General features: G+C 65.2%; 221 protein-coding genes, 2 tRNA genes and 2 other RNA genes (1 of these 225 cut by a window edge). 87 read left to right on the top strand and 138 right to left on the bottom strand.

What is annotated here, in order from left to right; genetic code table 11:
• Positions 1-77: the 3' end of a DUF6894 family protein gene (locus C4S73_RS08585; RefSeq protein ID WP_103872077.1), read on the top strand. It extends 181 nt beyond the left edge of the window; the window shows 77 of its 258 coding nt (coding positions 182-258); its start codon lies off the left edge, out of view; the stop codon is at positions 75-77.
• 7 nt (positions 78-84) lie between these two features.
• Here C4S73_RS08585 and C4S73_RS08580 read toward each other — a convergent pair whose 3' ends face one another.
• Positions 85-822 (bottom strand): Crp/Fnr family transcriptional regulator, encoded by a 738-nt coding sequence (locus C4S73_RS08580; protein ID WP_103872076.1) that lies wholly within the window; start codon positions 820-822, stop codon positions 85-87.
• Between the two features lie 835 nt (positions 823-1,657).
• On the opposite strand from C4S73_RS08580, the gene C4S73_RS08575 reads away from it, so the two are divergent.
• The 5 genes from C4S73_RS08575 (at position 1,658) to C4S73_RS08550 (ending at position 4,507) form a co-directional block, all read left to right on the top strand.
• On the top strand, positions 1,658-2,050 hold the full coding sequence (locus tag C4S73_RS08575) for a response regulator (RefSeq protein WP_160115698.1): 393 nt from the start codon (positions 1,658-1,660) through the stop codon (positions 2,048-2,050).
• A 345-nt stretch (positions 2,051-2,395) separates the two neighbouring features.
• Positions 2,396-2,656, top strand: coding sequence for a hypothetical protein (locus tag C4S73_RS08565; RefSeq protein WP_103872073.1), 261 nt, complete (start codon positions 2,396-2,398; stop codon positions 2,654-2,656).
• Positions 2,657-2,926: 270 nt separating this feature from the next.
• Positions 2,927-3,223, top strand: a complete 297-nt coding sequence (locus C4S73_RS08560) for a PepSY domain-containing protein (protein ID WP_103872072.1) — start codon at positions 2,927-2,929, stop codon at positions 3,221-3,223.
• A gap of 14 nt (positions 3,224-3,237) precedes the next feature.
• Complete coding sequence (locus C4S73_RS08555) at positions 3,238-3,774, top strand: general stress protein (protein ID WP_103872071.1); 537 nt, start codon at positions 3,238-3,240, stop codon at positions 3,772-3,774.
• 316 nt (positions 3,775-4,090) lie between these two features.
• On the top strand, positions 4,091-4,507 hold the full coding sequence (locus tag C4S73_RS08550) for a DUF6766 family protein (protein WP_103872070.1): 417 nt from the start codon (positions 4,091-4,093) through the stop codon (positions 4,505-4,507).
• Between the two features lie 68 nt (positions 4,508-4,575).
• Here the strand turns inward: C4S73_RS08550 and C4S73_RS08545 are convergent, their stop codons facing one another.
• From C4S73_RS08545 to C4S73_RS08530, 4 genes are all read right to left on the bottom strand, one after another.
• On the bottom strand, positions 4,576-4,845 hold the full coding sequence (locus tag C4S73_RS08545; protein WP_146071304.1) for a DUF7696 family protein: 270 nt from the start codon (positions 4,843-4,845) through the stop codon (positions 4,576-4,578).
• A gap of 114 nt (positions 4,846-4,959) precedes the next feature.
• Positions 4,960-5,220, bottom strand: coding sequence for a hypothetical protein (locus C4S73_RS08540; protein ID WP_103872068.1), 261 nt, complete (start codon positions 5,218-5,220; stop codon positions 4,960-4,962).
• Between the two features lie 168 nt (positions 5,221-5,388).
• Positions 5,389-5,574 (bottom strand): hypothetical protein, encoded by a 186-nt coding sequence (locus tag C4S73_RS08535; protein ID WP_103872067.1) that lies wholly within the window; start codon positions 5,572-5,574, stop codon positions 5,389-5,391.
• Positions 5,575-5,682: 108 nt separating this feature from the next.
• A complete protein-coding gene (locus C4S73_RS08530; RefSeq protein WP_146071303.1) occupies positions 5,683-6,060 on the bottom strand; it encodes a hypothetical protein in 378 nt (125 codons plus the stop codon).
• A 115-nt stretch (positions 6,061-6,175) separates the two neighbouring features.
• On the opposite strand from C4S73_RS08530, the gene C4S73_RS27885 reads away from it, so the two are divergent.
• Complete coding sequence (locus C4S73_RS27885; RefSeq protein ID WP_146071302.1) at positions 6,176-6,529, top strand: hypothetical protein; 354 nt, start codon at positions 6,176-6,178, stop codon at positions 6,527-6,529.
• 148 nt (positions 6,530-6,677) lie between these two features.
• Here C4S73_RS27885 and C4S73_RS08520 read toward each other — a convergent pair whose 3' ends face one another.
• The 5 genes from C4S73_RS08520 to C4S73_RS08500 all read right to left on the bottom strand — a co-directional run bounded on the left by C4S73_RS08520 (position 6,678) and on the right by C4S73_RS08500 (position 11,972).
• The gene (locus tag C4S73_RS08520; protein WP_244595510.1) at positions 6,678-7,715 is read right to left on the bottom strand and encodes a YihY/virulence factor BrkB family protein; all 1,038 of its coding nucleotides are present in this window, start codon (positions 7,713-7,715) and stop codon (positions 6,678-6,680) included.
• Between the two features lie 489 nt (positions 7,716-8,204).
• Complete coding sequence (locus C4S73_RS08515) at positions 8,205-9,341, bottom strand: MlaD family protein (protein WP_103872063.1); 1,137 nt, start codon at positions 9,339-9,341, stop codon at positions 8,205-8,207.
• Between the two features lie 218 nt (positions 9,342-9,559).
• The gene (locus C4S73_RS08510) at positions 9,560-10,099 is read right to left on the bottom strand and encodes a hypothetical protein (RefSeq protein ID WP_146071301.1); all 540 of its coding nucleotides are present in this window, start codon (positions 10,097-10,099) and stop codon (positions 9,560-9,562) included.
• Between the two features lie 48 nt (positions 10,100-10,147).
• A complete protein-coding gene (locus C4S73_RS08505; protein ID WP_103872061.1) occupies positions 10,148-10,705 on the bottom strand; it encodes a L,D-transpeptidase in 558 nt (185 codons plus the stop codon).
• Positions 10,706-10,814: 109 nt separating this feature from the next.
• Positions 10,815-11,972, bottom strand: coding sequence for an aminotransferase class IV (locus C4S73_RS08500; protein ID WP_244595509.1), 1,158 nt, complete (start codon positions 11,970-11,972; stop codon positions 10,815-10,817).
• 11 nt (positions 11,973-11,983) lie between these two features.
• On the opposite strand from C4S73_RS08500, the gene C4S73_RS27880 reads away from it, so the two are divergent.
• Entirely contained in the window at positions 11,984-12,265 is a 282-nt protein-coding gene (locus C4S73_RS27880; protein ID WP_146071300.1) for a hypothetical protein, read from the top strand.
• Positions 12,266-12,379: 114 nt separating this feature from the next.
• On the opposite strand, the gene C4S73_RS08495 is transcribed toward C4S73_RS27880, so the two are convergent.
• Entirely contained in the window at positions 12,380-12,640 is a 261-nt protein-coding gene (locus tag C4S73_RS08495; protein ID WP_103872059.1) for a hypothetical protein, read from the bottom strand.
• 415 nt (positions 12,641-13,055) lie between these two features.
• Between C4S73_RS08495 and C4S73_RS08490 the strand changes: the two genes are divergently transcribed.
• The 3 genes from C4S73_RS08490 to C4S73_RS27875 all read left to right on the top strand — a co-directional run bounded on the left by C4S73_RS08490 (position 13,056) and on the right by C4S73_RS27875 (position 14,501).
• On the top strand, positions 13,056-13,322 hold the full coding sequence (locus C4S73_RS08490; protein WP_103872058.1) for a hypothetical protein: 267 nt from the start codon (positions 13,056-13,058) through the stop codon (positions 13,320-13,322).
• Positions 13,323-13,535: 213 nt separating this feature from the next.
• The gene (locus C4S73_RS08485) at positions 13,536-13,970 is read left to right on the top strand and encodes a Ros/MucR family transcriptional regulator (protein WP_103872057.1); all 435 of its coding nucleotides are present in this window, start codon (positions 13,536-13,538) and stop codon (positions 13,968-13,970) included.
• 342 nt (positions 13,971-14,312) lie between these two features.
• Positions 14,313-14,501, top strand: coding sequence for a hypothetical protein (locus C4S73_RS27875; RefSeq protein ID WP_146071299.1), 189 nt, complete (start codon positions 14,313-14,315; stop codon positions 14,499-14,501).
• Between the two features lie 138 nt (positions 14,502-14,639).
• On the opposite strand, the gene C4S73_RS28980 is transcribed toward C4S73_RS27875, so the two are convergent.
• Positions 14,640-15,677: a cupin domain-containing protein gene (locus tag C4S73_RS28980; RefSeq protein WP_103872056.1), complete on the bottom strand. Its 1,038-nt coding sequence runs from the start codon at positions 15,675-15,677 to the stop codon at positions 14,640-14,642.
• 198 nt (positions 15,678-15,875) lie between these two features.
• Between C4S73_RS28980 and C4S73_RS08475 the strand changes: the two genes are divergently transcribed.
• Positions 15,876-18,254: a xanthine dehydrogenase family protein molybdopterin-binding subunit gene (locus tag C4S73_RS08475; RefSeq protein ID WP_103872055.1), complete on the top strand. Its 2,379-nt coding sequence runs from the start codon at positions 15,876-15,878 to the stop codon at positions 18,252-18,254.
• 247 nt (positions 18,255-18,501) lie between these two features.
• Here C4S73_RS08475 and C4S73_RS08470 read toward each other — a convergent pair.
• The 3 genes from C4S73_RS08470 to phhA all read right to left on the bottom strand — a co-directional run bounded on the left by C4S73_RS08470 (position 18,502) and on the right by phhA (position 21,000).
• Positions 18,502-18,577 (bottom strand) — tRNA-Lys (locus C4S73_RS08470).
• Between the two features lie 142 nt (positions 18,578-18,719).
• On the bottom strand, positions 18,720-20,015 hold the full coding sequence (locus tag C4S73_RS08465; protein ID WP_103872054.1) for a solute carrier family 23 protein: 1,296 nt from the start codon (positions 20,013-20,015) through the stop codon (positions 18,720-18,722).
• Between the two features lie 109 nt (positions 20,016-20,124).
• On the bottom strand, positions 20,125-21,000 hold the full coding sequence (gene phhA / locus C4S73_RS08460; RefSeq protein WP_103872053.1) for a phenylalanine 4-monooxygenase: 876 nt from the start codon (positions 20,998-21,000) through the stop codon (positions 20,125-20,127).
• A gap of 124 nt (positions 21,001-21,124) precedes the next feature.
• Here phhA and C4S73_RS08455 point away from each other — a divergent pair, with 124 nt between their 5' ends.
• A complete protein-coding gene (locus tag C4S73_RS08455) occupies positions 21,125-21,607 on the top strand; it encodes an Lrp/AsnC family transcriptional regulator (protein ID WP_103872052.1) in 483 nt (160 codons plus the stop codon).
• A 174-nt stretch (positions 21,608-21,781) separates the two neighbouring features.
• Here C4S73_RS08455 and C4S73_RS08450 read toward each other — a convergent pair whose 3' ends face one another.
• Together C4S73_RS08450 and C4S73_RS08445 are read right to left on the bottom strand one after the other, a co-directional pair.
• Complete coding sequence (locus tag C4S73_RS08450; RefSeq protein ID WP_103872051.1) at positions 21,782-23,341, bottom strand: 2-isopropylmalate synthase; 1,560 nt, start codon at positions 23,339-23,341, stop codon at positions 21,782-21,784.
• Between the two features lie 288 nt (positions 23,342-23,629).
• Positions 23,630-24,112 carry a type 2 periplasmic-binding domain-containing protein gene (locus C4S73_RS08445; protein ID WP_103872050.1) on the bottom strand — a complete coding sequence of 161 codons (483 nt, stop codon included), beginning with the start codon at positions 24,110-24,112 and terminating at the stop codon, positions 23,630-23,632.
• A gap of 158 nt (positions 24,113-24,270) precedes the next feature.
• Here C4S73_RS08445 and C4S73_RS08440 point away from each other — a divergent pair, with 158 nt between their 5' ends.
• Together C4S73_RS08440 and C4S73_RS08435 are read left to right on the top strand one after the other, a co-directional pair.
• A complete protein-coding gene (locus tag C4S73_RS08440) occupies positions 24,271-24,912 on the top strand; it encodes a YoaK family protein (protein ID WP_103872049.1) in 642 nt (213 codons plus the stop codon).
• A gap of 85 nt (positions 24,913-24,997) precedes the next feature.
• Positions 24,998-25,351, top strand: a complete 354-nt coding sequence (locus tag C4S73_RS08435; protein ID WP_103872048.1) for a hypothetical protein — start codon at positions 24,998-25,000, stop codon at positions 25,349-25,351.
• A gap of 169 nt (positions 25,352-25,520) precedes the next feature.
• Here the strand turns inward: C4S73_RS08435 and C4S73_RS08430 are convergent, their stop codons facing one another.
• From C4S73_RS08430 to C4S73_RS08395, 8 genes are all read right to left on the bottom strand, one after another.
• Positions 25,521-27,704, bottom strand: coding sequence for a M3 family metallopeptidase (locus C4S73_RS08430; protein WP_425290325.1), 2,184 nt, complete (start codon positions 27,702-27,704; stop codon positions 25,521-25,523).
• Between the two features lie 31 nt (positions 27,705-27,735).
• Positions 27,736-28,458 (bottom strand): hypothetical protein, encoded by a 723-nt coding sequence (locus C4S73_RS08425; protein WP_103872047.1) that lies wholly within the window; start codon positions 28,456-28,458, stop codon positions 27,736-27,738.
• Positions 28,455-29,345, bottom strand: a complete 891-nt coding sequence (locus C4S73_RS08420; RefSeq protein ID WP_103872046.1) for a PhzF family phenazine biosynthesis protein — start codon at positions 29,343-29,345, stop codon at positions 28,455-28,457. Before C4S73_RS08420 ends, C4S73_RS08425 begins: the two co-directional genes overlap by 4 nt.
• Positions 29,346-29,356: 11 nt before the next feature.
• On the bottom strand, positions 29,357-30,466 hold the full coding sequence (locus C4S73_RS08415; protein ID WP_103872045.1) for an endonuclease/exonuclease/phosphatase family protein: 1,110 nt from the start codon (positions 30,464-30,466) through the stop codon (positions 29,357-29,359).
• A 153-nt stretch (positions 30,467-30,619) separates the two neighbouring features.
• Positions 30,620-31,468, bottom strand: a complete 849-nt coding sequence (pdxY, locus tag C4S73_RS08410) for a pyridoxal kinase PdxY (protein ID WP_103872044.1) — start codon at positions 31,466-31,468, stop codon at positions 30,620-30,622.
• A 233-nt stretch (positions 31,469-31,701) separates the two neighbouring features.
• Entirely contained in the window at positions 31,702-32,733 is a 1,032-nt protein-coding gene (locus C4S73_RS08405) for an ABC transporter substrate-binding protein (RefSeq protein ID WP_103872043.1), read from the bottom strand.
• 213 nt (positions 32,734-32,946) lie between these two features.
• Positions 32,947-33,738, bottom strand: coding sequence for an ABC transporter permease (locus tag C4S73_RS08400; RefSeq protein WP_103872042.1), 792 nt, complete (start codon positions 33,736-33,738; stop codon positions 32,947-32,949).
• A gap of 217 nt (positions 33,739-33,955) precedes the next feature.
• A complete protein-coding gene (locus tag C4S73_RS08395; protein ID WP_103872041.1) occupies positions 33,956-34,867 on the bottom strand; it encodes an ABC transporter ATP-binding protein in 912 nt (303 codons plus the stop codon).
• Positions 34,868-35,080: 213 nt separating this feature from the next.
• Here C4S73_RS08395 and C4S73_RS08390 point away from each other — a divergent pair, with 213 nt between their 5' ends.
• Entirely contained in the window at positions 35,081-35,605 is a 525-nt protein-coding gene (locus tag C4S73_RS08390; protein ID WP_103872040.1) for a DedA family protein, read from the top strand.
• An 88-nt stretch (positions 35,606-35,693) separates the two neighbouring features.
• Here the strand turns inward: C4S73_RS08390 and C4S73_RS28165 are convergent, their stop codons facing one another.
• Complete coding sequence (locus tag C4S73_RS28165) at positions 35,694-35,831, bottom strand: hypothetical protein (RefSeq protein WP_160115696.1); 138 nt, start codon at positions 35,829-35,831, stop codon at positions 35,694-35,696.
• Between C4S73_RS28165 and C4S73_RS08385 the strand changes: the two genes are divergently transcribed.
• Positions 35,830-36,189: a ComEA family DNA-binding protein gene (locus C4S73_RS08385; protein ID WP_103872039.1), complete on the top strand. Its 360-nt coding sequence runs from the start codon at positions 35,830-35,832 to the stop codon at positions 36,187-36,189. The genes C4S73_RS28165 and C4S73_RS08385 overlap by 2 nt on opposite strands.
• Positions 36,190-36,416: 227 nt before the next feature.
• On the opposite strand, the gene C4S73_RS08380 is transcribed toward C4S73_RS08385, so the two are convergent.
• The 4 genes from C4S73_RS08380 to C4S73_RS08365 form a co-directional block, all read right to left on the bottom strand.
• On the bottom strand, positions 36,417-36,623 hold the full coding sequence (locus tag C4S73_RS08380) for a hypothetical protein (protein WP_103872038.1): 207 nt from the start codon (positions 36,621-36,623) through the stop codon (positions 36,417-36,419).
• A gap of 40 nt (positions 36,624-36,663) precedes the next feature.
• A complete protein-coding gene (locus C4S73_RS08375) occupies positions 36,664-36,885 on the bottom strand; it encodes a hypothetical protein (protein ID WP_103872037.1) in 222 nt (73 codons plus the stop codon).
• Between the two features lie 230 nt (positions 36,886-37,115).
• Entirely contained in the window at positions 37,116-38,135 is a 1,020-nt protein-coding gene (gene ilvC / locus C4S73_RS08370; RefSeq protein ID WP_103872036.1) for a ketol-acid reductoisomerase, read from the bottom strand.
• A 34-nt stretch (positions 38,136-38,169) separates the two neighbouring features.
• A complete protein-coding gene (locus C4S73_RS08365) occupies positions 38,170-38,826 on the bottom strand; it encodes a TetR/AcrR family transcriptional regulator (protein WP_103872035.1) in 657 nt (218 codons plus the stop codon).
• Between the two features lie 154 nt (positions 38,827-38,980).
• On the opposite strand from C4S73_RS08365, the gene C4S73_RS08360 reads away from it, so the two are divergent.
• Positions 38,981-39,529 (top strand): DUF924 family protein, encoded by a 549-nt coding sequence (locus C4S73_RS08360; protein WP_103872034.1) that lies wholly within the window; start codon positions 38,981-38,983, stop codon positions 39,527-39,529.
• Between the two features lie 13 nt (positions 39,530-39,542).
• On the opposite strand, the gene C4S73_RS08355 is transcribed toward C4S73_RS08360, so the two are convergent.
• The 5 genes from C4S73_RS08355 to C4S73_RS08340 all read right to left on the bottom strand — a co-directional run bounded on the left by C4S73_RS08355 (position 39,543) and on the right by C4S73_RS08340 (position 43,123).
• Positions 39,543-39,758: a hypothetical protein gene (locus C4S73_RS08355; protein WP_103872033.1), complete on the bottom strand. Its 216-nt coding sequence runs from the start codon at positions 39,756-39,758 to the stop codon at positions 39,543-39,545.
• Between the two features lie 22 nt (positions 39,759-39,780).
• On the bottom strand, positions 39,781-40,323 hold the full coding sequence (gene ilvN / locus C4S73_RS08350) for an acetolactate synthase small subunit (protein WP_103872032.1): 543 nt from the start codon (positions 40,321-40,323) through the stop codon (positions 39,781-39,783).
• A 31-nt stretch (positions 40,324-40,354) separates the two neighbouring features.
• Positions 40,355-41,044 carry a glutathione S-transferase family protein gene (locus C4S73_RS08345; protein ID WP_103872031.1) on the bottom strand — a complete coding sequence of 230 codons (690 nt, stop codon included), beginning with the start codon at positions 41,042-41,044 and terminating at the stop codon, positions 40,355-40,357.
• Positions 41,041-41,172, bottom strand: coding sequence for a hypothetical protein (locus C4S73_RS28895; protein ID WP_280177584.1), 132 nt, complete (start codon positions 41,170-41,172; stop codon positions 41,041-41,043). The genes C4S73_RS08345 and C4S73_RS28895 overlap by 4 nt, the downstream gene beginning before the upstream one ends.
• 187 nt (positions 41,173-41,359) lie before the next feature.
• Positions 41,360-43,123, bottom strand: coding sequence for an acetolactate synthase 3 large subunit (locus C4S73_RS08340; RefSeq protein WP_103872030.1), 1,764 nt, complete (start codon positions 43,121-43,123; stop codon positions 41,360-41,362).
• A 377-nt stretch (positions 43,124-43,500) separates the two neighbouring features.
• Here C4S73_RS08340 and C4S73_RS08335 point away from each other — a divergent pair, with 377 nt between their 5' ends.
• The gene (locus tag C4S73_RS08335; RefSeq protein ID WP_103872029.1) at positions 43,501-44,961 is read left to right on the top strand and encodes a GGDEF domain-containing protein; all 1,461 of its coding nucleotides are present in this window, start codon (positions 43,501-43,503) and stop codon (positions 44,959-44,961) included.
• Positions 44,962-44,967: 6 nt separating this feature from the next.
• Here the strand turns inward: C4S73_RS08335 and miaA are convergent, their stop codons facing one another.
• Positions 44,968-45,900, bottom strand: coding sequence for a tRNA (adenosine(37)-N6)-dimethylallyltransferase MiaA (gene miaA / locus C4S73_RS08330; protein WP_280177583.1), 933 nt, complete (start codon positions 45,898-45,900; stop codon positions 44,968-44,970).
• A 17-nt stretch (positions 45,901-45,917) separates the two neighbouring features.
• Between miaA and serB the strand changes: the two genes are divergently transcribed.
• Complete coding sequence (serB, locus tag C4S73_RS08325) at positions 45,918-46,805, top strand: phosphoserine phosphatase SerB (RefSeq protein ID WP_103872027.1); 888 nt, start codon at positions 45,918-45,920, stop codon at positions 46,803-46,805.
• Between the two features lie 161 nt (positions 46,806-46,966).
• Here serB and C4S73_RS08320 read toward each other — a convergent pair whose 3' ends face one another.
• The 8 genes from C4S73_RS08320 to C4S73_RS08280 form a co-directional block, all read right to left on the bottom strand.
• Positions 46,967-47,308, bottom strand: coding sequence for a DHCW motif cupin fold protein (locus C4S73_RS08320; RefSeq protein ID WP_103872026.1), 342 nt, complete (start codon positions 47,306-47,308; stop codon positions 46,967-46,969).
• A gap of 80 nt (positions 47,309-47,388) precedes the next feature.
• Positions 47,389-48,921, bottom strand: coding sequence for a Do family serine endopeptidase (locus C4S73_RS08315; RefSeq protein WP_103872025.1), 1,533 nt, complete (start codon positions 48,919-48,921; stop codon positions 47,389-47,391).
• Positions 48,922-49,060: 139 nt separating this feature from the next.
• Entirely contained in the window at positions 49,061-49,249 is a 189-nt protein-coding gene (locus C4S73_RS08310) for a DUF2065 domain-containing protein (RefSeq protein WP_103872024.1), read from the bottom strand.
• Positions 49,250-49,270: 21 nt separating this feature from the next.
• Complete coding sequence (gene hflC, locus C4S73_RS08305) at positions 49,271-50,236, bottom strand: protease modulator HflC (protein WP_103872023.1); 966 nt, start codon at positions 50,234-50,236, stop codon at positions 49,271-49,273.
• A complete protein-coding gene (gene hflK, locus C4S73_RS08300) occupies positions 50,233-51,387 on the bottom strand; it encodes an FtsH protease activity modulator HflK (RefSeq protein ID WP_103872022.1) in 1,155 nt (384 codons plus the stop codon). Before hflK ends, hflC begins: the two co-directional genes overlap by 4 nt.
• 500 nt (positions 51,388-51,887) lie before the next feature.
• Positions 51,888-52,430 (bottom strand): dihydrofolate reductase, encoded by a 543-nt coding sequence (locus tag C4S73_RS08290; protein WP_103872020.1) that lies wholly within the window; start codon positions 52,428-52,430, stop codon positions 51,888-51,890.
• Positions 52,431-52,435: 5 nt separating this feature from the next.
• Positions 52,436-52,918: a GNAT family N-acetyltransferase gene (locus tag C4S73_RS08285; RefSeq protein ID WP_103872019.1), complete on the bottom strand. Its 483-nt coding sequence runs from the start codon at positions 52,916-52,918 to the stop codon at positions 52,436-52,438.
• Entirely contained in the window at positions 52,915-53,709 is a 795-nt protein-coding gene (locus C4S73_RS08280) for a thymidylate synthase (RefSeq protein ID WP_103872018.1), read from the bottom strand. The genes C4S73_RS08285 and C4S73_RS08280 overlap by 4 nt, the downstream gene beginning before the upstream one ends.
• A 184-nt stretch (positions 53,710-53,893) precedes the next feature.
• On the opposite strand from C4S73_RS08280, the gene C4S73_RS08275 reads away from it, so the two are divergent.
• From C4S73_RS08275 to C4S73_RS08245, 7 genes are all read left to right on the top strand, one after another.
• The gene (locus C4S73_RS08275; RefSeq protein ID WP_160115695.1) at positions 53,894-54,232 is read left to right on the top strand and encodes a PepSY domain-containing protein; all 339 of its coding nucleotides are present in this window, start codon (positions 53,894-53,896) and stop codon (positions 54,230-54,232) included.
• Positions 54,233-54,411: 179 nt separating this feature from the next.
• Positions 54,412-54,633, top strand: coding sequence for a hypothetical protein (locus tag C4S73_RS08270; protein WP_160115694.1), 222 nt, complete (start codon positions 54,412-54,414; stop codon positions 54,631-54,633).
• A 40-nt stretch (positions 54,634-54,673) separates the two neighbouring features.
• Positions 54,674-55,086: a transfer-messenger RNA gene (ssrA, locus tag C4S73_RS08265) on the top strand.
• A gap of 57 nt (positions 55,087-55,143) precedes the next feature.
• Positions 55,144-55,782 carry an SspB family protein gene (locus tag C4S73_RS08260; protein WP_103872417.1) on the top strand — a complete coding sequence of 213 codons (639 nt, stop codon included), beginning with the start codon at positions 55,144-55,146 and terminating at the stop codon, positions 55,780-55,782.
• 11 nt (positions 55,783-55,793) lie between these two features.
• Positions 55,794-57,188 (top strand): class II fumarate hydratase, encoded by a 1,395-nt coding sequence (fumC, locus tag C4S73_RS08255; RefSeq protein WP_103872015.1) that lies wholly within the window; start codon positions 55,794-55,796, stop codon positions 57,186-57,188.
• Positions 57,189-57,202: 14 nt separating this feature from the next.
• Complete coding sequence (locus tag C4S73_RS08250) at positions 57,203-57,403, top strand: DUF4169 family protein (protein ID WP_103872014.1); 201 nt, start codon at positions 57,203-57,205, stop codon at positions 57,401-57,403.
• Between the two features lie 3 nt (positions 57,404-57,406).
• Positions 57,407-57,631, top strand: a complete 225-nt coding sequence (locus C4S73_RS08245) for a ribbon-helix-helix domain-containing protein (protein ID WP_103872013.1) — start codon at positions 57,407-57,409, stop codon at positions 57,629-57,631.
• Positions 57,632-57,926: 295 nt separating this feature from the next.
• Here C4S73_RS08245 and C4S73_RS08240 read toward each other — a convergent pair whose 3' ends face one another.
• On the bottom strand, positions 57,927-61,535 hold the full coding sequence (locus C4S73_RS08240) for an AsmA family protein (RefSeq protein ID WP_103872012.1): 3,609 nt from the start codon (positions 61,533-61,535) through the stop codon (positions 57,927-57,929).
• A gap of 222 nt (positions 61,536-61,757) precedes the next feature.
• The gene (locus C4S73_RS08235) at positions 61,758-63,197 is read right to left on the bottom strand and encodes an FAD-binding oxidoreductase (protein WP_103872011.1); all 1,440 of its coding nucleotides are present in this window, start codon (positions 63,195-63,197) and stop codon (positions 61,758-61,760) included.
• A gap of 307 nt (positions 63,198-63,504) precedes the next feature.
• Here C4S73_RS08235 and C4S73_RS08230 point away from each other — a divergent pair, with 307 nt between their 5' ends.
• Together C4S73_RS08230 and C4S73_RS08225 are read left to right on the top strand one after the other, a co-directional pair.
• On the top strand, positions 63,505-64,008 hold the full coding sequence (locus C4S73_RS08230; RefSeq protein WP_103872416.1) for a thioesterase family protein: 504 nt from the start codon (positions 63,505-63,507) through the stop codon (positions 64,006-64,008).
• Between the two features lie 90 nt (positions 64,009-64,098).
• Entirely contained in the window at positions 64,099-64,380 is a 282-nt protein-coding gene (locus tag C4S73_RS08225) for a DUF427 domain-containing protein (protein ID WP_103872010.1), read from the top strand.
• Here C4S73_RS08225 and C4S73_RS08220 read toward each other — a convergent pair whose 3' ends face one another.
• The 5 genes from C4S73_RS08220 to C4S73_RS08200 form a co-directional block, all read right to left on the bottom strand.
• The gene (locus tag C4S73_RS08220; RefSeq protein ID WP_103872009.1) at positions 64,381-65,181 is read right to left on the bottom strand and encodes a potassium channel family protein; all 801 of its coding nucleotides are present in this window, start codon (positions 65,179-65,181) and stop codon (positions 64,381-64,383) included. It abuts the gene before it with no gap.
• A 47-nt stretch (positions 65,182-65,228) separates the two neighbouring features.
• Complete coding sequence (locus C4S73_RS08215; RefSeq protein ID WP_244595508.1) at positions 65,229-65,903, bottom strand: class I SAM-dependent methyltransferase; 675 nt, start codon at positions 65,901-65,903, stop codon at positions 65,229-65,231.
• Positions 65,900-67,153 (bottom strand): BtaA family protein, encoded by a 1,254-nt coding sequence (locus tag C4S73_RS08210; protein ID WP_244595507.1) that lies wholly within the window; start codon positions 67,151-67,153, stop codon positions 65,900-65,902. The genes C4S73_RS08215 and C4S73_RS08210 overlap by 4 nt, the downstream gene beginning before the upstream one ends.
• 83 nt (positions 67,154-67,236) lie before the next feature.
• The gene (locus C4S73_RS08205) at positions 67,237-68,205 is read right to left on the bottom strand and encodes a tripartite tricarboxylate transporter substrate-binding protein (protein ID WP_103872008.1); all 969 of its coding nucleotides are present in this window, start codon (positions 68,203-68,205) and stop codon (positions 67,237-67,239) included.
• 89 nt (positions 68,206-68,294) lie between these two features.
• Positions 68,295-68,999, bottom strand: a complete 705-nt coding sequence (locus tag C4S73_RS08200) for a GntR family transcriptional regulator (protein WP_103872007.1) — start codon at positions 68,997-68,999, stop codon at positions 68,295-68,297.
• Positions 69,000-69,246: 247 nt separating this feature from the next.
• Here C4S73_RS08200 and C4S73_RS08195 point away from each other — a divergent pair, with 247 nt between their 5' ends.
• A complete protein-coding gene (locus C4S73_RS08195) occupies positions 69,247-70,323 on the top strand; it encodes a tartrate dehydrogenase (RefSeq protein WP_103872006.1) in 1,077 nt (358 codons plus the stop codon).
• A 107-nt stretch (positions 70,324-70,430) separates the two neighbouring features.
• Entirely contained in the window at positions 70,431-70,862 is a 432-nt protein-coding gene (gene msrB, locus C4S73_RS08190) for a peptide-methionine (R)-S-oxide reductase MsrB (protein WP_244595506.1), read from the top strand.
• Between the two features lie 190 nt (positions 70,863-71,052).
• Here the strand turns inward: msrB and C4S73_RS08185 are convergent, their stop codons facing one another.
• Positions 71,053-72,822 (bottom strand): acyl-CoA dehydrogenase family protein, encoded by a 1,770-nt coding sequence (locus C4S73_RS08185; protein WP_244595505.1) that lies wholly within the window; start codon positions 72,820-72,822, stop codon positions 71,053-71,055.
• 114 nt (positions 72,823-72,936) lie between these two features.
• Between C4S73_RS08185 and C4S73_RS08180 the strand changes: the two genes are divergently transcribed.
• The 4 genes from C4S73_RS08180 (at position 72,937) to C4S73_RS08165 (ending at position 76,222) form a co-directional block, all read left to right on the top strand.
• Positions 72,937-75,300, top strand: a complete 2,364-nt coding sequence (locus tag C4S73_RS08180) for an ATP-dependent helicase (RefSeq protein WP_244595504.1) — start codon at positions 72,937-72,939, stop codon at positions 75,298-75,300.
• A 120-nt stretch (positions 75,301-75,420) separates the two neighbouring features.
• Positions 75,421-75,615, top strand: a complete 195-nt coding sequence (locus C4S73_RS08175) for a type II toxin-antitoxin system HicA family toxin (RefSeq protein WP_103872004.1) — start codon at positions 75,421-75,423, stop codon at positions 75,613-75,615.
• A 12-nt stretch (positions 75,616-75,627) separates the two neighbouring features.
• Positions 75,628-75,924 (top strand): type II toxin-antitoxin system HicB family antitoxin, encoded by a 297-nt coding sequence (locus C4S73_RS08170; protein ID WP_103872003.1) that lies wholly within the window; start codon positions 75,628-75,630, stop codon positions 75,922-75,924.
• Position 75,925: 1 nt separating this feature from the next.
• Positions 75,926-76,222, top strand: a complete 297-nt coding sequence (locus tag C4S73_RS08165) for a type II toxin-antitoxin system HicB family antitoxin (RefSeq protein ID WP_103872002.1) — start codon at positions 75,926-75,928, stop codon at positions 76,220-76,222.
• Between the two features lie 152 nt (positions 76,223-76,374).
• Here the strand turns inward: C4S73_RS08165 and C4S73_RS08160 are convergent, their stop codons facing one another.
• Complete coding sequence (locus tag C4S73_RS08160) at positions 76,375-76,764, bottom strand: winged helix-turn-helix transcriptional regulator (protein WP_103872001.1); 390 nt, start codon at positions 76,762-76,764, stop codon at positions 76,375-76,377.
• 133 nt (positions 76,765-76,897) lie between these two features.
• On the opposite strand from C4S73_RS08160, the gene C4S73_RS08155 reads away from it, so the two are divergent.
• Both C4S73_RS08155 and C4S73_RS08150 read left to right on the top strand, forming a co-directional pair.
• Positions 76,898-77,656, top strand: coding sequence for an SDR family oxidoreductase (locus tag C4S73_RS08155; protein WP_103872000.1), 759 nt, complete (start codon positions 76,898-76,900; stop codon positions 77,654-77,656).
• A gap of 56 nt (positions 77,657-77,712) precedes the next feature.
• Positions 77,713-78,660 (top strand): 50S ribosomal protein L11 methyltransferase, encoded by a 948-nt coding sequence (locus C4S73_RS08150; RefSeq protein ID WP_103871999.1) that lies wholly within the window; start codon positions 77,713-77,715, stop codon positions 78,658-78,660.
• Positions 78,661-78,823: 163 nt separating this feature from the next.
• Here C4S73_RS08150 and C4S73_RS28890 read toward each other — a convergent pair whose 3' ends face one another.
• Both C4S73_RS28890 and C4S73_RS08145 read right to left on the bottom strand, forming a co-directional pair.
• Positions 78,824-78,952 carry a hypothetical protein gene (locus tag C4S73_RS28890; RefSeq protein WP_280177582.1) on the bottom strand — a complete coding sequence of 43 codons (129 nt, stop codon included), beginning with the start codon at positions 78,950-78,952 and terminating at the stop codon, positions 78,824-78,826.
• A gap of 64 nt (positions 78,953-79,016) precedes the next feature.
• The gene (locus C4S73_RS08145) at positions 79,017-79,262 is read right to left on the bottom strand and encodes a hypothetical protein (RefSeq protein ID WP_103871998.1); all 246 of its coding nucleotides are present in this window, start codon (positions 79,260-79,262) and stop codon (positions 79,017-79,019) included.
• 297 nt (positions 79,263-79,559) lie between these two features.
• Between C4S73_RS08145 and C4S73_RS08140 the strand changes: the two genes are divergently transcribed.
• Positions 79,560-81,395, top strand: coding sequence for an aminopeptidase P family protein (locus tag C4S73_RS08140; RefSeq protein ID WP_103872411.1), 1,836 nt, complete (start codon positions 79,560-79,562; stop codon positions 81,393-81,395).
• Here C4S73_RS08140 and C4S73_RS08135 read toward each other — a convergent pair.
• From C4S73_RS08135 to C4S73_RS08115, 5 genes are all read right to left on the bottom strand, one after another.
• Positions 81,311-81,778, bottom strand: coding sequence for a hypothetical protein (locus C4S73_RS08135; protein WP_103871997.1), 468 nt, complete (start codon positions 81,776-81,778; stop codon positions 81,311-81,313). The genes C4S73_RS08140 and C4S73_RS08135 overlap by 85 nt on opposite strands.
• A gap of 178 nt (positions 81,779-81,956) precedes the next feature.
• A complete protein-coding gene (locus C4S73_RS08130; RefSeq protein ID WP_103871996.1) occupies positions 81,957-82,256 on the bottom strand; it encodes an AzlD family protein in 300 nt (99 codons plus the stop codon).
• Positions 82,253-82,966, bottom strand: coding sequence for an AzlC family ABC transporter permease (locus C4S73_RS08125; protein ID WP_244595503.1), 714 nt, complete (start codon positions 82,964-82,966; stop codon positions 82,253-82,255). The genes C4S73_RS08130 and C4S73_RS08125 overlap by 4 nt, the downstream gene beginning before the upstream one ends.
• Before the next feature lie 11 nt (positions 82,967-82,977).
• Complete coding sequence (locus tag C4S73_RS08120) at positions 82,978-83,916, bottom strand: AraC family transcriptional regulator (protein ID WP_160115693.1); 939 nt, start codon at positions 83,914-83,916, stop codon at positions 82,978-82,980.
• A gap of 10 nt (positions 83,917-83,926) precedes the next feature.
• A complete protein-coding gene (locus C4S73_RS08115; RefSeq protein ID WP_103871994.1) occupies positions 83,927-85,177 on the bottom strand; it encodes an MFS transporter in 1,251 nt (416 codons plus the stop codon).
• 68 nt (positions 85,178-85,245) lie between these two features.
• Here C4S73_RS08115 and C4S73_RS08110 point away from each other — a divergent pair, with 68 nt between their 5' ends.
• On the top strand, positions 85,246-86,280 hold the full coding sequence (locus C4S73_RS08110) for an AraC family transcriptional regulator (RefSeq protein ID WP_103871993.1): 1,035 nt from the start codon (positions 85,246-85,248) through the stop codon (positions 86,278-86,280).
• A 297-nt stretch (positions 86,281-86,577) separates the two neighbouring features.
• Here C4S73_RS08110 and ligA read toward each other — a convergent pair whose 3' ends face one another.
• Positions 86,578-88,728: an NAD-dependent DNA ligase LigA gene (gene ligA, locus C4S73_RS08105; RefSeq protein WP_103871992.1), complete on the bottom strand. Its 2,151-nt coding sequence runs from the start codon at positions 88,726-88,728 to the stop codon at positions 86,578-86,580.
• 238 nt (positions 88,729-88,966) lie between these two features.
• Here ligA and C4S73_RS08100 point away from each other — a divergent pair, with 238 nt between their 5' ends.
• Together C4S73_RS08100 and C4S73_RS08095 are read left to right on the top strand one after the other, a co-directional pair.
• On the top strand, positions 88,967-89,773 hold the full coding sequence (locus C4S73_RS08100) for a DUF2189 domain-containing protein (protein WP_244595502.1): 807 nt from the start codon (positions 88,967-88,969) through the stop codon (positions 89,771-89,773).
• 300 nt (positions 89,774-90,073) lie between these two features.
• A complete protein-coding gene (locus tag C4S73_RS08095) occupies positions 90,074-90,382 on the top strand; it encodes a hypothetical protein (protein WP_200827965.1) in 309 nt (102 codons plus the stop codon).
• A 297-nt stretch (positions 90,383-90,679) separates the two neighbouring features.
• Here the strand turns inward: C4S73_RS08095 and C4S73_RS08090 are convergent, their stop codons facing one another.
• Positions 90,680-92,818: a DEAD/DEAH box helicase gene (locus C4S73_RS08090; RefSeq protein WP_103871991.1), complete on the bottom strand. Its 2,139-nt coding sequence runs from the start codon at positions 92,816-92,818 to the stop codon at positions 90,680-90,682.
• A gap of 337 nt (positions 92,819-93,155) precedes the next feature.
• Between C4S73_RS08090 and aidB the strand changes: the two genes are divergently transcribed.
• Positions 93,156-93,977 (top strand): AidB family quorum-quenching N-acyl homoserine lactonase, encoded by an 822-nt coding sequence (gene aidB / locus C4S73_RS08085; RefSeq protein WP_103871990.1) that lies wholly within the window; start codon positions 93,156-93,158, stop codon positions 93,975-93,977.
• A gap of 6 nt (positions 93,978-93,983) precedes the next feature.
• Here aidB and recN read toward each other — a convergent pair whose 3' ends face one another.
• The 12 genes from recN to C4S73_RS08025 all read right to left on the bottom strand — a co-directional run bounded on the left by recN (position 93,984) and on the right by C4S73_RS08025 (position 108,549).
• On the bottom strand, positions 93,984-95,669 hold the full coding sequence (gene recN / locus C4S73_RS08080) for a DNA repair protein RecN (RefSeq protein WP_103871989.1): 1,686 nt from the start codon (positions 95,667-95,669) through the stop codon (positions 93,984-93,986).
• 59 nt (positions 95,670-95,728) lie between these two features.
• Positions 95,729-96,604, bottom strand: coding sequence for an outer membrane protein assembly factor BamD (locus C4S73_RS08075; RefSeq protein ID WP_103872408.1), 876 nt, complete (start codon positions 96,602-96,604; stop codon positions 95,729-95,731).
• Between the two features lie 238 nt (positions 96,605-96,842).
• The gene (lpxC, locus tag C4S73_RS08070) at positions 96,843-97,790 is read right to left on the bottom strand and encodes a UDP-3-O-acyl-N-acetylglucosamine deacetylase (protein WP_103871988.1); all 948 of its coding nucleotides are present in this window, start codon (positions 97,788-97,790) and stop codon (positions 96,843-96,845) included.
• Between the two features lie 310 nt (positions 97,791-98,100).
• The gene (gene ftsZ, locus C4S73_RS08065; protein ID WP_103871987.1) at positions 98,101-99,780 is read right to left on the bottom strand and encodes a cell division protein FtsZ; all 1,680 of its coding nucleotides are present in this window, start codon (positions 99,778-99,780) and stop codon (positions 98,101-98,103) included.
• 104 nt (positions 99,781-99,884) lie between these two features.
• On the bottom strand, positions 99,885-101,210 hold the full coding sequence (ftsA, locus tag C4S73_RS08060; RefSeq protein WP_103871986.1) for a cell division protein FtsA: 1,326 nt from the start codon (positions 101,208-101,210) through the stop codon (positions 99,885-99,887).
• Positions 101,207-102,172, bottom strand: coding sequence for a cell division protein FtsQ/DivIB (locus C4S73_RS08055; RefSeq protein ID WP_103871985.1), 966 nt, complete (start codon positions 102,170-102,172; stop codon positions 101,207-101,209). Before C4S73_RS08055 ends, ftsA begins: the two co-directional genes overlap by 4 nt.
• A complete protein-coding gene (locus tag C4S73_RS08050; protein ID WP_103871984.1) occupies positions 102,139-103,053 on the bottom strand; it encodes a D-alanine--D-alanine ligase in 915 nt (304 codons plus the stop codon). The genes C4S73_RS08055 and C4S73_RS08050 overlap by 34 nt, the downstream gene beginning before the upstream one ends.
• Positions 103,054-103,212: 159 nt before the next feature.
• The gene (gene murB / locus C4S73_RS08045; RefSeq protein WP_103871983.1) at positions 103,213-104,139 is read right to left on the bottom strand and encodes a UDP-N-acetylmuramate dehydrogenase; all 927 of its coding nucleotides are present in this window, start codon (positions 104,137-104,139) and stop codon (positions 103,213-103,215) included.
• An 18-nt stretch (positions 104,140-104,157) separates the two neighbouring features.
• On the bottom strand, positions 104,158-104,580 hold the full coding sequence (locus C4S73_RS08040) for an endonuclease domain-containing protein (protein ID WP_244595500.1): 423 nt from the start codon (positions 104,578-104,580) through the stop codon (positions 104,158-104,160).
• Positions 104,581-104,714: 134 nt separating this feature from the next.
• The gene (gene murC / locus C4S73_RS08035) at positions 104,715-106,118 is read right to left on the bottom strand and encodes a UDP-N-acetylmuramate--L-alanine ligase (protein WP_103871982.1); all 1,404 of its coding nucleotides are present in this window, start codon (positions 106,116-106,118) and stop codon (positions 104,715-104,717) included.
• A 197-nt stretch (positions 106,119-106,315) separates the two neighbouring features.
• The gene (gene murG / locus C4S73_RS08030) at positions 106,316-107,410 is read right to left on the bottom strand and encodes an undecaprenyldiphospho-muramoylpentapeptide beta-N-acetylglucosaminyltransferase (RefSeq protein WP_103871981.1); all 1,095 of its coding nucleotides are present in this window, start codon (positions 107,408-107,410) and stop codon (positions 106,316-106,318) included.
• A 5-nt stretch (positions 107,411-107,415) separates the two neighbouring features.
• Complete coding sequence (locus C4S73_RS08025) at positions 107,416-108,549, bottom strand: FtsW/RodA/SpoVE family cell cycle protein (protein WP_103871980.1); 1,134 nt, start codon at positions 108,547-108,549, stop codon at positions 107,416-107,418.
• A 226-nt stretch (positions 108,550-108,775) separates the two neighbouring features.
• On the opposite strand from C4S73_RS08025, the gene C4S73_RS08020 reads away from it, so the two are divergent.
• Genes C4S73_RS08020 through arsH form a run of 4 tightly spaced genes read left to right on the top strand, consistent with a single transcriptional unit; the run spans position 108,776 to position 111,307 of the window.
• Positions 108,776-109,147, top strand: a complete 372-nt coding sequence (locus tag C4S73_RS08020; RefSeq protein WP_103871979.1) for an ArsR/SmtB family transcription factor — start codon at positions 108,776-108,778, stop codon at positions 109,145-109,147.
• Positions 109,125-109,550, top strand: coding sequence for an arsenate reductase (glutaredoxin) (arsC, locus tag C4S73_RS08015; protein WP_103871978.1), 426 nt, complete (start codon positions 109,125-109,127; stop codon positions 109,548-109,550). Before C4S73_RS08020 ends, arsC begins: the two co-directional genes overlap by 23 nt.
• A 9-nt stretch (positions 109,551-109,559) precedes the next feature.
• Complete coding sequence (gene arsB, locus C4S73_RS08010; protein ID WP_103871977.1) at positions 109,560-110,612, top strand: ACR3 family arsenite efflux transporter; 1,053 nt, start codon at positions 109,560-109,562, stop codon at positions 110,610-110,612.
• Positions 110,609-111,307, top strand: coding sequence for an arsenical resistance protein ArsH (gene arsH, locus C4S73_RS08005; protein WP_103871976.1), 699 nt, complete (start codon positions 110,609-110,611; stop codon positions 111,305-111,307). The genes arsB and arsH overlap by 4 nt, the downstream gene beginning before the upstream one ends.
• A 204-nt stretch (positions 111,308-111,511) precedes the next feature.
• Here arsH and murD read toward each other — a convergent pair whose 3' ends face one another.
• The 9 genes from murD to C4S73_RS07960 form a co-directional block, all read right to left on the bottom strand.
• Positions 111,512-112,942: a UDP-N-acetylmuramoyl-L-alanine--D-glutamate ligase gene (gene murD, locus C4S73_RS08000; RefSeq protein WP_103871975.1), complete on the bottom strand. Its 1,431-nt coding sequence runs from the start codon at positions 112,940-112,942 to the stop codon at positions 111,512-111,514.
• Between the two features lie 2 nt (positions 112,943-112,944).
• A complete protein-coding gene (gene mraY / locus C4S73_RS07995) occupies positions 112,945-114,027 on the bottom strand; it encodes a phospho-N-acetylmuramoyl-pentapeptide-transferase (RefSeq protein WP_103871974.1) in 1,083 nt (360 codons plus the stop codon).
• 18 nt (positions 114,028-114,045) lie between these two features.
• Positions 114,046-115,473: a UDP-N-acetylmuramoylalanyl-D-glutamyl-2,6-diaminopimelate--D-alanyl-D-alanine ligase gene (locus C4S73_RS07990; protein WP_103871973.1), complete on the bottom strand. Its 1,428-nt coding sequence runs from the start codon at positions 115,471-115,473 to the stop codon at positions 114,046-114,048.
• A complete protein-coding gene (locus C4S73_RS07985; RefSeq protein ID WP_103871972.1) occupies positions 115,470-116,927 on the bottom strand; it encodes a UDP-N-acetylmuramoyl-L-alanyl-D-glutamate--2,6-diaminopimelate ligase in 1,458 nt (485 codons plus the stop codon). The genes C4S73_RS07990 and C4S73_RS07985 overlap by 4 nt, the downstream gene beginning before the upstream one ends.
• 39 nt (positions 116,928-116,966) lie before the next feature.
• Positions 116,967-118,751 (bottom strand): peptidoglycan D,D-transpeptidase FtsI family protein, encoded by a 1,785-nt coding sequence (locus C4S73_RS07980; protein WP_103871971.1) that lies wholly within the window; start codon positions 118,749-118,751, stop codon positions 116,967-116,969.
• Positions 118,748-119,137 carry a cell division protein FtsL gene (gene ftsL / locus C4S73_RS07975; protein ID WP_103871970.1) on the bottom strand — a complete coding sequence of 130 codons (390 nt, stop codon included), beginning with the start codon at positions 119,135-119,137 and terminating at the stop codon, positions 118,748-118,750. The genes C4S73_RS07980 and ftsL overlap by 4 nt, the downstream gene beginning before the upstream one ends.
• A 2-nt stretch (positions 119,138-119,139) precedes the next feature.
• The gene (gene rsmH / locus C4S73_RS07970) at positions 119,140-120,243 is read right to left on the bottom strand and encodes a 16S rRNA (cytosine(1402)-N(4))-methyltransferase RsmH (RefSeq protein WP_103871969.1); all 1,104 of its coding nucleotides are present in this window, start codon (positions 120,241-120,243) and stop codon (positions 119,140-119,142) included.
• Positions 120,240-120,722 carry a division/cell wall cluster transcriptional repressor MraZ gene (locus tag C4S73_RS07965; protein ID WP_103871968.1) on the bottom strand — a complete coding sequence of 161 codons (483 nt, stop codon included), beginning with the start codon at positions 120,720-120,722 and terminating at the stop codon, positions 120,240-120,242. The genes rsmH and C4S73_RS07965 overlap by 4 nt, the downstream gene beginning before the upstream one ends.
• Before the next feature lie 355 nt (positions 120,723-121,077).
• On the bottom strand, positions 121,078-121,542 hold the full coding sequence (locus C4S73_RS07960; RefSeq protein ID WP_103871967.1) for a MarR family winged helix-turn-helix transcriptional regulator: 465 nt from the start codon (positions 121,540-121,542) through the stop codon (positions 121,078-121,080).
• A 361-nt stretch (positions 121,543-121,903) separates the two neighbouring features.
• On the opposite strand from C4S73_RS07960, the gene C4S73_RS07955 reads away from it, so the two are divergent.
• Positions 121,904-122,326: an organic hydroperoxide resistance protein gene (locus C4S73_RS07955; RefSeq protein WP_103871966.1), complete on the top strand. Its 423-nt coding sequence runs from the start codon at positions 121,904-121,906 to the stop codon at positions 122,324-122,326.
• A 156-nt stretch (positions 122,327-122,482) separates the two neighbouring features.
• Here the strand turns inward: C4S73_RS07955 and rnpB are convergent.
• Together rnpB and C4S73_RS07945 are read right to left on the bottom strand one after the other, a co-directional pair.
• An RNA gene (rnpB, locus tag C4S73_RS07950) (RNase P RNA component class A) lies at positions 122,483-122,905 on the bottom strand.
• A 65-nt stretch (positions 122,906-122,970) separates the two neighbouring features.
• Positions 122,971-123,603: a lytic transglycosylase domain-containing protein gene (locus C4S73_RS07945; protein ID WP_103871965.1), complete on the bottom strand. Its 633-nt coding sequence runs from the start codon at positions 123,601-123,603 to the stop codon at positions 122,971-122,973.
• Positions 123,604-124,075: 472 nt separating this feature from the next.
• Here C4S73_RS07945 and C4S73_RS07940 point away from each other — a divergent pair, with 472 nt between their 5' ends.
• From C4S73_RS07940 to C4S73_RS07915, 7 genes are all read left to right on the top strand, one after another.
• Positions 124,076-124,822 carry a J domain-containing protein gene (locus C4S73_RS07940; protein ID WP_103871964.1) on the top strand — a complete coding sequence of 249 codons (747 nt, stop codon included), beginning with the start codon at positions 124,076-124,078 and terminating at the stop codon, positions 124,820-124,822.
• 14 nt (positions 124,823-124,836) lie between these two features.
• Positions 124,837-125,628, top strand: a complete 792-nt coding sequence (locus C4S73_RS07935) for a peptidoglycan recognition protein family protein (RefSeq protein WP_425290332.1) — start codon at positions 124,837-124,839, stop codon at positions 125,626-125,628.
• 128 nt (positions 125,629-125,756) lie between these two features.
• A complete protein-coding gene (locus C4S73_RS07930) occupies positions 125,757-127,418 on the top strand; it encodes an efflux RND transporter periplasmic adaptor subunit (RefSeq protein ID WP_103871962.1) in 1,662 nt (553 codons plus the stop codon).
• Positions 127,419-127,628: 210 nt separating this feature from the next.
• Positions 127,629-128,378, top strand: a complete 750-nt coding sequence (locus C4S73_RS07925; protein WP_103871961.1) for an ABC transporter ATP-binding protein — start codon at positions 127,629-127,631, stop codon at positions 128,376-128,378.
• A complete protein-coding gene (locus C4S73_RS07920; protein WP_103871960.1) occupies positions 128,375-129,607 on the top strand; it encodes an ABC transporter permease in 1,233 nt (410 codons plus the stop codon). Before C4S73_RS07925 ends, C4S73_RS07920 begins: the two co-directional genes overlap by 4 nt.
• A gap of 585 nt (positions 129,608-130,192) precedes the next feature.
• Positions 130,193-130,441: a hypothetical protein gene (locus C4S73_RS28610; RefSeq protein ID WP_244595498.1), complete on the top strand. Its 249-nt coding sequence runs from the start codon at positions 130,193-130,195 to the stop codon at positions 130,439-130,441.
• Positions 130,426-131,715 carry a Na/Pi cotransporter family protein gene (locus C4S73_RS07915; RefSeq protein ID WP_244595497.1) on the top strand — a complete coding sequence of 430 codons (1,290 nt, stop codon included), beginning with the start codon at positions 130,426-130,428 and terminating at the stop codon, positions 131,713-131,715. The genes C4S73_RS28610 and C4S73_RS07915 overlap by 16 nt, the downstream gene beginning before the upstream one ends.
• Positions 131,716-131,867: 152 nt before the next feature.
• Here C4S73_RS07915 and C4S73_RS07910 read toward each other — a convergent pair whose 3' ends face one another.
• The 5 genes from C4S73_RS07910 to C4S73_RS07890 all read right to left on the bottom strand — a co-directional run bounded on the left by C4S73_RS07910 (position 131,868) and on the right by C4S73_RS07890 (position 139,956).
• Positions 131,868-132,311: a GNAT family N-acetyltransferase gene (locus C4S73_RS07910; RefSeq protein ID WP_103871959.1), complete on the bottom strand. Its 444-nt coding sequence runs from the start codon at positions 132,309-132,311 to the stop codon at positions 131,868-131,870.
• 97 nt (positions 132,312-132,408) lie between these two features.
• Positions 132,409-136,164 carry a methionine synthase gene (gene metH / locus C4S73_RS07905; protein ID WP_103871958.1) on the bottom strand — a complete coding sequence of 1,252 codons (3,756 nt, stop codon included), beginning with the start codon at positions 136,162-136,164 and terminating at the stop codon, positions 132,409-132,411.
• Positions 136,165-136,326: 162 nt separating this feature from the next.
• Positions 136,327-137,238: a methylenetetrahydrofolate reductase [NAD(P)H] gene (gene metF, locus C4S73_RS07900; protein ID WP_103871957.1), complete on the bottom strand. Its 912-nt coding sequence runs from the start codon at positions 137,236-137,238 to the stop codon at positions 136,327-136,329.
• Entirely contained in the window at positions 137,238-138,251 is a 1,014-nt protein-coding gene (locus C4S73_RS07895; protein ID WP_244595496.1) for an ArsR/SmtB family transcription factor, read from the bottom strand. The genes metF and C4S73_RS07895 overlap by 1 nt, the downstream gene beginning before the upstream one ends.
• Positions 138,252-138,528: 277 nt before the next feature.
• Positions 138,529-139,956, bottom strand: a complete 1,428-nt coding sequence (locus tag C4S73_RS07890; protein WP_200827964.1) for an aminotransferase-like domain-containing protein — start codon at positions 139,954-139,956, stop codon at positions 138,529-138,531.
• A gap of 102 nt (positions 139,957-140,058) precedes the next feature.
• On the opposite strand from C4S73_RS07890, the gene C4S73_RS07885 reads away from it, so the two are divergent.
• Positions 140,059-140,925: a DMT family transporter gene (locus tag C4S73_RS07885; RefSeq protein WP_103871955.1), complete on the top strand. Its 867-nt coding sequence runs from the start codon at positions 140,059-140,061 to the stop codon at positions 140,923-140,925.
• 140 nt (positions 140,926-141,065) lie between these two features.
• Here C4S73_RS07885 and C4S73_RS07880 read toward each other — a convergent pair whose 3' ends face one another.
• On the bottom strand, positions 141,066-141,269 hold the full coding sequence (locus C4S73_RS07880) for a cold-shock protein (RefSeq protein ID WP_103871954.1): 204 nt from the start codon (positions 141,267-141,269) through the stop codon (positions 141,066-141,068).
• A gap of 132 nt (positions 141,270-141,401) precedes the next feature.
• Positions 141,402-143,600 (bottom strand): glycoside hydrolase family 3 N-terminal domain-containing protein, encoded by a 2,199-nt coding sequence (locus C4S73_RS07875; protein WP_160115692.1) that lies wholly within the window; start codon positions 143,598-143,600, stop codon positions 141,402-141,404.
• Between the two features lie 124 nt (positions 143,601-143,724).
• Here C4S73_RS07875 and C4S73_RS07870 point away from each other — a divergent pair, with 124 nt between their 5' ends.
• The 3 genes from C4S73_RS07870 (at position 143,725) to C4S73_RS07860 (ending at position 147,975) form a co-directional block, all read left to right on the top strand.
• Positions 143,725-144,351, top strand: coding sequence for a DUF6198 family protein (locus C4S73_RS07870; RefSeq protein WP_200827963.1), 627 nt, complete (start codon positions 143,725-143,727; stop codon positions 144,349-144,351).
• Positions 144,352-144,596: 245 nt separating this feature from the next.
• Positions 144,597-145,754: an alpha-hydroxy acid oxidase gene (locus C4S73_RS07865; RefSeq protein WP_103871952.1), complete on the top strand. Its 1,158-nt coding sequence runs from the start codon at positions 144,597-144,599 to the stop codon at positions 145,752-145,754.
• Positions 145,755-146,283: 529 nt separating this feature from the next.
• Entirely contained in the window at positions 146,284-147,975 is a 1,692-nt protein-coding gene (locus tag C4S73_RS07860) for an arylsulfatase (protein WP_103871951.1), read from the top strand.
• 258 nt (positions 147,976-148,233) lie between these two features.
• Here the strand turns inward: C4S73_RS07860 and C4S73_RS07855 are convergent, their stop codons facing one another.
• Positions 148,234-150,021, bottom strand: coding sequence for a peptide ABC transporter substrate-binding protein (locus tag C4S73_RS07855; RefSeq protein WP_103871950.1), 1,788 nt, complete (start codon positions 150,019-150,021; stop codon positions 148,234-148,236).
• 274 nt (positions 150,022-150,295) lie between these two features.
• Entirely contained in the window at positions 150,296-151,948 is a 1,653-nt protein-coding gene (gene ettA / locus C4S73_RS07850) for an energy-dependent translational throttle protein EttA (protein ID WP_103871949.1), read from the bottom strand.
• Between the two features lie 161 nt (positions 151,949-152,109).
• Here ettA and C4S73_RS07845 point away from each other — a divergent pair, with 161 nt between their 5' ends.
• Positions 152,110-152,676, top strand: coding sequence for a hypothetical protein (locus C4S73_RS07845; protein ID WP_244595495.1), 567 nt, complete (start codon positions 152,110-152,112; stop codon positions 152,674-152,676).
• Between the two features lie 133 nt (positions 152,677-152,809).
• Positions 152,810-153,634 carry an MBL fold metallo-hydrolase gene (locus C4S73_RS07840; RefSeq protein WP_103871947.1) on the top strand — a complete coding sequence of 275 codons (825 nt, stop codon included), beginning with the start codon at positions 152,810-152,812 and terminating at the stop codon, positions 153,632-153,634.
• A gap of 76 nt (positions 153,635-153,710) precedes the next feature.
• Here the strand turns inward: C4S73_RS07840 and C4S73_RS07835 are convergent, their stop codons facing one another.
• On the bottom strand, positions 153,711-154,451 hold the full coding sequence (locus C4S73_RS07835) for an SDR family oxidoreductase (protein ID WP_103871946.1): 741 nt from the start codon (positions 154,449-154,451) through the stop codon (positions 153,711-153,713).
• 101 nt (positions 154,452-154,552) lie between these two features.
• On the opposite strand from C4S73_RS07835, the gene C4S73_RS07830 reads away from it, so the two are divergent.
• Together C4S73_RS07830 and C4S73_RS07825 are read left to right on the top strand one after the other, a co-directional pair.
• Complete coding sequence (locus C4S73_RS07830) at positions 154,553-155,200, top strand: TetR/AcrR family transcriptional regulator (protein WP_103872404.1); 648 nt, start codon at positions 154,553-154,555, stop codon at positions 155,198-155,200.
• 70 nt (positions 155,201-155,270) lie between these two features.
• A complete protein-coding gene (locus C4S73_RS07825) occupies positions 155,271-155,603 on the top strand; it encodes a hypothetical protein (protein ID WP_103871945.1) in 333 nt (110 codons plus the stop codon).
• A 22-nt stretch (positions 155,604-155,625) separates the two neighbouring features.
• Here the strand turns inward: C4S73_RS07825 and C4S73_RS07820 are convergent, their stop codons facing one another.
• Both C4S73_RS07820 and C4S73_RS07815 read right to left on the bottom strand, forming a co-directional pair.
• Complete coding sequence (locus C4S73_RS07820) at positions 155,626-157,455, bottom strand: monovalent cation:proton antiporter-2 (CPA2) family protein (protein WP_103871944.1); 1,830 nt, start codon at positions 157,453-157,455, stop codon at positions 155,626-155,628.
• A 113-nt stretch (positions 157,456-157,568) separates the two neighbouring features.
• The gene (locus tag C4S73_RS07815; protein ID WP_103871943.1) at positions 157,569-158,582 is read right to left on the bottom strand and encodes an aldo/keto reductase; all 1,014 of its coding nucleotides are present in this window, start codon (positions 158,580-158,582) and stop codon (positions 157,569-157,571) included.
• 179 nt (positions 158,583-158,761) lie between these two features.
• Between C4S73_RS07815 and fliK the strand changes: the two genes are divergently transcribed.
• From fliK to mog, 4 genes are all read left to right on the top strand, one after another.
• A complete protein-coding gene (fliK, locus tag C4S73_RS07810; RefSeq protein WP_160115691.1) occupies positions 158,762-160,375 on the top strand; it encodes a flagellar hook-length control protein FliK in 1,614 nt (537 codons plus the stop codon).
• Entirely contained in the window at positions 160,372-160,677 is a 306-nt protein-coding gene (locus C4S73_RS07805) for an EscU/YscU/HrcU family type III secretion system export apparatus switch protein (protein WP_103871941.1), read from the top strand. Before fliK ends, C4S73_RS07805 begins: the two co-directional genes overlap by 4 nt.
• Positions 160,674-161,804, top strand: a complete 1,131-nt coding sequence (locus C4S73_RS07800; protein WP_103871940.1) for a GNAT family N-acetyltransferase — start codon at positions 160,674-160,676, stop codon at positions 161,802-161,804. Before C4S73_RS07805 ends, C4S73_RS07800 begins: the two co-directional genes overlap by 4 nt.
• Positions 161,805-161,887: 83 nt before the next feature.
• Positions 161,888-162,433 carry a molybdopterin adenylyltransferase gene (gene mog, locus C4S73_RS07795; RefSeq protein ID WP_103872403.1) on the top strand — a complete coding sequence of 182 codons (546 nt, stop codon included), beginning with the start codon at positions 161,888-161,890 and terminating at the stop codon, positions 162,431-162,433.
• A gap of 382 nt (positions 162,434-162,815) precedes the next feature.
• Here mog and C4S73_RS07790 read toward each other — a convergent pair whose 3' ends face one another.
• The 13 genes from C4S73_RS07790 to C4S73_RS07730 form a co-directional block, all read right to left on the bottom strand.
• Positions 162,816-163,385 (bottom strand): glutathione peroxidase, encoded by a 570-nt coding sequence (locus tag C4S73_RS07790; RefSeq protein WP_103871939.1) that lies wholly within the window; start codon positions 163,383-163,385, stop codon positions 162,816-162,818.
• 302 nt (positions 163,386-163,687) lie between these two features.
• The gene (locus C4S73_RS07785) at positions 163,688-164,071 is read right to left on the bottom strand and encodes a response regulator (protein ID WP_103871938.1); all 384 of its coding nucleotides are present in this window, start codon (positions 164,069-164,071) and stop codon (positions 163,688-163,690) included.
• A gap of 10 nt (positions 164,072-164,081) precedes the next feature.
• Positions 164,082-165,164 (bottom strand): chemotaxis-specific protein-glutamate methyltransferase CheB, encoded by a 1,083-nt coding sequence (gene cheB / locus C4S73_RS07780; RefSeq protein WP_160115690.1) that lies wholly within the window; start codon positions 165,162-165,164, stop codon positions 164,082-164,084.
• A gap of 5 nt (positions 165,165-165,169) precedes the next feature.
• Complete coding sequence (locus tag C4S73_RS07775) at positions 165,170-165,763, bottom strand: chemoreceptor glutamine deamidase CheD (RefSeq protein WP_103871936.1); 594 nt, start codon at positions 165,761-165,763, stop codon at positions 165,170-165,172.
• Positions 165,760-166,608, bottom strand: coding sequence for a CheR family methyltransferase (locus tag C4S73_RS07770; protein ID WP_244595493.1), 849 nt, complete (start codon positions 166,606-166,608; stop codon positions 165,760-165,762). Before C4S73_RS07770 ends, C4S73_RS07775 begins: the two co-directional genes overlap by 4 nt.
• A gap of 21 nt (positions 166,609-166,629) precedes the next feature.
• Positions 166,630-168,612 carry a methyl-accepting chemotaxis protein gene (locus tag C4S73_RS07765; RefSeq protein WP_160115689.1) on the bottom strand — a complete coding sequence of 661 codons (1,983 nt, stop codon included), beginning with the start codon at positions 168,610-168,612 and terminating at the stop codon, positions 166,630-166,632.
• Positions 168,613-168,701: 89 nt separating this feature from the next.
• Positions 168,702-169,208, bottom strand: coding sequence for a chemotaxis protein CheW (locus C4S73_RS07760; protein ID WP_103871934.1), 507 nt, complete (start codon positions 169,206-169,208; stop codon positions 168,702-168,704).
• A 2-nt stretch (positions 169,209-169,210) separates the two neighbouring features.
• Positions 169,211-171,544 carry a chemotaxis protein CheA gene (locus C4S73_RS07755; protein WP_103871933.1) on the bottom strand — a complete coding sequence of 778 codons (2,334 nt, stop codon included), beginning with the start codon at positions 171,542-171,544 and terminating at the stop codon, positions 169,211-169,213.
• A 9-nt stretch (positions 171,545-171,553) separates the two neighbouring features.
• Positions 171,554-171,913 (bottom strand): response regulator, encoded by a 360-nt coding sequence (locus C4S73_RS07750; protein ID WP_103871932.1) that lies wholly within the window; start codon positions 171,911-171,913, stop codon positions 171,554-171,556.
• 5 nt (positions 171,914-171,918) lie between these two features.
• Positions 171,919-172,200 carry an STAS domain-containing protein gene (locus C4S73_RS07745; RefSeq protein ID WP_160115688.1) on the bottom strand — a complete coding sequence of 94 codons (282 nt, stop codon included), beginning with the start codon at positions 172,198-172,200 and terminating at the stop codon, positions 171,919-171,921.
• Between the two features lie 194 nt (positions 172,201-172,394).
• Positions 172,395-172,862 (bottom strand): response regulator, encoded by a 468-nt coding sequence (locus C4S73_RS07740; protein WP_103871930.1) that lies wholly within the window; start codon positions 172,860-172,862, stop codon positions 172,395-172,397.
• A 200-nt stretch (positions 172,863-173,062) separates the two neighbouring features.
• Complete coding sequence (locus tag C4S73_RS07735; protein WP_103871929.1) at positions 173,063-174,535, bottom strand: methyl-accepting chemotaxis protein; 1,473 nt, start codon at positions 174,533-174,535, stop codon at positions 173,063-173,065.
• Positions 174,536-174,628: 93 nt separating this feature from the next.
• Entirely contained in the window at positions 174,629-175,531 is a 903-nt protein-coding gene (locus tag C4S73_RS07730) for a DMT family transporter (RefSeq protein ID WP_103871928.1), read from the bottom strand.
• 223 nt (positions 175,532-175,754) lie between these two features.
• On the opposite strand from C4S73_RS07730, the gene C4S73_RS07725 reads away from it, so the two are divergent.
• Both C4S73_RS07725 and C4S73_RS07720 read left to right on the top strand, forming a co-directional pair.
• Entirely contained in the window at positions 175,755-176,501 is a 747-nt protein-coding gene (locus C4S73_RS07725; protein WP_103871927.1) for a superoxide dismutase, read from the top strand.
• 157 nt (positions 176,502-176,658) lie between these two features.
• Positions 176,659-177,330: a class I SAM-dependent methyltransferase gene (locus tag C4S73_RS07720; RefSeq protein WP_103871926.1), complete on the top strand. Its 672-nt coding sequence runs from the start codon at positions 176,659-176,661 to the stop codon at positions 177,328-177,330.
• A gap of 49 nt (positions 177,331-177,379) precedes the next feature.
• Here C4S73_RS07720 and C4S73_RS07715 read toward each other — a convergent pair whose 3' ends face one another.
• From C4S73_RS07715 to C4S73_RS07705, 3 genes are all read right to left on the bottom strand, one after another.
• Positions 177,380-177,763: a YciI family protein gene (locus C4S73_RS07715; RefSeq protein WP_103871925.1), complete on the bottom strand. Its 384-nt coding sequence runs from the start codon at positions 177,761-177,763 to the stop codon at positions 177,380-177,382.
• 241 nt (positions 177,764-178,004) lie between these two features.
• On the bottom strand, positions 178,005-179,018 hold the full coding sequence (locus tag C4S73_RS07710; protein WP_425290324.1) for a DUF1254 domain-containing protein: 1,014 nt from the start codon (positions 179,016-179,018) through the stop codon (positions 178,005-178,007).
• A 99-nt stretch (positions 179,019-179,117) separates the two neighbouring features.
• Positions 179,118-179,951: an acid phosphatase gene (locus tag C4S73_RS07705; RefSeq protein WP_244595492.1), complete on the bottom strand. Its 834-nt coding sequence runs from the start codon at positions 179,949-179,951 to the stop codon at positions 179,118-179,120.
• A gap of 149 nt (positions 179,952-180,100) precedes the next feature.
• On the opposite strand from C4S73_RS07705, the gene C4S73_RS07700 reads away from it, so the two are divergent.
• Positions 180,101-181,102, top strand: a complete 1,002-nt coding sequence (locus tag C4S73_RS07700) for a helix-turn-helix transcriptional regulator (RefSeq protein ID WP_103871924.1) — start codon at positions 180,101-180,103, stop codon at positions 181,100-181,102.
• A 38-nt stretch (positions 181,103-181,140) separates the two neighbouring features.
• On the opposite strand, the gene C4S73_RS07695 is transcribed toward C4S73_RS07700, so the two are convergent.
• Complete coding sequence (locus C4S73_RS07695; protein ID WP_244595491.1) at positions 181,141-181,470, bottom strand: DUF6719 family protein; 330 nt, start codon at positions 181,468-181,470, stop codon at positions 181,141-181,143.
• Between the two features lie 597 nt (positions 181,471-182,067).
• A complete protein-coding gene (locus C4S73_RS28160) occupies positions 182,068-182,208 on the bottom strand; it encodes a hypothetical protein (RefSeq protein ID WP_160115687.1) in 141 nt (46 codons plus the stop codon).
• Positions 182,209-182,405: 197 nt separating this feature from the next.
• On the opposite strand from C4S73_RS28160, the gene C4S73_RS28450 reads away from it, so the two are divergent.
• Positions 182,406-183,212 carry a TIR domain-containing protein gene (locus C4S73_RS28450; protein ID WP_200827962.1) on the top strand — a complete coding sequence of 269 codons (807 nt, stop codon included), beginning with the start codon at positions 182,406-182,408 and terminating at the stop codon, positions 183,210-183,212.
• A 167-nt stretch (positions 183,213-183,379) separates the two neighbouring features.
• Here C4S73_RS28450 and C4S73_RS07680 read toward each other — a convergent pair.
• From C4S73_RS07680 to C4S73_RS07655, 6 genes are all read right to left on the bottom strand, one after another.
• Positions 183,380-183,455, bottom strand: a tRNA-Ile gene (locus tag C4S73_RS07680).
• Positions 183,456-183,578: 123 nt separating this feature from the next.
• The gene (locus tag C4S73_RS07675; protein WP_103871921.1) at positions 183,579-184,217 is read right to left on the bottom strand and encodes a ferric reductase-like transmembrane domain-containing protein; all 639 of its coding nucleotides are present in this window, start codon (positions 184,215-184,217) and stop codon (positions 183,579-183,581) included.
• Positions 184,198-184,734, bottom strand: a complete 537-nt coding sequence (locus tag C4S73_RS07670) for a twin-arginine translocation pathway signal (protein WP_103871920.1) — start codon at positions 184,732-184,734, stop codon at positions 184,198-184,200. Before C4S73_RS07670 ends, C4S73_RS07675 begins: the two co-directional genes overlap by 20 nt.
• A 274-nt stretch (positions 184,735-185,008) precedes the next feature.
• Positions 185,009-187,420 carry a methyl-accepting chemotaxis protein gene (locus C4S73_RS07665; protein WP_103871919.1) on the bottom strand — a complete coding sequence of 804 codons (2,412 nt, stop codon included), beginning with the start codon at positions 187,418-187,420 and terminating at the stop codon, positions 185,009-185,011.
• A 509-nt stretch (positions 187,421-187,929) separates the two neighbouring features.
• On the bottom strand, positions 187,930-188,340 hold the full coding sequence (locus tag C4S73_RS07660; protein WP_103872398.1) for an acyl-CoA thioesterase: 411 nt from the start codon (positions 188,338-188,340) through the stop codon (positions 187,930-187,932).
• On the bottom strand, positions 188,333-188,698 hold the full coding sequence (locus C4S73_RS07655) for a hypothetical protein (protein ID WP_103871918.1): 366 nt from the start codon (positions 188,696-188,698) through the stop codon (positions 188,333-188,335). Before C4S73_RS07655 ends, C4S73_RS07660 begins: the two co-directional genes overlap by 8 nt.
• A 191-nt stretch (positions 188,699-188,889) precedes the next feature.
• Here C4S73_RS07655 and C4S73_RS07650 point away from each other — a divergent pair, with 191 nt between their 5' ends.
• On the top strand, positions 188,890-189,312 hold the full coding sequence (locus C4S73_RS07650) for a VOC family protein (protein WP_103871917.1): 423 nt from the start codon (positions 188,890-188,892) through the stop codon (positions 189,310-189,312).
• Positions 189,313-189,435: 123 nt separating this feature from the next.
• Here the strand turns inward: C4S73_RS07650 and C4S73_RS07645 are convergent, their stop codons facing one another.
• Positions 189,436-190,662 (bottom strand): MFS transporter, encoded by a 1,227-nt coding sequence (locus C4S73_RS07645; protein WP_103871916.1) that lies wholly within the window; start codon positions 190,660-190,662, stop codon positions 189,436-189,438.
• A gap of 890 nt (positions 190,663-191,552) precedes the next feature.
• Complete coding sequence (locus tag C4S73_RS07640; RefSeq protein ID WP_103871915.1) at positions 191,553-191,840, bottom strand: HlyU family transcriptional regulator; 288 nt, start codon at positions 191,838-191,840, stop codon at positions 191,553-191,555.
• Positions 191,841-192,048: 208 nt separating this feature from the next.
• On the opposite strand from C4S73_RS07640, the gene C4S73_RS07635 reads away from it, so the two are divergent.
• Positions 192,049-192,366 carry a hypothetical protein gene (locus C4S73_RS07635; protein WP_146071297.1) on the top strand — a complete coding sequence of 106 codons (318 nt, stop codon included), beginning with the start codon at positions 192,049-192,051 and terminating at the stop codon, positions 192,364-192,366.
• A gap of 4 nt (positions 192,367-192,370) precedes the next feature.
• Here the strand turns inward: C4S73_RS07635 and C4S73_RS07630 are convergent, their stop codons facing one another.
• The 6 genes from C4S73_RS07630 to dnaG form a co-directional block, all read right to left on the bottom strand.
• A complete protein-coding gene (locus C4S73_RS07630; RefSeq protein ID WP_425290323.1) occupies positions 192,371-192,796 on the bottom strand; it encodes a secondary thiamine-phosphate synthase enzyme YjbQ in 426 nt (141 codons plus the stop codon).
• Between the two features lie 12 nt (positions 192,797-192,808).
• Complete coding sequence (locus C4S73_RS07625) at positions 192,809-193,420, bottom strand: LysE family translocator (RefSeq protein ID WP_103871913.1); 612 nt, start codon at positions 193,418-193,420, stop codon at positions 192,809-192,811.
• A gap of 36 nt (positions 193,421-193,456) precedes the next feature.
• Positions 193,457-193,732, bottom strand: a complete 276-nt coding sequence (locus tag C4S73_RS07620) for a DUF2442 domain-containing protein (protein WP_103871912.1) — start codon at positions 193,730-193,732, stop codon at positions 193,457-193,459.
• Positions 193,729-193,995 (bottom strand): DUF4160 domain-containing protein, encoded by a 267-nt coding sequence (locus C4S73_RS07615; protein WP_103871911.1) that lies wholly within the window; start codon positions 193,993-193,995, stop codon positions 193,729-193,731. Before C4S73_RS07615 ends, C4S73_RS07620 begins: the two co-directional genes overlap by 4 nt.
• 49 nt (positions 193,996-194,044) lie before the next feature.
• Positions 194,045-196,078: an RNA polymerase sigma factor RpoD gene (rpoD, locus tag C4S73_RS07610; RefSeq protein WP_103871910.1), complete on the bottom strand. Its 2,034-nt coding sequence runs from the start codon at positions 196,076-196,078 to the stop codon at positions 194,045-194,047.
• Between the two features lie 201 nt (positions 196,079-196,279).
• A complete protein-coding gene (dnaG, locus tag C4S73_RS07605; protein ID WP_103871909.1) occupies positions 196,280-198,178 on the bottom strand; it encodes a DNA primase in 1,899 nt (632 codons plus the stop codon).
• A gap of 117 nt (positions 198,179-198,295) precedes the next feature.
• Here dnaG and C4S73_RS07600 point away from each other — a divergent pair, with 117 nt between their 5' ends.
• Both C4S73_RS07600 and C4S73_RS07595 read left to right on the top strand, forming a co-directional pair.
• Positions 198,296-198,571: a type II toxin-antitoxin system VapB family antitoxin gene (locus C4S73_RS07600; protein WP_103871908.1), complete on the top strand. Its 276-nt coding sequence runs from the start codon at positions 198,296-198,298 to the stop codon at positions 198,569-198,571.
• Positions 198,571-198,957 (top strand): type II toxin-antitoxin system VapC family toxin, encoded by a 387-nt coding sequence (locus C4S73_RS07595; RefSeq protein WP_244595490.1) that lies wholly within the window; start codon positions 198,571-198,573, stop codon positions 198,955-198,957. The genes C4S73_RS07600 and C4S73_RS07595 overlap by 1 nt, the downstream gene beginning before the upstream one ends.
• Positions 198,958-199,236: 279 nt before the next feature.
• Here the strand turns inward: C4S73_RS07595 and C4S73_RS07590 are convergent, their stop codons facing one another.
• Positions 199,237-199,698: a GatB/YqeY domain-containing protein gene (locus C4S73_RS07590; RefSeq protein ID WP_103872395.1), complete on the bottom strand. Its 462-nt coding sequence runs from the start codon at positions 199,696-199,698 to the stop codon at positions 199,237-199,239.
• 196 nt (positions 199,699-199,894) lie between these two features.
• Here C4S73_RS07590 and carA point away from each other — a divergent pair, with 196 nt between their 5' ends.
• The 5 genes from carA (at position 199,895) to C4S73_RS07565 (ending at position 203,915) form a co-directional block, all read left to right on the top strand.
• Positions 199,895-201,103 (top strand): glutamine-hydrolyzing carbamoyl-phosphate synthase small subunit, encoded by a 1,209-nt coding sequence (gene carA, locus C4S73_RS07585; RefSeq protein WP_103871907.1) that lies wholly within the window; start codon positions 199,895-199,897, stop codon positions 201,101-201,103.
• Positions 201,104-201,158: 55 nt separating this feature from the next.
• On the top strand, positions 201,159-201,497 hold the full coding sequence (locus C4S73_RS07580; protein WP_103871906.1) for an NIPSNAP family protein: 339 nt from the start codon (positions 201,159-201,161) through the stop codon (positions 201,495-201,497).
• Positions 201,498-201,571: 74 nt separating this feature from the next.
• Positions 201,572-201,997 (top strand): cupin domain-containing protein, encoded by a 426-nt coding sequence (locus C4S73_RS07575; RefSeq protein ID WP_103871905.1) that lies wholly within the window; start codon positions 201,572-201,574, stop codon positions 201,995-201,997.
• A gap of 188 nt (positions 201,998-202,185) precedes the next feature.
• Positions 202,186-202,986 (top strand): prephenate dehydrogenase/arogenate dehydrogenase family protein, encoded by an 801-nt coding sequence (locus C4S73_RS07570; protein ID WP_103871904.1) that lies wholly within the window; start codon positions 202,186-202,188, stop codon positions 202,984-202,986.
• Positions 202,987-203,165: 179 nt separating this feature from the next.
• Entirely contained in the window at positions 203,166-203,915 is a 750-nt protein-coding gene (locus tag C4S73_RS07565) for an LssY C-terminal domain-containing protein (protein ID WP_103871903.1), read from the top strand.
• Between the two features lie 430 nt (positions 203,916-204,345).
• Here C4S73_RS07565 and C4S73_RS07560 read toward each other — a convergent pair whose 3' ends face one another.
• Complete coding sequence (locus C4S73_RS07560) at positions 204,346-205,278, bottom strand: LysR substrate-binding domain-containing protein (RefSeq protein ID WP_103871902.1); 933 nt, start codon at positions 205,276-205,278, stop codon at positions 204,346-204,348.
• 90 nt (positions 205,279-205,368) lie between these two features.
• Between C4S73_RS07560 and C4S73_RS07555 the strand changes: the two genes are divergently transcribed.
• On the top strand, positions 205,369-206,280 hold the full coding sequence (locus C4S73_RS07555; RefSeq protein ID WP_425290322.1) for a DMT family transporter: 912 nt from the start codon (positions 205,369-205,371) through the stop codon (positions 206,278-206,280).
• A gap of 208 nt (positions 206,281-206,488) precedes the next feature.
• Positions 206,489-207,001: a GNAT family N-acetyltransferase gene (locus tag C4S73_RS07550; RefSeq protein ID WP_160115686.1), complete on the top strand. Its 513-nt coding sequence runs from the start codon at positions 206,489-206,491 to the stop codon at positions 206,999-207,001.
• 212 nt (positions 207,002-207,213) lie between these two features.
• Here the strand turns inward: C4S73_RS07550 and C4S73_RS07545 are convergent, their stop codons facing one another.
• Together C4S73_RS07545 and C4S73_RS07540 are read right to left on the bottom strand one after the other, a co-directional pair.
• Positions 207,214-207,468 carry a DUF2171 domain-containing protein gene (locus C4S73_RS07545; RefSeq protein ID WP_103871899.1) on the bottom strand — a complete coding sequence of 85 codons (255 nt, stop codon included), beginning with the start codon at positions 207,466-207,468 and terminating at the stop codon, positions 207,214-207,216.
• Between the two features lie 107 nt (positions 207,469-207,575).
• Positions 207,576-208,832: an SAM-dependent methyltransferase gene (locus tag C4S73_RS07540; protein WP_103871898.1), complete on the bottom strand. Its 1,257-nt coding sequence runs from the start codon at positions 208,830-208,832 to the stop codon at positions 207,576-207,578.
• 148 nt (positions 208,833-208,980) lie between these two features.
• On the opposite strand from C4S73_RS07540, the gene C4S73_RS28155 reads away from it, so the two are divergent.
• Genes C4S73_RS28155 through C4S73_RS07525 form a run of 3 tightly spaced genes read left to right on the top strand, consistent with a single transcriptional unit; the run spans position 208,981 to position 210,756 of the window.
• On the top strand, positions 208,981-209,280 hold the full coding sequence (locus C4S73_RS28155; protein WP_103871897.1) for a PilZ domain-containing protein: 300 nt from the start codon (positions 208,981-208,983) through the stop codon (positions 209,278-209,280).
• Between the two features lie 22 nt (positions 209,281-209,302).
• Positions 209,303-210,025 carry a class I SAM-dependent methyltransferase gene (locus C4S73_RS07530; protein ID WP_244595489.1) on the top strand — a complete coding sequence of 241 codons (723 nt, stop codon included), beginning with the start codon at positions 209,303-209,305 and terminating at the stop codon, positions 210,023-210,025.
• A 35-nt stretch (positions 210,026-210,060) separates the two neighbouring features.
• Positions 210,061-210,756, top strand: coding sequence for an aspartate/glutamate racemase family protein (locus C4S73_RS07525; protein ID WP_103871896.1), 696 nt, complete (start codon positions 210,061-210,063; stop codon positions 210,754-210,756).
• Positions 210,757-210,764: 8 nt separating this feature from the next.
• On the opposite strand, the gene C4S73_RS07520 is transcribed toward C4S73_RS07525, so the two are convergent.
• The 4 genes from C4S73_RS07520 to C4S73_RS07505 all read right to left on the bottom strand — a co-directional run bounded on the left by C4S73_RS07520 (position 210,765) and on the right by C4S73_RS07505 (position 214,976).
• Positions 210,765-211,169, bottom strand: coding sequence for a GtrA family protein (locus tag C4S73_RS07520; RefSeq protein WP_103871895.1), 405 nt, complete (start codon positions 211,167-211,169; stop codon positions 210,765-210,767).
• A gap of 420 nt (positions 211,170-211,589) precedes the next feature.
• Positions 211,590-212,912 carry a hypothetical protein gene (locus C4S73_RS07515; protein WP_200827961.1) on the bottom strand — a complete coding sequence of 441 codons (1,323 nt, stop codon included), beginning with the start codon at positions 212,910-212,912 and terminating at the stop codon, positions 211,590-211,592.
• A 378-nt stretch (positions 212,913-213,290) separates the two neighbouring features.
• Positions 213,291-214,352 carry a methyltransferase domain-containing protein gene (locus C4S73_RS07510; RefSeq protein WP_103872393.1) on the bottom strand — a complete coding sequence of 354 codons (1,062 nt, stop codon included), beginning with the start codon at positions 214,350-214,352 and terminating at the stop codon, positions 213,291-213,293.
• 297 nt (positions 214,353-214,649) lie between these two features.
• On the bottom strand, positions 214,650-214,976 hold the full coding sequence (locus C4S73_RS07505) for an ArsR/SmtB family transcription factor (RefSeq protein ID WP_244595488.1): 327 nt from the start codon (positions 214,974-214,976) through the stop codon (positions 214,650-214,652).
• 169 nt (positions 214,977-215,145) lie between these two features.
• Between C4S73_RS07505 and C4S73_RS07500 the strand changes: the two genes are divergently transcribed.
• The 3 genes from C4S73_RS07500 (at position 215,146) to greA (ending at position 220,452) form a co-directional block, all read left to right on the top strand.
• A complete protein-coding gene (locus C4S73_RS07500) occupies positions 215,146-216,360 on the top strand; it encodes an MFS transporter (RefSeq protein ID WP_103871894.1) in 1,215 nt (404 codons plus the stop codon).
• A gap of 154 nt (positions 216,361-216,514) precedes the next feature.
• Positions 216,515-219,877: a carbamoyl-phosphate synthase large subunit gene (gene carB, locus C4S73_RS07495; RefSeq protein ID WP_103871893.1), complete on the top strand. Its 3,363-nt coding sequence runs from the start codon at positions 216,515-216,517 to the stop codon at positions 219,875-219,877.
• A 101-nt stretch (positions 219,878-219,978) separates the two neighbouring features.
• On the top strand, positions 219,979-220,452 hold the full coding sequence (gene greA, locus C4S73_RS07490; RefSeq protein WP_103871892.1) for a transcription elongation factor GreA: 474 nt from the start codon (positions 219,979-219,981) through the stop codon (positions 220,450-220,452).
• Between the two features lie 157 nt (positions 220,453-220,609).
• Here the strand turns inward: greA and C4S73_RS07485 are convergent.
• Positions 220,610-220,927, bottom strand: a 318-nt coding sequence (locus C4S73_RS07485; RefSeq protein WP_146071295.1) for a transposase, incomplete at its 5' end; no start/stop codon positions are given.

The following is a 220,927-nucleotide window of genomic DNA, read 5'->3' as shown; positions in this document are numbered from 1 at the left end:
CGCGGACTTTGCTCTATTCGGCGACGCTGATCTTCGAAGGCCACTGGGAGAAAGGCTTGCCCGGCGCCGGCAACTGAAATGACGTCAGCCTTCGGGCGCCAGATGCAGGTAGTCCGGATCAAAGTCCCCGGCGCGCTTCAATTCTGCCCATTGCAACACCGTAAGCTTTCGCCCGGAGACGGAAATCAGTCGGTCTCGCTTCAAATCTCGAAACACCCGGTTCACGTGAACGACAGAGAGTCCCAGCGAGTCACCGATATTGATCTGGGTCAGACCGAATGGGATCGTCATCTCGGCAGCCAGTCCGGCATTTCGATAGCGCACGACAAGTTCGCACAGCAAGTGAGCGACACGGGTCGGGGCAGATCGCCGCCCCATGCTGCACATCCACTCCCGGAAAATCGAGCCGTCGATCAGCGTGTCGCGCCAGAGAAGGCCGCCCAGTCGCGGATGGGTTTCGATTAAATGGTGCAACGACCTATGTGGGATAAAGGCCACCCTGCTCGACATCAACGTCGAAAGCGTGTGATCCGTGCTGACGAGATACAGGCTCTGCAGATCGGGAATATCGCCCGAAATATGATACGAGAGGATCTGCCGGGCTCCATCGCCGACAATTTTGAAGCGGTAGCTCATTCCGTCGAGCATCAGGCAGGCCTGCGACGGGCGGTCGCCCTGACGCACGAGATCCTGTCCCGCCTTCATGTCCCGGATCGTGATGGGAAGAGCTTTTACGGCGTCGATTTCAGGTTGAGAAAGCCTACCCAGGCTTGCGAGCTTGCGCACGAGGGGCGCAAGCCTCTCGGAGGAAACATCATTCATGAGGCCGCTCCCTTGCGGGAGAGGGCCAGCCCCCGCAGTCGTAGACGGCTGATTTTATCGTCAAATCACAGGCGAGGTCGCCAAGATAGGTTGCTTATTGAAAGCAACATATGATCTGTTTCTAACAGCACCTGAGATAACAATGCGCTCTCCACCGCGGTAAGTCATCTGAATTCGGCGCTGCATCGTTCGAGCCGATTTCTTTTCTATTTCTTTGCGAAATGCAGGATTTCATGGAACTTCCTGCCTCCTGATCACGCGTCATTCTGCCGAGGATTATGAAGAGGCCGCGGGAGAACTGGGAGATTAGGGCGACTGTCCGAGGTCAATGATGCGATCCGTCTCGGCCTGCGTCGGGCCATGGCGACATGGGAGAGCCTTCAACGGCGCGCCATCGCATAGGACGGAAGCCTCGACGCCGGGACAAGGCGTTGCACTTCCGCTTCGGATGGAACCGGAACCCCAGCCTGGGTTTTTCGGTCGCGCTGCAAGACGCCACGCTGCCCGCAGGCTTCCCCCCTTTTTGGCCGGCGGGCGTCTACCGCCGGCAGGACGCTCGTTCTTGGTCTACAAGGCAGCGACCGGCCGAGCGGCAGAGGAAACCCGGTCAATTGACCAAACTTAACTTGTGATAATGTCGCCGCCAAAAGCGCGGTCCAGACTGATTTGGCGGACGCATTTGTGAAGGCCAAGCCTGGATAAACTGGACGCTTGCGTTCATTAGCTGGCTTACCCCTGCGAATTGCTCGTCTGCGGGCGCATCAGGGGTTTGAAAACTCTGATGACCGACGTGACACTGACTGCGTTCCTTCCCCCGGGGCGAGGAGACTTGCTCATGCGTTCCCCAAAACATCAGTCCATCCTCATTCTCGAAGCGCAACCAATCGTCGCGATTGATCTTGAAGCCACCTTGTCGGATGCAGGTTTCAATGTCGCTCATGTCGCAACGACCTGTCGTGACGCGATGACCTGGTTAGCTGAGAACGCCCCCGATCTTGTCGTGTTGGATATCCAGTTGGCCGACGGCGATTGCACGGAGGTGGCCCTTGCCCTCGTCGAGCGGCACATACCATTTGTCGTTTTTACCGGCTCCAATCCGAACGACCGACAATGCAGTCCGGTATTTTCGATGGGGCACTGGGTTGAAAAACCAAGTCCAACGGAAGCTGTTGCGGAAGCTTTCTGGGCTCTCAGTTCGGCGGACAATCTCTACCGGCAGCGCGCCTGACTGGATTTCCGCGCCTGACTGGATTTCGATGAATCGCGCCGGTTCGGCAGCGTTCCAAGGCTCCGGCAGATCTTTTCAAGGCGCCGCTGCCTGATATCATGAGGCATGCCGAATCTGCCGCCTGAAGCCCCTATTATACGTCTCGCTAATGCCGATGAGTTTGAGGCTGCCGTGAAGCGGATTGCCGAGCTCGGAGAGCCCAGTCCGGACACCGCAGAGTGGCTGGAGTTGTTGGCCACGCAGGAAGCCGTCCGTGTTTATTGTGAGGTCCGAGGTTTATTGTAGGTCCAACGCGGAACCGTTCTTAGCTAAAATCGTTTCGCCGCTATGAAACCACCACCTCCATTGATCGTCATCGCCGATGACAGAGAGCTGGCGCTCGCGGAGTTCCGGGTAACGGAGCTGCGGGATGCAAAGAGAGGCTCCACAGCCGACGCTGAAAGATTGGGTTGGATCGCTGCGATCGATGCGTATGAGAACCGTGGAGCCGACGTTTCCCGCGAACGCGCAAGCACGGAGGGCAAGCCGCTTCGCGCGATATGGAGCGCGTTGGCAGCAGCCTCGATTGTCGCAATAGCCATCGGACTTCTGCTCTATCTCAGTTAGGCGCTTTTGGCGGTTGCCGGACTACCGCGACACCCCCGCCGAACCGTTCAACCCCTTTTGCAATCAGATCGGTGCGGCGGCGGCAGTCAAAGCCGGCGATGCTCCCGCAATTGGCCGCTCTCCTCCTGGGGCATTTCCCGCCTGCCCTCCGGCCCCGGATGACGGCACTTTTTGCTCCGAGACGTCTCTTCAACCTGAAACGGAACCAAACCGCGCCGGGCGCCGTTTTCTTGGGCACAGCGGCATCGCCGTCAGCTTGGGAGCACCACAATGAAAAAACTGATCATCATGTCCTTGATCGCCACCGCAGCCTCCTTCGGCGCCATGGCTCAAACGTCGACGACGTCGCCCGCGCCGTCACCTGCGCCGGCCGACGCAAATGCTCCGTTGCCGGGAGCCAATAGCTTCACGGAAGGCCAGGCGAAGAGCCGCCTCGAAGCCAACGGCTACACCGCCGTCACCGATCTGAAGAAGGACGAGAATGGCGTCTGGAAAGGCAAGGCCACTCACGGCGGTCAGTCGGTCGGCGTGTCCGTCGACTATCGCGGCAACATCGTTCGTAACTGAAGGGAGCAAATGCCATGAACCGGACCATTACGCGTTCCTACGACACCTATGAAGACGCCGCGGGCGTCGTCTCTCGCCTGAAGGATGCCGGCGTCGCCGACGAGGACATGAGCGTCGTTGGCCGGCGGGACGAAGCGGACGACAGCAATGCTGGCGAGGGCGCTAGTATCGGCGCTGGCATTGGTGGGGCTGCGGGTCTGCTGGCAGGCCTTGGAATGATTGCCATTCCAGGGATCGGACCGGTCGTGGCCGCCGGTTGGCTGGCCGCGACAGCAGCCGGAGCGGCAGCGGGCGCCGCGGCAGGCGGATTAGTCGGCGCGATGACGTCATCTGGCATGAGTGAAGACGACGCCCACTACTATGCCGAAACGGTGCGCAGGGGTGCCACAGTGGTTTCCGTGCAAGCCAGCGACGACCAGGTCCCAACTGTCGAAAGCATCATGGACGGCGCAACGCCGATCGATCCGGTCGCGCGCCGCGAGGAGTACAGGCGAGAGGGCTGGACGCGCTTCGACGAAAGCGCAGATCCTTACAAGTACCCTGGCGTCTGAGCCCAGCGACTAGAAATATTCCGCAGCGATCCCGCCGGCCCCGGCCGGCGGGATTTTCTGTAGTCGCCGAAACCTGACAGGCTTCATCAGCGTTTATTGGGTGTCGCCGAGTCTTCAGCCCGCTTGGCGATCACCTTCGGGTGGTGTTCGTTCCCGTGTCGTCGGCCGTCGTCCCCAGGGGCGGCGGCCTCCTTTTGCTCTGCGGAAACCCAGACGACATCGTCGCCAACCGGCGCCGGAGCGCCAGAGAGCCTCGATCGAGGCAATGCAGGAACTGAGCGCCCTCCGATCGGTTAGAAGTGCGGAGGATGACGCCATGAACCGATCGATTTTCACACGCTACGGATTTGCCTGGGTGACGGGCGGTTTTTTCTTGGTCAGCTTGGTCGGACACTGGGTTTTTGGCTGGTTCGCTTATGTCCAGCAACAGGCCGAGCATGCGCAGGCAGCCAACGTCAACGGCTACCTCATCGAAATGATGCGCGATACGTTGGAGAACTGGCAGTCCGAATTCCTCCAACTGCTCTGGCAGGTCGCGGGTCTGGCCCTGCTGCTTCATGTCGGTTCTCCTCAGTCAAAGGAGGGCGATGACCGCATGGAAGCAAAACTCGATGCCATCCTGCGCAGTGTAGATCCGAAGGAAGCTGATCGCCTCATTGACGAGATCGACCGCGACTATGCCGGACGTCATACGGACCATCGCTACATCCAGCAGATTCAGAAGCGCGCATAGGAGGCGGGGTTTGCTGTCGTCCAGACCCGAAGTGCTCTGATCGCAGAAGGCGTCGACGAGCCGTTCGATTATCCGCGCTGCCGGATCTCACTGAGCCGCTGGATCTCCGAGCGCAGGACCGCCACGGCGGCTTCGCCGCGTACGCCCTTGATGCCGCGCTCATCGCGATCGGTTGAGCCCGAGACGCCATCCAGGAAGAGGTTGCGCTTCGGCAGCGGCATCGCGAGCAGATAGGCGACTTCGCACTCGTGCCTCCACTCTTCGGAATGGGTCGAAATCATCTGCCCGGTGAATTCGGACCGGACGAGAGGGTGATTTGCGTAGTCGCGGGCAGGCACAGGGAATCTCCTTGCCGCCTGTCTAGGCCGTCAGCGCCAACACAGTCACGATCATGGTGACGGATGCAGCGACGCATGCGGTCCATATCCACCAGAATATCTTCATGGCGGTACCTACGTTTCAGCGTCGGGGTCTTCGCAGCGGGTGATGAACTTGCCCGTGGCCACGATCTGGAAATCGCAGCCGTCCTCATAGGTCACTGGCGAACCGTCTTCGAGGGTGTAGGTCGTTATGCCCAACCCCGGGCGCTCCTGCCAGACGATCACGACATAGGGATTGCCCTCTTCGTCCTGGCAATGCTCCCGGTAAAGCTCTCTGGGCCAGCTATTTTGAAGGTCTGAGAGGGGGCTGGCTTCGCTAAGGCTGCTTGTCATGGCGACACCTACACAACGAACAACTCTGTCATCTCAACCGTCTTCCGCCTCGACAGTTCCTAACCGTTGGAACGAATCTCAAGCATCGTCGTCTGAGCCGCAACTGGCGGGCCTGGCCACCAGCGCTCCCGACCGCAAAGTCGCTTGCTGGCGATCGGCCAGATCGAACTAACCCAGAGCCTGGCGCTTCTGCAGGAGTTCGTCGAGCCGAGCCTGTTGCTCGCTTAGCCTGGTGGCCAGGCTTTCTTCGATACCAGCCCCCGACGCCGCCGCTGCCTGCTCGGTCAGATTGGCGATATTGTTGCGAGCGATGGCGATACGATTGTCCAGGTCTTCCCGATCATTCTCAGGCATCTGATTTTACGTCCTTCTAGCCGCGAGTACGCATCGTTTGTGAACTGATGGCTGAGGCTGGGCGCGCGTCTTCTTGCCGCCGGCCAGCGGGGCTCGCCTGACCATCGATCAGACCTTGGGGGGCAGGCCACCCCTGTCAAACACGGGAATCGCTTCAGTCGGGCCGCGCCGCGATTGTCCGGTCGGGATGTCTTCAGCGGCTTGCCGAACGGCGTCTTCGGACTCCGTCAAGCCGTCAATCGTGTCGTTCGCGTCGCTGCCGGCATCGTGCACATTCGTTCTGTCGCCAACGCGCCTACTGCTATCGGGCGGCTGGGTCACGATACCCTCGGCGGCCGGATCGGTCGTGATGCGTTCATCCAGCAAAGCGGGGTTCTCTCGTTGCTTGGTCATGTCGACATCCTCCTGCTGGATTGAAAAGCCTTCAGCGGGACCATTGTTCCCCATGACAGCAGCCTTGCGACCCTTGGTTCGGGTCAGGCTCAATCCGCCGCTGCTATGGCCGGGCGGGCCGCGGCGCGCGGCTTAACGAAGCCGCGTCGGACAATGCCCGCGGCCACAAGGCCGTAGGCTATCAGCTTCTGCTTCAGATTCGCGATCAGTGGATCAAGCTGACGGTGAACCGGCCCACATTCTATCTCGCTGCCCAGAAGCCGAGAACGATGCCTGCGGCGGCGGCCCAGCCAAGCGCCCGGAGTGGCCGGGCGCGAACCTCGTTCATCAGCAATTCTTGCAGCTTGCTCACTCGCTCGCTGGCCTGCTCCGCAATCTCGATAAAAGGTTGGCTTTCCGTACGGCCCGCCGTCACTGGAGCCTGCGCAGAAACAGGATCGCTCGCCGGAAACGTGGCTTCGAGCGCATCCTGGAGTTCTGCGTCCGAGCCTTGATGGCGGGCAGCCTTGCGCTGGGCTCGCTGTTCGATCTTCAGGCTTGCGACGGCGGGATTCCGAGGTGACATGAGCGGTCTTTCTCTGAGCGTCTTACCGATAACCTCGACGCCTGCGAGTGGTTCCGCTGATGGGCCCAACTATCGATTGACGTTAGCCAAGAGCCCTCGTTAGCCAAGAGCCCTCGTGAGCCCAGAGCCCCTCCCCTCGGCTCTGTCATCCCTTGCGGTCGGCGGCATCTGCCCCCCGCACGCCGATCGGCATCGGCGCGCCTTTCGTCGTATCGCGATACGTCTGGCGCTCTGCCTCTGAATTCAATTCCGCGCCAACCAGGACAATCGTCGCGGACAACCACATCCAGGTCAGAAGGCCGATGACGGCGCCGACTGTCCCATAGGTCTTGTTGTAATCCTCGAAATTGGCGACGTACCAAGAGAAGAGGATCGAAGCGATCAGCCAGCCTGCGGCGGCAAACAGTGCACCAGGGCTGACCCAAGCCCATTGCGCCTCGTCACGGCTCGGTCCGTATCGGTACAACACGGCCAAGCCCAGCAGCAGAACGCCAACCAGCACGGGCCAGCGGCCAGCAGCGATCAGCCATTCCGCGGCGCTGCCCAGATAGAGGTAGTCCAATACGATCGGGACAACAGCGATAGCCCCGATGGCACCGAGCAAAAACAGCAATATGCCGACAGTGAATGCGAGAGATACAAGGTTCAACTTGAAGAAGCCGCGCTTTTCATCTTCGCCATAAGCCACGTTAAGCGCATCGAAAATGGCTTTCACACCAGCATTGGCACTCCAGATCGCCAGCGCCAGACTGATGAGCAGGGCAAAGCTCAGCTTCGTATCGCCACCACCAGCGATCCGGCCAATCTGTTCGCGTAGAAAATCGGTCGCACCTGCCGGCAGGAATCCGTCGAGTAAAGCAAGCTGATCCGCGATGGTCGCAGGATCGGCAAGGAGCCCGTACAAGGAAACGAATGCCGTCAGTGCTGGGAAGAGGGCCAGCAGGCCATAGAAGGTTACGCCCGCTGCAACGGCGCGGACCCGGTCTCGATCAACTTCATGATAGGTGCGCCGGGCAATCTCCCACCAGCCTTTGGCAGGAATTTCGGAGGGTGCGTCAGCGTCAGCGCCTTTCTGGGTGCGATGCGCCGTCTTGGCCGCATATTTGTCGTCCCGCGAACTTCGACCCGATCGCTCCAGACGCGAAAGCACGTAAGCTGAGGCCACGCCTAGTAAGGCGGCCACGCCTAGATCCCTGATAAGCCGATGATTGAGCACCGCTAGCCCTCCGCGTTCTGGCTAACGCCGGAGGCAAGAGATTGGTTGCGTGGTCTGGCGATCGCAGGAGAAATTGGCAGCCTCGGCACGAGCCCCCAAGGGCGCTAATAAAATAGCCCGAGAATTGGTGGAAGCGAGGACAGGTAAATGAACAGGCGGTCGTTCCTATCGGTACTATTGTGCGGGTTTTCCTCCGCGACCCCGGGGATGGTCGCGTCATCCCAGGCCGCCTCCCCCGAAATCGCGCAGGCCGTGTCGAAAGAGACCGCAAAGGGGCTGGATGCGGCTGACGTCGAATTCAGCCAACGGCCGCAACTCCACTACAACAGGCAGCCGCAACACCGTCGTCCAACTCGCCGCCGGCGGCGTCTTCCCCGTCGCTGATCGGGGAGAGCGCCCGACAATGGGCCCGACAACGCCGATGGCCGGAGCCGCGCGGTGGCCGGGATATCTGGACTAGCGGGGTCCATTGTATTGAGGGAGCTTGGGCCGACTTCCAAAGATCAAGCCCTGCGGGTCCCGCTCGACGTCCCGTAAGGTCCGGCTAAACCCGGTAAGCCAGCGTCTGCCGTCGGTCGCCAAGGGTTCGATGGTGCGCAGACCCGCACGGGTGAAGCGACTGATTTCAGCGGTAATCTCAGCCGTGCGCCTGTCGAGGTTGTCGGCGAGCACGCGGAGGGACTTCGCGACATCGCTGACATCGGAGAAGGCATTGTGGCCATTCTGGCCGGCGGCGGAGTCCAGGAAAGCCTGCGCGCCCTTCAGCACGCCCTCCACCTGAGCGGCCGCCCTGTTGAGCTTTTCCGTAATTGAGGCGACGTCCTTCACCGTCTTGCTGACATCGCCACTGGCGCCTCCCAGCGTCACCGTGAGCTTCTCGACGTTGTCGACGGTTGAAGTGATATACTGTGGCTCGACCGAGCGGATGGCGTCGGTTACGTCCTGGCTGAACCCGCCCAGCTTCTCCGCAAGAGGGGCGATGAACTCGGCGACGGCGCCAGTGCTCTTCATCAGCTTGTCGACGCCATCCGAATTATCGGCGAGTGCAGCCGAGAATTGTTCCGCGTTCCTGACTTTGTCGCGGATCGCTCCCGAATTTTCCTTGATCAGGACCTCGACGCCGCCAATGATATCGTCGGCGCGCCTGGCGATGGTGCGCACTGTCTCGAAGATGTCTTCGGAGTGTTCGGCCGTGATCGTGGGAAGGGACTGACCCGCCTGTGGGGCGAGGACAGGGGAGCGGGGGTCGCCGCCGAGAAGCTGCACGGAGACGACACCGGCAAGTCCCTGCCCTTCAATGCGAGCCCGGGTATCGACGCGCAACGGTGTCCAGTCGTCGACCCTTATCACAGCCGAGATTTGGCGCGCATTGTCAGGCTGGAGGCCGATTTGCGTCACCTCGCCGACGCGCAGGCCGTTGAAAAGCACGCTGGAGCCGCGCCCAAGGCCCGAGACCTTGTCATTGAAGATGATCCGGACGTCCACCTTGCGAGCGCCGCTGCCGCTGCTGAACCAGTAAGCAAACCCGAATAGCGCAGCCAGCACCGCGAGGGTGAAAAGTCCAACCAGCGCGTGACCAGCTCGCGATTCCATTGCCTGTGCGGCTTCCCGTTACTCAAGTGGCAGGACTGAAGCCCGTCCGCTGCCGAAATAGGTGTATTGCGGCATCAACGGCGCATCATCGCATGCCTATGACGGGACGCGAAGTTAACGCACGAGCCCGCCGATAAGGCGGGCTCGTTTTTGCCATTCAAATTCCTGGCATTCAAATTCCCGGCATTCAAACCGGCCGGACGCCGGATAACGTCGATCTACTGCTTGAAGCCGATCACCACGCCATCAGCCCCAAGCGAAAGCTGGAGACCCTGCCGGCGCGCAGCCAGCCGCAAAGTGACGCCCTTGTCATTGCGCAACCAGATATTTCCTCCGCCCTGACCGCCGACCGCCCAGCCTTCCTTCAGCTGCACATAGGCCCCAGCGAAATCGGACCTGTTCTTGAGCCCGTACACGGACCCGGAGGCGACCGTGCGGGAAGCGCCGATCGAGCCAATGCCAAGACCGCCAACGGTGATCGGATACGACTTGCCACGGAAACGAAGGGTCCCGCCCCCAACCTCGCCGGATGCGATGAAGCCCGCCTGCACCTGCTCGATCCGAACGGTCCCCGTGGACGGACCGAGCGAACGGGACTGCGCCGCGGCGGGTGCCGCGAGCATCAGAACGGCTGCAACGGAAACGACTGTCTGCCTAAAAAACATGGTGTTGTACTCCTGGCGCTCGACCAGCGGCGCGAGGGAGCAACGCGCGAAAGCACAATTCGATCCGAATATTCGTTCTTCGGCGTCGTGCACTGCCTCGCAGGTTCTGCCCAAGGGCCTCGGTTTGGTTCTCACCGAGGCTCATCGAAGCACGACGACCTTGGTTCCAGTGCGGACGCGGTCGTAAAGGTCGGTAACGTCGCGATTGGTCATCCGTATGCAGCCCGACGAAACCGCAGCCCCGATCGTCTCCGGCTCGTTGGATCCATGGATGCGGTACAGGCTGGACCCGAGATAGATCGCCCGCGCCCCGAGAGGATTGTCCATCCCGCCGGACATGTAGCGCGGCAAGTCGGGGCGCCGCTTGAGCATCTGCGAGGGAGGGCGCCAATCCGGCCATTCGCGCTTCATCGTGACGGTCTTGGTCCCCGCCCAGCTGAAGCCGTGCCGTCCGACGCCAACGCCATAGCGAAGTGCCTGATGGTTGCCGAGAATGTAGTAGAGCCGCCGCTGGCTTGTCGAAATCACGACGGTGCCGGGGGCCTGCTTGCCATTCCACGGTACGACCTGACGCGGGATCGGCTGTTCGCTGAAGATGTTGAGGAAATCCGCAAGCCCCCGGCTGAGCGGATTGTCGTAAGCAAACGCGGGTGCCGAGAGACCGAGAACCGCGACGATAAGAACAATGGCGCGCAGCATGATTACCCCTGCGAAGCCCCCGCCCAAATTTAAGGGGGAAACGGAAAATGAGGTCAAGGCAGGATCTGCCCTTTTGATCGACAGAGCCGTTCCCTTGGCGGCCTGGCCGTTATTCGGCCGCCTCAGCCTCCAGCGGCCGCACGGGGGTACGATGGCCGCTCTCTTCGTGCTTGCTCCAGTAAGCCTGCTTGAGCCTGAGCGAAATCGGTCCCGGCCGGTCGTTTCCAAGGATGCGATGTCCGATCCGCGCTCCCGGAATCACGCCGCCGGCGGTCGATGTGAGAAAGACTTCGTCGGCCTCGTCGAGCATCGAGCGATGGATCGGCGCAACAAGCGCCTCGATCCCCAATTCCGCGCATAGGTCGAGCACGGTTTGCCGGGTTATCCCATGCAGGCTGCCGCGATCCGGTGTGACGACGCGGCCATCCTTGACGACGAAGACGTTGAAACCGGGCCCCTCGGTCAGGAACCCTTCCGCATCGCAGAGCACGGTCGTGTCGAAGCCGGCATCGTGCGCCTCAAGCAGGCCGGAGGTCAGATCGTTCCACTGATAGTTCTTTACCGTGGGATCGACGGAGGCGTCGGGGACGCGTGGATTCGATGCGATCCAGATATGAGCGCCGCGCTCCTGCACGTCCTTCGGCACGACGTCGACCCACGGAACGGCATAGGCAATGAGATGATTTTCGCAGTCTACAGGCCGTCGTGATCCGGTGACCTTTGGCTTTCCGCGCGAAGCGACCATTGCGACATAGGAATCGGACAGGCCGCTCAACGCGACACATCTGTGCAGGATCGCTTCAATCGTCGTCCGGTCCTCGGGCGGCCTGAGCCGGCGCTTCGCCATCGCGAGTTCGAATCGATCCAAATGGTCCTGAAGCCGAAAAAAGCAGCCGTCGAAGACATGGACGACGTCGTAGACGACATCCGAGCGCGTAAAGCCCCAATCCGTCACCGGCAGAGTAGCCTCCGCGATCGGAACGAATTGGCCTCGAACATAAGCCGCGCCGTCTGAGTACACTGAACTGCTCATGTGTGATCTCCAGAATCCAGTCCTGAGCCATTGCGGCATACTGGCCAATGAAGACGAGGATAGCGAGAGAGGAACCTTGCCAACGAAGTGATGTCCCCATCGCCGCTCACCGGGGCTTTCTGAAGATAGCAAGACATCCGCTTTGCGATCCCTCTTGGGCGCAGCAATTGCGCTCGTCGAAAAAGAGTATCCCGCCTCGTTCGAAAGCGAGGCGATCCCGCTTCGAGATGACACAGAGAGCCGACATGACGCTTCGTCACATGTCCCGCCGGATGTCCCAGATTCTTGAACGCCTCAACGAACGCAAGCGCCGGGCGAAAAAGGCGGCGGCACGCGAGGCAGCCAGCCTGGAGCATCGGCCCGAAAAGTGGAATGCGGTTTTCGGTAAAAACCGATGCAAAAACAAAGAGATAGGCCATTTGGACGGATACGATATCCGATCCGATGGTCTAGCGCGATCAGGCAGTGGACCGATACCTGCCGGCAATGACAACGTTCGATCGGGAGAGCCGCGCAAGGACTCTTGATCTGCAAGGGGGCCATGGCCGTGCTACGCTGCGTCAACCCGCTCGCAAATCAGCCCCCCAAGCCCGTGAGCGGGCCAGGTCCGGCGCGATGCCCGCGAGTATTGCGCCGGGCCGCTATGGTTCTTCGCTGGCCGGGGCGATTGCCCCGGAAACCATTCGGCATCGTCCGCGGGTGTGCCGCTCAACCTCCGCCAAAGCTGCATCGAGACTGCTGAAGCTGGATAGCTTGAGGCCAGAGGTTGTGCCGATGGCGCTGCCGCACGGCGCGATCGTGAATTCGCCCTTGGGCTGCTCGACCACTTCGCCCATCGGACGTCCGAGCAGATCGATCATGACCCAGGTCGTCGAGTTCGACTGCTTGACGATAATATCCATGGTTGCTCCGCCGCTTCCCCACATTGTGCGCTCGCTTGTCATGAAAGGCGACAGGCATCTCCGGACGAAGCCGGCATGAAAAATACAGCGGTAGGAAGAAATATGTTCGAGATATAAAGTTATTACACTCGCAATCACCGAGCATCGGCATGTTTTAACTCAGACAACTAAATAGAAATAATTTTCATGACCATATTTTATCTGTCCGTTACGTCATAATTTTTTATTATTACGTTGTCGATGCATTCAGCCATAGGATCGACCGAGAACAGCGGCAAGATATCGGAAATGATGCAGCCGGCGTCATGCATGCGGAGTCGGCGTGTCGATCGCAGGCACATGCTGGCATAACGTGGCATCCCGCCCCATCTACTGCCAAAGGGCGCGATCGGGCGCCGCCACCCGAGTTGGTGTCATGTGTGAACGCGAACTGGCCGACCCTGAACTGCTTAGGATGGCCCATGTCATTTACGTCGAGATGTCCAGGCAGTTGGGCGGTGAAGCGCGTGCCATGATCGACGCCGACCACAACCTGCGAGAGGTCGTCTTCGAGGGCTCAATCGATCTGTTGAAGGTGGCGGCAGCGCTGTCGAAGCGGTGCTGTGTCCACCCTTCCGATGTCGAGACGATTGCGGAGGTGGCGACAGCGGACATGCCTATACCTCGCATGACCCCGGCGTAGGAGCACATGAAGGAGCTCGCCGTAGCGGGTTTCAAGTGGCCTGAACGTTAGGAATTGATTAATTCGATAAATGTAAGTGTTGGAGTATATTTTGATGCCGCCGCATGGCGGTCTCCTATATTTTTCTGGTTAAAAATTGATTTGGCAACTGGTTTTGCCCCTGACGATCTTGCAAAGCGTCCGCAATGCGCGGATTCCATTTAGGGGAACCCAATGTCAGACAATAATATCGACGTTGTCGGCCTATCGGCCGACATCGTTGCGGCATATGTTACGAACAACTCCGTTCCCGTGTCAGATCTTCCGAGCCTTATTGCAGCCATTCACGCCGCTCTGCTCGGGCTTGGGATGGAAACGACGGCACCTCCTCTAGAAAAGCAGGTCCCAGCCGTTCCGATCCGTAAATCCATCACCCCCAATCTACTGATCTGCCTGGAAGACGGTCTCGCGTTCAAAACACTGAAGCGTCATCTGCGGAACAGGTACGGCATGACGCCGGAAGAGTACCGCATGAAGTGGGGCTTGCCGCCGGACTATCCCATGGTCGCGCCGAACTATGCCGAACAGCGCTCGCAAATGGCGAAGGCCATCGGCTTCGGACGCAAGACGGTGAAGCCAAAGAACAAGGCTCGCTCCAGGGCAGCCTGATCGCCAAGGGCGGCTTATCGCATAGCGCCTCGCTCAGTCTTGACATGAGCGCGGCCTATCCGCCGGCGGGCGGGTCAAGCGCTCGCCGGTTGGTGCGAGCGAGCCGATGGCCGTCCAGGCATCGGCTCCGCTCATTCGTGCCAAGGCAGCTCGGGTGCCTGCTCAATCTGTACGAGTAGGATTGCGACGCTGGCGAGCCACGCGATTGCGACTTGGATCAGCATTAGAATGCTCCCGGGCGATAAACGCCGAGACAGGCACTTTGTTTCAATGAGCTGTGCTGCGCCGGGAACCGCCGACTTAGCCGGCCGTTGATCGCTAGGAAACACGGAGGAGGCCACCATGCGTGACGGTTCTGGAAACAAAATGAGCCCGGAAGAGCAGCAGAAAGTGAAATCGGTACAGGGCGCGCCGGATAAGGAATCCTTGAACAAAGTCTCGATCAATCCCGGCGCCGACCGAGACACGGGGTCCGCCGACAAACCGAATCCGAAGCCTACCGACACGCCGGCGTCCGGCGTCGGCGAGTAAATCAGTGCAAGGCGATTAAGCGACTGGGCTGCAAGCCTCAGCAGCCAGACAAAGGGCAAGGGGCTGGCACAAGAGACTGGCACTAGGCCGGGGCCATTTTTCAATCGAAAGCGGACAACCCATTCCCGCACGGAGCCTTCAAAGTCCTTTTCCATTTTCGGGCCGAAGGTCGTGGCTCGTCGTCCCGATCTCAAGCATGACGACCTCGCAGATTTTTTCCAGCGCGGTTGGACAACGTTCGACGCCGTGCGGCACGACGATGAATTCGCCTTCCTCGATCACCTCATCCCGGTCGCGGAACTTCATCAGCAGCCGGCCCTTGTGAACGAAGAAGACCTCGTCCTCGTGGCTGTTGAAATGCCAGCCGGTCTCGCCCTCGAACTTCGCGAGCTTGATCTGCAGGTTGTTGACTCCTGCTGCGACCTGCGGCGGCCAGGTGTCGGAAAATCGTCCGAAAGCGCTTGTCAGATTTTCCTTGTGAAATGGCGAGATGTGCCGGTTGAGCATCGCGACATCGCGAATGATCGTCGACAGCTGGCTCGGGACATCCGTGCCCTCGGCCGGATATTTTCCGTCGAGAGCCGCCGTGCCGATCGTAAAACCAGCCGCCCCCGCTTCCTTCAAAGCTGCGATGCGGCCCGGCGTATCGATCGACCCGGCCACATAGACGGGCTTCGACACCGCGGAACAGACCGCTTCGATCAGTGCCGGTACGTTCTCATGCGAGCGATAAGCCAGAAGATCCAGACCGTGCACGCCGTCGCGAGCGGCCAACGCCTCTGCGCTGGCGACGATGTCGTCGATGCTACCCTCGAGAACGCTTGGATGTCCGGAGATCGTGCCCGGGAATGGGCAGTATTGGATCGTGGTGCCAGAAATGATCGGCAGCACGTCGTCGACCCTCGTCCCACCGAGCAGAATGTCGATGCCGATCTCGACGGCAGCTTTTGCCGAGGCGACCTCGCTGTCGCGATCGAGTGAAACCACCTCAAGATACGAGGTCGCACCGCCAGCCTTGATAGCTGTGTTGAGGGCTTTCAGCTTGTCGAGTGGCAGGCCGATATCCTTGAAACCAATATGCCGGACGCCAAGCGCCAGGGCGGTCTGAAGCTGCTCCATCGCATCGCTGACCGTCCGGTCGTTGCGTGTGAGCATGAAAATGAAGCGAAGGCCCATCAGGACACCTGTTCCGTTCCGTTCATCCGGCTGCGGGACAATGAACCGCCATGCCATTGCGAGTATGCTGGCTCAGTCTGTGAGTTTCGCAACCGCTGGGCGCTTGGCGGAACTGCATTTGGCGCTCGTTGAGCCGATCCGACACCCGCCCTATCAAGGGATCCGATCCCTCTTTCGTTCGCCAACGGCAGGTCCTCGATGAATTCTCGCGTTTCCCCTGGCAGCGATCCCGTGGCGTCGGTCGAGATAGGTCAGCCTGTGCCGCGCAAAGAGGACGCGATCCTCGTGCAAGGGCACGGAGGCTACACCGACGATCTGAGCGTCGAGCGACAGCTCTTCGCGGCTTTCGTCCGCAGCCCTCATGCGCATGGCACTCTACGGGCCATAGATGCAGCGGAGGCGCGGTCGATGAAGGGCGTCGTCGCGATCTACACTGCGGCGGACCTGAACGGCCACGGCTACAACGCCATCCTGACGCCGATCGATGTGCCAGGCCGCAATGGCGCGTCGATGAGAAAGCCCCGGCGGGCGGCGCTGGCGGCCGACAAGGTCCGCTTCGTTGGCGACCCCGTCGCGGTGGTCGTCGCCCGCACTGCCGATCAGGCCCGGAATGCCGCGGAGGCGGTCAGGCTCGACATCGGTGTCTTGCCCGCTGTCACGGATGCCGAGGCGGCTCTAAGCGCCGGTGCTCCGCAACTCTATGACGATGTCGCCGGCAATCTGATTGTCGATTTCCAGTTCGGGGATAACAAGAAGGTCGCCGCCGCCTTTGCGCAAGCCGCGCACACCGCACGATTGCGCATCGTCAACAACCGTGTCGTCGTTAACCCGATCGAGCCGCGTGCGGCCATTGCGAGCTTCGACGGCAAGTCGAAGCGGTACACGCTGCACGCCCCGAGCCAGGGCGCCTTCGGCATGCGAAACAACCTGGCCGCAGCCATGGGCGTGAAGCCTACCCATATGCGCTTGGTCACCGGCCATGTCGGCGGCTCGTTCGGCATGAAGGCCGCCGTGTTTCCCGAATACGTCGTCCTCCTCCATGCGGCCCGCATGTTGAAGCGGCCGGTCAAATGGACCGATCAACGGTCGGAGAGCTTCGTCTCGGATCACCATGGCCGTGACATGGTCTTCGACGCCGAATTGGCCTTGGACGCTCGCGGTCGCTTCCTCGCCACGCGCTTCACCGGCGTGGCGAATATGGGTGCTTACCTCACCCCCGTCGGGGCGATGATGCCGACGATGAATGTCGGGAAAAACTCCGTCGGCATGTACCGGACGCCGCTTGTCGAGATCCAGACGCGCTGCGCGGTGACGAATACGCCGCCGATCGGCGCCTATCGCGGCGCGGGTCGCCCGGAAGGCAACTACTTCATGGAACGGCTGATCGATACCGCAGCCCGCGACATGGGGATCGACAAGGCGAGTCTGAGGCGGCGCAATCTGATCCCGCCCGCGAAGCTGCCTTGGGCGACGCCGATGGGAACGGTCTATGACAGCGGTGATTTCCCAGCGCTTTTCGAGCGGGCGCTCGAGACGTCGGATTGGAAGGGATATGCCGGGCGACTGCGGAAGAGCCGGAAGGCGGGGTTGCTTCGTGGGCGCGGTATCGGCTGCTATCTCGAGGTCACGGCGCCACCGAGCAATGAAATGGGTGGAATCCATTTTGAGCCGGACGGGAGCGTGAGCATCGTCACCGGCACGCTGGATTACGGCCAGGGACATTGGACGCCTTTCGCCCAGCTCCTGACCAGCCAGCTCGGCGTGCCCTTCGAGCGGATCAAGCTCATGCAGGGCGACAGTGATCGACTGATTGCGGGCGGAGGTACCGGCGGCTCGAAATCGCTCATGGCGAGCGGCTCGGCGATTATCGAGGCGAGCGAGTTGGTCATAGAAAAGGGGAAGCTGCTCGCCGGCCATTTCCTGGAGGCCAATGTCGCCGATATCGCGTTCGCTGCCGGTCAGTTCACCGTGTTCGGCACCGACCGTTCGATCGGCATCATGGACATAGCGGCAAGGCTGCACGCCGGGGCCGCGGTCGCTTTGGGCCTACCGCAGTCGCTCGACGTGGATCATGTCCTCAAATCTGCGCCTTCGGCCTATCCCAATGGCTGTCATGTCGCCGAGGTCGAGATCGACCCGGAGACCGGACATGTCGAGGTCGCGCGCTATGTCATGGTCAACGACTTCGGAACAGTCGTGAACCCGATGATTGTCGAGGGGCAACTCCATGGCGGCGTCGTTCAGGGCATAGGCCAGGCCCTGTTCGAGCGGACCGTCTATGACGACAGCGGCCAGCTGATCACAGGCTCTTACATGGACTATGCATTGCCCCGGGCGGCGGATGTGCCCTTCTTCTCATTCGTGAGCCAGGGCGTGCCGACGCTGAATAATCGGGTGGGCGCCAAAGGTTGCGGCGAAGCGGGCTGCGCCGGCTCCCTGCCCTCGGTGATGAACGCGGTCGTCGACGCCCTCACGCCCTATGGCATCACGCATCTCGACATGCCCGCTACTCCTCTGGCGGTCTGGCGAGCCATTCAGTCGGGACAGATCGGATCCGACCGAAACGGCCCCTCCTGACACCGCTTGCGAAAAGCCCGCCGCTCCTGTCGCGGTCGCTTCTGGCCTGCAACGCCTTTGCCAGGGGTGATCGACGGAGAGCGGGAGCTCGTAGCGCCAAGCTATTGCCACGTCTGCGCCGCTCTCCACTTCCGTCACGGTCCCCGAGCTCCCGGGCGGCCCCGAACCGTGGACAGCATGCGGATAGTAAAAACGCAAAGAGCGCCCCAAAGGACGCTCTCGAAACTTTCAAAACTATTGAAATCCGTGGTGGGTGATGTAGGGCTCGAACCTACGACCCGCTGATTAAGAGTCAGCTGCTCTACCAACTGAGCTAATCACCCATACGCCACGAAGCGTCGCCGGTCAGCGGCCGAGGCCGCGTCAGGCAGGTCGGCGATGTAGCAAAGCCCCCCGCCCCTGTCCACCCATATGCGACAGAAATATGCATGCTCGCCGAAATGAATTCGGCGAGCTGCGTAAAACTCAGGCCGGCTTGCGATTCAGCAGGTGATAAAGCGCAATCGCCCCGAAGGTCGCAGTGCCGATTCCACCCAGCTCGAAGCCGAAGACCGGCAGTTTGAGATCGCCAGCTCCGAGAATCAAGGCCGTCGCCACGGTCAGAAGATTCTTCGGCTCCGAGAAGTCGACCTTGTTCTCCACCCAGATGCGGCCGGCAGTCGCAGCGATGAGGCCGAAGACGACGACCGCAAGCCCGCCGAGTACCGCCACGGGGATCGTGCCGATCACCGCTCCGAATTTCGGCGAGAACCCCAGGGCCAGCGCGATGATGCCGGCAGCGACGAAGACCAGCGTCGAATAGACCCGCGTCACCGCCATCACGCCCATATTCTCGGCGTAGGTGGTGACGCCGGTGCCGCCGCCGGAGCCCGCGATCATGGTGGCGACGCCATCGGCGATGAAGCCGCGACCGATCAGAGGATCGAAATTGCGCCCGGTCATCACCGCGATGCCCTTGATGTGCCCGAGATTCTCCGCGACCAGAATGATCGCCACAGGCGCGATGAGCGCCATCGCCTTGAAGTCGAAGACCGGCGCGACGAAATTGGGCAGGCCAAACCAGGCCGCAGCAGCGACGCGCGTGAAATCGACCGGAGGCGCCCCGAAGGTCGGCGCCGTCGCGGCATAGAGCAGATAGGTCGCAAGCCCGCCGATCAGCACCGGCAGTCGCTGGGCCAGCCCGCGGCCATAGACGGCGACGACCGCGACCGCGACCACGGTGAACAGGGCAATCCATTTGGTGTAGGGGCTGGCCGAGATCATGTTCATCGCGACCGAGGTGAGGTTGAGCCCGATCGCGGCGACGACCGCACCGGTCACCACCGGCGGTAGCAGTTTCTCGATCCAGGCCGTGCCGATCGCCTGCACGAGAACGCCGATCGCGGCATAGAGCGCGCCGCAGGCGATGATGCCGCCGAGCGCCACGGCAATGTTGAGGTTGGGGCCCGTGCCGCTATAGCCGCTGGCGGCGATCACCACACCGATGAAGGCGAAGGACGAACCGAGATAACTCGGCAGCTGTCCGCGCGTGATGACGAAGAAGAGCAGTGTCGCGACGCCGGAGAAGAAGATCGAGACATTGGGGTCGAACCCCATGATGATCGGCGCCAGCGCGGTCGAGCCGAACATCGCCACGACATGCTGCAGGCCGGCAATGAAGGTCTGCGCCGCCGGCAGCCGCTCGTCCGGCATCACCACGCCCGAGGTCTTCAAGGTCCAGTTCGGGAAATACCCCATCGCAGCGCTCTCCAGCTGGCGCATTCCCCCTCGGCCCGCGCCCCGCGCGAGTACAGGCAAAGATCGCGCCCGCGCCAAGCCGCGCACGGCCTGCGACGTGCGATTTCAGGGGAAAACCGGGCCTTCTGCGTCCTCAGGAGGCGATTTGAGTGGAGTCGTGATGGCTGCCGTCGCCGCGCTGGAAAAGCCGGTCGCACGGTAGCACCACGGAGGGATCGATATCGGCCCGAGGCCTGGCCTGCGCCATCGCCGAATGCAGCGTGGTTTCGTCGAGCGACGGCATCGCCTCGAAGCCGGGCAGCACGAAATAGCTCTGCTGGTAGTCGTCGATGCGGTAGCGCGTCCGCATCACGCGAATCGTGTCGAAGCCGATGCGGTGAGGCGAGGCGCTTTCCAGCGCAAAACGGGTCTCGCCGGGCGAAGAGGCGATCCCGGCACCGAAAATCCGCAAGCCCGCATCGGTTTCGACCAGCCCGAACTCGACGCTGTACCAATAGAGCCGCGCCAGCCTGGCCAGATCCTCGGGCTCGCTCAGCCGAAGCCCGGCCTCACCATAGGCCGCGACGAAATCTGCATAGGCCGGGTTCATCAGCAGGGGCACATGGCCGAAGACATCGTGGAAGACGTCCGGCTCCTCGATATAATCGAACTCGTCTGGCCGCCTGATCCAGAACCCCGCCGGAAACCGCCGCCCGGCCAGATGCGTGAAGAAGACGCGGTCCGGCACCAGACCGGGCACGGCTACGACCTCCCAGCCTGTCGCCGGCTTCAGCACGCGATTGATCGCGCGGAAGTCCGGGATGCCGTCCGGCGTGATGCCGAGCGCCTCCAGCCCCGTGAAGAACTCGTCGCAGACACGGCCCCGCAGCAATTCTGCCTGGCGTCGGTGCAGCCGGGACCATGTTTCGTGATCATCAGGTGAATAGACCGAAAGCTTCTGGTCGACGACGAAGTCCACCGGAATCTCATGCGGCTTCAGGCCGGAGCGGATGAAAGGATCGGACGTCATGGCGCGCCTCCCGCTATCTCACGGGAATGATCCATCGAAGGCGCGGTCATGTCCTGCCCATCTCTTGCCGTGAGGCTCGACAATCGGCAGGGTATGACCTGATTACGTGTCAAAGGGTCAGATCATGCCCCACCCTAACCTCTCACCCTCGCGATTGGACGATACGGATCGCCGCATCCTGCGCGCCATCCAGCGCGATGGACGCATCACCAACGCGGCGCTGGCCGATGAGATCGGCATGGCCGCCTCGCCCTGCCTGCGCCGGCTCAAGGCGCTGGAGCAGGACGGCGTCGTCGCCGGCTATCGGGCGCGGATCGATCGCCGCGCGCTCGGCCATGGCGTCGAGGCCTATGCCTTCGTCAAGCTGTCGCAATCGGACCCCGACTGGCGCACCCGGCTGCTCGACAAGCTCAAATCCTTCGACGAGGTGGTGTCCTGCCAGGCGATGACCGGCGAGTGCGACCTGTTGCTGCACATCGTCGCAAAGGACATCGAGGCTTACGGCGAGTTCGCGATGCAGCGCCTGCTCACCCTGCCCGGTGTCGCGGACATGCGCTCCTCCTTCGTGCTGGCGACGATCAAGGAAGACAAGGGCTGGCCGGTTTGAGGGCCCACTCGATTTCGGCGCCAACTGGAAGGAATGCACCGTCATTCCGGACAAGCGGCGAAGCCGCGTCGATCCGGAATCCATCGTAAGGCGATACGCTCTACGATGGATTCCGGGTCTCCGCTTCGCTGCGCCCGGAATGACGGCGCCTTGTTTGCGAAGGGGCTGTAGCTTTTACTCGGCCGCAGCCTGCGCATGCAGGCGCACGCCCTTGGCGACGAGCTTGTTCAGCGCCACCAGATAGGCCTTGGCGGAGGAGACCAGCGTATCGGGGTCCGCCCCGCGCCCCGTCACCGACGAGCCCTCATGCGAAAGCCGCACCGTCACCTCGGCCTGCGCATCCGTGCCCTCGGTCACGGCATGAACGTCGTAGAGTTCCAGCACCGCCTCATGCGGAACGATCGCCTTGATCGCATTGAACACGGCATCGATCGGCCCGTTGCCCTCGGCCTCCTCGGTGACGAAGCGGCCATCGACATCGAGCTTCATCGTAGCCCGCTGCGGCCCGCGCGTGCCGGCGATCACCGTCAGCGAAACCAGCCTGACGCGGTCATGGGCCGAGGCGATGTTCTCGTCGACCAGCGCCTCGATATCCTCGTCATAGACATGCTTCTTGCGGTCGGCGAGCGCCTTGAACCGGGTAAAGGCGTCTTCCAACTGGTTGTCGCCCAAATCGTAGCCCATCTCCTTCAGCTTCGAGCGGAAGGCGGCGCGGCCCGAATGCTTGCCCATCACCAGCGAGGTCTTGGAGACGCCCACTGATTCCGGCGTCATGATCTCGTAGGTCGACTGGTTCTTCAGCATGCCGTCCTGGTGGATGCCGCTCTCGTGCGCGAAGGCGTTCCGGCCGACGATCGCCTTGTTGTACTGCACCGGGAAGGAGCAGGCGGTCGAGACGGCCTTCGAGGCGCGCATCAGCAGCGTCGAGTCGATGCCGGTATCATAGGGGAAGAAGTCGCCGCGCACGCGCAGCGCCATCACCACCTCTTCCAGGGCCGCATTGCCGGCGCGCTCGCCGATGCCGTTGATGGTGCACTCGACCTGCCGCGCACCGCCCTCGATGCCGGCCAGCGAATTGGCCACGGCCAGACCGAGATCGTTGTGGCAATGCACGGAGAAGATCGCCTTGTCGGCATTGGCCACACGCTCCCGCACGGCGCGGAACATGGCGCGGTACTCCTCGGGCGTCGCGTAACCCACCGTATCCGGCAGGTTGATCGTGGTCGCGCCGGCCTTGATCGCGGCGTCGACGGTGCGGCAGAGATAGTCGATCGGCGTGCGCGTGGCGTCCATCGCCGACCATTCGACGTCCTCGACCAGATTGCGGGCCTGCGCCACCGTGCGGGTGATGATCTCGAGCACCTCATCCTCGGTCTTGCGCATCTGGTGCTCCAGATGGATCGGCGAGGTCGAGACGAAGGTGTGGATGCGCGGCTTGGCGGCGTGGCGCACGGCTTCACCGGCACGCGCGATATCGGCGCTGATCGCGCGGGCCAGGCCCGCGACCGTCGCGCGCTTGATGCGCTTGGCGATGGCCGACACGGCCTCGAAATCGCCATCCGACGCGATCGGGAAACCGGCCTCGATGATATCGACGCCCATCGCGTCCAGTACATCGGCGACTTCGAGCTTCTCCTCGAAGGTCATGGTGGCGCCGGGGCATTGCTCGCCATCGCGCAGGGTGGTGTCGAAAATCAGTACGCGGTCTTTTGCGGAAGTGGTCGTGCTGCTCATGGTCGTGATCCCGGATAGGTCGCGCGGCTATCTGTGAAGCTCAGGCGCTCGATTGTCTGAAGGCGTTTCTCGTCACTCCCCTGAGCGCCCAGGCATGCATGCCCGGCCGGCCCTCAGGGGCGGCTAAGGAGAAGAAGCAGACCAAGGCCGAGGGGAGCGCGCATGCCTGCAGCCCGCGCAGCGGCGCGGTTCTGGCTCAGGGCATGGGTGGCGAATGCGGCCACGAAGCGGTTCCTCGTTCGATTGAACGATATGTAGCTGACTGCACCGCGAAGATGCAAGCCATGATCAGCGCGACAGCGCCTCCCGCGCTTTCACCACGCTGAGAGTTCCCGGAGCCTGCGGCCAGAGCTGCACACGGTAGAAGTCGTCGCCCTCGATCCCGTCGGCGCCGACATGGTCGAGGCCGGAATAGGACACCCGCACACGATAGGATCCGGGCGCAACCGCGATGCGCCGTGCATCGGGCAGGTAATCGGTGCAGCCCGACACGGCGATGCGACCCGAGCGGATCGAGATCGAACACTCGTTGACCATGTCCCATTCGTCGAAATCCGCAGCCGGCGCCTGCGCGTGAACGGAAATCACGACGGGCACGCTGACATTGCGCATCGTGCCGATGCCGACACTGTGGCTGGCGACGGCCAGCAGGCGCTCGACCGCCTCATCGCTCCAGAGCGCGCCGAAATCCTCGTTCTCGACCTCGTCATGCAGGTAGAACTGGAAGTAATCGGCAAAGACGGCGAGTTCGATCTGGGTCTGCTCGGGCATGCCATGTCCATGTCGACAGAGGATGGGAATGGTCTCGTCACCGCGAACACTCCCCCCGGAAAATGTCGCATGCATGGCAGCCAGCCGTAGCAGTTGCAGGGGCCGGCAGAATCGGCCCAAGCCGTGAAGCGCCTTGGGAGCCCCGGAGCCCTGCAGCCATGACCGAATATCAGCGCCGCGTCGTCGCCCTGGCGATCTGCCTGTCCTGCCTGGCCGGCTATGTCGACGCCATCGGCTTCATCACGCTGGGCGGCTTCTTCGTCTCCTTCATGACCGGCAACTCGACAAGGCTCGGCATCGAGCTCGCGACCGGCCATGCCGAGGGCATAGCGACGGCCGCCGGCGTCATCCTGCTCTTCGTCATCGGCGTCGTGCTGGGCGCCCTGGTCGGCCATTTGGCCCCGGCATCGTCGCGTGCGGCGGTGCTGGCCTGGGTCACGCTCTGCCTCGCGGCGGCGGCTCTTGCCTACACCATGGGTTCTCCCAATCTGGCCATCGCCGGCCTCGTATTGGCGATGGGCGCGGAGAACGCCATCTTCCAGCGCAATGGCGAGACGACGATCGGCCTGACCTACATGACCGGAACCCTGGTCAAGGTCGGCCAGCGCATCGCGGGCTCGCTGGTCGGCGCCAAGACCGGCCCGTGGAACCGGCATCTGACTTTGTGGCTGGGCCTTGTTCTGGGCGCCGTCGCCGGCGCGCTTGCCCATCAGGCAGTCGGCCTGCACGCGATCTGGGGCGCGGCGCTGCTGGCGGCACTGCTGACCATCGTCACCGTATTCCTGCCCGTGGCCGAATAGAAAATGGCGACCCCACCGCCCGCATTGGAACCGCCCGCGGAATCAGCCATGGTGGCGCCATTGCCACCTGCCGGAGCCTGCCGCGATGCGCGCCAGCACGACCCTCGCTTTGACCTTCGCCGCATTTGCCCTGGCCGCCTGCCAGACGGCCGGCTCCGGTTCCGCCCCCGCTCCGGCCCCCGCGCCGCAGGATTATACCGTCCCCGGCGTCACGCCGAGCACCTTCCACCTGCCCACGGGCACAGGCTGCTCCGGCGAAGTCGAGCGCTTCCAGGCGGTCATGGACAATGATCTCGCGAGCGGACACACCACCAAGGGCGTGCATGGTCGCGTCAGCGCCGAGATCGCCAATGCCCGCAGGACCTGCGCCGCCGGCAACGAAAGCGGCGCGATCGGCCAGATCCGCTCGACGAAGTCGAAATTCGGCTATCCCGCCTGAGAAGGCGCCTGTCCTTCTCCCCTCGCGGGAGAAGGTGGCAGCGCGAAGCGCTGACGGATGAGGGGGCGCCGTGAGCGTTCCGTTTCGGTCAGTCCACGCCAGAACCGGATAGCGCACGGCGCCCCCTCATCCGGCGCTTCGCGCCACCTTCTCCCGCGAGGGGAGAAGGCTAAACCACAGCCAGCCCACGCTTCTCCAGCAGGGCGTCCGGCGTCGGCAGCCGGCCGCGGAACAGCGTATAGGCTTCCGCCGCATCGCGCGTATCGCCGGCCGAATAGATGAAGCGCTTCAGCTTCGCGGCGATCTCGGGCGCGAATACGTCGCCGGCCTCGAGGAAGGCGTTGAAGGCGTCGGCATCCATCACCTCGGACCAGAGATAGCTGTAATAGCCGGCCGAATAGCCATCGCCTGAGAAGACATGGGTGAAATGCGGCGTGCGGTGGCGCATCGTGATCTCCGCCGGCATGCCCAACCGCGCCAGTTCGGCCGCCTCGAAAGCCAGCGGATCGATCTCGCCTGGATTTTCAAGGGAATGGAAGGCGAGATCGACCAGCGCCGAGGAGGTGTACTCCACCGTCGCGAAGCCCTGATTGAATGTCTGCGCCCGCTTGATCTTGTCGATCAGCGCCTCCGGGATGGCTTCACCGGTCTCGGCATGCAGGCAGTATTCCTGCATCACCTCGCGCGTCAGGAACCAGTGCTCGTAGAGCTGCGAGGGCAGTTCGACGAAATCGCGTGACACGGAGGTGCCGGCCAGCGAGCCGTAGCGCACATCCGAGAGCAGGCCGTGCAGCGCATGGCCGAATTCATGGAACAGCGTGCGCGCGTCGTCGATCGAGAGCAGCGCCGGCTTGCCTTCGGCGGGTTTGGCGAAGTTGCAGACATTGACGATGATCGGCCTGACCTCGCCCTCGAAATTGCGCTGGCTGCGATAGGCGCTCATCCAGGCGCCGGAGCGCTTCGAGGCGCGGGCGAAATAATCGCCGAGGAACAGGCCGATATGCCGGCCGCCCTTCTCCTTGACCTCCCATATCCGCACATCCGGATGGTAGCCTTCGAGCTCGGGCTTCGCCTCGAAGGTGAGCCCGAACAGCTTTCCGGCGACATCGAAAGCCGCCTGGATGATCCGGTCGAGCTGCAGATAGGGCTTCAGCACGGCCTCATCGAGCGCAAAGGTCTGCTGGCGCACCTTCTCGGCATAATGGCGCCAGTCCCATGGCCGGATCGCGCTGTTTTCGCCCTCGGCCTGCGCCAGAGCCGCGAGATTGGCGGCTTCCTGCGCAGCGCGCGCCTTGGCCGGCTTCCAGACCAGTTCGAGGAGGTCGCGAACATTTTCCGGCGTCTTCGCCATGGAATCGTCGAGCTTGAAATGCGCGAAGGTCGCGAAGCCCAAAAGCCGCGCCTTCTCCGCGCGCAGCTTCACCATTTCCGCGACGATGGCGCGGTTGTCGGTCTCGCCGCCATTCTCGCCGCGCTTGCTCCAGGCGATGAAGGCTTCCTCACGCAGGTCACGCCGAGTCGAGAAGGTCAGGAACGGCTCGATGATCGAGCGCGACAGCGTCACCGCATGCTTGCCGGGATGGCCGCGATCGGTGGCGGCGCGCGCCATCGCCGCGATCAGGAAAGCCGGCAGACCTGCAAGCCCTGCGTCGCCTGCAAGCCCTACGTCGCCTGCAAGCCCTGCATCGCCCGCAAGCCCTGCGTCGCCTTCCGCCTTGTCCTCGACGATCAGCGCATAGCTCGATTCGTCCTTGAGCACGTTCTGGCCAAACTGGATGCCGAGTCCCGACAGGCGCTCGTTGATCGCGGCGAGCCGCTTCTTCTCTTCGGGGCCAAGCTTCGCGCCCGAGCGGATGAAGCCGCGATAGGTGCGCTCCAGCAGGCGCATCTGCTCGGCATCGAGGCCAAGCGCGTCGCGCTGGGCATGGACGGCATCGACCCGGGCGAACAGGTCCGGATCCATCATGATCGCCGACCAGTGCCGCGAGGTCAGCGGCGAGAGATCGCGGTCGATCGCTTGCAGGGCATCGTTCGTATCGGCCCCGCTGAGATTGTAGAACACGCCGCCGACGCGGCTGAGGGCCTTGCCGGCCCGCTCCAGCGCCTCGATCGTGTTCGCGAAGCTCGGCGCAGCCGGATCGGCCACGATCGCGGCGATCTCGCTCCTGTTCTTGCCGAGCGCCGCCTCGAAGGCCGGGAAGATATGGTCCGGCCTGATCGCCGCGAAAGGCGGCAGTCCAAACGGCGTTTTCCAGATGACGGCGAAGGGGTTGTCGGCAAGAAGGGCCAGAGTTTCGGGCGACGGGGCTTCGGGAGACAAGGCTTCAGCAGGCATGGCTTCGGACGCGGTCATCATGTCGTTTCCGGATGGCGGGGAGGCAGGATCAGCCCTGCCCATAGATATGGGTGAGGTAGCTCAGCATGAAAGGCGGCATGTCGAGGCGCTCGGCCTCGGCCAGGCTGCGGACGATCACGATATCCGCAAGTTCGGGCTCGGCCTGCTCCGCCATCCGCGAAAGCATCAATTCGCGCGCCTCGGTTGCCGGCAGGGGCATGATGACTGGCCGCATGAAGGCGATGCGGCCGGGCGCGATCACCGCATCCCACCCCTCGCCGACGGTAATCTCGTGCGGTTCCAGCCCGGTCTCCTCGACCAGCTCGCGGATGACGCTACCGGCAAGGTCGAGCGAGCCGTCGTCGCGGACATCGCTGCGGTCGGGCGTGCCGGCGGCGAAATAGACCTTGCCGGGATTGGCGGTATGCTCACCCATCTGCCCGCACAGAAAGGCGCCGTCGGCCGCACGCAACGCCCCCATCGCAAAGCCGTTGCGCACGACAGGTCCCGGCAGCCCGAAATCCCGCCAGCTGATGAAAGCCGCATAATCCGTCTCGAAATACCCGCCCTGGAACACGCCGTCGGCGATGGCCGAATGGTGCTGCAGCATGACGCGGCCATTGAACATGGCGGGCTTTCCCGCGCTGATCCTTGCCCAATGCGAAGCGATTTCGGCCTCGCTCTCGCGGGCAAAGACCCAGTCATACGGCTCGACACGCGCATCGACCCGGTGCAGCGGCACGATGCTGCCATCGACCACACCAGTCGTCACAGCAGCACGCCTTCGCTGACCGTCACGGCCGAGCCGCCGATGCGCGCCGAGACCAGCGCCCCCTCCTTGACCGTGAGTTCGAGTGTGATCTGCGAGGGACGGCCCATCTCATAGCCCTGCTCGACCACGAGCCGATGCTCGCCATCGCCGGGCCGCTCGAAGCGCATGATCGCACCGGCGAAGGCCGCGACCGCCCCGCCCGTGGCCGGGTCTTCCACGATCCCCATGGAAGGCGCGAACATGCGGGCCCGGAAATCATGGCCGCTCTCCGGCTCCTGCCGGCAATAGGCGAAGACGCTCGGATTTCCCGCCGCCTTCATCTGCGCGGTATCGATCGAAATCCGCCCCATCGTCTCCAGGCCCGACACCGGCAGGAAGGTGAAGCCGACGCCGGCGGAGAACACGCTGGGCACATGTTGGTCGAAGCCGATGTCACGCTTGTCGAGACCGAGCGCGCCGGCAAGCAAGGCGATGTCACCGGTCGGCAGGATCTCCTCGGGCAGGCGCGGCAGGGTGAAGACCGCCCGCCCTGCCCCTGTGCCGGTAACGGAGACCGCGCAGGGCACGAGCCCGACCTTCTCCTCGAGTACGAGGATATCGCCTGCCTTCCCCGCCGCCGCATCGCGCAACGCCAGCAGCACCGCCGTCCCCACGGTCGGGTGGCCGGCGAAAGGCAACTCGCGGCCAGGCGTAAAAATCCGGATCGCGGCCCGATGTCCCGCTTGCGCCGGTGGTGCGACGAACACCGTCTCCGACAGGTTGAACTCCTGCGCGATCACCTGCATGGCCTGCGAATCGAGCCCCTCGCTGTCGAGCACGACCGCGAGGGGATTGCCGGCGTGCTTTAGCGTGGTGAAAACGTCGAGCGTGACAAAGCGGCGCGTCATGGGTGTCGTCCTCAGGGAATATCGAGATCGATGGTCAGCGGGCAATGGTCGGAGGCCTTCGGCCTGTCCCAGCCGACGCGTGGATAACGGTCCGCGCAGGTCGCCAGCCGCGCCATGGAACGGTCGGCGGCGCGCGGATCGAGCGGCACGCGATATGGCAGCCCCCGGCGGATCATCTGCATGGCCGGCCGCGGATTGGCAGCCGCCAGTGCCGGCGACAGCAGGATATGGTCGAGCGGCATATGGGTCTCGACCAGCCGCTGCTCGCTATCGGACCAGAAGCGCCGGAAATGGGTCCAGCGCTCATGGGCATGCAGCCCCTCCATCGGGTCAACCGCGAAATCCTCCAGCAGCGGTTCGATGCCGCTATCGCCCTCGTCGATCGGCTCCGCCAGCGGCCCCAGCCCCACGCGATAGGCGTTGAGATCGCCGAGCACGATCCAGTTCGCCTCGCGCCAGCACTCCCCGAAGCGCTCCTTCACCAATCGCTTCACCGCAATCGCCTCGGCCCGCCTGATCGGCAGCGTGACCTGCCGCCCGTCCTCTCGGCCATTGTTCATCGACTTGAGATGGCACCCGAACAGCGAGAGCGAGCGATCCCCGAAATTCAGCTCGACCTCCAGGCAATCGCGGGCAAAGACCCGGTCGCTGCCCTTGATGCCGAAGACCGCGAGTGCCGCATCGTATGAGCCCGTCTCGTCGAAGGTCCGCTCCTTGTGCGAGCGGACACGTACTGCCTGCGGCAGCACCAGATCGCGCCTCGCCGCGAAGCCGATATCGATGTCGCGGCGGTCATTGCCGTCGATCAGCGTGAAATGGCCGTAGCGATAATCCGCGATGCGATGGACGTAATTGGCGAAGAAGGCCTGCAGGCTGGCGAGCGAATCGACCTCCTGCAGCATCCAGAGATCGGCCTGCGCCTCGGCGATGGCGAGCGCCGTCATCTGGCGCTTGTCGTCCTCCAGTGCCACGGCCAGCGAGCGCTCCACCGCATCGCGATGGTCGGCGCGCGGGAAGTTGAACAGCGACATCGCGGCTGACGTATCGGTGCGCCCGCCGGGTTCGAAGCGGTGGCGCGTCAGCAGGTTCTCGACGTTGAAAGTGCCGACGCGCAGCTTCATCCCGCTCGCGTCCCCTCTGGCGAGCCCTCATCCTGAGGAGCAGCCGCAGGCTGCGTCTCGAAGGATGTTCCAGAGCCCTCTGAACCATCCTTCGAGACGGCCGGCAACGCGGCCTCCTCAGGATGAGGGCTGAAGGGAACCTGCTCGGCCAACTCAGATCGCTTCCGGCGTGAAGTCTTCCGACGGGGTTACGAACTCATCCTGCGCCGAGACGGTGAGGATTTCACGCGCGCCGGCCTCTTTCGTCCGCTTCAGCAGGCCGTAGACCGAGGAGGAGGCCCGGCCGAGCGCGACCGCCGCCGATTGCTCGCGCAGATAATGCACGAAGAACAGCGCCGCGATGGCGTCGCCTGCCCCGTTGACGCTGACGTCGAGCTTCGGGGTCCGGACGCGCCAGGCGCCCTTGGCGTCGACAGCCATCATGTCGATGGAATCGTCGGGCGTCTCCTCGGTGACGAGCGAGGTCACCATCACGACCTTGGGGCCGGTATCGCGCAGCGCCTCGACCGCGCGATGCGCGTCGGCCAGGGTCCGGATCTCGATATCGGTCAGCAATTCCAGCTCGAACTGGTTGGGCGTCACGATGTCGGCGGCCGGCACGGCCTGCTCGCGCATGAATTCAGGGATACCGGGACGCACGAATACGCCGCGCCCGACATCCCCGATCACCGGATCGCAGCAATAGATCGCCCTGGGATTGGCGGCGCGCACGCGCTCGACCGCCGAGAGGATCGCATGGCCGATATCGGCCGAGCCCATATAGCCCGACAGCACGCCGTCGCAGGCGGAGAGCACGCCGCGTTCGGCAATGCCATCCATCACCTCGTCGATCATGCCGCCGTCGAAGACGCGGCCCTTCCAGCTGCCATAGCCGGTGTGGTTCGAGAACTGCACCGTGTGAATCGGCCAGACATCGACGCCAAGGCGCTGCATCGGGAAGACGGCGGACGCATTGCCCACATGGCCGAAGGCGACGTGGGACTGGATCGAGAGGATATTCATAGGTGGTGGTAACGCCCCTGACAAAACAACGCGGCGAACCTAACGGTTGCCGCGCTGCACGCCAATCAAAAGCGTTCGCTTCCTTCTCCCCTCGGGGGAGAAGGTGGCACGGCACAGCCGTGACGGATGAGGGCAGGCCCTCGCCCAAACAAGAAAGGGCCGCTGACGCGACCCTTCCCTCATCCGTCTGCTGCGCAGACACCTTCTCCCCCGAGGGGAGAAGGGAACGGCCTTTAAGACCCCGCAGCCGCCTTCTTCGCGAAGCTGTCGATGAAGGTCTTGGTCAGGTCGACATTCGAGGTCGCCAGCTCAGGATCGAGAAGCTTGAGCGAGTCGTACATGCTCTTCATCGCGTCGGGCGTGGAGATGCCGGTGCGCGAATAGCTTTCCTGCGAGTTCTTGACGGCACGGAGGTAGAGCGGCCGGTCGCCGAGCAGGAATTCCTCGGGAACGAGATTGGCGACATCCTCCGGCTTGGCCGTCTCCAGCCATTTCAGCGACTTCATGAACGCATTGACCAGTTTCTGCGTCGTCACCGGGTTCTTCTCGGCGAAGTCATTCTTGAGATAGAGCACGGCAGCCGGGTTCGAGCCGCCGAACAGCGCCTTGGTGCCGGCCTCTGTGCGCGTGTCGATCAGCGCGACGATGTCGCCATCGGCCTCGAGCTTAGAGGTCACGGGGTCGAGATGGGAGATGATGTCGACCTGCTTCTGCTTGATCGCGGCGACAGCGCTCGCACCGGCCCCGACGCCGATGATCGGCGCATCCGTCGCCTTCAGGCCGGCCTTGACCATGGCATACTGCGCGGTGAGCGAGGTCGAGGAGCCCGGCGCGGTCACGCCGATCTTCAGGCCCTTGAAATCGGCTGCCGACTTGACCTTGTCGGCCAGGTCCTTGCGCACCGCGATGGTGATGGCCGGGAAGCGCCCGAGCTCGATCACGGCGCGGATGTCCTGCCCCTTGGCCTGCATCCGGATGGTGTGCTCATAGGCGCCCGTGACGACGTCGACCGAACCACCGACCAGCGCCTGAAGCGACTTCGCGCCGCCGCCGAAATCATTGATCTCGACGTCGAGTCCCTCCTCCTTGAAGAAACCCTTCTTCTCCGCGACCGTCAGCGGGAGGTAATAGAGAAGCTGCTTGCCGCCGACGCCAAGCGTCAGCTTCGGCTTCTCGGCGGTCTGCGCGAGCGCGCCAAAGGGCGTGAATCCCAGCGAGGTCGAAAGCGCGAGCGCGGCCAGCGCCGCGCGACGGGTGAAGATCATCGGGTATTCCTCCGGTTGAATGGGATTTGCGTTTCTGGGAACGCATTCGGCGGGCAAGATAGGCGAGATCGAGGTGGGCGGGCAAGAACCGCGTCATTCTCGCAAGAACCGCGTCATTCTCGGGCGCAGCGCAGCGCAGACCCGAGAATCTCCTGCGAGAGGAGAATCTCCTGCGAGAGATGGTCGGCTCAAGGCCGACCATGACGCCATCCCTCACACAGTCGTGGTCGAACTCTGGCCCGGGCGCCAGACCAGCAGCCGCTTCTCGACCATCGTCACCAGCGCATCGATCGCGATCACGAAGATCGCCAGGATCAGCATGCCCGAGAACACGCCGGTGACGTCGAAGACGCTCTCGGCCTCGTGGATCTTGTAGCCGAGCCCCGCCGACGAGCCGAGATATTCGCCGACCACGGCACCGACCAGCGCAAAGCCCACCGAGGTGTGCAGCGAGGAGAACATCCAGGTCAGGGCCGAGGGCCAGTAGACATGCCGGAAGAGCTGCCGCTCGTTCATTCCGAGCATGCGGGCATTGGCGAGCACCGTCGGCGAGACCTCGCGCACGCCCTGATAGACGTTGAAGAACACGATGAAGAACACCAGCGTGAAGCCGAGCGCCACCTTCGACCAGATGCCCAGTCCGAACCAGAGCGCGAAGATCGGCGCCAGCACGACGCGCGGCAGCGCGTTCGAGGCCTTGATATAGGGGTCGAACACCGCCGCCAGCAGTTCATGCCGGGCGAAGGTGAAGCCGAACAGGATGCCGGCCGCCGAGCCGATCGCGAAGGCCAGCACCGTCTCGGTCAGCGTGATCCCGAGATGCCAGTAGATCTCGGTGCCGGTGAGCTGGTTGAACGTCCGTCCGAGTACCGCGACAGGGGTGGAGAAGAAGAACTGGATCGTCTTGACGTCGCCAAACAGCGGATAGACCGTGATGACGTGCCAGATCGCCAGGAAGACGACCATCACCAGCACCTGCAGGGCGAAGAGCTTGACGCGGTTCATGGGGTTGCTCCCTGCCCGCGACAGATGCGGCCGGGCAAAACGCTACTCCCTCCCCCCGCTTGCGGTGGGGAGGGTTGGGGTGGGGGGCAGTGCCGCTCGGCGCGACGATGAAGGACGGAGTTCTGGCTTTGCCGCCCCCCATCCCTAACCCTTCCCCACCGCGAGCGGGGGGAAGGGGACGGCTGGCGTCGCGCCTGGATCCGAGCAACAGCGACGATCATGGCGTGGCTCCCCCGACCAGTTCGCGCCCGTCGCCCATCGCATAGGCCTTCTGCACCTCGACCCTGAGCGAAGCCCAGATGTCCCGGTGGATCTCATGGAAGGCTTTTTCAAGCCTGATCTCGGCGATATCGCGCGGACGCGGCAGGGGCACGCGGTAGTCGGCGACGATGCCCGCGGCGGGCCCGGCCGACATCACCACGACCCGGTCGGACAGCGCGATCGCCTCCTCCAGATCATGCGTCACGAAGATCAGCGCCTTGCGGTCCTTCGACCAGAGATCGAGTAGCAGATTGCCCATGATCTGGCGGGTCTGCGCGTCCAGCGGCCCGAAGGGCTCGTCCATCAGCAGGATTTCCGGGTTGCGGATCAGCATCTGCGCCAGGCTGACGCGCTTGCGCTGGCCGCCCGACAGCATATGCGGATAGCGATCGACGAACGCCCGCAAGCCCACGCGGCCGAGCCATTCGCGCGCTTTGGCATCGGCCTCGGCATCGGGCACGCCCATCGGCTCCAGCGCGACCTTGACGTTGTCGAGCGCCGTTTTCCAGGGCATCAGCGCATCGGCCTGGAAGAGATAGCCGGCGCGGCGGTTCAGACCCGAAAGCGGTTTGCCGAAGATCGAGACCGAACCGGCCGAGGGCACCAGAAGCCCGGCCGCCGCGTTCAGCAGGGTCGACTTGCCGCAGCCCGTCGGCCCCACCACCGAGACGAACTCGCCGGCCGCAACCGACAGGTCGATCCCTGTGACGGCCTTGTAGCGCTTGCCGCCATCGATGTGGAAGGTGATGTCGACCCCGGAAAGGGCGACAGCGGCAACCTGCTCGGAGGCAACCTGCTGTGGCGAACGCGTCTGCGAGGACGAAATAGCCCCTCCCGCTTCGTGCTGCGGGTGACTTTGCAACTCCATGAAACCGTTTCCCCGTCGGCACGAGGGCGCTCTTGATGGCGCCGGCCGACCCTATGTTTGCGACTTTGCGCGGAACATTATGCAATAGCCCGGCGAAGGCAATGCCATCCTTTGGCGCAGCCGGCCCTGACGCACCGATAGCTCGGGTTGCATCGGCGCAGTGCTGCGGCGATAAGCCGGGGCCGATCCCGCCCCGGAACCCGACCAGTCGCCATGCTCCAACTCGAACAACAGATGCAGGCGCTCGTCGAGTTCATGCGGGCCAATCAGGAATGGGCGATCCCGATCGTCTTCCTGGTGGCCTTCGCCGAGTGCGTCGCGCTGCTGTCCTGGCTCGTGCCCGCGACGGTGTTCTTCACGGCCTTCGGCGCGGTCGCGGGGGCATCGGGCCTCAATCTGATCCCGCTCGCGCTCGCTGCCTCGCTCGGGGCCGGCAGCGGCTTCTGGGCGTCCTATTGGGTCGGTCTGGTGCTGGGGCCCCGCGTCGGCGACCACTGGCCGCTGAACAAGAACCCGCAATTGCTGGACCGAGGGCACGCCTTCTTCGAAAAATGGGGAGTGCTGAGCATTGTGATCGGCCATTTCTTCGGGCCGCTGCGCGCAGTGATCGCGATCGTCGCCGGCATCGTGCAGATGCCGTTCCTGCAGTTCCAGCTCGGCAACTGGATCGCCTCCTTCGCCTGGGGTTTTGGCCTTCTCTACGGCGCCGGCCGCCTCGCGGAATTCATGGCTCGCTGAGCCAAAACTCACCTCCACAAACTTGCCTCCAATTCGCTGAATGCCGCATTCACCACCGGTTCAGGCCCAAAAGCGTGAATTGGCGTGGTCACACCGGGCCGCACTCAAGCGACATCAGGCCCGTCGCGACACGCTGAACCGGCGCTGAGCCGGCAGCGTCGCCTGGCGGGCGACCCGGCACCCGCCAGACGCATTGCTCCGGGCAGACCTTTGGGGTCCACGCCATGACAAAGTCCCGTTTCCTGATTGGTCTCGCCGCGCTCGCCATCAGCGCAGGTTCGGCTTTCGCACAAACCGCCACGCAGCCGGTAACGCCGGCCAAGCCGACCGCCCCCGTCGCGGCCCCCGCAGCACCGGCCAAGCCCGTTGTTCCCGCAGCGACGCAGGCGCAGGCAAAGAAGATCAACATCAACACGGCAACCGCCGCGGAACTCGACTCGCTGAAGGGGATCGGCGAGGCGCGCTCGAAGAAGATCATCGAAGAGCGCGCGAAGGCGAAGTTCAAGAATTTCGACGATCTGGTGAAGCGCAGCGTCCTTCCCTCGAATGTCGAGGCCGACATCAAGGACAAGATCACGTTCTGATCGTCAGCCGCGGAGCGCAAAAGTTTTCCGCAGCTGAAACGAAAAAGCCCGGCGGGTCATCCCGCCGGGCATCCTATGGATTAGATCGACACCAGCCCGGCCACGATCGCAGCCATGAGCGCGAAGGACAGGGTCAGCACGATACGTGCGACAATCTGCGAGTCGAACAGCCTGATAACCGTCATCTCACCCTCCTTGCAGATCTGAGTCGTCTTAGGCGCCGTGCGTCAGAGCGGGATCACACCCACCAGAATCCCCGCGAGAACCGCGAGGGTAAGACTGACGCCGAGTACCAGCAGGACCGGCCACCCCAGCAAGCCGCCGCGTGCCTCGACAGGTGTCTCCACCTTGGTCGGCTGGTCATCGACCTGATTGACCTGGCTCGGCGCCTCCCCGCGCGGAGCCTCCGCTGTACGTTGCTGCTCGTCGATCATGTTCCGAACTCCTGAGAATGCGGTCCGCTCACTGCGAGCGTCAGAACAGGCTGACGAACGTGTTCATCAGCAGGGCGGCGGCGAGTCCGCCAAAAAGGCAGCTCAGGACGGGCCAATCTTCGCCATCCTCCTGTTCCGCCACAGCAACCGCGCCAGCCCGGCTTTCCGCCTCGTGTGCCAGCCTGCGAAGAAGCGCTTCACGCTCGGTGCGGTCACTCGGGAATTGCTCGCCTGTCATTGCCTGCTCCAGCGTGTTCACCATAACTGAACGCGCCCTGAGCCATCCGGTTCCGGAATTTGACCTGCCAGCCCCACGCGGCAACGGAAAAGGGCGGGCGCCCTGCAGCGCCCGCCCTCCCCATCATCGGAAATTCGTTAACCTTGTCAGGCACCTGCACTGCGAAGCGGAATCAAACCCGCAAGGGCTTGAATCAGCTTCGCAGCAACGCCGTAACGGCCCGGCATAAGCCGGGTCGTTACGGAACATGCTGATCAGTTCTTGGTCTTGTCGACGAGGGCCTTGGCCTTGATCCAGGGCATCATGTCGCGCAGCTTCGCGCCGACTTCCTCGATCGGGTGAGCAGCCATGCGGGCGCGGGTCGCCTTGAACGAGGTCTGGTTGACCTTGTTCTCGAGCATCCAGTCACGCGTGAACTTGCCCGACTGAATGTCGGTCAGCACGCGCTTCATCTCGGCCTTCGTCTCGGCGGTGATGATGCGCGGACCCGTCACGTACTCGCCGAATTCGGCGGTGTTCGAGATCGAGTAGTTCATGTTCGCGATGCCGCCCTCATAGATCAGGTCGACGATCAGCTTCACTTCGTGCAGGCACTCGAAATAGGCCATCTCGGGGGCGTAGCCGGCCTCGGTCAGCGTCTCGTAGCCGGCCTTGATCAGCTCGACCAGACCGCCGCAGAGCACGACCTGCTCGCCGAAGAGATCGGTCTCGCACTCTTCCTTGAAGGACGTCTCGATGATGCCGGCGCGGCCACCACCATTGGCTGACGCATAGGACAGGCCGAGGTCATGGGCGTTGCCGGTCGCGTCCTGGTGGATCGCGATCAGGGTCGGCACGCCGCCGCCGCGCTGATACTCGGACCGCACGGTGTGGCCGGGGCCCTTGGGGGCGACCATCAGCACGTCGAGGTCCTTGCGCGGCTCGATCAGGTTGAAATGCACGTTGAGGCCGTGCGCGAACAGAAGGGCAGCGCCCTCCTTCATGTTGCCGTGCAGTTCGTCGCGATAGATGTCGCCCTGCAGCTCGTCGGGAGTGAGCATCATCATGACGTCGGACACCTTGGCGGCCTCGGTCGGGGTCATCACCTTGAAGCCGGCCTCTTCGGCCTTCTTGCGAGTGGCGGAGCCGGCCTTGAGCGCGATGATGACGTCCTTGACGCCGGAATCGCGCAGGTTGAGCGCATGGGCGTGGCCCTGGGAGCCGTAGCCGACGATGCAGACCTTCTTGCCCTTGATCAGGTTGATGTCGGCATCACGATCGTAATAGACGCGCATTGTGAGGTGTCCTTCCTTGGGGTTGGTGGTCTTTTCAAGCTTTCGGTGCGGATGGCTTCCGCCCGTGAAGTGCGAGGAACTGGTCGGTCGCCCGGACGGCGTCGCGCTCGATCTCGGCGGCGCTCATGTCGAGCGTGTCGCCAAGCAGAAGCCGGATCTGCACATCGCGCCCGACGAGCCCGAAAAAGGTGCGGAATGCCGTCTCGGGATCGTCGAAATCCAGCAGTCCCGCTTCGCGTCCGGCTTCGAGCACGGGCCGCAGCCGCTCGCCGATCGCAAAGCGCCCATTCGCCAGGACGATGGGTCCGAGATTGCTCTTGTGGGATGCCGCATGGCCGATCGCGAGGCGATTGAGCGCGATCGATGTCGGGCTCGATATCACCGTCAGCCAGTTCGCGGCGAAATCCTTGAGGCTGTCGCGCAAGGCCGCGACATCGAGATTCTGGCCGTCATAGCGCCCTGCCCGCACCCGCGCCGCCTGCCAGCGCACGGTCGCGGTCAGCAGGCCGTCACGATCTCCGAACCATTTGTAGAGCGTTTCCTTGGAGCAGCTGGCGCGGCGGGCCACGGCATTCATGGTGAGCTGGTCGCCCTCCTCCACCATCAACGACAACACGGCGTCGAGCACGGCCTCTTGACGGGCCGTCGGCTCCTCAGCTTCGTTGTCCAGCGCTTTGCGCGTTGCCGACATGGTCACTTCAAACCGCAGCCACAAACCGTACCGTACGTTACGGTTCGGGGATTTAGCCGAGAATTTCAGGCCTCGCAAGTGGGATTTCAGGATCGGTGCAGCCGTTCCGCGATCCTGCTCACAGCGCTGCGCCAAAGCTACAAATGGAGACAAGATGCAACCCATCGCTACCATCGAAACGGTCATCGCCTTCTGGAAAGCGGCGGGCGATCAGCTCTGGTTCGGCAAGGACGAACTCTTCGACGCACGCTGCCGCGAGGGCTTCCTGACAACCCATGAAGCGGCTGCGCGTGGCGATCTTGCCGGCTGGGCGGGCTCGGCGGATGGCGCGCTGGCGCTGGTACTCCTGCTCGACCAGTTCCCGCGAAACATGTTCCGTGGCACGCCGCGCGCCTTCGCTACAGACGCCGCAGCGTTGAAGCTCGCGGACCGGGCGATCGAACGCGGATACGATGCCAGGGTCGATCCCGAGTTGCGCCCGTTCTTCTACCTGCCCTTCATGCATGCCGAGGATATCGGCGCGCAGGAGCGGGGCGTCGCGCTTTATGCCGATGCAGGGCTCGACGACAATCTGGGCTTTGCCATCGAGCATCGCGACATCATCGCGCGCTTTGGCCGCTTCCCCCATCGCAATGCCATTCTGGGTCGCGACACCACTGAAGCCGAGGGCAAATTCCTCGACGAAGGCGGCTTCGCCGGCTGACCTTGCCTGATGCTCAGCCCGCTCCCCGCTGGCTGATGCGCAGCAGGAAGATCGCGCCGATCGTCAGCACGAAGCCCGCCCACCACAGCGGCGAGCGCAGGCTCCTGCCGCTGCCCGGCGCCTCGGCCGGGGCCTTGCCGGACATGCGCTGGTAGATCGGCCAGGCAAAGCAGGCGAAGCCGACGGCGCCGAGCGCCAGGGCGATGTGGTAAAGGTCGAGCGAGCTCATCGCGCCTTGCGCCAATATGCGGTCACATCGCGTCCGGGCCACGGCTCATCGCCGCGATGCCGGTGCGCGAAACCTCGGTCAGACCGACCACGGTCATCAGCTTGATGAAGCGCTCGATCTCCTCGGTCGAGCCGGTCAGCTCGAAGACGAAGGAGGTCAGCGAGGCATCGAGCGTGCGCGCGCCGAAGGCCGAGGCCAGCCGCATCGCCTCGACGCGGTGGTCGCCCTTGCCGACGACCTTGACCAGAGCAAGCTCCCGCTCCAGCGCCTCGCCCTGCAAGGTCAGGTCGACGACGCGGTGCACCGGCACCAGCCGGTCGAGATGCGCCTTGATCTGGTCGATGACATGGGCCGTGCCCGAGGTCACCACGGTGATCCGCGAGATATGCTTCTCGTGCTCGGTTTCCGAGACCGTCAGGCTTTCGATGTTGTAGCCGCGACCGGAGAACAGGCCGGCGATGCGGGCGAGAACGCCAGGCTCGTTATCGACGATCACCGCAAGCGTATGGCGGGCGGCAGGCTGGGACTTGGGCGCATTGGGGTAGTGAGTTGCAGATTGCGGCATGATGAACCTGTGGGCAGGGCTGAATGTCGGATCAGGAGTGGCGGAGATTGGCGATGGCGGGCTCGGCGACCTCGTCATGGTCGACGATCCAGGGCTCTACAAGCGCTGCAGCGAGCCAGTCGCGATAGGCCGGCAGATCGAGCACGGCGCGAATATACGCGCTCGATACCGGATCGACGGCGATCGCATAAGTATCGAGCCGCGTGGCGACCGGCGCAAACATCGCATCGGCAGCCGAGAACGCGCCATAGAGGAAAGAGCCACCGGCCTTGGTCCCGAAGCGCTCGCGCGCCTCGCGCCATATCGCGCAGATGCGGGCAACGTCCCTGGCCACCCCTTCGCCTCGATCACGGGTGGCATAGCGCTTGCCCAGATTCATCGGGCAGTCATTGCGCAGAGCGCCGAAACCGCCATGCATCTCGCTGGCGACCGCACGTGCATGAGCGCGGGCAGCGGCGTCGCGCGGCCAGATGCCGTGATGCGGGTGCTTTTCATGCAGATACTCGGCGATGGCCAGGGTCTCCCAGACAGCGACGCTACCATCGACCAGCGTCGGGACGGTGCCGCCACTGCCCGGTGCATGCCGGAAAACGCCGTCCTTGAAGCCCGGCTGATCGAGCAGAACCATGATCTCCTCGAAAGGCAGCCCCTTGGCGCGCATCAGCAGCCAGGCCCGCAACGACCAGGACGAATAACATTTGTTGCCGATGAGAAGCTTCATGCCGCGACGCTCTGAGACTCAGTGAGAATATCCAGCGCCGCATCGACATGCAGCGCGGTGGTGTAGAAATCGGCCAATGATGAATGTGCTTTCAACAGCTTCGCCATCATTGAATAAAACGCCGTCATCCCGGGCGCAGCGCAGCGGAGACCCGGGATCCATTCCGGAGCGCCGTACTGGAAGGTTCAGGCATGGATCCCGGGTCTCCCTTCGGTCGCCCGGGATGACGGCGCTGTGTTCGACGATGGCCAAGCCTTTCTTTCAAAGCATGCCTTTACGGCCAGACTCTCAGGATGAGGTGAGAGAGTGTGGTCCCTAGACCAATTGCTTGCCCTTGGCGTCGATGATGTCGCCGGTATTGCCCTCGAAATCGTTGAGGATCATCTCGTTATGCGCCTTGCCTGACGGGATCATCGGGAAGCAGTTCTCCTCCTTCGCGACGAGACAGTCGAAAATCACGGGCTTGGGACTGTCGATCATTTCCATGATCGCATCGTCGAGCTTGGCCGGGTCCGAGCAGCGGATGCCATGGCCGCCATAGGCCTCGGCCAGCTTCACGAAATCGGGCAGCGACTGCGAGTAGCTTTCCGAATAGCGGCCGCCATGCAGCAGTTCCTGCCACTGGCGCACCATGCCCATATACTCGTTGTTCAGGATGAAGATCTTGACCGGCAGCCGGTACTGCACGGCCGTGGACATCTCCTGCATGTTCATCAGGATCGAGGCTTCGCCGGCGATGTCGATGACAAGCGCCTTGGGATGCTTCATCTGCACGCCGATAGCGGCCGGCAGGCCGTAGCCCATCGTGCCCAGCCCGCCCGAGGTCATCCAGCGGTTCGGCTCCTGGAAGTGGAAATACTGCGCCGCCCACATCTGATGCTGGCCGACTTCGGTCGTGACATAGGTGTCGCGGCCCTTGGTCAGCTCATAGAGCCGCTGGATCGCGTATTGCGGCTTGATGATCTCCGACGAGTTCTTGTAGCCGAGGCTGTTTCGGCCGCGCCAACCCTCGATCTGCGTCCACCAGGCGGCGAGCGCGGTCTTGTCGATCTGCGGTGAGGTCTCGCGCCAGATCCGGACCATATCCTCCAGCACATGGGCGCAGTCGCCGACGATGCCGATATCGATCTTGACCGTCTTGTTGATCGAGGACGGGTCGATATCGACATGGATCTTCTTCGAGCGCGGCGAGAAGCCGTCGATCCGCCCGGTGATGCGGTCGTCGAAGCGCGCGCCGATATTGATCATGACGTCGCAGTCATGCATCGCGAGATTGGCCTCGTAGGTGCCGTGCATGCCGAGCATGCCCAGCCACTGCCGGTCGGCCGCCGGAAAGGCGCCAAGCCCCATCAGCGTCGAGGTCACCGGGTAACCGGTCAGCCGGACCAGCTCGCGCAGCAGCGCCGAGGCATGCGGCCCCGAATTGATGACGCCGCCGCCCGTGTAGAACACCGGCTTCCTGGCATTCGCGATCAGTTCGACTGCGGCCTTGATCTTGTTCAGATCGCCCTTGACCGTGGGACGATAGGTCTTGTGCTGGTTGTCGCGCGGGCGGCTGTAGGAGCCGGTCGCGAACTGGATGTCCTTGGGGATGTCGACGACAACCGGGCCGGGCCGGCCATTGGCCGCGACGTAGAAGGCCTCGTGCAGGATGCGCGGCAGGTCCGCGATGCTCTTCACCAGGTAGTTATGCTTGGTGCAGGAGCGCGTGATGCCGACCGTATCGCATTCCTGGAACGCGTCGGAGCCGATCAGATGGGTCGGGACCTGACCGGTGATGACGACGAGCGGGATCGAGTCGAGCAGCGCGTCGGTCAGGCCGGTGACCGCGTTGGTCGCGCCGGGACCGGAGGTGACGAGAACACAGCCGACCTTGCCGGAAGACGAGCGGGCATAGCCCTCCGCGGCATGGACCGCGCCCTGCTCATGGCGGACGAGCACATGCTTGACCTTGTCCTGCTGGAACAGCGCATCATAGATCGGCAGCACTGCGCCGCCGGGATAGCCGAACAGATGTTCGACGCCCTGATCCTGAAGCGCACGGACGACCATCTCGGCGCCGGTCATCATCTCGCTCATAACGGTCTCCTGCGGATTGTCTGCTGTTTTCGGTCGGTGGAAAGCGGGCAATAAAAAAGGCCCTCGGAGGGGCCTGAACGTGCGCTGGCGTCGGGGATGACGCGGTTCTGTGTCAGAACCGGCCCCTACCAGCGCACCCGTACGATAATAAGCTTGCGCATAACGCCTTCGACCCTTCGCGGTTATTGCGGAAGGCTAGCCGACACTCCGGGCGCGGTCAAGCGGCAACGCGGCATGGATCGTCAGTGGGGCAACCGGCCTTTCGGCTTCGCCTTGCCAGCTTCCTGAAAATCCCAGCTTCCTGAAAATCCAGCGACCAAAGGGAACACTTTCTCAAGGCCAAGCCGCTACTGTCCGCCATTCGAAACGGGACGGCTATGTACCAGGAAGTCCATACCGAGAACATCACGGCGCGGGCCCATGCGCCGGAGGTGGCGGAGCTGCTGCGCCGCTTTGCCGTTCATGCGCGTGCCGAAGGCGGCGCGCCCTATGAGGCTTTCGCCGCAGAGCTCATGCCGATATTCGGCTACGATCTGATGGTGCTCGCCCCGACCAGCGATGGCGACTACCTCTACACGCATTATGGCCGCGAGATCATTCGCTATGTCGGCGGCAACCGCCTCGGCGAACGGGTCTCGGGAATGACGCCGCAGGTCGCCCGCTTCACCATTGCCTGCTGCGATCAGGCGCTCGCCGACGGCAAGCCTGCCTATACCGTGCATCGCTCGCTCAAGACGGTGAGGGTCTGCCTCTGGGAGAGGCTGGTCATGCCGACCACGGCGGAAAACGGCGACCGTTTCCTGATCATTTTCAGCCGTCCCCTCCAGTTCCGCGAGGAACTCCTGACGACCGTGCTCGACACCTCGCCATCCGGCATCGTTGCACTGCGTGCCATTCGCGACGACGACGGCAACATCGAACGCACGCTGATCATCACCGCCAACCGCCGCGCGGCCCTCATTGCCGGCCATGGCGACGCGCCCCTGCTCGACACCGATGCGCGCGAAAGCCTGCCGTTTCTCGCCGATATCCTGATCTGGCGTCGCTGCCTCTACGCGATCGAACTCCGGCGTGGCGATCTGATCGAAACCTCCTTCACCCGCGACGGCAAGGTGACATGGCTGCAGATCGCTATCGCCCCGCTAGGCGATGGCCTCGTCCTGACCCTGACCGACGTGTCCGATCTGACGGTCGCCAACCAGACGCTGCAATCGCGCGCCGCGACGCTGGCGCTCGAGATCGGCCGCGAGCGCGCCACCCGCCGCGCTTTGTCGGAGGAAATCGGCCATCGCGAGGAGCGCGAGCAGGAACTGCGCCGCCTCGCCGAGACGGACCCGCTCACCGCCCTGCTCAACCGCCGCTCCTTCACCGAGAAGGCCAATGCTGCGATCGCCGCCTGCGATCTGTCCGATGGGGACACCTCGCTCGTCATGGTCGATCTCGATCATTTCAAGAGCGTCAACGACAGCCACGGCCATGGCGCCGGCGACGCCGTCATCCGTGCCTTTGCCGATCTACTGCTCGGCAGCGTCCGGGCGGATCATGATCTCGTCGGCCGTTTCGGCGGCGAGGAGTTCGCCATCTTCCTGCCCTGCGCCGATCTCGCCACCGCATCGAAAAAGGCGCAGCGCATTCAGGACGCGCTGGCCACGAGATCCCTGCCCGTCTCGGAAACCCTGGCGCTGACCGTCTCGGCCAGTTTCGGCATCGCGACGCGCCGGCCGGGCGAAACCCTCACCCATTTCATCGAACGCGCCGACCGCGCCCTCTATCGCGCCAAGAATGACGGGCGAAACTGCATCCGCATCGCAGAAGCCGAGATCGCAGTGGCCGCCTGAGGTTCATCACCCGAAGTCGAGCGCCCGCAGCGCGACATCGAGCGCCGCTTCGGGAGCCACCGCCTGCCAGCCCGCCATCTGGTGGCGAAACCAGGTGACCTGACGCTTGGCATAGGCCCGCGTATCCGTCTGGCCGCGCGCAATCGCCTCATCGAGCGTCATCATGCCGTCGAGATGCGCGATCAGGCCGGGCACGCCATGGGCGCGCATGATCGGCAATAGCGGATCGAGCCGGCGCGCACGCAGTCTGTCGACCTCATCGAGCGCGCCGTTTGCGATCATCGTCTCGAATCGCCGGTCGATGCGCTCCCGCACCTCCTCGCGCTGCGGGCTGACGAACAGGCGCAATAACGGCAGTCCGTCGAGCGGGCCGGGTTCGCGGTCGCCCTGGAAGCTCGCCAGAGACCGGCCGGTTGCGAGGAAGACCTCGAGCGCGCGCATGATCCGCATCCGGTCGGTCGGCCTGAGCCGCTCCGCCATCAGCGGGTCGAGGCCCGCGAGTTCGGCATGCAGCGCGTCCGTATCCTTGCCCTCGACGCGGGCGCGAAAGGCCAGGCGGATGGCCTCGGGAACCGCCGGCATCGCCGAAAAGCCCTCGGTCAACGCCTTGAAATAGAGCCCGGTCCCGCCGACCAGCACGGGCAACGAGCCGCTGCGCCCAAGCTCCGCCAGCACGTCCACGACATCGGCCGCGTAGCGCATCGCCGAATAATTCACCGCGCCGTCGACATGGCCGTAGAGCCGGTGCGGCACGGAGCGCTCCTCCGCCTCCGTCGGGCGCGCGGTGATCGTGCGCAGATCGGCATAGACCTGCATGGAATCGGCGTTGACCACGGTCCCGCCGTAGCGGCGCGCAATCTCCATCGCCAGCGCGGACTTGCCGCTCGCGGTCGGACCTGCGATGAGCACCGCCTTGATCGTCACCGACCCTATCGTCACCTGTCCCGGTCCCTCATATGCTCGTCGCGACACTCGTTTCCGCTCATGGTCAGGCGCTGGTCGATGAGCCCCTGCTCGCGCGTCTCGCGGGCAGCCTGCCCGGTGTGACCGCCACGGCTCGCCTCGACGGCGAGATCGCCGCCGACCTCTTCGCGGAAGGCGCCGACGCGCGCAAGCTCGAAACCGAAATCCGCGTCGCGCTCGCCGGTGCCGCCATCGACATCATCGTCCAGCCCGCCGCGACACGGCGCAAGGCGCTGTTCCTCGCCGATATGGATTCGACGATGATCGGCCAGGAATGCATCGATGAACTCGCCGCCTATGTCGGGCTGAAGGAAAAGGTCTCGGGCATCACCGAACGCGCCATGCGCGGCGAGATCGAGTTCGAGCCGGCCTTGCGCGAACGCGTTGCCCTGCTGAAGGGCGTGCCGCTCGCCGTGGTCGACGAGATCATCGCCCAGCGGATCACGCTGACACCCGGCGGCCGGGAGCTCGTCCGCACCATGCGCGCCAATGGCGGCTATTCCGCGCTGGTCTCGGGCGGCTTCACCGTATTCTCAGGCCCGATCAGCGCCACAATCGGCTTCGACGAGCACCGCTCGAACCTGCTGCTCGCCGAGAACGGCGTCCTGACCGGCGAAGTCGCCGATCCGATCCTCGGCAAGCAGGCCAAGCTCGATTCCCTGATCGAGTTGCGCGCGCGCTTCAGCCTCGCGCCGGAGCTGACACTGGCCGTGGGCGATGGCGCCAACGACCTCGCCATGCTCGGCGAAGCCGGCCTCGGCGTCGCCTTCCGTGCCAAGCCGGCCGTCGCCGCGGCAGCCGATGCGAGGCTCGACCATGCCGACCTTAGCGCGCTGCTCTATGCGCAGGGCTACACCGGCGCCGAGATCGTGCGCGGCTGAATGTTTGACGATTTTGCGTGAAAACACGCCGTCATCCTGGGCGACCGAAGGTCGGCCCGGGATCCATCGTGGGACGCTGCGCCCTCCGATGGATCCCGGAGCTGCGCGGCTTCGCCGCTTGTCCAGGATGACGGTTCGGGCCCGAATGCAGGCGACGATACCTAATCGACGATGAACAGCTTCGCGCCCTTGGGGGCGCTGGAGCGGTGCGCCTCCGCCTGATCGGCGACCTGATAGCTCATGCCCGGCCGCAGCGGAAAGACGCGACCGTCCTCCAGCGTCGTTTCCATCTCGCCGTCCAGGCACAGGATGATGTGTCCCTTCGAGCACCAGTGATCGGCGATATAGCCCGGGGAATACTCGACCATCCGAACCCGGATGCGGTTGTCGGCAGGCCCGAAATACTGCGTGCGCCAGATCGCCTCGCCCTCCTCGCCGGCATGGCGCTCGGGCGCAACGCTCGCCCAATCGGTGGTGACGAACGCAATATCGCTAATCTTCATCTCGGCATTCCCATCGGCAGATCGAACGAAAAAGGGCGGCCCGGATGGGCCGCCCCAAAGAGCATCGAACGCGATAAATCTCAGTTCATGGACACAGCGACGAAGCGGACTTCGCCCTGGGCATTCGAGATCAGGAGCAGGGCCGACTTCTTGCCCTCCTTCTTCAACGCATCGAGGCGCTTGGTCACGTCCTCAGGCGAATTGACCGCCTCCTGGCCGATTTCGACGACCAGCTCTCCGACCATGATGCGCTTGTCGGCGGCGTTGGAGTTGGGATCGACCTTGGTGATCACGACGCCCTTGGTGCCATCCTTGATTGAATAGCGCTTCCGCAGGTCGTCGGTCTGGGGCGAGAATTCGAGACCCAGCGCCGTGGTTACCGCGGGCTTGGCCGGCTCGGCCGGTTGCTTCGCGGAGGCCGGCTGCACCTTCTCGCCATCCTCCAGGCGACCGAGCTTGACGGTCTTCACCAGCTCCTTGCCCTTGCGAATGACGGTGATCGGCACATCCTTGCCGACCGGCGTCGCGGCGACGATGCGGGGCAGGTCGCGCGAATCCTTGACCTCCTTGCCGTCGAACTTGGTCACGACGTCGCCGATTTCGAGGCCTGACGGCTTGGCCGGCCCCTTCTCGTCGATGCCGGCGACGAGCGCGCCGCGCGCCGTGCCAAGGCCGAGCGCCTCGGCAGTGGCGTCGTCGACGCTCTGGATGCGCACGCCGAGCCAGCCGCGACGGGTCTCGCCGAACTCACGCAGCTGCTCGACCACATTGGCGGCAAGCGCGGACGGAACGGCAAAACCGATGCCGACCGAACCGCCCGTCGGCGACAGGATCGCCGTGTTGATGCCGATGACTTCACCGGCCATGTTGAACAGCGGCCCGCCCGAATTGCCCTTGTTGATGGCAGCATCGGTCTGGATATAGGTGTCGTAGGGGCCCTGCTGGATGTCGCGGTTGCGTGCCGAGACGATGCCCGAGGAGACCGAGCCGCCCAGGCCGAACGGGTTGCCGATCGCCATCACGGGGTCACCGATGCGCATGGCGTCGGAATCGCCGAACTTCACGGCCGGCAGCGGCTTGTCATGCTTCACGCGGAGCACGGCCAGATCGACCTTGGTGTCCTTGCCGATCACCTCGGCCTTGAGCCTGAGCCCGCTGTTAAAGATCACGGTGATCTCGTTGGCATCGCCGATGACGTGGTTGTTGGTCACCACGATGCCCGAGGCGTCGATCACGAAGCCCGAACCGGCGGATTGCGAGCGGCGCTGCTGCGGCGGCTGGTTCTGGCCCTGCTGGCCCTGCCCCTGCTGGCCCTGGCCGCGACGGTTGAAGAATTCCTCGAAGAGATCACCGAACGGCGTATCGGGGCCGAGCTGCGGCAGCTGCGGCAGGGTGCGGCTGCGGGTATCGCTGGTGGTCACGGCCGAGATGTTGACCACGGCCGGCATCACGCGCTCGGCCAGATCGGCAAGCGAAACCTGGCCTTGCAGCACGGGCGAGGAGGCAGTCTGCGCGGGCACGAGAATGGGCGACGCCACCAGTGCCAGGCAGGCGACACCGGCCAGCAGCGCAATGCGCATCGGCCGGGCAGCGGGAATGGATTTCAATGCCATCTGTGTCCTCGTAACAGAAAATTCAGGCCGATCTGAGCGGCGCAAAACACCCGACAGATTGAACTCCAAATTGCGGCGGAAGGGCGACGCACGATCATGTCATCAAACACGATCATGTGCACGTTCAAGTCACATTCCGTCACATTCCGCGCGCGACCCAGACCAGAACGACCCCCAGCACGGCGGAGCCGAGCCCGATCAGGCGCATCCGGTCGGCGGGTGTTTCCGCCGCGCTGCGCAACGCATCCTTGGCGAGGTTCGGCACCGCCGCGAACAGGATTCCCTCGATCGCGAAAACGAGGCCGAGCGCCGCGATGAAATCAAACATGCGCGACGCTCGTCTTCAAGATCAGGGCCGTGCCGGTGCGGCGGGAGCCGCCGGCGCCGGAGGTGCTGCCGGCGCGGGAACGGTGCCGGGAGCATTCGCCGGTCCTGCCACTCGCGGGGCGTTGGGCCCGTTGAAGAAGCGGAAGAACGGCGAATCCGGCGACAGAACCATGCGTGTATCGCCCGGCTTGATGGAAGCCTCATAGGCCTGCATCGAGCGGTAGAACACGAAGAACTCCGGATCCTTGCCGAAGGCTTCGGCGAAGACGCGGTTGCGCTCGCCTTCACCCTCGCCTCGGATCTCGTCGGCGCGGCGCTGGGCCTCGGCGACGATGATGGTGGAGTCCCTGTCGGCCCGTGCCCGGATTTCCTGGGCCTGCTGGCCACCGAGCGCGCGGGCTTCGGCCGCCTCGCGCTGACGCTCGGTCTGCATGCGCTGGAACACCGCAGCCGAGTTGGCTGCAGGCAGATCCACGCGACGCAGGCGAACATCGACGACCGTCATGCCGAAGCGGGCGGCCTCGCGGTTCACATCGTCACGGATGCGGTTCATCAGCCGCGCGCGATCGTTGCGGACCATCGAGGTGAAGCTGGCTTCCGCGAGCACGCTGCGGACATTGCCGTTCACGATCGAGGCCAGCTGCGAGTTGGCGCGCGGGATGTTGTTCACGGCCTGGTAGAACCGCAGCGGATCGGAGATGCGGTAGCGCGTGAACGCATCGACAACGAGACGCTTCTGGTCCGAGGCAATGATTTCCTGCGCCGGCAGGTCGAGATCGAGGATGCGGTTGTCGAGCAGGGTGACCTGTTCGAACGGCGCCGGCAGCTTGAAGTAGAGGCCGGGCTCGGTGACGACGCTGCGGACCGCGCCGAAGCGCAGGACGAGCGCGGACTGCGTCTGCTGGACCACGAAGGTCGCGGCATAGAAAACGATCGCGGCGATGGCGACGACGACCAGTGCGCCGATGCGGAGAATGGAGCTGTTCATCGCACGGCTCCCGTCTGCGGCGCGCCTGGCGCCGGGCGCCGTTGCTGGAGTTCGCTCAGCGGCAGATAGGGCACGACGCCCTGTCCGCCGGTGCCGTCGAGGATGATCTTGTCCGTGCCGCCCATGACGCGCTCCATCGTCTCGAGGAAGAGACGATCGCGGGTCACGCCCGGCGCGTTCTTGTACTGCTCATAGACCGCGTTGAAGCGGCTGGCCTGACCGATCGCTTCCGCAACCGTCTGGTCCTTGAAGGCTTCGGCACCCTGGACGAGCTGCGACGCCCGGCCACGAGCCTCGGGAACGACGCGGTTGGCATAAGTCTGCGCTTCGTTGCGCAGGCGCTCCTGGTCGGCTCGCGCCGCCTGGACGTCGCGGAAGGCGTCGATGACCTGCTGTGGCGGGTCGACCTTCTGCAGCTGGACGAGGTTGATCTGCACGCCGGCCTTGTAGGAGTTCAGCGTCTCCTGCATCAACTGGCGAACCTCGGTCTCGATCACGCCACGATCCGTCGTCAGAACGGGCTGGATGTTGCGGCGGCCGATGATCTCGCGCATCGCGCTCTCGGCGACAGCCTTCACGGTGCCCGGAGGATCCTGGATATTGAAGACGTAATCCTCAGGCGCAGCGGCATCGATCTTCCACTGCACGATCACGTCGATATCGACGATATTCTCGTCACCGGTCAGCATCAGGCTTTCCTCGATCACATCGGTCTGGCGCGATGCGCGCACGGACTCGACGGTACGGAAGCCGACTTCGGTGGTGATGACATTGGTGACCTGGGGCTTGATCACGCCACCGATCGGATAGGGCCAGTTGTAGTTCAGGCCTTCGCCGGTCTTGCCGATGAACTTGCCGAAACGCAGGTTGAGGCCGACCTCGTTGGGCCGCACGATGTACCAGCCGGTCATGAGCCAGAACACGATCAGCAGCAGGACACCGAGGATGATGCCTCGGCCGCCGATATTGCCGCCGGGAACGAGATTCTTCAGCCGGTCTTGGCTACGACGCAGGATTTCTTCCAGATCGGGCGGAGAACCACCGCCTCCGCTGTTCGGACCGCCGCCCCAAGGGCCGCCGCCGCCGCTTCCTCCGCGCTGGCCCCAGGGTCCTCCCCCACCGCCACCGCCGCTCTGGTTGCTCCAAGGCATACTAACGCCGTTCCCTTCCGCTCTCATCCGGCCGTGCATTAAGCAAAAGGCGGCCGTTTGTCAGCGCCCCCCAAGTGAGGCCTGTGGCGCTGACTTGGTCATGGGCCATGGATTCGTCAACGGCGCAAGCCATTCATCGTCAATGGAAAGCCGCTTTCAGGAGCGGCTGCCGCGCCCCGAACCTGAGCGGCGACCTCGCTTGCTCCCGGAGCCAACACCTGTATTCGCTTCCGATGACGGCGAAGCATCATCATCCGTTACATTGCCTTCGCCAATGCCACACGAGCGTTTTGACGCGCTGATCGAGCCATTATTGCAGACAAACTTGCTACCGCTACAATGCGACACGCCGCCCTTTTTGCCGGAGCAAGGCCGATTTCCTCGCGCTTCAGCGGCCGAGACGAACAAAACAGGCAAAGCAGCCGCCAAGCCAGCAAGAAAAGACCGTCGCAGCATCGCTCGCCCCAGTTGTCATCGTCACCGTACAACCTATGCGACAATCAGCCTCCGGGTCGAGGACGATCGCGTGTTTCCTTTCGGCGATAGGTCGCGAAGGTGAAGGGGTGCTCGTCATCGCTGCCGCCGGGGTGGCTTTCGCGCGCACCGGCGACGAAGAGCGACCGGTCCCACTCGGGAAAAAGCGCATCGCCCGGCGGCGTCGCATGCACCAGCGTCAGCTCCAGACGATCGGCCAAGGGCAGCACCTGACGGTAAAGCTCGGCGCCCCCCGCCACGGTGACTGAATCTGCGCTCATCGCGGCGCCGAGGCTCTGCCCCTGCGCCAGGGCATCGTCGAGCGAATGCGCGAGATGGACACCATCGGGCCGGAACTCTGGATCGCGCGTCAGCACGATGGTCTCGCGCCCCGGCAAGGGCTTCCCGATCGAAAGGAAGGTCTTGCGGCCCATCAGCACCGGCCGGCCGACCGTCAGATTACGAAAATGCCTGAGATCGGTCTTCAACCGCCAGATCAGCCGGTTATCGTCGCCGATGACGCCATTATCGGCGATCGCCGCGATCAGGACGACGGGGAGCGCGGCCATGGCGGTCAACTCCCCTGCCCCAGCCGCGCCAGCGCTTCGCCATCGAGCCGCTTCACCGTCCACTCATCCATCGCGGCAGCCCCGATCGAGCGATAGAAGGCGCGCGAGGGCTCGTTCCAGTTCAACACCCACCAGGCGAGGCGGGCCAGCCCCTCCGCCACGCAGCGCTTCGCCAGCCCCGCGATCAGGGCCTTGCCGATCCCGCGACCGCGCTGCTCGGGCCGCACGAACAGGTCTTCCAGCCAGATGCCGTGCCGGCCGCTGAAGGTCGAATAGGTGTAGAACCACACGGCGAACCCGACCGGCTCGCCGTCCCATTCCGCAATGTCGCAGGAGACGCGCGGATTGGGTCCAAACAGCGAAGCGGCGAGTTCGGCCTCGGTCGCCTTAACCTCATGGCTGAGTTTTTCGTACTCGGCGAGTTCCCGGATGAAGCCGAGCACAAGGCCGGCCTCGTCAGGCCGGGCGGGACGGATATGAAGTGTCATATTGCGATGGGAGCCTTGATCGCCGGATGCGGGTCATAGCCTTCGATCACGACATCCTCGAAGACGAAATCCTCCAGCCGCGTCACTGCCGGGTTCAGAGTGAGCCGCGGCAGCGGCCGGAACTCGCGGGAGAGCTGCAAGCGCGCCTGGTCGAGATGGTTCACATAAAGATGCGTGTCGCCGAACGAGTGGATGAACTCGCCGACACCCAGCCCGGTCACCTGCGCCACCATATGCGTCAGCAGCGCATAACTCGCGACATTGAAGGGCACGCCGAGAAACACATCCGCCGAGCGCTGGTAGAGCTGGCAGGACAGCTTGCCATCGGCAACGAAGAACTGGAACAGGCAGTGGCACGGCGCCAGCGCCATCTTGGGAATGTCGGCCGGGTTCCAGGCCGAGACGATCAGCCGGCGCGAATCCGGATTGCGCCTGATCTCGTTCACCAGCCAGGCGATCTGGTCGATCGTGGTGCCGTCCGGCGCCGGCCATGAGCGCCATTGCCGGCCATAGACCGGGCCGAGATCGCCATTGGCATCGGCCCATTCGTCCCAGATCGTGACGCCGTTTTCCTGCAGATAGCGCACATTGGTGTCGCCGCGCAGGAACCAGATCAGCTCATGGATGATCGATTTCAGGTGCAGCTTCTTGGTCGTGACGAGCGGGAACCCCTCGGCCAGATCGAAGCGCATCTGGTGGCCGAAGACGGCAATGGTTCCAGTGCCGGTGCGGTCGTCCTTGCGGACACCCTCGGTCAGGACACGCTGGAGGAGATCATGATATTGGCGCATGGAGTACCTTCTAGCTGGATTCGTCGGCCGGCCCAAAGACGCCGTGAAGACGATTCGCGGCTCAATTCACCGAATTCAGGCAGTCGAAATTCTGCACGCAAAAACCTGCACGCGCGGCGGCGCGCCGGAACCATGTCCTCCGCCCATCGTTGCCTAGAGATCGGCCATGACGAAGGAGACAGCCATGACCTCTCGCAAAACCGCGTCAGCATTGGCGCTCGCTGCCTTGCTGGCACTGCCCGCAACCATTGCGGCAGCCCAGACGTCCGTGCCGCCGCCTGCGCAGTCGCCTGCTCCGGCCCAGCCCGGCGCACCCGCAATCTCCATGGAGCATGCCCGCCGCATCGCCAGCGAGAACGGCGTCGTGCGGATCGAGGAGATTAAGCTCGATGACGGCAAATGGGAGATCGAAGGTCGCGACAGCGCCGGCGCGCAGATCGAGATCAACCTGCGGGCCAGCGACGGCGTGATCATCAAGATCGAGCGCGACCGGCCGGTCTCCGCGGGGGTTGCGCGCCCTTGATCGAATCACCGCGCTCACGAGATCGCGAAACGATGTGAATTCCGGCCCCTGCGCCGGCTACGAGACCCGCCACAATCATGGCGTCTTTAATCCCCTCGCGACGATGTGTTTGCGGGGGATTCGATATGCAAATTCACGGGCTTTTCGCGGGGCTGGCTTTCGCCGCCTCTACGGTGACGATGACCGGGCCGGACCTGCTCGCGGCCTCCGGCAAACCTCGGGGGCAGAGCGCCCCGGTCATCTCCGAACGTCTGGCGCGCAGCATCGCCTGGAGTTCCGGCGTCCTGCATATCGAGGAGATCGCCCTCTACGGCGAGCGCTGGGAGATCGCCGGCCGCGATCGCGAGGGCAATGAAAAAGCCGTCGATATCAGCGCCGACGACGGCCGCATTCTGAATTGATGCCGCACTCCCCGGAAATAAGCCGGCGATGTCTCCTTCCTCTCTTTCCCTGCCGCTTCGCAGCCCCTATATTCGCTTTGCCGTTCGCAAGATCGGCTATGGCGATAAACGAGCGTCGGAATAAGCTTTTCGGACCCGGGGGCGGTACCCGGCGCCTCCACCACAGCCCTGCAGCGCAAGCTTTGGGGCGGCCTGCGGGATCTTGGACCGCGGGCTGGCCAGGCCAGTCAAATGGCAGGGTTGCGGCGGGGGCGAAATAGGATCGACGAGAGTGTAAAGGCCGTTCTTTTGCCCGGTATGGTTCCGCCGTTATAGGGCTAACGCATAGTTGCCAACGACAACAATGCTCGGGTTGCTGTCGCCGCGTAAGCGGTGCTGGTTCCCAAACCTAAGTCCTTGCGTTTAGCGGCGTAAGGCGGGGCTCGGAGGCGCCTGGCAACAGAAGCCTCCACTTTTTTTGGGCCTGCCGGCTTTTCCCGCCGGATGCTGGAAGCGGAAACTGTAGTCGCGATGTCAAAGGATGTTCTTCGTTACGACCTCATGGTGCAGGAGGCACTGAAGGGAGTCGTGCGCAAGATTCTGACGGAGGCCGGTCGAGACGGCCTGCCCGGTGAGCATCATTTCTACGTCACCTTCCGCAGCACCGCTCCAGGCGTACGCCTGTCGCAGCGCCTTCGCGAAAAACATCCCGAAGAGATGACGATCGTGCTCCAGCATCAGTTCTGGGACCTGAGCGTCGGCGAGCATTCCTTCGAGGTCGGCCTCTCCTTTTCCGGTGTGCCCGAGCGGCTGCTCGTGCCCTTCGACGCGATCACCACCTTCTTCGATCCGTCCGTGCAGTTCGGCCTGAAATTCGAGACACAGGACGCGCCGGACGCGGCCTCGGCCAACGATCAGGCCACCAGCTCCGCCAAGACGCCACGCGCTGTGGGCTCGGAATCCGATACCGATTCGTCTGCCCCGATCGCGCTTCCCGTCAAGGTGACACCGCCCGGCGTTCCCGCGCTCAAGGGCAAGGCGTCGGACCGCGACGCCGAACCTGCAGCCAAATCCTCGGCCAAGGGCGCCAAGGCGACCGAGCCGACTGAGGGTGACGACAGCGGTACCGCTCAGGTCGTGAGCCTCGATTCCTTCCGCAAGAAGACCTGACGGCGCCCCCCATGTCCGAGATCCGCACCGAAACCGATTCCTTCGGCCCTATCGCGGTGCCGGCCGATCGTTATTGGGGGGCTCAGACGCAGCGCTCCCTCGAGAACTTCCGCATCGGCGGCGAGCGGGAACGCATGCCATTGCCGCTCATCCACGCGCTCGTCCTCGTCAAGAAGGCCGCCGCGCATGTGAATGCACGGCTCGGCCTCATCGACCAGCGCGTCGCCGGCGCGATCGGCCAGGCGGCAGATGAGGCCTTGTCGGGCAAGTTCGACACGCATTTCCCGCTGGTCATCTGGCAGACGGGCTCCGGCACGCAGACCAACATGAACGTCAACGAGGTCCTGGCGAACCGCGGCAACGAGCTTCTCGGCGCCGGCCTTGGCGCAAAAAGCCCGGTTCATCCCAACGACCACGTCAACCGCGGCCAGTCCTCCAACGACTGCTTCCCGACCGCGATGCATATCGCCGCAGCGCTCGAAATCTCGCGCCTGCTGCTCCCGGCGCTGCGCCAGCTCGAGAAGGCGCTGGATGCAAAGGCCGCGGCCTTCAAGAATCTGATCAAGATCGGCCGCACGCATCTCCAGGATGCGACGCCGGTCACCCTCGGCCAGGAATTCTCCGGCTACGCCATGCAGGTCCATCTCGGCATCGGCCGCATCGAGGCCTCGCTGGGCGGGCTCCATGCGCTGGCGCAGGGCGGAACGGCCGTCGGCACCGGCCTGAACACCCATCCCGACTTCGCTGTGCTCTTCGCCAGGGAGGTCGCCTCCCTGACCGGCCTGCCCTTCCGCAGCGCCGAGAACAAGTTCGAGGCGCTGGCAAGCCATGGCGCGCTCGCCGCGGCCCATGGCGCCCTCGCCGCGCTCTCCTCCGACCTGTTCAAGATCGCCAACGACGTCCGCCTGATGGGATCGGGCCCTCGCTCGGGCCTCGGTGAAATCAGCCTGCCCGAGAACGAGCCGGGATCCTCGATCATGCCCGGCAAGGTCAACCCGACCCAGGCCGAAGCGCTGACCATGGTCGCGACCCAGGTGCACGGCAATCAGGCGACGATCGGCTTCGCGGCGAGCCAGGGCCATTTCGAGCTCAACGTGTTCAAGCCCGTGATCGCTGCGGCCTTCCTGCAATCGGTCCGGCTGCTGGCGGATGCCGCCGAGAGCTTCCGCGTCAATTGCGTCGAGGGCATCGAAGCCAATGAGGACCGGCTGGATGAGCTGCTTTCGCGCTCGCTGATGCTCGTCACGGCGCTTGCTCCCGCGATCGGTTACGACATGGCAGCCGGCATCGCGAAGGCGGCCCACCACAACGGCTCGACCCTGCGCGACGAGGCCTTGCGCGCCGGCGTGGCAGCCGATCTCTTCGACAAGACGGTCAAGCCCGAGCTGATGCTCGGCCCGGCCTGAGCGGATTTCGCGGCATGGCCGAGATCGTCAACCTGCGTCGCGCCCGCAAGCAGCGCGCCCGGCAGGATGCCGAGAAACAGGCCGAGCAGAACCGCCTCACCTTCGGCCGCAGCAAGGCCGAGCGCCTCGTCACCCAGGCCGAGCGCGACAAGGCCGCCAGGATCCTCGATGGTCATCGCCTGCCCGGCGACGACGGCGATCCGAAAGAAACCTGAGCGATGAAGCCGGAGCGCAAGCGCTCGCTCTCCATTGCCGGGCACCGCACCAGCGTATCCCTCGAAGACCCGTTCTGGGATGCGTTGAAGCAGATCGCCGCCACCGAGGAACGCACCATCGCGGCGCTGATCGCGGAGGTCGATTCGAAGCGTGATGCGACGAACCTCTCCTCGGCGCTGCGCCTGCATGTGCTCGCTCATTACAAGCGGCTGGCCGGAGACGCGTGAACGCTTCGGCCGCTTCGCATCAATTGCCGATCGCGCTGCTTATCCTCGGGCACACGCCGTCATCCTGGACGAAGCGAAGCGGAGCTCCGGGATCCATCGAAGGGCCAAGTCCTTGCAAGAATTGGCGCTCTCCGATGGATCCCGGAGCTGCGCGGCTTCGCCGCTTGTCCAGGATGACGTGGCGGCTTCGCACCATGACACATCATAACAAAATAAATCTTACGATTTCAATATCTTACACAGACAGCTTGAATCAAGCAGACAAGCCCTTGAATCGATCTGCGAAGGCGTTGAATCAGTTTGGCGGCACGCTGCGCGATAGCGGCCTCGGCACGGATTCGATCTGCAGCGGGGGCGCCAGCGGCGGAACGGCTGCGCCGGGCGTCACCGGCTGCAACCCGGAATCGGGAAAGCTCGAACGGGGTGCGCCCGGCAGGATCAACGGTCCCGGCTGCGGCTGCTGAGCGGCGGCTCTCTCGGCTGCGGCGCGGGCGCGCGCGGCGCGGTCTTCGGCCTCGATGCGGCGCCGCATCTCTTGCTCCAACCGCGCCTGCTCCGCCCGCTTGGCATCCTCGGCACGCTTCTCCTCAGCCAGGCGGCGGAGCTCCTCGGCTCGGCTTGCCTCTTCCGCACGCTTCTCCTCGGCGATCCGGCGGTCCTCCTCGGCCTTGAGGAATTCGGCGAGCTTGCGCTCGTTCTCACGCATCTCGCGCTCGGCCCTGAGGCGGCGTGAATGCATCGCCCGTTCGCGCGCATCGGCCTCGAACGCCTCGACGCGCTCGATCTCACGCGCCAGCGCGCGTGCCGCGACGGTATTCGAGAGCGCGCTGACATCGGTCTCGCGTCGCGGCGCCGAGAGCGGCCCGCGCCAAGCCACGCCGATCTGCGGCGCGTCTCCCGGCCAGCCCTTGGGCAGCGGTCCGAGCGGCTTCAGGCCCAGCCTGATGTCAGCCGTCAACGCCCGCAGGTCGACGACGCCACTCGCCTCCGCGCGCAGGCCACTGCGCTCGAAGCTGAAGGGCTGCAAACGCGCCAGACCGGCCGCCAGCGTAAAGGGCAAGGTCACGTCGCCAAGCGCCCAGGCATCGCGATCGAGCGCCTCGCCGAGCCGGCCTTGCAGCCGCGAGGTATCGCTTTCCGAAGCGTCCTCGCCGGTGGCCGCAATGACGCGCGAATAGGCCGCCGGGTCGAAGCGGCTGAGACGCGCACCCGTCAATGTCACGCTGCCCGCGCCGCCGAGCCCGGCGATCAGCCGCGCCGGGCTCTCGCCGGAGCCGCCGGCTTCCAGTTGGCCGGAGAGCTTGCCGCTGAGGGCGCCATTGGTCAGCCCGGCAAGATCGACCTGCGTCAGGTTCACGCGCCCCGAGAGCTGCGCTAGACCACCCTCGCGCCGGATCCCGAGTCGTCCCCTGACCTGCCCGCCGCCATAGGCCGCCGTCAGATTCTCAAAACGCAGCCCGTCCTGATCGGCCTGCAGCGTGAGCCGGGCGTCGCGCATCACGACGCTATCCGCCGCCGTCAGCGTGCCGGCTTCGATAGCGAGCGCCAGATCGGGCAATCCTGCCGTTCGCCCGAAGCGCGCGGTCGACCATGTCGCGCCCGGCCCTGCCGGCGTCCCGCCAAGCGACGCGGCGAGCAAAGCCCGCAGATCGACGGCCGGCAGAACGAGCTTGCCGGAATAGGCGCCCTCGCGCGGCAGGACGAGCGAACCCCGCACTGTGGCGCCATCCAGATTGACGACGAGATTGTCGAGCGTCACCGCCTCGGCCGCAAAACCCACCTTGGCATGCGCATCGAGGATTCCGTCGGGAAGAAGCCGGGCCGGTCCTTCCGGCAAAACCTGGCTCGGCCCATCCGCCTGGACCGTAAGCCGCGACCCGCCGCTCGCTTCATCCTCCAGCACGACCGAAAGCCCGGCTCCCGCGAGCGAGCCGAGCAAGCGCCCCGCGGCCCGTTCCAGCACGAGCTTCCCGGCGCCGCCCTGCATCGGCGCGGGCAGGCCGAGCGCCGCGAAGGCCTGCCGCCGATCGGCGAGATCGAAACGCAGGCTGGCGTTGTTCCAGGTTCCGGCCGGGTCGAGCCTGCCATCGAAGCTAAGGCGCCCGGCCTGCGCGCCACCCTCGACGGACACGCCCGTATCACCCGTCGACGAACGCGTCAGCCGGAAGCCCGCATCCAGCCGCGAGAGCCCGTCGCCAGCACGCGCCAGCGCCTGACGGGCAAGATCGGGCAGCAATGGCCCCGCCAGCGCAGCCAGCGTCTCGAAACGCGGCGCGCGGATGCGCCCGGAAATCTCGCCGCCTTCCGCCAGAAGCGCGCCCGCGCCGGTGACGGCCACGCCACCGAAGCCGTCGATGGCAAGGCGGCTCAACCGCCACGTCGTGCCCTCCCGGCGCAAATCGAGATTGGCCGAACCGGGCGGCGCATTGCGGAAGCGGGCATTGGTCAAGGCGATGTCGAGCGCCAGATCGCGCTGGCCGACCAGCCCGGCGAAGCTCGTTGCCGGCGGCAAGGTGTTCAGGTCGAGCCCGTGCAGCGTCGCCTTGGCCACGAGCCAGTCGGACATGATGTCGCCCGAGCCCTCCAGCCGGATACCGGACGAGCCCGTGACCAGCAGGCGCTGGACACCGACCCGGCCGCCATCCCATGCGGCGACCGCCTCGGCATCGATCCGGCCAAGCCCGGCGATGAGATCGGCGAGCGCCGGGTCGAGCCCGGCACGGGCCAGCACCAGCCCGACACGGCGCGAATCCTCCGCCTTGATATTGATCTGACCGGCGATGCCATTGCTATCCGCGCCACCGCTGGCGCCGATCAGCGCGCCCGCGACGCGAACCGAGGCCGAGGCGTCGCTGAGGCCATTGCCGTGAAGCCGGCCGCGCAGCGCCAGGGCCGAGAAATCCTCGCCGCGCCAGATCAGCTGGTCGAGATCGAGGCCGATATCGAAGGTGCCCGGCAGAGCCTGCAACGCCCGCTCAAAGCCGGCGCGCTCGCCCAGCGCCGCAATAAGCCCATCCGCATCGAGCCGCCGCGCCCGAAGCGCGAGCGAACCGCTGCCCGATGCCGGCAGGAATTGCCCCTCGCCTTCGAGCCGGGCGGCACCGCCGGCAATGTCGAGGACGAGCCCGGAGAGATCGAGCTGGCGGCTGCCTCCCCTGACCATTCCGGTGAGCCCGAGTGCGCCGCCCGGCGCTAGGGTGAACGAGCCTTCGACACCAATGCCGACGGTTGTTTGCGAGGCCGGCAGCAGGAATGCGCCGTCGAAGGCGATCTGCGCATCCTCGCCGGTGACGAAGGCCTTGGCACGCAAGCGGCCTCCCTCCTCCAGTTCACCGGTCGTGATGCGCAGGGACGAACCCGCCACTTCGCCCTCGATGCGCCAGGGCCCCGCGAGGCTGATGGCCGAAACCTCAGCCGCGATCGGCGAAAGCATGACGGGCTCTTTGTCGCGGTCACGCCAGATCAGGGCCGAGCGGCGAATGGTGAGGCGGTCGAGGCTGGTTTGTGCCGGCAGGCCGGAGCCCGTGCGGGTGGGCAGACGGATCGCGCCGGCGTCGTCGAGCACAACGGAGACCGTCGCGCCTTCCGCCTGCGCATCGGCAAAGCGGAACTCGCCCCGCGCCAGAGCCGACAATGCAAGCTCCACCGTCAGCTGCTCGACAGCGACCGTGCTGGCCTCGGTCGACATACCGCCGACACGGACGTCGTTCAGCGTCAGTCGCGGCGACGGCAGCAGGCGCAAGCCGATGCCCCCCGCGACGCTGGTTTCGACGCCGAGCGCCGCACTCAGGCGCGTTTCGATCTGGGGCCGATAGTCGCGCCAGTCGACGAAGCCCGGACCGATCAGGGCCGCAAGCAGCGCCAGCACCAGCAGGCCGGCCAGAACTGTCAGACTCTCACGCAACGTCCGGTTCTATCCTCGTCGTTTCGGGTCGCGGTCGTGATGCTGCAAGGTCGAAGCTGCAAGATCAAAGCCGGATGTCTTGCAACGCCATCCTGCAGCGTCACCTTGCAGCCAGGGATCAAGCCGGCAAGTCGACCATGACGGAAAGTCGATCATGACGGAAAGTCGCGGCAAGATCACGACATGCCCATCAAGGCTACGCAGGCACAAGCCACAGGGATGTCACAGGACGATGATTTTCCCCGGATTCAGGATGTTCTGCGGGTCCAGCGCGCGCTTGAGCTGACGCATCACGGCCAGCGCCGGCGCGCCATGCTCGGCTTCGAGATACTTGATCTTCTTCTGGCCGACGCCATGCTCGCCCGTGCAGGTGCCGCCCATGGCGAGCGCCCGCTTCACCAGCCGCTCGATGAAGGCCTCGGCGCGCGCAACCTCGTCGGCATCGTTCAGGTCAACAAGCGGCTGCGTGTGGAAATTGCCGTCGCCGACATGTCCTGCGATCGGCGCGATCAAGCCGCTCGCCTCGATGTCGCGCTTGGTCTCCTCGACGCAATCCGCAAGCTGCGAGATCGGCACGCAGACATCGGTAGCCACCGATTCCACGCCCGGCCGCAGCGCGCGCGCTGCCCAATAGGCGTCATGCCGCGCCTGCCAGAGCTTGCTGCGGTCCTCGGCCTTGGTCGCCCAGTCGAACGGGCCGCCACCGAACTCGGCCGCGATCTCGCCGAAGCGCTCGGACTGCTCGTGGACGCCGGCTTCCGAGCCATGGAACTCGACGAAGAGCATGGTGGTCTCGGGCAGGCCGAGCTTGGAATGCAGGTTGACGCCGCGGATCATGACATCGTCGAGCAGTTCGATCCGCGCCACCGGGAGACCGGATTGGATCGTGATGATCGTCGCGTCGCAAGCCGCCTTGACCGAGGGAAACGGGCAGACGCCGGCCGAAATCGCCTCGGGAATGCCGTGCAGCTTCAGCGTGATCTCGGTGATGATGCCGAGCGTCCCTTCCGAGCCGACGAGCAGGCGCGTCAGATCATAGCCGGCCGACGTCTTGCGCGCCCGGGTCGAGGTCTTGACAATCGAGCCGTCGGCCATCACCGCCGTCAGCGCCAGCACATTGTCCTTCATCGTGCCGTAGCGCACCGCATTGGTGCCCGAGGCCCGCGTCGCGGCCATGCCGCCGATCGAGGCATCGGCGCCGGGATCGATCGGGAACATCAGCCCCTGGTCGCGCAGATGCTCGTTCAGCTCCTTGCGGGTCACGCCGGCCTCGACGACGCAATCCAGGTCCTCGGCATGAACCGCGATGACGCGCTTCATCTGGCTCATATCGACGCAGACGCCGCCGAAGGGCGCGTTCACATGGCCCTCCAGCGAGGTCCCCGTACCGAAGGCGATCACCGGCACGCCATGTGCGCCGCAGAGCTTCACCACCTCGGCCACTTCCGCCGTGTTTTGGGGGAATACCACCGCATCGGGCGGCTGATTGGCGATCCAGGTCAGGGTATGGCCGTGCTGCTGGCGCACCGCTAGGCTGGTCACCAGCCGGTTGCCGAAGGACCCCGCCAGCGCCCGCGTCACGGCGGCGATGGCATCGGGCGACGGCGGCAGCTTTGCGGCAGATGCGGGGGCGTCATGAGGGGCGACGGCAAGCAAACTCATTGTCAACATCCGGTTCTAGCGCTTAGACTTGGAATTATTCGGTTTCGCAGACTGTTACGATCTCGATGCCAGTTTGGCGAAGCGGGCTCTTTTGCCCGTAAGCCGGGCTGACGGCAAACGGGATCGGTGCATACTAGACCATGCCGACAAGGAATTGGCAGCGACAATGATGCGGTTGCGTAGTGATCATCATGTCCGTGTCGCAGGCGGGCCGCGCCCGTCATTGTGGCGTTGAGTAAGGAGGGCGGCCGTGAAAGACGATATCCGCGCCCCGGCGCTCTTCTTCGCGCCTTTCGTGTCGTCGGCCATGCGGGTCGAGCCGCAATGGATCGACTATAACGGCCATCTCAACATGGCTTACTATCATGTCCTGTTCGACCGCGCGGTCGACGAGGTGTTCTCACTGGTGGGCCTGAACCAGGATTACGTCGATACCCGCCACGCCTCTTTCTTCGCGGCCGAATGCCACATCCTCTACAAGCGCGAGCTGACCGAGGGCGATCATGTGCGCGTCACGGCGCAACTCATCGCCTTCGACGACAAGCGCCTGCACTACTATCTTGAAATGCGTCACGCCAATGAGGGCTGGCTCGCCGCGACCAGCGAGAACCTCTCGCTCCATGTCGACACGACCAGCCGCAAGGTCACGCCTTTCCCGGCCGACATCCTGGCCAATCTCGCCTTGATGAAGGCGGCCCACACCATGATGCCGCTGCCCGCCACGATCGGCCGCATGATCGGCATGCCCAGGAAAACGGCGATCACGGTCGAGGGCATGACCGGTGAGCGCGAGGCCGAAACTCGGCACTGACGGCCCGTATGGCGGCAAGCCGCTGCCTGTCGTCCTCTCGTCGCGCCCCTTATTTGGCGCCGAGCGCATCGCAAGACAGGAGCTTTCGCCATGGTCAAGGCTATCTGGAACGGCGCGGTCGTCGCCGAATCCGATGATACCGTTATCGTCGAGGGCAACCATTACTTCCCCGCCGACGCGATCCGGCCCGAGCTGTTCAGGCCCAGCGCCGCGACCTCGATCTGCCCCTGGAAGGGTACCGCGAACTACCACTCGCTCATCGTGGACGGCAAGGAAAACGCCGACTCGGCCTGGTACTATGCCGATCCCAAGCAGGCAGCGGCCAACATCAAGGGCCGGATTGCCTTCTGGAAAGGCGTCACGATCTCCTGATCAGTCGTCGTGATCGGGTATCTTGAGCTTGTGGCCGCAGGCCTTGCAGTGCACCGCATCGGGTTCGTGCCGCTGGAGAGCGCATTCCGGGCAGGGAAACGTGACCTTGTTTGGCCGGAACACCGCTTGCGCCAGCCGCACGAACAGCGAGATGCCGACGATCATCACGCAGATCGAGGTCAGCTTGCCGGCGACGCCCGGCAGGGTGATGTCACCGAAGCCCGTCGTCGTGACGGTCGCGACCGTGAAATACAGCGCGTCGACATAGCCCTCGATACCGGACGTCGTCCTGAAGAAGGAGGTGTAGACGAAACCGGTGACGACGAAGAGGAACGTCACCAGATTGATCAGCGCCCGCGCCACATCCTCCCACTCGCGGTAACGCGTCTGGCGCAGCTGCGCCCAGAGCAGTCCCCGCTGCGACAATGACCACAGCCGTAATATCCGCAGGAAACCGAAATTCTCGAGCCATTGCGGCGCCAGCAATGTCGCGAGAATGAACAGGTCGAGCACCATGCTCGGCTGCCGCAACAGGCGCGGCACATTGGACGAGCCCAGCATGCGCGCGACGATCTCGACGGCAACGATGGCCGCGATCGAATAGTCGACCCAGAGGAAGGCAGGCCGATCGCGGATCAGCGGCGTCGCGATGAAAAAGGCGATGATCAGCAGGTCGACGATGATCGTCGCGAGCTGGAAGCGCACCGCTGCCGGCGAACGCCCGTGATAGAGCTGGCGCAGCCGGTCGCAGAGGCGACCAAACTCGCCCTCATCACGCAGCTCTTCGGGCTTTTCGCTCATTGCCGGGCGCTACCATGCCGGCAGGCAACGCGTCCAGCAAGCGGCGTTCATGCAGATGGTCGCTCGACCACCGCCTGCACCGCATAACCGCGAAAAAGCGGGACGCTTGTGCTGCGACAACCACCGCCCTCGGCCCTGGCGATGTCCTCAAGAACGACCGCGAGGCCGGTACGCGGCGTGACGTGGAAAAGCTTGAGCCATCGCATCAGCACCGCCTTGAACGGGGCCGGCAACCCAGCCTGATCGCCGAAATCGACGATATGCAGCGAGCCCCCGGGCGCCAGCTGCCGCAGCGCCTGCGCCGCCACCGCCTGCCAGGGCGGAATCATCGACAGCGCGTAGGAAATCACGATCCGGTCGAATCCCGCTTTGCCGAACAGAGCCCGTGGATCGAACGAGGTCGCATCGGCCTGGCGCAGATCGATACGGTCGGACAGGCCGGCCCGCGCCACCGACTGCCGCGCCGTCACCAGCATTTCCATGGAAACGTCGAGACCATGGCAGGCGCGGCCGGGATAGGCCTGCGCGATCTTGATCAGGTTGCGGCCGGTGCCGCAGCCGATCTCAAGGATGCTGCCGCCTTCGGGGGGCGCAAGCCCGGCGATCAGCTCATCGCGCCCAAGCAAATAGAATTTGCGGCTGGCATCGTAGATATGCCGCTGATGGCGATACATCGCGTCCATCAGCCCCGCGGCCTCGTTGCGGGCGCCGGCTGCGCTCATGCGCTCGCTCCCGGCAGGACATAGAGGTGAAACCCGCCATAGATTGAGGAGCGGTCGCGGGTGCAGAGCTCGCGGCTCAGCGCCTCGTCATAGCGCCACTGATCGAGGATCGCGGCCGGCACGCGCCCCGGCAGCAACCGCTCGTCGGCGGCGGTGCGGAAGATCACGCGCGCGCCCGGCCGCGCCGTGCGGGTGATCTGCGTCCACAGCGCCGTGAGATCGGCATCGTTCATCCAGTCCTGCGCGTCGAGCAGCACATAGGCGTCGCAGCTCTTGGCCGGTTGCCGCTCCAGAAATGCGGTGATCGCGCTCTGGTGATAGCCGACACGCCCTGCCCGCGCCTTCACGGCCGCGAAATTCGCGCGCTGGAGATAGGGCGGCAGAGCTGCGTCGGCGCCTGGCTCATAGCCGCGCCCGAAGGCCTGGCGGGCAAAATAGTTGGTCTTGAGGTCGAAGCCGCAGGCGAGCCGTTCCAGCCGGTGCCGCAACACGCCGCGAATGCCCTCGTCGCCATCGGCAGCCAGCGCCTTGTATTGCGCCGGCGGAATTCCGAGCCCGTAGAGCGAGGCCGGCTGCCGCACCAGCCAGCGCACCAGCGGCTTGTCGAAGACCGGTGCGAGATGCCGCTCGAACAAAACGCGCTGCTCGGCCATGTCGCGCGCCTTCAGCATCGCGCGCGGATCGCAGCCAAGCATGCGCCCGAGCAGATGGCCCGTGCCGATGAAGCGGCCGAGCAGGCCGTAGCGGTAGAAATTGCGGGCGAAGAGGCTGATCCGCCGGCGCCCGTTCAGGCCACGCCCTTCCCAGTAGCTGCGCGACACCGGGTCGAGATGCGCAGCGATCTCGCGGTCGTAGAGCTCGACATTGGCGCGAGACTGCGCCTCACCGAAGAAGCGCAGGAAATCCTCATGGCGGGACATGCGGGCAAGAGCCGCGAGCTTCAGCCGGCCCAGCGCGATATGAGCGCCGTTGAGGTCGATCGCGCTGATCTTGGCGGGATCGCCCGTCAGATAGGACAGTACATTGCAGGAGCCCGAAGCGATCGCCACGACATGATCGTCGGGGCGAAGCTCCAGCGCGTCCATGTCGACGACCGGGTCTTCCCAGATCTGCGGATAGACCAGCCCCGAAAAGGCCAGGGTGAACATCCGCTCCAGCAGGCCCGCCCGCGAGAGCGGCTTGCTGCGGTGAACTGCCGAGGTCAAACCCAGCGTGGTCGTGCGCCGAACCGTGCGTGCCGTCTGCGTCACTCAGCCCTCGAGCGGCTCGTTGCGATGGCGAGCCGACTAGAGGAGTCGCGTGACGGTTAGGTGACGCGATCGGCCTATCCGCGCTACTGCGCGGTGACGCCGGCCGCCTTGATCACCGGCGTCCATTTGTCGACCTCGGCGCGGACATGCTGACCGAGCGCGGCCGATGACTGGCCGGCCGAATCGGGAATCTCGCAGCCGAGATCGAGCAGGCGCTTGCGCACCGACGCATCGGCTAGCGCGGCGCGGCCGGCGGCATTGAGCTTTTCGACGATCTCCGCCGGCGTGTCCTTCGGCGCGAAGATCGCGTTCCAGCCCACCGCCTGGAATTCCGGCAGGCCGGCTTCCGCGCTCGTCAGCACATCCTTGGCAACGTCGAGACGCTTGGGCGTTGCCACCACATAGGTCTTGAGATTGGTCAGCTGCGGCACGATCCCGACCGTCTGGTCGCAGACATAGTCGAGCTGCTTGGCCAGCAGCGCGTTCATAGCCGGGCCGGAGCCACGGAACGGCACATGCTGCACCGGCGCCTTGATGAGATGATGGAAGTAGACGCATGTCAGATGCGAGGTCGAGCCGACGCCGCCATGCCCGTAATTATACTTGCCCGGATTGGCCTTCAGCAGCGCGACGAACTCCTGCAGCGTGTTGGCCGGGAAATCCTGATGCGCCGAGATCAGCATCGGCGTCCCCGCCGTATTGATCACCGGCGCGAAATCGGTGCGCGGATCATAGGCGAGGTTCGGATACAGGCCGACCGACGCCGAATGCGTGCCGAGATTGCCCATCATGACGAGGTAACCGTCAGGCGTCGCCTTGGCGACGCGCAGCGAGCCGGTCGTGCCGCCGGCTCCGGCGACATTCTCGACCACGATCGACTGCCCGAGCGTGCGCGACATGTGCTCGGAGACGATGCGCGCGATGATGTCGGTCGGTCCGCCGGCCGCGAAGGGCACGATCATCGTGATCGAGCGCGAGGGATAGGTCTGTGCCGTGGCCGGAGCCGCCGCGATGGCAAGGGCGGCCCCAAGGGCCAGGATGAAACGACGCATGGATTTCCTCCGAGTTGGGTTCGTCGCGTTGGTCGCGATCTTCAGGCGATTGAAAGCGAGTTGGTTGAACTGGCTTGAGGGAATTCGGGTTAGAGATGTCGCAAGCCGACGCTCTCGATCAGCGGCAGCAATTCGTCGCGCGCCCGGACCCGGTGATGCCGTGCCGCCTCCCGGGCCGCCTCGGGCATGCCATTGCGGATCGCGTCGATCGTGGCGCGATGCTCAGCTCCCGAAATCGGCAGGCGCGGACGCAGGCGCAGGGTCAGCATCCGGGCGCGATGAGACTGATCGTTGACGGTCTGGATGATCCGCATGAAGCGGCGGTTGCCGCAGCGCTCGACCAGTATGCGGTGGAAGGCCTCGTCGGCCCGCCCCCAGCCGGTGAGATCGCCGGCCGCCAGCGCCTGTTCCATGCGATCGGTCTCAAGCTGGAGATCGTCCGCCAACGCGAACCGCTCGACCTCGGGCAGATTCGCGGCCAGTTCGGCGGCGCCGGCCTCGATGGCGATCAGCACCTCATAGATTTCGCGGATGTCGTCGGGCGCGAGCGCGCAGATCACGATGCCACGCTTGGGCAGAATGCGGACGAGCCCTTCTTCCTGCAGCCTGAGCGCCGCCTCATGCACGGGCGTGCGGCTGACGCCGAGGCGCAGCGCCAGCTCTCCGGCCGAGGCCTGATAGCCCGGCGCAAAGACGCTCTCGCGAATGGCCTGTTTCAGGGCCGCATAGGCGCTGTCGACGAGGCTCAAAGCCCTGTCGCCCGCCTGTTCGATCGCCTTCAGACCACCCGGCATCTGTCCTCCTGTTCATCTAAGCTACCATCTTCCATGGAAGCTGCAATGCAATGTTGACTCGTAGACCGATCGCTCGCACAGATCGACGCAATCGCAAGTCGTCCCGGGCGACCTAAAAGAGACCCGGTATCCATTCCGGAACCTCTCCAAGCAGCGCTCCGGAATGGATCCCGGATCTTCGCTGCGCTGCGTCCGGGATGACTTGGTGGTGAACCAAGGATCGCCAGGCTCCAGGAAGGGACGCACCATGAAAACCTACAAGATCGCGGCGATCCCCGGGGATGGCATCGGCGTCGAGGTCATTGCGGCCGGCGTCGAGGTGCTTGAGGCGCTGGCGAAGCGCGACAGCTCGTTCGGTTTCGCCTTCGACCATTTCGACTGGGGCTCGGGCTACTACAAGCGCACCGGCCTGATGATGCCGGAGGATGGCCGCGAGCAGATCAAGAACCATGATGCGATCTTCTTCGGCGCCGTCGGCGCGCCCGATGTGCCCGATCATGTCACGCTCTGGGGCCTGAGGCTGGCGATCTGCCAGCCCTTCGATCAATACGCCAATGTCCGCCCCACCCGCGTGCTGCCCGGCATCACCTCGCCGTTGCGCTCGGTGTCGGGACCGGAGCTCGACTGGGTGATCGTGCGCGAGAACTCGGAGGGCGAATATGCCGGCGTCGGTGGCCGGGTTCACAAGGGCTTCCCCGAGGAGGTCGCGACCGACGTCTCGATGATGACGCGCTCTGGCGTCGCCCGCATCATCCGCTACGCCTTCCGCCTCGCGCAGGCGCGGCCGCGCAAGCTGCTGACCGTCGTCACCAAATCGAACGCCCAGCGCCACGCCATGGTGATGTGGGACGAGATCGCCGCCGAGGTCGCGACGGAATTCCCGGATGTCACCTGGGACAAGATGCTGGTCGACGCCATGACCATGCGCATGGTGATCAAGCCGCAGAGCATCGACACCATCGTCGCCACCAACCTGCATGCCGACATCCTGTCGGACCTTGCCGCCGCGCTTGCCGGTTCGCTCGGCATCGCTCCGACCGCCAATCTCAACCCCGAGCGCGCCTTTCCCTCGATGTTCGAGCCGATCCATGGCTCGGCCTTCGACATTGCCGGCAAGGGCATCGCCAATCCGATCGGCACCTTCTGGACCGCGACGATGATGCTCGACCATCTCGGCGAGCCCAACGCCTCGGCCCGGCTGATGCGCGCGATCGAGCGCGTCACTGCCGATGCGAGCTTCCACACGCCCGATCTCGGCGGCAAGGCGACGACCCGTCAGGTCACCGATGCGGTGATCGCCGCCATCGCGGGCGACAACGCCTGAGCGCGATCGTGAAGGGGCCGGGATCGCGTGGGGGCTGAAAATCGCCGCGACAATCGCCATATTGGTCTGCGAACGCGAACTCACAAAGGGAGACGGATATGGGCCTGATGAGCATGTTCGGCAGCGAGCGGAAGCAGGACGAGGTCTTCGAGGTCCAGCTCACGGACGCGGAATGGCGCGCGAAACTCACGCCGGAGCAGTATCATGTCCTGCGCGAGCACGGCACCGAACGCGCCGGCTCATGCGCGCTGAACTATGAGAAGCGCGCCGGCAATTTTTCCTGCGTTGGCTGCGGCAATCCCCTGTTCAAATCGGGCAAGAAGTTCGAGAGCGGCACCGGCTGGCCGAGCTTCGACCAGCCGCTCGAGGGCGCCGTTGGCGTCACCGAAGATCGCAAGTTCGGCATGGTCCGCACCGAGGTGCATTGCGCCCGCTGCGGCGGCCATCTCGGCCACGTCTTCCCGGACGGCCCGCCCCCGACCGGCCTGCGCTACTGCATGAACGGCGTCGCGATGGATTTCGAGCCCGCGGACGGCTGAGACGCCAACCAGAAGGGCGCGGGGAACCCCTCTCCTGCAAGGAGAGGGGCAGGGGTGAGGTGTCGGCCCCCGGACCAGTTTCGTCCCCACCTCACAGCGAGGCGGCGGTCAGGGCACGGTAAAACGTCGAACGGCCGCCCCCCACCCTGGCCTCTCCCTCCGGGACAGGGTTCCCCGCGCTATCCTCGCATCAAGCAACCGCTGGCACCGCCCTCCGCGCCAGCGCCGCCGCGTCCAGCCCCACCGGCAAATCCCCGAAATGCCCGGCCCAACCGCCATCCAGCCGCGACGCGATGAAGGCATCGGCAACCTCGCCGGACGAATAGCGCAGCAGCAGCGAGGCTTGCAGCATCAGCGCCAGCCGCTCGACCAGCCGGCGCGCTTGTCCCTCCTGGCGGATCAATTCGGGCAGATCGCCCTCGAGCGCCGCGAGATGCGCATCAAAACGCCTGTCCACCCCCTTGGCCTCGCCGAGCTCGTCGAGCACAGCCACGAGGGAGCCCGGCTCGCGCTCCAGCGAGCGCAGCACGTCGAGGCAGATTACATTGCCCGAACCTTCCCAGATCGAGTTCAACGGCGCCTCGCGATAGAGCCGCGCCATCGGGTTCTCCTCGATGAAACCGTTGCCGCCATGGCATTCCAGCGCCTCGACCACGACGGCCGGCGCCCGCTTCGCCAGCCAGTATTTCGCGATCGGCGCACCGATCCGCGCCAGCAGGCGCTCGCTCTCCGAAGCCTCCTGCCGGTCGACGGCGGCAAACAGCCTGAAGGCCAGCCAGGCGGCAGCCTCCGCCTCGACAGCAAGATCGGCCAGCACGTTCTGCATGATCGGCTGGTCGATCAGCGCCCGCTGGAAGGCGCGCCGATGCGTGGCGTGATGCGCGGCCAACGACACCGCCTGCCGCATCAGTCCGGCTGCGGACGCAGCGATATCGAGCCTGCTGTTGTGGTTCATCGAAAGCCCGGTGCGCAGCCCCCGGCCGGGCTCGCCGATCATGTGCCCGATCGCACCGCGAAACTCGACCTCCGACGAGGCATTCGAGCGGTTGCCGCATTTCTCCTTGAGGCGTTGAATCGCGATGCCGTTGCGCGTGCCATCGGTTAGCCAGCCCGGCACGACGAAGCAGGAAATCCCGTCTCCCGTTCGCCCGAGCGTCAGGAACAGATCGGAATGCGGCACCGAGAAGAACCATTTCTGCCCGGTCAGCGAGAAGGTGCCGTCGCGATTGTCCTGGGCGACCGTCTGCGTCTGGCGCAGATCCGAGCCGCCCTGGGTCTCCGTCATCGCTGTGCCCACAGTCGCGCCGGTCTTGGCATGCGCCGGGCCTTGCCGTGGATCGTAGCGATTGGAGCTGACCAGCTTACCCCATTGCTGCCAAAGCACAGGGTCCTGCCTGAGCAGCGGGATCGCCGAATAGGTCATACTGATCGGACAGCAGATGCCGCTCTCGCCCTGCGTCCACAAATAGGTCAGCGCCGCCCGCGCCACCTGCGCGCCCGGCTGCGGCCGGTTCCAGCACAGCGCATGCGCCTCCTGTCCGATCGCGAGACCCATCAGCTCATGCCAGGCCGGATGAAACGCGATCTGGTCGATGCGGTTGCCGAAGCGGTCATGCGTGCGCAATTCCGGAGGGTAGCGGTTCGCCAGCCGCGCTAGTTCCTGCACATGCGCTGAGCCGACGCTGCGCCCGGCCTCATGCAGGCGCTCGCTGGCCCAGTCCGCATCGAAGGCCGCGATCGCGCTCTGCAATACGGGATCGGCCGCGAAGGCGTCGTAATCCGCCAGCGGCGGCACCTGATTGGTGACCTGCCAGGTCGATACCGTCTCTGTGCCGTGAGCCATGACGATCCTCCTGGGCTTCTTGGCCATTTCGTCATGGTCGGGCTTGTCCCGACCATCCACATATTCCCATTCGAGGATAGTGTTCAGGACGTGGGTGCTCGGGACAAGCCCGAGCATGACGACCAGCCTTATCAACCGCTGTGCTCAAATTGCTCGCTGGCAAAGGGCGCAATCCCGCCGCCAAACCCCTATATTGACGCCGGAACGAATCACGATCGAACGGCGCAATCCTTGTCCGACCACAACACGACCCCTGCCCCCCTGCCCCGTCCCGGCGGCCTCGCCGCGCGTGCAGCCGCGCAGCCGACGGCGGGCTATCTCGCAGGTCTCAACCCGGAGCAGCGTCTGGCCGTCGAGGCAACGGATGGCCCCGTTCTGGTGCTCGCCGGCGCCGGCACCGGCAAAACCCGCGTGCTGACCACCCGCATCGCCCATCTGATCGCGACCAACCGCGCCTACCCCTCGCAGATTCTCTCCGTCACCTTCACCAACAAGGCGGCGCGCGAGATGAAGGAGCGCATCGCCCATCTCGCCGGGCCGGTGGCCGAGGGCATGCCCTGGCTGGGCACCTTCCACTCGACCTCGGCCAAGATCCTGCGCCGCCATGCCGAGCTGCTCGATCTGCGCTCCGACTTCACCATTCTCGATACTGACGACCAGATCCGCCTGATGAAGCAGGTGATCCAGGCCGCCGAGATCGACGAGAAGCGCTGGCCCGGCCGCATGCTGGCGGGCTTCATCGACAGCTGGAAGAATCGCGGCCTTGCTCCCAAGGATGTGCCGCCGGGCGAGGCGTCCGTCTTCGCCAATGGCAGGGGCGGCGCGCTCTATCACGCCTATCAGGAGCGGCTGAAGACGCTGAACGCCGTCGATTTCGGCGATCTGCTGCTGCATTGCCTGACGCTGTTTCGCGAGCATGCCGACGTGCTCAGCACCTATCACGACCGCTTCCGCTACATCCTTGTCGACGAGTATCAGGACACCAACACGGCGCAGTATCTCTGGCTCAGGCTGCTCGCCCAGGGCCGGCGCAATATCGCCTGCGTCGGCGATGATGACCAGTCGATCTATGGCTGGCGCGGCGCCGAGGTCGACAACATCCTGCGCTTCGAGCACGACTTCCCCGGCGCGGTCGTGGTCCGGCTGGAGCGCAACTACCGCTCGACCGGCCATATCCTCGCCACCGCCTCGAAGCTGATCGCGCGCAATGAGGGCCGGCTCGGCAAGACCCTGCGCACCGAGGACGTCGCCGGCGAGAAGGTCACCATCACCGGCGCCTGGGACAGCCAGGAGGAAGCCCGGCTGATCGGCGACGAGATCGAGAGCCTGCAGCGCGACGGCCACAACCTCTCCGAGATCGCGATTCTCGTCCGCATCTCCGCGCAGATGCGCGAGATCGAGGATCGTTTCGTCCATCTCGGCCTGCCCTACCGTGTCATCGGCGGCCCCCGCTTCTATGAACGCGCGGAAATCCGCGATGCCATGGCCTATCTGCGTTGCGTCGTCAGCCAGAGCGACGATCTCGCCTTCGAGCGCATCGTCAACGTGCCCAAGCGCGGCCTCGGCGACGCCACCATTCAGATCCTGCACAACCATGCCCGCGCCACGAGCGTCTCGCTGCTGCAATCGGCCCGCGCCATCGTCGAGAGCGACGAGCTGAAGCCCAAGGCCCGCACTGCGCTGCGCGAACTGGTCGAGGCTTTCGCCCGCTGGAGCGCCCGCGCCGAGCACATGCCGCAGGGCGAACTCGCCGAGCTGGTGCTGGAGGAGAGCGGCTATACCGAGATGTGGCAGAAGGACCGCTCGGCCGATGCCGCCGGCCGGCTGGAAAACCTCAAGGAACTCGTGCGCTCGCTCGACGAATTCCCCGACCTGCCCTCCTTCCTCGAACATGTCTCGCTGGTGATGGACGCCGATTCCGGCGAAACCGCCGAACGCGTCTCGATCATGACCCTGCACGGCGCCAAGGGGCTGGAATTCGACACGGTCTTCCTGCCCGGCTGGGAGGAAGGACTCTTCCCCAACCAGCGTGCGCTCGACGAGAGCGGCCGCGCCGGGCTGGAGGAAGAACGTCGCCTCGCCCATGTCGGCCTGACCCGCGCCCGCAAGCGGCTGAAGCTCTATTTCGCCTCGAACCGCCGCATCCACGGCCTCTGGCAGTCGAGCCTGCCGAGCCGCTTCATCGACGAATTGCCCGAGGAGCATGTCGAAGTCGTGCAGGCCGCATCGAACTACAGCCAGGGCGGCTACGGCGCCTCGCGCTTCGACCGCATGGAGAGCTTCGGCTCCAGCTACAACACGCCGGGCTGGCAGCGCGCGCAGGAGAACAAGGCCAAGGCGAACGCAGGCGGCGGTTCCGGCTTTTCCGAGAGCGGCGGCTTCGGCGGCAATCGCCAGCGCGGCCCCATGCTGATCGAGGGCGAGCTCACCGCCAAATCATCAGCCTCATCGGCCTATAACACCGGCGCCCGCGTCTTCCACGTCAAGTTCGGTCCGGGCTCGGTCGCCAGCGTCGACGGCAACAAGCTGACGGTCGATTTCGACAAGGCCGGGCGCAAGATGGTGCTGGACAGCTTTGTGCAGAGGGGTGGCTAGTCACTTGATCCTTTCGGTAGCTGCGGGAAATCGCGCGGTTGCCGTCCAACGCGAGGCAGCAGCGAACGACAACCATTGAGCGATATAGGTATCGGACCAAACGCGAATCAGTAGGTTCCGATGCTCACCAATAGCCGCGATATCATTCGCCGCCTTGAACGCGAGGGCTTCACGCTCAAGAGCGTGCGCGGTTCGCACCACAAGTTTGTGCATGAGGCGACTAAACGCATGGCGATCGTCGTCCACCCAAAGCGAGACATTCCCATCGGGACCGTCCATGGGATATACAGGGATGCGGGTTGGGATCGGGATTGAGCGAAGGTCGCCATGCGACATTACATTGCAATCGTCCATAAGGACGAGACATCCTGCTACGGTATTCAGTTCCCGGACGTGAAGGGCGTCTTCACCGGTGGAGACACGCTCGAAGAAGCCTTCGAACAAGCTCGCGAGGTGTTGGAGTTCGCAGCTGAAAGTTGGCTCGAAGATACTGCCTCAGATTTTCCCGAACCGCGAAGCATCGACGAATTGCGGCGCGACCCCGATTTTCTGGAAGCTTCGCAGGATGCAATCTTGATGGCGGTCCCTTTCGATCCCTCACCCGCGCGCCTCGCCGCCGAGTGAAGTGACCCATTACGTCGCCATCATCGAGGATGCAGGTCCCGATTTCGCCGTCGGCATCTGGTTTCCGGATTTGCCGGGTTGCTTTTCGGCCGGTGACACGCTCGACGAGGCGCTGGCGAATGCGCCCGAGGCCGTCTCGCTCTGGTTGGAGGACATCGCGGCAGAGGGCAGAGCAGCTCCCCGCGCCCGCACCCCGAGCAAGCTCAAGGCGGTGCCGGAGATCGCCGCCGATATGGGCAGGTATGCGATTGCGCTGATCCCAGCCCCGGACGTTGCGCTCCAACCCGCAGCCGAATAGCCCGCACGCACCTGGCGTCATCCCGGACAAGCCGCGATAGCGGCGCAGATTCGGGATCCATCGGAGGGCTCCGGAACTCTACGATGGATCCCGGGTCTGCGCTTCGCTTGCCCGAGATGACGGTGCGTTTTCCGAACTGGACAGAAACTGCCTCACCGCCCCTCCCGCGCCCTGAACGCCGCCCGCGCCGCCTCCACCTGCGCATAGTAGGTTTCGGCCCAGACCCAGACGCCGCAGAAGGCCGCCGTCAATTCGCGGCCGAGTTCGGTCTGCGTGTAGTCGACATGCGGCGGGATCACCGGATGCACCTTGCGCGTGATCAGCCCGTCGCACTCCATCTGGCGCACCGTCTTGGTCAGCATCTTCTGGCTGATGCCCCCGACGATGCGGCCGATCTGAGTGAAGCGTAGCGTCCCATGCTCCTCCAGCGCCTCCAGGATCAGCATCGTCCATTTGTCGGCGACCTGCGCGATGACATCGCGCACCAGCGCATCGACCTCCGGGCTCACCTGCGGATGTTCGAGACGCCCCTGCTCCTGCATGGCCGCAACCGCGTCACGTATCGCTCCCACCGAACACTCTCCTTTTGGTGCCTATAGAACTTTCAGGTGCCTTCTTTCGTTTGGAGAGCATCGGTCCTAACTGGGTTCTGCGCAACCACGAAAGGGCATTGCGATGAACATCACGGGCAATACCATCCTCATCACCGGCGGCGGCTCCGGCATCGGCCGCGCGCTGGCCGAGGCGCTCCACGCCAGGGGCAATCAGGTCATCATTTCCGGTCGTCGCGAAACGGTTCTCGACGCGGTCACCGAAGCCAATCCCGGCATGGCGTCGCTGCTGGTCGACATGCAGGACAAGGCCGACATCGAAGGCTTCGCTCGCGACGCGCTGGCGCGCTTTCCTGCGCTCAACGTCGTCATCAACAATGCCGGCATCATGAAGGACGAGGACGTCACCGCGACGGACGCTCATCTTGCAGTGGCCGAGGAGACCGTCGTCACCAACCTGCTGGGGCCGATCAGGCTGACGGCCACCCTGCTGCCGCATCTGCTGAAGCAGCCGCGCGCGACGGTCATGACGGTATCCTCGGGGCTGGCCTTCGTACCGCTGGCGGTGACGCCGACCTACAGCGCGACCAAGGCGGCAATCCATTCCTATTCGATGTCGCTGCGCCAGCAGCTCAAGGATACCTCGACCCAGGTCATCGAGATCGCCCCACCTTACGTGCAGACGGAGCTGCGCGGCCCCGAACAGGCCGTCGACCCGCTCGCCATGCCGCTGGCCGATTTCATCGCGGAGGTCATGACGATCCTGGAGACGCAAGCCGACGTGGCGGAAGTCATTGTCGAGCGCTGCAAGCCACTGCGCTTTGCTGCCGAGAACGGCAATCTCGGCGCGGTCTTCGGAATGGTGAATTCGCAGCACGCCTGAGGCTTGTCAGCCCGCCGGCGCATGACAAGTGCCCGGCGGGCTGCTAATCCCCCCGCATGCGCGAAGGTCTCCTCCCCTCCACGGTCACGACCGTGCTCGAATTGTCCACCAGCGGCGACAAGGCGCGCGCGCTGACCGAGCTTTTGGGTGAGGTCTTCGACCCCACGGAAACCGCGATCTCGTCCTTCGAGATCGAGGATGGCGTCACCACGCTCTCGCTGAACGCGCCCTGGAAGGTCGAGGTCTACTTTGCCGCCCATCCCGACGAGGATGCGGTGCGCGACATGCTCAGGCCCATCGTCGGCGATGTCATCGATACCACGCCCTTCACCACGGTGAGCCAGCAGGACTGGGTCTCGGCCAGTCTCGACGGCCTCAAGCCGGTGCGGGCCGGCCGCGTGCTGGTCCATGGCGCCCATGATCGCCAGGCGGTGCGGATCAACGATGTCGCGATCGAGATCGAGGCGGCGCTCGCCTTCGGAACCGGGCATCACGGCACAACCGCCGGCTGCCTGCTGGCGCTCGACGCCGAACTGAAGCAGCGCCGCCCGCGCCACGCCATCGATGTCGGAACCGGCACGGGCATCCTCGCTCTGGCGCTGGCCAAGCAGATCAAGCGCAAGGTCGTCGCAGGCGATATCGACTGGGTCGCGGTCGAGGTCGCCGCTAAGAATGCCCGCCTGAACCATGCCCCCAATGCGCTCGACCTCTATGTCGGGCCGGGCCTGCGCCACCTGAAGGCAGACCGGCCGAGGCATTTCGACCTCGTCTTCGCCAATATCCTCGCCGGCCCGCTGCGGCGCCTCGCCCCCTCGATCGCACGCGTGCTCACGCGCGACGGCGTGGTCATCCTCTCAGGGCTGCTGGCGATGGATGTCGCCGGCATCGTCTCGACCTACCGGCATCAGGGACTTTACCTCGCGCGCCAGTCGCTGCGCGAGGGATGGGCCACCCTGGTCATGAAAAAAGGCGGCGCAGCCCCAAGACCACGCCGCCCTCGATAATTGGAAACCGACAGCCGCCGGGAAGGAGCGCTCCTTCGCTAGGCCGAGGCGGCTGGCGTGGCGCGCGAGAACCGGAGCGGAGCGGACATCAGTCCGTGAGCACCGGAAGCGCAGCCCGCCGCGTCAGGCGCCCCGGCATAGTAGAAGGAGCGCGTCGTCCCGCTCAGTAGCCGCTGTGGCCGTATTTGGCCTCGGCGTCGGCCTGCATGGCGCGGGCATCGTGCCAGACGGCGGCAGCGAACTTGGCTGCGTCGGCAACTGAATTGTAAGCGTGCTTGATGATGGCGATCATGATGATTGTCCGGTGTTGGGCCGCGCGGCAAAGGCCGGGCGCGGCGAGGATTCAGTGCGAGAACTCAACGGCTAAACGGCAGGGCGACGTCGTTCGAGATGGTCGCGGTCGGGAAGCCGCCGAGCACGATCTCCGCCTCATTGATGAGATAGTAGCGTGCGCGCAGCTCGCGGGCCGCGGAACGGCGCCGGCTTTCGACCATGGCGGCAAAGAGCCGCTGCCGGAACGTCGGGGCGCTCGATACCGGAGCGACGGTCTTTGTAATGCCCGCCACTGGCAGGACATCGGCGTTATTCAGCACATAGGTCATAGGATCTCTCCTTAAAAACGAAGGACAGTCCCGGTCGCTTCCTCGTTCTCTTATGCAACCAAAGTGGTACTTCTTCGCATCTGCGAGAAGATGGTTTCGCATCTGCGAGATATGCATGCAACGCATGCCATCCGCCGTAATCCATTAACGATTGCGCCATTCGCATAGCAAAGAGGCAGCCTGACGCATTTCGCGGCGATCGCGGCCCAAGCGGGAAGCAGGCCGGGATTTCGCTTTTTGCGCTGGCTTTCGTCGAGACGGGACGCAACGATGCGCAAAACCGCCATCGGACCCGCCATGACAGAATCGCCCGCCTCATCCTGCCGTTTCCAGTCCTTCTCCGAGCCGAGCGATCCATCGCAGGTTGCAGGCCGCGTCGCCGCCTTGCGTCGGGCGCTTGCAGCGCAGGGGCTCGACGGCTTCATCGTGCCGCGCGCCGACGAGCATCAGGGCGAATACGTTCCCGCCCATATGGCGCGGCTTGCCTGGCTGACGGGGTTCACCGGCTCGGCCGGCAACGCGATCGTTCTGGCAGACAAGGCCGCCCTGATCGTCGATGGCCGCTACACCATCCAGTCGGCGGCGCAGACCGACAAGAACGTGGTCACGCCGACCAAGATGGAAGAGACGCCGCTGGAACGCTGGATCGAGACCAATCTGCCCGCGGGCGGCAAGCTCGGTTACGACCCCTGGCTGCACACCGTCGACGGTGTCGCCAAGCTGGAGAAAGCGGTTTCGGCCGCGGGCGGCGAACTCGTCGCCGTCGCCAAGAATCCGATCGACGCGCTCTGGAGTGACCGCCCCGCCCCTCCTGCCGCGCCGGTCAAGGCGCATCGCGCCGATTTCGCGGGAGAGGACACCGCCCACAAGCTTGCGCGCATCCAGGAGGCGCTGACCAAGGCCAAGGTCGATGCGCTCGTCGTCTCCGACCCACATGCGCTAGCCTGGACCTTCAACATCCGTGGCGGCGATGTCGAGCACACGCCATTGCCGCTGGGCTACGCGATCGTGCCGCGCGAAGGCCGCCCGACCGTGTTCCTCGCGCCCGAGAAGGTGACGAACGAAGCAGGAGACGCCATCGGCGCCGTCGGCGAGATCGCGCCGCCGGCCGCGCTGGAGCAGCAGTTGCGGGCGCTGGGCGCGGCCAAGGCCAAGGTCCGGCTCGATTCGACCACTGCAGCTGCCGCGCTGGCGACCCTGATCCGCGATGCCGGTGGAACCCCCGACGCCGGCACGGACCCGATCGCGCTGATGAAGGCGCGCAAGAACGAGGCGGAGCTGAAAGGCGCGCGCGACGCTCATCAGCGCGATGGCGCGGCGATCGTGAACTTCCTGTCCTGGCTCGCACGCGAAGCGCCCAAGGGCGGGCTTACCGAGATCGACGCCGTCGCAGCGCTCGAAGCCGAGAGGCTGAAGACCGGGCTGCTGAAGGATGTCTCCTTCACCACCATCGCAGGCGCAGGCCCCAACGCCGCCCTCCCGCACTACCGCGTCACCGATTCCAGCAACCGCAGGATCGAGCCCGGCATCTTCCTGGTCGATTCAGGCGGGCAATATGAGGACGGCACCACCGACATCACCCGCACCATGGCCATCGGCGAGCCCAGCGACGAAATGCGCGATCGCTACACCCGCGTGCTCAAGGGACACCTCGCGATCTCGCGCGTCGTCTTCGTCAAGGGCACATCGGGCGCACAACTCGATGCGCTGGCGCGTCTGCCGCTCTGGCAGGCCGGGCTGGATTTCGACCATGGCACGGGCCACGGCGTCGGCAGCTTCCTCTCCGTGCATGAAGGGCCGCAGCGCCTCTCCAAGCTCGGCACCACGCCGCTGGAGCCGGGCATGATCCTCTCCAACGAGCCCGGTTACTACAAGCAGGGCGAATACGGCATCCGCATCGAGAACCTGATCGTGGTCGAGGAGCGCATCATCCCCGGCGGTGATCGCACCATCTATGGCTTCGAGACCATCACCTGGGCGCCCTATGAACGCGCTTTGATCGATCTCAAGCTGCTGGACGAAGGCGAGATCGCCTGGATCAACGCCTATCACGCGCAGGTCTGGAGCAACCTCGCCCCACTGGTCGAGGGCGAGGCGAAGTCCTGGCTGGAAGCGGCCTGCCTGCCGTTGTGAACAGACGCCGCCTGAGCCTCAATCTCGAAAGCAGCCAGCCTTTGAGCAGCGGACTGCATCGCTCGAATCTGACAGTTGAAAATCGCCAGCATCGCCACCAGCCCCAATAGGCTGGTCATGAGCGACAACCAAGCAAGCTTTGCCTTTGTCGCCGACAGCAGCCTGCGATCGATTTCCGTATTTCCTGTGGAGCGAAGCTTGAGCCCCCCAAGCGTGGGAAGGCCCACGCCTACCAAGAGCACGGACGCCTCATAAGGCGTCGGGTCGACCGCTTTCCCTTTGGCACTTTTCAGAATACGCGCAACAAGACTGAAATAAATCAACGCCACCGCCGCAGTAAAAATATAGAACGCGAATCCCTCATATTCCGCCGAAACACACATCCGATCGATTCCAGTCAGAATTCTAGAGTCACCCTACGTAATCTCCTTCATTTTCTGAGATTATGCAACAGACCTTGGTCCAGATGCATACTGAGCGGCTGGAAACGGCCTGCCTGCCGTTGTGAGAAACGGGCGGACCTCTTCGCTTCTCCCGCGAGGGGAGAAGGGAAATTCCGCTCTACATCACCGCCCGCAACGCCACGACGGCCACGACCCCGACAGCCACGACCGCCAGCAGGGGAAGACGCGTCGCAGCCAGCGCCGCGATCGCCGCCGCCCCGGTCTCCGGCCAGCCCGTCGCCAGAGCGCTCGGCGCGATGACCGCGATCAGCACGGCCGGAGGGATCGCGTCGAAGGCAGCCTGGGCACGCGGCGAGAGATCGAGCCGGCCCGCCAGCGCGAGCCCGGCGATGCGCGTTGCATAGGTCGCGATCGCCATGCCGAGGATCGCGAGCAGGTTGATCGGGTCGAGCGTCATGGCGTCGCCTCCTCCGCAACCGCGGCCGGCTCCGTTCCCGCCGCGATCCAGGCTGCAAGCAGGCCGCAGGCCGCGCCTGCCAGCACATGCCAGGGCGGGCCGGCGAGCCTGTAGGTCAGCGCCGAGGCGATACCCGCCGCAGCCACCGTCCAGAATGTCACCCGCCCCTTCCAAAAGGCGGCGACGAGCGCGATGAACAGCGCCGTGAAGGCGAAATCGGCCCCGAGGCGGCGCGGATCGCCCATGGCGGCGCCGATCGTGGCGCCAAGCGTCGAGGTCATCAGCCAGCACAGCATGAAGGGCACGGTCAGGCCGAACCAGTAGGCCGGCGTCAGCCGGTGCGTGCGCGCCCGCTTCTCCGCCAGGGCCCAGTTCTCATCGGCCATGTAGTACAGGCCCGCCAGCTTCTGCCCGAGGCTGAAGCCACCGAGCTTGGGCGCCAGCGATGCGCTCATCAGCACATGCCGGGCATTGATGAGCAGCGTCGAGAAGACCAGCGCGAAAATCGGCGCAGGCGTCGTCCAGAGCTCTACGGCCGCGAATTGCGCGCCGCCGGCAAAGACGAGCGCGCTCATCACCAGCACCTCGAGCGGTGAAAGCCCCTTGGCGGCGGCGAGCGCACCGAAGAGAAAGCCGATCGGCACCGCAGCCAGCATAGCCGGCCAGATATCGCCCAGGCCCATGCGTAGATCGTGGCGCATCGTCGACATGCTCGGGGCTTTCAGGAGAGGTGGGCGCCGCGAAACGCACCGGGCGTCACGCCATAGCGCGCCTTGAACGCTCGCGTCAGATGCGCCTGATCGCAGAAGCCGGTCGCGGCCGCCACAGCGCCGGGCTTGTCGCCGCGGCGCAGCTGCTCGCGCGCCCGGCGCACCCTGACATCGACGAGATAGGCGTGGGGCGTCATGCCCGTCTCGGCCCGGAAGGCGCGGATCAAGCGGTGCCGCGCCAGCCCGGTCAATTCGGCGACATCGGCCAGGGACAGGTCTTCCTCATAGCGCTGCTCCAGCAGATCCCGCGCCCTGGCGATCGGGCCGGTCTCCCGGCCGATCTCGCCGACGGGCAGCCGGGCATGCCGCGCCAGGCAGTGAGCATAGGCTCGCAGCAGCAATTCCTCGCCGCCGAACCCGTCGCCACCATCCTGCATCGTGCGATGGGCCAGCGAGAACAGCGCGGCGCCCTCGGGATCATGCACCGCAGGCTCGGCGAAGAATGGCGTTCCGACCGCCTCTCGTCCGACCAGCGCCGCAGCGATCTCCCGCAGCAGCCCCACCGTCGGATAGGTCATGCGATAGCTGTAGCCGCCATCCGCCGCCTCGCCGTCATGGACATCCAGCGGATTGATGAAACAGAGATCGCCAGGGCGGCCATAATGGCGCCGCCCTCGCGCCCGCCAGGTCTCGCAACCGCTTTCGATGGTTCCGACGACGAAGGTGTCGTGCGCATGTGGCGCATAGGCGTGCTTGGAGAAGGTCGCGCTCAGGCATTCCAGCTTGTCGAAGGGCCGCGCCAGAAAGATGTCGGCCCGCTCGCCCATCGTCAGCGGCAGGATTCCAAGGGCTTCGGTCTGGCGGGTCGGCTCCATCGACTGAGGATAAAGCGAAAGCGCGCAGCTGTGTCTTGAAGAAAAGTGATCGAGCGCATTCACGCGCCCGATCACTTTCATTCCGTCAGTGAATTGCGGGACGCCCCGCGCCGCCGGCCTCGATCTGCTCGGGGCTTTTCGCGCCGAAGACGAGAACGCCAAGCGCGGCGAGCAGGGTCGCGACAGCAGCATAGCCGATCGCACCAAGCGGCCCGGAGCCATCGACCAGGAGCCCGCCGAAGATCGCGCCGCTCGCAATCGCGACCTGGAAGGCCGCAACGAGAAGGCCGCCGGCGGATTCCGCTTCATCGGGTGAGATCCGCACCATCCAGGTCTGGAAACCGACAGGCAGCGCCCCGAAGGCGAAGCCCCAGAGCCCGACCGCGACCGCTGCGACCGCAATCGAACTCCCGAACAGGAACAGGATCACAGCCATCACCGCAATCGTGGCCGAGCCGGCAATGACCGCTGCCTTGGCGCTGCGCGCGACGATCGCGCCGCCGACGAAATTGCCGAAGAACCCGCCGACGCCATAGGCCAGCAGCACCAGCGAGATAGCCTCGACCGAGAGCACGGGAACCTGTTCGAGGAACGGCCTGATATAGGTAAATCCGGCAAAATGACCGGAAATGCTGACGACGATCGCGAGCAGCACCAGCCTGATGCTGGGCCGGCGCAGCAAGTCGAACAGGGTCCGCACGTCCGGCGAGCCGAGCGCCGGCAGACGCGGCATCGTCAGCAGCTGGGCGCCCAGCGCGACCACGCCAAGGACAGCCGACAGCACGAACACGATGCGCCAGCCCCAGAGATCGCCGAGATAGGCGCCGATCGGGGCAGCGCTGACAGTCGCGACGGAAACGCCGGTGAAGATCAGCGACATGGCGCGCGGCAGCGCGCTCATCGGCACGAGGCGCATGGCAGTCGCCGCCACCATCGACCAGAAGCCGCCAAGGCCGATGCCGAGCAGGACGCGCGCCAGCAGCAGCGTCGTCAGACTGGTGGCGGCTGCAGCAAGAAGGCTCGACAGGATCAGCGACCCCGTCAACGCCCAGACGACGATGCGGCGGTCGATACCGCGCGTCACGATCGCCGTTGCAAGGCCGGCGATGGCGCCGACGACCGCGGTCGCGGTCACCGCCTGCCCGGCCGCACCGACGGACACGCCGACATCAGCGGCCATCGGTGTCAAAAGGCTGGCGGGCAGGAACTCGGCCGTGACCAGGCCGAAGACGCCAAGGGTCAGCGCGAAGACAGCAGGCCAGGCCGGGCTCTGTTCATCGGCATCATCAGGGGAATCGAGCGGCAGTGTCGCGACGGCGGAAGCGGAATCAGACATGGGGATCTCCAACGTGTCGCGGCAAGATGGGTATGGCCCTTTGGAGCTTCCATGCTATATTCGCCATAATGCATGATCATTCGTCCAAACCCGCTGCGACGCCAGCGAGCGATCATCTGACCGACATGCTGCGGGGTCTGCGGCTGGACGGCGTCGAATATGGCCGCTGCGAAATGACGGCGCCCTGGGCCATCGCGGTTCCCCAGCAGAAGGCGGCCCGCTTCTACTTCATCGCGAAGCGTGGCTGCTGGCTGCTGACACCGTCGAAGGAATGGCTCGAACTGCGCGATGGCGATGCGGTGCTGCTTCCGCGCGGCGCCGAACATGTGCTCGCCAGCGCGCCTGATGTCGAGGCCTTTCCGCTGGCGAACTGCCAGATCCGCAAGGTTTGCGGCAACATCTTCGACGTCAAGGGCGGCGGAGACGGCCAGGGCGCAGGCGAGAGCGAACCCACGCTGATCTTCAGCGGCAGCATGACCTTCAATGTCGACGCCGCCCATCCCCTGCTGCGGATGATGCCGGATCTGATGCAGATGTTCGAGCTGGCCAAGAGCGAGCCGGGCATTCCCCATCTGCTGGAAGCGATGGCGCGCGAGGTGGCCATGGATCGTGTCGGCGCAGGCGGCATCCTGGCGCGGCTCGCCGACGTGCTGGCTGCCAGCATCATCAGGTCATGGGTCGAAAGCGGCTGCGGCGATGCCACCGGCTGGATCGCAGCGGCGCGATGCCCCGAGATCGGCCGGGTTCTGGCGGCGATCCATGTGACGCCCGAGCGGGACTGGACGGTCGCAACCCTCGCCAGGATGATGGGCGCATCGCGCTCCGGCTTCGCCGAACGCTTCGCGACCATCGTCGGCGAGACGCCGGCGCGCTATGTGGCGCAGGTCCGGATGCAGCAGGCGCGCCAGTGGCTCGTCGGCGACAAGCTCAAGATCGCGGTCGTGGCGCGGCGTCTGGGCTATGAATCGGAAGCCTCCTTCAGCCGCGCCTTCAAGCGCATCACCGGCAAGGCGCCGAGTCATTTTCGGGCAACGGCACCTGACGGCTTCGAAGGCGAAACACGGCTGGCCGCGGTGCCGCCGCAGCAATTGCCGGGAACGTAACGCCGCTGCTGGCGGCGGACGATGCCGCGCTATATCGCGCCGAACTGGGCGGGCCTGAAATCCTCCCGCCGCAAGCCGGCGACCCTGATCGAGAAAGAAGACGGATAGGCCCGAGCTTTCCGTATTGTCTTGGAACCACGCCGTCATTCCGGACAAGCGGCGAAGCCGCGCCGATCCGGAATCCATTCCGGAACGCAAACCTGAAAGGCTCAGGAATGGATCCCGGGTCTCCGCTGCGCTGCGCCCGGGACGACGGGGCGTTTTTATCGTCTTGCATGCGGGCGGGAAACCTCCGGCCTACCGCCCCACCAGCGTGAACCAGCCGGCCTCGTCGATGACCTGAACGCCATGTTTAGTGGCGTCCTTGAGTTTTGAGCCGGCACCCGGCCCCGCCACCAGCAGGTCCGTCTTCGACGACACCGAGCCCGCGACCTTCGCACCCAGCCGCTCGGCCATGGCCTTGGCCTCGTCGCGCGTCATCTGTTCCAGCGCGCCGGTGAAGACGACGATCTTGCCGGCGACCGGGCTGACGGAGGCGACCGCCTCGAGCGGCTGTGGCGAAACCTGCGCCAGCAGGCGCTCCAGCAACTCCTGATTATGCGCCTCCGCAAAAAACTCCATCAGCGCCTCGACGACAGTGGGGCCGATGCCGTCGATGGCGTCGAGTTCCTGCCGCTCGTGTGACGAGACATCGGCGGCTGCAATCCCGGCGCTGCGCAACGCATCGAACGACCCGTAATGCCGCGCCAGCAGACGCGCCGTGGTCTCGCCGATATGGCGGATGCCGAGCCCGAAGATGAAGCGGTTGAGCGGCGGCGACCGCCGCTCGTCGATCGCGGCGAACAGCTTGGCGACGCTTTGCGCACCAAAGCCTTCCTTGTCCTTGAGCTTCTTGAAATTCGCGGCATCGCGCTGCGCCAGCGTGAAGATGTCGGCCGGCTCCTTCACCGGCAGATCGGGATCGGCGTGGAAGAACTCGATCTGCTTGTCGCCGAGCCCGTCGATATCGAGCGCATCGCGCGAGACGAAGTGCTTGAGGCGCTCGACGGCCTGGGCCGGGCAGATCAGGCCGCCGGTGCAGCGACGTACTGCATCCTCCTTGCCGGTGCGGGGATTGATCTCGCGCGTCGCATGGCTGCCGCAGGCTGGGCAGAGCGTCGGAAAGGCATAGGCTTGCGAATCCGCCGGCCGCTTCGTCAGATCGACAGACTGGACGCGCGGAATGACATCGCCCGCCCGCTTCACCGTCACCGTATCGCCAATGCGGATGTCGGAGCCATCGCGGATCGGCAGGCCCTTGGAATCGAAGCCGCGGATGTAATCCTCATTGTGCAGCGTCGCATTGGAGACCACGACGCCGCCCACCGTCACCGGCCTGAGCTTGGCGACGGGGCTGAGCGCGCCGGTGCGCCCGACCTGGATCTCGATTGCCTCCAGCACGGTCGTCGCCAGCTCGGCCGGGAATTTATGCGCGATTGCCCAGCGCGGCGCCCGCGCGACGAAGCCGAGCCGGGTCTGCAGCGCGAGGTCGTCGACCTTGTAGACGACGCCGTCGATATCGTAGCCGAGCGTGGCGCGCTGCGCCTCGATCAGCCGATAGCGCTCCAGCAGCTCCTCGACGCTCTCGCAACGCTTCATCAGCGCATTCGTGCGGAAACCCCAGTGCTTGAAGGCCTCGACGACACCGAACTGCGTATCGGCCGGCAACACCGGCATCTCGCCCCAGGCATAGGCGAAGAAGCGCAGCGGTCGCGCCGCCGTGATCGAGACGTCGAGCTGGCGCAGCGAACCGGCCGCCGCATTGCGCGGGTTGGCGAATTCCGGCAGCCCCTTCTCGCGCTGGCGCTCGTTGATCCCCGCGAAATCGGCATGGCCGAGATAGACCTCGCCACGTATCTCGGCGACCTCCGGGACATCGTCGCCCGACAGGACATGTGGGATTTCTGAGATCGTCCGGGCATTCAGCGTGACGTCCTCGCCCTCCTCGCCGTCGCCGCGCGTCGCGGCATGGACGAGCGCGCCCTTTTCATAGCGCAGCGAAAGCGACAGCCCGTCGATCTTGGGCTCGGCCGTGAAGGCGATCCCGCCCACCTCCTTGCGGCCGAGGAAACTGTGCACGCGACCGACGAATTCGGCGACATCCTCGTCCGAGAAGGCATTGGCGAGCGACAGCATCGGCACGCGATGCCGGATCTTGGCGAATTTCGAGGACGGCTTGGCGCCGACCTTGTCGCTCAGCGCCTCCGCGCCCTTCAGCTCGGGAAACGCCTCCTCCAGCGCCACCAGCCGCCGCCGCCTGGCGTCATAGCTGGCATCGTCCAGGATTGGCTGGTCATCCTGGAAATAGGCGCGGTCGGCCGCCGCGATCTCGGCTGCGAGCGCCTTGTGCTCGAGCTTCGCCTTGCGCGGCGTCAGGGATTCGACCGGGATGGATTCGGGCTCGCTCATGCGGATTTATTAAGCGAGATGGCGGTGTCGAGAAAGGGCAGGACCATCAAGGACGCAACATCGAGCACCGGCTCCCATTCTCGTGTTTGGAACTGGTGACGACAAAACGCGCCTTCGCGCGTATGATGGCCGAGCAGGGAATTGGAAGCTCGACGCCGCAGGCGCCTTGACCCGAAGAAACGAGATTGAGCTTCGCGTCGACCGCTGGGCGAACCGGGCCGGAACCGGGAGATACGCCATGGCCAACCTTGACGGCATGCTCAACGACACTGGGCTGCGCAGCAACGCGCCCGCCCAGCCCACGATACGAACGATCACGACGATGGATCTCCGCGATGCGCTCTGGCGCGGCTGGGAGGATTTCAAGGCGCAACCGAGCCACCTCGCCTTCATCGCCTTGATCTATCCGGTCGCGGGCGTGCTGATCGCCCAGCTCACCGTCACCTTCAACATCTTCCCGCTGCTGTTCCCCCTGCTCGGCGGCTTTGCGCTGCTCGGCCCCTTCGCCGCGATCGGCCTCTACGAAATCAGCCGCAGACGCGAGCGCGGTATCGATTCATCCTGGGGACACGCCTTCGCCGTGCTCAAATCCCGGTCGATTGGTCAGATCTGCCTGCTCGGCGCCATGCTGACAGGGCTGTTCATCGGCTGGCTGTTCGCGGCATGGTTCATCTATCGCGGCCTGCTCGGGCTTGATCCCGACGTATCGACGCAGGACTTCCTGCGCGCCGTGTTCACGACCTTCGACGGCTGGGTGATGATAGTCGTCGGCAATTCGCTCGGCCTGCTCTTCGCCATCCTCGCCTTCTCGATCTCGGTGGTGTCGTTCCCCTACATCATCGACAAGCATGTCGATGCGGCGACCGCGATCCGCACCTCTGTCGCAGCGGTGGAAGCCAATCCGCGCGTCATGATGATCTGGGGCCTGATGGTGACCGGGCTGCTCGTGCTCGGCTGCCTCCCGGTTCTCGTCGGGCTCGTGGTGGTCATGCCGGTGCTGGGCCACGCCACCTGGCATCTCTACCGCAAGGTCGTGCAGAGCTGAGTGCTCCTGCCGAATATTCCGACCAGGCTCTGAACCGCACCGTCATCCCGGACAAGCGGCGAAGCCGCGCAGCTCCGGGATCCATCGTAGGGCAATGTCCGGCCCTATGGTGGGTCCCGGGTCGCCGCTTCGCGGCGCCCAGGATGACGATGAGGTTCCGAGCATAAAGAACATCCTCGGGCGCTTTCCTGCGCGAGCCAAAATATTCTCGCCTGCTTTGAACCTTCCCCGTCGCTCCCGCGACCAATGGGTATGGAGCTGCATGGTGCAGCCCCTCAGACAGCCCAGGGGAGTTCGATCATGTCCATCCGCAGCACATTCGCCGGCATCGCCACGGCCTTCGTCCTCGGCGCCGGTGCCCTCATCGGCGGCTCGCTCGCCACCACGACCGCAGCACAGGCCGCTCCTGGCTGGCATGGCGGCCACGGCCATCACGGCCATTACGGTCACGGCTTCCGTCATCCGGGTCGTCACTGGGGCGGACATCGGGGCTGGGGCTATCGCCCGGCCTATGCCGGCTACTATGGCGGCGGCTGCTACAGGGTGATGCGGCGCGCCTTCGTGCCCGGCCTCGGCCCGGTCGTTCGCCCGGTCACGATCTGCCGCTGAAACGAAATGCCTGACGGGGAGCCCACGCCGGCTCCCCGAAAGGCCTCCCACGAAGGCTCCCGCCCGCAAAAAGGGAACTTTTGCGGCCAAGCGCGGTTCCCATCACGTCAGGCGGGCCATTGCGGCCCGCTCAACGCAGGGGGCTCTTCATGAACAACATCATTTACATCGTCGGGCTGATCGTCGTCGTTCTCGCCATCCTCTCCTTCCTCGGCCTGCGCTGAGCGAGCCGGGAAGGACGGATGTCCGAGTGATCACGTCGCGGCCTGAAAGCCGTCGGCGTGACAGGCGCGCGCCTCAGCCGCGATCGTCGCGGCCGGGCTTCTTGCCCTTGAACGGCTTGCCGGCGGGGCGCCCCCCGCCCGGAGCATCCCCACGCGGCGCATAGGGCTTGCCAGCAAAGGGCTTCTTGCCACCCTCGAACGGCTTCCCGCCACCCGGCTTGCCCGCATAAGGCTTAGGACCGGAGCGGAACGAGACGTTCGGGTCGGAGACGGCATCGCGATCACTGCGCACAGGATCGTAGGGCTTGGCGGCGCCAAACGGCTTGCTCTTGCCCTCATAGGCCTTCTTCTTGCTGTCGTAAGCCTTGGGGCCGTCGAAGCTCTTGCCCTCATAGGGCTTCTTCTCGAACGGCTTCTTCTCGTAGGGCTTCTTTTCATAGGCCCTGGCCGGTGCGCGGTCAGTGTCGCGCTCTGGCTTGGAATATGCCGACGGAGCGTGGCTGGCCTTCTCCGCGAAGGGCTTGGCCGGGCGGCGCTCATCCTCGCCGGTCACAGGCTCGATCACGATCTTGTCGCGATCGACGGCCTTGGCGAGCTCATAGAAGCGCTCGGCGACATCGGCATCGATCTCGACCTTGGTCTCCTTGTCGAAGATGCGGATCGCGCCGACCTCGTCGCGCGTGATCTTGCCGCGACGGCACAGCATCGGCAGCAGCTGGCGCGGATCGGCGCCATCCTTGCGGCCGATATTGAGGCGGAACCAGACCGTGTTGCCGCGCGGGCCGGCCTTGCGCGGCCCCTCGGAACGCGGGCTGTCCTCGCGGCCTTCGCCGAAGCGGCCACCTTCGCGCGGTGCGTAATCTTCGCGAGCCCGAACGGGGCGACGCTCGTCACGGCCGAAATTCGGATCGCCGACCTCTTCGGCAGATGGCAGGCGCGAGCGATAGACGCGCACCAGAGCGGCCGCGATCTCCTGCACGGTGCGCCCGGCCAGCAATGCCTCGACCATTGCGGCGTCTTCCTCGCCCGGCTCGCCGGTGAGGATCGGGTCGTTCAGCAGCCGTTCCTTGTCCAGCGCGCGGATCTCGTCCTGCGTCGGCGGCCCGGCCCAGACGGCCTCGACCTTGGCCTCGGCAATCAGCATCTCGGCCTTGCGGCGGCGCGAGACCGGCACCAGCAGGACACTGGTGCCCTTCTTGCCGGCGCGCCCGGTGCGGCCTGAGCGATGCTGCATCACCTCGGGATCATTGGGCAATTCGGCATGGATGACGAGCGTCAGGCCCGGTAGGTCGATGCCGCGCGCGGCGACGTCGGTCGCGACGCAGACCCGTGCCCGGCCGTCACGCAGCGCCTGCAGCGCCGAATTGCGCTCGCTCTGGCTGAGTTCGCCCGACAGCGCCACGGCCGAGAAGCCGCGCTCCAGGAGGATGGCTTCGAGATGGCGCACCGAATTGCGGGTGTTGCAGAACACCAGCGAGCACGGCGAATCGTGGAAGCGCAAAAGGTTGACGACGGCGAGCTCGGCTTCCTTCGGATAGACCCGGATGGCGCGATAATCGATATCGGCGTGACCGCCGGGCGTGCCGGCGACCTCGATGCGCAGCGCATCGTTCTGGTAGCTCTTGGCGAGCTGGATGATCGCCTTCGGCAGCGTCGCCGAGAACAGCAGGCTCTGCCGCTCGGGCGGCGTCGTCTTCAGGATGAATTCCAGATCGTCGCGGAAGCCGAGATCGAGCATCTCGTCGGCCTCGTCGAGCACGACGGCCTTGAGCGCGGACACGTCGAGGCGGTGGCGTTCGATATGGTCGCGCAGGCGGCCGGGCGTGCCGACGACGATATGGGCGCCCTCATCCAGCAGCGCGGCTTCCCGGCGCGGGTCCATGCCGCCGACGCAGGCGATGACGCGGGCGTTGGCGTGCTTGTAGAGCCAGGCCAGTTCGCGCTGGACCTGCAAGGCGAGTTCGCGCGTCGGGGCGATGATCAGCGCCAGCGGCTTGCCGGCCCGGCCGAAGGCTTCGGCCTCGCCGAGCAGCGTCGTGGCGATGGCAAGCCCATAGGCGACGGTCTTGCCTGAGCCGGTCTGCGAGGAGACGAGCAGATCGCGTCCCGCAGCCGAGTCTTCGAGAACCGCGTTCTGGACCGGGGTCGGATCGGAATAGTTGCGCTCGGCGAGCGCACGCGCGAGCGGCGCACTCGTGGGAAGAAAGGACATGGGGTGTCGAAGCCTAAGGGTTACGGCGCGTGGGGCAGGAAACGGCGCATGAATTCGGGCGATGGGCGGCACGGCGCGAAAGCGCGGCCAGGACGCAAGCCATCGATTGAATAGGGCTCATAGAGCAGATTGAAGCAAAAGGGAATGGATGTTGCACCGCAGCAATGCAGGGCACGACATGCGTCGCAAGCGCCCTGCCCGCAGATGCACGGCCGGCGAGCGCGTTTCGCGCCTGCCGGCAGGGCCAGGAGACGCAAGGCGCCTTGCCGGGCAGCCAGGGGCCTACCAGCCCTTCGCTCCTGCCGGTACAACATCCCGCCTGAACGGAGCGCGGCCCATGAACCAGCAGTCACATCGTATCGGCGACTATGAGATCTCGATCCTGCACGATGGCATCTTCGAGGCGCCACTCGATGTGCTGATCCACGCTGCAGGCGCATCTGCTCGCGATGACATCGTCGCGCGCTCGGGCCGGCCCAGGATCAGTATCGTCGTCAATTGCTTCGCCTTGAAAGACGCTCGCGGGATCACGCTCGTCGACGCCGGCACCGGCCCCTCCTGGGGGCCAGCCATGGGTCATGCGCCCGACGCCATGGCGGCCGCGGGCATCGCGCCCGAACAGGTCGAGCGGGTGCTGATCACTCATCTGCACGGCGACCACGCGCTCGGGCTGATCGATGGCGACCGCGCTCGCTTTCCCAAGGCCGAAATCCTTGTCCCCGAGGCCGATTTTGGCTTCTTCGGCAACGAGGCCAACCGCGCGCTGACGCCCCCGAAAAAACAGGGCGGGTTTGCCATCGCCGCAGCCCTGAAAGCCCATTACCCCGACCGCCTCCGAGCCGTGCCTGCTGGTCCCGTGCGGCCGGGCATCGAACTCATTCCGCTCCCCGGTCATACCTTCGGCCATAGCGGCTATCTGATCAAAGGCGGGGAGCACGGCTTGCTGCTTTGGGGTGATGCGCTGCATCTCTCCGACCTGCAGGCCGCAGATCCTGATATCGGCCTGGTCTATGATTTCGACGCGGCGACCGCGACGGCCACCCGTCGGAGCATCTTGGAGCGCGCCGACCGCGAGAACTGGCTTGTCTCGGGCGGCCATATCGAAGGCTTCCGGCATGTCGTCGCCAAAGGCGCCGGCTTCGAGCTGATATCAGCCTGACCGCCTTTAACCCCGAAGGCCCGCAGCCTCCAGCAGGCGCCCGGCCGCCGCGCGCGCCTCTTCGGTAATCGAGGCGCCAGCCAGCATGCGGGCGATCTCCTCGCGTCGCGTCTGATCGACGAGCGCGGTGACGCGGGTCACTGTGCGCGAGGTCTCATGGCCATCGAGCGCCGATTTGGCGATCAGGAAATGCTGCGCGGCCTTGGCCGCGACCTGCGGCGCATGCGTCACCGAAATCACCTGAACCTTGAGCGCCAGCCGTGCCAGCCGCTCGCCGATGGCGTCGGCGACCGCGCCGCCCACCCCGGTGTCGATCTCGTCGAAAACCAGCGTCGGCGCCGAACCGCGCTCGGCCAACACGACCTTCAGCGCCAGCATGAAGCGCGAGAGCTCACCGCCGGACGCAACCTTCATCATCGGGCCCGGCCGCGTTCCGGGATTGGTCTCGACCCAGAACTCCACCCGGTCGAAGCCTTCCGGCCCGCGCGCGGTCTCGTCGCTCTCGACCTTCGTGATGAAGCGCGCCCGCTCCAGTTTCAGCGGCGGCAATTCCAGCTTGACGGCGCCGTCGAGCCGCGTCGCCGCCTGCTTGCGGGCAGCGGACAAGGCGGTCGCCTGTTTGACGAAGGCGGCCTCGGCCTCCTTCAGCTCGGCTTCGAGACGGCCAAGCGAGGTCTCGCTCTCGTCGAGGGCTGCGAGATCGGCGGCCATGCTCTCGGCGAGCACGACCAGGCCGTCGACGGGCACGTCATATTTCCTTGCGGCCGCGCGCAGGGCAAACAGCCGCTCTTCGCACCGCTCCAACTCGCGCGGGTCATATTCGGCGGCGCGCATCGCCGCCTCCATGGTTTCGCCCGCCTCCTCCAGCGCAACGATCGCCGTGTTGAGCGCTGCCAGCGACGGATCGATCAGGGCCGGCGCCTGGCCGGCGCGGCGCTCCAAGCGGCGCAGCACGGCAGACAGAGCGGGCACGGGCGATGCCTGCCCGCCGACCGCCTCATAGCCGTCGATCAGGTCCCGCGCGACCTTCTCGGCCTGCATCATGCCTTGCCGCGTCGAGGCCAGGGCCTCCTCTTCGCCGGGCTGCGGCGCGAGCTTGCCGAGTTCGGCAACTGCATGGGTGAGGAAATCGGCCTCCTTGCGCGCGGCCTCGACGCGGATACGCTGCGCCTGCAAAGCCTGCCGCGCACGCTTCAGCGTCTCGCTTGCGCCCGCCACGGCTTCCGCCAGCGCCTCGGAGCCGCCGAAACCGTCGAGAATCATGCGGTGCTGGGCCGGGTCGGTCAGCGCCCGGTCATCATGCTGGCCATGGATCTCGACGATCGCAGCCCCGATCATGCGCAGGATCTGCACGCTGACAGGCTGGTCGTTGACGAAGGCCCGGGTGCGCCCGTCGGCATATTGCACCCGGCGCAGAATCAGATCGCCATCGGTGTCGAGTTCCTGCGCCTGCGCCAGCCGGCGCGCGGCATGGTCGAGCGGCAGATCGAAGACGGCGCTGACCTGGCCTTGCGCCTCGCCATGGCGCACGAGGCCGCCATCGCCGCGCCCGCCGAGCGCCAGCGCGAAACCGTCGAGCAGGATGGATTTGCCGGCGCCGGTTTCACCGGTCAGCACGCTCAGCCCGTCGCGAAAGCTCAGGTCGAGCCGGTCGATCAGGACGATGTCACGTATCGACAGATGCGCCAGCATGGCGCTCAGCGCAGGCTCAAGGACAGGGGCATGCGCAGTCGAACCTCATGCGGTTTCGTCTAGAGGCTGCCGAATCCGACGATGCCGGTCACGGCGCGCGAGAACCCGTTGAAAGCGCGGCTGATATAGGAGCCACGATCCTCGCGCGGCTGCAATCCGCCGCTCTCGAGCAGGACATAGGCATCCTTGTACCACGGGCTGTCGGGGAAGTTGTGCCCGAGCACGGCGGCTGCCGTCTGCGCCTCGTTGGTGATGCCCAGCGCCATATAGGCCTCGGTCAGGCGCATCAGCGCCTCCTCGACATGGCGCGTGGTCTGGTACTTGGTGATGACGTCACGGAAGCGGTTCACGGCGCCGGTATAGTTACGCTTCTCGAGATAGAAGCGCCCGACATTCATCTCCTTGCCGGCGAGCTGGTCGCGGGCGACGATGATCTTTTCCTTGGCATCAAGGACGTATTCGGACTTCGGATAGCGCGCGACCAGCTCCTCGAAAGCGGCGATGGCGCGCTCGGTGCGCTCCTGGTCGCGGGTCGCATCCGGGATCTGGTTATAATAGGACATCGCCATCAGATACTGCGCATAGGCCGCATCCGGGCTCGCCGGATTCTGGGCGATGAAGCGCTTGGAAGCGGTGATCGTCTCTTCCCATTTCGCGGCCTGGTAGTTGGTGTAGGCGGCGAGGATGAGGCCCTTCTTGGCGTAGGGCGAGAACGGCGCCTGCTTGTCGATGGTGTCGAACTTCTTGGCGGCGCCTTCGCTGTCGCCATTCTGCAGACGCGCCAGGCCCTCATTGTAGAGCTTGTCGGCCGGGACCACCTCGGTGACCTCGGGCTTGTAGACCTCGGGCTTGTCGAAGGGGTTGAGCGACGAGATCGTGTCGCAGCCGCCGAGCAGCAAGGCGACGCCGAGCACGAGGGCCACGCCCTTGCGCATCGATTCGCCGCTATGGAGTGTCGGAATGGTCTGCTTGATGACGCTCACGCTCGGTCCTCTTTCGATCGTCCCCCGCTTTTGGGGAAGCATGCCTTACCTCAGACGCCAGCCACGCGCCACTGCCGAAAGCAGAAACGGCGCAATCCGCGCTCGACGCCGCATGTCCGACAGAAAACGGGCGAATGAAAGGCCGCAGGCCGCGAGCGTGTCGGTGCAAGCTGGCTCAGTGCAAACTGAATCAGTGAACGTCGGGCGCGAAGGCGGCCGGCGCGGACGCCGCCATCTGCACGGCGCGCGGCGCGGCATAGACCGGCTCGGCCTCGACGATCGCATAATTGGCGCGGTCGGCGAAAAGCGCTTCCAGAATGCGGACATTCATCCGGTGGCCGCCGCAATAGGAGCGGAACTCACCGATGATCGGATAGCCGGCCAGCGCGAGATCGCCGACGGCGTCGAGGATCTTGTGGCGCACGAACTCGTCGCCATAGCGCAGACCCTCGGGGTTGATGACCTTGTCCTCGCCGATCGCGACGGTGTTGTCGAGCGAGGCGCCGAGCGCGAAGCCGGCCTTCCAGAGCTGCTCGACATCGCGCATGAAACCGAACGTGCGGGCGCGGGAAATTTCTTTCGCATAGGCGACCGGCTCAAGATCGAAGATCTTGCGTTGGCGGCCGATCACGGTGGTGTCGAAATCGATCTCGACATCGAGGCGGAAGCCCTGCTCGGCCGGAGACAGCTCGGCGAAAGCGCGTCCGTTCTCGATACGCACCGGCTGCAGAATCTTGAGATAGCGCCGCGAGGCGCCGAGCGCGACGAGGCCGGTTGCTTCGATCGCAGCCACGAATTCCGAGGCGCTGCCGTCCATGATCGGCATTTCCGGCCCGTCGATCTCGACCAGAACATTGTCCAGGCCCAATCCGGAGCAGGCCGACATCAGATGCTCGATGGTCGACACCGAGGCCGCGCCGCGATCGCCGATCACGGTGCACAGCTCGGTGGCGCTGACCTTGGTATGCTTGGCGTGGATGAGCTGGGAGGGAGCGCCATCGCTCCCCTTGCGCAGGAACACGACGCCGGAATTGGCGCTGGACGGCTTCAGGCAGATGCCCGCAGGAGTTCCGGAGTGGACACCGATACCGCTCAGCATCACGGGAGCGCGCAAGGTCGTCTGCCGATCGTAGCTCATTCCGGTATCCAATCCTGATCGCTGACGTCGCGCTCTCATGTGCCTAGACACCGAAACGGCCAAACGCTGGCGATACCTCTGAAGCGGTACGCCGGATTTCCCCGGCGCCCATATCCTTTTGATGCGGCTGCAACATAAGCTCTCGGAGCAGGCTCACAAAATCACGCTTTCTTTCGCTGTGTAACAACGGATAGGCCGCGCAGACACCTTTGTAACACGCTGAACAATAACGATTTTTTAACGCGCAAAAGCCCCGGCGCGGAGTGGCGCGCCGGGGCTTTGTTGCAGTGCCGTTAGAACCTGTGTCGTTTCAGTTCGACTGCCGGCGCAGGAAGGCGGGGATTTCGAGGTGATCTTCCTCGCTGCTGCGATTCGGTGCCGAGCGCCCCATCTGGTCGAGCTGACCCTGCGCCGGACGTGCGACAGGCTGTGCCGGGCGGCGCATATATTCGGCATGCGCAGCGCTGGGAGCCTGCGGGATCGCCGGCGCCTGCGGAGCCTGCCGGACCGGAAGCTGCGGCTCGTGCATCTCCTCTTCCTTGCGGCCAAAACCGACGGAGGCGAGGCGCTGCATCAGCGACATGCGCTTCTGGTCGGCGGAGACCGGCGGCTGCGGCGCGGGCTGCGCGCCACGGCTGGCGTTGATCTGATTCTGCGCGGGAACCGGCAGATCCTCGATTCGCGGCATGCGGGTCGGGCGCACCACGGCGCGTTCCGGCATCGGAGCGATGAAGCTCTCTTCCGAATGCATGGGCGCTTCCATCATCATGGGCTCGGGCGCCGGGGCGGCAGCCATCACCGGGCGCGGCTGGGCCGGCTCGATGCGGACGCCTTCGGACATCGAAGCCGGGCGCTGCGTGTCGATGGTCAGCGGCAGACGCATCTCCTCGCGCTCGATCGGAGCCGCCGGCGGCGCCTGACGGGCGGGAGAAGCCGTGCTGCGCAGGCGCGCTTCGGCCTTCAGCCGCTCGGCGACCTGGGCGATGCGAGCTTCGGTCTCGTCCATCTCGGCCTGGGTGGTGACGGGCTTGTCGATGCCGGTCGCCACGACAGAGACGCGCACGACGCCTTCGAGCGATTCGTCGAAGGTGGCGCCGACGATGATGTTGGCCTCGGAATCGACCTCCTCGCGGATGCGGGTGGCGGCCTCGTCGACCTCATAGAGCTTCATGTCGCGTCCGCCGGTGATCGAGATCAGCAGGCCGCGCGCGCCCTTCATCGAGACGTCGTCGAGCAGCGGGTTGTTGATCGCGGCCTGGGCTGCGGTGATCGCGCGCTTCTCGCCCTGCGCCTCGCCGGTGCCCATCATCGCCTTGCCCATGCCGCGCATCACGGCGCGCACGTCGGCGAAGTCGAGGTTGATCAGGCCGGGGCGAACCATCAGGTCGGTGATGCAGGCGACGCCGGAATAGAGCACCTGGTCGGCCATGCCGAAGGCATCGGCAAAGCCGGTGGTCTCGTTGGCGACGCGGAACAGGTTCTGGTTCGGGATCACGATCAGCGTGTCGACCGCCTCGTTCAGCTCGCCGATGCCGGCTTCCGCCATGCGCATGCGGCGGTGGCCTTCGAACTGGAACGGCTTGGTGACGACGCCGACGGTTAGGATGCCCATGTCGCGGGCGACGCGGGCGATGGCCGGGGCTGCGCCGGTGCCGGTGCCGCCGCCCATGCCGGCAGTGATGAAGACCATGTGCGCGCCAGCGAGGTGATCGCGAATCTCGTCGATCACTTCCTCGGCCGCCGCGCGCCCCACTTCAGGCTGCGAGCCGGCGCCGAGACCCTCGGTGACCTGCAGGCCCATCTGGATGATGCGCGAGGCACGGCTGAGCGCCAGCGCCTGGGCGTCCGTGTTGGCGACGACGAAATCGACGCCATCGAGACCGGCCTCGATCATGTTGTTGACGGCGTTGCCGCCGGCTCCGCCGACGCCGAACACCGTGATCCTGGGCTTCAGTTCCCGGATGTCCGGGGCTTGCAGATTCATCGCCATGGTTGCCTCTTTTGATCCTTTGTCCGGCGCCTGGCGGGAGCCGTCCCGATTGCTACATTTGACGCTCTGGTTCGCCTTACCCGACGGCCGCGAACCGGTACTCACTAGAAACTTTCCTTCAGCCACCGCCCGACGCGCGAGAAGTAGCCATCCGTTCCGGTCGCGAAATAGGTCGCGCCGGCACGCGGTTCGAAATGTTCGACATGGGCCACCTGCGGGTAGACCAGCAGCCCGACGGAGGCCGCGAAAGCCGGTCCCTTCCCGGCTTCCGGCAGGCCCCGAATGCCGAGCGGCCGTCCGGTGCGGACCTGGCCGCCGAGAATACGGCGCGCCACTTCCGGCAGGCCGGTGAGCTGGCAGGCCCCGCCGGTCAGCACGACCCGGCGACCGGCCTGGGCCGAGAAGCCAGCCGCATTCAGCCTGTCGCGCACCAGTTCGAGGATTTCCTCGACGCGCGGCTTGATGATTCGCACGAGGTGCGACTTGGCGAGATGGTTGGGCATGTCGCGCTCGTCGTCATCGACCTGCGGTACCGAAATCATGTCGCGCTCGTCGGACGCGCTGGAGATGCAGGAGCCGTGCAGCGTCTTGAGGCGCTCGGCGGCGGAGACGCGGGTCGAGAGCCCGCGCGCCACGTCCATGGTGATGTGATTGCCGCCGACCGCGATCGCGTCGGCATGCATCAGATGCCCACCCGAGAACACGCCGAGGCTGGTGGTGCCGCCGCCCATGTCGACGACGACGACGCCCATTTCGGCCTCGTCATCGACCAGCACGGAAAGGCCGGACGCATAGGGCGTGGCAACGACGGCCTCGACCTCGAGATGGCAACGCTCGACCGCCAGCATGACATTGCGCGCCGCCGAAGCCTCGCTGGCCACGACATGCATGTCGACCGAAAGCTTGCCGCCGATGAGGCCGCGCGGATCGAGCACGCCGGGCACGCCGTCCAGCGCATAGCCTGTCGGCAAAGCGTGGAGCACGGCCTTGCCGGGGCGGATGGCATGGGTCGCGGCCGCCGCCAGCACGCGCTTGACGTCGCTGTCGCCGACAGAGCCGGAGCGCAGGTCGACACCCGCCTGATAATGCTGCGAGGTCAGGCGGCCGCCGGTCAGATTGACGATGACCGACTGCACCTCGACCTTGGCCATGCGCTCGGCCGCGTCGACCGCGGCGCGGATGGCGCGCTCGGCGCTTTCTAGATCGATGATCGCGCCGCCCTTGAGACCGAGCGAACGCTGATGGCCGATGCCGATGATACGCGCGACATGGGTGCGGCCGCGCAGGCGCTCATTGGCTTCGGCCGGGTTCAGTTCGGCGATCAGGCAGACGACCTTGCTGGTGCCGATGTCCAGAATCGACAAGGTCGCGCTCTTGCGCGACGACAGCGGCCGCATCCGCGGCGTCAGGCCCTGAGAGGTGAGGTTCATGCCTCGCCTCCCTTCTTCTTGGTTTTGCTCTTGAGCTGGTCGGCGCGCGCGCTGGCGGCCTCCTCGGTCAATCGCATGACCACCCGGTCGGGCTGGCGCAGATCGATCGCGAGCAGGTCCTTGTCGAGCAGGCGGTAGTCCTTTTCGAGCGAGACGAGGCGCTTCATGGCGGCACCGGCCTGCGTCTCGGGCAGGCGGACATCCATGCCGTTGTCGAGCTTCAGCGTCCAGCGGCGGCCGGAGACGAGGGTCGCGGCGCGGATATGCGGCGCCATCTCGCCAGCCTCGGCGCGCAGCGCGAGATATTCGCGGGCCCGGTTGTTGGCATCCGCTCCGACGACGAGCGGCAGATGGGCAAAGCGTCCGTCATCCATCTTGTCGATCACAGTCCCATCCGCGGCGATAACGAAGAGCTCGCCCTTGACCTGCCAGAGAGCGAAGGGCTCGCGCTCGCTGAGCGTGATCGAGACCTCGCCCGGGTAAAGCTTGCGTACGGTGGCCTCGCGGATCAGCGGCGTGGCCTCCAGACGCTTGCGCGCCTCGTCGGCGTCGAAGAAGACCAGCGAGGTCTTCGGATCGATGCCGGCGGCGACGAGCACCTCGATTTCAGAGAGTTCCGCGATGCCCGAAATGGTCACGCGGTCGATTCCGAAACCAAACAGGCGGGCCAGCATGTGCCGCGGCTCGCCGTAATTCTCCTGCAGCGTCTCGAGATGCCCACCCATCACGGTGCCGCAACCGAGGCTCAGGCCGAGGAAGCCGATCGCCAGCCAGGTGCCGAGGCTGCGCGGCAGGCGCTGCGAGAGCGGCGCCGAAACTGCGCTGCGGCGCGACCTGCGCAGCCACCGGCCCGACCGCTCGCCTATGAGCAGCTGCGGCCCGGGAGCCGGAATCGGTAAACGCGAAGCAGACATGGCTTTCACCGCTTTCACCGATCGAGGGAGGCGTCCTCCACCATCCATTTGACGAGCTCACCGAAGTTCAGGCCCGCGTGGGCAGCCAATTCGGGCACCAAACTGGTCTCGGTCATGCCGGGCTGCGTGTTGACCTCCAGCCAGACGAGAGTGTCGGTCTCGTCGTCGTATCGGAAGTCTGACCTGCTGACGCCCCGGCACCCGATTGCTTGATGCGCCGTTAACGCACACTCTTCGATCTGCTGGTAAATTTTTGGTAAAATTTGAGCCGGGCAGATGTGGATCGAACCACCTTTCGCGTATTTCGCGTCGTAGTCGTAGAACTCGCCGGTCGCGGCCCGGATCTCGGTCACGCCCAATGACTTGCCGCCCATCACGGCGCAGGTCAGTTCGCGTCCCGCGACGAAGCTTTCCGCCAGCAGCATGTCGCCGCAAGGCCAGTCCTCGCGGGCGATTTCCTGCGGCGGGTGCTCGCGCCCCTTCTTGACGATGACGACGCCGACTGAGGAGCCCTCATCGACGGGCTTGAGCACGTAAGGCGTTGGCAGCGGATGCGATTTCGCCGCCTCGAAGCGGGAGATCGTGACGCCGCGCGCGACGGGAACGCCTGCGGCGGCGACGATGATCTTCGCGCGGTCCTTGCGCATGGCGAGCGCCGAGGCCAGGAGGCCGGAATGGGTGTAGGGGATGCGCAGGATCTCGAGCACTCCCTGGATCGTGCCGTCCTCGCCAAATCGCCCGTGCAGCGCGTTGAAGGCGACATCGGGTTTCAATTGATCGAGCACATGGCCGACATCGCGCTGGACATCGACGCGCGTGACCTGGAAGCCGACGCTCTCGAGCGCGCTGGCGCAGGCTGCGCCGGAATTCAGGCTCACCTCGCGCTCGACGGACCATCCGCCCATCAGCACTGCGACATGTCTGGTCATCGAGATCGTTGCTCCGCGTTGCGGCGACCCTCGACCAGTCATGGTTAACGGGGCGTTAACCCCGCCGGCCCGAAGCCCCCCAAACGGGCAAACCGCCTGCGGTCCGTTAACGCAGAATCAGTCCGTTACCCGCCGGACACAGCCGGCCAGGTCTCCGCCTCAGGCCGCAACCCCAAGCCGCTTGATCTCCCACTGCAGCTCGAAGCCCGAGCTCTCCTTCACGCGCCGGCGAACCTCCTCGCCGAGCCCTTCGACATCGGCGGCTGTCGCGCCGCCAGTGTTGATCAGGAAGTTGCAGTGCATCTCGGAGACCTGCGCGCTGCCGACGCGAAGACCCCTGCAGCCGGCCGCGTCGATCAGCTGCCAGGCCTTGCCGCCCTGCGGATTCTTGAAGGTCGAGCCACCCGTGCGCTCCTTGATCGGCTGGGCCGCTTCGCGCGCCGCCGTGACACGGTCCATCTCGGCCTGGATGACGGCCTGCTCGCCCGGCCGCCCCTGGAACAGCGCCGAGGTGAAAACGATATCGGCGGTCGAGGCCGCGCTGTGGCGGTAGCTGAAGCCCATATCGGCATGGGTCAGCGTCACGATCTCGCCCGAGCGGGTGACACCGCGCGCCTCGAGGAGCACATCGGTCGTCTCGCCGCCATGCGCACCGGCATTCATCCGCAGCGCTCCGCCGATGCAGCCGGGAATGCCACGATAGAAGGCGAGCCCATCGATCGAGGCATCGACAGCAGCCCGCGCCACCTTGACGTCGGGCACCGAGGTGCCCGAGCGCAGCCGGTGGCCGTCCTCGATCGCGATCTCGCCAAAGGCCTTGCCGCCCAGCCTGATCACGACGCCGGGAATGCCGCCGTCGCGCACGATCAGGTTCGAGCCGAGCCCGACCACCGTCACCGGAATATCGGCCGGCAGGCTCGACAGCAGGCAGGCGAGGTCGGCCTCGTCGGCCGGCGTGAACAGAACCTGCGCCGGGCCGCCGACACGAAACCAGGTCAACCCGGCCATGTCGTGATTGGCGAGAAGCCTGCCGCGAAGCTCTGGCGCGGCGGCACGGATATCGGAAGTGATGTCGGGGAATTGCATGACGTGAAAGGCCGCGCGCTAACCCTTCTCCCCTCGGGGGAGAAGGTGGCCCGGCGAAGCCGGGTCGGATGAGGGAAGTCCGGCGAGACTGATCCTGTCGGCAATCTCGCGCAGAACGTATTCGAGGTTTCCTAGCACGCGTTCATTGGGAAAGCGCAAGACCTTGTAACCTTCGCGCTTCAGGAAGGCATCGCGAGACGCATCCCTGGCACGAGCCTCCTCGGTGTGATGAGGCTCGCCATCCAGCTCGACGATCAGCCTATGCTCGAAGCAGCAGAAATCGGCGATAAAAGGGCCGATTGCCATCTGGCGTTTGAATTTGAGATCATTGAAGCGACGATTTCGGACGGCCTGCCAAAAAGCAGCCTCGGCGCGTGTCGGCTGACTGCGCTGGTCACGGGCAAAGTCCAGCGTCTCCGGCGAGTTCTTTCGCTCCAGCAAGTCCTTCCCTCATCCGTCAGCGCTTCGCGCTGCCACCTTTTCCCACAGAAGTCGGGTGTTCCCGACTTCTGCCTCCAAAGTGCTGATCTCGGGCAAGCCCGAGATCAGTGGGGAGAAGGGTCCGAGCGTCGCGGTCAATTTAGTGCTTGCAGCTCTCCCGGCAGCGCATAGGCCCATTGCGTGATGTTGCCGGCGCCGAGGAACACGACATAGTCGCCCGGCCCCGCCAGCTCCGCCACCATGCCGGCCAACTGGTCGGAGCTGTCTAGCGGCAGCGCATGCCTGTGACCGCGCGCCTTGATGCCCGAGACCAGCGAATCACGGTCGGCGCCCGCGATCGGCGCTTCGCCGGCCGCATAGGTGTCGGCGACGATCACCGTGTCGGCATCGTTGAAACAGGCGGCGAAATCATCGAACAGGCTCGCCAGCCGCGTATAGCGATGCGGCTGCACGATCGCGATCACCTTGCCCTTGGTCGAGGCGCGCGCCGCCTTGAGCACTGCCGCGATCTCGACCGGGTGGTGGCCGTAATCGTCGAAGATCAGCGCGCCGTTCCACTCGCCGGTCTTGGTGAAGCGGCGCTTGACGCCGCCGAACCCGGCCAGCGCCGCGCGGATGCTCTCGACCGGGATACCCAGATCATAGGCGACAGCGATCGCAGCCGTGGCGTTCAGCGCATTGTGATGGCCCGGCATCGGCATGATCAGATCGCGGACCACCTCGTCGCGCCCGCGCTTGCGGTCGCGGATCAGCAGCGTGAACTTGGCCTGTCCGCCGGAGAGGTCGATGTCGATCAGGCGGAAATCGGCCTGCGGATTCTCGCCATAGGTGACGACGCGGCGATCCTCGATCTGCCCGACCAAACCCTGCACGGTGGGATGATCGATGCACATCACGGCGAAGCCGTAAAAGGGCAGGTTCTCGACGAAAGTCCGGAACGCCGCCTTGATCGCATCGAACGTGCCGAAATGGTCGAGATGCTCGGGGTCGATATTGGTGACGACGGCGACGTCCGCCGGCAGCTTCAGGAAGGTGCCGTCGGACTCGTCGGCCTCGACCACCATCCAGTCGCTCTCGCCCATGCGGGCATTGGTGCCATAGGCGTTGATGATGCCGCCATTGATCACGGTCGGGTCGAGCCCGCCCTTTTCCAGCAGCGTCGCGACGAGCGAGGTCGTGGTCGTCTTGCCATGCGTGCCGGCGATGGCGACGCAGGACTTGAGCCGCATCAACTCGGCCAGCATCTCGGCGCGGCGCACCACCGGCAGGCGCCGCTCGCGTGCCGCGATGAGTTCCGGGTTGTCGCGCTTGATCGCAGTCGAGACGACGACGACCTCGGCCTCGCCGATATTCTCCGCCTTGTGGCCGACGAAGGTCTTGATGCCCTTGTCGGCCAGACGCTTGACGTTGGCGCCGTCGGCGGCGTCAGAGCCCTGCACCTTGTAGCCGAGATTGTGCAGCACCTCGGCGATGCCGGACATGCCGATGCCGCCGATTCCGACGAAATGGATGGAGCCGAGTTCGACCGGCAGCTTCATGATTCGGATGTCCTTGATCTCGTGTCTAAATCTGACGATTCTCGCTTGAACCGCTCGGTCGTCCCGGACAAGCGGCAAAGCCGCGCCGATCCGGGACCCATTCCCGAAGCTTGCAGGGATGGGTTCCGGAATGGATCCCGGGTCTCCGCTGCGCTGCGCCCAGGATGACGGCAGGTTGTTACAAGAACCATGACCCTTTAGAGGCCGGCCGTTTCGATGACGAGCCGTGCAAGTCGATCGGCCGCGTCGGGAATGCCGGCGCTCTTGGCGTGCGCGGCCATGCCAGTCAAGCGCGAGGGCTCGGCAAGCAGCGCGGACAGCTCGCTCGCCAGTCGGCGCGGCGTGAACTCCGGCTGCAGGATGCGGATGGTTCCGCCGGCCTGTTCGAGCACGCCGGCATTGGCCGCCTGGTCCTGGTCCAGCGAGCCCGGCAAGGGCACGAGGATGGAGGGCCGCCCGATTACCGTAAGCTCCGCCACGGTCGAGGCGCCCGAACGACCCACGACCAGATGCGCCCTGGCCATCCGGGCCGGCAGGTCCTTGAAGAACGGCGCGATCTCGGCCTTGACGCCGGCCTGAGCGAAGATGCCGCGCACGCGCTCCTCATCCTCCAGACGCGCCTGCTGCACGACCGACAGCCGTGCCCGCTCCTCGGGCGTCAGCAGCTGAAGCGCTGGCGGCACGATGTCGGCCATGATCCGCGCGCCCTGGCTGCCGCCGAAGACGAGCAGGTTGAGCACGCCGGCGCCGGGGTCGGCATAAAGCGATGCGGCCTCGATCACCGCCGGCCGCACCGGGTTGCCGACCTGCCGGCATTTGGCCCGCGCGGCGTCGGACAATCCGCCGACCTCGGCGAAGCCCGTGGCGATGGTATGGACCCGCCCCGCAAGAAAGCGGTTGGCCCGGCCGATCACCGCATTCTGCTCGTGGATCAGGGTCCGTACCCCGCAGAGCGAGGCCCCGAGAACCGGCGGCACGGTCGGGTAGCCGCCGAAGCCGACGACGATCGCCGGTTTCAGCTCCTTGACGATGCGCCGCGCCGTAAGGACGCCCTTGCCGAGTTGGACCAGCGCACCGGCCATCTTCAATGGCGAACGGCCCGACGGCGTCGCGGCCGGCACGGCATGCACGGCTTCGGCGGGGAAGCTGCCGGCGAACTCGGCTGCACGCGTATCGGTCATCAGCACGACGCGCACGCCCTGCTTGTGCAGGGCGTGGCTCAGGGCTTCCGCCGGAAACAGATGGCCGCCGGTGCCTCCGGCGGCCAGCACGACAAGGGGCGCTTTTGCCATAGCCGTCAGCGCCTGTACTCGCCGAAGCCCTCGGCGCGCGGTCGCTTGCGGGTCAGCGCCAGCAGGAAGCCGGTGCCGATCGCCAGCGAGATCAGCGACGAGCCGCCATAGGAGATGAAGGGCAGCGTCATGCCCTTGGCCGGCATCATGTGCAGATTGACCATCATGTTGATCGCAGCCTGGATGCCGAAGAGCAGCGCCAGCCCCGTCACGGCAAGGCGGATGAACGGATCCTCGGCCTTCTGCGCGTTCAGCAGCGCGCGCAGCACGATCACGGCAAACAACGCCACGAGCAGAATGCAGACCACGATGCCGAACTCTTCGGCGGTGACGGCGAAGATGAAGTCGGTATGCGCGTCGGGCAGGATGCGCTTGACCGTGCCCTCGCCCGGCCCCTTGCCCAGCCAGCCGCCCTGCGCGAAGCTTTCCAGCGCGGTGTCGATCTGAAAGGTATCACCGGACCCCTTGTCCATGAAGCGCTCGATGCGGGCGCGGACGTGGGGGACGAGCTGGTAGGCGATCAGGATGCCGAAGGCCCCTGCCCCGCCCAGGCCCAGCACCCAGAACCAATGCAGGCCGGCGACGAAGAACAAGCCGCACCAGACCAGCGTCACCAGCATCGTCTGCCCGAAATCGGGCTGCAGGACGAGCGGCACGATCGTCAGCGGCAATAGCAGGAAGGCCATGATCGTGCCCGGCAGATCGGGCCGGCGCGTCCCTTCGGCGAAGGCCCAGGCGGCGAGCACGACGAAGGCGGGCTTGATGAACTCCGAGGGCTGCACCGAGCCCAGCGGCCCCAGGGTCAGCCAGCGGCGCGCGCCCTTGACCTCGACGCCGAGATAAAGCGTCGCCACCACCATCGCGAGCGACACCGTGAAGATCAGCAGCGCCGCGCGGCGCACCTGGCGCGGCGTCATGAAGGAGACGCCGATGAAGATCGTCATCGCCAGCAGCAGATACACCGCCTGCCGGTTGACGAAATGGAAGGTCGACAAGCCCAGCCGCTCGGCGACCGGCGGCCCGCCCGCCATCAGCAGCACGACGCCCGACACCATCAGCGCCACGAGCGTACCGAGGATGACGCGGTCGATCGACCACCACCAGCGACCACTGAGACTGGGTTCGGCGCGCGAGACCATGCGTGAGGCTCCAACATCGGCAATGGCGCAGGAGATGCGCCTCGTATCCGAATCACTCTGTCAATGAATGGTTAACCGATTGATTCCGAGCGACGACCGACAGGCGCGGTATCCACAACGCAGACCTTCCCGTCGCAGCTGTCCGGAACCTCCCGGCAATGTCCGTCCGGAATTCGAGGTCACAAAGTGGCTTGCCTCGTCACAACACATCCATTAACCTGGATATATGGATAATTCACAAGCCATCCTGGCCATGGCCGCGCTCGCACAGCCCACCCGGCTCGACACCTTCAGGCTGTTGGTGAAGCGCGAACCCGAAGGCATTCCCGCCGGCGAGCTCGCTCGCCTGCTGGACATTCCGCAGAACACGATGTCGGCGCATCTGGCGATCCTGTCACGCGCCGGCCTGATCGTTGGCGAGCGGCACAGCCGCTCGATCATCTACCGCGCAGATCTCGACGGCTTCCGCGCGGTGATCGCCTTCCTGCTGAAGGATTGCTGCGGTGGCCGCGCCGATCTCTGCGAGCCCCTGATCAACGAGCTCATTCCCTGCTGCCCACCGAAGGCCAATGCCGATGGACGTCATCATCTACCATAATCCTGCCTGTGGGACCTCGCGCAACACGCTTGCGCTGATCCGGAACGCCGGGGTTGAGCCTCACATCGTCGAGTATCTGAAGACGCCGCCGTCGCGGGCGATGATCGCAGGCCTCGTCGCGCGGATGGGCATAACGCTTCGGGAGGTCATCCGGGAAAAGGGGACACCGTTTGCAGATCTCGGACTCGGAGATCTGTCCGTGACTGACGAAGCCCTGCTCGACGCGATCGAGAAACATCCTGTCCTGCTCAACCGCCCGATCGTGGTTGCGCCGAACGGCGTGAGGCTGTGCCGTCCTTCGGAGGAGGTCATCGACCTGCTTCCCCCGCAGCGAGGGCCGTTCGTCAAGGAAGACGGCGAGCGCATCGTCGACAAAGCCGGCCGCCGCATCGCGAGCGCCTAAGGAAAGTCCATGTCCGCCTTCGAACGCTACCTCACGCTTTGGGTGGCGCTGTGCATTGTTGCCGGCGTCGCACTTGGCCACCTGTTCCCGACCGCCTTCCAAATCATCGGCAGCGCCGAGATCGCCAAGGTTAATCTGCCGATGGCTGGCCTGATCTGGCTGATGGTCATCCCGATGCTGCTGAAGATCGACTTCGCCGCATTGCGCGAGGTCGGCCAGCATTGGCGCGGCATCGGCGTCACCCTCTTCGTAAACTGGGCGGTGAAGCCGTTCTCCATGGCCCTCCTAGGCTGGCTCTTCATTGGCTGGCTGTTTCGTCCCAACCTGCCCGCGGACCAGATCGACTCCTATATCGCCGGCCTGATCATCCTGGCCGCGGCGCCTTGCACCGCTATGGTCTTCGTCTGGTCCAACCTGATCAAGGGCGAGCCGCATTTCACGCTGAGCCAGGTTGCGTTGAACGACGCGATCATGGTCGTCGCCTTCGCCCCGATCGTCGGGCTGCTGCTGGGCCTTTCGGCCATCACCGTTCCCTGGGGCACGCTGACGCTGTCCGTGGCGCTCTACATCCTGGTCCCCGTGATCGTCGCGCAGGTCATCCGCAAGAGCGTGCTCGCCTCGGGCGGCGATGCGGCCCTGCAGCGATTGCTCGCCTTCCTGTCGCCTGTGTCGCTGGTCGCCCTCCTCGCTACGCTGGTGATGCTGTTCGGTTTCCAGGGCGAGCAGATCCTGGCGCAGCCGTCGGTCATTGCCATCCTGGCCATCCCGATCCTGATCCAGGTCTATTTCAACGCTGGGCTCGCCTACCTGCTCAACCGGGCAGCCGGGGAGCAGCATTGCGTCGCCGGTCCCTCCGCGCTGATCGGGGCGTCCAACTTCTTCGAACTCGCCGTCGCCGCCGCCATCAGCCTGTTCGGGTTCAATTCCGGTGCTGCATTGGCCACCGTGGTCGGTGTGTTGATCGAGGTCCCGGTCATGCTGTCCGTCGTCTGGATCGTGAACCGGTCCAGGGGCTGGTACGAGCGCGGAAGCCCGCGCAGCGCGGCAAAGGTGATCTCATGACCGATCTTCCGAATGTCGACCTCGGCCGTCTGATCGCGCCCGACCTCGCCCGACTGGAACCCACCGAGCGCGCCACCCATCCGCCTCGCATCCTCCTGCTCTACGGCTCTCTCCGCACCCGCTCCTACAGCCGGCTGCTGACCCTTGAAGCCGAGCGCATCCTCAAGCATCTCGGTGCCGAAACGCGGGTGTTCGATCCCGCCGGCCTGCCGATGCCCGACAGCGTTCCACCTGATCATCCCAAAGTGCAGGAGTTGCGGGATCTCGCGCTGTGGTCGGAGGGGCATGTTTGGTGCAGCCCGGAGCGTCACGGCACCATCACCGGCGTCTTCAAGAGCCAGATCGACTGGATCCCGCTGGAGCTTGGCTCCGTTCGCCCGACGCAGGGACGAACGCTGGCGGTCATGCAAGTTTCGGGCGGCTCGCAGTCGTTTAACGCCGTCAACGCGCTGCGCGTGCTGGGCCGATGGATGCGAATGGTGACGATCCCGAACCAGTCCTCCGTCGCCAAAGCCTTTCAGGAATTCGACGAGGCCGGCCGCATGAAGCCCTCAGCCTATTACGACCGTGTCGTCGACGTGATGGAGGAGCTTGTCCGCTTCACCCTCCTGACGCGCGACCGGTCAGACTACCTCACCACGCGCTACAGCGAGAGGAAGGACGCAAACGAGGTGATCCAGGTAAATGCGATCTAGCAGGCTGCTGCGTTTTCGTGGAAACGCGGGTCATCCCGGCCGGAGCGAAGCGCAGAGCCGGAATCCATCCCGGAAGATTTGTCGGCAAGCGCTCCGGCATGGATCCCGGGTCAAGCCCGGGACGACGGCATGTTTCCGAGTGAAATCAGCAGCCTGCTAGCGCAGCCCATTGAAAGCCGAGGCCGCCACGGCCCGAATCTCACCCTACGCCGCGCCAAATCCCACAAACCCCGGCAGCGCCTTCACCAGCGCCCTGAACGCATCGCCGCGCACCTCGAAATTCGGGAACTGGTCGAAGGACGCGCAGGCCGGCGAGAGCAGCACTGCGATTTCCCCCTCGCCTGCCTGGGCCAGCGCGTCGCGCGTCGCATCCGCGACCGCGACCGCGAGCGTGCCGGCGCGCTCATAGGTCACGCGGCCATCTTCGTCGAAGGTCGCCGCGAACAGGTCGCTGGCGGCGCCGATAAGATAGGCCTTGGCGATATTCGGGAAATAGCGCGTCAGGCTCTCGATGCCGCCATCCTTGGCCTTGCCGCCTAGGATCCAGAAAATGTCGCGGAAGGAGGTCAGCGCCTTCTCGGTGGAATCGGCATTGGTCGCCTTGGAATCGTTGATGAAGACGACCCGGCCAATGCGGCCGATCTCCTCCATCCGGTGCGCCAGCCCGGGATAGCTCCGGAAGCCGGCGGCGATCTCTTCTGCGCTCAGCCCCAGCGCATCGCAGGCGGCAAAGGCGGCCGCAGCGTTCTGCGCATTATGCGAGCCGCGCAGGGAGCCTATGCCGGCGAGATTGGCGACGACCCTGGGCTTGCCGTCCCTGACCTGCACGATGCGGGTGTCGAGCTTGCCCTGATTGGCGGTGATGCCGGCGAAGACGCCTTCATCCAGCGGCTGCTCGCCGCTGATCTTCACCAGCGGCCGCCCCGAAGCCGCCCGCCGCCGCGCCATCTGCTTGGAGGCCTCGTCGTCGACGCCGATCACCGCGATATCCGCGCTCGCGACCAACCGTTCCTTGATCGCGCCATAGGCTTCGAAGTCACCGTGCCGGTCGAGATGATCCGGCGTCAGGTTCATCTGGATGCCGACCGTGGGCGCCAGCGAAGGCGCGAGATCGATCTGGTAGCTGGAGCATTCGATGACGTGGATGCGGCTGTCGGAGGGCGGCTCCAGCGTCAAAACAGCTGCGCCGATATTGCCGCCCATCTGCACGTCGCGCCCGGCCGAGCGCAACACATGCGCGATCAGCGCCGTCGTCGTCGATTTGCCGTTGGTGCCGGTGATGCAGACGACCGGCGCCGAGGGTGCGATCGTGGCCCGCTCGCGGAAGAACAGTTCGATGTCGCCGATGATCTCGACGCCCGCAGCTTTCGCCTTGCCGACCGTCCAGTGCGGCTCGGGATGAGTCAGTGGCACGCCCGGCGACAGGATGAAGGCCGCAAAGCCCGACCAGTCCGCGGATGCGAGGTCGACGACGGAGATGCCCTCGGCCGTGGCCTTGTCGCGGCTCCCCTGATTGTCGTCGAAGGCTGCGACATCTGCTCCGCCCGCCTTCAGCGCACGCGCCGTGGCGAGGCCCGAGCCGCCGAGGCCAAACAGCGCGACGCGCTTGCCTGCAAGAACCGTGATGGGCGTCATGATCAGCGCAGCTTGAGCGTGGAGAGGCCGACGAGCGCCAGCACCACCGAGATGATCCAGAACCGGATCACCACCTGCGGTTCTGTCCAGCCGAGCTTCTCGAAATGGTGGTGGATCGGCGCCATCAGGAAGACGCGCCTGCCGGTGCGCTTGAACACGGCGACCTGGATGATGACCGAGAGCGCCTCAACGACGAAGAGGCCGCCGACGATGGCCAGCACGATCTCGTGCTTGGTCGCGACCGCGATGGTGCCGAGCAGGCCGCCCAGGCCCAGCGACCCGGTATCGCCCATGAAGATCTGCGCCGGCGGCGCATTGAACCAGAGGAAGCCGAGGCCGGCACCGATCACCGCCCCGCAGATCACGGCGAGCTCGCCCGAGCCCGGCACGTGGTTGATCTGCAGGTAATTGGCGAAGATCGCGTTGCCGACGAGATAGGAGATGAAGCCGAAAGTGCCGGCTGCGATCATCACCGGCACGATGGCGAGCCCGTCGAGCCCGTCGGTCAGGTTCACCGAATTGCCGGCGCCGACCACGACAAAGGCCGTGACCAGCGGGAACAGGATGCCAAGCGGAATGATCGCTTCCTTGAGGAAGGGCATGGCGAAGCCCGAGGCGATCGCCGGCGGCTGCGTCTGCATCACGAAATAGCAGGCGATCAGCGCGACCACGACCTCGATGGCGATGCGCGCCTTGCCCGAGAAGCCCTTATGCGACTGCTTCGTCACCTTGAGGAAATCGTCGTAGAAGCCGATCGCGCCATAGGCCGCGGTGACGCCGAGCACGATCCAGACATAGGGGTTGCGCAGATTGCCCCAGAGCAGCGTCGCGGCAAACAGCCCGCCCAGGATCATGAGACCGCCCATGGTCGGCGTGCCGCGCTTGGCGAGATGCGTTTCCGGGCCGTCGGTGCGGATCGGCTGGCCCTTGCCCTGCTTGATCCGCAGCCAGGAGATCGCGGCCGGCCCGAAGAAGAAGACGAACAGCAGCGCCGTCGCGGTGGCTCCGCCGGCGCGGAAAGTGATGTACCGGAACACGTTCAGGATAGGGAACGTGCCAGAGAAATCGGCCAGCCAGACGAGCATGATGAAAAGTCTCTTGTTCTATTCGTCGGTCGGCATGGTGGGAAAGCGCGCCATGATCGCCTTCACGATCGGCCCCATGCGTGAACCGAGCGAACCCTTGACCGTGATGACGTCCCCGGCCCTGATCGCATCCAGAACGAGCGGCTCGAGTCCGCTCGCCTGCGCCGCATAAGCACCCCTGACCACGGAAGGCAAGCTGTCATAGAGCCCGCGCATCAGCGGACCGCAGGCGAAAACCTTGTCGACGCCGTTCATGCTGACAGCCTCGGCCAGCCCCTTGTGCAGGTCGGGGCCGCTCGGTCCGAGCTCCAGCATGTCGCCGAGAACGGCGATGCGCCGGCCGCGTCCGGAGACCGGAAGGCGCCCCAGATTCTCGATCGCCGCGCGCATCGAGGCCGGGTTGCCGTTGTAGCTTTCGTCGACCAGCGTGAAATTGCCGCCCGGCCCCTGCAGCGTCTGCTGCGCGCCGCGCCCGGCAGGCGGCTTCAGATCGCCCAGAGCCAGCGCAGCCAGGGCGAGGTCGGCGCCCAGCGCATGCACGACGGCGAGCACGCCGAGCGAATTCAGCACGATATGCTTGCCGGGGCTGCCGATCCGGTAGGTCACCGGCTGCCCCATCACGATCGCGTCGACGGTCGAGACATCGGCCTTGAGCGCGCAGGAGACCAGCCTGATATCGGCATCGGCGCTTTCGCCGAAGCTGATGACCCGTCCCGCCGGGCCGGCCTCAGCCAGCTTGCGCAGCAGATCGGATTGCGGAATGTCGGCATTGATGATGGCGGTGCCGCCGGGCTCGAGCTCCCAGAAGACCGAGGCCTTCTCTTCCGCGATGCCTTCGAGCGAGGCGAAGGCGGCCAGATGCACCGGCTGAATGGTGGTGATGATCGCCACATGCGGCCGCACGAGCTTGGCCAGCGGCAGGATTTCGCCGGGGCTGTTCATCCCGATCTCGTAGACGCCGTAGCGCACCGAGGCCGGCGTGCGGCACAGCGTCAGCGGCACGCCCCAGTGATTGTTGTAGGAGGCGACGGGCGCATGCGTTTCCCCCTGGCGCGACAACACCAGCCGCAGCGCCTCCTTGGTGCCTGTCTTGCCGACCGAGCCTGTCACGGCCACGACCTTGGCCGTCAATTCGGCGCGGCGCGCGGACCCAGCCTGCTCCATGGCACGCAGAACATCGGGCACGACCGCCAACGATCCAAGCCCCGCGAACTGGCTCGCATGGGCCTCGTCGACCACCGCCAGCGCAGCACCCTTTTCCAGCGCGCCGGACACGAAATCATGCCCGTTGCGGGCCTCGCCGGTGATGGCGAAGAAGACGTCGCCGGGCTCCAGCGTGCGCGTATCGATCGAGGCACCGGTCACTGCCGCCGGCATCGCGCCATCGAGCCGCGCGCCCATGGCCGCGACCAGTCGTTCCCCGCTCCACAAGGGCGCGCTCATCATGCGATCTCCGCTATCGCCGCCCGGACCACGTCGTGATCTGAAAAGGGCAGCGTCCGGTCGCCCACGATCTGGCCCGTTTCATGGCCTTTTCCGGCAACGATCAGTAAATCCCCAGCCGCGAGCATGCCCACGGCGGTCCTGATCGCGTCAGCGCGATCGGCGATTTCCCGTAGCATGGGCGATGCCGCCAGAACCTCGGCGCGGATCGCGGCCGGGTTCTCGCTGCGCGGGTTGTCGTCGGTGACGATGGCAATGTCGGCCTTCTCAGCCGCGATCGCGCCCATCAAAGGCCGCTTGCTCCGGTCGCGGTCGCCGCCGCAGCCGAAAACACAAATCAGCCGCCCGGTCGCATAGCGGCGCAGCGTCGCCAGCACGGCGGCCAGTGCATCGGGCTTATGCGCGTAATCGACCACGACGAGCCCGCCATTGATCTCGCCGACACGTTCCAGGCGCCCGGCCACGCCGGTCAGGCCGGATATGGCTTGAAGCGCGGCAATCGGATCTTCTCCGACAGCGATCGCAAAGCCCGCCGCGACCAGCGCATTGCCCGCCATGAAATCGCCGACCAGCGGCAGCGTCACGGTCAAATCGCGCCCGTCCACGCCGAGCGTCAGCCGCTGCGAAAATCCCTCGCGCGCATTGGCGAGCAGCGTCACCGTCTCGCCCTTGCGGCCGATGCCGATCACCCTGTGCCCGCGCGCCTTGGCAGCGTCGGCGGCTTGCGTCGCATAGGGCTCGTCCCGGTTGATCACCACGGGCGCGCCTTCGGGCAGAAGCTCCCATAGCCGCAGCTTGGCAGCGAGATACTCACCCACGCTGGGGTGATAATCGAGATGGTCGTGGCCGAGATTCAGGAAGGCGCCGGCCTTGAGCCTGACACCGTCGAGCCGGCGCTGGTCGAGCCCATGCGAAGAGGCCTCCATCGCCAGATGGGTCACGCCTTGCGCTGCCAGACGGTCGAGCGAGGCATGCAGCGAGAGCGGGTCAGGTGTCGTCAGCGAGCCGTAATCGGCCCCTTTCGAGGTCACCACGCCGATAGTGCCGAGGCTTGCCGATTCATGGCCGAGCGCCTGGAAGATCTGCCGCGTGAAATCGGCGACCGATGATTTGCCGCTGGTCCCGGTGACCGCGACGATGGTGCCCGGCTGGCGCGGATGCACCCTGGCGGCGGCCAGCGCGAGCGCAAGGCGAGGATCGGAAACCTGCGCGAAGGCGATTGCAGGGTCGAGCCCGTCCGGCCTCGCCCCGCCCGAGACGATGGCGGAAGCGCCGCGCATCGCCGCATCCGCGATGAAGCGCGCGCCGTCAGCCTTGGCACCTGCCAGCGCGACGAAGACTTCGCCAGCGGACACCTTGCGGCTGTCGAAGGACACGCCCGCGACGCGGCGCGAAGCGACCTCCGCCGCGAAGGCCTCGGGAAACAGATCGCCAAGGCTGAAGCCCGAACTCGTCATCGCATCGCCGCCGTCATTCTGATCGCGTTCGCGCCGGTGTCAGCGCGAACCCCACGCACCCAGCCGCGCCATCAGCGGGAAGGGCGAAACCGGCGGCTCGAAGCGCGGCGGCAGGCCCAGGATCGGCGCCGTGCGCTCGATCACCTTGCCGGTGGTGATGCCGGCATTCCAGGCCGCAGTCGAGTAGCCGCCGCTTTCGGCATAGCCCTTCGGCTCGTCATAGATCGAGAGGAAGAGATAACGCGGCTTGTCGGAAGGCGCGATCGCCGTGAAGGTCGTGAAGTTCTTGTTCTTGGCGTAGCGCCCGTTGATCACCTTCTCGGCCGTGCCGGTCTTGCCGCCGACAAAATAGCCGGCGATGTCGGCCTTGCGGGCCGAACCCTTCTCGCCATTCAGCCGCATGATGAAGCGCATCGCCTCCGAGGTCTCGGGCTTGATCACCCGGATGCCGGTTTTCCTGGCGTCTTCCTCGGATCGTTTCAGGAAGGTCGGCGTCATCAGCGTGCCGCCATTGACCAGCGCGGCCACCGCCGCCATCGCCTGCAGCGGCGCGACCGCCAGACCATGGCCGAAGGCGATGGTCGCGGTGTTGATCTCGCCCCAGCGCCCCGGCACGATCGGCGCCGCGCTTTCCGGCAGCTCGGTCGTCATCCGGTCGAGCTGCATCATCTTCTTCAGGAAGGCCTTGTGGCCCTCGACGCCGACCGACAGCGCCATCTTGATCGAACCCATGTTCGACGAATGCAGGAACACCTCCGGCACCGTGAGCGTGCGCCCGGTGCCATGGTATTCCTTGATCACCTGGCGGCCGAACCGCATCATGCCGCCGGCGGTCGAATAGCTCGAATTGATATTGGCCTTGCCGGAATCCAGCGCCATCGCGATGGTCAGCGCCTTGAAGGTGGAGCCCATCTCGTAGACGCCGACATTCATCCGGTTGATCCGGTCCTTCTCCAGCGCATCGACCGGATTGCCGGGGTCGAAATCCGGCAGCGAGACGAGCGCCAGCACCTCGCCGGTGTTGACGTCCATGATAGCGCCCGCCGCCGCGATCGCCCTGAACCGCTCCATGCCCTTGAACAGCTCGTCGCGCAGCGCATGCTGGACGCGCAGATCGACGGAGAGCTGCACCGGCTTCAGGTCGGAGGCCTCGGTCGCGAGCCCCGCCCCGTTCAGATCCTGCAGACCCTGGGAGTCGATGTATTTCTCGATGCCGGCGATGCCGACATTGTCGATGCTGGCGAAGCCGAGCACATGGGCGGCGGCCGTGCCGTTGGGATAGACGCGCTTGTTTTCCGGCACGAAGCCGACGCCGGGAATGCCGAGCCGGTGCACTTCGGCCTGCTGGCGCGGGGTGATCTCGCGCTTGACCCAGACGAAGCCCTTCTTCGTGCCGAGCTTGTCGCGGAGATCCTTGGCGTCGAGATCGGGCAGGACGGCGGTGAGCAGCTCGGTCGCCTCGTCCTTGTCGAGGATCTTGCGCGGCTCGGCGAAAACGGAGACGGCGCGGATATCGGTGGCGAGCACGTCGCCATTGCGGTCGACGATGTCGGGGCGTGCCGCCGAGATCGCGGTCGACGTGGCGCGGCGCAGGCCGACCTGCTCGTTGGGCAGCATCGCCAGCATCACGAGCCGGCCGGTGATGGCGATGAACAGCGCCGAGAAGGCGAGGATGACCAGCCCGACACGCGGCTGGCTCTTCTCGCCGCTCATCCGGAAAATGTCGCGCAGGATGTCGAGGCCACGGCTCGCCTTGCCCTTTCCGGCAGAGGCAGCGTCGTCTGAGACGCGATTATTTGCGTCGCTATTACTTGCGTCGCTCATGGGCGTGCTCCGGGCGTGGTGACACCGCTCGCCTTGCGGTCCCTGGGCGTTTCCGTCGGCAGGCCGAGGCCGAGATCCTCGAGCTTGCGGCCGATGGCGTCGACCTTGGGTCCGCGATTGGGGATGTCCGAGGCGCGCACCACTTGCGTCACTGAAAAAGCCTGCAGATCGAGATGGCGATCCGACAGCATCTGCAGCCGGTCTGGCCGGTTGAGGAACTGCCATTCGGCCTTCAGCACGGCGATGGCGTCACGCTCGCGCTGCGTCTTGCCCTTGAGCTTCTGGAGATGCTCGGCTGCCAGCGTCGTCTCGTATTTGATCGTGTAGGCATAGACGGCCGAGGACACCAGCGCGCCGATGGCAATGACATGGAGCAGCTTGATCACGCTCAGGACCTCCGGCGCGGCTGAGGAGCGGGAATGCCGGCAAGCGCCACCAGTTCCGGTTCAGGCGAGCGGGCAGAAGCGGCATTGCGCTCGGCCGCACGCAGCTTGGCCGAGCGTGCGCGGGGGTTTATCCGCATTTCCGCATCCGTGGGCGCGACTGGCCCCCGGTTGACGAGGGAAAATGTCGGCTGCGCCACGGCAATCGCGGGCGCGTGCCGCGACCCTGCGGGCGCCCGGCCCGAACGCTCGCTCAGGAACTGCTTGACGATGCGGTCTTCCAGCGAATGGAAGGTGACGACCACGAGCCGCCCGCCGGGCTTGAGCACCGCCTCGGCGGCATGAAGCGCCCGCACCAGCTCGCCGAGCTCGTCATTGACCGCGATGCGCAGCGCCTGAAACACACGTGTCGCGGGATGCGCGCCGCCGGGCTCCGCCCAGACGATACTCGCCACGAGTTCGGCGAGCTGCTTGGTCGTCTCGATCGGCGCCTTGCGCCGGGTCTCGACCACGGCGCGCGCGACGGCGCGCGAGCGCCGCTCCTCGCCATAGTGATAGAAGATGTTGGCGAGCAGCCCCTCCTCGGCCTCGTTGATGAGGTCGGCAGCGCTTTGCCCCTCGCGCGCCATGCGCATGTCGAGCGGCCCGTCGAAGCGGAACGAAAAGCCGCGCTCCGCCTGGTCGATCTGCATGGACGACACGCCGATATCGAGCACGACGCCATCGAGCGGCGCCATCTGGAAGCGCTCGGCCTCCTCGGCGAGTTCGCTGAAGCGCGCCTGCGACAGGATGAGACGTCCGGCCATGGCCGCCACGAGATCGGCTCCGCCGGCAATGGCTGTCGGGTCGCGGTCGAGCGCGAGCAGCGTCGCATCGGGCGCAGCCTCCAGCAGCGCGCGCGCATAGCCGCCAGCCCCGAAGGTGCCGTCGAGATAGCGGCCGCCGGGCTTCAGCGCGAGCGCCTCGATCACCTCGGCCAGCAGCACGGGCACATGCGGCGCGGCGTCTTGCGACGCATTCACTTGCGACGCGGGTGTCACTTGCGACGCGGGTGCATGACGGGCCGGTCCGCCAATGGCGCCGTCGTCGCGACTGCCATGGCCCGTCATGCGCCCGCGACCCCGGTCGGGCCGGAAGACTGCAGCTGCGTCCCAAGCACACGCTTGACGTCGCGCAGCCGTGTCTTCGCCGCCTCGAGATGCGTCTGGAACCGCTGCGGCTCCCAGATCTGGAATTTGTGGCCATGGCCGACGAAGGTCACGGTATCGCCGATGCCAGTATGTGCCTTGAGCGCCTCGCTCAGCATGATGCGGCCCTCCGGGTCGACCTTCAGAACCTCCGACGTGCCGTTCAGCGCCGTCGAAAGGGATTCCCACTCGTCCGAGAACGGCGAGAAGCGCGAGAGTATATCGTCGATTGTCTTGCGTAGCGCGTGGCCGCCGGCATCGAAGGCGGCAAGATCGAGCGCGGGATGAACGTAGAGCCCCTCGTAGCCATCCTTGGCCAGCACGGCGCGGAAACTCGAGGGGATCGAGACGCGGCCCTTGGCGTCGAGCCGGTTGGTGAAGTTCGAGACGAAGCGGTCCATCAACGCCGCCTCCCGGCCTGCTCTCCACACACCCGCCCTGCTCCAGAACATTCAGGGGCGAAGCCTCCCGTCGAGGCAGGCAAGGCAAAGGCGCTGACCAAAATCCGCGCGGCACACGGACCCTGATCTGACTGTCGCCTGCCGATCTCGACGGGATGATTTGGGATAGCATGGGTACTTATGGGCGTCAATGGAATCGCGTCTGCCGGCAGGCAGGCGCAGGGGCTGTGGAGCATCACACCCCGTTAAGGTTAAGTATCCGTAAGCGCGCGTGAATTGCCGTCCGCAGCCTGCCACCAACGGCCGAATGCGGTCGGACAAGCCCGGTATTCATGTGAAAAAAATTTGCGGCGGATCAGGCCTGATCGGCCGCCTTCAGCAGCGCGTCGCGCAAGGCCGACAGTTCCGCCAGCAGATTTTGGTTTCGCTCCGCCGTATGGCCGATCGCGCAGCCGATCGTTTCGGGCACGCAGCGCCCCTTCTCGCGCAGGGCATCGCCCTCCCCCGTCAGGTAAAGCCGGACCTGACGCTCATCCTCGCGGTCGCGCTCGCGTCGAACGAGGCCAGCCACTTCCAGTCGCTTCAGCAAGGGGGTGAGCGTGCCGGAATCGAGCATCATCCGCTCGCCGATCGCCTTCACGGTGACGCCGTCACCATCCCACAATACAAGCATGACCAGATATTGCGGATAGGTCAGGCCAAGCTCAGCCAGCACCGGGCGATACATCCGGTTGAAAGCGTGCCCGGCCTGGTAGATCGCGAAGCACAACTGCTCCTCCAGCCGCGGCTGCGCCGGATCGGGAACCTTCTGCCCAGTCATTGTTTCCCTTCCTGCCTGCGCAACGCCCGGTCGCCTGGAGCGGGACGATTTCCCTCGGAACCACGCCGTCATCCTGGACAAGCGGCGAAGCCGCGCAGATCCGGGATCCATCTCAGGGAGCCGAGCTCTACGATGGATCCCGGGTCGACCTGCGGTCGCCCAGGATGACGGCGTGTTTCCGCGCAAAATGATCAGGCTCTGGCGCAGAGCCAGATCAAATCCGCGTGAGCCCATATTTTCAATCGTTGACAATTAGATTGTGCGCAATCTAAATTGAAAATGCAAGTTGGCAGATCGCAACTTCACAAATCCCAAGTTCACAAATCCCAAATTCACAGCTCGTGCAGCAAGGAACCCCGTCATGAACATTCTCTACACCGCGCATGGTTCGGCCACCGGCGGACGTGAAGGCGAAGCTGCGACAGATACCGGCAACGTCAAGCTCGTGCTCAACACGCCCAAGGAACTCGGCGGCGGCGGCGGCAACGGCACCAACCCCGAACAGCTGTTCTCGATGGGCTATTCCGCCTGCTTCCTCGGCGCGCTGAAATTCGTCGCCGGCAAGGAGAAGGTGAAGATCCCCGACGACGCCCGCGTCAGCGCCGATGTCGGCATCGGCCCGCGCGACGACGGCGCCGGCTTCGGCATTGCGGTGAAGCTGACGATCTCGATCCCGGGCGTCGACAAGGCGGTGGCCGAGGATCTCGTCAAGAAGGCCCACGTCGTGTGCCCATACTCGCACGCGACCAAGGGCAACATCGACGTCGAGCTGAAGGTCGCCTGACGTCCCTTCTCGTGGAAGCGCGGCTTTCGCCGCGATGGCTCGGCAATTCGCTCCGGCGAGTCGACTGGAGCGGTGTGCGAGAACCGGAGCGGAGCGGACTGATGTCCGTGAGCACCGGAAGCGCAGAACATCGCTTCAGGCGGTCGCCGGAGTAGAATTGCCAGTCGGCCTGTAAGCCGGGTTTTGGATGGCCGGAGGATCGCTCCCCCGACGTGACGGCCATTCCTCTGGGACGCGCATTGCTGCGCGCCTCGAGCAACCAACCCGGACGACAAGGCCCAGAAACAGGCCCCTCCCCGCTTGCGCGGAAAGCATCGTCCCTATTCGGTTTTGCTCCCGGTGGGGCTTGCCATGCCGTCCCCGTTGCCGGGTCCGCGGTGCGCTCTTACCGCACCTTTTCACCCTTACCGTCGCGCCGGGGCGCCGAAGCGCTCGGCCCGAAGGCGGTTCGATCTCTGTGGCGCTTTCCCTGGGGTCGCCCCCGCCGGACGTTATCCGGCACCGTGTTTCCGTGGAGCCCGGACTTTCCTCCCCCAGAAGAACCTAAGCTCTTCCGGGAGCGGCCGTCCGGCCGACTGGCAGGGCGCTAGTGCGCGTTTGGCCGGCTCACGTCAAGGCGAGAGCGGCGCAAACCGCGCGTGTCATCAGCTCTGGGCGCTGATGGTGCGGACCTTGGCGCAATAGCTGCGGTTGGCGCCGTTCATGTGCTGGGTCATGTGGCCGCTCTGATATTTCATCACGGTGCGGCAGGTATCGCCACCGGCAAGCTTGTAGGCCAGCGCCAGATACTTCATGCCGAAGCGGGCATTGGTCTCGGCATCGAGCAGGCCGCCGGCGCTGCCGGAATAGCCCAGGCCGCGCGCCGTCTGGTGGCGGATCTGCATGAGCCCGTAATTGCCGGCATTGCTGGCGCGGGGATTGTAGCGGCTCTCGATGCGAACGACGGCATCGGCAAGCGCGAACGGCACACCGTTGGCGGCAGCATGGCGCGCCACGAGTGCCTTCAGCCCGTCCGAGCCGGCCGGGGCGGCCAGGGCGCGAGCCCGGCCCTGCGAATGCTTGCCGGCCTTCTCGATTGTGGCCGCCGATTTCGAACCGGCATTCGCCTGCGGTGACTCCTGGCCAGCCTTGCCGGCCGCCTTCTCACGCTGGATCTCAGCCTCCCTGACGATGAAGGCCCGAGCGTCGGTTTCGTCATTGACCTGAGCTTGTGCCGGCTGGAGGCTTGCGAGGCAAATCGCGAGAGCGGCGGCAGCGCCGCTGGAGGTATACCGCATGGTAGACTGCATCCTTCATTCCGGAACATGGCTGAAGGGCGCAGTCAATTGGTCAGCAAATGTGTTGATAATCTGACCGCATAGCCTGAAAATCTATTCTATATCCTCCGACAACGAACACTATTGGAAATCTAAAGCCTGAGTAATTCTCATGTAATGATTCGGAAATCGGCGATTCCGTGTCAATGCCGGCAGAACCACAGTGAGCCGCCAAACCATCGCCCCATTGACGACGCAATTGCCCGGCGCATTGCCAAAAAGCGGCAAATGACCTGGCGCGGGCTGTCGCGAGCGGCCGATTGCCGCTAGAGCAGGGCGCGAAAAAGCGGGAGCCGGTTTTTCGCGGAAGCCCGGCTCCGACTGTTCAGTAAGAGACGGATTCAGATTTCCGACGGCATCACTTTATGATGCCATCGCCAATCATCCGGCTTTAGGATTGCAGCCCAGCAAGGTTCGGGGGAACAGCTTCACGATGGTTTCGTCATTCTGGGGCGTGTTGGGTGGAGGCGGACTGGGCCTGGCGCTCGGCGGCCCGCTCGGAGCGCTCGTCGGTGCGCTGGCCGGCCATATGCTTGTCGACCGTGAGGGCGCGCCATTCGGCCCCGCGCCGCGCGAACTCGTCTTCACGACCGGGCTCGTCGCGCTTGCCGCCAAGATGGCGCGTTCGGACGGCGTCGTGACCCGCGACGAGGTCACGGCCTTCCAGCGCATCGTCAAGGTGCCGCCGGAGCAGCAGAAGCGCGTCGAGAGCCTGTTCGATCTCGCCAAGCAGACCAGCGCCGGTTTCGAGGCCTATGCCACGCAGATCGCCGAGAGCTTCCGCGACGAGCCCGCTCTGCTGGAGGATGTGCTCGACGGGCTTTTCCTGATCGCCGCCGCCGACGGCGCGATCCATCAGGACGAGCATGCCTATCTGCGCGACGTCGCGACGATCTTCGGCATCGGTGATGCCGATTTCGCCCGCATCGAAGCCCGCCATGCGCGCAGGCCCGAAGACCCCTATCTGGTGCTCGGCGCCAGCCGCGAGATGAGCGATGCCCATCTGAAACAGCATTATCGCCGGCTGGTGGCGCAGAACCATCCCGATCGCGAGATCGCACGCGGCCTGCCCGAGGAGGCGGTGGCGATTGCCACGCAACGCCTGTCGGCCATCAACGCCGCCTGGGACGCAATCGAGAAAGAGCGGGGCCTTGCGGTCGGGCTCCCGGAGCCCGCATGAGCGCGACGAACAGCCTGACGAACACGCCCGACAGCCGCTTTGCGGCGAAGGTCTTCCCCTCCCCCAATCACGGTGACCGCAAACCCCGCAACGGCGCCACCGACGCGCCGGAGCGCCGGCCGGACATGCTGATCCTGCACTATACCGGCATGCCGCAAGCCGGCGAGGCGCTGCAATGGCTCTGCAATCCGGTCTCGCAGGTCTCGTCGCATTATTTCGTCTTCGAGAACGGCCATGTCCTCCAGCTCGTGCCGGAAGGCCGCCGCGCCTGGCATGCCGGCGCTTCCAACTGGGCCGGCGAGACCGATATCAACTCCTGCTCGATCGGGATCGAGATCGCCAATCCCGGCCATCCCGGCGGCCTGCCCGATTTTCCGCCCGAACAGATCGCCGCCACCCTCAACCTCTGCCGCGACATCTGCGAGCGCTGGGCCATCCCGCCCGAACGCGTGCTGGCCCATTCCGACATCGCGCCGGGCCGCAAGATCGATCCCGGCGAGAAGTTTCCCTGGCGGCATTTTGCGCAGGGCGGCGTCGGCCTCTGGAGCGAGCCTGCGCCCATCCGTGGCGGGCGCTTCCTTGCGCGCGGCGACAGCGGCCAGCCTGTCGAGGCCCTGCAGGCGATGTTCGCGATGCTGGGCTACGGCGTTGCGGTCGACGGCGTCTATGACGAGAAGCTCGAGGCGGTCGTGGCAGCCTTCCAGCGGCATTGGCGCCAGGACAAGATCGACGGCGTCGCAGACGCCTCCACGATCACGACACTGCGCGACCTGCTGGCGGCGACGCGAGGCGCGCGCACCGCCTGATTGGCCAGCCAGCGTGAGCCCGGGCTGTCTGCAACATTGCCGTAAGTTAACTCGCTGTCAGCACGTTGTTCTGGCATGATTTGCCCCTGAGCGGCGGCGAGCAAGCCGGCGCATGACGGGGGACGCCCTTGCGCAAGTGGCTGATCGGATCTGGACTGGCGGTGCTGGCTGTCGGCGCCGGCTACTGGACCCTGCGACCGACCGGGGGAGCGGCAAACGACGTCGCCTTCCGCACCGCAGCGCTCGACCGTGGCCAGATCACCGCCGCCGTCCGCGCCACCGGCACGCTGACGCCGGTGACGACCGTGCTCGTCGGCTCGCAGCTTTCGGGCCAGATTGTCGAAATCCTCGCCGACTACAATTCCAAGGTGAAGGCCGGTCAGATCGTCGCGCGGCTGAACAGCGACCAGATCAAGACCCGGCGCGACGCCGCCCAGGCCGATGTCGCCCAGGCCAAGGCTGACCTCGTCGTCAAGCGCGCCCAGCTCGACCGCGCCCGCTCGACCCGGCTGAAGGCGAATTCGACGGTTAAGGATCTGGAGGCGCAGCGCGATCGCACCGCAGCCCAGCTCGCCGACGCCAGACGCACCTTCGACCGCCAGAACGAGCTCTTCAATCGCAATACCGGCTCGCAGCAGAGCCTCGACACCGCCCGCACGCAGGTCGAGGTCCAGGTCGCGACGCTCGCCTCCAGCGAGGCGCAGATCGCCTCTGCCAAGGCCGAGCTCAACGGGCTCGATGCCGACATCCTGCTCGCCGAAGGGCAGGTCCAGTCCGGCGAGGCGCTGATCGGCAGCCGCGAGGCCAAGCTCAAGGATATTCTGATCGACCTCGAACGCACCGACATCCGCTCGCCCGTCGACGGCGTCGTCGTGCAGCGCCAGGTCGATCTCGGCCAGACGGTCGCCGCCTCGCTCTCGACGCCGACTTTGTTCCAGATCGCGCAGGACCTGCGCGTCATCGACATCTACGCCAATGTCGACGAGGCCGATGTCGGTCGCCTGAAGCCGGGCCAGCCTGTCAGCTTCACCGTGAACGCCTATCCCAACCGCACCTTCGAGGGCCGCGTCGAACTGGTCAGGCTGGGCGCCCAGACCATCCAGAACGTCGTGACCTATACCGGCGTGGTCCGTGTCGAGAACCGCGACATGGCCCTGCTGCCGGGCATGACCGCCAATCTCCAGGTCGTGACCGAGGACCGCCGCGACGTGCTGCGCGTGCCCAACGCCGCGCTGCGCTTCCGCCCTGCCGGCGTCGCAGTCGGCTCGGCGCCGGCGAACTCGCCCGCAGCAGCACCCGCCGGACGCGGCGGCGCGGGCCGGGCTGGAGCGGCCTTGCGCGAGCGCATCGAGACCGAACTGCAGCCCACTCCTGAGCAGAAGCAGGCGATCGCCGCCATCCTGCAGGAGCGACGCGGCGGTGGCCGCGAGGCCATGGCTGGTCTGTCCGAGGAGGAACGGCGCGCCGCCTTCCGCACCGCCCGCACCGAAATGACCGCCAAGATCGCCGCCGTGCTCGACCCCGACAGGCGCACGAAATTCGAGGCCCTGATGCAGGAGGGCCGCCCCGCCGCCCAGCAGGGCGCGCCGGGCCGCGTCTATATCCTCGATGGCGACGGCCAGCCCAAGGCGGTCCAGGTCACGCTGGGCCCGACCGATGGCGCCTTCACCGAGATCCTCGCCGGCGAGTTGAACGATGGCGCCCAGGTCGTGGTCGGCGGCGGCCCGCGCGCTGTGGCAGCCCCCGCTCCGGCTGGCGGACCGCCGGCGCGCGGCCCCCGGCTGTTTTGAGGGCGCGACGGTGGTTCCCCTGCGCCGTCATTCCGGGGCATCGCGCAGCGATGAGCCCGGAACCCAGAACCAACGGAGCGTGGCAGTTTCGTTCGACACGACATCACTTCGTCGATCAACCTTCGCGGTTCTGGGTTCCGGGCTCGCGCCTGCGGCGCGCCCCGGAATGACGGCGCGGTTCCAAGCCCGATCTGCCGACCGGAGCGCCCCATGCCTCTGATCGAGGCCCATGAGCTCTCCCGGGTCTACGACCTCGATTCCGGCCGCGTCACCGCGCTCGATTGCGTCTCGCTGGAGATCGAGGCGGGCGAGCTCGTCGCGGTGATGGGCCCGTCCGGATCGGGCAAATCGACCTTCATGAACCTGATCGGCTGCCTCGACCGGCCGACCGGCGGGCAGTACCGGCTCGACGGCGTCGCCGTGGAAACCCTGTCCAGCGACGGCCTCGCCGAGTTGCGCAACCGCAAGCTCGGCTTCGTCTTCCAGCAGTTCAACCTGCTGCCGCGCGTCGATGCCTGCGCCAATGTCGAGCTGCCGATGGTCTATGCCGGCACCGAGCGCCGGGCGCGCCGCGAACGCGCGCTTGCAGCCCTTGGCCGCGTCGGCCTCGCCGAGCGCGCCCATCACCGCCCGATGCAGCTGTCCGGCGGCCAGCAGCAACGTGTCGCCATCGCGCGTGCGCTGGTCAACGAACCGCGCCTGCTTCTCGCCGACGAGCCGACCGGCGCCCTCGACAGCCGCACCGCACTCGAGATCCTCGGCCTGTTCCAGGACCTCAACCGCGAGGGCGTCACCGTCGTGCTCGTGACCCATGATGCCGAGGTCGCGCGCCATGCCCGCCGGGTCATCCGCTTCCGCGACGGCCATCTGCTGAGCGATACGCGCCAGCAGCCCGCCGATGCGCGCGCCGCCCTGCTCGCGCTCGATGCCGCTGCCGCCCACCCGGAGGCCGCCGCATGAGCATCTTCGAGGCCATCCGCTCGGCACTCACGGCCATCGGCGCGAATGCGCTGCGCTCGGCCCTGACCATGCTCGGCATCATCATCGGCGTCGCCGCCGTCATCGCCATGGTTGCGATCGGTTCGGGCGCGCGCGAGCGCGTCACCTCGCAGATCAAGTCGCTCGGTGCCAATCTCGCGATCATCCAGTCCGGCAACGTCACGCAAGGCGGCGTCAGGCTGGGTGCCGGCGCTTCCTCGACGCTGACCGACGAAGACGCCGCTTCGATCATCAGGGAGGTCGACGACGTCGTGGCGGCTGCGCCGGTCATCGTGACGCGCGCCCAGGCCGTCTATGCCGGCACCAACTGGTCGACGCAGATCACTGCGACCGATCTCGATTTCTTTGCCGCCCGCGAATGGGAGGTGGCCGAAGGCCGCCTGTTCGAGCCCGAGGAACTGCGGCGCGGCGAGATCGTCGCGGTCATCGGCCAGACGGTGGCACGCAACCTCTTCGGCGAAACCAACCCGCTCGACCAGCAGTTCCGCATCCGCAACGTGCCCTTCAAAGTCATCGGCGTGATGGCGGCAAAGGGCCAGTCGGCGCTGGGGCAGGATCAGGACGACGTCATCTTCGTGCCGCTCGACACCGGCAGGCGCCGCATCGTCGGGCGCAACTATGCCCGCGACCGCTCGGTCCAGACCATCATGGTGAAGTTCGCCAGCGAACAGGCGATCGCACCGGGCATCGCGCAGACCTCGGCTCTGCTGCGCCAGCGCCACCGCCTGATGGACGACGCGGACGACGATTTCATCGTCCGCAACCTCACCGAGATCGCCAATACCGCGACCGCCGCCGCCAATACGCTGTCATGGCTGCTTGCGGCGGTGGCCGCCGTCTCTCTGCTGGTCGGTGGCATCGGCATCATGAACATCATGCTGGTCTCCGTGACCGAGCGCACCCGCGAGATCGGCCTGCGGCTCGCCGTCGGCGCTCGCCAGCGCGACGTGCTGGCGCAGTTCCTGATCGAGGCGACGACGCTCGCCACCATCGGTGGCGCGGTCGGCATTGCGCTTGGCGTGGCCGCAGCCCTCACCATCGCCAACATCGCCGGCTGGCCTTCCGTGATCTCGATCGAGACCATCCTGATCGCGGTCGGCGTCTCCGGCATGATCGGCGTCTTCTTCGGCTTCTACCCCGCAAGACAGGCCGCAAGGCTCGATCCGATCGAGGCGCTGCGGCGGGAATAGAGCGCTCGTACTTTGCCGGCGCTACCCCGGCCGAACTCGCGCATGATGCCGACCGCCGTTGAGGCTGCGCTCGCAATGACGCGGAACGGCCGTGGCGGCAATCCAGATATAGAGCTTGATGATTTTGCGCGGAACCACGCCGTCATCCCGGGCGACCGCAGGTCGACCCGGGATCCATCGTAGAGTTCCGCTCCCTATGATGGATCCCGGAGCTGCGCGGCTAAAGCCGCTTGTCCGGGATGACGGCGCGGTTCCGAGTGAAATCATCTCACTCTAGCATTGAGGTTGAAAGAGGTTGAAACGGTCTGGTCATCCCGGGCGTAGCGAAGCGCAGACCCGGGATCCATTCCAGAACGTCACCAATCAGCTCTCCGAAATGTGCCCCGGATCGGCTCAGCCAGGGCCGCTTGTCCTGTATGGGTCACCAACCTGTCGCACGGGGCCCATAGGAGTTCCGCTTGGCTGTGGGGGCCGAGGGTCGGGAGCGCGCCATTCGGCGCTTCCTACGGCGGGCGGCGGGACTCGAAACCTGGCGGCGCCCGCTTCTCGTGCCTGCCTGGCGGGGCGATACGGAGCGGGGATCACATGCAGATCGATATTTTCACGCAGGTCATCGTACCTGTAGTCGGGGGCCTGGGCATCTTCATGCTCGGCCTCGAATTCATGAGTAACGGCATCCAGAATCTTGCCGTCAACAAGATGCGTGCCCTGCTCGCCAAGATCGCCGGCACCCCGGTCAAGGGCGTCATGGCCGGCACCTTCATCACCGGCACATCTTCGCCAGAACCGACAAGGTCAAGAACATCGCGCTCGCCTGCATGGGCTTCGCGCTGATCTTCTACGGCCTCAACCTGATGACCGGCGGCCTGCGCCCGCTGCGCAACATGCCGGAAGTCATGGGCGTGATCTCGGCGCTGAGGGCCGACACCTATCTCAGCCTGCTCTATTGTGTGCTGATCGCGGCGGGCATCACCGCGATGATCCACTCCTCCTCGGCGACGATCGGCATCGTGATGGGCCTGGGCGCGGCCGGCATCCTCGACTGGAAGACCGCCGTGGCCTTCTCGCTTGGCGCGGATCTCGGCACCACCATTACCTCCTGGATGGCCTCGCTCAACCTCTCCAAAAACGCCAAACGCGCGGCCTACGCGCATATCTCGTTCAATATCATCGGGGTGGCGGTGACGATCCCGCTCTTCTTCGTCTCGATGGACGTGCTCTCCTGGGCGATGCAATGGTTCGGCGGCGACCCCGGAATCCCCGTCGTCAAGGACGGCAAGGAAACCTTCCCGCTGATCCCGGTCGCGATCGGCCTCTACTCGACCTTCTTCAACATCTTCAACACCGCCCTGCTCTTCCCCTTCGTCGGTGTCTTCGAGCGGGTCCTGCTGAAGGTCGGGGCAAGTTCGGCCGACGATATCGAGGACTACAGCCAGCCCCGCTACCTGGTGAAGGCGGACAATCACGCTCAGGCGGTCCAGGCGATCCAGCGCGAAACCGGCCGCTATCTCGAAGCCGCCGGGCTCTTTCTCGACATCGCCAAGGGCAAGCCGGACGCGCCCGACAAGATCGAGGAGCACTATGCCGCGATCGACATCCTCAACCGCGACATCCGCTCCTACACCTCGGGCATGTTCACGCCGGACATGCACTATGCCCGCGCCGACCTCGTCGCGAGCCTGATCGAGGAAGAGGACTACACTGCCAGCCTCGGCGAAACGCTCTACCAGATCGCCCGGCGCGTCGAGCGCCAGCCCTTCGGTCAAGCCGGTCGTCAGGTCGTCGACACCGTCATCGACGAAGTCGCGGATGCGATGCGCGCCATCGTGCCGATCAAGCAGGACAATCCGCCGCTCATGGCTGAGGCCGCGCCGCGCCTGCCGAAGCTGCTCGAACTGCGCGAGCGCTGCCTGAGGCTCGGCACGGAACTGCCCTGGGTCGAGCGCGGCGCCATCTTGGCCCTGCTCGGCAGCGCGGAGCGCGCGTTCTTCCTGATCGAGCGTATCGATGCGGAGCGGCGTTCGGTGTCTCGCGAAGTGAGCGCCGCGGCATCCGAACAGTCGCGTGGGACGGAAAGTCTCGGTGATCTGGCAGCCGTTCCGGCGTAAATACCAGCAACGCAACGAAGACACGGGCCGCCTTACAGCATCGGACCGAATATCGAATTCGGCCCGATGCTGTAGGTCTTTGATTGTTGCATCGGCTTCTTCCGAAAACCGCATTCCACTTTTCGGGCCACCTCAGGGCGGCCCGATCCGTTTCAGGCGCGGGGAAGCGTCTTGATGAAAGCGATCTGACCATCGAACTGGCGGCCCATGTCGCGCCAGCCGCGGTGACGATAGAAGCGCTCGGCCCGCGTGCCCGCGCCTGTCGTCAACCAGGCCTGCCGGTGGCCGGCGCCAGCGAGCCGCTCCAGCAAGGCGTCGAGCAGGGCAGCACCATGGCCACGTCCTTCATGGGCCGGGTCGACGAACAGCGCCCAGACGAGCCCGGTCTGATGATTGGCGCAGGCGAAAGCCACTACATCGCCGCCCTCCTCGCTGACGAGGAAGATCGCCTTGTCGCGATACCAGTCGACCTCGGCCGTGCTGACCTTTGAGGGATCGGACAGCCGGTTCTCGGTCACGCCAAGCCGGATCGCATCGACGCGCGGCTGATCGGCGAGAACCGCGGTGCGGATGAGGGGCAGCGTTCCCGCGGTCATGTCCTCTCCGTCATTGCGAGCGCAGCGAAACAATCCAGACGACTTGCTCCACACCTCCTGGATTGCTTCGCTGCGCTCGCAATGACGAAAGACGGCGTCACTCCGCCGCTTCCAGCCTGTAGGCCGCGGTGTCGTAGTTCAGGATCGGCGCGAGCCAGCGCTCGACCTCGTGGATCGGCATGCCCTTGCGAGCCGCATAATCCTCGACCTGATCGCGCTCGACCTTTGCGACGCCGAAATAATAGGCGTCCGGGTGCGAGAGATAGAGGCCCGAGACCGACGAACCCGGCCACATCGCAAAGCTCTCGGTCAGCTTCACGCCGACACGGCGCTCGGCCTGCAGCAGCTCGAACAGGGTTTCCTTCTCGGTGTGATCGGGCTGGGCCGGATAGCCCGGCGCCGGCCGGATGCCTTGATACTCCTCGCGGATCAGGTCCTCATTGGCCAGGTTCTCGTCGGGCGCATAGCCCCAGAACTGCGTCCTCACGAGCTGGTGCATGCGCTCGGCCATCGCCTCGGCGAAGCGGTCGGCCAGCGCCTTGACCATGATCGAGCGATAGTCGTCATTGTCGCGTGCGAATTTCTCGGAAATGCGCTCCTCTTCCGCGCCCGACGTCACCACGAAAGCGCCGACATAATCCGGACGGTCGATGCCCTCTGGCGCGACGAAGTCGGAGATGCACATGTTCGGCTTGCCGTCGCGCTTCGAGAGCTGCTGGCGCAGGCCATGGAAGGTCGCCAGCGTCTCCTGCCGGCTTTCACCGGTATAGAGGCGGATATCGTCGCCCACGGCATTGGCCGGCCAGAAGCCGATCACCGCCTTGGGGTTGAACCAGCGCTCCTCGACGATGCGCTTCAGCATCGCCTGCGCATCGTCCCAGAGCGAGCGCGCCGCCTCGCCCTGCTTCTCGTCCTGGAGGATCGCGGGATATCGCCCCTTCATCTCCCAGGTCTGGAAGAATGGCGTCCAGTCGATCACCGGCACGAGATCGGCGATGTCATAGGTGCGGAAGACGCGCGTGCCGAGGAAGCTCGGCTTGGGCGGCGTGTAATTCGACCAGTCCGCCTTGAAGGCGTTGGCACGGGCCTTGACCAGCGGCAGGCGCTGCTTGTCGGCCTCCGAGCGGCGATGCGCCGCTGCGACCTTTGCATATTCGGCCTGGATACCCTCGATATAGGCCGGCTTCTGATCCTGCGAGAGCAGGCTGGAAACGACGCCGACGGCGCGCGAGGCATCGGTGACATAGACCGTCTGGCCTTTCTCATAGGCCGGATGGATCTTCACCGCCGTATGGACGCGGCTCGTCGTCGCCCCGCCGATCAGCAAGGGGATGTCGAAACCCTCGCGCTCCATCTCGGAGGCGACCGTCACCATCTCGTCGAGCGAGGGCGTGATCAGCCCTGACAACCCGATGATGTCGACCTTCTCCTTGCGGGCGGTGTCGAGGATCTTCTGCGTCGGCACCATCACGCCGAGGTCGATGACCTCGTAATTATTGCACTGGAGCACGACGCCGACGATGTTCTTGCCGATGTCGTGGACATCGCCCTTGACCGTCGCCATCAGCACCTTGCCGGCAGCCGAGCGCTCGCCGCCGCCGTTCAGGCGCTTCTCCTCGTCCATGAAGGGCATGAGATAGGCGACTGCCTGCTTCATCACGCGGGCCGATTTCACCACCTGCGGCAGGAACATCTTGCCGGCCCCGAACAGGTCGCCGACCACGTTCATGCCGGCCATCAGCGGCCCCTCGATGACATGAAGCGGCTTTTCTGCTTTGGCGCGCGCCTCTTCAGTATCGAGATCGATGAAGGCGGTGATGCCGTTGACCAGCGCATATTCCAGCCGCTTCTCGACGGTCTCTTCGCGCCAGGCCATGTCCTTGCCGGAGATCGCCACCGAGCCGTCCCCCTTGAACCGGGGCGCGGCATCGAGCAGGCGCTCGGTCGAGTCCTTGCGCCGGTTGAGGACGACATCCTCGCAGAGTTCGCGCAGTTCCGGATCGAGCCCGTCATAGGAGCCGAGCTGGCCCGCATTGACGATGCCCATATCCATGCCGACCTTGATGCAGTGATACAGGAAGACCGAATGCATGGCTTCGCGGACTTTTTCATTGCCGCGGAACGAGAAGGACAGGTTCGAGACGCCGCCCGAAATATGGGCGTGCGGCAGGGTCTCGCGGATCGTCTTCGTCGCCTCGATGAAATCGTTGCCGTAATTGTCGTGCTCTTCGATGCCGGTCGCGACCGCGAAGATATTGGGGTCGAAGATGATATCCTCGGGCGGGAAGCCGATCTGCTCGGTCAGGAGCTTGTAGGCGCGCGTGCAGATCTCGATCTTGCGCTGATAGGTGTCGGCCTGCCCGGTCTCGTCGAAGGCCATGACGACGACGGCCGCGCCATAGTTGCGGCAGATGCGGGCATGTTCGAGGAAGGCTTCCTCGCCCTCCTTCATCGAGATCGAATTGACGATCGGCTTGCCCTGGATCGTCTTCAGGCCGGCTTCGATGACATGGAATTTCGACGAGTCGACCATGATCGGAACCCGCGAAATATCCGGCTCCGAGGCGATCAGGTTGCAGAACTCGGTCATGGCAGCCTGTGAATCCAGCAGGCCTTCATCCATGTTGATGTCGATGACCTGCGCGCCATTGGCGACCTGATCGCGCGCGACATCGAGCGCGGCGGCGAAATCGCCTTCCTTGACCAGCTTGCGGAAGCGGGCCGAGCCGGTGACATTGGTGCGCTCGCCGACATTGACGAAGGGGATGGTCTCGTCGAGCGTGAAGGGCTCGAGCCCGGCCAGCCGCAGATAGCGCTTGATCTCCGGCACCTGACGCGGCGCCTTGCCCGCGACGGCCTCGGCAATGGCCTTGATATGGCCGGGCGTCGTGCCACAGCAGCCGCCGACGACATTGACGAGACCTGCATCGGCGAATTCGGCGAGCATGCCGGCGGTCGCCTCTGGGCTCTCGTCATACATGCCGAACTCGTTGGGCAGGCCGGCATTGGGATAGGCGCAGATCAGCGTGTCGGCGACGCGCGACAGGTCCTTGATGTGAGCCCGCATCTCGCGCGCGCCGAGCGCGCAGTTGAGGCCGACTGTCATCGGGCTGGAATGGCGGATCGCGTTCCAGAAGGCTTCCGTCGTCTGGCCCGACAGCGTGCGGCCCGAGAGGTCGGTGATCGTGCCGGAAATCATCACGGGCAGGCGCAGACCCTTCTCGCGATAGACATCCTCGATCGCCACGATCGCCGCCTTGGCATTGAGCGTGTCGAAGATCGTCTCGACCAGGATCAGCTCCGAGCCGCCATCGATCAATCCGCGCACCTGCTCGGCATAGGACTCGCGCACCTGATCGAAGGTCACGGCCCGGAAGCCGGGATTGTTGACGTCGGGCGAGATCGAGAGCGTGCGGTTGGTCGGGCCGATCGCGCCCGCGACATAGCGGCGGCGCCCATCGGCCTTCTGCGCCATCGCAGCGGCTTCGCGGGCGAGCTTCGCCGAGGCGACGTTGAGCTCATAGGCCAGCGCCTCCATGCCGTAATCGGCCTGGGCGATCTGCGTCGAGGAGAAGGTATTGGTCTCCACGATGTCCGCGCCCGCCGTGAAATAGGCCAGGTGGATATCGCGGATCGCCTCGGGCTGCGTCAGAACGAGAAGGTCGTTATTGCCCTTCAGGTCGTGGTTCCAGCCCTTGAAGCGCTCGGCCCTGAACTCGGCCTCGGAGAGCTTCAGGTTCTGGATCTGCGTCCCCATCGCGCCGTCGAGCACGAGGATGCGCTCGGACGCGGACTGGCGCAGCGCGCGCTCGATCTCGGCGCCGTCGACGGGAGTGGGAATGAAATCGGTCATGTTCACGCCTTGGTCGAACCAATCGGTTCGGGTCAGTCTTACTCAGCCCTCATCCCGAGGAGCGCCCGGAGGGCGCGTCTCGAAGGAGGTTCCAGTGCCCTCTGGATCGCCCTTCGAGATGCCGCGTTCCGCGGCTCCTCAGGACGAGGGCTCTGGAAAATATCACTCGGCAGCCGCAGCCTGGGCCGCGATCCGCTCGGGCTTCAGCCCCGCCAGATGGCAGATCGCATAGACCAGATCGGCCTTGTTCATCGTGTAGAAATGCAGATCGGTCGCACCGCGGTCGATCAGGTCGAGCACCTGCTCGGCGCAGACGGCCGCAGCGACCAGACGCCGTGTCGCGGCATCGTCCTCGAGCCCTTCGAACCGGTCGGCCAGCCATTGCGGCACGCTTGCTCCGGTCTTGCGGGCAAAGCCGGCCGTCTGCTTGAAGTTCTGCACCGGCACGATGCCCGGCAGGATCGGGATTTCGATCCCCCTCGCGCGCACCTTGTCGAGATAGCGGAAATAGACGTCGTTATCGAAGAAGAACTGCGTGATCGCCCGCGTCGCGCCGGCATCGACCTTCATCTTCAGCGCGTCGATATCGGCATCGAGCGAAGCGGCCTCGGGGTGCTTTTCCGGATAGGCCGAGACCGTGACCTCGAAATCGCCGACGCGCCTGATCCCGGCGACGAGATCGGACGTCTGGTTGTAGCCTTGCGGATGCGGCTCGTAAGTCGTCCCGAGGCCACCCGCAGGGTCGCCCCTGAGCGCCACGATATGGCGCACGCCGGCCGACCAATAGGCGCGGATGACATCATCGACCTCGTCGCGCGAGGCGGAGACGCAGGTGAGATGCGCAGCCGGCTTCAGCCCGGTCTCCTCGATCATGCGCTTGACCGTGGCGTGGGTGCGCTCGCGCGTCGAGCCGCCCGCACCATAGGTCACCGAGACGAAGGAGGGCTTCAGTGGTTCGAGCCGGCGCACGCTCTCCCAGAGCGAGACCTCCATCTCCGCCGTCTTCGGCGGGAAGAATTCGAAGGAGACCTTGGGACGGCGCGAGCCGTGCCGGCTGGGGCGAAACGCATTCATCAGGCTACCTCGAGATTGTCTTGCCGCACCGGCGGATCTGCCTGGATGCGGCGGTCGCGCCCGCGCCACAGCATGACCGGCAATTGGCCGGAGCCCCCGCCCGCCAATGTGACTTCCTCGGCCAGATCGCAGGTCAGGCCGGCTTCGGAGAACCAGCCGGCGATCTGGGCCCGCGAGAAGCCAAGCCGGCGATGGGCATGCTCGGTCCGCAGGAACTCCATTTCATGCGGCGCGAAATCGACCACGATCAGCCGGCCGCCGGGGCTCAGCATGGCGGCAGCCTCGCGCACGGCGCGGCCGGGATCGTCGAGGAAATGCAGCACCTGATGCACGATCACCAGATCGAACGCGCCGCGCGCGAAAGGCAGCGCGTAGATGTCGCCCTGGCGCAGCTCGACGCGGGAGAGCCCCGCCTTTTCCAGATTGGCGCGCGCCACGGCCAGCATGGCATGGTTGGCATCGACGCCGACGGCACGGCCGAATTTCGGCGCGATCCGCTCCAGCATCCGCCCGGTGCCTGTGCCGAGATCGAGGACGCCGCCGGGCGTACCGTCGCCGACCGCCGCCTCGACAGCCGCCTCGACCGCATGATCGGGCACATGCAGCGTGCGCAGGCGGTCCCAGTCGCGCGCGACGCTGGCGAAATAGCTCTGCGCCACCTCGGCGCGGGACGTCCTGACCGCCGAAAGCCGCTCGCGATCGGCAGCGAGCACCGGGTCGCTCCGGTCGAGCCAGGCCGCCAGCGACGCGGCAAAGGCGCCGCCCGCCCCGGTCTCGTCGAGCCGGAAGAAGGCCCAGGCGCCCTCGCGCGAGCGCCGGACCAGCCCGGCCTCGGCCAGCAGCTTGAGATGGCGCGAAATGCGTGGCTGCGACTGGCCGAGAATATCCGTCAGGTCCGAGACCGACAATTCGCCCTCGGACAGCAGCGCCAGGATGCGCAGCCGCGTCTCCTCGCCAGCGGCGCGCAGGCCCGCGAGAAGCACATCCGAGGACAAGGTGGTCGGCTGGCGCAAATGCCCGATCTCCGCGTGACAGCAGAAAAACATATAAAGATATGTTTATGTCAGACTCGGAATTTGCGCAAGCTCAAAAACCGACTTGCCCGGACGTGACCAAGCGAAGGAAAGGCGCATCCCCTTCCCTCCACTTGCGGTGGGGAAGGGTTAGGGATGGGGGGCCGCAAAGCCTGAGCTCTGTCTGTCATTGTCTCGCCGAGCGGCACTGCCCCCCACCCCGGCCCTCCCCACCGCAAGCGGGGGGAGGGAGAAGAACCGTCGCGGCTCGATGACTTCATGCATTCTGTCCGCGTCGCGCCGCCGTCGTCATGGCCCGTCCGAGCGCAGTGAACAGGCGCGGATCGCCGGACTGCGCGACATTGAAGCGGAGGAACCGGCTCGCCGATTGCGACAGGCTGTAGACATTGCCCGGCGCGAGCACGATGTCCTCGGCCAGCAGCTGCCGCGCGATCACCGATGAATCCAGCCCCTCGGGCAGTTCGCACCACAAGAACATGCCGCCGCGCGGCTCCGTCCATGGCACGATATTCATCGCCTTGAGCCGCGCCGAGGTCTCGCCCATGGTGCGGGCGAGACGCGTGCGCAGTCCGTCCATGTGTTTTCGATAGGTGCCATCCGTCAGGATGGCCAGGACCAGCTCGGCCGCGAAGCGCCCCGTGCCGAAGGATGCCGCGATCTTCTGATCGATCAGAGCCTCGATCCACTCCTGCTTCGCAGCGATATAGCCGCAGCGTACCGAGGCCGAGAGCGTCTTTGAAAAACTGCCGATCTGGATGACCCGCTCGAGCCCGTCGAAGGCGGCCAGGCGCGGCGCCGGCTCGGGCTCGAAATCGGCAAAGATATCGTCCTCGACGATCGTCAGCCCGAACTGGTCGGCAAGCTTCAGCACGCGATGGGCGACGACCGGCGAAAGCGTTGCGCCGGTCGGGTTATGGAGCGCGGAATTGGTGATGTAGAGCCGCGGGCGATGCTCCGCCAGAACCTGCTCGAACGCAGCGGTATCAGGCCCGTTCGGCGTATAGGGCACGCCGACGATGCGGACGCGATGCGCCCGCAATAGGGCGTGAAAGTTGAAATAGCAGGGATCGTCGACGAGAACCGTATCGCCCGGCTCCACGAGAAAGCGGCAGACGAGGTCCAGCGCCTGCGTGCCGGACTCGGTCAGCATGATCCTGTCCGGCCCGGCCTCGATGCCGTGGATTGCAAGGCGGCGGGCCAGAACCTGTCGCAGCGGCGTGAGTCCGAGCGGCGTGCCGTAATCCGTCAGCGTCTCCGCCGGCGCGCGCGACAACGCCCGCAGCCCACGGCGCAGGCCCTCCTCCGGAAACCAGTCCGCCGGCAGCCAGCCGCAGCCTGGCTTGAGCACGCCATCGCCAGCATGGAGCGATTGGCGCGAAACCCAGAACGGGTCGACAGCCCGCTCCAGCCTTGGGCCCATTTCGGCAAGCGAGAATGGCGGCGCATGTCCCGCGACATAAAAGCCCGAGCCGCGACGCGCCTGGATCACACCCTCGGCGGCGAGGCGATCATAGGCCTCGACCACGGTGGATTTCGACACGCCCATGGTCTCGGAGAAGCCGCGAAGCGAAGGCAGCTTGGCGCCCGGCGCAAGCACCCGCCCCGCAATCTTCGACCTGATCGCCTGCATCACGCGGCCGACACGCGTGCCCTCGTCAGCGTCCATCACGTCAAGCTGGGTCATCCGTACCGCTCCTCAGATCAGCACAGTTTGCCCGAACTGTACTGAACTGTCTCTGGATAACCTTGACGTCGCGGCCCATCCAGATCGAAAGCGAGGCATGAGATGACGGACAAGGCTGCAAGCGGCTGGATCAACGGTTTTCTGGGGGTGCTGATCTTCAGCGGCTCCCTGCCGGCCACGCGGGTGGCGGTCGCCGATTTCGACCCAGTGTTCCTGACCGTCGCACGGGCCGCGATCGCCGGCCTGCTCGCGCTGTGCCTGCTGCTCGCTTTCCGGCAACCGCGTCCGGAACGAAAGGATGTCGGGTCGCTCATCGTGGTCGCGCTCAGCGTCGTCATCGGCTTCCCGCTCCTGACGGCGCTGGCGCTGAGGCACGTCACCTCCGCCCATTCGATCGTCTTCATTGGCCTGCTGCCGCTGGCGACGGCGCTGTTCGGCGTGCTGCGCGGCGGCGAGCGCCCGCGCCCGGCCTTCTGGCTGTTCTCCTGCCTCGGCAGCGCGCTTGTCGCCGGCTTCGCGCTGACACAGGGCTTCGCTGCCTCGCCGACAGGCGACCTGCTGATGCTCGCCGCCATCATCATCTGCGGCCTCGGCTATGCCGAAGGAGCGGCCCTGTCGCGCAGGCTCGGTGGCTGGCAGGTGATTTCCTGGGCCCTCCTGCTGTCGCTGCCGGTCACGACGGCGCTGACCCTTTACACCATGCCGTCATCCTTCGTGGGGACAGGCTGGTCGGCCTGGCTGGGACTTGGCTATGTCTCGCTGTTCAGCATGCTGATCGGCTTCGTGTTCTGGTATCGCGGTCTCGCACAGGGTGGCATCGCCGCAGTCGGCCAGTTGCAACTGCTCCAGCCCTTCTTCGGGCTGGCGCTGGCAGCCGCATTGCTGAACGAGACCGTCACCTGGCCGATGCTAGCCATCTCCGCGACCGTGACGCTCTGCGTTGCAGGCGCCAAGCGCTTCGCGAGATAGCCGCTTACGGTTTCAGCGTCGAAATCGTGCGGCCCTGCGGGCTCCGTCGCGGCGATGAAGGCGCCCGCGACAACCCCTTGCACAGACGTGTTTGTCATCGCGGCAGCTTGCACGCCGCGGTCGTCACCGGATCGGCGGACTCAGAGCAACTGCAGCGCACCCGCCGCCGTCTTGCCCCGTTCGGTCTTGAGCTCGAACGAGACATTCTGTCCTTCCGTCAGCGTCATCAGACCCGCTTCCTTTACGGCAGTGATGTGCACGAACACATCCTTGCCCCCGTCAGCAGGTTGAATGAAGCCAAAGCCCTTCTCGGTATTGAACCACTTTACGGTTCCGGTCGCCATCGCCGTATCCCTCGAAGCCAAAGCGTCTTCACGACCAGCGGTGCAAACGTCCGAAGGCCGCGCCTTTGAAGGATTGACCGAATTTTGATCCTTGTCGAGACCAAACGGAAGGCAGGCAACGTAAGCAAACGATCAAGGCTTGGTCAGCAGCACCTGCGTCCTCGAAACAGCCTGCGAGGAACCGCCGAGATAGATCTCGACTTCGCCGGGATCGACTTGATAACGACCCTCGTCATCATGGGCGCCGAGCTGCGAAGCCTTGAGCGTGAACTGCACCCTGCGCGTTTCGCCGGCGCGCAGCATCAGCTTGTCGAACCCCTTCAATTCCCGCAGCGGCCGCGACCGGCCGGCAACCGGCTGGCGGATATAGAGCTGGACGACCTCCTGCCCGTCGCGCGTGCCGGCATTGGTCACGTCGACCGAAACCTCGACCGTTCCATTCAATCCCATGCTGGGTTTCGACACGCGTGGATTGGCATAGGTGAAGCGGCTGTAGGACAGCCCGAAGCCGAACGGATAGAGCGCCGCGTTCTGCTCATCCATGAAGATCGATTCATAGCGCTGGCGGATCTTCTCCGGACGACCTGTCGGCAACTGGTTGTAATAGACTGGAATCTGGCCGACCGAGCGCGGGAAGCTCATCGGCACGCGCCCCGATGGATTGACCTTGCCGGTCAGGATGTCGGCGATGGCCGTGCGCCCCTCGGTGCCGCCATGGAAGGTCTGCAGGATCGCCGCGACATGGGCATCGGCCCAGCTCAGGACCAGCGGCCGCCCGGTCGCCAGCACCAGCACGACCGGCTTGCCCGTCGCGACCAGCGCCTCCAGCAACTCCTGCTGCACGCCGGGCAGCTCGAGCCTGGTACGCGATGCCGCCTCGCCCATGAACTCGCAATCCTCGCCCAGCATCGCGACGACAAGATCGCTCGCGGCGGCAGCGCGGACCGCCGCATCCTTGTCGGCGAATTCGGTGCCGCAGGCCTTGGTGAAGGCGGGTTCGTAGGCGACGCTGACATCGGACGGCAACCGCGCCTTCAGCGCCTCCGGCAACGCCTCGATGACGCGGCGGCCGAGCCCGGCCGGATCGGTCCAGACCCGCTCATCCTCCGGCCGCGCCATGGCGCCGATCACCGCGACGGATTTCACGGCAGCTGAGATCGGCAACGTCTCATTGGCGTTCTTCAGCAGGATGGCGCCTTCGCGCGCGCCCTGGAGCGCCACGTCGCGGGCCTCTTGCGTCTGCATCAGCGCAGGCGCGGCGGCAGGGTCGACATCGGGGCGCTCGAACAGGCCGAGATGAAACTTGACCCGCAGCACACGCCGCACGGCCTCGTCCAGCGCCTTCATCGGCACCCGGCCGGCCTTCACCTCGCCAGCGAGGTGCTGGTGATAGACATGGCCCATCATATCCATGTCGATGCCGGCAAGCAGCGCCTTGCGCGCGGCCTCGGCATCGTCCTTGGCGATGCCGTGCAGGCGCAATTCGGTGATCGAGCCGAAATCCGAGGTGACGAAGCCCCTGAAGCCCCATTTCGTACGCAGGAGATCGGTCAGCATGGCGCGATGGGCCGTCGCGGGCATGCCGTTCAGCGCATTGAACGCCGCCATCGCCGTCATCGAGCCCGCATCGAAAGCCGCCTTGAACGGCGGGAGATGCAGGTCGAACAGCTGGCTGGTCGGGATCCAGGTCGAATTGTAGTCGCGCCCGGCTTCGGCTGCGCCATAGCCGACGAAGTGCTTCACCGTGGTCGCGACACCGCCGCGCTGATAGCCTTGCGTGCGCGCGGCCGACACGACCGAGGCGAGATAGGGGTCCTCGCCGGCGCCTTCGAGCACCCTGCCCCAGCGCGGGTCGCGCGACATGTCGACCATCGGCGCAAAGGTCCAGTTGACGCCCGCCGCGCTCGCCTCGCGCCCGGTCCAATAGGCCGCCTGCTCGATCAGCGCTGGGTTCCAGCTCGAAGCCTGGCCGAGCGGCAGCGGGAAATAGGTCGAGAAGCCATGAACCGCGTCGAGTCCGATGATTAGCGGAATTTTCAGCCGCGTCGCCCGGGCGGCCTTCTGGACCTCCAGAACCTCGCTCGGCACGACGAAGTTCATCACCGCGCCCATCTGGCCGGTCTTGATCTGGTTGATGTCGAAGCCGTCGCCGCGCCCCGAAAGGTGCAGCTGGCCGATCTTCTCCTCCAGCGTCATCTTCGCCAGCAGCGCATCGATGCGCCGCTCTATCGTAGCCGCCTCGCGGCCGGTCTTCCAGGCGACTGTCTGCTGCGCGAAGGCAACCGGTGCGAAGCAGGCAAGCAGGAAGGCAGCGACAAGCCGCAGAATCATGGACCAAATCTCGCAGGCTGGCGGAAAGGGAGCTTCGGCCCTACAGGATCGCCCCGCATGGCTCAACCGTTGCATCGCCGCAGCCACCGCCCGAATGCAGGCAAGCAGACCCGGAACCGACGAAATGACGGACGCCTCGACCGTGGCTGCCAGCAGCGAACGCCACCGCCTGTGGGAGGACGTCTTCGCCATGCTGCTCGGCACGCTGCTGGTGAGCATCGGCATCGCGCTCTACACCAAGGCGACCCTGCTCACGAGCGGCGCGGCGGGGCTGGCCCTGCTGCTGCAATTCGCCACCGGCATCAATTTCGGCATCCTGTTCTTCGCCCTCAATCTGCCGTTCTACTGGCTGGCGATCCGGCGCATGGGCTGGCGCTTTGCCCTGCGCACCTTCATCGCCGTCGGCCTCGTCTCGGCTTTCAGCTGGGCGACGCCCGGCTGGGTCAGGATCGAATCCGTCGATCCGATTTACGCCGCGCTGGCCGGCGGCAGCCTGATAGGGCTTGGCCTGCTCGCTTTGTTCAGGCATCGCACCGGCCTGGGCGCGGTCAACATCCTCGCGCTCTATCTGCAGGAAACGCATGGCATCCGCGCCGGCTGGTTCCAGCTCGGCGTCGATGCGCTGATCCTGCTGGGCGCGCTCTTCCTGCTGCCGTTGGACAAGGTCCTGATCTCATTGGCCGGCGCGGCGGTGCTGAACCTGATCCTGGCCGTCAACCACAAGCCCGGGCGGTACATGGGCGTCTCCTAGGCTCCACCTCAGCCCTCATGCTGGAGGAGCCGCTAGGCCATCCCTCAGCCCTCATCCTGAGGAGCCGCGCAGCGGCGTCTCGAAGGATGCTCCAGCACTCTCTGGAACCATCCTTCGAGACGCGCCTGCGGCGCTCCTCAGGATGAGGGCTGAGAGATGGCGAAGCTTTTTCGGCGAGCCGGTTGCCTGCCGCAATCATCCGTGCGACCGAGCGGTTGTCGACTGACCGCGGAGACGCAAGCACCATGGCCCAGCCCCTGACCATCGAAGACCTGCGCATTCTGGCCAAACGCCGCGTCCCGCGCATGTTCTACGACTACGCCGATTCCGGCGCGTGGACCGAAGGCACCTATCGCGCCAACGAGACCGATTTCCAGGCAATCAAACTGCGCCAGCGCGTCGCGGTCGACATGACCAACCGCACGCTGGCCTCGACCATGGTCGGCCAGCCCGTCGCGATGCCCGTCGCACTTGCCCCCACGGGGCTCACCGGCATGCAGCACGCCGATGGCGAGATCCATGCCGCGCGCGCCGCCGACAAGGCCGGCGTGCCCTTCACGCTCTCGACCATGAGCATCTGCTCGCTCGAGGATATCGCCAACCATGTCGGCAAGCCGTTCTGGTTCCAGCTCTATGTGATGAAGGACCGCGACTTCATCGCGCGCCTGATCGAGCGCGCCAAGAAGGCCGGGGTGACCGCCCTCGTGCTGACGCTCGATCTGCAGATCCTCGGCCAGCGCCACAAGGACATCCGCAACGGCCTCTCGGCGCCGCCCAAACCGACGCTGGCCAATCTGATCAACCTCGCAACCAAGCCGCGCTGGTGCCTTGGCATGCTCGACACGCCGCGCCGCAGCTTCGGCAACATCGTCGGCCACGCCAAGGGCGTCGGCGACCTGTCCTCGCTCTCCTCCTGGACCGCCGAGCAGTTCGACCCCGCACTGAGCTGGGACGACGTCAAATGGATCAAGGACCTCTGGGGCGGCAAGCTGATCATCAAGGGCATCCTTGATCCCGAGGATGCCGAGAAGGCTGCCCAGAGCGGCGCCGATGCGCTGATCGTCTCGAACCACGGCGGCCGCCAGCTCGACGGCGCGCTCTCCTCCATCGCAGCCCTGCCGGCAATCGTCGATCAGGTCGGCGGGCGCATCGAGGTCCTGTTCGACGGCGGCATCCGCTCCGGCCAGGACGTGATCAAGGCGCTTGCCCTGGGCGCGCACGGCACCTTCATCGGCCGCGCCTTCCTCTACGGCCTGGGCGCGATGGGCGAGAAGGGCGTGACCGCCTGCCTCGACATCATCCGCAAGGAGCTCGACATCACCATGGCGCTCTGCGGCCTGCGCGATGTCCGCGATGTCGACGGGCGCATCCTGGTGGACGGTAACCGGCAAAGACGGGCGTAAGGCGAGAGCGCGGGAGCCTCGCCTCCGGTCTTTCGATGCAGAACAACGGCGCGGTCCCGCCCGCCTTGCCGATCTGGAACACCGCCACTCCGACACCCTGCCCACCTTCACGCTCGACGTCACCAGGGCGTGACTAGCCCCGCGATATCGCCGGCCAGATCGGGTGCGCAGTCAGGGCGCGGTGAAGCGGCCGCCGAACCGAACTGTTCCTGTCCATGGCGCCGCGTTACCGAAGGCGCAGGCATTGCAGGGACGGCGAAGCTGTCCGTCAGCGCGCCCAAGCAGAAGTTGTTTCGTATCGAACCTAAGCAGGACTATGTTGCCGTTGCGGCTCGGCTTACCCTCTGTCAGCCCAACCGCAGAAGCACGCAACTCCCTGCATATATACTTCAAAATCGATATAGTTGGAAGTAACGCGCCAATTCAGACCAGAACAACATCAGCGTCGCAGATCGTATTATCCGCACATCAAATAAAAGGCCTCTGATGCCTCAAATCCCTGATGCATCAAAATTCGGGGGACCACACGATGTCTGCTGAGAATAATATCGATAAGCTTAAACTTGCCCAGCGCCATATCGACAAGATACTCCATAGCTGGCGCACGCATTCCTGTGCCGCTCTGGCCGGCGCGACAGCGCTGCTCTCATTCGCCTTGCTCGATCCTGCCGCCGCGCAAGCGCCGGCCCAGCAACCTCGGCCGAACGTCGTTGTCATCATGGGGGACGATATCGGCATCTGGAACATCGGCGCCTATCATCGCGGCATGATGGCAGGGCGGACGCCGAACCTCGACAAGATCGCGGCCGAAGGCATGTTGTTTACCGACTACTATGCCGAGGCAAGCTGCACGGCCGGGCGCGCCAACTTCATCACCGGCGAACTGCCGATCCGCACGGGCATGACGACGGTTGGCCAAGCGGGAGCACCAACCGGCCTGCCTGCGGAGGCCGTGACGATTGCCACCGCACTGAAAGGAATGGGTTACGCCACCGGCCAGTTCGGCAAGAACCACCTTGGCGACAAGAACGAGTTCCTGCCAACGGTGCACGGGTTCGATGAGTTCTTCGGCTATCTCTATCACCTCGACGCGATGGAGGACCCCTGCCATCCGAACTATCCGCAGGAGCTGAGGTCGCAGGTCGGCCCGCGCAACATGGTGCATTCGCTGGCGGCCGATGCCGACGACGTCACTGTCGACCCGCGCTGGGGCAAAGTCGGCAAGCAGACGATCCGTGACGCGGGCGAACTCTGCCCGAAGCGGATGGAGACCGTCGACGACGAGATCCGCGACCTGTCCTTCAAGTTCCTGGACAAGGCCAAGGCGGACAACAAGCCGTTCTTCCTCTGGCTCAATCCGACCCGCATGCACATCGTCACGCATCTTTCGCCGAAATACGAGGCGCTGCGCAATTCGAAGAACGGCTGGTCGATCCATGAAGCCGGCATGGCGCAGCTCGACGACGATGTCGGCCTGGTGATGCAGAAGCTCAAGGACATGGGCGTCGACGACAACACCATCGTCGTCTTCACCACCGATAACGGCACCGAAGTCTTCACCTGGCCCGATGGCGGGCAGACGCCCTTCGCGCAGAGCAAGGGCACGGTCATGGAAGGCGGCTTCCGCGCTCCGGCCATGATCCGCTGGCCGGGCAAGGTGCCGGCGGGCAAGGTCGAGAGCGGCCTGATCTCGGGGCTCGACTGGTTCCCCACCTTCCTCGCTGCTGCCGGCAATCCCAACATCGCCGAAGAGCTGAAGAAGGGTAAGCAGATCAGCGGCACCAACTACAAGGTCTACCTGGACGGCTACAACCAGATGGACCTGATCACCGGCAAGGGCCCGTCGAACCGCGAGGAGATCTTCTACTTCGGCGAAAGCGAGCTCGGCGCGGTTCGCATCGGCGACTACAAGTATCGCTTCATCGACCAGCCGGGCGGCTGGCTCGGCGACAAGACCAAGGCGGACGTGCCCTACCTGACCAATCTGCGCCTCGACCCGTTCGAGCGCACCGGCTGGCCCGAAAACGGCACGAAGTCGGGCTCGCAGAACTACTTCTCCTGGTTCCAATACGAGTTCTGGCGCTTCGTCTTCGTCCAGCAGCAGGTTGCCAAGCTGGCCATGACGGCCATCGAGTTCCCGCCCATGCAGAAGGGCGCGAGCTTCAACCTCGATGCAGTCAAAGCCAGGATCGAAGCCGCAAGGTCGGCGATGGGCAAATGAATGGGGCGAGGCGCCCGGCCGATCTCGGTTGCGCGCGCCAACCTCACGCTCTTGGCGAGCGGTCCGCGCACCACCAAAGCCAGACACTCGCTCCGCCCCGACCATGAAGAAAGCCCGGCGGATAAAATCCGCCGGGCTTTCGCCTTGTGAGATCGTGATAATCTGCCGCCAAACGGACGTCCGCCATGAAGCCGTTTATCTTGGCGCCATGGCCGCTGCGGCCCCTCGCGGAGATGATCCGCGAGGGGCCGCTGGTACTTAGCTGCGATACCAGGCAGCGAGGTTCCAGGTATCGACGTCCCAGCCGCTATGGTCATGCGCGAGGTTCAGCGCTGCGGCGACAACCTTCTTCCTCGAAAGGATCGGCAGGATGACGTTGGCCTCGCAGAATATCTCGTTGACCTTGATCAGCAGCTCAGCGCGCTTGGCCGGGTCGAGCTCCTTCTGAGCGGCCTTGTAGGCCTCGTCTGCAGCCGGATCGGTGTAGCGCGAGACGTTGCGGCCCAGCCACTTGTTCTCCTTGTTGGCGACTTCCCAGGAGACGAACTGGTTGAGGAAGCGCTCCGGATCGGGCTGCGGCTGCGTCGTCGTATACATCTCCATGTCGACATAGAGCTTGGTATAGGTGTCGGGGTTCGCCACATCAGACGAAAAGAACACCGAGGCCGTCACCGATTTCAGCTCGATATCGATGCCGGCGCGCTGGCACGCCTGCTTGACGATCGCCTGGACCTTCTGGCGCGGGGCGTTGATCGAGGTCTGGTAGACGTATTTGAGCTTCTTACCGTCCTTCTCGCGGATGCCATCGGCGCCCTTCTTCCAGCCGGCATCGTCGAGGATCTTGTTGGCTTTCTCGATGCTGAACTCGTATTTCAGCTTCGGCGACTTGAACTGCTTGGGCTCGTTGACGAAGCTCGCGGTCGCGGTGCCGGCGCGGCCATAGATGAACTTCTGGATCGAGTCGCGGTCAATCAGCAGGTTGATCGCCTGGCGCACGGCCGGGTCCGACAGTGTCGGGTGCTTGGTCTTGACGCTCGAACGCTCGCCATCGACCTCGGTCCAGGGATCGGTCGTGTTCAGGGTGATGAACTCGATATCGCCGGCAGGTGCTGCGCTGATCTTGCCGCGGCCGCCCGTCTCCATGCGCTTGAGGACTTCGTCCTCGACCAGCGTGTCCCAGGCGTAGTCATATTCGCCGGTCTGCAGCACGGCGCGCGCCGCCGAGACCGCGTCGCCGCCACCCTTGATCTCGAACGTGTCGAAATGCGGCTGGTTCTTGACGTGATAGTCCTCGTTGCGGGTGCCCGAGAGGATGTCGCCCGGCTTGAAGTCGGCGAACTTGTAGGGTCCGGTACCGACCGGCTTCAGGTTGGCCGGGGCCTCGCGCGACTTGGCGCCCTTGTACTCGCCGAAATGATGCTTCGGCAGGATCATGCCGGCGACGCCGACGAAGGGATCGGCCCAGAACGGCGTCGGCTTGGCGAAGATCACCTTGACGGTCAGATCGTCGATCTTCTCGACCTTGATGTCCTTGTAGGCGCCGGAGGTGTAGGCGGCGGTCGCCGGATCGGCGGCATATTCCCAGGTGAAGACGACGTCGTCGGCGGTGAACGGCTTGCCGTCATGCCACTTCACGCCCGGCTTCAGCTTCCAGGTGACGCTCGTGCCGTCACCCGAGAGGCCGCCATTGGCCTTGCTCGGCACTTCGGCTGCGAGCTGCGGGATCAGGTTGCCCTCCTTGTCCCAGCCGGCGAGCGGCTCGAAGAACACGCGCGACGCGATCTGGTCCTTGGTGCCCGAGGCGAAATGCGGGTTCAGCAGCGTCGGCGCCTGCCAGAGCAGCATCTTCAGCGGCCCGCCGCCGCCGGCCTTGGTCGGCTTGTATTCGAGCGTGGCGTTCGCCATCGCAACGTCGTTCCAGGCCAGGATCTGGCTCGCGATCGGCGCGGTGATGCCGACGGCAGCCAACCTCTGGATGAAGGAACGGCGAGAAAGCCCGCCGTTCTTGACGCCCTGAACCATATCTTCGATTTGCCGGCTATCCATAACGCACCTTCGCAGTACAGTCGCTGACGCCCATGATCGAGCGGCAAGACATAGAAAACTTCATCAAAGCTACAGCATTACTATGCCGCGGCCGCGAAACACCCGTAGAAGCTCCCCCTTAAGCCCCGCTTAAAGGGGCAGGCAAAGCGGCGCATCTTTGACCAGAGTGCCGCCGCTTTAGCCACCCCGCACGACGCATGCCGTGCGTGCACGCGCGTAACGAAAAGGCCCCGCGGCGGACGCCGCGGGGCCTTTTCGTTGATCCATCGATGCCTCAGCGCGAGAATTTCTTGTACTGGATGCGCTTGGGAATGGTGCTGTCGATCCCGAGGCGACGCTTCTTGTCTTCCTCGTAATCGGCGAAATTGCCCTCGAACCACTCGACATGGCTGTCGCCCTCGAAGGCGAGGATGTGGGTCGCGATGCGGTCGAGGAACCAGCGATCGTGGCTGATGATGACGGCGCAGCCGGCATAATCCTCGAGCGCCTCTTCCAGCGCCCGCAATGTGTCGACGTCGAGGTCGTTGGTGGGCTCGTCGAGCAGCAGGACGTTGGAGCCCGCCTTCAGCATCTTGGCGAGATGGACGCGGTTGCGCTCGCCGCCGGAGAGCGAGCCGACCTTCTTCTGCTGGTCGCCGCCCTTGAAGTTGAAGGTCGAGCAATAAGCCCGTGAATTGATTTCCCTCTTTCCGAGATAGAGGATGTCGTTGCCGCCCGAGATTTCCTCCCAGACGTTCTTCTTGTCGTCGAGTGAGTCGCGGCTCTGGTCGACATAGCCGAGCGTGACGCTCTCGCCGATCTTGATCGTCCCGGAATCCGGCTTGTCCTGACCAGTGATCATCTTGAACAGCGTCGTCTTGCCGGCGCCGTTGGGGCCGATCACGCCGACGATGCCGCCCGGCGGCAGCTTGAAGCTGAGGCCGTCGATCAGGAGCTTGTCCTGGAAGCCCTTGGAGAGATTCTCGAAATCGACGACGTTATTGCCGAGCCGCTCGGCGATCGGGATGATGATCTGCGCGCTATCGGGGCCCTTGTTGTTGGCCTTCTGCACCAGCTCGTCATAGCGCTGGATACGGGCCTTGCTCTTGGCCTGACGGGCCTTCGGCGAGGCCTGGACCCATTCCTGCTCGCGCTCAAGCGTCTTCTGGCGCGAGACGTCCTCGCGACCTTCCTGCGCGAGGCGCTTCTGCTTCTGCACCGACCAGGCGGAGTAGTTGCCCTCATAGGGGATGCCCTGGCCGCGATCGAGCTCGAGGATCCAGCTGGTGACGTTGTCCAGGAAGTAGCGATCGTGCGTGACGATCAGGATCGCGCCAGGATAGGTCCGCAGGTGGCCTTCGAGCCAGGCGGTGGTCTCGGCGTCCAGATGGTTGGTCGGTTCGTCGAGCAGCAGCAGCTCGGGCTGCTCCAGCAGGAGCTTGCACAGCGCGACGCGGCGGCGCTCGCCGCCCGAGAGCTTCGAGACCTCCCAGTCGTCGGGCGGGCAGCGCAGCGCGTCCATCGCCTGATCGACCTTGGAGTCGAGATCCCACAGGCCCTTGGCCTCGATCTCGTCCTGCAGCTTGGTCATCTCGTCGGCGGTCTCGTCGGAATAGTTCATCGCGAGATCGTTGTAGCGATCCATGATCGCCTTCTGCGGGGCGACGCCGAGCATGACGTTGTCGCGGACGTTCAGGGTCTCGTCGAGCTTTGGCTCCTGCGGCAGGTAGCCGACGCGCGCGCCCTCGGCCACCCAGGCCTCGCCGGTCCATTCCTTGTCATAGCCGGCCATGATCTTCAGCAGCGTCGATTTACCGGCGCCGTTCACACCGAGCACGCCGATCTTGGCGTCCGGGTAGAAGGACAGGTGGATGTCCTTGAGGATCTGCTTGCCGCCCGGATAGGTCTTCGACAGGCCGCGCATATGGTAGATGAATTGACGGGACATAAGCGTGCAGGCTCCGCTCTCGGACTGATGGGCCGGGGCTTTCAAGGAAATGTGCCGCGTATGTAGCGAGGCGGGCGCCAAGCCGCAACCGGCGCGGTTGCCGGCGCGTCCCCGCTTCACTACAGCGGATGCAGTGCAGCCACAGCAGGCGGACCCGATCGTTGACGCCTCCAGCACAGACCGCCGCGATCGAATTGCGCCTGCGCGACAGCGCGCAGCTGTTCAACACGCTCGACCCGTTTCCCTTCCGCGAGCGCGACCTCTCCGCCGAGGCTGAGCAGTTCATCGTTGAATGGGCGGATGAGCTGCCGAAGGACCAGCCGATCGAGATCGTCATCCATCTTCAGTCGGATGGCGACGAGCGCGGCGCCCCCTCGGACCTCGAAAGCGCGATCACCGGCTGGTTCCGCGCCAAGGAGAAAGCGGAGACGCGCGCGATCCGGGAGCTGTTCCGGGACGGCCGCCTCGCATTTCTGATCGGTTTCGCGGTTCTGTCCGTCTGCCTGTTCCTGAGCTGGACGCTGACCCAGCGCTTCGAGGGCCCTTTCGTGCGGGTCCTTCAGGAGAGCTTCGTCATTATCGGATGGGTGGTCATCTGGCGGCCGGCAGAAATGTTCCTCTATGACTGGCTGCCTTTGCTTCGTCGCAGAAAGCTTTACGCGCGTCTCGCCAGTGCGACGGTGACGATCAGGCAAACCGCGCCGGGCGCCACCCCCGCCGGACATTAGCCAGCCCGACGCCACGCTTGTCGCTCGCGACGGGCACACGCTTCACGAAACCGCCAGAGCAGCGGCTAAGACTTCCCCCGGCCCGGCTTTTGCCTCAGCTTCCGCTTGCTGGGACTGGATACGGGAGCGGCCGATGCGCGTGTCGAAGATGCTGTTGCCAAGCGCACTGGCGCTGTTTGCCGCCGCCCTCCTCGCCGTGCCCTCACGCGCCCAGTCCGACGAACCCGGCTGCCGCCCCGAAATGGCGGGCCTCATGCTGCCGATCCAGCGCGCCAACCTGACCCATCCGGTCAATCTCGCAAAAGGCGAGGCGCGCCTGACTTTCGTCGGCCACGCCACCTTCCTGATCGAGACGCCGGGCGGCATCAAGGCCGCTACCGACTATAACGACTATGTCCGCCCGCCTGAGACGCCGGACATCGCGACGATGAACAAGGCGCATTCGACGCACAACTCGCGCAATCCCGACCCCGCCATCAAGCAGGTCCTGCCGGGCTGGGACCCCACGGGAGCCGGCGCCGCCAAGCATGAGATCACGCTCGGCGACTTGCGGGTGCGCAATGTGCCAACCAACATCCGCTCCTATTCGGGCTCGACGGATTTCGACGGCAATTCAATGTTCGTCTTCGAGATCGGCGATCTCTGCATCGCCCATCTCGGCCACCTCCATCACCCGCTGGAACCCGGGCATCTGCGCGCGCTCGGCCGCGTCGATGTCGTGCTGTTCCCGGTCGATGGCAGCTATACGCTCGATCAGGAGGGCATGGTCGAGGTGCTGAAATCCCTCCAGGCCAAGGTGATGATCCCGATGCATTTCTTCGGCGGTTCGAGCCTGAACCGCTTCCTGGCGCGCTCGCAGGATCTATGGCCGGTCGAACGGCGCGCCACATCCACGATCACCATCGCCAAATCCGCCCTGCCGGCAAGGCCAACCATCATCGTGCTGCCCGGCAACTGACCGGCAGGAATGCCGGACAGGCGTCGTAGGCGGCGGCTTCTGCGTTCTCAACTGAGCCGCCGCACGCTGCCTGCCTTCAGGTGTTGACGCCGCCATCGATGGCGAAGCCGGCGCCGGTCACGAAGCGGGCCTCCTCGCTCGCGAGATAGGCGACCATTCCGGCGATGTCGTCGGGCTTGCCATAGCGCGGGATCGCCATCTTCGCCCGCTGCGCATCGGCCTGCGCGCCCGCAGCCGGGTTCATGTCGGTATCGGTCGAGCCGGGATGGACGATATTGACTGTAATGCCGCGCGGGCCGAGATCGCGGGCCAGCCCCTTGGTGAAGCCGATCAGCGCGGCCTTGCTCATCGCATAGAGCGTCGCGCCCTGCTCGACCACCCGCTCGGCCAGGCAGGAGCCAATCGAGATGATCCGGCCGCCCTCGCCGAGATGGGCCGAAGCCGCCTGGGACGCCACCACGACGGCGCGCACATTCACCGCGAGCGTCGCGTCGATATCCTCAAGCGTCCATTCGGAGACCGGCCCGCCGCGCCAGATGCCGGCATTGTTCACGAGGATGTCGAGTCCGCCTAAGGCGGAGACCGCCTTTTCGACGCCCCCCTTCACCGCCGCAACATCGGCGCTGTCGGCGGCGATCGCGACACCCTTGCGGCCCAGCGCCTCGATCGCTCGCACGATCTCGGCTGCCTTGTCGGCGGAGCGCTCATAGGTCAGCGCGACATCGGCGCCTTCCTGGGCCAGGCGAAGGGCGATGGCCGCGCCGATCCCGCGGCTACCGCCGGTCACGAGGGCACGTTTTCCAGATAGGCGGGACATTGGTCCGCTCCATTTATGTGTTGATCGATACATAAAACATGGAGGGCTTGCCCAGCGCCGTCAAGGGAATATATATCGATCGACACAGAAAGGTTGAAGCCATGGCCGAACGCGGGCGTCCGCGCAGTTTCGACCGCGAATCCGCCTTGGCCCGCGCCATGACGGTGTTCTGGGATCGCGGCTATCAGGCGACCTCGATGAGCGATCTCACCGAGGCCATGCAGATCAATTCGCCCAGTCTCTACGCCGCTTTCGGCAGCAAGGAGGCGCTTTACCGCGAAGCGATCGCTTATTTCTCGGAGACCGAGAGCGACGATATCGTCGCGCCGCTCAGGCAGGCGGATACCGCGCGCGCCGCTCTCGAGGGCTTCCTGCTGGCCAGCGCCGAGACCTTCACGCGCCCGGGCCGCCCGCCCGGATGCATGGTCGTGCTCTCGGCCGTGAACGCCGTCGGCGTCGGCGATGAGACGAGCCGGATCCTGCGGGAGATGCGCGCGGGAAGCGTCGATGCCATCGAAGCGCGGCTGCGCAGCGCCATCCTTGCCGGCGAATTGCCAGCCTCCATCGATGCGCGCGCGATCGCGAGCTATTACGTCACGGTGCAGCAGGGCATGTCGATCCAGGCCCGCGACGGTGCCTCGCGCCCGATGCTCGAGGCGATTGCGCGTGGTGCCATGGCCGCCTGGGAGGCCCTGATGGTGGCGCCCGGCAGCGCCGCTGCATCGACAATCGCGTTAACGGCTCGCTGAGGTTGATCGGAAGCTCCTGTTGCTCGCGCCGCGAACTCGGGCATTTTAGCCAGGGTCGGAGATTTGCATCATGAACCGCGCGCTCAAGATCGCCTGCCTCGTCCTCGCAACCACCTTGCTGCCCGCGGTCGCCGAGGCCAGAAAAATGCGTTTTGGCGGCGGCAAGACCAGCCCCACTCCGGCGACCTCGAACACCAGCCGCGGCCTTCTCATCATACCCGGCGTGGGTCTTTCATCGCGCGCAGCGGCGGCCCAGATCGGCAAGCCAGAGCGAGCCCCCTTCCCGCCCGCGACCACGGCGGCCCTCGAGCCGACGCCGCTCCGGCTCACGATCAATGACGACGCCAAGAAGCCCTGGTGCCGCAGCGACGTCGTCGTCGGCGGCTTCTGCGTCGTGAACTGAGCAGCCCAGCGCTAACGGTGGATCATTCGCCGTAATCGTCGGGCATGTTGCCGTGGATCTTGCCGGCCGCCTTCGGCTTGGTCAGTGGCGCAGGTGTCGGCTTGGTCAGGGGCGCGGGCGTCGGCGCATTGCCGCGAACCAGATTGCCGCCGGCATGGATGTCGCTCGCCACCTGCAGATCGAGCCGCTCCTCGTCGCGACGGCGGACATCCTCGGCGATTTCGCGCGCCTCCTCCTCCGGCACGCCCATGCCCAGCAGCACGGCAGTGCCGAAGGCCATCGCGGATTCGAAAGTCTCGCGGATCTGGTACTCGACGCCGACGCGGATCAGGTCCATCGCATGGCCGCGATCATAGGCGCGCACGAACAGCTTGGCGTGCGGGAAGTTCTCCTGCGCCACCGCCACGATCCTGTCGGAGGTGGCGCGATTATCGACGCAGATCAGCACCGCCTCCGCCTGCCCGGCCCCCGACGCATGCAGGATTTCCGGACGCGTGCCGTCGCCATAATGCACCTTGAAGCCGAAATCGGCCGCTGCCGTGATCAGCTCGACATCGACCTCGATGATCGAGACGCTGAACCCGCGCGCCAGCAGCGATTGGCTGGCGACCTGCCCGAAGCGTCCGAAGCCGATGATCAGCGTCCGGCCGTTGAGACCGTCGGCGACGTCGACGCCGTCGAGCGAGGTCTCCTCCGGCGGCAGATAGCGGTCGAGCGCGATCACGAGCAGCGGCGTCAGCGCCATCGACAGAATGACAGTGGCGCTCGCCACCGCATTGATATGCGCGTCGAAGATGCCCGCAGACAGCGCCGCAGCGTAAAGCACGAAGGCGAATTCGCCGCCCTGCGAGAACAGCGCGACGCGCGTGATCGCCTCGCGCGTCTTGGATTTGAAAAGCTTGGCGACGATGAAGATGCCGGTCGCCTTGACCGCCATGAAGGCGAGCACGGACAAGGCGATCAGCGCCCATTCGCGGACGATGACGCCCAGATCCAGCGACATGCCGACCGCGAGGAAGAACAGGCCGAGCAGGATGCCGCGGAACGGCTCGATATCGGCTTCGAGCTGATGGCGGAAACTCGATTCCGATAGCAATACGCCGGCCAGGAACGCGCCCATCGCCATCGAAAGCCCGCCGAGCTGCATCAGCAGCGCCGAGCCGAGCACGACCAGCAGGGCCGCAGCCGTCATCACCTCGCGCGCCTGCGCCAGGGCAAGGATGCGGAACATCGGATTGAGCAGCCAGCGCCCCGCCGCGACCAGCCCCGCGACGCAGGCGAGCCCGATGCCGAAGGACAGCCAGGCATCGTCGCTGCTGTTCTTGAACGGAGCCAGGAACGCCGCAATCGCCAGCAACGGCACGATCGCCAGATCTTCGAGCAACAGGATCGAGACGGCCTGCTGGCCTTGCGGCGTCGAGGTCTCGCCACGCTCGTTCAGCATCTGCATGACGACAGCGGTCGATGAGAGCACGAAGCCCATGCCGGCGAGGAAGGCGGCCGGCAGGGGCAGCCCGTAGACGACGCCGACCCCGGTCAGCAACGCCCCGCACAGGGTCACCTGCGCGACGCCGAGGCCGAAGATTTCGCGCCTCAGGTTCCACAGCCGCGAGGGCTGCATTTCCAGCCCGATGATGAAGAGGAACATCACGACGCCGAATTCGGCGACATGCAGCACGGATTCAGGATTGCCAAACAGCCCAAGCCCATAGGGCCCGATCGCGAGCCCGGCGCTGAAATAGCCCAGCACGGAGCCCAGTCCGAGACGCCGGAACAGCGGCACCGCGACGACCCCCGCCCCGAGCAGGCTTACGACCTTGATCAGGTCGCCCGTGACACCTTCGACCGCCATAAACCCCCGCATCGCCGCTTCGGTGCCGCCGTGCCGCCCGGCAGCTCCCCCGTCGTCCAGTTAGGTATGCATGGCCGCGATGGCAAACCCCTTTCTGCCGCCTGACGCAATCGTCAGACGCCGGTGCGGCTGATCCGTCCTTCCAGCGGATAGGCCGGATCGCTGTAGCCCGGCGTCGAGGGGTGGCCGGCCGGAACGAGAGAGTCGACCAGCGCCTCGTCTTCCGCCGTAAAGTCGGCGTCGAGGGCCGCGAGATAACCCTGCCATTGCTCCAGCGTGCGCGGCCCGGCGATCGCCGCCGTCATGAGCTTGTTGTTCAGCACCCAGCGCACCGCGAACTGGATCGGCGTCAGGCCGCGCGCTGCGGCATGTGCCTTGATCGTCTGGGCAATGACGAGGCTTTCCTCGCGCCATTCGGTCTGCATGATCCGCTTGTCGCCGCTCGCGGCCCGCGTTCCCTCCTGGGGCGCCTGGCCCGGCTCGTATTTCGCGGTCAGAACGCCACGCGCCAGCGGCGAATAGGAGGCGACGCCGAGGCCGAAATGGCCGCAGGCCGGCAGATGTTCCACCTCCGGCATGCGGTTCAGCGCGTTGTAATAGGGTTGGCTGACGATCGGCCGGTCGATGCCGAGATCGTCGCAGAGGCGGCAGATCTCGGCGAGCCGCCAGGAGCGGTAGTTCGAGATGCCGAAATGCCGGATCTTGCCTTGGCGCACGAGGTCGCCGATCGCGCGCACCGTCTCGGCCAGCGGCGTCTCGTGATCCTCCTTGTGGAGATAGTAGATGTCGATGAAATCGGTGCCGAGCCGGCGCAGGCTGTCCTCGCAGGCCTGCATCACCCATTTGCGCGAGAGCCCGCGCTGGTTGGGGCTGGGGCCCATGCTGTTGGCGACCTTGGTGGCGAGAACCCAATCGTGCCGGTTCGCCGCGATGGCGCGGCCCGTGACCTCCTCGGAGCGCCCTTCATTGTAGACATCGGCCGTATCGATGAAATTGATCCCGGCGGCGCGCGCATGGTCGACGATCCCGCGCGAATCCGCTTCGCTGGTCGCCCCGCCGAACATCATCGTGCCCAGGCACAGCGGCGAGACCTTGAGGCCGGACTGGCCCAGTCGACGATAATCCATAGCTAGCACTCCATCGCGTCAGGCTTCCGAGCCTGCCCCAGCGGGGCGGCAGGCGCCAGCACCACTTGCGCAGCACGCCCCTGCGGGCTGCGCCGCTCCTCAGCCCCGGCACTCCCAACGCAAGGAAATGCTTAAACTTTCATGTCAGGGTTTAAGCGTCACGCTCACGGCCAATGCCAATGAACCTCGCCGCGCTCATCCAGAGCCAGAATTTGGCCACCCTGCTGCAGGCGCTCGCGCCGGCGTCGGAGCTGGCTGTCGGCAAGACGGTCGAGGCGCGCCTGCTCTCGCTCGCCGGCGACGGCACAGCGATTGCGCTGGTCGACAATACCCGGATTTCGCTCGTGCTCGCCGGCCCCGAGGCGAAACAGGCGACGCTCCAGCCCGGCGCCACGCTGGTCCTGCGGATCGACGCCACTGAAGAGCCGCAAGCCGGCCTGAAGGCCACGCTTCTCGAAATCCGCCCTCCCGCGACCGCCCAACCGCCACGACAGACCCTGCCCACGGATCCGCCCGCCGCCTCGCTTGCGACAACGCCAGGCGCTACCGCGCCGACTCCAGTCACCACCAGCCCCGCAACGGTACTCGCCGCGCTGCAACGGGCGAACCTGTCCCTCGATCCGTCTGCCCCTCCGCTTGCGACAACACCAGGCGCTTCCGCGCCGATACCGGCCACCACCAGCCCCGCCCCGGCACTCACCGCTCCGCAACGGCCATCCGTCTCGCAACCGCTCCCAGCCTCGCAGCCAGCCGAGACCGTCGCAGCTGAAGCGCCTGTCGCCACGCCTCGCTCCGTCGTCGGTCCGCTGCTCGGCGCGGCGCTGGCGCGGCAGGACAGCCTCGCCCCGCTTCTCGCCAATCTGCGCGGCCTGGCCGAGGGCTCGATCGCGCTCGTCTTGCCGAAACCCCTGCTCGCCGCGATCGACCGGGTTCTGGTTCAGCCCATCCCGGTCGAGCGCAAGCCCCTGACGGCGCAGGTGCTTAAGGAAGCCGTGCAGGGCTCCGGCCTGTTCCTGGAGGCGCGGCAGGCCAGCGGCCAAGCACCCCCGCCACGCGGCGATCTCAAGGCGAGCCTGCTGGCCCTGCGCGAGAGTCTCGTTCCCCTGATCGACGCCCTGTCCATGCGCCCCTCGGCCGCCAATTCCGGACCGGTCGAGAGAGCCCAGCAGGCCGCGCGCGAGCAATTGGCGAGGCTTGAGCAGCCGATGACCGGGCCGGAGCAGCAGAGCCGCCCTGCCCCGCCGCGCCGCGACGGACCGCTCGCGCCCCAGAACATCGCCGAGCCGAGCCTGTCGGCGGGCGAAAAGCCCCTCGCCATCGCCGAGACCTTGCTGGACCAGACCGATGCGGCCCTCGACCGGATCAAGCTCGGGCAATATGCCTCGCTGCCGCTGGAGGGCGCTCGCGCCGATCAGGCGCAGAACCAGCGCTGGCTCACCGAGATCCCGCTTGCCTTTCATCAGGGCTCCGCGGTCCTGCCGCTGCAGATCGAGAAGGAACCGCCCCGGCGCGACGCCAATGGCGTGACGCCGCCGCTCTGGCGCATTCGCTTCGCGCTGGATGTCGAGCCGATGGGGCCGCTTCAGGGTGTGGTGACGCTGCAGGGCCGCAGCGTCGGCGTCACGCTCTGGGCCGAGCGGGAGGAAACGAGCCGCATGCTGCGCGGCGCCAGCCCTGGTCTGGAAGCCGCGCTGGTCGATGCCGAATTCGACAAGGGCGTCATCGATATCCACACCGGCCAGCCGCGCGTGGCCCAGCCCACCGCCGGCCAGTTCCTGGACCGCCTCTCATGACGACGCCCCTGCCCCGTCAGATCGCCATCGCGCTCGAATATGACGGGCACGGCGCGCCGCGCGTCACGGCCAAGGGCCGGGGCGAACTGGCGCAGCGCATCATCGACACAGGCCGCGAACATGATGTCGCCATCGAGCAGAACGCCGTGCTGGCGCAAGCGCTTTCGGCGGTCGAGCTGGACGACCAGATCCCGGAGGAGCTTTACCGCGCCGCCGCGCAGGTCATCGCCTTCGTGCTGTCGCTGCGCGGCGAACTGCGTCGCGGTCCGCGCGAGGGTCATCGGGACGGCAAAACGCCTTGAACGCCGGCATCGTCGTCAGGCGCGCCCGCCCCGCCGACTACGTGGCGCTCGGCCCGGCCTTCGCCGAGCTCGCCCGCCATGCGCTGGAGCCCAACCCGCATATGGCGCCTGCTGCTGTCGCGGCCGCCATGCTGCTGGTGCCGGAAGCCGAGATCGTTATTCTCACGGCCTGGCTCAGCGAGGCACTCGGCTCGGAACGGCTGATCGGGGTCTGGGTGCTGCGCCGGCAGCGCGACTGGCGCAGCGGCTTTGCGGCGGTTCTCGTATCGCCTCTGCTGCCGCTCTACGAGGTCTCGTCCATTCCGGTGCTGGACCGGGACCATGCCGATGATGTCGCGCAGGCGATGCTGCGCTATCTGCTGGCCTCCGGAGACCTGCCCAAGACGCTGGCCCTGCCGCTTCTCCCCATCGAGGGCGCCGGCTTCACCACCCTCGCGGAAGCCTGCCGCGTCACCGCAAGCCGGCTGCGAACCTACGAGACCTGGGCGCGTCCGGTGATGCTGGCGCAACCCGGCGACGACACCGAGCGCTATCTCCGACGCGCGCTCGGCTCCAGCTACAAGAAGCGCATGCAGCAGTTCCGCGCCATCGCCCGCAATGGCGCGGTCACCTTGCGGCGCAGGCGCGGCGATGCGGCCCGCGACGCGCTCGAAACCTTCCTGAATCTCGAAGCCGCCGGCTGGAAGGGCAAGGAAGGCACCGCGATCGCCTGCCTGCCTGCGGACGCCGCCTATTTCCGCGAACTCGTCATGCGCTTTGCCAGGGAGGATGCGCTTCAGGTTGATGCGCTGCTGCTCGACGAGCAGCCGATCGCCATGGGGCTGCTGATCGAGAGCGCCGGCACCCGCCATTTCCTCAAGATCGCCTATGACGAGACGCAAAGCCGTTATTCGCCCGGCCGCGCGCTGACCGTGGCGATGATCCAGGCCGATTTTGCGGGAACGCCCGCCACCTTTTTCGACAGTGGCGCCGGCGATGGCGTCGATGCCGGAACCTATGTCTGGGGCGAGCGCCGGACGATGGCCAATGCGATCATCGGCCTCGGCAGCGCCCGGCCCGGCCCGGCGCAGATGGCCGCGCGCGCCCGGCAATGGCTGCGCCGCCTGCGCGACCGCCGCAAAGGCTGAGCTCGTCGGATTTCGGTGGCGTCCACCCCAGTCATCCGGCACATCTGCGCCACGTTTTTTTCGGAAAGCATCGAGGCTGCGGCATGAGCACGGATATCAGGATCGGAATCGTCACCGTGTCGGACCGCGCCTCCGCCGGCATCTATGCCGATGAGGGCGGGCCCGCGATCCGGGACTATCTCGACAAGGTGCTGGCCTCGCTCTGGCACCCTGTCATCCGCGTGATCCCGGACGACCGCAAAATCATCGCCGACACGCTGGTCGAGCTTGCCGATCGAGAGGGCTGCTGCCTGATCGTCACCACCGGCGGCACCGGGCCGGCACCGCGCGACGTGACGCCTGAAGCGACCGAGGATGTCGTGGAAAAGCCGATGCCCGGCTTCGGCGAATTGATGCGCCAGGTCAGCCTGACCAAGGTCCCGACCGCGATCCTCTCGCGCCAGACGGCCGGCATTCGCGGCAAGGCGCTGATCGTCAACCTGCCCGGCCGCCCCCGCGCCATCGCCGAATGCCTGGACGCGGTCATGCCGGCGATACCCTATTGCATCGACCTGATCGAAGGGCCGTATCTGGAAACCGACCCGGCGGTGCTGGTCGCATTCAGGCCGGCGACGAAGCCGAAGACCTGACGGGAGCCGAGCTCTCAAAGTCGCTTTGAAAAACTCCCTCAGCCCTCATCCTGAGGAGCCATTCCCAGGGGAATGGCGTCTCGAAGGATGCTTCAGGAGGCTCCGGAACCCGCTGGAGCATCCTTCGAGACGCCGCTTCGCGGCTCCTCAGGATGAGGGCTGAATTCTCAAACGTCTGCCACCGCGTCAATTTTGCTCGGAAACGCACCGTCATTCCGGGGCTGCGCGAAGCGAAGAGCCCGGAACCCATAACCTCAGGTTTCAGCAGGCGAAGCCGTAAGCGGCCCGCTCCGTGCTGAACCGGCGGCGGCTCTGGGTTCCGGGCTCGACCCTGCGGGCCGCCCCGGAATGACGGTGTGTTTCTCAGGCCAATACGGCAGGCTCAACCCGCCCGCAGCTCCTGCCCGATCGCGCGCACGAGCTGCGGGCCGATCGGATCCGTGGCTGTCGAATAGCCGCCGATCAGCTCGCCGTCGCGGCCAACCAGATATTTGTGGAAGTTCCAGCTCGGTGTTTCGCCCGGGCGCTGGGCCGCGGCCCAGCGATAGAACGGATGCGCCTCCGGACCGCGCACTTTCGTCTTCTCGGCGAAGGCATAGGTCGCGCCATGGCTCTGGCGCGCAGCTTCGGCGATCGCAGCGCCGTCCAGCGGCTCCTGCCCGCCGAAATCATTGCTGGGCACGGCGATGAGCATCAGGCCCCGACTGGCATAACGGTGCCAGAGCTGCTCCAGCGTGCCGAACTGCCCGGCAAAGCCGCAATTCGTCGCCGTGTTGACGATCAGGATCGGCCGGCCCCGATAATCGGCCAGCGCCATCGCATCGCCGCCGGCCCGCTGGAAGGAAAAGCTGTAGGCGTTCGGTGCGCTCTGCGCGACGGCCGAACGGCTAAAGGCGGCCACCGCGCCGATGCCACCGGCCAGCCCAAGCAGATTTCGACGCGACAGCGGCATGGCGATCTCCCCTGCAACCGGACTCATCGGCGCTTCCGAGGATATTACGTCGAGAACGGCGGGATGGATGTGTTCAGGCGTCAAGATGTCGTGAGCGGGTCGAACGAGACGAGGGCTTGCCGCAACTAAGGCTCCGACATTCTCTAAGCCCTCATCCTTCGAGACGCCATTCCCCCGGGGAATGGCGTCTCGAAGGATGATTCAGGAGGCTCTAGCGACATCTGGAGCATCCTTCGAGATGCGCTCTACGAGCGCTCCTCAGGATGAGGACTGGAGTCTCCCGACACTCTTCAGCAGGCCAGTCAGCAGGCCAGGACCTTCTTCACCCGCACTTCGAGGTCGCGCAGCTCATAGGGCTTCACGACATAATGGTCGGCGCCATTGGTCGTGGCCTCGTCCATCTTGTCGACCGAACGCTCGGAGGTCGCCATGATGATCTTGATCTGGTTCAGCTCGGGCACCGAGCGGATCGCGCGCAGCAGGTCGATGCCGCTCATGCCGTCCATGTTCCAGTCGAGCAGCAGCAGATCATAGCGCTTGGTCTGCATCTTCATCAGGGCTTCGCGGGCGTTCTCGGCCTCGTCGATGTCCTGGAACTCGATCTGCTTCAGGAAGTAGGTCGCGAGACCGCGCATGCTCTTCTGATCGTCGACCACGAGGATCCGGTAGTCGCTTCTCGCTTTCATCACGTTCTCCTTACGCGGTGCGCAGATTGGGGCGCTCGCCGATCAGGTGGCTCACCGCAGCGCCGATCTGGTCGAGCGCGACAACCCTGTCGACGGCTCCGATCTCGAAGGCCGCTTTCGGCATCCCGTTTACCACGCAGGTTTCCCCACTTTGGATTAACGTCTCGGCGCCAGCTTTACGCATAGCTAACAAACCCTCAGCGCCGTCGCGGCCCATGCCGGTCAGCAGGACGCCGACCGCATGCGAGCCGAGGCTGCGCGCCACGGAATGGAACATCACGTCGACCGAGGGCGAATGGCCGCTCACCAGCGGACCCTCCCTGAGCGCGCAGACGAGTTCGCCACGGCGCTCCTCGATCTCGAGATGGCGCGGCCCGCCAGGCGCGACCACGGCCATGCCGGGCTTCAGCCGGTCGCCTTCGGCGGCCTCGCGCACATCGAGCCCGGTCGCAGCCGCCAGCCGCGCCGCGAACTTCGCGGTGTAGCCCGGCGGCATATGCTGCACCACGACGATCGGGATGCGCAGATGCGCGAGGTCGCGCATCACCACCTGCACGGCGGGAACGCCACCGGTCGAGGCCCCGATGGCGATGAGCGAGGTCCGCCCGCCCGCTCGCGAAGCCTCGCGCATGGCGGCAGGACGCACCGGCGCGTCCTCGCGCCGCGCCGCGAACATGCGCCGGCTGGCCGAGGCCCGCTGCAGCGCCGCCACGAGATGCTTCATGAAGCCTTCGAGCGTATGCGTCGTGCCGTCGGGCTTCTCGATGAAATCGATCGCGCCGAGTTCGAGCGCCTGGATCGTGTTGTCGGCGCCGGGACCGCCAAAGGCCGAGACGATCAGCACCGGCAGCGGGTCCTGCTTCAGCACCCGCGCCAGCAGCTTCAGGCCGTGCCGGCCCGGCAGTTCCAGGTCGAGCGTCACCACATCGGGGCGCAATTCCTGGATCGCGTCCCAACCCTCCTCGGCGCTGCCGGCGACGCCGATGACCTTGAAGCCCGGCGCGGAGTCGATGATCTGCGTCATCAGCTTCTGCATCAGGATGGAATCGTCGACGACGAGGACTTTCACGGGTGCGGAGGAAGAGGACAGCATGCTCATCACCAGATTTCGACTTCACCGGCCACCGGCTGCGTCTTGAGGCGGTTGAGATAGGCGATTTCCTGCTGGTGCTCGCTGCTGCGCACGCTGGGCTGGACATGCTGCACCCAGGCGCGCCCCGTCGAGGGCTGGTAGTGGATTCGCCGCGAGCGCGTGCCCCCGACATCCTTCGAGACCACCGGAATGCCCTCGCGTTCGAGGAATTCGGTGACGAAGGCGATGTTGCCGTCGCCGATCGCCAGCATCGTCGCGCCCGAGAGAACGCGCGCCCCGCCGAAGACCTTGGCCTCGAACTGGTTGCGTCTGGCGCCACGCTTGAGCAGGCCGTTGATCAGCACCTCCATCGCCGTGTCGCCATAGCGCTCGCCGGCATGGGCGTCCGAGCCGCCGTTGTTCTTCGGCAGCAGGAAATGGTTGAGGCCGCCGACCCCGGCCTGGGGATCGCGCATGCATACCGAGATGCAGGAGCCGAGCACCGTCGCGACGATCTCGTCCTTGGCCGAGGTGATCTCATGCTCGCCCGGCGCAACCGTGATGATGGTCGCCTCGAATCGGGGGTCGAAATAGCGGCGGGACGACCGGACGACACTCATGGAATTCTCTCGTAGATGGTGCGGCCGATCAGGCGCAGCTGCGGATGCGGCTGCGGAAGCGATTCAGAATGTCCGAGATAAAGAAACCCGCCGGGCGCCAGCAGCGCCACGAAGCGATCGAGGATCGAGGCCTTCGTCTGCGTGTCGAAATAGATGAAGACGTTGCGGCAGAAGATCACGTCGAACGGCCCGCGCATCGGCCAGGTCTCGATCAGGTTGAGCCGCTTGAACGCGATCAGCCGGCGTAGATCGTCACTGATGCGCACCTCGGTCCGGCCGGGCGCGCCGTCGAACTTCAGCATGGGCTTCACATCGGGCGGCAAGCGCTCGAACAATTCGGCGGGATAGATGCCCGCTTCGGCCCGCACCAGGATATCGGTGTCGATATCGGTCGCGAGGATGCGGAAATCGAGATCGCTGCGCGAGCCCAGCACGTCGCGGCAGGAGGCGGCGATTGTATAGGGCTCCTCGCCCGATGAGCAGGCCGAGGACCAGATCCGGATGCGCCCGCGCCGGTTGCTGCGCTCCTGCACCAGCTTCGGCAGCACATCCTTGCGCAGATGGTCGAAATGGTGCCGCTCGCGGAAGAAGGCGGTGTGGTTCGTGGTCACCGCATTGATCAGCTCGGGCAGTTCATCCTGCGCGGCCGGCGTCTTCAGGAAGGCGCAGTATTCGGCGACGGAGCCGAGCCCGAGCGCCTTGACGCGGCGCGCCAGCCGGCCGCGCGTCATCGCTTCCTTGTGCTCGCGGATGACGATGCCGGCCTGCTCGTAGACGAGCTTGGCGATGAAGCCCATATCGTCGCGCGTCAGCGTGACATCGGTGACGGCTGGCTGCACTGGCATGAGACTCGATCTGGACATGGCCTAGAACTCCGCCCAGTCGTCGGCGCGACCGCCGCCGGCGGCACGACGACGCGGCTCCGGCCGCGCGCTTGCGGCCAACGCGGCCTCGCTCCGGCGCGGCTCGGCGCGGCGCGGAACCGGACGCGGCTGTTCCGCCGGCGATGCGGCAGCCGGACGCTGAAGCCGGACGGGCTCGACAGGCGCGAAGGCCCGGGCGGGCGGTGAATCGGCACGGAAGAAGGTCACGAGCGTCCGCAGCGTCGCGATCTCGTTCATCAGCTCATGGGCCGACGTCGCGCTCTGCTCGGCCAGCGCCGAATTCTGCTGCGTCGTCTCGTCCATATGCGCGACTGCGCGGCTCATATCCTCGATGCCATTGGCCTGCTCGGCCGCCGACGAGGAGATTTCGACGACGGTCGCGGAGACCTTGCCGGCCGCAGCGACGATGCGCTCCAGCGCCTCGCCGGTGCTTTTGACGAAGCGCACGCCTTCGCCGACCTGCTGGTTCGACGAGGCGATCAGCCCCTTGATGTCCTTGGCCGCCTGGCTGGAGCGCTGGGCGAGCGAACGCACCTCCGAGGCGACGACCGCGAAGCCCTTGCCGGCATCGCCGGCGCGGGCAGCTTCGACTGCCGCATTCAGCGCCAGCAGATTGGTCTGGAAGGCGATGGCGTCGATCACCGAGACGATCTCGGAAATGCGCACCGACGAATCCTCGATCAGCTCGATCGCGCCGACGGCACGCGCGACGACATCCTTGCCGTCCTGCGCCACGTTCATCGCCTCATTGGCGAGTTCGGTCGCCTCGCGTGAACGCGTGGCGCTGTGTTTGACGGAGGCAGCCAGCTGCTCGGTCGTCGCCGCCGTCTCCTCGAGATTGACGGCGGTCTGTTCGGTCCGCGTGGCGAGGTCCCCCGCGCCCGCATTGATCTCCATGGCGGCGCGCGAAACGTTGCCGGCCGTGCCCTGGATCGTCGACACGGTCTGGCCGAGATGCTCCATGGCGCCATTGAGGTTGTGCTTCAGCTCGGCGAGTCCGCCGCTATAGCTGCCGGTCATGCGATGCGTCAGGTCGCCCTCGGCCAGCGCGCCGATCACGCCGGACAATTCGCCGATCGCGCCTTCGACCAGCGTATTGATCTGGTTCATGCCGTCCGCGATCCGCGACAGCGCCTCGGGCTTTCCGGCGAGCGGGACGCGGCGCGAGAAATCGCCCTCGACCGCAGCCGAGACCATCTCGGCTACCTCGGTCGCGGCAGCGAGTTCGTCGGTGAGTTCGAGCCATTCGACGGCCGTGCCGAGCTGCCGGCCGTCGGCATGCATCACCGCCGTGAGCGAGAGCGACACCGTGCGCCGGCCGAGCGCGAAGCGGATCGGCTGCCCCCCGCGCGGACTATGGCGGCCAAGCTCTGCCCGACCCTGAACGCTCTCCATCACCTTGCCGAGCATGTCCTTGGCGGAGCAGCCCGGGAATGCGGCGCGGAAATCCTCCTGCGCCTCGCCGAAGAACTTCAGCAGCGAATTATTGACGTAGACGACGCGATTATCGCCGTCGCAGACCATGACATTGGTGCGGCAGCTGTCGAGCGCGGCGCGGATGCGGGCCGCTTCGACGCCGGAATCGTGGATGGTCTTGAGGGCGCGCGCGAGATCCCCGATCTCGTCCTTGCGGTCGAGGCCGGGAATAGCGACATCCTCGCCCTCGGCAAGCTGGCCAACGGCATCGCGCATCGCCGAAATCGGCCGGTGGATGCTGCGCGCCGCGAACCAGCCGACGAGTGCGATCGCGCCCAGCGCGGCGGCACTGAGCGTCAGCATCGGACGCGCAGCCGCATCGACGACGCCGGCAATATCGGCCGCGCTCAGGCCCAGCTGGGTCAGATCGTTCAGCCTGCCCCAAGCGACATGATAGGCGGCGGCGCCGACCGCCCCGCCCGCTACGAAGGCCGCGCCGACGAACATCAGCGGCAGCTTGATCGACAGTCTCGAAAAGGAACCGAGCACGCTGCCCATATTCTTGTGTCGCTTCTTTTTTTAAGGCCCGCGTTCTTCCGACGCGACTCTCGCGGACCTGCCCCGATCTTCGGGTTTCGTCAGTTGGCTCGTGCTTTCGCCATCGGCGCTTCCGCCCCGCCGTCGCGGATCACCGCAGCGAGATCGAGCAAAGCGACGATGTCGGTGTCGAGCAGGACGAGACCTTCGATCAGCCCGTGTTCGTCGCGCTCCAGATCAGGCGCGGGCCGAACTGCGCTGACCGGCACGTCGACGATATCCGACACGGAATCGACGAGGAGACCGGCAACCTTGTCCTCGATGTCGACGACGACGATGACATGGGTCGCGGTGGCCTCGGTCTGGCCCAGCCCGATCGAGGTGCGCAGGTCGTAGACCGCAAGGATGACGCCGCGCAGGTTAAGCACGCCGCGCACATGCGGAGCTGCATGCGGCAGCGGCGTCGTCGCCTGCCAGCCCTTGATCTCGCGGACCATGCCGACATCGATGCCGAAGGTCCGGTCGCCGACCTTGAAGGTCACGATGCGACGCACCGAAGACTCGGCCTGCATCGACGAGAAGTGCTTTTCGCTGAGTTGAAGGGTCATGATTATCCAGCCATTTTCAGTGCGGGAACAGGTAGACGGCCGCCGGACGCGGCGAGGCGAAGCATCGAATCGACATCGAGGATGAGGGCGACGAGACCATCGCCGAGAATGGTCGCGGCAGAGGCGCCGTTGACCGTGCCGTAATTGCCTTCGAGGCTCTTCACCACGACCTGCTGCTGGCCGACGATCTCGTCGACCGCGATGCCGACATTGTCGCCCCGCTCGGTCTCGGCGATGATGATGATGTTCTCGTTGGGCGTGCCCGACGACCCCATGACGGCGCCCAGCCGGTACATCGGCGTGACCTCGCCGCGCCAGCGCAGCACTTCCTGGCCGAAGGTCAGGTGCTCGATCGGCGTCGAGGCGAGATGCTGCGTCTCGATCACGCTGGCGATCGGGATGACATAGCGCTCGTCGCCGCAGCGGATGACCATGCCTTCGAGCACAGCCAGCGTCAGCGGCAGAGCGAGCGTGAACTTGCAGCCGCGACCCGGCTCGGAGTCGACGCTGATGCGCCCGCCGAGCGATTCGACATTGCGGCGCACCACATCCATGCCGACGCCGCGCCCGGAGACGTCGCTGATCACTTCGGCGGTCGATAGGCCGGCCGCGAAGATCAGCTGGTCGATCTCTTCCGGCGCGAGCTTCTCGTCCTGCCCGACGAGGCCGCGGGAGCGCGCCTTGGCAAGCAGCCGGTCGCGGCCGATGCCGCGCCCGTCATCGGTGACGGAAATGACGATGCGCCCGGCGCGATGCTCGGCGACGAGCTTGATCGTGCCTTCCGGGCTCTTGCCGGCGGCGATGCGATCTTCCGGCGTCTCCACCCCGTGATCCATCGAATTGCGGATCATATGGGTCAGCGGATCGGCCAGTTCCTCGATGATCGTCTTGTCGACCTCGGTGTTCTCGCCCTCCAGCACGAGGCGGACTTCCTTGCCCAGCGTCTGCGCGAGTTCGCGCACCAGGCGCGGCATGCGCTGGAACACGGCCTTCACCGGCTGCGCGCGCACGGCCATGACATGGTCCTGCAGCTCGCGCGTCTGGCGCGACAGCGTCAGGATGCCTTCCGCCGTCTTGGCATGGACGTCATAGGGCAGCGAGCGCACGCATTCGACCAGCATGGACTGGGTGATCACGATCTCGCCGACGAGGTTCATCAGCTTGTCGATACGGTCGAGATCGACACGCACGCTGACCGCCTGGCGCTGGCGCGCGGCAGCAGCCTCGTTGGCAGGCGGGCGCGGCGCGGGTCTCGGAGCGGCTGGCGCTTCCGCTGCAACCGCGATCTGCCGGGGCGGCTCGGGCTGGATATCGGGCTGCGGCGCAGCGGTAGGCGCCGGGCCGAGCTTCGCCAGAATGGCCGAGAGATCGGCGGCGACTGAGCCGGACACTTCCGGCGCGGGCGCAGACGGCACCGCGATCAACGCCGGCGCATCGTCATTTGCGGGCGCCGAGCCGAGCACCTCGATCTCGAACTCTTCGGCCGCCAGCGTGAAGTCGAAGCGGCTGTAGATATCCTCGACCGACAATTCGGTGCGCAGCATCACGGTGAAGCGCATCCAGCAATCGGTGACGTCGAGGCTCTCCAGCGACGGCACATGGCTGAAATCGCAGGCCACCGACACGATGTCCTCGGCGGGAAGGGAGGCCAGCGCGACGCGCGGCTCGATCACACGGCGGAACAGATCGTTCTCGGGCATGATCCGCAGGCAGATATCGCGGCCAGGCTTGTCGCTGGATTTCGCGGGGGTGGCGAACGCGGGCTCGTCGTCCCAGCCGCTATCGGCAGCCGGCTTGGACGCTGCGCTGCTGGGAGGGGAGACGCCCGTCTTGGCCTCGACCATCGCCAGCAGGTTGCCGAGCGCGGCAATGCCTGGGGGCGCATCGTTGCTCGGCGCCGCAGCGGCCGGCGCGGGAGCCGCTGGAGCAGCCGCAACCACGGGAGCAGCCGCCTGCGGCGCAGCGCCGACCTGCTCGAGAGCATGCAGCAGATCGGGGCGTTCGGTGGCGGGCTCGTCATTGCGTGCCGCATTGACCAGATCGGCGACCGCATCGGAGCAGCGCAGGAACAGGCTGAAAGGCGCATCCTCGAGCGCAACGCGGCCCGAGCGGAGATGGTCGAGCGAGGCCTCGAAGACATGGGAGAAGGCGACGAGCTCGGTGCAACCGAAAGCCCCGGCGCCACCCTTGATCGAGTGGATCGCGCGGAAGGCGGCATTGACGTCTTCGGAATCGGTCGAGCCCTCATCCAGGGCCTGGAGCTTCTGTTCGAGCGCTCCCAGGAGCTCGTCGCATTCCTGGAAGAAGGTCTGCTTCAGTTCCGCCAACGCATCCATAAGCCGGCCTCAGTTCTGATAACGCGCGACGAGGCCGAGCAGCGTATTGGGCTCGAAGGGCTTGACCATCCAGGCGCTGGCGCCGGCGCGGCGGCCTTCCGCCTTGATCTCGGCGCCGTTCTCGGTGGTCAGCACGATGATCGGCGTATTCTGGCCGGCGGGCCGCGCCCTGCAGGCGCGGGTGAACTCGATGCCGTCCATGAGCGGCATATTCAGGTCGGTGATCACGAGATCGGGCTTGAACTGGTCGAAGGTCGTCAGCCCCTCCTCCCCGTTCTCGGCGGCGGCGACCTCATGACCTGCATTTCGCAAAGTCAGGCAGAGCAGGCTCAGCAGGGTCTTGGTATCGTCGATGGCCAGGATTTTCATCCATATCACTCCAGAACGAGAGCGCTTTGAGCGGCATCGAAGCCGATCGCCCGCAAGGATTCGCGGCATTCCGAGGAAGCCGCCTTGAGTGTGACCGAGAGCCCCCGCGCCTTGGCGCTGGTGGCGGCGGCATGAAGAAGCTGGATCCAGAGGCTGGGCAGCGGCCCGGCTCCGGCGCACTCGACAGCAACACTCTCCTTCTGCTCCAGCGCGACCAGTAACTGGTTGCGAAAGGACGCAGCTTCAGAGCGGCCCAGGAAGGGCGGGAGCGACACTGTGATGATCATGGCGGGGCGACCCAGGATTGTGGTTCCGACCATCGGGTCAAATTGGTAAAAATTTCGCTAAGCGGCTGGCCTTGCGTCAACCTTTTGGGCCAGACCAAGGCAAGGTCGATGCCGGTTTCGGCGGCGGCGCGCGACGCTTTGGGTTAACGGCGCCTTTGAAGCCGTATCTCGCGGGTAGCCTCGAAACCGGCTGATCAGAACATGTTGTTGCTGATCGCCCTCGGCACCAGCGAAATGCTGCCGCTCTGCTCGCGGTATTTGCGGGGAATGTTGATGATCCCCGACAGGTGCAGCCACAGATTGTTCGGCGAGATCGGTTTGGTGATGATCTCATGCGCGCCGAGTTTTGCGGCCTGGACCACCGAGCGCCGGTCAGGCCGCTCCATCATCACCAGCACCGGCGCCTTGGCGAAGGGCGATGTCTTGAAAGAGCGGATCGAGGCAAGGCAGCGGATACTGCCGGACTCCGGCAGATCCCAGTCCAGCATCACGATGTTGGGCTGCTTCTGGATGAACATCGTCGCCGCCGAGCCCAGATCGGACGCCTCGAAGATGCGGTGCAGCTGCGCCTGATAGAGCATCGTGCGGATGATGCGACGGTAATGCGGACTGGCGTCGATCAGCAGCACCGAGAGGTTCGGAAAGGAAGGCGCGATGTGCATGGCGCGGGCTCTGAAACTCACTCAACAATGTCACGGCCAGCCTGACGCAAAGCCATGTCTAAATTTCCTGGTCATCCCGGGCGACCGAGGGAGACCCGGGATCCATGCCAGAACACTTCCGATAAACGTTCCGGCATGGATCCGGGGTCTACGCTTCGCTCCGCCCGGGATGACTGCGCGTATTCAATCCCATTCGAGGCCTAAATGTTGAGGCCGAAGCGGAATCCGCCCCAGTGCCGGCCCTTGACCCTGATCGGCGCCGACAGGTCTTCCATCACCAGGAACTGACCGCCGCCCATGTCGCGCCGGTAGGTCTGCAGCAGGAACGGTTTCTGGTTGCGCGCCGCCGCAAGCCCCGTGCGATCGCTGAAGATTCGCCGGTTGCGGCAATTGGCATTGTTCCAGACGGGGTCGCGCCCCTGGGCTTGCGAATATTTCTGGTTATGCGTCGGCAGGAAGCCGTTCCGGTCCACCGCGGCGCAGAAGACGATGCGGCGGTTCGAGCCGAGCAGCTTCTCCTGGATCGACGGCAGCAGGCGGTCGGTCAGCCCGACGAAACGCGTCATGTGCTGCAGCGGGTCCGAGCCGGCGATCGGCTGATAGGCCTCGTCGAACAGCTCGGCCATGGAGAGCTCGCCGCGCGCCAGTGCCTGCTCGAACAGGGCCCCGATCGTCGCCGCCGTTTCCATCGCGGTCGCGATCAGCTCCGATTGCGCCGTGCGCACGCCCGAGGCCGCAATCGCGCCCAGGATGCCCTCGCTGATCGAGACCAGCGCCTCGGTGCGCTGCGAGGCGCGCTCCAGCGTCTCGCTCGATCCGTCCACCCCGGCAGCGAGCTCCGCCAGATCCTGCCCGACCTTGAGGCAGGCGATGGCGTTCTCCCGCGTCGGCCGCGAGATCGTGTCGATATCGCCGATCAGCTCGACGACCGAGCGGCCGAAACTGTCGAGTTCGCCGAGCTGCTGCGAGATGTTCTGGCTCTCGTCGCTGGCGCGCCGCGCGGTCGAGGCATTCTCCTGGCTCCGGCTCGCGAGTTCGTCGACGGCCTTGACCAGCGCATCGAGCTGCCTCGCACTGAGCGCGGTCGCCTCGCGCGTCTGTTCGGCCAGAGTCTTCACGGCCGCCGCGATGACTGCAAAACCGCGCCCCGCCGTGCCGCTGCGCGCCGCTTCCACGCCGGCATTGATCGAGAGCAGCTGGATCTCGCGGGTGATCGACTGGATGGCGTCGCTGGACGCCCGCGCCTTATGAGCGTCGGCGACGGCCTGCGACAGTGCTTCCGACATCGACTGCGCGCCCTGCGAGAGCGCCTCGATATCCGACTGCGCGGCGTTGAGACCGACCTTCACGGCGCCGGTGACGCGCTCGAGACCGCTCCTGACGAGCGACGCCGCAGCCTGCGCATCTTCCGCCGCCTGCTGGATCGACTGATTGGCGCGCGAGACCTGCTCGACGGCCGTGACGACCCGGTGGAGCCCATCGGTCTGTCCCTCGAGCTGGCGGGTCACATCGCCGATGCGGCCGGAAATATCGGTGATCTCGGCGCCAAGCTTGCCAAAACGCTCGGCGATGTCGCGAACGGCGCGCTCGGCACCGGTCTCGCGCGGCACATCCTCATTGGCCGGCCCATCGATAGGGGCCGCCTCGGAGGCCTTCAGAGCCAGTGCGTACATGACGGGGTTGGTTCCTTGGGCCGCAGGATTCCTTCCAGACCGTAGCAAAACGAGGTAAACTGGCCGTTAATGCGGAGAATTCCGCATCAGAGACTATGAGGCAGCCGCAACCTCCCGGCGCGGCCGGGCCGGCAGCATGATCGTGCCCGACGCGGCGACGACGAGCAGCAACCCGATCCAGTCGGTGAGGCTCGGCCGCTCGCCCAGCAGCAGCACCGAGCCGAGCACGCCGACCGCCGGCACCATCAAGGTGCCGATGCTGGCGATACCCGCCGGCAGCCGGGCGATGATCGTGAACCAGAGGAAATAGGCCAGCGCCTGCGCTCCGATGATGTGGAACGAGAGCGCCGCCAGCGTGCGCGGCTGCAGCAGCTTGGGCACGGGCAACCCCTCGAAGACGAGCATGCCTAGACCCGCCACGGCGCCGCCGATCAGCAGTTGCCAGGCCGCGACAGTGAGCGCCGGCGCCGAAACCGGCCAGCGCTTGGTCACGATCGTGCCCAGCGCCCAGCTCACGCTGGCGGCAAGCGCGAGCAACAGGCCAAAGGAGAGCCCTCCTCCCGCAATCAGCGGCAGTCCGAGCGTGGCAAGTCCGGCCACACCCAAAGCCAGCCCGAGCAGCTTGCGCCGGTCGAGCGCCTCGCCGAGCCAGAGCCAGGCCATCAGCGTCGCCCAGATCGGCATGGTGAAGGTCAGGATCGCCGCACGCGAGGTCGGCGCCATCAGCTGCGCGAAGGCGAGCAGGACATTGAAGGCGGCAATCGAGAGCAGGCCGCCAACGACAAGCCGAAGCCATTGCGCACGCGGCACGGCGAGCGACTGCCGGCGCAGCAGCGCAACCGCGACGAGGCTCAGGCCCGCAAAGGTCATGCCTCCGGCCCGCAAGGTCCAGGGGGCGATCTCCGTCAGCGAAATCCGCACCGCCGGCCAATTGAAGCCCCAGAGCAGGCCAAGCAGCGGAATCAGGTAGAGCGATCGGGAGGAGGCGTTCGGCATGGCGCCACTATGGCAGAGATGCCCATTGCCCCGTCATGCGAAACCGGCCCGGCCCTCCCTGCAAAAGCAGCGATGCCGGGCGCCCGTGGCGATGTGTCCGGTGGGCTTGGCGCGCGGAACCCATCGCCGCGCGAAAAGTATACTCCGCTGCATCCATGAGATCGTTATATGCATAACCTTGGGGCAAGGCCGGCCCTGCTGCATCGGCCGATGGAGGATAAACATGAGCATCCCGACTTCGCTTTCCCGCCGCTCGCTCTTCGGCCTTGGTGCAGGCGCCGTCATGGTCGCCGCCGCCCCCAGGGTCTGGGCGCAGGCCGCGGCGCCCGCTGCACCCGCGGGCCCGTTCTCGCTGCCCAAGCGCGCCTATGAGGCCGCCGCGCTGGAGCCGCATATCGACGCGACCACGATGGACATCCACTACACCCGCCACCACGCCGCCTATGTCGCCGGCTTGAACGCCGCCGCCAAGGACAACGGCATGATCGCCAAGACCCCGATCAACGAGCTACTCGCCAATATCACCCAGGTTCCCGAGGCCTTGCGCCCGGCGATCCGCAATGCCGGCGGCGGCCACGCCAACCACACCATGTTCTGGGAGATCATGGGCCCCGGCGCAGGCGGCGCGCCCACCGGCGACGTCGCGGCAGCGATCACCAAGGACCTCGGCGGCTTCGACAAGTTCAAGACCGATTTCGAGGCGGCGGGCCTGCGCGTCTTCGGTTCGGGCTGGGTTTTCGTCACCGTCGACAAGGCGGGCAAGCTCGCTTTGCTCCCCAGGCCCAACCAGGACAGCCCGATCATGGACAAGCATATGGTCCTGTTCGGCAACGACGTCTGGGAGCACGCCTACTACCTGAAATACCAGAACCGCCGCGCCGACTATCTCAAGAACTGGTGGAATGTGGTCAACTGGGCCAAGGTCAACGAACGCTATGCCGCGGCCAAGGCCGGCAAGCTCACGGTCTGACCTCCCGTACATCCAGTCCGCGAGGAGCCGAGGCGGCCTCGCGGACAGCGCCCCGCGAGGCAACCTCAGGACTGGCCGGCCCGCGTTTGCCTTCGCGAGCCGCCCCCCCCAACCCGGACATTCACGAACCGGCTCCGGGTATGATACCCACCCGAGCATGAAGCCATTCTCAGACCCGCAGGCCGTCACGCGCTATGCCGAAGGGCCACCCCGTCTCGTGCCCGGCTTCGCCGACCTGCAGCGCATGGTCATGCTTCTCCTCGCCGAGCGCGCGCCCGACGATGCGCAGGTGCTGGTTCTCGGCGCAGGCGGCGGGCTGGAGATCAAGGCCTTCGCCGAGGCCAAGGCCGGCTGGTCGTTCGATGGGGTCGATCCATCCGCCGCGATGATCGACCTCGCAAAGACGACGCTGGGCCCCCTCGCCGCCCGCACGCAATTGCATCATGGGTTCATCGACAGCGCGCCGGACGGCCCGTTCGATGCCGCGACATGCATCCTGACCCTGCATTTCGTCGAACGCGAGGAGCGCCTGCGCACGCTCAGGGAGGTCCGGCGCCGCCTGAAGCCCGGCGCACCTTTCGCGGTCGCCCATTTCAGCTTCCCGCAGGGCTCTGGCGAGCGTGACCTGTGGCTCGCACGGTATGCCGCCTTCGCGATCGCTTCCGGCGTCGAGCCGTCGCAGGCGGAGAATGCGCGGGCCGCGATCGCGGCGCAATTGCCAATTCTCGCCCCCGAGGACGACGAACAGCTCCTGCGCGATGCCGGTTTCAGCGGGGTCGACCTGTTCTACGCCGGCTTCGCGTTCCGCGGCTGGGTTGCTTACGCCTGACTTTGGCGACGGCGCGCAACAGGCGAGCCTGGCCGCAGCCTCGATCACCTCAGGCTTCTGAATCCCGTTGCCAATCCGCCATCTCGTAGAGCGGCCGGATTTCGATCTCGCTCGGTCCCGGCATCGGATTGGGGCAGCGCTTCACCCAGGCGACCGCCTCGTCCATGTCCTTGACGTCCCAGAGCCAGAAGCCCGCGACCAGCTCCTTGGTTTCGGTAAAAGGCCCGTCGAGGACCGTGCGGCCGCGACCGTCGAACGCAACACGCTTGCCTTTCGAGGAGGGCGTGAGGCCGTCTGCGGTCAGCAATATGCCGGCCTTGCGCAGCTCGTCGTTGAATTTGCCCATCTCCTCCATCGCCGCCATGGCTTCCGCCGTGGGGAGAAAGCCCTTTTCGCTGTCTTCGGTCGCCTTCACCAAAACCATGACGCGCATCGTCCGTCTCCTTGTTTGAGCCAGCCTCATCGGGCCGGCATCGAAACGACGAATGGAGTTTTCGGAAATCGACAGCGTCCTGCAAATTTTATTCGGGCAAAATAGCAGATCCGAGCAGCTGGACCTGCAACGCCCCCCGAACAGCGGGCGACCGCCGTGCCGGTTCCACCATTCGGCCACGGCAAGCTCGGGGGGAAAGTTACCGCTGCTTGCCGGACCAAACGGGCGAAGCTGATGCCTTCTACGACGCAGGCTGCGCCTCCGGCATCTTCCACTTGCCGTTCAGGACCACGGCTTGAGGACGGTAGAGCCGGAATGTGTAATTCCACCCTTGAGTGATCGGCAGGCAGTTCGCGATCTTGCCGTCGCAGCCGCCGAACTGGATGTCGATCGCGCCATCGACGCTCTTCTTGCCGGTGATGCTGTTGACCGAATAGGCGTCGTAATCGTTCTTCTGGAAGAAGCCCTTGTCGTTATAGACGCTGATCGACCAGAACGCGTCGACGGGGACATCCTTGACCCTGAGCTTGTAGACCGTCCTGCCGTCGTTTTTGGCCGGGGTCACCGAGGGGTAGGATGCGTCCTTGTCGGGATTGCCGCCCCAGCCGGCTGCCGTGCCGATCAGGTGGTTGACCGGATCGACCTTTCCCTTCGGCCCGAACGCGTTGGTGAAGCTGCCAGATGCGGCCGACAGCGCTTCGAGCGCATCACGGATCTTTTTCTGTTGAGCCAGGTCCCAGTTCGGGGCCTCGAACTTGCCGACCGACTTCTGCTCCACCTTCAGCGCATCTTGCAGAGCGTGAACCTGCGCGAGGTCCTTGGTGTCGTTGGGATCGACAAGGATACGGACCGCGACGAACACATAGCGGGTACCGACCTTATCCCTGGTGAGCGTCGTGCGGCCCGGCTTGTAGACCACCATCGGGGTGTAATGGTCTTCGCTGATAACCTGCATCGAGACGAAACGCTTGCCGGCATCGGGAAGCGTGATGGTCACCGGGCCGGCATCGAGGTCGAACAGCGCCTGGGAATAGAGCGTGTCCCGGTTCATCCGGACGACGGGCTGGTTGTCGATCGGAGTCGGTACCCTGGTATGAACGAACTTGCCGAGGCCGCCCGCGCCTACCGTTTTGCTCATATAGAAGTCGGTCTCGGCTCGCTTGAAGTTGTCGACATTGACCGGAACCGGCTGTGCGGACGCCACGCATGGCGCGAGAGCCAGGAAACTCAGGCTGTAGACCATCGTCATTCGCATTGAACGGTACCTCATTGGCATTCTTGATGCATTTGCTCATCGGGCAAGACCGGATGGGTCCACGCCGGTGCTTCGGCTGATCGTCGGCTGTGATGCGCCCTACCGCGCGGACAGCGCGGCAGCCTCCGCGGCGCATTCGGGCGTCGAGGACACCGGCTTCGCCTTCGCCGCCTTCACCTCCGCTTTCGCGGCCTTGAGATCGGCGAGGAAAGTCGCATCGGTCTGCAGCCGTGCGACCGTCGCCGCGCCCATGATCCGGCCCGCATCGACATCGCTCTGCCAATGCGCGTCGCAGATCACGCGGCTCTGCCCGAATTCGATGCCGCGCTTGAGCAGCGCATCCGCGCGCTCGGGATTGATCTGCGCGAACACGAGAGCCCAGCCCCAACCGGCCGCGGTGTGGCCGGACGGGTAGGAGCCGTCGCTCCGCAGGATCACCTCCTGATCCGCCCGGCAGGTCGCTTCGTTGTGCACCACGAAGGGGCGGACCCGGTTGTATCTGTTCTTCACGCCATAGGTGGAGAGGCCGAAATCCGACAGCGTCTTCAGCATCATCGCGTGGAGGCGCGGGGTCTGCTTGCTGTCGATCCTGACACCCATGGCGCAGGAGAAGTTGTCGGCCGCCTGCGGAAAGGCGAGATCGGCGTCGGTGTAGGCGAGCTTCCAGCGCTCGGTGTTGCGCAGGGGAAGCGTCGCTTGGCGCGCTTCCTCGTCCCGGGCCAGCGCAGCGGAGCCCTTCTCGGGTGGCGGGCCGAGCAGGACGAGACTGTCCGGCAGCTCGGACCGCTTGAGATAGCCGGGCGCGATCTTGAAATGCGGGTCGGTGACCTTGGACTGCGTTTCGCCCGCCTGCGCCAGGGCCTGCCCGCAGAGCGCGAGCAGCGCAAGCAGGGAAATATGCGCGGCCCGAACCGCATTCCCGGTCATCGACATGTCCAGTTCCTTTCGACATCGCTGCCGCCGCCGGCATTTCGTGCATGGGCAGCCTGTCCGTCTTGCCATTTCGCGCCAATCACGACCGGCTATTCTCTACCCTGCCGGTCGCGATTCCTCCGGGATTCGGTCTTGTGAAAGGAGGTCCGATGGCTGATATCCCTTTGACGCGCGGCCAGTTCCTGCTGCCCTTCGTCAGCATCCTCGACGATATCGGCGCCCCCACGGAGACGCTTCTGGAGCGCGCCCGGCTGCCATCGTCCCTGGCCGAAAAGAGCAATCTATACCTGCCGCTCCTGCCGGCGCTGCGCTTCGTCGAAACCGCCCAGAGAACCCAGGGCATCGCGGATTTCGGCTTTCTCGCTGCACAACGCCTGCATTTCTCCCATATGAGGGAGGAAACACGGGCCCTGATCGCGCATTCACCGACGCTGCTCGTCGCGCTCCGCCACGCCTGTTATTGGGCGTCGCGGGAAGACACCATTTTGAGCATGTGGATCGAACATGACGCGGATCATGTGCGGGTCTGCAGCAGGCTTGCCGGGACACAGGGGCTGCTGCATCTGAAATACGCGCAATGGATCCAGAACATTTTCGCGGTCTACATCATCAGGCAATTCGCAGCGCCTGACTGGATGCCGACGGCGATCGCCTTTGAATCGTCTTATACGCCGAGCCCGGCGACGCGAGCCTTTTGGCCGAATGTACGGTTTTTATCGGGCCAGCATGCCGCCTGGATCAGCCTGCCGATCGCGCTCCTCAGCCTCCCCAACCGTTCGACCGCCCTGTTTGCACCGCCGCGCGACAGCCAGGACGGCCCTTCCGCCTACGACATCGTCGAATTGCTCAAGCTGATGCTGCCGGCCTATCTAGACGACGGAAAAACGGCTCTTGCCGACATCGCCGAGATCGCGGGCGTCAGCACGCGGACGCTTCAGCGCAAGCTCGCCCTTATCGGACTGTCCTACTCGGACATACTCGACACTGTCAGATACGAGAACGCGAGCCGGCTGCTGCGCGACACCGATTGCAGGATCATCGACGTCGCCTTTTCCTCCGGCTACACCGATCCCGCACATTTCAGCCGCGCCTTCCGCCGGATGACGGGCGTGACGCCGCGCCAGTTTCGGGAGCAGTCGCAGTTCGGCTAGGCACGGCTCGACCACGACGGGTCGCAAGCGCACGATGCTCAGATGCGCGGAATACAGCGGCGCTCGCGCTCGGTGGATTGGCCCTGACGACCTCTTCGGCCTGGATTCGTGCCGCCGGTGACCTCAAGAATTTGCCCGCGCGGGCACCTGCCATTGTCGACCAGCACCTTTTGCCCGGGGCTTATCAATCCCTTGGCGGGCTCCCGGCTGTGGATTTGCTGGGCGGCCGCGGGACCAGCCAGCAAAATCAACGAAACGGCAAAGCCCGGAGCCCCGAGGCGTGTCATTGGCAGTCCCCCAATTTTGGAAGACGGTATCATGCGTGGCATATCCACGACAGTCGACTTAAAGCGGATACTGCCCGTCAACGGCATCTCCCTTACGTCGCACCTCGCGAACGTCAGCATATCTGAACAACGCCCCACGTCCGCGCACGAGCGGCGCGAGCCGATTGGTCCAGGCGATCGACTTCAACTTCAGCAATCGCCCCAAGCCGGACCTTAGGCATGTCTGCTTTCGGTTGTCGCCGTTGTGCCTGCCATCATGTTACAACGAAACCCGGCACGTCGATCTCACCTCGCAGATCGTCCCAGGGGACGGTTTTCCGACTTCATGGTCGGACGAATGGTAGGCGAAAAGCGGGCCTGTCCGAAGAAGACGTCTAGCGCTGGTTCCGGAATGTAATGATGGAGTTTGCTGTGCTGAAACGAGGTATCACCGTGGTGCTCATCCTTCTCGGGCCGGTCGGTTGCGTCACACAGGATACCGTTCCCAGCAAAAGAGCGGATGGGCCGGCCTATATGCAGCCGGGCGTTGGCGCGCCTGCTCGTCAGACAGACATGTTCGGGAATGCCTTTCGGTAATTGAAGAAGGGTCCCGTTCGTCCGTATCCTGGATACCTCCTGCGCAGCGTTCAGGGGACCGCGCAACCCTGATGAGGCGCGCGCGGCAAGCTGGCCTTCCGGTCAGAGCCAGCCATAGCGTTCTGAACCGGGCTTTATGTCGAGATCATACTTGGCGATGAATTCCGCGATCTTCTCCAGCGTGATCGAGAACTCCGGCAAAGCGGGACCGGCGGCTAGGGCCGATTTGTCCTCAGCGCTCAAGCGGCCTGATGCAGCGATCTGCTCCGCGCTGATCGAATAGTGCTTGGAAATGCTGCCTCAACAGCGCACGGATATCATCATAGCGCGTACCCCGCTTTGCACCGGCCTCAATCAACGTTTCCGCTGACTGGCTAGGCTCATCAAGTGCTAGATAGAGGTTACGCAAGTGCCGCACATCGAATCACTGGAGCAGTGTGTTGAACAAGCCGAAGGAGAAGATTGAGCAGTTGCTGTCTATCGGATTGAAATTCACATTTGAGAATTTTTCATCAAAATCACAATACGGCAACACGAAGGCTTTCACCTCGGACTGGGTAGCTTGGAGAACACGGGTAAGTGGAGCGATTGAAAATTTGTTCGAGCCTAAATCTGCTCCAATCAGGTTGATTCAAGCGGCAAACTCTGTTGTTCTCATTGGAAATAGTAACGATAAATTTGACCAGGCAAAATCATACTATATCGGAGCACTTCAAGCCGCACTACAAGTTCTGGAGCAAGACACATTTGGTGAGGTAATTCTGGATCGTACGGACGCGACAGCGCCAATGGCCTTGTCAAACAAAGTTTTTGTTGTTCACGGGCATGATGAGAAGGCTAAACAGGATCTTGAAATACTGCTAGCGGAGATGGGTCTTGAACCTATCGTCCTTCACCGACAGGCTGATGGTGGACGCACGCTGATCGAGAAGTTCGAGCACTACTCAGATGTTGGCTTCGCAGTTATCCTGCTGACACCAGACGAAGTGGCATACCTAACGCCCGAGGATCTTAAACCTGATACCGAACGAAAAAAAGAACAGCGAGCTAGGCCAAACGTAATATTCGAATTTGGATTCTTTGTTGGTCGCCTTGGTCGATCAAGGACATGCTGCTTATATAGGGGAGACGTAGTCTTACCCAGCGACTTAAGTGGATTGATATACAAACGCTTTGATCGGTCGATAGAAGATATCGCGTGGGCTCTTACAAAAGAACTAAAGGCCGCCGGCTATAAACTGAAATAATAATACTAAAATATTGCCTAAGATTTGAGGTTCGAGACATTACATCCGAGATATAAAGCCGCCATGAATCACACCAGCTGCAATAACTGAAGATAGGTCGGATTGAACACCTGAATGCCTCACCAGAATGCCCCACCGGCAGAGACATGGGACTAAGGCACTGAAAATGGTGGGCCGGGCCGGACTCGAACCGGCACCGGCGCTGTTATGAGCAGCGAGCTCTAACCATTGAGCTACCGGCCCGCGGCAGCCGTAGCATTCGGCCGGCAATGTGCGCAACGGCCAATATGCGCAGGTCTTCGAACGCGCCCGCGCGGCCCACGACGAGCGGATGGCCATGCGGGGCGCGCCCAGATGCGGGGCCGCCTATGCGCTTTGCAGTTTCCGGCGGCGGCGCAATGGGCCGAAGAGGTTGATCTCCAACGCGCCGGCCGTCGTCGTCGCAAGGGCAGCGGCGCAAACGGCCAATTTGGAGAATTCCTCCATCGCCCCTTCGATCAGCACGGCGTGAATGACGCCGGCGCTGACGATCGCCACCGCAAGGACACTATGAAGAACGCGCCACCATCGCTTGGCGAGGCCCAGCCGTCGCCGGGTCGCGACCAGCAGGACCGTCAGCACCAGGCACCACAGGCTGATCACCCCGTAGAGCGAGAACGGCGTGGGCGCCACCAGCAACAGCGCGTCGGTGATGTCATCGGGGCTGTAGAGATAGAGCGCTCCGATATGCAGGCCGACCAGGACGGCAATCGCGATGCCGGCCCAGCGGTGCCAGAGGGTTCCCGATCTCGCCGGCAGCAAGGCCGGCGCAGCCGCCTTCAGGAGAGGTTGCACGAACAGCAGGCTCAACGCCACGACGCCAGCCATGCCACCTGTAACCCAGAGCAGTTCGCGGCCTGCCTGCAACGGGCTCGCCGCAGCCGCGATGACCGGCACCGCAGCAACGGCAAGGATGACGGTCCACGCAGCCAGCCGGCCGCGTGCCTCAACTCGGGCGGGGCGCATTCGGCGAGGCAGGCGCGAGCACGAAGTCTACATTCATGGTCTTGTCGTGCCGGCTGTTCAGCACTGGCCTGAGAAACAGGGTGGCAAAGCCGGGATCGTCATAGGCGATATGGATATGGGGCTGCCCGAACTGGGGAACGATCGGCGAGGTCTCGAGCCGGTAGCGCCCCTGATCGTCGGTCATGACGCTGCCGCGATTGCTGGGAACGCGTTCCCCGCCCCGCTCGGTGGCGGCCCATATCTGGACGCGAACATTGCGCAGCGGCTCGCCATTGCCGGCCTTGCGCACCAGCCCCGAGACGACGAAGCCCGTGCCGAGATTCTCCACCAGCGGGGCGTTGGGTTCGTAGTTGTTTGCGCCGCCCGCCATGGCTTCGGTAGGCTTGTAGGAGCCGCCTGCTGGCTGCGATTGCGCGTCGGCGGACACAAGAAAGCGCGGCAGCAGGCCGACCGCACCAGCTGCCACTGCGCCGGTGAGAAGAAGCCTGCGGTTTGCGAAAATGGTTTTCCCGGTCATTGTCTGGTTCTCGCGATGCGTCTGACTGGAAGAAGCCTGAGCCTGGACATCGTGCCGCGAAGGACGTGAAGCGCCGCCCACTCGCCGCAGCTTGCATGCCTGACTTCTTGCCTGATTTAAGGACCGGCCGCGGCCGAAGTCCATTGGCCCCCGCCGCAACAAGGGGCGAGGCGCCATCACCTTCGCGTTATCCAGCCAACGCTCGCCCCCCAATGGAAACGCCGCCGCTCGGAGGAGCGGCGGCGCTTTGCAAGCAAGTTGGGGGTACGCCGGATCAAGCAGCGCGGGCGATCTGGCCTTCCCCTGCATGAGCAGCGACATGGCCTTCGCGGAAGCTGAAGCGGGCAATGTGCTCGGTCAGCGCGCGGGTCTGTTCGTCGGTCAGCGCCAGCGCCGCATTGGTCTCCTCGACCAGCGCCGCGTTCTGATGCGCCATCGTGCCGATGCCGTCGATCTCATGGTTGATCGCCGAGACATCGGTCGCCTGGCTCTTGGCGGTCTGCGAGATGCCGTTCATCAGCCCGGTCAGGTCGTTGACCGAGGCGACGATCGCCTCGAACATCGCCGAGGTCTCCTCGACCAGGCCGACGCCGACCTTGACGTCGCCATGGGCGGCCTCGACCAGCTTCTTGACGTCATTGGACGCATCGGCCGAGCGCTTGGCCAGGCTGCGCACCTCGGTCGCGACCACCGCGAAACCGCGCCCGCTATCGCCGGCACGGGCCGCCTCGACAGCAGCGTTGAGCGCCAGCAGATTGGTCTGGAAGGCGATCTCGTCGATCATCGCGATGACCTCGGAAATCTTGCTGGAGGAGGAGCGGATGCGGTGCATCGCCTCCAGCGCCGAGGCGACGACCTTCTCGCCCTGCTGGGCCCGCGCTTCGGCGCCCTCGGCCATGCCGGTCGCCTGGGCGGCGTCGGTCGCGGTCTTGCGGACCGTGCCTGCGAAAGCGCCGAGCTGGTTCGTCGCCATCGAGACGGCGTTGCTTTCCTCGCTGGTGCGCTCGGCGAGATCGGTGACGCCGTCGAGGATTTCGCTGGTCGCGCTGCGAACCGCAGAGACCGTCTCCGACAACCGGGCGAGCGTGCTCTCGAACTCGTCGGCGAGGCCGTTGGCGCCGTTCTTGAGCTCGGCGAAAGCGCCCTGATAGAGGCCCTCGACACGGGTCGAGAGATGGCCGGCCGACAATTCCGCCAGCACGTCGCAGGTCTCGGACAGGCCGGTCTGCACGGTTTCCAGCAGCGCATTGACCGAACCGGCCAGCGCGTTCAGCTCGGCATCGGCGAAGGTCGCCGACACCCGCTGGCCGAAATCGCCGGCGGCTGCCGCCGCAACGACCTGACCGAAGGCCGCGCCGAGTTCCTGCATCATCTCGCGGCGGCGATGCTGCGCCAGGGCTTCGTCCTCGATCTTGGCAGCTTCGGCCGCGCGCAGCGCCACCGCATTGTCGCGGAAGAGCAGCACGCTCTTCGAGATGTCGGAGATCTCGTCATTGCCCTTGGTGTCGACGACCGTCTCCAATGCACCATCGGCAATGGCGCGGGTCGCGGCCCAGAGCCGGTTGAGGCGGCCTACGATCATCGGGCGCACATAGAACAGCGACAGCGCCAGCGCGATCAGCAGCGAGCCGATGCCGATGGTGCCGAGCCAGATCTTGCTCTGGTCGATCAGCTTGCGGGTCGCCTCGCCGGAGGCGACTGCTTCGCTGCGCGCGGTGGTCACGAGTTCGCCGACCTGGCGGCGAACGGCATCCGCCACAGCATGGGTCTGCTTGAGACCGGCCTCGATCGCGGCGCGCGTGACGAGATCGCGTTCGCGGATGGCAATCAGCCCCCCTGGACCCTCGCCGAGATCGATCACCGCATTGACCACCTGGCTCCGCGCCGGGTTGGCCTGGAGCTTGTCGGCCGCGGCGAGGATGCCACGAAGCTGGCTCAAGATCGCGTTGAAGCGCGACTTCGCATTGTCGAGCTTCTCGCGGTTGTCGATCTGCGAGATCTCACGGAGCAGCCCTACCATCTCGCTCACCTGGAGCTGAAGCGACTGGGCCGTCTGCAGGGCCGCGAGATCCTTGTCGATGATGCCGGCCAGTGCTTCCTCGATCTCCTTGCCGGTGAGCTGGGTCGCGCTGGCGATGTTCATCTTGACGTTGAACTGCGCATCCCCGGTCTCGAAATCGGCAAGCGCGGTGAAGCCTTCACGAGCCTTGGAGAGCTTTTCGAGCGCCCCGTTCTGCTCGGATGCGCTGCGAAGCCGCTGGCCGGTCAGGTCGTTGATGTCGTTGATCTGGCGCGACAGCGCGTCGATCGCCTTCTCCGTCTTGACCTTGTCGACATTGCCGTGCGTGCCAATGCGGCGCAGCAGATCCATCTGCTGCGCCTCGACCTTGTCGAGCTCCGTGGTCAACACCGAGCGCTGCTGGGTCGTCTCGATCTCGCTGAAACGCGCCGCGAGCGCGGTCGACTGCGTGGCCGCCTGGGACAGCTCGAGCGCGAGCTCGACGACCGGCATCTTGCGCTGGATCATGTCATCGACCGTATGGTCGACGCTGTCATAGGACAGCCAGGCGACGAGCGAGGCGACGATCGTCAGAGCGGTCATGACGCCCAGCGCCGCATAGATGCGTGCGGCAATGCCGATGCGCAGCGGCTTTTGCTCGCGCGTGGGCTTCTTGGCCTTCGTCATGGATCGCTCTCCGGATACTAGGCTACGCAAGGAACTGAACGGTCACGTGAGGAAGGCTGCCCGCCTGCGCGCTTCCGTCCCGAACGGGCCGGACGCGACTGCACCACAGGAATCCGGGCGCAGGCGCGAAAGCGCTGCGGCCGACGATCTGTGACGCGACAAAGAGCATGAAATTCCCCCGACCCGGCCATTCGGCCTTGGGTCTGTCGGGGCTCAAGATCACGCAGATGCGTTTAAAGAACGCTTAATGAGGCGGATTCTTCTGAATCACTGCGCGGAGGGGCTGCTTCATGTTCCGTTAGGACCTGTGTCCCCGGGAGCCCCACATTTCGCGCTGGAGCATGCTGTTTTGGCTGGGAACCCCGTCGTCATCCTGGGGCGTAGCGAAGCGGAGGCCCGGGATCCATCGTAGGGCTGCGAACTTCTACGATGGATCCCGGAGCTGCGCGGCTTCGCCGCTTGTCCAGGATGACGACGTGGTTCCGAGCATGAAAGACAGATGGCAGCGCTCAGCTTTCCGGCAGTTTCGGCACGGGGCGCGGGCGCCCCTCCTCGTCGATCGCGACGAAGGTGAAGGTGGCGTCGGTGACCTTCTCATGCAGCGTGGTACGGAAGCGCCGGGCCCAGGCCTCGACATGGATCTTCATCGAGGTGCGGCCGATCGACTCCACCTCGGTATAGACGCTGAGCACGTCGCCGACCTTGACCGGCCGGATGAAGGTCATGGCGTCGACTGCGATCGTCACCACCCTGCCCTGCGCCCGGTCGACGCCGGCAATGCCGCCAGCCGCATCCATCCGCGACATCACCCAGCCGCCGAAAATGTCGCCATTGGCGTTGGTGTCGGCCGGCATCGCGTTGACGCGCACGGTGAGGTCCCCGCGCGGCTCTTCCTCGGGCGTCAGGCCAGGCTCAGTCATCGTCATTCTTTCCCTGTTCGACATGGAAGCGGTGAAGCACATGGTGGAATATCGGCGCCAGCACGAACCCGGTCGCGATCACCACGAACAGGCCCGAGAACAGCGCATAGCTGCCGGCGAAGAACTTGCCGCCCTCCGTCTTGAGCTGGTCCACCGGGCCCATGCCGGACAGGATCATAGCCGCATTCACATAAGCGTCGATGGCGCTCATGCCCTCGGTCGCCATGTAGCCGACCATGCCGATCGCCATCCCGACCACGGCCAGGCCAAGCCAGACGGCAAGCGCGCGCGCTAGATTGCGGGCGAAGCGCCGGCGTGCTTCCGCGGGAGTGACGGCGCGCCGCCGCGCGACCGCCATCAGACCCGGCCCAGCCCAGCCCTGACCTGGGCGGCACCAGCCGCGAGCCAGGCGGGCTTGGGCAGGTGGCCGGCGATCATGGTCAAGAGCATGGACGACTCTCCCGGAAGACTTGTGGTTGCATCGACATCGGACGCGCGGCAGGCTCCCGTCAAGCGGAAGCCTGAAAGCTCGCTCCGGGGAGGAACGCCATGACCCTGCCACCCGCCATGATCTGCGTCTCGCTGCGCTATGCCGACGCCCCGAAAATGTATGACTGGCTGATCGAGGCCTTCGGCTTCGAGAAGCACGCCGCCTATTACTCTGAAGACGGCAAGACCCTGCTCCATGGCGAGCTGCGCATGGGCGAAAGCTACGTCATGCTCGGTTCCGACGAGAACAACCAGTTCGGCAAGCTTGTCGCACGGCCGGGCAAGCTCGGCGGCACCACGGCCTCGCCCTATATCGCCACCGACAACATCGACGCCCGCTGCGAGCGCGCCCGCAAGGCCGGCGCCGAAATCTGCATGGAGCCGACCGACCAGCCCTATGGCAGCCGCGACTTCATCTGCAAGGACCCGGAAGGCCATGTCTGGTGTTTTGGGACCTATCGGCCGGCGGCTTCGGCAAGCTGAAAGGTCGAGATCAGGGCCGCACGAGCCGGCCCCCGTCATTGCGAGCGTAGCGAAGCGATCCAGCAGGGCTCGCGCTACGTCCCCCTGGATTGCTTCGCTACGCTCGCAATGACGGCTGGCGCTCTACACCGCAGCCGCCACCCTCGACCTCGACCGCAGCATCAGCCAACAGACCAGCACGACATTGACGAGGTTCCAGGCGAGCCCGTTCAGGAAGGCGACGCGGTAGGAGGCGAAATAGTCGAAGATCGCGCCCGAGACATAGCCGCCGAACGCCATGCCCAGCACCGTCGCCGACATCACGATGCCGATGCGCACGCCGGCCTCCTTGGCGGGCAAGTATTCGCGGATGATCACGGCATACATCGGCACGATCCCCCCCTGAAACAGGCCGAAGATGCCGGTGACGATGAAGAGCGAGGTCAATCCGTCGAACCAGAGATAGAGGAACAGCGCGATGCCCTGCATCAGCGCGCCCAGAGCCAGCGTCGCGACGCCGCCGATCCGGTCGGCAACGAAGCCCGAGCCGATGCGGCTGATGATGCCGAGCAGCAGCATCAGCGACAGCATTTCCGCGCCGCGCGCGACGCCGTAGCCGAGATCGCCGCAATAGGCGACGATATGGACCTGCGGCATCGCCATCGCCACGCAGCAGCTGAAGCCGGCGATCGCGAGCAACCATTGCAGCTGGCTCGCGCTGAGCCCCAGATCGCCCCGCGCTCCCGCGCTCGCAGCCTCGTCGGCCGCCATCTGCTCATGCGAGGGACGACGGCGGAAGAACAGCGCCAGCGGCAGCATCACGACCAGCGCCACCACGCCGATGCCGATATGCGTCGCGCGCCAGCCATGGTTCTGAAGCCCCCAGGTGATGACCTGCGGCCAGATCACGCCGGCGAGATAGCTGCCCGACGCCCCGAACACGACGGCCAGCCCACGATGCTTGCGGAACCAGTGCGAGAGATCGGCGATCAGCGGTGCAAACCCCGCGCCCCCGCCGACACCGATCAGCACGAGATGAATGAGCGCGAACTGCCAGAGCGATTGCGCGAGCCCGGCCAGCATGTAGCCGGAGCCGAGCAGCAGGGCGCCCGCAACGATCGGAACGACGATGCCGAAGCGATCAGCGATCCGGCCCATGGCGATGTTGCCGAAGCCGAAGCCGAGCATCACGCAGGTATAGGGCAGCGCGGCGCCCGCGCGCAGCGTGCCGAATTCCTGCTGCACGGAAGGAAGCACGACGACGACCGACCAGGTGCCGACACAGGCGACCGTGCCCAGCACGAGCGACATGACCAGCCGCAGCCAGGCATAGGATGAATCGGGCGCGTAGCGCTGGTCGTCAGCTGACATGTTTCCTCGGATGGCCGATTTGAAGCACGGCCTGCTCTTGTCGTGCGTGAGGATTAGGCAGCGCCGACCGGCGGAGCAAGCGCAGCGATGACAGGGCGGGCCGGCGTTGGCGGCGTGCTCGGTTGGTTGCTCGCGAAAACACGCCGCGCCCCTTCCCTTCTCCCCTCGCGGGAGAAGGTGCCCCGGCAGGGGCGGATGAGGGGCGCCGTGCGCTTTCAAATGTGTTCGGCTGATATTTCGCCAATCGGCACCGGCAGTGCGCCCCCTCATCCGTCAGCGCTTCGCGCTGCCACCTTCTCCCGCGAGGGGAGAAGGCACGCGCGCACGGCCCCGCCGGCTGCTTGCCGCGAGGTACCGGGCTTTTGAAGGCGTATCCAAGGGGATGCGCGGGGCAAGGCTGCGGCATGCGAGGCGACCGCATGCCGATGTCGAAGTCGATGTCGAGATGTCGAAGCAGCGCCAACAGCCGCTGCCTCGCCCCGCGCACGGCTGTTTTCTGCGCCGGTGGCTCTTGAGCGATCCCAACCCTCGGGACCACGCAGCCTGGGTCACCTGCATGGCGACCACCGACACCTCCGTCACCTCGCGCCAGCAACGACGCAAGACGGCGAAAACCGCAACTTCACCCGGCCGCACGATGCCTCGCGACAGCCCCCTTGGTCGGGTAAAGCAGGCGCAGCATAAGCGCAGGCCTGGGGAGCGGGGATAAGTATCCCGGTAACTCCCTCAGCCCTCATCCTGAGGAGCCGCAAAGCGGCGTCTCGAAGGATGATTCAGGAGCCTCCGGAACCCTCTGGACCATCCTTCGAGACGCCATTTCCAACGAAATGGCTCCTCAGGATGAGGGCTGGAGTTTCAGATGGCTCTGAATTCTCCAATGATCTTGGATATTATTTGAACAACCCGTCGCCCTGTTCGTCGATGATCTGCTGGCCCTTGATCAGGGCGAAATCGGCGGCTTCGGCCACGCCGGGGAAGCGATCGGCCCGCACGAAGCGGTGGCTGCGCAACTCGCCGTCGATCTCCTTCTCGATGACACCGCAGAGCTGGTGCTGCCCGCCCTCCTGATAGGGCGTCGCATGGATCATGAAACCCTTGTGCTCCAGGCTCTTGACCGGGCCGGCCGGCTCCTCGCTTGCGGCCTTGCGTCCGCCGAACAGGGATTTGAAGAACGACATGGAACCTCCGAAATCAAGATTTGCTCTTATAGGGCAGGATCGCAGCCAGGGGGAGCCGGCTTCGCGCCCGATTATGGCCCATAGCGCGAGGCTTCGAACCTTGAAGGCAAGCGGCGAAATCCCCAGATTCAAGCTGTCATGGGCGACCGCACGGCCCCTCGACGCCACATTCGCTTCTCGCGGCCGCCCCCTGGACAGGGAGGTGGTCATGCGATTCCTCAAGCATCTTTCGATCGTCTGGCTGGTTCTGGCTGCGCTGGGATTGGCCACTGTCGCACAGGCCCAGGCGCCGCGCGGCCCGCCTTGCTCCGACCGGACGCAGGTGATCGCCCATCTGCAGAGCCTGTTCGGGGAGCGCGAGATTGGCAGCGGCCTCGCCAATGGCGGCTTCGTCCTGGAGCTCTTCGCCAACCAGTCCGGCTCCTGGACCGTCTTTGCCACCACGCCGCAAGGTCTGAGCTGCCTCATCGCCTCGGGCCAGGGCTGGGAGCCGGTGCCGTCGCCCGACATCTTCGCCGGCCGGTAGGAGACTAGCCCGCCAGATGCAGCGCGACCTCGCGCCGATGCGGCCTGCGGCGATGCTCGAACAGATAGATGCCCTGCCACTGGCCGAGCGCGAGGCGGCCATCCATCACGGGGATCGACAGGGAGACCGGCGTCAGCGCCGCCTTGATATGGGCCGGCATGTCGTCGGGCCCCTCCGCCCGATGGATCAGATAGTCCATCGCCGGATCGTCCGCGGATGGCGCCAGCCGCTGAAAGAACGCGTCGAGATCAACACGCACATCGGGATCGGCATTCTCCTGGATCAGCAGCGAGCAGGAGGTATGGCGCAGGAACAGCGTCAGCAAACCCCTTTCGACACCGGCTGAGCGAATGAAGGCCACGACGCGGTCGGTGAACTCATAGAGTCCGGCCCCGCGCGTCTCGATCGCGAGAACCGATTGCGAGATCATCGCGCCGCCCGCCTAGCGCTCGGTCAGCGCGAGCTTGGCGCCCAAAGCCACGAAGGCGGCGGCAAAGGTGCGCCGCAGCCAGGCCATCACCGCCGGGCGGCTGACGACCTTGTCGCGCATCGCCGCGGCGAACAGGCCATAGAGCGCGAAAACCACGAAGGTCATCGCCATGAACACGCCCGACAGCTCCAACATGCGCAGGAGCGGGCTTGGTTCTCCCGCCGCGATGAACTGCGGCAGGAAGGCGACGAAGAAGATCGACAGCTTGGGATTGAGCAGGTTGATCGCGATGCCGTCCAGAAGGACGCGCCAGCCCGAGCGCGGATCGGCCTTCGTCTCGACCTTGAGCGCGCCATGCTCCTTCAGCGTCTGCCAGGCCATGAAGAGCAGATAGGCGACGCCGGCATATTTCACGATCGCGAAGGCGAGCGCGCTGGTGTGCAGCAGCGCCGCGATGCCCATCATCGCCGCGATCAGATGCGGCACGATCCCCAGCGTGCAGGCGAAGGCGGCCAGCACGCTGGCCCGGGAGCCGCGCGTGAGCCCGGCGGCGATCGTATAGATCGCGCCCGTGCCGGGCGACGCGACGATGATCAGCGAGGTCAGGAGGAATTCGGGGGACATGGGCAAAGCTCCAGTCGGGCTGGACAACGTCAAAGATCACGCCGCGCGTGGCGGGCTCAGCAATCCTGCTCGCGCCATCTCGTCATGAAGCGCCATCGCATCGAGATCAAAGCCGTTCGGCCATGTCGGGACACCGAACTGCACGAAAACTCTGGCGAACATGGCGGGATCGCGCAGCGGCTCCACCATTGCGCCCCCCTCGGTCAGGAGATCGCTCAGATCACGCACGCCCTCGCGGCCATCGGAGAACTTCAGCCAGAGCCTAGGATGCTCCAACGCCCTCACCTCTATCAACTTGATGAGTTCGATCATTCGACATCTGCTCCAGGCACGGCCTCGAACGGTTCGTGCAGTCTCCCACGCTCCCAGTTCGACATCAACTCGTCGCGCCTTCGCTGAACCCAAGCTCGTAAAAGGCGCAATGCCGCAGGCGGCATCGCACCCGCAACCACCTCGCCGGTCTCAATCGCGATCAGAACTTCATGCCCCTGGTAGAAGGCATGGATGTGCGGCGGCGGATGGTCGCGCCAATACATCTGCACGATAAAGCCAAAGAAGATCGAGATCGTGGGCATGACGCTCGCGACAAGAAAAAGGCGGGCCTCGCGGCCCGCCTTCGAAAACTCAATTATCCAGGAAGCTCCTGAGCTTCCGGCTTCGCGACGGATGCTTCAGCTTCCTGAGCGCCTTCGCCTCGATCTGCCGGATGCGCTCGCGGGTCACGCTGAACTGCTGGCCGACCTCTTCGAGGGTGTGGTCGGTGTTCATGCCGATGCCGAAGCGCATGCGCAGCACGCGCTCCTCGCGCGGTGTCAGCGAAGCCAGAACGCGCGTGGTGGTCTCGCGCAAATTGCTCTGGATCGCCGCGTCGATCGGCAGGATTGCGTTCTTGTCCTCGATGAAGTCGCCGAGATGGCTATCTTCCTCATCGCCGATCGGGGTCTCAAGCGAGATCGGCTCCTTGGCGATCTTCAGGACCTTGCGGACCTTCTCCAGCGGCATGGCCAGCTTCTCGGCCAGCTCTTCCGGGGTCGGCTCGCGGCCGATCTCGTGCAGCATCTGGCGCGAGGTCCGCACGATCTTGTTGATCGTCTCGATCATGTGGACGGGGATGCGGATCGTGCGGGCCTGGTCGGCGATCGAACGGGTGATCGCCTGGCGGATCCACCAGGTCGCATAGGTCGAGAACTTATAGCCGCGGCGGTACTCGAACTTGTCGACCGCCTTCATCAGGCCGATATTGCCTTCCTGGATCAGGTCGAGGAACTGCAGGCCGCGATTGGTGTATTTCTTGGCGATCGAGATCACGAGGCGAAGATTGGCCTCGATCATCTCCTTCTTCGCCTGCCTGGCCTCGCGCTCGCCCTTCTGGACCATCAGCACGATCTTGCGGAATTCCTGGATCTCCAGGCCGGTCTCGGAGGCCAGCGTGTGGATCTCCTCGCGCAGGCTCTTGATCCGCTCCAGTTCCGCGCCGACGAATTCACGCCAGCCGCGCGAGCCGAGCTTGGAAACGCGCAGAACCCATTTCGGGTCGAGCTCGCCGCCGACATGCTGCTTGAGGAAGTCCTCGCGGCCGACGCCATAGCTCTCGGCGAGACGCAGCAGGCGGGTCTCATGCGAGATCAGGCGCTTGTTGATGTCGTAGAGCTGCTCGACCAGAGCCTCGATGCGGTTGTTGTTGAGCGAGAGCGACTTCACCGCGGTGATGATGTCGTCTTTCAGCTTCTTGTATTTGCGGTCCTGCGACGGCGAGAGCTTGGTATTCTCCAGCCGGTTGGCAATGTCCTGATCCTGCAGGCGACGCAGCTTGGTGTAGTTGCTGGCGATCGAGTCGAAGGTTTCGAGCACGCGCGGCTTGAGCTCGGCTTCCATCGCCGAGAGCGAGACGTTGTTCTCGATATCGTCATCGTCCATGTCGGACGGCAGCTCGCCTTCCGGCACTTCGCCCGCGGGCGGCGCACCTTCGGCCGGCTCGCCACCTTCGACGCCTTCACCGGGCGCCTGCGCCGGATTCTTGGCGTCGGGACCGGCATAGGTCGCTTCGAGATCGATGATGTCGCGCAGCAGAACCTTGGCTTCGTTGAGCTCGTCGCGCCAGATGATAATGGCCTGGAAGGTCAGCGGGCTCTCGCAGAGCCCGGCGATCATCGCCTCGCGGCCGGCCTCGATGCGCTTGGCGATGGCGATTTCGCCTTCGCGGGAGAGCAGCTCAACCGAGCCCATCTCGCGCAGATACATGCGGACCGGATCGTCGGTGCGCTCGGTCGGCTCGAGATTGCGCTTGACCTCGACGGGCAGCGCGGAGCGCTGCGTCTCGGCGAGATCGCCGCCCTCGGCCTCTTCCTCGTCGCCGCCGGCGCCGGTGCGCGCAGCCGCACGCTCCTCGCCCGAGGCCTCCGGGTCTTCGTTGTCGACGACGTTGATGCCCTGCTCGCTGAGCTGGCCAAGCACGTCCTCGATCTGCTCGGAGGAGAATTCCTCGGAGGGCAGAACCTCGTTCAGTTCGTCATAGGTGACATAGCCGCGCTTCTTGGCGAGCTTGATCATACGCCTTACGGCCTGATCGGTCAGATCGAGCAACGGTCCATCAGAAGTCGGGGGGGCTTCCGGCGCGACCTGATCGGTCTTTTCCCGCTCGCTCACTTTCGTCGCCATCAATCAGCGCTCCGCACTCTCGCATCGTCACGGCTCGGAAGAAGCCATACGCCGACGCATAAAAGGGCGGCGCGGCCGTTGGTCCGGCGCGCTCACCCCACCCAAATCACTTACGGCAGATGGCACCCATCATCGTTGACGAATCGTGAACCACCCGACACCTTCGCACGCACCGAGACGGCGGACACCCAAACGCTGGCTTCATTCTCCGGACATCGCCTCCGTACCCTCGATCGTTTCGAGGCGGGCTTTGACGTCCTTGATCCAGGCGAAATTGGCTTCTGTCGCTTCGTCAGCCAATGCGCGCTCGGCTGCCTTCAGCTCGCTATGTAACGTCCGCGCGCGCTGATGCAAGACGACAGCCTGACGAATCGAGTCAAAAACCGATTCCGGATCAGCATCTTGCACCAGTTTTAATCGCTCGGCGGGGCCCGTGACGGCCATGAGCGCGCCCTGCGCCTCCCGCACACGCGGTTGCGCCAACCGATTCGCCAGCGTGCCCTCGTCCAGACTGTCGTCCAGCGCCGCCTCCAGCAGAACCTGGCGAAAACGTTCGGCGGCGGGACCATCGAGCGCTAGATCGGCGATCTCATCGGCGCAGCGCAGGATCAGATCGGGATGGCTCGCCAGCGCCAGCAGGATGAAGGCTTCGCGGACATCCTCGCCACGACGGCCCGCCATCAGCCGCGATTGCGTCAGCTGGCTGCTGGCCTTGAGCGGCCCCGTCGCCCAGGGCGCGGCATTCTGCCAGCCATTGCGCGCATTGCCTCGCCCGCCGCCGCGTTGCTGGAAACCACCCTCGCGGCCGCGCTCGGGCCGTGCCGGGACGCTGCTGGCGAAAAGCTGCGCCAGCCGCTCGTCCATTTCGCGGCGATAGTGCCGGCGCGTCGCCTCGTCCTTGATCTGGCCAAGCGGCTCCTTCAGCCGGCGCTCGAAGGCGGCGCGGCGTTCGGGCGTGTCGAGCGGGCCGGCCTCGACCTCGCGCGTCCAGAGCATGTCGACGAGCGGCCGCGCCGCCGCGACCACATCCATGATCGCCGCCCGGCCACCCGAACGCGCGAGATCGTCGGGGTCCTGCCCGTCCGGCAGGATCGCGAAGGCGAGCGACTTGCCCGGCTCCAGCATCGGCAGCGCGAGGTCGATCGCGCGGCTTGCCGCCTTGCGCCCGGCCTTGTCGCCGTCGAGGCAGATCACCGGCTCGTCGGACATGCGCCAGAGCAGGGTCAGCTGGTCCTCGGTCAGTGCCGTGCCGAGCGGCGCCACCGTCTGCGGAAAGCCCGAAAGGCTCATCGCGATGACGTCGACATAGCCCTCGACGATGATGACCTGGCCCGTGTCATGCGCGGCCTTGCGGGCGTTATGGTGGTTGAACAGCAGCGAGCCCTTGTGGAAGAGCGGCGTCTCCGGCGAGTTCAGGTACTTCGCCGAAACCTCGGCGCTCATCGCCCGTCCGCCAAAGGCGACGACGCGCCCGCGCGAATCGTGGATCGGGAACATGATGCGGTCGCGGAAGCGGTCATAGGGCACGGCGATCTCCTCGCCATGCACCAGAAGCCCGGTCTCCATCATCAGCGCCGCATCGACGCCCTTGCCCGCAAGATGGTCGCGCAGGGCGAACCTGTCCGGCGGCCCGTAGCCGATGCGGAACGCTTTCCGCGCCTCGCCATCGAGGCCCCGGCCAGCGAGATAGCGGCGCGCGCCGGCACCGCGCTCGCCCATCAGCTCCGCCTCGAAGAAGCGCGCCGCGAGCTCGACGACCTCGTGCAGCCCCTTGCGCTTCTCCTCCTGCACCTGGGCTTCATGCGTGATCTTGGGCAGCACGACGCCGGCCTCGAAGGCCAGCTTCTCGACGGCCTCCGGGAAGGAGAGCCCTTCGGTCTCCATCACGAATTTGAAGATGTCGCCGTTCTTGCCCGAGGAGAAATCGAAGAACGAACCCTTCTGGTCGTTGACGAAGAAGGACGGCGTCTTCTCCGCATTGAACGGCGACAGCCCCTTCCACTCGCGGCCCGATTTGGCGAGGCGCACGCGCTTGCCCACCACTGCCGAAACCGGCAGCCGCGCCTTGATCTCCTCGAGGATGGAGGGTGGAAACTTCATGTCGTCCTATGTGGGCGCGTGCGCGGCGGAAGCCAATCATGGATGTCGCAACGACGTAGTTTATTGGCGCTATCCACAGCGCCATGATAAAGAAAATCGGGTAAAAGGAAGAAAGCGATGGCTCTCAACATCAAGGACCCGGAGACGGAGAAGGCCGTGCGTACGCTCGCGCGCAGACGCGGCGTCAGCCTGACCGAAGCAGTGCGTCAGGCTGTAAAGAGCGAACTCGACAGCGACGCCCTGCCGGAGCAGGAGAAAGCACGGCGGATCGCCGAAGGACGGCGCTGGCTGGCGGAGTTCTACCGGAAACACGAAGTCGAGCGACCGGTCCATTCCATGAGCAAGCGGGAGATGGATGACATCATCGGCTATGATGAAAACGGCCTGCTTTGATGCTGGTCATCGATGCATCCGCCCTCGTGGCCATCGTTTCCGGCGAGGATGACGCCGAAAACCTGCTGGACAGCCTCGCCGCGACTTCGCGCCGCTGCGTCAGTGCGCTCAACCTGCTCGAAGCGCGCCTTGTGATCACCTTCGGTCGAGGAATAGAAGCCGGCCGCCTCGAAGATCTTCTCGCGAAATGGGACATCGACGTCGTTGCGCTCGACGAAGAGATGGGCCGCCTCGCCTTCGACGCCTACCAGCGCTTCGGCAAGGGCCGGCACGCCGCCCACCTCAACATGGGCGATTGCGCCGCCTACGCGCTCGCCAAAGCGCGTGGCTGGCCGCTTTTGTTCAAGGGCGATGATTTCTCGCAGACGGATGTGGAGCGGGCCTGATATCAGCGGTCTTTGAGCCTGCCTGCCGTCGAAGCAATCCAGGGCGGCAGTGCTCGACGGCCCCTGGATTGCTTCGCTGCGCTCGCAATGACGCAATAGCGCCGTAGCGATCGACCTCAAAGGCCGCTGGCATGAGAGGCTGCCTGGAAATTCCCACCGCCCTCATCCTGAGGAGCCGCTAAGCGGCGTCTTGAAGGATGCTCCAGCTGGTTCCAGAGCCTCCTGGCGCTCCTCAGGACGAGGACTGGAGGCTCCCGACAGTCTCCGGAGCCGCCCGGCTCACCCGCTCAGCGCCGCCTTGACCAGCCCGCTCGCCTTGGCGAAATCCATCTGGCCGGCGAACTTCGCGCGCAGGATCGCGATGACCTTGCCCATGTCCTTGACGGAAGCCGCGCCGCTCTCGGTCACCGCGTCAGCGATCGCAGCCTTCACCTCGTCCTCGGACATCGGCTTGGGCAGATAGAGATTGATGACGTCGACCTCGGCGCGCTCGCCGGCAGCGAGTTCCGGGCGGCCGTTGGCATCATAGATCGCGATCGATTCCTGGCGCTGCTTCACCATCTTCTGCAGCAAAGCGAGGATCTCGTCGGGCGTCGTCTCGGGCTTGCCCAGGCCGCGCGCCTCGATGTCCTTGTCCTTCAGGCCTGAGGTGATCAGGCGGATGGTCGAGACCTTGCCCTTCTCGCCGGCCTTCATCGCATCCTTGAGATCGGCCGTGAAGCGCTCGCGCAGGCTGCTCATCATTCTCTTCCTTTTTTCAAGCCGAAGGCTCGTTTTGCAGAGGGACCAGGTCCTTTTTGCAGAAGGACTTTGGCCTGCTTCGATTGACGGCATGGAGGCGCGTCTTTAAGGCTCGCGCTCCAGACCGGCGGAGCGTCAAGCCGCTGCCCGCCTCAAAACATTGCCGCGCTCGCGCGGCCTGGACCGAGACATAGACATGACCGCTTCCGAAGGAAACCCCGCTGAAGGCGGCTGGACCGAACCGCGCGCGACCGCGCTCCTGGTGCTTGCGAACGGCATGGTGCTGGAAGGCTTCGGCCTCGGCGCCATCGGCGAGGCGCCGGGCGAAGTCTGCTTCAACACGGCGATGACCGGTTATCAGGAAATCCTGACCGACCCGTCCTATGCCGGCCAGATCATCACCTTCACCTTCCCCCATGTCGGCAATGTCGGCGTGAACGAGGAAGACACCGAGACGATCAACGCCGCCGCCTCGTCTGGCGTGCGCGGCCTCGTGCTGCATGCCGCGATCACCGAGCCCTCGAACTGGCGCAGCCATCGCCATTTCGACACCTGGCTGAAGGCGCGCAACATCGTCGGCATCTCCGGCATCGATACAAGGGCCCTGACGGCGCTGATCCGCGACAACGGCATGCCCAACGCCATTCTGGCCCACAGCCCCGACGGCGTCTTCGACATTCCGCGCCTGCAGGCCGAAGCCAAGAGCCTGCCCGACATGGCCGGCCTCGACCTCGTGCCGCTGGTCACGGCCGCACAGCGCTATGACTGGGACGAGACCCCCTGGGTCTGGCCCACCGGCTATGGCAAGCGTGAGAATGTCGCCCACAAGGTCGTCGCCATCGACTATGGCGTGAAGCGCAACATCCTGCGGCTGCTCGCCAAGGCCGGCTGCGACGTCACCATCGTGCCCTCGACCGCCAGCGCAAGCGACATCCTGGCCCTGAAGCCGGACGGCATCTTCCTTTCGAACGGCCCCGGCGACCCGGCCGCGACCGGCGAATACGCCGTGCCGGTGATCAAGGAACTGCTGGACCGGAAGATCCCGACCTTCGGCATCTGCCTGGGACACCAGATGATGGCGCTCGCCGTCGGCGGCCAGACTATGAAGATGAAGCAGGGCCACCACGGCGCCAACCATCCCGTGCAGGACAAGACCACCGGCAAGGTCGAGATCGTCTCGATGAACCACGGCTTTGCGGTCGATCCGGCCTCGCTGCCGGCCCATGCGGTCGAGACCCATGTCTCGCTCTTCGACGGTTCCAACAGCGGCTTTGCCCTGACCGACCGCCCGGCCTTCAGCGTGCAGCACCATCCGGAAGCCTCGCCCGGCCCGCAGGACAGCCACTATCTGTTCAAGCGTTTCGTCGAGATGATGGCGGCGGAAAAGGCCAAGGCGACGGCCTGACGAAGCGGCGCGCCTGAGAAACAACTGCTCTCGCGCACGGACGACGGAGGCAAGCATGATCCATCAGCTGCGCATCTACGAGATCTTCGAGCGCAACAAGGCGGCCTTCCATGCCCGCTTCCGCGACCACGCCATGCCCATCATGGCGCATCACGGCTTCCAGATCCTGGCGATGTGGGAGACCGCGAGCGCCGGGCGCACCGAGTTCGCCTATCTCCTCGCTTGGCGCGACGCGCAGACCAAGACCGCGTGCTGGGCAGCCTTCATGGCCGATCCCGAATGGGCCGAGATCAAGCGCGTGACCAGGGCGGAACATGGCGACATGGTCGGCGCGATCGAGGATCGACTGATGACCCCGACGGACTACTCGCCGGCAGGCGCCTTCTCCCCCTGAATTTCCCGGCACGGCCCGTTGCCGGCACGCCGCATCTGCGCCAGTCTGCGCCCGCATCGGGGGGAGATCGGGACATGCCGGAGATCATTCGCATCAAGGGCCTGGAGCTTCGCTTCCTCCAGAGCAAGGACGACACTTCGGGCAGTCTCGACATGTTCGAGATGACGGTCGAGCCCAATGCCCGCGTGCCCGTCCCCCATCACCACGAAAGCTGGGACGAGACCGTCTACGGCCTGAGCGGCGTGATCACCTTCCGGATCGACGGGCAGGACGTCGCGCTGGGGCCCGGCGAGACCGCTTTCATCAGGCGCGGAGTGATCCACGGCTTCCGCAACGACACGCAGGAGCCCGCAATCTGCCTCTGCGTCCTGAGCCCGGGCGTGCTTGGTCCCGGCTACTTCCGCGAGATGGCGGCGCTGCTGGCCGATGGCCCGCCCGACCCCGCGAAGCTGAAGGAGACTATGCTGCGTCATGGCCTGGCGCCGGCCCCACCGGCTTGACAGGCTCAGCTTGACAGGCTCCCGGCCGCGCGGTTTAACCGGGCCATGACCCGTTTCGCCCCGCTCCTCGCCCAGCAGTATTACGCGCTCTTTTCATAAGAGCGGGCGCATTTTCATGTTCAACCGCTGCGTTTGGCGGTTGAATACAGGTCATCACCCGGCATCGCGGCCCCTCAGGGAACAACGCGATGACTATCGGACGCAAAACCACCCCATCGATCGGAATTATCGGCTTCGGTGCCTTCGGCCGGCTGATCGCCCGGCACCTCGCGCCACATTCTCCGCTCGTCGTATCCGACCCCTGCCAGTCGATCCCGCAGGAGAGCCCGGACAGGGTGGTCGTCTCGGATGCGCGCGGCGCAGCGCGCTGCGACATCGTCATCCTGGCGGTGCCGGTCGACCGGATGTCGGCGGCGATCGCTGAGCTCAAACCCCATCTGCGCCCCGGGGCCGTGGTGATCGATGTCGGCTCGGTGAAGATCGAGCCCGCACGGATCATGCTGGCCGAACTGCCCGAAAACGTCGAGATCATCGGCACGCATCCGCTCTTCGGCCCCCAGAGCGCCAGCCGCGGCATAGCTGGCCTGAAGATGGCGCTCTGCCCGATCCGCGGCAAAAGCTGGCGGCGGATCGCAGCCTTCCTGCGTCAGAAGCTCAAGCTCGACGTCATCCTGACGACCCCGGATGCGCATGATCGCGACATGGCGATGGTGCAGGGCCTGACCCATCTCGTGGCGAAGATCCTCGTCAGGATGGAACCGATGCCCGGCCGGATGACGACAAGAAGCTTCGAGCTGCTGATGCAGGCGACCGAGATGGTGCGCCATGATGCTCCCGGCGTCTTCCACGCCATCGAGCGCGCCAACCCGCATGCGCGAGCGGTCCGCGAACGCTTCTTCGCTCATGCGCAGGAGATCACGCGGGAACTGGAGCGCGGGCATGAAGCGCAGCGTCCGGCCGCAAGGGAGATCGAAGCGGAAATCGCGTGATCGCGGGGACGCTCCGATGATCAGGCCCCGAAAATCATTCTTTCCTCCGCTCATGAATCATCGGACGATGCGCGCGAAGCTCATCGAAGGTGATCCGGGTGGCCCCGACGACCGAACCCGTTGGCAAAAGGCAGACACGGAGGAAGCGGCGAGCGGCAAAGCTGCTTGTCGTGATCCTCATGCTTTACCTTGCCGTCAGCTATCTCATTCTCCCGGCGATCTGGATGCGCGTCGAGCATGAGCCGGGGCTGTCGAAACGGACGATGGTGACTGCGAACGCACAGGGCATCGCCGGCGACCCGATCAATATCGGCCTGATCGGGGGACGCAACGATGTCGTTCGGGCGTTTCATGCCGCCGGCTGGTACCCGGCCGATCCGATTACCCTGAAAACCAGCCTAGAAATCATCGGGAGTGTCCTGCTCGACAGGCCCTATAGAACCGCGCCGGTCAGCCCCCTCTTCTTCGACGGAAGGCGCGAGGACCTCGCATTTGAGAAACCAGTTGGCGTCAGTGCAGATCGCCGGGAGCATGTGCGGCTCTGGCAGGTGATCGCGGACGGAGCCGATGCCCGTCCCGTCTGGCTGGGCTCGGCAACATTCGACAGCGGGGTAACGCTCAGCCGCGATACCGGACAGGTCACCCATCGCATCGCGCCCAATGTCGATGAAGAGCGCAACAGGCTGATCGAGGGCCTGAACAACGCCCGCATGGTGACCAGCATCGATCAGATGAACGGCATCGGCCCAACCCTGACCGGCCGGAATGGCGAAGGCGACCCCTATTATTCCGATGGCGAGATCTGGATAGCGCGCCTCGTCAGAGCAGGAAGCAAGGCGGAGAAGCCAGCCGACATGACCGCTCCGCCGCCCTTGATACAGCTGAAGGACAGCGCGTTTTCCCTGGGGTCGCGTCTCCTAGGTGATTGATGATGTCGCGCTGGGTGGTGCGTCCGGTTCGAGACGGAGCCCGACATTCTCGGCCATCTCACCGTCCCACAGCCCCCATCCTGAGGAGCCATTCCCTGGGGAATGGCGTCTCGAAGGATGCTCCAGATGGTTCCAGAGCCTCCTGAGCATCCTTCGAGACGCCGCTTTGCGGCTCCTCAGAGCCTGGCCGATAATGTATTGAATGATCTCAGTCGGTTGGAATTTCGCATTGAAACGGGCGGTCATCCCGGGCGACCGCAGGGAGACCCGGGATCCATGCCTGAACCTTTCGGAATCAACGTTCCGGAATGGATCCCGGATCTTCGCTTCGCTACGTCCGGGATGACCACGCCTCTTTTGCCGATACTCAAGCTCTTGAAAACAAGTCCATCATTATCGGCCAGGCTCTCAGGATGAGGGCTAAGTTCTCTCAAGCCGCCTTCGCCTCCAGCTTGAGAAACCCGGCCAGCTTGCTCGCCGACAGCCCCGCCTCCGCCGCGATCCTGCCGGCCAGGGCCGTTGCCGCCGGGCGCGGTTGGCCAAGCGGACGGTCGAGCCAGTAGGAGACGGGATTGAGCGCAGTGCGCGCATCGACCATCGCGACCCGCCCGGATTCGACCTGGGCCTGCGCCAACGGCGGGCGCGCCAGCGCAACGCCAAGCCCGCAGGCAGCGGCATCCAGCACGAGATTGTAATCCTCGAACCTGCGGTCCTGCGGGCGCGGACGATAGTCGAGCCCGTGCCGCGCGAACCAGGCCCGCCAGCCGGCGGCGTCGGAATCATGGATCAGCGGCTGCTCCAGCAGGCGGGCGGGGCTCCCCTCCCCGATTGCCCGGGCAAGCTCGGGCGAGGCCACCGGAAAACACCATTCCTCGAACAACTGCACCGAAACGCGGCCGGGCGCGCCGCCGCGCCCGCAGCGTATGGCGAGATCGATGCCCTCATCCTCCAGATCGACGCGGCGATGGTCGACCTGCAGCACGATGCGCAAGGCGGGATCGCCGGCTTCGAACAGGCGCAGGCGCGGCATCAGCCAGAGCGAACACACCGATGGCGTCGCGCTGAAGCGCACGACGGCGGCGCCGCGCGCCTCGGTCCAGCGGTCGGAGGTGTCGGCCATCAGCGCGAAGGCCTCCTGCGTACGCTGAAGCAGGCGCTGGCCCTCCGGCGTCAGCCCGACGCCGCGCGCCTGCCTCTCGAAGACGCGCAGGCCCAGCCAATGCTCGAGCTTCGCGACCTGGCGGCTGACTGCGCCATGGGTGAGGTTCAGCGCTTCCGCCGCAGCCGAGAAGCTGCCGGTGCGGGCCGCAGCCTCGAAGGCGCGCAGGGTGTCCAGCGGCGGAAGCATCGAGCTGTGATCCATGCTCACAGCTCATACTTCAATTCCTCGTTTGTCAATCAGCTCATGCGGGTGTCTATCAGCGCCAACCTGTTCCCGTCATCGAGGCGCACCATGTCCAGCAGTTCAGCGAGCCTCCCCCTGAAGACCGCGCCGGGCTCCGGCGCCATGGACCCGGCCACGCTCGGCCTTGCCATCTTCACCATCATCGCCTGGGCTTCGGCCTTTCCGGCGATCCGCGCCGCGCTCGGCGGTTTCGGGCCGCTCGAGCTGGGATCGGTGCGCTTCGCCATCGCTGCCGTTCCGGCCGCGCTCTTCCTCGCGATCACCAGGCCGAAGCTGCCTGAATGGCGCGACGCCTGGCGCTTCGGCTTTGGCGGGCTGGTCTTCGTCGCCGGCTACACCGTGTTGCTCAATCTCGGTCAGCAGACGGTTTCGGCCGGTGCGGCAAGCTTCATCATCAACATCAATCCGATCATCACGGCCGCCTTGGCCATGCTGGTGCTTGGCGAGCGTTTCAGCGGCTCGCAATGGCTCGGCAGCGCGATCTCGCTCTCGGGCGTCGGGCTGATCGCCTTCGGGCAGAACGGCGCGGCGCTCGATCTCGGCTTCGGCGTGCTGCTCGTGCTCGGCGCGGCCTTCTGCAACTCGCTGACGACCATCGTGCAGAAGCCCCTCTTCGCTCACCACAAGCCTCTCACGGTCACGGCCTGGAACATGGTGGTCGGCGGCCTCCTGCTGACGCCCTTCCTGCCGAGCGGCATCGCCCAGGCGGAGACCGCCTCGACGGAGAGCCTCTACGCCATGCTCTACCTGGCGATCGTGCCGAGCCTGATCACCTACGCGACCTGGACAACGCTGCTCTCGCGCCTGCCCGCTGCGCGCGCCTCGAACCTGCTCTACGCCGCCCCGCCCGTCGCGACGCTGATCAGCTTCCTCTGGCTCGGCGAAGTGCCGACCCTGTTCGGCATCCTCGGCGGCGCCATGGCGCTGGGCGGCGTGGTGATCGTCAACCTGAAGCGCTAGATTTTTCGCGCTCACTTGGAAACACCGCGTCATCCCGGACAAGCCGCGAAGCGGCGCCGATCCGGGATCCATCGGAAGGTGCGGTGCTCTCCGATGGATCCCGGGACTTCGCTGCGCGAAGCCCAGGATGACGGCGTGGCTCCGAGATCAGGTGAGCGCGCCAGCGCGAACTTCCACTGAAGCGACGGGACTGCGATACTGCCGTGCCATGCCTGTGAAGATCAAACCGCTCAACGCGACCCATGCAGAAGCCTATCGAAACCTGCGGCTGCAGGCGCTGGCCACCGCGCCGGAAGCCTTCGGCGCCAGCCATGCCGAGGAAGCCGCGCGTCCGGTTTCGGCCTTTGCCGAGCGCATAGCCCCGCCTGAACCGAGCCGCGTCTTCGGCGCCTTTGCCGGGAACCAGCTTGTCGGAATTGCTGGCTTCATGGCGGCGACGTCGCCAAAGAGCCGGCACAAAGGCACGCTCTGGGGCGTCTATGTCGCGCCGGAACAGCGCGGCCGCGGCATCGCGCGCGGGCTGGTCGAAGCGGTGATCGCGCATGCGGCGCGACATGTCGTCATGCTGCAGGCCAATGTCGTGTCGACCAACCAGCACGCCCGGACGCTGTATGAGCGCCTTGGCTTCCAGACCTACGGCATCGAGACGAAGGCGCTTTGCGTCGATGGGGTATTCCATGACGAGGCGTTGCTGGCGCTGGATCTTTCGTTGGGCTCTTAGAGCGCGCTTATCGCACTCGGAAACACTGGGTCATCCCGGGCTTGACCCGGGATCCATTCCGAAGCGCTTGCCGTCATCGTTCAGGCATGGATCCCGGCTCTGCGCGGAGTTTATCCTTGGGCCGACCGAAGGTCGGACCCGAGGGCTCCTGCCGGGATGCCCCCACGCGGGCAGGCCCAAACCGCGCAGGTCGAAGGTGCCTCACCTGCCGCTCAGACGGGCTTGCCGGACTGCTCTTCTTCCAGCGTGACAGCGACGGCCGCATTGGCCGATAGCCGCACCTTCTGCCCTTCGACATCCGCGACCAGACCCAGTTCCACGAAATGGTGATGGCCCTTATGGTGGCCCTCGCCGCTATCGGCCTTGGTCAGCTTGATCCTGCCGTTCTCGACGCGATCGACGGTGCCGACATGGACTCCGTCCGCGCCGATCACCTCCATATGCTCCTTCACGCGATCGTCGTTCATGACCTGTCTTTCGCTCGCTGATGGCGGCTGTGCCATCCATCAAACCCGGCCAGGGCGAAAATGTTTCGCGGCGCGGGGGCAGATACGCAAAGCCCGCGAGCGCGCCTTTAGAACCCCCGCGCCTCCAGCGCCTTTTCCGCATCGGTGATGTAGTCGCGGATCATGGGCACCGCGCTCTTGTGCGGGCCAAGCAGGAGCTGGAACACCATGTCGCCGCCGATGTCGAAGGAGATCGAGCAGGCGCAGAGATAAAACTCCCACATCCGCGCGAAGCGCTCGCCCATCATGGCGACGACCTCCTCGCGCCTGGCCATGAAGCGCTCGCGCCAGGCTTCCAGCGTCCAGTGGTAGTGCCGCCGCCAGAACTCGCAATCCGACGACCACAGCCCTGTCTGCTCGACCGCCGCGAAAACCTCCGACATCGCCGGGGCATAGCCGCCGGGAAAAATGTATTTGTCGAAGAACGGCCCGGTGAAGCCGGGCGGGCCGACGCGGCCGATGCAATGCACCAGCGCGATGCCCTCGGCCGGCAGCAGATCGCGGATCTTCTCGAAATATTCGAGGTAATGCGCGACGCCGACATGCTCCATCATGCCGACAGAGACGACCCGGTCGAAGCTGCCGGTCAGCTCGCGATAGTCCTTGTTGATGAAGGTCACGCTGTCGCCGACGCCCGCCGCCTCCGCGCGCTTCTGAGCTGCGGCCATCTGGTCCGGCGAGACGTTGAGGCCGGTCACCCTGGCGCCGCAGGCCTTGGCCAGATAGATCGAAAGCTCGCCCCAGCCCGAGCCGATATCGAGCACGCTCATGCCCGGCTCGATCTTGAGCTTGGCCGCGATGTGGCGCAGCTTGGCCTTCTGCGATTGTTCCAATCCTATGTCGGGAGACTGCCAATACCCGCAGGAATAGGTCATCGTCTCGTCGAGCCAGAGCTTATAGAACTCGGTCGGGATGTCGTAATGGTGCTTGACCTTCTTGCCCGCCTTCCCGAGCGGGTTGTGCATCCGGAAGCGCCGGATGCGGAAGCGGACATTGCGGATGACCTTCTGGATCGGGTGCTTGCGCAGCTCCTTCCGCTGCATCCAGAACAGCGCGAGCAGATCATGGATCGAGGAGCCATCCTCGAAATCGATCCGGCCATCCATATAGCCCTCGGCCAGTGCCAGCTCCGGGTTGAGGAAGATCTCGCGCTCGATCCTGTCGTCATGGAAGCGCACGGTAACGGCCGGGGCGAGCTTGCGCTGCCCGGCGAACAGAATCTCCTCCGGCCCCGAGCCGAAGACGTGGCGCTGGTTGTCGGGCGTAATGACGGTCAGTTGGCCCTTGCGGACAAAGCGCTTGAGCAGTTTTGGCAAGAGCAGCATCGCGGATCCTGAGCCAGCGGGTGTTGACTTCGACGCGACAGAACGTTGCGCCGGAAGGAGAGCTGTGGCCGACATCTGCATCAGCCTCGCTCCATGCTCATTGTCTAGGCTCTGCTTCCGACTCGCAATGGCTGGAAGGCTACGCATAATGGAGCAAAGACGCGGGAAGCGCTGGCGGGCGCGCTTGCGCTCGGCAAGGCTGTTCGATGCGTCCCGGCGCCTCCTGGTCGAGTGCCGCGTGCTCGACCTGTCGCCGATCGGCGCCCGCCTTCAGCCCCAGAGCGACCGGCCGCTGCCCCTCGAACTGCTCTACCGTGCCGGCAACGACGAGGATTTCAGGACAGCCGAACTGGTCTGGATCCGGAATCGCGAGATCGGCATCCGCTTTTCGGACGCGGTGCAGGAGGAACGACAGCGACAGTTGCGAAACGGACCGCCATCGGCTTAGTCGTTGGTCGAACGGCGGCGAGATGCTGCCCGCAACGGCGAATGGCGAGAGCATGTCCTGGCGTGATTTCTGGAATGGCGAGCATGCGATCTACGTGTCGCCGCGCCACAAGGCTTTGCATTACCGCCAGATCGCCACCGACCTGATCTCGCATATCCCGGCCCGCGACGCAGTCGTGCTCGACCATGGCTGCGGCGAGGCGCTCGATGCCGCGCGCGTCGCTGCCGCCTGCGGCAGGCTTTATCTTTGCGAAGCCGCTCCCAATGTCAGGGACAAGCTGCGCGCCATGCTCGGCCGGCGGGACAATGTCTCCGTCGTCTCGCCGGAAGAGGTCGCGGCACTCCCGGAGAACATGCTCGATCTCGTCGTCGCCAATTCGCTGATCCAGTATCTCGGCCGCGAGGAACTGACAGCGCTGCTCGCCCTCTGGCGCAGCAAGCTCAAGCCCGGCGGAAAGCTCGTGATCGCCGACGTGATTCCGCCCGATGTCAGCCCGCTGACCGATGCCTCGCAGCTGCTCGCCTTCGCCTGGCGCGGCGGCTTCCTGATGGCGGCGCTGGCGGGCCTCGTCCGTACCGCCTTCTCGGACTACCGCAAGCTCAGGGCGCAATACGGTCTGGCAACCTATGCCGAGGCCGACATTGTCGGACTGATCCGTGCGGCCGGCTATGACGACGTGCAGCGACAGCCAAATTTCGGGCACAACCCGCACCGGATGACATTCGTGGGAACGAACCCCGCGTGACCCGCCACAACCGCCGCTCTTAAGGACATGATCCAATGCATATCGGCTTGATCGGCGGCATCGGCGTGGCGGCGACGGTGGTCTACTATCAGCGTCTCACGGCTGCTGCAGCGGCACGTGGCGTATCGAGGCTCGAGCTGACGATCGCTCATGGCGAGATTCAGGAACTGATCCGCAACAATCTCGCCGATCTCAGGGCCGAGCAGGCACAGGCGTTTCTTCCGCTCGCCACGCGCCTGAAGGATGCGGGCTGCGATTGCCTCGCACTGACATCGCTCGGGGCGCATTTCTGCCTGGCCGAGCTGGCGGCCCTGTCGCCATTGCCGATCGTCTCGGCTGTCGCGCCGCTCGACGCCTATTTCGTTGAACGAGGCATCAAGCGGATCGGGCTTCTGGGAACCCGGGTGGTGATGCGCACGCGCCTTTACGGCCAGCTCGGCCATACCGATGCAATTGCGCTGGACGATGAAATCGAGATTCTCGGCCAGACCTATCAGGACGTCGCAGTCGCCGGCACCTGTTCAGCCGCACAGCGCGAGCGCTTCCTCGACGCAGGCAGGCGGATGACCGCGGCGGGAGCCGACGCGATCGTTCTCGCAGGGACCGACCTCAATTTGGCGTTCGACGGGCAAGACCCGGGCTATACCGTCATCGACGCCCTGGATGTTCATGTCGGTGTGCTCGCTGACCTCGCTGCGGGGCGCAAGTCCCTGGCCGAGGTCGCGTCCTAGCCCGCTCCTCATCCCGCCCGATCGGCGAACGAAAAGAACTTGTGCCCGAGGAACGAGAACACCATCACGATCCCCGTGGTGACGAGTTGCATCGGCAGATAGGGCAACCCGGCCCGCGCCACGAAAAGATGCATCAGGATGCCGGTGAGCACGAAGCCGCCAAGCGCGATCAGGGCGAAACGCCAGGTCGCCTGCGCATGGGAATGCGTTGCATCGAAGGTGAGCCAGCGGTTCAGCGTGTAGGACACCACCGCACCCAGCACGAAGCCGGCAAGCGTCGCCGGCACGGGATCGACCCCGCCAAGCTCCACCAGCCCGATCAGCAGCGCATAATGCGCGACCGCCGTGACTCCACCGGAGAAGATATAGGCGACGAGCTGGCGCGACTGGCGAGGGAATCGGCGAAACGGCATCCGGGCAGTCTATAAGGCATCGGCCCGAAAAATGGGGCGCGGTTTTCGGAGAAAGCCGATGCCTAACCCGGATGGCAGACGGTGGCGCTTGGAGCCGTTTGAAAACGCCTACAGCCCTCATCCTGAGGAGCCATTTCGTCAGGAATGGCGTCTCGAAGGATCCTCCAGATGGTTCGGGAGCCTCCTGAAACATCCTTCGAGACGCCGCTTCGCGGCTCCTCAGGATGAGGGCTGAATTCTCCAACTGTCTCTAAGAGAGCTTGATGATCTTGCGTGGAAACACGCCGTCATCCCCGGCGTAGCGAAGCGGAGACCCGGGATCCATCGTAGAGCTCGGTTCCCTATGATGGCTGCCGGAGCTGCGCGGCTAAAGCCGCTTGTCCGGGATGACGGCGAGTTTCCAGATCAAATCATCGCGCTTCAACCCGCATCGCTGCCGGCGAGATTGGCCGGCATGCCGCCGACCGGCAGGTCGAGCCCCTGCTTCAGCGTGTCGAGATGGTATTCGCGGATACGCCCATTGCCGGGATCGCTGACGAAGGCGCTGCCGCCGATCACGGCAAGGCCCGGCGTCGGCGTCGGCGTCTTCGCGCCATACTGGCAATCGAAGCCCGCAACCGCATCGAAGCTGGCAAGCTCCCGCCAGCTTGGCGCGATTTCGTAGACGCGCAGCTTGCCGTCCGGCGTCAGATTGACCAGCCGGTCGCCCTTGCCACTCAGCTCGAACTGGCAGGCCGCCTGCCCGCCCGGAACCGGCAGGACATCGGCGGCGCCGCCCGCCTTCGCCGCAGGGTCGATCCGCAGCAGCGCATCATAGGGCGCCTTCAGCCCGTAATTGCCGACCATGTAGCGCGCGCCCTCACGGGCCTTGATGGCGCTGACGCGGCGCTCGTCGGGATAGGCGATCCTGCGCCCGCTCCAGCGGCCCTTCCCGCCCTGCGACAGCACGAGCATGCCGCCATCCGTCCCTTCCGCGCAGCCGAAGACATGGCTGCCTCTGGAAGCGGCATAGCCGTGGAACAGCTTGCAGGACGCGTCCGTGCGGGCGCTGTCGTTGAAGAGCGCAAGCCGCTTCCAGCCCTTGCCGCCGCGTTCGAGGATTTCGAAACCGTCGGGCCGCGACGAGGCGCTGCGATCCTCGCCCTTGGCGTAGACGGGGTTGGGCACCGACATCAGCCATTGCCGCCCACCCAGCGGAATGACGATGCCGTGCTGCGGCGCGGGGCTTGGCCAGATCGTCACCTCCGGCGCCTTCAAGGCGAGGCTCCTGATCGGGATGAGAACGGCCTTCGCCTCGCTTTTGCGCTCCCAGGGGCGAACCCCGTCATAGAACAGCGCCAGTTCGCCCTTGGCCGAGACGATATGGGCCGGTTTGTCACCGGTCACGGCGAAATCGAGCAGCTTCACCTCACCCTTGTCGATGTCGACATGGTCGCCATGCGATTCGACGGTGAGGCCGGTATCGAGGAAGCGGATCGTGCCCGCCTCGTCCCCCGTCTTGATCACGACATAGCGGCCGCCCTCGACGCCGGCGAAACCGGGATTGGCCTTGGGCAGATCGAAGCTGTGCGTGACCTCGCCGGTGTCGAGATCGAGCACGCGCACCACCGGCTTTTCATGGTCGGCGAAGACCAGCCTGCCGCGCAGCACGGTGTGGTCATGGGCATCTGCCGGGCCGGATGTGGCGAGACAGACAAGCGCAAGGCAGGCGGCGAAACGGGCGGCAACGGACGGTCGGCTCATAGGTCGTAGTCTCCTTGGACCGGACGCATCCTCGTTCGGGACAGCCGGCCAATCTCGTTATGCAACGATATAACATTGCTTAATACGAGCAGGACCACAACTCGAAAGCTGGCTCCCCGCACAGGAAATTCGCGCCCGGCGGAGTTTTACCATTATCTGCTCGTAAGCTGGCGCGGACTGTTGAGCAGGCTGCTCATGCTCGAACGCACACCGTCATCCTGGGCGTAGCGAAGCGGAGGCCCGGGATCCATCGAAGGGCCAAGTCATTGCCAGAATCGGCGCTCTGGCAAGGATTGGCACTCTAGGATGGATCCCGGATCTGCGCGGCTTCGCCGCTTATCCAGGATGACGGCCCGTTTCCGAGCCTAAACGGCCTACTCAGGCCCGCACCTCGAAGACCATGTTGAACGGCGTCTCCGTGGCGCGGCGGAAGCGGGAGAAGCCGGCATCGAGCGCGACCTTGCGCAGCCGCATCTCGCCGGCCTGGGCGCCAAGCCCGAGGCCGACCTCCTGAGAGAGCGAGGCGGGCGTACAGATCATCGTCGATGCCCCGTAGAAGATCCGCCCGACCGGATTGATGTTGTCCTTCAGGTGATCATGCGCGAAGGGCTCGACGATCATCCATGTGCCGTCATCGGCGAGCGTTTCCTTGACGTGACGGCCAGCCCCGGCAGGGTCGCCCATATCGTGCAGGCAGTCGAACATCGCGACGAGATCATAGCCCCGCGCCGGATAGGTCTTGGCCGAGGCCTGCTCGAAGACAACCCGGTCATCGACGCCCGCCTTGGTCGCGGCCTCCCGCGCCTTGTCGATCGACGGACCGTGGTAATCGAAGCCGAAGAAGTATGAATTCGGAAAGGCCTGCGCCATCAGCACGGTCGAGGCGCCATGGCCGCAGCCGACATCGGCGACGCGGGCGCCCTTTTCGAGCTTGGCCTTGACCCCGTCGAGGGCGGGTATCCAGCTGTTGTTGAGGTTGCTGTTGTAGCCGGGCCGGAAGAAGCGCTCCGTGCCACGGAACAGGCATGTGCTGTGCTCGTGCCAGCCGACGCCCGCGCCCGTTTTGAAGGCGTCGGCGATCTTGGGCTCGTCGAGCCACATCGCCCGGACGATCTCGAAGGCGCCGGCGAAAAAGGCAGGACTGCCCTCGTCCGCAAAGGCCATCGCCTGTTCGGCCGAGAGGCTGAACCGATCAGTGTCGCCGTCATAGTCGATGTACTCGGCCGCCGCCTGGGCCGAGAGCCACTCCCGGACATAGCGCTCCTTGAAGCCGGTCTTGGTGGCGAGTTCCTCGGCCGTCACCGGCTTCCCGTCCGCCATGGCCTTGTAGAGGCCGAGCTGATCGCCGAGGACGACGAGCGCGCCGGTCACCGACGCTCCGACATCTCCGACCAGTCGCCCCACCAGGGCGTCGAGCTTTTGAGGGTCGGCTTCACGCATGGCCATGCTCCTTGGGTTGGGCGCAGCCGGCTTTGACGCGATCCGGCCTGACGCCATCGCGGAAGAGGCGACGCTATACCCTCCGATGCGTAAATCAACGGGGCGAAGCTTTACCCGCAGGCGTGTGCGTTTTCGACGCGCGAGCCCTCATCCTGAGGAGCACTTCCGAAAGGAAGTGCGTCTCGAAGGATGCTTCAGTTTGTGATGATGGCGCCCTCTGGAGCATCCTTCGAGACGCCGCTGCGCGGCTCCTCAGGATGAGGGCTCGAAAAGCCAGCGCCGATAACTTGATCGACCTCAGCCGCGGACCAGCTGCCCATCGGGAATGCGCGGCAGGTTCGGGTCGCGCCGGGCGGCCTCGATCACGCTGTCGAGCAGGCCGGGAAAGCGCCGGTCGAACTCCTCGCGACGCAAGCTGATGAAGCGGGACGTGCCTTCGACACGCGCCTTGGTCACCCCGGCCTCGCGCAATTTGGCGAAGTGATAGGTCAGCAGCGACGGCGAGGCGAGGTCGCAGAAGCTACCGCAGCGCGCCTCGACCTCCTCGCCATCGGCAAGCGCCACCACGACGGCGAGGCGAATCGGGTCCGCCAGCGCCGCGAACACCGCAGCGGGCTCGACCATGTCCATATCGGGATGAGAAACCGGCTTCATGCCTCTGAAATAAGCGATCCGGACGCTCCTGACAATATTCAACATTCATTGAAATTAGGCTTGACCTCATCCCGGTCGCAAACCTAAATTCAACGATCATTGAAATTCCGGGGAACCGGAGATTTTTAAGGACGGTCCTATGGACGCACGTCTCCTCTGGCTGGCCGGCGGCGCTTTCGCCATCGGCACCGGCAGCCTCATCATCACCGGCATTTTGCCGAACCTCTCGGCCGGCCTCGGCGTATCCGTCGACACCGCGGGCCTGCTGATCTCGATCTTCGCGCTGGCCTATGCGATCGGCTCGCCGGTACTCTCGACCATGCTGGGCGATATCGATCGCAAGACTGTTCTGGCTTCAGCCATGGCCGTGTTCGGGCTGGCCAATCTCGGCGCGGCGCTGGCCAGCGACTTCACGCTGGTGATGGCGGCGCGCGTCGTCATGGCGCTGGCGGCCGGCGTCTACATGCCCGCGGCCAATGCGGTCGCGGTTGCTCTCGTGCCGCCGGAGCGGCGCGGCCGCGCCATCGCGCTCGTCACCGGCGGCATGACGGTGGCGCTGATTCTCGGCGTCCCCCTGGGCACGGCGGTGGTCGCCTTCGGCGGCTGGCACCTCGCCTTCCTGATCGTCACCCTGTTCAGCGCGCTCGCGCTGATTGGGATTCTCTTGAGGTTGCCCGCCGGCCTGCCGCGCGGCAGCAACACGCTGCAGGAACGGCTGCAGGTCGCGCGCCGTGGCGACGTGCTGCTCGCTCTGGCCACGACCATGCTTTGGACCACCGGCGCCTTCACGCTCTACACCTATGTCGCGCCGTTCCTGGCCGCCCATGCCGGCATCACCGGCGCCTGGCTGGGCGGCGCGCTCGTCATCTCCGGCATCGGCTCGGCCATCGGCAACCAGCTCGGCGGCATCGCCAGCGACCGCTACGGCCCGGAGCGCACGCTCCTGATCGTGCTGAGCGTGCTGGCGGCATCGCTGCTGGCGGCTTCGCTTGCGGCGGTGTCTCTTGAGCCGTCCAGCGCCATCTTCGTCCTGCCCGCGATCCTGCTGATCTGGAGCGCGGCCGGCTGGGCCGGACACCCCTCGCAGATGTCGAGGCTTGCCGCGATGGCGCCCGATGCCGCCGTGGTCGCGCTCTCGCTGAACGCCTCGGCGCTGTATTTCGGCATTGCGGCCGGCGCGGCGCTGGGCCAGCAGACCCTGCGCCATTTCGGCACCTGGCCGCTCGGCTTCGTCGGCGCGGCCTGCGAGGTGGCGGCGCTCGCCGTGCTCTTCATCGCGATGCGCCGGCGCCGCCCCGCACGGCGCGCACTGGAGATCGCGCCCATCGAGGCAGAGCCACAGCCTGTGCGTTAAGCGCCCCGAACACAGGCAGTATGACGGTTTCCGCTTCCCCCCGCCGCTGCTCCACTCTATAGCGAGCGCCTAGCATTCATTCAGGCGCTCGCCGGCCTCCGCTCGTTCGATCGGATCAGGCTGCGCGCGCCCACGCGAAGACCGAGCCGAGATCATGCCGAAGCGCACAGACATCAAGACGATCCTGATCATCGGCGCAGGGCCCATCATTATCGGCCAGGCCTGCGAGTTCGACTATTCCGGCACCCAGGCGTGCAAGACGCTGAAGGCCGAGGGCTATCGCATCGTCCTGGTCAATTCGAACCCGGCGACGATCATGACCGATCCGGACCTGGCCGACGCCACTTATGTCGAGCCGATCACGCCCGAGATCGTCGCCAAGATCATCGAGAAGGAGCGCAACGTCCTGCCCGGCGGCTTTGCGCTGCTGCCGACCATGGGCGGCCAGACCGCGCTGAACTGCGCGCTCTCCCTGAACAAGAAGACGCTCACCGACGCATCGGGCCGCAAGATCAGCGTTCTCGAGAAGTTCGACGTCGAGATGATCGGCGCCACCGCCGAGGCGATCGACAAGGCCGAGGACCGCGAGCTGTTCCGCGAGGCGATGACCAAGATCGGCCTGGACACGCCGCGCTCGCACCACATCAAGACGCTCGGACAGGCGCTCGACGCGCTCGAGGATATCGGCCTGCCCGCGATCATCCGCCCGTCCTTCACCATGGGCGGCACGGGCGGCGGCATCGCCTACAACAAGAGCGAGTTCATCGACATCGTCGAGCGCGGCATGGATGCCTCGCCGACGAGCGAGGTCCTGATCGAGGAAAGCGTGCTCGGCTGGAAAGAGTACGAGATGGAGGTTGTCCGCGACAAGAAGGACAACTGCATCATCGTCTGCTCGATCGAGAACATCGATCCGATGGGCGTCCATACCGGCGATTCGATCACGGTCGCGCCGGCGCTGACGCTGACGGACAAGGAATACCAGATCATGCGCGACGCCTCGCTGGCGGTGCTGCGCGAGATCGGCGTCGAGACCGGCGGCTCGAACGTGCAGTTCGCGGTCGATCCCGAGACCGGCCGCATGATCGTCATCGAGATGAACCCGCGCGTCTCGCGCTCGTCGGCCCTGGCGTCCAAAGCCACCGGCTTCCCGATCGCCAAGGTCGCGGCGCGTCTGGCCGTCGGCTATACGCTCGACGAGATCGAGAACGACATCACCGGCGGCGCGACGCCGGCCTCCTTCGAGCCGACGATCGACTATGTCGTCACCAAGATCCCGCGCTTTGCCTTCGAGAAATTCCCCGGCGCCGAGCCGACCCTGACCACCGCGATGAAGTCGGTCGGCGAGGCCATGGCGATCGGCCGGACCTTCCAGGAATCGCTGCAGAAGGCGCTGCGCTCGCTGGAGACCGGCCTCGACGGGCTCGACGAGATCGAGGTCGATGGTATGGGCCACGGCGACGACAGGAACGCGATCAAGGCCGCGCTCTCGACGCCGACGCCAGACCGCATCCTGCATGTCGCGCAGGCCATGCGCTTCGGCTTCACCGACGAGCAGATCCACGAGAGCTGCAAGATCGACCCCTGGTTCCTCGAGCAGATGCGCCAGATCGTCGACACCGAGGAAAAGGTCCGCAAATTCGGCCTGCCGCAGACCCCGGGCGCCTTCCGCCAGGTCAAGGCGATGGGCTTCTCCGACAAACGCCTCGCCGCCGTCGCCGGTAAGAGCGAGGCCGAGGTCAGGGCGCTCAGGCGCTCGCTCGATGTGCGCCCCGTCTACAAGCGCATCGACACCTGCGCCGCCGAATTCGCCTCGCCGACCGCCTATATGTACTCGACCTATGCGATGCCCTTCGCCGGCAAGGCCGCCGACGAGGCGCGCCCCTCGGACAAGAAGAAAGTCGTCATTCTCGGCGGCGGCCCCAACCGCATCGGCCAGGGCATCGAGTTCGATTATTGCTGCTGCCATGCCTGCTATTCGCTGCGCGATGCCGGTTATGAGACCATCATGGTCAACTGCAATCCCGAGACGGTCTCGACCGATTACGACACCTCGGACCGGCTCTATTTCGAACCGCTGACCGCCGAGGACGTGCTCGAAATCCTTGACACCGAGAGGCAGAATGGCACGCTGCACGGCGTCATCGTCCAGTTCGGCGGCCAGACCCCGCTGAAGCTCGCCAACGCGCTCGAAGAGGCCGGCATCCCGATCCTCGGCACCTCGCCCGACATGATCGACCTCGCCGAGGACCGCGACCGCTTCAAGCGCCTGCTCGACAAGCTCGGCCTGAAGCAGCCCAAGAACGGCATCGCCTATTCGGTCGAGCAGGCCCGCATGATCGCGGGCGAACTCGGCCTGCCCTTCGTCGTGCGTCCGTCCTATGTGCTCGGCGGCCGCGCCATGGCGATCATCCGCGACGAGGTGATGTTCGAGGATTATCTGCTGGGCACCCTGCCCTCGCTGATCCCCTCCGAGGTCAAGGCCAAATATCCCAACGACAAGACCGGCCAGATCAACACCGTTCTCGGCAAGAACCCGCTGCTGTTCGACCGCTATCTGTCGGACGCCATCGAGGTCGATGTCGACTGCCTCAGCGACGGCAAGGACGCCTTCATCGCCGGCATCATGGAGCATATCGAGGAAGCCGGCATCCATTCCGGCGATTCGGCCTGCTCGCTGCCGCCGCGATCGCTGTCGCCCGAGACCATCGCCGAGCTGGAGCGCCAGACCAAGGCGATGGCGCTGGCGCTCGATGTCGGCGGCCTGATGAACGTGCAGTACGCCATCCAGAACGGCGTCATCTACGTGCTCGAAGTGAACCCGCGGGCGTCGCGCACGGTGCCCTTCGTCGCCAAGGTCGTCGGCATCCCCGTCGCCAAGATCGCTGCCCGCATCATGGCCGGCGAGAGCCTGGCGAGCTTCGGCCTGAAATCCGAAAAGCTCGACCATGTCGGCGTCAAGGAAGCGGTCTTCCCCTTCGCCCGCTTCCCCGGCGTCGATGTGCTGCTCGGCCCCGAAATGCGCTCGACGGGCGAGGTCATCGGGCTCGACCGCTCCTTCGACATCGCCTTTGCCAAGAGCCAGCTCGGCGCCGGCTCGAAAGTGCCGGTCAAGGGCACGGTCTTCGTCTCCGTGCGTGACGAGGACAAGCCGCGCATCGTGCCCTCGATGCGCATCCTGGCCGATCTCGGCTTCCGGATTCTCGCCACCGGCGGCACGCTGCGCCTGCTGCAGGACGAGGGCATTTCGGCCGCCAAAATCAACAAGGTTCTGGAAGGCCGACCCCACGTCGTCGACGCCATCAAGAACGGCGAAATCCAGCTTGTCTTCAATACCACCGATGGCCCACAAGCATTGGCGGATTCGCGCTCGCTTCGCCGCACGGCCCTCTTGCACAAGGTGCCCTATTATACCACCTTGGCCGGAGCGATCGCGGCTGCAGAAGGCATCAAGGCCTATTGCAGCGGCGATCTCGAAGTACGATCGCTACAATCCTACTTCGTGCGCGCAGCCTGAAAACAGCGCGCCGGGGCGGTTCTACAAACGATCGGAAGCAGGACGCAGGCGGCGAGGAACGCTGCCGGCGGCTCACTGCTTTCGAAAATCGGGATGAGACGATGGAAAAGGTTCCTATGACCGCGGGCGGCTTCGCTGCTCTCGAGGCCGAGCTGAAGGACCGCCAGCAGGTGCAGCGCCAGCGCATCATCCTGGCGATCTCGGAAGCGCGCGCCCACGGCGATCTCTCGGAGAACGCCGAGTATCACGCGGCCAAGGAATCGCAGGCCCTCAATGAAGGCCGGATCATGGAGCTCGAATCCCTGATCGGCCGCGCCGACATCATCGATGTCTCGAAGCTCGGCGGCGACACGATCAAGTTCGGTGCGACCGTGCAGCTGATCGACGACGATACCGAAGAGAAGAAGATGTACCAGATCGTCGGCGAGCCCGAATCCGACGTCCGCTCCGGCAAGGTCTCGATCGGCTCGCCGATCGCCCGCGCGCTGATCGGCAAGAAGGTCGGCGACTCCGTCCAGGTCAACACGCCCGGCGGCGGCAAGTCCTATGAAGTCGTGAGCGTCGTCTTCCGCTAGACGACCCGCTCCGCGGTCTGAAACATCGATCACCCCGGAGGCGGCAACGCTCTCTCCGGGGTGTTTTTTTATGCGGGGCGCCGATCAGAGCTTAATGATTTTACGTGGAAACCCGCCGTCATCCTGGGCGACCGCAGGTCGACCCGGCAACTGTGTTTCATCGTGGCTGGAAGGAGCGTTTGTCGCGCAGGACGGCGTTTGCGGTGACGAGGATTTTTCGGGCGATGGCGATGAGGGCGACCTTTGCGGGTTTTCCGGCGGCAGTCATGGTTTTGTAGAGGGTCGCGAAGCGCGAGCGGGAGCGGATGGTTGCGACGGCGGCCATGTAGAGGGCCTGTCGCAGGCGCGGTCTGCCCCCGGCAATGGCGCGCTTGCCGCGGAAGGCGCCGCTGTCGCGGTTGAGCGGCGCGAGGCCCGCCAGAGCGGCGATGGTCTTGGGCGAACGCTGGCCGAGCTCGGGCATGAGCGCGAGCAG

Origin of the sequence: Allobosea lathyri (genome assembly GCF_900108245.1) — a bacterium.
GTDB classification, from domain to species: Bacteria; Pseudomonadota; Alphaproteobacteria; order Rhizobiales; family Beijerinckiaceae; genus Allobosea; species Allobosea lathyri.
This window is presented reverse-complemented; position numbering and strand designations above follow the sequence as displayed.

What these genes read in the sequence shown, in the direction of transcription:
- mog (WP_103872403.1), top strand. Translation starts at nt 161,888, where the DNA reads ATGAGCACGGATATCAGGATCGGAATCGTCACCGTGTCGGACCGCGCC.
- C4S73_RS07785 (WP_103871938.1), bottom strand. Translation starts at nt 164,071, where the DNA reads ATGAAAGCGAGAAGCGACTACCGGATCCTCGTGGTCGACGATCAGAAG.
- C4S73_RS07550 (WP_160115686.1), top strand. Translation starts at nt 206,489, where the DNA reads ATGCCTGTGAAGATCAAACCGCTCAACGCGACCCATGCAGAAGCCTAT.
- C4S73_RS07515 (WP_200827961.1), bottom strand. Translation starts at nt 212,912, where the DNA reads ATGAGCCGACCGTCCGTTGCCGCCCGTTTCGCCGCCTGCCTTGCGCTT.
- C4S73_RS07510 (WP_103872393.1), bottom strand. Translation starts at nt 214,352, where the DNA reads ATGCGTGAAGCCGACCCTCAAAAGCTCGACGCCCTGGTGGGGCGACTG.
- C4S73_RS08395 (WP_103872041.1), bottom strand. Translation starts at nt 34,867, where the DNA reads ATGGAGTTGCAAAGTCACCCGCAGCACGAAGCGGGAGGGGCTATTTCG.
- C4S73_RS07830 (WP_103872404.1), top strand. Translation starts at nt 154,553, where the DNA reads ATGGCCGAACGCGGGCGTCCGCGCAGTTTCGACCGCGAATCCGCCTTG.
- greA (WP_103871892.1), top strand. Translation starts at nt 219,979, where the DNA reads ATGGAAAAGGTTCCTATGACCGCGGGCGGCTTCGCTGCTCTCGAGGCC.
- C4S73_RS08465 (WP_103872054.1), bottom strand. Translation starts at nt 20,015, where the DNA reads ATGCGCCAGCTGGAGAGCGCTGCGATGGGGTATTTCCCGAACTGGACC.
- C4S73_RS08375 (WP_103872037.1), bottom strand. Translation starts at nt 36,885, where the DNA reads ATGGTGAACACGCTGGAGCAGGCAATGACAGGCGAGCAATTCCCGAGT.
- C4S73_RS07660 (WP_103872398.1), bottom strand. Translation starts at nt 188,340, where the DNA reads ATGACTGAGCCTGGCCTGACGCCCGAGGAAGAGCCGCGCGGGGACCTC.
- C4S73_RS07815 (WP_103871943.1), bottom strand. Translation starts at nt 158,582, where the DNA reads ATGGATTATCGTCGACTGGGCCAGTCCGGCCTCAAGGTCTCGCCGCTG.
- C4S73_RS08555 (WP_103872071.1), top strand. Translation starts at nt 3,238, where the DNA reads ATGAACCGGACCATTACGCGTTCCTACGACACCTATGAAGACGCCGCG.
- C4S73_RS08195 (WP_103872006.1), top strand. Translation starts at nt 69,247, where the DNA reads ATGAAAACCTACAAGATCGCGGCGATCCCCGGGGATGGCATCGGCGTC.
- C4S73_RS07570 (WP_103871904.1), top strand. Translation starts at nt 202,186, where the DNA reads ATGACTATCGGACGCAAAACCACCCCATCGATCGGAATTATCGGCTTC.
- C4S73_RS08575 (WP_160115698.1), top strand. Translation starts at nt 1,658, where the DNA reads ATGCGTTCCCCAAAACATCAGTCCATCCTCATTCTCGAAGCGCAACCA.
- C4S73_RS08485 (WP_103872057.1), top strand. Translation starts at nt 13,536, where the DNA reads ATGTCAGACAATAATATCGACGTTGTCGGCCTATCGGCCGACATCGTT.
- C4S73_RS07665 (WP_103871919.1), bottom strand. Translation starts at nt 187,420, where the DNA reads ATGACGAAGGCCAAGAAGCCCACGCGCGAGCAAAAGCCGCTGCGCATC.
- C4S73_RS08090 (WP_103871991.1), bottom strand. Translation starts at nt 92,818, where the DNA reads ATGTCCTTTCTTCCCACGAGTGCGCCGCTCGCGCGTGCGCTCGCCGAG.
- C4S73_RS07945 (WP_103871965.1), bottom strand. Translation starts at nt 123,603, where the DNA reads ATGCGGTATACCTCCAGCGGCGCTGCCGCCGCTCTCGCGATTTGCCTC.
- C4S73_RS07650 (WP_103871917.1), top strand. Translation starts at nt 188,890, where the DNA reads ATGACCCTGCCACCCGCCATGATCTGCGTCTCGCTGCGCTATGCCGAC.
- C4S73_RS08110 (WP_103871993.1), top strand. Translation starts at nt 85,246, where the DNA reads ATGCATGATCATTCGTCCAAACCCGCTGCGACGCCAGCGAGCGATCAT.
- C4S73_RS07985 (WP_103871972.1), bottom strand. Translation starts at nt 116,927, where the DNA reads ATGACGAGTTCGGGCTTCAGCCTTGGCGATCTGTTTCCCGAGGCCTTC.
- C4S73_RS08540 (WP_103872068.1), bottom strand. Translation starts at nt 5,220, where the DNA reads ATGACAAGCAGCCTTAGCGAAGCCAGCCCCCTCTCAGACCTTCAAAAT.
- C4S73_RS08025 (WP_103871980.1), bottom strand. Translation starts at nt 108,549, where the DNA reads ATGGTCTCGCGCGCCGAACCCAGTCTCAGTGGTCGCTGGTGGTGGTCG.
- ligA (WP_103871992.1), bottom strand. Translation starts at nt 88,728, where the DNA reads ATGAGCGAGCCCGAATCCATCCCGGTCGAATCCCTGACGCCGCGCAAG.
- C4S73_RS08455 (WP_103872052.1), top strand. Translation starts at nt 21,125, where the DNA reads ATGCCCCACCCTAACCTCTCACCCTCGCGATTGGACGATACGGATCGC.
- C4S73_RS08285 (WP_103872019.1), bottom strand. Translation starts at nt 52,918, where the DNA reads ATGACACTTCATATCCGTCCCGCCCGGCCTGACGAGGCCGGCCTTGTG.
- C4S73_RS07865 (WP_103871952.1), top strand. Translation starts at nt 144,597, where the DNA reads ATGGCCCAGCCCCTGACCATCGAAGACCTGCGCATTCTGGCCAAACGC.
- C4S73_RS08445 (WP_103872050.1), bottom strand. Translation starts at nt 24,112, where the DNA reads ATGCCCGAGCAGACCCAGATCGAACTCGCCGTCTTTGCCGATTACTTC.
- rpoD (WP_103871910.1), bottom strand. Translation starts at nt 196,078, where the DNA reads ATGGCGACGAAAGTGAGCGAGCGGGAAAAGACCGATCAGGTCGCGCCG.
- C4S73_RS08435 (WP_103872048.1), top strand. Translation starts at nt 24,998, where the DNA reads ATGCGCGCCAGCACGACCCTCGCTTTGACCTTCGCCGCATTTGCCCTG.
- C4S73_RS07580 (WP_103871906.1), top strand. Translation starts at nt 201,159, where the DNA reads ATGATCCATCAGCTGCGCATCTACGAGATCTTCGAGCGCAACAAGGCG.
- C4S73_RS07615 (WP_103871911.1), bottom strand. Translation starts at nt 193,995, where the DNA reads ATGCCCACGATCTCGATCTTCTTTGGCTTTATCGTGCAGATGTATTGG.
- pdxY (WP_103872044.1), bottom strand. Translation starts at nt 31,468, where the DNA reads ATGAATATCCTCTCGATCCAGTCCCACGTCGCCTTCGGCCATGTGGGC.
- C4S73_RS28155 (WP_103871897.1), top strand. Translation starts at nt 208,981, where the DNA reads ATGGAGCAAAGACGCGGGAAGCGCTGGCGGGCGCGCTTGCGCTCGGCA.
- carB (WP_103871893.1), top strand. Translation starts at nt 216,515, where the DNA reads ATGCCGAAGCGCACAGACATCAAGACGATCCTGATCATCGGCGCAGGG.
- arsB (WP_103871977.1), top strand. Translation starts at nt 109,560, where the DNA reads ATGTCCGCCTTCGAACGCTACCTCACGCTTTGGGTGGCGCTGTGCATT.
- C4S73_RS28980 (WP_103872056.1), bottom strand. Translation starts at nt 15,677, where the DNA reads ATGGGCCTTCGCTTCATTTTCATGCTCACACGCAACGACCGGACGGTC.
- C4S73_RS08125 (WP_244595503.1), bottom strand. Translation starts at nt 82,966, where the DNA reads ATGTCGACGATGCGCCACGATCTACGCATGGGCCTGGGCGATATCTGG.
- C4S73_RS07980 (WP_103871971.1), bottom strand. Translation starts at nt 118,751, where the DNA reads ATGAGCGACGCAAGTAATAGCGACGCAAATAATCGCGTCTCAGACGAC.
- C4S73_RS07835 (WP_103871946.1), bottom strand. Translation starts at nt 154,451, where the DNA reads ATGTCCCGCCTATCTGGAAAACGTGCCCTCGTGACCGGCGGTAGCCGC.
- C4S73_RS07805 (WP_103871941.1), top strand. Translation starts at nt 160,372, where the DNA reads ATGACGACGCCCCTGCCCCGTCAGATCGCCATCGCGCTCGAATATGAC.
- C4S73_RS07940 (WP_103871964.1), top strand. Translation starts at nt 124,076, where the DNA reads ATGGTTTCGTCATTCTGGGGCGTGTTGGGTGGAGGCGGACTGGGCCTG.
- metF (WP_103871957.1), bottom strand. Translation starts at nt 137,238, where the DNA reads ATGAATGCGTTTCGCCCCAGCCGGCACGGCTCGCGCCGTCCCAAGGTC.
- C4S73_RS07670 (WP_103871920.1), bottom strand. Translation starts at nt 184,734, where the DNA reads ATGACCGGGAAAACCATTTTCGCAAACCGCAGGCTTCTTCTCACCGGC.
- C4S73_RS07955 (WP_103871966.1), top strand. Translation starts at nt 121,904, where the DNA reads ATGAACATTCTCTACACCGCGCATGGTTCGGCCACCGGCGGACGTGAA.
- C4S73_RS08270 (WP_160115694.1), top strand. Translation starts at nt 54,412, where the DNA reads ATGACCGGGCCGGACCTGCTCGCGGCCTCCGGCAAACCTCGGGGGCAG.
- C4S73_RS07530 (WP_244595489.1), top strand. Translation starts at nt 209,303, where the DNA reads ATGCTGCCCGCAACGGCGAATGGCGAGAGCATGTCCTGGCGTGATTTC.
- C4S73_RS07750 (WP_103871932.1), bottom strand. Translation starts at nt 171,913, where the DNA reads ATGAAAATCCTGGCCATCGACGATACCAAGACCCTGCTGAGCCTGCTC.
- C4S73_RS08560 (WP_103872072.1), top strand. Translation starts at nt 2,927, where the DNA reads ATGAAAAAACTGATCATCATGTCCTTGATCGCCACCGCAGCCTCCTTC.
- C4S73_RS08170 (WP_103872003.1), top strand. Translation starts at nt 75,628, where the DNA reads ATGCGACATTACATTGCAATCGTCCATAAGGACGAGACATCCTGCTAC.
- dnaG (WP_103871909.1), bottom strand. Translation starts at nt 198,178, where the DNA reads ATGAAGTTTCCACCCTCCATCCTCGAGGAGATCAAGGCGCGGCTGCCG.
- arsC (WP_103871978.1), top strand. Translation starts at nt 109,125, where the DNA reads ATGGACGTCATCATCTACCATAATCCTGCCTGTGGGACCTCGCGCAAC.
- hflK (WP_103872022.1), bottom strand. Translation starts at nt 51,387, where the DNA reads ATGCCTTGGAGCAACCAGAGCGGCGGTGGCGGTGGGGGAGGACCCTGG.
- C4S73_RS07655 (WP_103871918.1), bottom strand. Translation starts at nt 188,698, where the DNA reads ATGGCGGTCGCGCGGCGGCGCGCCGTCACTCCCGCGGAAGCACGCCGG.
- C4S73_RS07925 (WP_103871961.1), top strand. Translation starts at nt 127,629, where the DNA reads ATGCCTCTGATCGAGGCCCATGAGCTCTCCCGGGTCTACGACCTCGAT.
- C4S73_RS07645 (WP_103871916.1), bottom strand. Translation starts at nt 190,662, where the DNA reads ATGTCAGCTGACGACCAGCGCTACGCGCCCGATTCATCCTATGCCTGG.
- aidB (WP_103871990.1), top strand. Translation starts at nt 93,156, where the DNA reads ATGAACCAGCAGTCACATCGTATCGGCGACTATGAGATCTCGATCCTG.
- C4S73_RS08220 (WP_103872009.1), bottom strand. Translation starts at nt 65,181, where the DNA reads ATGAGCGAAAAGCCCGAAGAGCTGCGTGATGAGGGCGAGTTTGGTCGC.
- C4S73_RS08245 (WP_103872013.1), top strand. Translation starts at nt 57,407, where the DNA reads ATGAAGCCGGAGCGCAAGCGCTCGCTCTCCATTGCCGGGCACCGCACC.
- C4S73_RS08550 (WP_103872070.1), top strand. Translation starts at nt 4,091, where the DNA reads ATGAACCGATCGATTTTCACACGCTACGGATTTGCCTGGGTGACGGGC.
- C4S73_RS07960 (WP_103871967.1), bottom strand. Translation starts at nt 121,542, where the DNA reads ATGACTGGGCAGAAGGTTCCCGATCCGGCGCAGCCGCGGCTGGAGGAG.
- C4S73_RS07540 (WP_103871898.1), bottom strand. Translation starts at nt 208,832, where the DNA reads ATGCTGCTCTTGCCAAAACTGCTCAAGCGCTTTGTCCGCAAGGGCCAA.
- C4S73_RS08150 (WP_103871999.1), top strand. Translation starts at nt 77,713, where the DNA reads ATGCGCGAAGGTCTCCTCCCCTCCACGGTCACGACCGTGCTCGAATTG.
- murG (WP_103871981.1), bottom strand. Translation starts at nt 107,410, where the DNA reads ATGGCAAAAGCGCCCCTTGTCGTGCTGGCCGCCGGAGGCACCGGCGGC.
- phhA (WP_103872053.1), bottom strand. Translation starts at nt 21,000, where the DNA reads ATGACGTCCGATCCTTTCATCCGCTCCGGCCTGAAGCCGCATGAGATT.
- C4S73_RS07630 (WP_425290323.1), bottom strand. Translation starts at nt 192,796, where the DNA reads ATGATCTCGCAATCGGTTCTCGCGATCGAGACGCGCGGGGCCGGACTC.
- C4S73_RS08420 (WP_103872046.1), bottom strand. Translation starts at nt 29,345, where the DNA reads ATGACGCGCCGCTTTGTCACGCTCGACGTTTTCACCACGCTAAAGCAC.
- C4S73_RS08135 (WP_103871997.1), bottom strand. Translation starts at nt 81,778, where the DNA reads ATGTGTGTTTCGGCGGAATATGAGGGATTCGCGTTCTATATTTTTACT.
- C4S73_RS07715 (WP_103871925.1), bottom strand. Translation starts at nt 177,763, where the DNA reads ATGCGCGTCATGGTTTTGGTGAAGGCGACCGAAGACAGCGAAAAGGGC.
- C4S73_RS08155 (WP_103872000.1), top strand. Translation starts at nt 76,898, where the DNA reads ATGAACATCACGGGCAATACCATCCTCATCACCGGCGGCGGCTCCGGC.
- C4S73_RS07545 (WP_103871899.1), bottom strand. Translation starts at nt 207,468, where the DNA reads ATGAACGACGATCGCGTGAAGGAGCATATGGAGGTGATCGGCGCGGAC.
- C4S73_RS08280 (WP_103872018.1), bottom strand. Translation starts at nt 53,709, where the DNA reads ATGCGCCAATATCATGATCTCCTCCAGCGTGTCCTGACCGAGGGTGTC.
- C4S73_RS08095 (WP_200827965.1), top strand. Translation starts at nt 90,074, where the DNA reads ATGTCCATCCGCAGCACATTCGCCGGCATCGCCACGGCCTTCGTCCTC.
- C4S73_RS08140 (WP_103872411.1), top strand. Translation starts at nt 79,560, where the DNA reads ATGACAGAATCGCCCGCCTCATCCTGCCGTTTCCAGTCCTTCTCCGAG.
- rsmH (WP_103871969.1), bottom strand. Translation starts at nt 120,243, where the DNA reads ATGACGGGCCATGGCAGTCGCGACGACGGCGCCATTGGCGGACCGGCC.
- C4S73_RS08020 (WP_103871979.1), top strand. Translation starts at nt 108,776, where the DNA reads ATGGATAATTCACAAGCCATCCTGGCCATGGCCGCGCTCGCACAGCCC.
- hflC (WP_103872023.1), bottom strand. Translation starts at nt 50,236, where the DNA reads ATGAACAGCTCCATTCTCCGCATCGGCGCACTGGTCGTCGTCGCCATC.
- C4S73_RS07560 (WP_103871902.1), bottom strand. Translation starts at nt 205,278, where the DNA reads ATGGATCACAGCTCGATGCTTCCGCCGCTGGACACCCTGCGCGCCTTC.
- C4S73_RS28610 (WP_244595498.1), top strand. Translation starts at nt 130,193, where the DNA reads ATGCAGATCGATATTTTCACGCAGGTCATCGTACCTGTAGTCGGGGGC.
- cheB (WP_160115690.1), bottom strand. Translation starts at nt 165,164, where the DNA reads ATGCTGTCCTCTTCCTCCGCACCCGTGAAAGTCCTCGTCGTCGACGAT.
- C4S73_RS08475 (WP_103872055.1), top strand. Translation starts at nt 15,876, where the DNA reads ATGAATTCTCGCGTTTCCCCTGGCAGCGATCCCGTGGCGTCGGTCGAG.
- arsH (WP_103871976.1), top strand. Translation starts at nt 110,609, where the DNA reads ATGACCGATCTTCCGAATGTCGACCTCGGCCGTCTGATCGCGCCCGAC.
- C4S73_RS08050 (WP_103871984.1), bottom strand. Translation starts at nt 103,053, where the DNA reads ATGACCAGACATGTCGCAGTGCTGATGGGCGGATGGTCCGTCGAGCGC.
- C4S73_RS08405 (WP_103872043.1), bottom strand. Translation starts at nt 32,733, where the DNA reads ATGATCTTCACCCGTCGCGCGGCGCTGGCCGCGCTCGCGCTTTCGACC.
- C4S73_RS08320 (WP_103872026.1), bottom strand. Translation starts at nt 47,308, where the DNA reads ATGAAGATTAGCGATATTGCGTTCGTCACCACCGATTGGGCGAGCGTT.
- C4S73_RS08345 (WP_103872031.1), bottom strand. Translation starts at nt 41,044, where the DNA reads ATGAAGCTTCTCATCGGCAACAAATGTTATTCGTCCTGGTCGTTGCGG.
- C4S73_RS08175 (WP_103872004.1), top strand. Translation starts at nt 75,421, where the DNA reads ATGCTCACCAATAGCCGCGATATCATTCGCCGCCTTGAACGCGAGGGC.
- carA (WP_103871907.1), top strand. Translation starts at nt 199,895, where the DNA reads ATGACCGCTTCCGAAGGAAACCCCGCTGAAGGCGGCTGGACCGAACCG.
- C4S73_RS07755 (WP_103871933.1), bottom strand. Translation starts at nt 171,544, where the DNA reads ATGGATGCGTTGGCGGAACTGAAGCAGACCTTCTTCCAGGAATGCGAC.
- C4S73_RS08185 (WP_244595505.1), bottom strand. Translation starts at nt 72,822, where the DNA reads ATGCTCGGGCTTGTCCCGAGCACCCACGTCCTGAACACTATCCTCGAA.
- C4S73_RS07760 (WP_103871934.1), bottom strand. Translation starts at nt 169,208, where the DNA reads ATGACCCTTCAACTCAGCGAAAAGCACTTCTCGTCGATGCAGGCCGAG.
- ftsA (WP_103871986.1), bottom strand. Translation starts at nt 101,210, where the DNA reads ATGAACCTCACCTCTCAGGGCCTGACGCCGCGGATGCGGCCGCTGTCG.
- metH (WP_103871958.1), bottom strand. Translation starts at nt 136,164, where the DNA reads ATGACCGATTTCATTCCCACTCCCGTCGACGGCGCCGAGATCGAGCGC.
- C4S73_RS08160 (WP_103872001.1), bottom strand. Translation starts at nt 76,764, where the DNA reads ATGCAGGAGCAGGGGCGTCTCGAACATCCGCAGGTGAGCCCGGAGGTC.
- C4S73_RS27880 (WP_146071300.1), top strand. Translation starts at nt 11,984, where the DNA reads ATGACGCTTCGTCACATGTCCCGCCGGATGTCCCAGATTCTTGAACGC.
- fumC (WP_103872015.1), top strand. Translation starts at nt 55,794, where the DNA reads ATGTCCGAGATCCGCACCGAAACCGATTCCTTCGGCCCTATCGCGGTG.
- C4S73_RS07915 (WP_244595497.1), top strand. Translation starts at nt 130,426, where the DNA reads ATGGGCTTCGCGCTGATCTTCTACGGCCTCAACCTGATGACCGGCGGC.
- C4S73_RS07790 (WP_103871939.1), bottom strand. Translation starts at nt 163,385, where the DNA reads ATGCCGCTGTCGCGTCGAAATCTGCTTGGGCTGGCCGGTGGCATCGGC.
- C4S73_RS07885 (WP_103871955.1), top strand. Translation starts at nt 140,059, where the DNA reads ATGACGGACAAGGCTGCAAGCGGCTGGATCAACGGTTTTCTGGGGGTG.
- C4S73_RS08490 (WP_103872058.1), top strand. Translation starts at nt 13,056, where the DNA reads ATGTGTGAACGCGAACTGGCCGACCCTGAACTGCTTAGGATGGCCCAT.
- C4S73_RS08215 (WP_244595508.1), bottom strand. Translation starts at nt 65,903, where the DNA reads ATGAGCGCAGCCGGCGCCCGCAACGAGGCCGCGGGGCTGATGGACGCG.
- C4S73_RS07860 (WP_103871951.1), top strand. Translation starts at nt 146,284, where the DNA reads ATGTCTGCTGAGAATAATATCGATAAGCTTAAACTTGCCCAGCGCCAT.
- C4S73_RS07590 (WP_103872395.1), bottom strand. Translation starts at nt 199,698, where the DNA reads ATGAGCAGCCTGCGCGAGCGCTTCACGGCCGATCTCAAGGATGCGATG.
- C4S73_RS07525 (WP_103871896.1), top strand. Translation starts at nt 210,061, where the DNA reads ATGCATATCGGCTTGATCGGCGGCATCGGCGTGGCGGCGACGGTGGTC.
- C4S73_RS07890 (WP_200827964.1), bottom strand. Translation starts at nt 139,956, where the DNA reads ATGACCCAGCTTGACGTGATGGACGCTGACGAGGGCACGCGTGTCGGC.
- C4S73_RS08200 (WP_103872007.1), bottom strand. Translation starts at nt 68,999, where the DNA reads ATGCCGGGTGGTCTGAAGGCGATCGAACAGGCGGGCGACAGGGCTTTG.
- serB (WP_103872027.1), top strand. Translation starts at nt 45,918, where the DNA reads ATGCTCGTCGCGACACTCGTTTCCGCTCATGGTCAGGCGCTGGTCGAT.
- C4S73_RS07700 (WP_103871924.1), top strand. Translation starts at nt 180,101, where the DNA reads ATGGCTGATATCCCTTTGACGCGCGGCCAGTTCCTGCTGCCCTTCGTC.
- C4S73_RS07965 (WP_103871968.1), bottom strand. Translation starts at nt 120,722, where the DNA reads ATGGACCGCTTCGTCTCGAACTTCACCAACCGGCTCGACGCCAAGGGC.
- C4S73_RS07520 (WP_103871895.1), bottom strand. Translation starts at nt 211,169, where the DNA reads ATGCCGTTTCGCCGATTCCCTCGCCAGTCGCGCCAGCTCGTCGCCTAT.
- C4S73_RS28165 (WP_160115696.1), bottom strand. Translation starts at nt 35,831, where the DNA reads ATGGCGTGGACCCCAAAGGTCTGCCCGGAGCAATGCGTCTGGCGGGTG.
- C4S73_RS08235 (WP_103872011.1), bottom strand. Translation starts at nt 63,197, where the DNA reads ATGAGTTTGCTTGCCGTCGCCCCTCATGACGCCCCCGCATCTGCCGCA.
- C4S73_RS07910 (WP_103871959.1), bottom strand. Translation starts at nt 132,311, where the DNA reads ATGACCGCGGGAACGCTGCCCCTCATCCGCACCGCGGTTCTCGCCGAT.
- C4S73_RS07920 (WP_103871960.1), top strand. Translation starts at nt 128,375, where the DNA reads ATGAGCATCTTCGAGGCCATCCGCTCGGCACTCACGGCCATCGGCGCG.
- C4S73_RS08335 (WP_103872029.1), top strand. Translation starts at nt 43,501, where the DNA reads ATGTACCAGGAAGTCCATACCGAGAACATCACGGCGCGGGCCCATGCG.
- ilvN (WP_103872032.1), bottom strand. Translation starts at nt 40,323, where the DNA reads ATGCCGCAATCTGCAACTCACTACCCCAATGCGCCCAAGTCCCAGCCT.
- C4S73_RS07600 (WP_103871908.1), top strand. Translation starts at nt 198,296, where the DNA reads ATGGCTCTCAACATCAAGGACCCGGAGACGGAGAAGGCCGTGCGTACG.
- C4S73_RS08385 (WP_103872039.1), top strand. Translation starts at nt 35,830, where the DNA reads ATGACAAAGTCCCGTTTCCTGATTGGTCTCGCCGCGCTCGCCATCAGC.
- C4S73_RS08205 (WP_103872008.1), bottom strand. Translation starts at nt 68,205, where the DNA reads ATGCGTCGTTTCATCCTGGCCCTTGGGGCCGCCCTTGCCATCGCGGCG.
- C4S73_RS07875 (WP_160115692.1), bottom strand. Translation starts at nt 143,600, where the DNA reads ATGATTCTGCGGCTTGTCGCTGCCTTCCTGCTTGCCTGCTTCGCACCG.
- C4S73_RS07575 (WP_103871905.1), top strand. Translation starts at nt 201,572, where the DNA reads ATGCCGGAGATCATTCGCATCAAGGGCCTGGAGCTTCGCTTCCTCCAG.
- C4S73_RS07595 (WP_244595490.1), top strand. Translation starts at nt 198,571, where the DNA reads ATGCTGGTCATCGATGCATCCGCCCTCGTGGCCATCGTTTCCGGCGAG.
- C4S73_RS08310 (WP_103872024.1), bottom strand. Translation starts at nt 49,249, where the DNA reads ATGTTTGATTTCATCGCGGCGCTCGGCCTCGTTTTCGCGATCGAGGGA.
- C4S73_RS07640 (WP_103871915.1), bottom strand. Translation starts at nt 191,840, where the DNA reads ATGTCGTTCTTCAAATCCCTGTTCGGCGGACGCAAGGCCGCAAGCGAG.
- C4S73_RS08355 (WP_103872033.1), bottom strand. Translation starts at nt 39,758, where the DNA reads ATGAGCTCGCTCGACCTTTACCACATCGCCCTGGCGCTCGGCGCCGTC.
- mraY (WP_103871974.1), bottom strand. Translation starts at nt 114,027, where the DNA reads ATGCTCGTCTGGCTGGCCGATTTCTCTGGCACGTTCCCTATCCTGAAC.
- C4S73_RS08450 (WP_103872051.1), bottom strand. Translation starts at nt 23,341, where the DNA reads ATGAGCAGCACGACCACTTCCGCAAAAGACCGCGTACTGATTTTCGAC.
- C4S73_RS08400 (WP_103872042.1), bottom strand. Translation starts at nt 33,738, where the DNA reads ATGAACCGCGTCAAGCTCTTCGCCCTGCAGGTGCTGGTGATGGTCGTC.
- C4S73_RS07710 (WP_425290324.1), bottom strand. Translation starts at nt 179,018, where the DNA reads ATGCGAATGACGATGGTCTACAGCCTGAGTTTCCTGGCTCTCGCGCCA.
- C4S73_RS28895 (WP_280177584.1), bottom strand. Translation starts at nt 41,172, where the DNA reads ATGACGGCGTTTTATTCAATGATGGCGAAGCTGTTGAAAGCACATTCA.
- C4S73_RS08290 (WP_103872020.1), bottom strand. Translation starts at nt 52,430, where the DNA reads ATGGCCGCGCTCCCCGTCGTCCTGATCGCGGCGATCGCCGATAATGGC.
- C4S73_RS28890 (WP_280177582.1), bottom strand. Translation starts at nt 78,952, where the DNA reads ATGATCGCCATCATCAAGCACGCTTACAATTCAGTTGCCGACGCAGCC.
- C4S73_RS08275 (WP_160115695.1), top strand. Translation starts at nt 53,894, where the DNA reads ATGACCTCTCGCAAAACCGCGTCAGCATTGGCGCTCGCTGCCTTGCTG.
- C4S73_RS08360 (WP_103872034.1), top strand. Translation starts at nt 38,981, where the DNA reads ATGCAACCCATCGCTACCATCGAAACGGTCATCGCCTTCTGGAAAGCG.
- C4S73_RS07740 (WP_103871930.1), bottom strand. Translation starts at nt 172,862, where the DNA reads ATGCACATCGCGCCTTCCTTTCCGAACCTCTCGGTGCTGCTGATCGAC.
- fliK (WP_160115691.1), top strand. Translation starts at nt 158,762, where the DNA reads ATGAACCTCGCCGCGCTCATCCAGAGCCAGAATTTGGCCACCCTGCTG.
- C4S73_RS27875 (WP_146071299.1), top strand. Translation starts at nt 14,313, where the DNA reads ATGCGTGACGGTTCTGGAAACAAAATGAGCCCGGAAGAGCAGCAGAAA.
- C4S73_RS08535 (WP_103872067.1), bottom strand. Translation starts at nt 5,574, where the DNA reads ATGCCTGAGAATGATCGGGAAGACCTGGACAATCGTATCGCCATCGCT.
- C4S73_RS08225 (WP_103872010.1), top strand. Translation starts at nt 64,099, where the DNA reads ATGGTCAAGGCTATCTGGAACGGCGCGGTCGTCGCCGAATCCGATGAT.
- C4S73_RS07735 (WP_103871929.1), bottom strand. Translation starts at nt 174,535, where the DNA reads ATGTACGCACTGGCTCTGAAGGCCTCCGAGGCGGCCCCTATCGATGGG.
- C4S73_RS07565 (WP_103871903.1), top strand. Translation starts at nt 203,166, where the DNA reads ATGCTTTACCTTGCCGTCAGCTATCTCATTCTCCCGGCGATCTGGATG.
- C4S73_RS08390 (WP_103872040.1), top strand. Translation starts at nt 35,081, where the DNA reads ATGCTCCAACTCGAACAACAGATGCAGGCGCTCGTCGAGTTCATGCGG.
- C4S73_RS07555 (WP_425290322.1), top strand. Translation starts at nt 205,369, where the DNA reads ATGTCCAGCAGTTCAGCGAGCCTCCCCCTGAAGACCGCGCCGGGCTCC.
- C4S73_RS08145 (WP_103871998.1), bottom strand. Translation starts at nt 79,262, where the DNA reads ATGACCTATGTGCTGAATAACGCCGATGTCCTGCCAGTGGCGGGCATT.
- C4S73_RS08440 (WP_103872049.1), top strand. Translation starts at nt 24,271, where the DNA reads ATGACCGAATATCAGCGCCGCGTCGTCGCCCTGGCGATCTGCCTGTCC.
- C4S73_RS08130 (WP_103871996.1), bottom strand. Translation starts at nt 82,256, where the DNA reads ATGACGCTCGACCCGATCAACCTGCTCGCGATCCTCGGCATGGCGATC.
- C4S73_RS08340 (WP_103872030.1), bottom strand. Translation starts at nt 43,123, where the DNA reads ATGAGCGAGATGATGACCGGCGCCGAGATGGTCGTCCGTGCGCTTCAG.
- C4S73_RS07505 (WP_244595488.1), bottom strand. Translation starts at nt 214,976, where the DNA reads ATGGTCGAGCCCGCTGCGGTGTTCGCGGCGCTGGCGGACCCGATTCGC.
- recN (WP_103871989.1), bottom strand. Translation starts at nt 95,669, where the DNA reads ATGCTGGCGCATCTGTCGATACGTGACATCGTCCTGATCGACCGGCTC.
- murD (WP_103871975.1), bottom strand. Translation starts at nt 112,942, where the DNA reads ATGACGCCCATCACGGTTCTTGCAGGCAAGCGCGTCGCGCTGTTTGGC.
- C4S73_RS07635 (WP_146071297.1), top strand. Translation starts at nt 192,049, where the DNA reads ATGCGATTCCTCAAGCATCTTTCGATCGTCTGGCTGGTTCTGGCTGCG.
- C4S73_RS07675 (WP_103871921.1), bottom strand. Translation starts at nt 184,217, where the DNA reads ATGCGCCCCGCCCGAGTTGAGGCACGCGGCCGGCTGGCTGCGTGGACC.
- C4S73_RS08115 (WP_103871994.1), bottom strand. Translation starts at nt 85,177, where the DNA reads ATGTCTGATTCCGCTTCCGCCGTCGCGACACTGCCGCTCGATTCCCCT.
- C4S73_RS08380 (WP_103872038.1), bottom strand. Translation starts at nt 36,623, where the DNA reads ATGATCGACGAGCAGCAACGTACAGCGGAGGCTCCGCGCGGGGAGGCG.
- C4S73_RS08075 (WP_103872408.1), bottom strand. Translation starts at nt 96,604, where the DNA reads ATGCGCAAGGGCGTGGCCCTCGTGCTCGGCGTCGCCTTGCTGCTCGGC.
- murB (WP_103871983.1), bottom strand. Translation starts at nt 104,139, where the DNA reads ATGCAATTCCCCGACATCACTTCCGATATCCGTGCCGCCGCGCCAGAG.
- C4S73_RS07820 (WP_103871944.1), bottom strand. Translation starts at nt 157,455, where the DNA reads ATGGCGGTCGAAGGTGTCACGGGCGACCTGATCAAGGTCGTAAGCCTG.
- C4S73_RS08580 (WP_103872076.1), bottom strand. Translation starts at nt 822, where the DNA reads ATGAATGATGTTTCCTCCGAGAGGCTTGCGCCCCTCGTGCGCAAGCTC.
- C4S73_RS08505 (WP_103872061.1), bottom strand. Translation starts at nt 10,705, where the DNA reads ATGCTGCGCGCCATTGTTCTTATCGTCGCGGTTCTCGGTCTCTCGGCA.
- C4S73_RS08230 (WP_103872416.1), top strand. Translation starts at nt 63,505, where the DNA reads ATGCGGGTCGAGCCGCAATGGATCGACTATAACGGCCATCTCAACATG.
- ettA (WP_103871949.1), bottom strand. Translation starts at nt 151,948, where the DNA reads ATGTCCCGTCAATTCATCTACCATATGCGCGGCCTGTCGAAGACCTAT.
- C4S73_RS07745 (WP_160115688.1), bottom strand. Translation starts at nt 172,200, where the DNA reads ATGATCATCACAGTGTCGCTCCCGCCCTTCCTGGGCCGCTCTGAAGCT.
- C4S73_RS08365 (WP_103872035.1), bottom strand. Translation starts at nt 38,826, where the DNA reads ATGTCGGCAACGCGCAAAGCGCTGGACAACGAAGCTGAGGAGCCGACG.
- C4S73_RS08100 (WP_244595502.1), top strand. Translation starts at nt 88,967, where the DNA reads ATGGCCAACCTTGACGGCATGCTCAACGACACTGGGCTGCGCAGCAAC.
- C4S73_RS08495 (WP_103872059.1), bottom strand. Translation starts at nt 12,640, where the DNA reads ATGGATATTATCGTCAAGCAGTCGAACTCGACGACCTGGGTCATGATC.
- lpxC (WP_103871988.1), bottom strand. Translation starts at nt 97,790, where the DNA reads ATGAGCTACGATCGGCAGACGACCTTGCGCGCTCCCGTGATGCTGAGC.
- C4S73_RS08250 (WP_103872014.1), top strand. Translation starts at nt 57,203, where the DNA reads ATGGCCGAGATCGTCAACCTGCGTCGCGCCCGCAAGCAGCGCGCCCGG.
- C4S73_RS07720 (WP_103871926.1), top strand. Translation starts at nt 176,659, where the DNA reads ATGAAGCCATTCTCAGACCCGCAGGCCGTCACGCGCTATGCCGAAGGG.
- C4S73_RS07625 (WP_103871913.1), bottom strand. Translation starts at nt 193,420, where the DNA reads ATGTCCCCCGAATTCCTCCTGACCTCGCTGATCATCGTCGCGTCGCCC.
- C4S73_RS08315 (WP_103872025.1), bottom strand. Translation starts at nt 48,921, where the DNA reads ATGGCATTGAAATCCATTCCCGCTGCCCGGCCGATGCGCATTGCGCTG.
- C4S73_RS08430 (WP_425290325.1), bottom strand. Translation starts at nt 27,704, where the DNA reads ATGACCGCGTCCGAAGCCATGCCTGCTGAAGCCTTGTCTCCCGAAGCC.
- C4S73_RS07725 (WP_103871927.1), top strand. Translation starts at nt 175,755, where the DNA reads ATGAGCATCCCGACTTCGCTTTCCCGCCGCTCGCTCTTCGGCCTTGGT.
- C4S73_RS08415 (WP_103872045.1), bottom strand. Translation starts at nt 30,466, where the DNA reads ATGAAGCTGCGCGTCGGCACTTTCAACGTCGAGAACCTGCTGACGCGC.
- C4S73_RS07705 (WP_244595492.1), bottom strand. Translation starts at nt 179,951, where the DNA reads ATGTCGATGACCGGGAATGCGGTTCGGGCCGCGCATATTTCCCTGCTT.
- C4S73_RS07500 (WP_103871894.1), top strand. Translation starts at nt 215,146, where the DNA reads ATGGACGCACGTCTCCTCTGGCTGGCCGGCGGCGCTTTCGCCATCGGC.
- C4S73_RS07825 (WP_103871945.1), top strand. Translation starts at nt 155,271, where the DNA reads ATGAACCGCGCGCTCAAGATCGCCTGCCTCGTCCTCGCAACCACCTTG.
- ftsZ (WP_103871987.1), bottom strand. Translation starts at nt 99,780, where the DNA reads ATGGCGATGAATCTGCAAGCCCCGGACATCCGGGAACTGAAGCCCAGG.
- C4S73_RS07775 (WP_103871936.1), bottom strand. Translation starts at nt 165,763, where the DNA reads ATGAGTGTCGTCCGGTCGTCCCGCCGCTATTTCGACCCCCGATTCGAG.
- C4S73_RS07855 (WP_103871950.1), bottom strand. Translation starts at nt 150,021, where the DNA reads ATGGATAGCCGGCAAATCGAAGATATGGTTCAGGGCGTCAAGAACGGC.
- C4S73_RS07620 (WP_103871912.1), bottom strand. Translation starts at nt 193,732, where the DNA reads ATGATCGAACTCATCAAGTTGATAGAGGTGAGGGCGTTGGAGCATCCT.
- ilvC (WP_103872036.1), bottom strand. Translation starts at nt 38,135, where the DNA reads ATGCGCGTCTATTACGATCGTGATGCCGACATCAACCTGATCAAGGGC.
- msrB (WP_244595506.1), top strand. Translation starts at nt 70,431, where the DNA reads ATGAGCATGTTCGGCAGCGAGCGGAAGCAGGACGAGGTCTTCGAGGTC.
- C4S73_RS07730 (WP_103871928.1), bottom strand. Translation starts at nt 175,531, where the DNA reads ATGCCGAACGCCTCCTCCCGATCGCTCTACCTGATTCCGCTGCTTGGC.
- C4S73_RS07870 (WP_200827963.1), top strand. Translation starts at nt 143,725, where the DNA reads ATGACGGACGCCTCGACCGTGGCTGCCAGCAGCGAACGCCACCGCCTG.
- C4S73_RS08515 (WP_103872063.1), bottom strand. Translation starts at nt 9,341, where the DNA reads ATGGAATCGCGAGCTGGTCACGCGCTGGTTGGACTTTTCACCCTCGCG.
- murC (WP_103871982.1), bottom strand. Translation starts at nt 106,118, where the DNA reads ATGAAGCTGCCGGTCGAACTCGGCTCCATCCATTTCGTCGGAATCGGC.
- C4S73_RS08055 (WP_103871985.1), bottom strand. Translation starts at nt 102,172, where the DNA reads ATGGATGGTGGAGGACGCCTCCCTCGATCGGTGAAAGCGGTGAAAGCC.
- C4S73_RS07840 (WP_103871947.1), top strand. Translation starts at nt 152,810, where the DNA reads ATGCGCGTGTCGAAGATGCTGTTGCCAAGCGCACTGGCGCTGTTTGCC.
- C4S73_RS07990 (WP_103871973.1), bottom strand. Translation starts at nt 115,473, where the DNA reads ATGATGAGCGCGCCCTTGTGGAGCGGGGAACGACTGGTCGCGGCCATG.
- C4S73_RS07880 (WP_103871954.1), bottom strand. Translation starts at nt 141,269, where the DNA reads ATGGCGACCGGAACCGTAAAGTGGTTCAATACCGAGAAGGGCTTTGGC.
- C4S73_RS08260 (WP_103872417.1), top strand. Translation starts at nt 55,144, where the DNA reads ATGTCAAAGGATGTTCTTCGTTACGACCTCATGGTGCAGGAGGCACTG.
- C4S73_RS07770 (WP_244595493.1), bottom strand. Translation starts at nt 166,608, where the DNA reads ATGCCAGTGCAGCCAGCCGTCACCGATGTCACGCTGACGCGCGACGAT.